Source organism: Streptomyces tatrensis, from assembly GCF_049310065.1.
Lineage (GTDB): Bacteria > Actinomycetota > Actinomycetes > Streptomycetales > Streptomycetaceae > Streptomyces.
This window is the reverse complement of sequence record NZ_JBMDLB010000011.1, coordinates 3,543,955-3,771,417: the sequence shown is the minus strand read 5'-3', so window position 1 is coordinate 3,771,417 and position 227,463 is coordinate 3,543,955. Positions and strand designations below refer to the sequence as shown.

The following is a 227,463-nucleotide window of genomic DNA, read 5'->3' as shown; positions in this document are numbered from 1 at the left end:
GCGGCAGGGTCGAGGCGTGCGCCGGGTCGCAGATCCAGGCCGTCCGCATGCGCGGGGCGAGTTCGCGCAGCTTGGCCTCGATCGCCGCCGGGTTGCAGGCGTAACCCCCGTGCCAGTACGCGGAGAAGACCGCCAGCTCCGGGCGGAGCGGGAGCAGGCGCTGCGCGCGGTAGTGCAGGCGCAGGGCGGCTTCGCCGAGGCCCCGGCCCAGGGTGACCCCGGCGCGGCCCGCCGTGAGCGAAGCCGAGCGCAGCAGGGAGAGGAGGCGGTACGTGCGCCTCGTGCCCAGCCGCATCAGGAGGTGGCGGGTGCGGTCCGTACGGCTCAGCGACAGCGGCCGGGGGCCCGGCACCCGGTAGCGGCGCAGCAGGGCCGAGGCCCGGGCGAAGAACTCGGCGCGGGCGGCGCGCGGGAGCCGGCGCGGGTCCGCGTACAGGGCGCAGAAGTGCTCGGCCATCCGCCGGTGCACGGCGGGCCGCCAGCGCTCCAGTTCGGGGCGGGTGGCGAGGTAGCCGAAGACGCGGTCGTACTGGTCGAAGACGTCCAGGTGGCGGCGGGTGGACGTGGTCAGAATCGAGCCCGTGCGGCGCTGGCGGTAGTGCACGCAGACCCGGTCGAGGACGGCGACCGATTCCGCCGCCAGGAGCGCCGGGTAGGTCCACGGGGTGTCCTCGTAGAAGCCGGGCGGGAAGGAGAGGCCCTCGCGCTCGACGTACTCGCGGCGGTAGGCCTTGTTCCACACCACCATCAGCATGCCGAGGAGCGCGGGGCGGTCGGCGAGGCGGAAGCTGGCCGGTCCCTCCTCGCAGAGCCGGTGGGAGAGGCTGTTGCGGACCGTCTCGCCGGTCCAGTAGGTGCGCGCGTAGTCGTAGACGAGGACGTCCGGGGAGCCGGTGGCCTTCAGCCGGTCGGTGATGGCCTCCAGGGCGCCGGGGGCGAGGGTGTCGTCGCCGTCGAGGAAGAGGAGGTAGTCGCCGGTGGCGCGGGACAGGCCCGCGTTGCGGGCCGGCCCCAGGCCGAGGTTGTGCGCCAGGTGCACGGCGGTGACCCGGGGGTCGCGGGCCGCGTAGTCGTCGATGATCGAACCGCAGGCGTCCGGGGAGGCGTCGTCGACCACGATCAGTTCGAGATCCGGGTACGACTGGGTCAGGACCGAGTCCAGACTCTCCTGGAGGTACGCCTGGACCTTGTACGCGGGCACGATGACGCTGAACCGGGGCACGGCACATCCAGGGGTCGGCGCGGGCATATGGCCCAGGAACCCCCGGCGTGGTGATCGGGTTACGCAGGGTGCGGCATTCGGGTTACGGAGCGTCAACCGCGCACGTCAACACCGTGATCCACACCGCTCTGCTTGATCGCCGCTACTTGATCGCTCCCGCCATCACCCCCGAGACGAACTGCCGCTGGAAGGCGAAGAACACGACGAGCGGCACCACCATCGACAGGAAGGCGCCGGGCGCCAGCACGTCGATGTTGTTCCCGAACTGCCGTACCTGCTGCTGGAGCGCGACCGTCACGGGCGGGTGCGCCGAGTCCGCGAAGACCAGGGCGACCAGCATGTCGTTCCACACCCACAGGAACTGGAAGATGCCGAGCGAGGCGATCGCCGGACCGCCCAGCGGCAGCACCACCCGGGCGAACAGCCGCAGTTCGCCGGCCCCGTCGAGCCGGGCCGCCTCCAGCAGCTCGCGCGGGATCTCCGCGAAGAAGTTGCGCAGCAGGAACACGGCGAACGGCAGCCCGAAGGCGGTGTGGAAGAGGACCACGCCCACCGTGGTCTCGAACAGGCCGATGGCGCCGAAGAGTTCGGAGACCGGGATCAGCGCCACCTGGACGGGTACGACGAGCAGCGCGACCACGATCAGGAACAGCCAATCGCGGCCGGGGAACTCCAGCCAGGCGAAGGCGTATCCGGCGAACGCCCCCAGCGCCAGGACGAGCAGGGTGGCGGGCACGGCGATGGCCGCCGTGTCGAGGAGCGAGCCGGTGACGGTGTCGTTGGCCAGCAGCCGCTCGTAGTTGTCGGCCGTGAGGCGGGAGGGCGCCGTCAGCACCTGCCACCAGCCGCCGTCGTTCAGCGCGGTGGGGGAGAGGAAGGAGGAGACCAGCAGCCCGAGCGTGGGCAGCAGCCAGAACAGCCCCGCGAGGACGAGGAAGACGCGCAGCGCCCCGCCGGCCGCCCGGGCGGCGAGGGACCGCACGATGGGTGGGCCGGGGCGCGCGGTGGGGGACGGCGTACGCGGCTGCGTGCGCGGCGCTGTGCTCATCGGCGGGCCTCCCGGCGCATCCGGCGGATGTTGTAGGCCATGACGGGAGCCACCAGCACCAGCAGCAGCACCGCGATGGCGCTGCCCAGCCCCGGATCGGCGTCCGCGGCGAAGGCGGTCCGGTACAGCTGGAGCGCCAGGACGTTGGCGTCGTCCTGCACCGCGCCCGGCGCGATCACGAAGACCAGGTCGAAGACCTTCATCACGTTGATGACGAGGGTGACCAGCACGACGGCCAGGACGGGCGCCAGCAGCGGCACCGTGACCCGCCGCAGCACCTGCCACTCGCTCGCCCCGTCCACCCGCGCCGCCTCCAGCAGCTCGCGCGGTACGGCGGCCAGCCCGGCCCCGATCAGCACCATCGCGAACCCGGCCCACATCCACACGTAGGCACCGATCACCGCCGGGGTCACCAGCGTGGGGCCGAGCCACTCGACGCCCCCGTACGCCTCCCGGAAGTTCGAGGCGGGCAGCCGCAGCGTCGCGCCGTCGGCCGCGGCGGACAGGGTGAAGGTGCCGTCGGCCCGGGTCCTCGCCGAGCCGACCACCCGGCCGTCCTTGACCGCCTCGACCCGCATCCCCGACAGCGCGGACTCGGTGGCGTCGACCGTGTTCGTCGTGCCGCCCCCGCCCCGGGTGAAGTCCTGCCAGGCGGTGCCGGTGACCTTCCCGGGCTCGGCGGCGGCGGGCCGCGCCGTACGCGTTCCCGGGGGAAGGGCGTCCGGGGCGATGCCGACCAGCGGGAGCGCAGCGGGCACGCCCGCCCGTACCGGATCGCGGGTCACGTACGCGCCCCCGTCGGCCGGGAGCAGCGGAGAGTCCCGGCCGGGGCGGGCCTTGGGGAAGGCGGAGGACTCGGCGAAGGTGTCGTGGACGCCGACCCAGACGGCGTTGGCCACGCCCCGGTCGGGGTCGGCGTCGTAGACGAGCCGGAAGATGATGCCCGCGGCGAGCATCGAAATGGCCATCGGCATGAAGACGATCAGCTTGAAGGCCGTTCCCCAGCGCACCCGTTCGGTCAGCACGGCGAAGAGCAGCCCGAGCGCGGTGGCGGTGACCGGGGCCAGCACCACCCAGATCGCCGTGTTCCCCAGCGCGGTGCGGATCGTGTCGTCGCGCAGGATCTCCCCGTAGTTCCCGGCACCCACGAACTCCTCGCCGGAGCGGTCGAAGAAGCTGCGGTAGAGCGAGTAGCCGATGGGGTGCACGACGAGCGCGCCGAGCAGGACGAGCGAGGGGAGGAGGAATGCCGCGGCGGTCAGCCGGCGGCGCCGGGTCTCCTTGCGCTTCGGGGAGCGGGGGGCGGTGGCGGGGGAGGCCCCGGCGGGTCCCGTGGGGGAGGCCGCCGGGGATTCTGTGGGGGGAGTGGGGGAGGCCACCGGGATCAGTTCCCGTAGGCCTTGGCCGCGTCCGCCTCCAGCCTCGCCTGCGTCCCCGCGATGTCGGCCGGGTTCGCCAGGAAGTCCTGGAGCGCCTTCCACTCGCCCGCGCCCGGGGTCCCGCCGAAGGCCGCCGGGGCCTGGTCCGACATGTCGAAGCGGAAGCGGTCTCCCGCCGCGATCAGGGCCTCGGCGATGCCGCGCTGGATGTCGTTCGGGTACGCGGTCGGTTCGAGCGCCTTGTTCGGGGAGAGGAAGCCGCCCTCACGGGCATGGATCCGCGCCGAGTCCACCGAGGCCAGGAACGTCAGCAGCGCCTGCGCGCCCTTCGAGTCCTTCAGCGCGACCGCCACGTCCCCGCCCGAGACCACGGGCGCCGTGCCGCCGACCGTGGGGAAGGGGAAGACCAGGGCGTCCGTGCCCACCTTCGCCTCCGTCTGGGCGATGTTGACCGCGACGAAGTCGCCCTCGAAGACCATCGCGGCGGCCGGCCGGTCGCCGCCGGTGAAGGTCTGCGTCACCGACTTCGGGAACTCGGTCGCCAGCGCCCCGCTCTGGCCGCCCGCGAGGAAGTCCTTGCGGCCGAACAGCTCGGCGAGTGTGGTCAGCGCCTGCTTGACGCTGTCGTCCGTCCACTTGATCTCGTGCTTTGCGAGCTGGTCGTACTTCTCCGGACCCGCCTGCGAGAGGTAGACGTTCTCGAACCAGTCGGTCAGGGTCCAGCCGTCGGCCCCGGCCACCGAGACCGCCGGGGTACCGGACGCGGACAGGGTGTCGGCCGCGGCGAGGAATTCCTTCCAGGTGGCCGGGGGCTTTACGCCCGCCGCCTCGAAGGCCTTCGCGTTGTACCAGATCAGCGACTTGTTGGCGGCCTTGTAGTAGACGCCGTACTGGGTGCCGTCGACCGCGCCCAGCGTCTTCCAGCCGGGAGAGTAGTTCTGGTCGAGCTGGGCCTGCGCGTCGGCGCCGACCGGCTTCGCCCACTTGTTCTTCACCGCCGAGACCAGTGCCCCGACCTGCGGGAGCAGTGCCACGTCCGGCGGGGCGCCGCCCGCGATCTTGGAGCCGAGGAAGGTGACGATCGGGTCCTGCGCCGGGACGAAGGTCACCGTGGCGCCCGTCCGCCGCTCGAACTCCTTCAGGACCTTGAGGAAGTTCGCCTGCTCCGCGCCCGTCCAGACGGCGGCGACCTCCAGCTTCTCCCCGTCGAGACGGGGTAACGCCACGACCGGTCCGCCCGCGGTGGCGGTGCCGGTGCCGTCCGTGCCCTTCGCGGGCTCCTTGCCGTCGCCGTCACCGCCGCACGCGCTGAGCGCGAGCGCGCCGGCGATGGCCAGAGCGGCCCAAGCGTGGTGCGTACGACCTGATTTCGTGCGGCTCGTTCCCTGCTTGTGCATGGCGGCGCCCCCGGTGCCTCGCTGGCGATGGTGTGTCCCGTGCCACAAGGTCTACGCCGCCCCGCGCACCCCCGCAATACCGCCTCGCGGCGTACGGGGGTGGGCGGAGGACCGCTCGGGGGCCTGCCCGGGGGGCCGGGCAGGGGCCGGTTCGGGGCCGGTCGGGCGCCGTTCCGGCCCGGTTCAGGGGGCCGGCGGGAACAGCACCGGGACCGCCGACACCAGGTGCGAGGCCCGGTCCAGGGCGCTGGCCAGCAGTGCCAGGTCGGTCGGGCCGTTGCCCAGCTCGCGGACCGGGCGACGGGCCGGCGGATCGCCCATCCGCTCCCACTCCACCGGCACCACCGTCGGCCGCAGCGTCGCCGTCCGGGGGATCCGGCCGGTGACCCGGCCGCCCTGGAACGGGACCGTGCGCCCGTCGGCGTACCGGAGCACGCCCCGGCCGGGGCCCGGCTGGTCGGGGGCGTCGAGCTCCACGCGCAGGGTCGTGAGCCGGGCCAGCTCGGTGTCGGCCGTCCGGTCCGGGCGGGCACTGGTGGCCACCAGGTGCACCCCGAGGCGGGCTCCCTCGCGGGCCACCGCCTCCAGCGCGCGGACCACCGAACCGGCGGCGGGCCGGCCCGTGCTGCCCAGACCCGGCGCGACCAGCGCGTCGAAGTCGTCCACGAGCACGACGAGGCGGGGCAGCGGGCTCGGTCCGGCCGGAGGATCGGTACGGGTGGTCGAGGAGCGCAGCCGCAGGGTGCCGGAACGCTGCGGTTCGAGATCGCCGCGCAGCTCGCCGGGGGTGGGCTGGCGGGGCGAGACCATCCGGTCGGAGACCTCGCGCGCGGCGTGCCACTCGGAGAACGGCACCCCGTCCAGGAGCTCGGCCCGCCGCTTGAGCTCCGCGCCCAGCGCCTGCGCGAACTCCCGCATCCGCAGCGGGTCCGAGGCGACCAGGTGCGCCGAGACGTGCGGCAGCTCCGTACAGGGCAGCAGGCCGTCGCCGCGCTCGCCGCCGGCCCCGTCGAGCAGGACCAGGCCGAGCCGGTCGGGCCGGGCGGCCGCCGACAGGGAGGCCGCGACGGTGCGCAGCAGTTCCGTACGGCCGCTGCCGGCAGGTCCCTCGATCAGCATGTGCGGCCCGTCGGTGACCAGTTCGGCGCCCACCGGCCCGCGCCGGCCGGTGCCGAGGACTATCTCCGCGAGCCCGCCGACGGGCTGCCCCTGATCGGTGGAGGCGGCCCAACGGGCCATCAGGGAGGCCGGGGTGGCCCGGGCCAGCCCCAACTCGTCCAGCAGGCGGGAGGTCTGGGGCAGGTTGGCGGCGGCCGGCCGGTAACCGCCCTCCGCGACCGGGGAGTCGGCCTTCAGGGGGGCCAGGGCGCGGGCGAACCGCTCCGCCCAGGCCGCCGATACGGCGTCCGCCGTGGCCGTCCCGCCGGAGGCGGCCGGCTTGCCGCCCGAGACCGCGAAGGTCCGTACGGTCGTGGCCACATCACCGCTGAGCAGGGCCGCGGTCCCGCAGTCCCGGAAGGCGGGGGCGGCCGCGCAGGCCGCCTCGAAGGTCTCGGCGACTGGCGAGGCGGGCGTCGCGGCCGGCGCCTCGGCCAGGGCCAGCACGTGGATCCCGGCGGCCGGCCCGTGCGAGGTCAGCCGTCCGGTGATGTCCCGCAGCGCCCCGGGACCGGGGTCCCCGTCGAGGACCAGCAGGGTGAAGGGTCCTCGGTAGCCGTACGAGGCCTCGCGCACCGCGTCCGGGCCGGCGGCGGCCCAGTGCGTGCCGAGCGGTCCGTCGTCGAGCCGGCGGGTCAGTTCCCCGGCGCGGGCGGCCGCCTGATCGCGGTCGTACGCGAGCAGCAGCCGGCAGTCCTGCCCGTGCGCGGGGCGTACGTGGGGCAGCCAGCCGAGCCAGCCCCAGTCGCGGCGGCGTTCGGCGAGCGGGCGGGCCCGGTCGGTGGAGATCAGCACGATCTCCAGGCGCTGGCCGGGGGCGTGCAGGGCCGCGAGCCGCGCGATGACGGAGCGGGCCACACCGGTCAGCCGGGCCCGCGGGCCGGCGATGCCGAGCGCGCCGGTCTCGCGGAGCGCGACCTCGCTGCCCGCACCGAGCGTGACATCGAGCCCGGCGGGCCCGGCCCACAGCCGCGGAGCCGGCCCGAGGGCGGTGAGCAGCAGGGTCGCGGGATCGTCGGAGCCGGGCCGCGGGGTGACGGCGGCCGCGGTCTCGGCGACCACCTCCACCTCGGCGGCCTCCGGCCCGCGCACCCACTTCCGCGCCCAGGCCCCGATCCCGCGCCGCGCCCCACGACGGGGCTCGGCCCCGCGGGCCGGCTCGGGCTCCTCCCAGCCGCCCGCACCGTGGTGCTCGACGCCGGTCTGCTGTGCCGTCCCCGACCCGGGGTGGCCGTACGGCCCGGCCTCGTGGGGTGCACCGCCGTACGGGGCGGCTCCGGCGGGCTCCGGCGCTCCGGCGTGCCGCCCTGGGGCGCCGTGCGCCGCTCCGCCGTACGGTCCGGCTCCGCCGGGGTGGGCTGCTCCGGCGTGCCCGCCGGGGTGGGCTGCCCCGGCGTACGGGCCGGGGGCTGCCCCGGGGTGTGCGGCTCCTGCGTAAGGGCCGGGGGCTGCCTCGGGGTGTGCGGCTTCGGCGTACGGGCCGACGGCTGCCCCCGGGTGTGCGGCTTCGGTGTACTGGCCCGGGGCTGAGGACGGGTGTGCCGGTCCGGCGTACTGGCCCGGGGCTGAGGACGGGTGTGCCGGTCCGGCGTACTGGCCCGGGGCTGCGCCCTGGTGTGCCGGTCCGGCGTACTGCGAGGCGGCTCCGCCCTCGTGTGGTGCTCCGCCGTACTGTCCGGCGGTCGGCCGGTCGGGGAGGGAGTGGTGCCCGGCACCCGGGGCGCCGGAACCGGACGAGGGCCTGGCGATCCGGCCTGCGCGGCGGTGGCCGGCGGCGGCGTCCTGGTCGGTCTCTCCGTAGGGCCAGGGGTCGGAGGCAGCGGAGCCGGACGCGTCCCGGCCGCCTCCGGTGTGCTGCTCGGCACCCCGGGCGGCGGGGACCGCCCCGGCGCCGGCGTCCCAGTGCGCCGCGGGCGCGCCGGGGGCGGCGTACCCGGGCCGGACGGGGTCGGGGGCGGAGCCCCCGTTTCGGGAAGGGGCGGGGTGGGGGATCTGCCCCTGTGCTCCCCGACCTCCCGAGTCGGGGTAGCCCCCGCCGGCCCGGGCTCCGCCGGGGGTGCTGCCGTCGGGGTGTGACCCCGCCGGGGTGCCGGGCGTAGCGCCGCTCCAGGCCCCTCCCGGGGTGCTGCCGTCGGGGTGTGACCCCGCCGGGGCGCCAGACGTAGCGCCGGTCCGTGGTCCGCCGTAGGCGCCGCTCCCGGGGTGCGAGCCCGCCGGGGTGCCGGGCGCAGCGCCGCTCCAGGCCCCACCGGGGGCGCTGCCGTCGGGGTATGACCCCGTCGGGGTGCCGGGCGTGGCTCCGGTCCGTGCTCCGCCGTAGGTGCCGCCGTCGGGCTGCGACCCCGCCGGGGTGCCCTGCGTAGCGCCCGCGCCGGCGGGATCGGGGTGGCCGGGAGCCGTGTCGGGGTGGGGTCCCGGGAGGGGGACGGAGAGGTGGCCCTCGAGGTCGGGGGTGAGGGGGAGGGGAGCGGGGGCCGGGCCCACGGCCAGGCGGAGCGTGGATTCGCCGACCCGCAGCAGCGCGCCCGGCGCGAGCGCCACCCGCTCCGCGCCGACCACCGCTCCGTCGAGCGTCGTACCGTTCGTCGACCCGAGGTCGGCCACCGCCACCCGCCCGTCGGGGAGCACCGTCACGGTGCAGTGCAGGCGCGACACGTCGGGATCGTCCAGCGGGACGTCCGCGTCGGCGGAGCGTCCGATCCGGATCGCCCCCGGGTGGAGGAGGTGCACCCCGCCGGCGTCCGGCCCGGCCACGACGTGCAGTTGCGGCCCGTCGCCGAGGGAGGTCGCGGCCGCGGTCCCGTCCGTCCGGACGTCGGGGCCGGGCACGTTGAGCGACAGCACCGCCCCGTCCACGAGCGGCGGCTCGCCGAGCGCGCACCGCGCGGGGTCCAGGCGCTCCGTACCGGCGTACAGCACGACGGTGCCCCCGGTGTCGGGTCCGCCGACGGTCGCCGCGAGCCCGGAGGCCACCGCGGACAGTGCCGTGCCGGCGGGGGCGGTGACGAGTACGTCACAGCTCGCCGGCGCACCTCCTCCGCCGGTGCCCCCGCCGGAGGCGGTCGCGGTGGCGGTCTGGTGGCCGCTGCGCGACCCCGACCCAAGGACGGTCAGCCGGATCTGCATCGCCGTCAGCGGTCCCTTCTGCGCGGTGCGCGGTGTGTGCGCCCGGCAGGGACCGCGGGAGGGATCACCCGTGCCGTCGGCATTGCCGTTGGCATGTGGTGCCCGTCCGTCCGCCCCCACCCGGCACGGACGCGTCGTCCGGTCAGGTCTGCCCGGAAGGCGGGGCTCCCGTCCCGGCCGTTCCGTACGGGTGCATCCTCGCACCTGTCGTCATCGACACGCCCGCCACCCACCGGCAAGTGATCTTGACCGGTCGCGGACCGGCGCCGGACCTGCAAGCGGGCCGATCGGATATCGACAGGATGGCCGGGAAAATCGCCCCCGGCATACGCCGCAAACATCACCCTTCGCGCATATGTGCGGCAACCAACCTCCCTCACCCAGCGTCTTCCCTCGGGACAAGCCCTAGAGTGGGCCGGAAAACCATTTCGCAGATACAGGCGTGGACCACGCACGAACCAAGCACGGACCAAGCGCGGAACGAGCGTGGACCGAGCGCGGACCGTACGCGGATCACTCGCCGGAATCGACGACAGCAGGGAGCGCGCGACGTGCGGCCAGTCGGCAGCAAGTACCTGCTCGAGGAGCCGCTCGGGCGCGGCGCCACGGGCACCGTCTGGCGCGCCCGCCAGCGTGAGGCGGCGGGTGCGGAGGCGGCCGTGGCCGGCCACCCCGGCGAGACCGTGGCCATCAAGGTCCTCAAGGAGGAGCTGGCCCAGGACCCGGACATCGTCATGCGCTTCCTGCGCGAGCGCTCCGTCCTGCTGCGCCTGACCCACCCCAACATCGTCCGCACCCGCGACCTCGTCGTCGAGGGCGATCTCCTCGCCCTCGTCATGGACCTCATCGACGGCCCGGACCTGCACCGGTACCTGCGCGAGAACGGCCCCTTCACCCCGGTCGCCGCGAGCCTGCTCACCGCGCAGATCGCGGACGCGCTCGCCGCCAGCCACGCCGACGGCGTGGTCCACCGCGACCTGAAGCCCGCCAACGTCCTGGTCGACGAGCGTGACGGCCAGATGAAGCCGATGCTCACCGACTTCGGCATCGCGCGCCTGGCCGACTCCCCGGGCCTGACCCGCACGCACGAGTTCGTCGGCACCCCGGCCTACGTCGCCCCGGAGTCCGCGGAGGGCCGCCCGCAGACCTCCGCCGTCGACATCTACGGCGCCGGCATCCTGCTCTACGAGCTGCTCACCGGCCGGCCGCCCTTCGCCGGCGGCACCGCGCTGGAGGTCCTGCACCGCCACCTCAGCGAGGACCCGCAGCGCCCGCCGAACGTGCCCGAGCCGCTGTGGACGGTCATCGAGCGCTGCATGCGAAAGGAGCCCACCGAGCGCCCGAGCGCGGAGACCCTGGCGCGCGGCCTGCGCGTCGTCGCCTCCGGCATCGGCGTGCACTCCACGGCCGCCGAGGTCGAGGCCGCCCTCGGCGTCGGCGCGCTCCTCGCGCCCGACCCCTCTCCCGCGCCGGTCCCCGAGACCCCGGGCGCCGCGGATGCCACGCAGATGCTGCCCGGCGGGTCCGCCGGAGCTTCCCCGATGGGCGCCTACGACCCCAACGCCATGACCAGCGTGATGCCGCCGATCGGCGCGGCCGACGCCACGTCCGTGCTCCCGAGCACGGGGGCGCCCGGCGCCGACCCGACCTCCGTGATGCCGCCCGTGCAGCGGCCGGACCAGCCGCACCCGTGGCAGTCGCAGATGCAGGCCGCCCGCGACCGCAACGAGCAGACGCAGATCCAGTACCTGGACCCGAGTGAGGATCCCCTGCGCCGCCGGCCGCAGCGCCAGGGCCCGCCTCAGCAGCAGCAGCCTCAGCGGCCCCAGCAGCAGCCCCAGCGACCGCAGCAGCCTCCGCAGCAGCCTCCGCAGCAGCAGCCGTACCGGCAGGCCCCGCCGCCGCAGCAGCAGTACCAGCAGCCCCAGCAGTACCCGCAGCAGCAGTACGCGCCGCAGCCCCCGCCGCAGCACTACCAGCCGCAACAGCAGCACCCTCAGCAGTACCAGCAGCCTCAGCAGCAGCCCCAGTACCGCCAGCCCCAGCCGCCGCCCCAGCAGCAGCCCCCTCAGGGGCCGCCGCCGCGTCAGCAGCCGCCGCAGCGGGAGCCCCGCGAGCCGCGCCGCCGCAGTGCGAACCCGGTGAAGATCCCGGGTCTGGGCTGCCTCAAGGGCTGCCTGGTGATGATCTTGGTGTTCTTCGTCGCGGGCTGGCTGGTCTGGGAGTTGACCCCGCTCCAGGAGTGGATCGGTACCGGCCGCGGCTGGTGGGACCAGGTGTGGACCTGGGGCTCGGACGCCGTGGACTGGGTCACCGAGCTCGGCAACTCCACGGGCGGTACGGGCTCCTGAGTCTTCCCGCCCCGACTGTGCGCGCTGTACCGGCACAAACGGCCCGAACCGGGCCTTGTGCCGGTGACTTCGTGGATTTGTCGACTTCTGGGACGTGATTTCGCCCGCAGAAGTGAAGGTCGCCGCGATCCGTGGACTCCAACACCCACCTGGCCGCGTAGCTTTGGTGCGTAGGCCAGCCGCTGAGGGAGCAGTTGTGGCACGGAAGATCGGCAGCCGGTACACCGCGCACCAGATCCTGGGGCGCGGCAGCGCGGGCACGGTGTGGCTGGGCGAGGGGCCTGAGGGCCCCGTCGCCGTCAAACTGCTGCGCGAGGACCTCGCGTCGGACCAGGAACTCGTAGGACGGTTCGTCCAGGAGCGCAGCGCTCTCCTGGGCCTGGAGCACCCGCACGTCGTCTGCGTCCGCGACCTCGTCGTGGACGGCAACGACCTCGCCCTCGTCATGGACCTCGTCCGCGGTACGGACCTGCGCACCCGCCTCGACCGCGAGCGGCGGCTCGCCCCCGAGGCGGCCGTCGCCATCGTCGCGGACGTCGCCGACGCGCTGGCCGCGGCGCACGCGGCCGGGGTCGTGCACCGGGACGTGAAGCCGGAGAACGTCCTGCTCGACATGCAGGGCCCGCTCGGCCCGGGCGGCGCGCATCCGGCGCTGCTCACCGACTTCGGCGTGGCCAAGCTCATCGATTCCCCCCGGCGGGCCACCGGCGGACGGGCCTCGGCCCCGACCACCCGGATCATCGGCACGCCCGACTACCTGGCACCGGAGATAGTGGAGGGCCTGCCGCCGCGCGCGGCGGTGGACATCTACGCGCTGGCCACCGTGCTCTACGAACTCCTCGCCGGCTTCACGCCGTTCGGCGGCGGGCATCCCGGGGCGGTGCTGCGGCGCCACGTGACGGAGACCGTCGTCCCGCTGCCCGGCATCCCCGACGAGCTGTGGCAGCTGATGGTCCAGTGCCTGGCGAAGGCCCCCGCCTCGCGGCTGCGCGCCTCGGAGCTCTCCCTGCGGCTGCGGGACCTGCTGCCGCTGCTGGCGGGGATGCCGCCGCTGGACGTGGACGAGCCGGACGAGCCGGAGCAGGCGGACTTCCCGGAACCGGAGGCCGCCACCGCCGATCCGGTGCGGCGGCGGGGTGTGGTTCCGCTGGTCCCCGGCTCCTCCACCGACTCCAACCGGGACACCCACACCTCGATGCGGGTGCCGGGGCCGGACGAGCTGGCGGGCGGGGCGCTGGGCACGGCCCGGGTTCCGCGTCCCGCCGGCGGGCACCGGCCCGGGTCCGCGCGGCACCGGGCGGAGACCGTCCGCAAGCGGCGGCTCGCGCTCTCGGCTGCCGCCGTCGCCCTGGCTGCGGCCGTCGGTGTCGGCAGCTGGCTGGCCGTCTCCTCCGACTCGGCGCCGCCGCCCCAGGACAGCAAGCAGTCGGGCTCTACGGCCCCGTAGCCGGGGGCGCGGGTGGCTCGGCCCTGCGGGGCGAAGTCCCCTACCCGCCCTTCGCCCGTTCCCCGGGGCTCCGCCCCGGACCCCGCTCCTCAAACGCCGGAGGGGCTGGAATTGCCCTGCGGGCAAAATCCAGCCCCTCCGGGCAATGCAGTCCCGACCAGGCAATATCCAGCCCCTCCGGCGTTTGAGGAGCGGGGGTCCGGGGGCTGGCCCCCGGGAACGGCGCCGCACGCGGCAACGGGTCCGGGCGGAGCCCGGGGAACGGTGGAAGGGCGGGTAGGTGACGGCCCCGCAGGGCTGCGCGGCCACGGTGGGTCGGGGCCGGCCCCGCTGGAGCTGCGCGGCTATGCCGGGTCGGGGCCGCCCCGGTGAGCTGCGCGGCTACGCGCCGCCGACCAGCTCGGGGTGCCAGCGCCGCGCCACCGCGGGGTGCGCGCGGACCCAGCCCTTCAGTTCGTTGCGGCCGTACTCCGCGTGCAGCGGGTTCGACGCGTCGTGCGCTATCCCGGGCGCCGCGTCCAGGTAGTCGCCCGGGACCGTCTCGATGACGGCGTCCAGGCGCGGGTTGTAGAAGAACGGCACCGAGAACCGCTCCACGGCCCCCGCCGGGCTAACCACGCGGTGGTCCGTCGCCGTCAGGTACCCCTCCGTGGCGATCTCCAGCAGCTCGCCCAGGTTGACCACGAAGGCCCCCGGCAGCGGGGGGACGTCGAGGAAGGCCCCGTCCCGGACCACCTGGAGCCCGCCCACCGAGTCCTGGAGGAGGAGGGTGAGGAAGCCGTAGTCCTTGTGCGCCCCGACCCCCTGGTCGGTGCCCGTCGGGGCGGATCCCGGGTAGCGGATCAGCTTCGTGTGCAGGTGGGGCCGGTCCGCGAAGGCCGCGTCGAAGAAGTCGGGCGGGGCGCCGATCGAGGCGAGCAGCTCCTGGAGCAGGCGGTGGGCCACCACCGCCAGACGGGACTGCCACTCCAGCACCACGTCCCGCAGTTCCGGCAGCGCCGCCGGCCACTGGTTGGGGCCCTCCAGCCACAGGTACGCCGGGTCGTCCGGTCCGACCCCCGGCGCCGCCCGCTCCGCGCCCACGTCGAGCTGGTCCCGCCAGTCGGAGGCGCCGCCGGTCAGCTCGTGTCCGATGCGGGTGTAGCCCCGGAAGTGGGGGGAGTTCAGGTTGCTCATGGCCAGCCGGTCCGCCTCCGGGAGGGCGAAGAACGCCCTGGTCAGCTCCAGGATGCGGGCTGTCTCGGCGGCGGTGACCCCGTGCCCGGTGAGGTGCAGGAAGCCGCTGTCCCGGGCGGCCGCGTGCAGTTCCTTGCGGAAGGAATCGCGCAGCTCCGGATCGTCCGCGTGGGACAGGTCCAGGACCGGAAGCGAGGGGGAAAGAGAAGGAGAAGAAGGGGAGGAAGGAGAAGAGGCAGGAGAGGCAGAAGGGTGCGCGGACGGCATGACGGCTCCGTTTCGGGATGTCACGGGGTCCTGTCCCCAGGGGTGGCGGGGGCCGCGGCTGGGGAGGGCCGCCGGCAGGGTTGTCGCCGGGACCGCGAGGCCGCGTACAGGACCAAGTCGGATCGGGGTGGATCAGGCTTGGGTGTGGGCCGGCGGCGGACAGCTCGTCGTCGTGACACGCATGTGGTCCACATGGCGGCGCTTGACGAGGAAGACGGTCATAACGTGAGCGTACGCCCGTGCGACCCGCCATTAGAACGGGTGATTCGGCCTGGCCGGAGAGCGGCCCCCGGGGACCGGCTACGCTGGACCCGTGGCAGTCGTCGATGTTTCCGAAGAGCTGAAGTCCCTCTCCTCGACCATGGGGTCGATCGAGGCCGTCCTGGACCTCGACAAGCTGAGGGCAGAAATCGCCGTGCTCGAGGAGCAGGCCGCCGCGCCGTCCCTGTGGGACGACCCGGAGGCCGCCCAGAAGATCACGAGCAAGCTTTCGCACCTCCAGGCGGAGGTCCGCAAGACCGAGAACCTGCGCGGGCGCATCGACGACCTGGCGGTGCTGTTCGACCTCGCCCAGGAGATGGACGACGCGGACACCCTCGCCGAGGCCGAGACCGAGCTGGTCTCCGTGCGCAAGGCGCTGGACGAGATGGAGGTCCGCACCCTGCTCTCCGGCGAGTACGCCGAGCGCGAGGCGCTGGTCAACATCCGGGCCGAGGCCGGCGGCGTGGACGCCTCCGACTTCGCCGAGCGCCTCCAGCGCATGTACCTGCGCTGGGCCGAGCGCCACGGCTACCCGACCGAGATCTACGAGACCTCGTACGCGGAAGAGGCCGGCATCAAGTCGACCACCTTCGTGGTCAAGGCTCCGTACGCCTACGGCACCCTCTCCGTCGAGCAGGGCACGCACCGCCTCGTCCGGATCTCGCCCTTCGACAACCAGGGCCGCCGCCAGACCTCCTTCGCGGGCGTCGAGGTGCTGCCGGTCGTCGAGTCCAGCGACCACGTCGAGATCGACGAGGGCGAGCTGCGCGTGGACGTGTACCGCGCCTCGGGCCCCGGCGGCCAGGGCGTCAACACGACCGACTCCGCGGTGCGCATCACGCACCTGCCGACCGGCATCGTGGTCTCCTGCCAGAACGAGCGCTCGCAGATCCAGAACAAGGCCAGCGCGATGAACGTCCTCCAGGCCAAGCTGCTCGAGCGGCGCCGCCAGGAGGAGAAGGACAAGATGGACGCCCTCAAGGACGGCGGAAGCTCCTGGGGCAACCAGATGCGCTCCTACGTCCTGCACCCGTACCAGATGGTCAAGGACCTCCGGACGGAGTTCGAGGTCGGCAACCCGCAGGCGGTGCTCGACGGCGAGATCGACGGCTTCCTGGAGGCCGGGATCCGCTGGCGCAAGCAGCAGGAGCAGACCGCGTAGTACGAAAACGCTGGTCAGAGCAGTCGGAAGGGCCCGGACGCCGTAAAGGTGTCCGGGCCCTTCCGTATGCGTGAGTCTGATCGGGACGTGGCGGCTGAGGAACTACGCCGTCTGCTGAGCCACCAGTGCCAGCGCGGCCACCAGGATCACCAGCAGCGCGATGAGCGCCACCGGGTTCAGACCGCCGGAGAAGGGGTCCTCCCGCTGGAGGCGCCCCCGGTTCGCCCGGCACACCCGGCAGCGGCCCTGGTTGACGGGTCCGGCGCAGTTCGCGCACACGAGCCGGTCATATGTCATGCGCTCCTCCTTTCGTCCCCTCGGTTACAACGGTCGCGGGAACCGGTCCGTTCCCCCTCCCACTGTGCCAGCTTCGATGACATTCGGCGCGGCCCCTCCGGGCAATCGCGGTCGAGCACCTCTCGGACCAGGGGATATATCGGGCAACCCCGGACACCGGGTCCACACCTCGCGCCCGTTCGCGTATGGTCACGCACACCTACTCCCGGCGACCGTGGTGCACCCGTGATCCGATTCGACAACGTCTCCAAGTCCTACCCGAAGCAGAGCCGCCCCGCACTCAGAGATGTCTCTCTGGACATTGCGAAGGGCGAGTTCGTCTTCCTGGTCGGCTCCTCCGGCTCCGGCAAGTCCACCTTCATGCGGCTCATCCTGCGCGAGGAGCGGGCGAGCCACGGCCAGGTGCACGTCCTGGGCAAGGACCTCGCCAAGCTCTCCAACTGGAAGGTTCCGCAGATGCGGCGCCAGCTGGGGACCGTCTTCCAGGACTTCCGCCTGCTGCCCAACAAGTCGGTGGCCGACAACGTGGCCTTCGCCCAGGAGGTCATCGGCAGACCGCGCGGCGAGATCAAGAAGGCCGTTCCCCAGGTACTGGAACTCGTCGGCCTCGGCGGCAAAGAGGACCGGATGCCCGGCGAGCTCTCCGGCGGTGAGCAGCAGCGCGTGGCCATCGCCCGTGCCTTCGTCAACCGGCCGGCGCTGCTGATCGCGGACGAGCCCACCGGCAACCTGGACCCCCAGACCTCCGTCGGCATCATGAAGCTGCTGGACCGGATCAACCGGACCGGCACCACCGTGATCATGGCGACCCACGACCAGCAGATCGTCGACCAGATGCGCAAGCGCGTCATCGAACTCGAGCAGGGCCGTCTCGTCCGCGACCAGTCGCGCGGCGTCTACGGCTACCAGCACTGAAAGGCTCCTGAGACGCGATGCGCGCCCAGTTCGTCATGTCGGAGATCGGTGTCGGTCTCCGCCGCAATCTGACCATGACCTTCGCGGTCATCATCTCCGTGTCCCTGTCGCTGGCCCTGTTCGGCGGGTCCCTGCTCATGCGCGACCAGGTGAGCAAGATGAAGGGGTACTGGTACGACAAGGTCAACGTCTCCATCTACCTCTGCAACAAGAGCGATGCCGAGGCGACCAACGGGGCCTCCTGCTCCAAGGGCGCGGTGACCCCGGAGCAGAAGCAGGCCCTGGAGACCGAGCTCAAGGGCATGGACCTCGTCGAGGCCGTCACCTACGAGTCCTCCGACGAGGCCTTCAAGCACTACAAGGAGCAGTTCGGGCACACCGCCCTGGCCGCGTCCATCACCCCGGACCAGATGCCCGAGTCCTTCCGGGTGAAGCTCAAGCAGCCGGAGAAGTACAAGGTCATCACGACCTCCTTCTCCGGGCGTGACGGAGTCCAGTCGGTGGAGGACCAGCGCACCGTGCTGGACAACCTCTTCAGACTCCTCGGCTACCTCAACATCGCCGCGCTCGGCATCATGCTGATCATGCTGGTGGTGGCCCTGCTGCTGATCGTCAACACGGTGCGCGTCTCGGCCTTCAGCCGTCGGCGCGAAACCGGGATCATGCGCCTGGTGGGCGCTTCCAGCTTCTACATCCAGGTGCCGTTCATCATGGAGGCGGCCTTCGCCGGCCTCATCGGCGCGCTGCTCGCCTGCGGGATGCTCGGCGCCGGCCAGTACTTCGTGATCGACCACGGTGCCGCGCTGCGCGACAAGATGGAGCTCATCAACTTCATCGGCTGGGACTCGGTCCTGACCAAGCTGCCGCTGGTGCTCGCGATCGGCGTGCTGATGCCCTCGCTGGCCGCCTTCATCGCGTTGCGCAAGTACCTGAAGGTGTGACGAGCGCCCCGCGAGCGGTACGGCCAACCACCCGTACCGCCGCGGGCCTTGTCCTAGACTCGGCGCCATGCCGGGACTGCCCGCCTTCTGTCTCCGGCCCCGCGACGTGCGTCGCGGGGCCGTTTTGACGTTGGTCTTCCTCGCCGCCGTGGGTACCGGCGCCTTCACCGGGAGCTGGGACCACCCCGACCCCGGCAGGTCCGCGGGCCCCGCCGCCCTGGCGGCGGGTACGGAGCCCTCCGCACCCGGGACCGCGACCGGGGCCCCGCCCGGGCCGCGGGCGCCGGCACGGGCGCACCGCGAGGCGGGCACCGCCGACCGTGACGCGGTGGCCCGGGCGGCCGCCGAGGCCGTCGCAGAGGGCAAGTCCGGGAAGTCGGCGGCCCAGGAGGTCGTCAGCCGCAGCGGGGACCGCTGGGGCGCGGTGTACGACCAGGGGGAGTACGAGGCCTTCTCCGACGACCTGGACGGCCGCTGGACGGGCGTCGGCCTGTGGGCCGGGCGGCTGCGCGACGGCCGCATCGAGATCGACCGGGTCCAGCCCGGCAGCCCCGCGGCGCGGGCCGGGATGCGCGCCGGGGACCGGCTGCTCAGCATCGACGGGCAGGGCGTGACCGGGCTCGAGGTGGCCGAGGTGGTGGCCCTGCTGCGCGGCGAGGCCGGCACCCCCGTGGTCCTGAAGCTGACGCGCGGCGGCACCGACCGCACGGAGACCGTGCGGCGCGAACAGCTGCGCAGCGAGCCGGTGACGGTACGGGAACTGCCCGGCGGGATCACGGTCATCAAGGTCGCCTCCTTCACCCGGGGTTCCGGCGACCGGGTCCGCTCGGCGGTCCGCGCGGCTCCGCCCGGCGGCGGGGTCATGCTCGACCTGCGCGGCAACACCGGCGGCCTGGTCACCGAGGCTGTGACGGCCGCCTCCGCCTTCCTGGACGGCGGGCTGGTGGCGACGTACGACGTACGCGGTGCACAGCGCGCCCTCTACGCGACCCCGGGCGGCGATACGGCCCGGCCCCTGGTGGCGCTGATCGACGGCGGCACGATGAGCGCGGCCGAGCTGGTCACCGGAGCCCTCCAGGACCGCGGCCGTGCGGTGGCGGTCGGTACGCGCACCTTCGGCAAGGGCTCCGTGCAGATGCCCACGGAGCTGCCGGACGGATCGGTGGCGGAGCTGACGGTGGGTACGTACCGCACTCCGGCGGGCCGCAGCCTGGACGGTGCGGGCATCACCCCGGACCTGGCGGCGGCGGACGGGGTCGAGGAACGGGCCCGCACGGTATTGAGTGGCATCGGGGTGGGTCCGTAGTGCGAAAATGACCGCACTATGGCTAAGGAAACAGGGCGCAAGCTGATCGCCCAGAACAAGAAGGCGCGGCACGACTACACGATCATCGACACCTACGAGTGCGGTCTCGTGCTCACGGGCACCGAGGTCAAGTCCCTGCGCCAGGGCCGTGCCTCGCTGGTGGACGGCTTCGTGTCGGTGGAGAGCGGCGAGGCGTGGCTCTACAACGTGCACGTGCCGGAGTACAGCCAGGGCACCTGGACCAACCACAGCGCGCGGCGCAAGCGCAAGCTGCTCCTGCACCGCGAGGAGATCGACAAGCTGGACTCGAAGACGGGGGAGACGGGCAACACGATCGTGCCGCTCGCCCTGTACTTCAAGGACGGCCGGGCGAAGATCGAGATCGCGCTGGCGAAGGGCAAGAAGGAGTACGACAAGCGGCAGTCGCTGCGCGAGAAGCAGGACACGCGCGAGACGAACCGGGTGATCTCGGCCGTCAAGCGCAAGGAGCGCGGCCAGCTTTAACCTCCTGGCACACCGTGGTCCACTTCGCGTACCATGGGGTCAGCACCACGCGCTTGCGGGTGGTGCCGGTCGAGCGGGACGCATGGAGAGCGCCCGCTGGATTTCATAACTGAACAGCGTGAAACATGGGGATGATCGGTTTCGACAGCGGATGTCGATGTAGGGGAAGCGAGCCGAGAAAGCGGCAATGATCTCGTTAACCATATGTCGCAAACAATAATCGCCAACTCCAAGAGCGATAACTCCCGCTTCACCCTCGCTGCCTAATAACAGTGAGCTGAAGCCTCTGTGAGGAGCGTCAGCCCGGAAGTGGTCCCGGTCCGGATCCTGGCGTCAATTAGGGATCTAAACCTCTAACTCCGGTCACGGGGGATAGAGGGAAATCAAACAGTGACTGAGCCCGTCGGAGACTTGTCCGTGTGATCTCCGGGGCTGAGAAAAGCGCAGCGGAATGCGCTCGGAGAAGCCCTACTTCTGCACCGTTGGACGCGGGTTCGATTCCCGCCATCTCCACCACCCCATGTTGGAAAAGCCCCCGGCTCGCGAGATCTCTCGCAGGCCGGGGGCTTTTTCGTGTGCGGGGGCGCCCGGGGTTCCCTGCCGCCGCAGGTCCAGACCGGCGCACCCGGCCGACCGCCGGTTCGTGTTCCCCGGGTGCCCCACTGCATCGGTCCTCGATCCGACACTCAGACGCCATCCGGGAGGGGCTGGTGGGTGGCGCGGGCACCTCGCTCGCCGGTGGGGCAAGCCTCCGCCGTCGGGGTTGCCGTTCGTCGGCTGAGGTCGAATACGGGTGGCTGTTGGCCGGCGGGCGGGTCGGATGCGGGTGTGCTGGCGGCGACCGCACGGGGCTGGTGCTGGCCTTCGGGGGTCGCTCCGAATTCCCTGGTACCCCCGCTCAAACGCTGGCAGCTCCCGGGCAGGCCGCCGCTTCACGCTGGGCACGTGCACGGGTACGTCATGCCACCCTGCGAACAGAACGTCGACCGCCAGCACCTCTCCTGCACGGAATCCGCCGGGAACCCGGAGTCCTGTCCGGTCCCGTACTGGTATCCGCGTGGCTCATGCGTTGTGGCCCTGGCTCACGCCGAGGAGACGGCCGGCGCGCCAGCTCGCCCATAGGTAGGCGGCGTAGTGACGGCCGTACGTCTCCTGGTCGGCGCACTTCTTCTGTGCGGCCGTCAGGTCGGGCTCTTGGATGCCGACCATGATGCCGACCGCTCGGCCGTTCTGCCGCCGCATCCGGTGAGCAGTGCGCCGGCCGCCAGGATGGCGATGGGGATCGCCTTGTTCGTCTTCACGGTGATGCTCATCTCGATCTCGGAGCCCGAGCCGTGTGAACGACCCGTGGCGGGGGCCTACTTGACGTCCGCGTACTTGGTGATCTTGAACAGGGTGAAGGCCGGCGCGGTGAGGGATCCGCCCATGGTGGTGGAGTAGGTGATGGGCATCGCCACTCTCACGTTCGCCGTGAACGCGTCGCCGTCCACGATGTTCTTGATGCCGGTCTTACTGTCCGTGGTCGTGTCGGTGAAGAACGAGTTCGTGTCGCAGTCGGAGATGAACCCGTACTGCGGCTGGTGCTTCTCGCCGCACGCGTTCGCCCGGACGCTCGCCGCCCCGGTAGAGGAGTCGGACTGGGTGACGTATCCGTGGACCTTGTAGCACTCGCCGTAGTGAGCGCCGAATTCCTTGACCATCAGCTTGAAGTCGCGATCGGTGAGCTCCTTGAAGGACGTGCACTCCGGGGACGGCGTCGGCGCCGCGATCGCCTCGGGCGACGCGCTCGGCGTCGGGGCGGCCGAGGTGTCGGCGGGCAAGGCCGGGGATATTCGGTCAACGCTGGCCGTGACGGTGATCGTGACCTGGGGTCCGGCGTCCTCGGCGACGATGGTTCGGGGTGCGGCGAGGTAGCCGGCCAGGGCGCCGGTGCCGGCCATGAGGACCGCTCCGGCGCCGGCGATGGCGTACAGGCGGCCCTTCGGGGTGGGAGCCGGCGGAATGGTGGGGGGCTGGGGCGGCATGGCGGGAGGGAACGTGTGCCGGTCGGGCTGTTGGGGGTACTGCTCGGTCACGGTGGGACCCCTCGCGGTTCGTTGGGTGTGGTCAATGCGGGCGGCCCGCACCATCGGGTGCGGGCCGCCGTGGAGGGTTAGCAACGGGACTAGTAGCCGTTCCGGCTGTTCGCGTTAGACACGGATATCGCGTAGATCACGTTCCCGATTCCCGCCGTGAACATGAACAGGAGCGCGTGCACCATGCATGACTGACTCTGGTAGGGCCTGCGGTACCCGCCCCCGTAGGCGGCGGCGGACGCCGAGGACGCCGCGCTGTTGTTGATGATGATCGGCGCGGGCGGCTGGCCGTACATGGGCTGTCCGTAATGCTGTTGCGGGGACATGGGCTGCCCGTACTGCTGCTGCGGGTACTGCTGCTGGCTGTACTGCGCGTGATACGGCTGGCCAGGGCCACCCTGGGTGTACTGCTGCGGCTGCTGCTGGGGCGGGACCTGCGGTTGCGGCTGGGGCGGCTGGGCAGGGGCCTGCGGAGGGCGCTGCGGCTGGGGCGGGGTACCCGGCTTGCTCATCGGGATTGGTGCGTCCGGGGTCATGTCTGCACCTGTCGGTTGGTCGTGGTCGGTCATGGTGGCCTTTCGGGGGGTGTCGCGCTCAGGGATTGTGCGGGCGTCCCGTACAAGTCGGTAGAGGACGCCCGCGATATGGGACGGGTCAGGCGGTCGAGTACCGCAGGTCACAACGCGGCTGGTGGCGGTGCGTGGGCCGGTCAGGACCGGACACGTGCAGTCCGGATCCAGCACGGGCCCCGGCATGTCCGGGCCACGCAACTCCCGGGCGGCGCTGGCCGCTTCCTGCCGGAGTCCGTCCACGTCCCATATGCCGAATCCGTGACGGGCGGCGACTTGGTCGCGGTGCACGTATACGTACGTTCGGAAGGAGGCAGTGCGTGCTTTGGCGCGGGGCCGGTCGGCCGTGGAGAGCGCCCGCGCTCGTGGCGGCCGTGCCACGAAGAACTCCCGTGTCACCGAAGCAGTTTGGGGGCAGGCGGACGGGCGCAGGAAGGCGGCGGCTGTCGCCCGCAAGAGCGGCCACACGGCCTCCATGACCGCCCTGGTGGAGGCGCTGCTCCGCCGGTACAACGCAGTCGAGCTGGTGCCCCGCACGGTCATCGTCACGGTGGAGGCGATTGCAGGGGGCGCGCACCCGGAAGTGGACGGCTCGGAGACGCCCTCTCTGGCGCGTTGAAACCAGCGGGCAGCAGAAAGCCCCCGCACCTTCCATGGTGCGGGGGCTTTCTGCTGCCCTGTGTGGGTGGGTCGTGATCGAGAAGGCCCGGAGGGGCTGGTCCGGAGTATCCACCCACAGGGTCTGGCCGTCGGCGGTGAGAGTGAGGCCGAAGCGGTCCCGGCTGGGGCCGTCGTGCTCCTCCCAGACCTGGTGGGCCGTCTCCGCCTGGTCCCACAGGTTCCGGGGCCGGCCTGGTGGGTGGTGCCCGCGGCGACACGGGCCCAGGAGCCGTCGGCGGTCCAGATACGGCTCGCCACCCCCTCGGACGCGAACCTGCTGACCTCGCACCCGAACACCGATGCCAACCGTTGGCAGGTGTGGCTGAAGAACCCCGCCGGCGCCGGAGACACCGGCGTCCGCGTCTACACGATCTGCCAGCCCACCGGCTGACGGACCCTCTGCAGACACCGCGACCCCGCGACCGCCCGCGGGGGCGCGGTGCTGGTCCGACCCCGATGTGCGGCTCGGCAGACGAGCCGGTGTTCGTCGTCGATCCGGCGGGACCAGTAGCCCGAGAGCTCGCCCTTCAGGGGTTCGGGTTTGCCGATCCCGCCGAACGGGTCGCGCTGGATTTCGCCGATGAGGCGGGTGATCCTGCGGGCCATCTTCCGGTCCGACGCGAGCCAGAAGAGGAAGTCGTCCCAGGCCGCGGGGTCGATGTGGACGCTCCTCACTCCTCGCCCCCGGTCATCTCCTTCAGCTCGTCCAGTGTCCTGGCGACGGTGGTTGCGCCCTCGCGGTCGCGGGCGACCGCTTCCATCAGGCGCTTCGCGTTCTCCGGCGACCGGAGGAGGTGGACGGTCTCCTGCCAGGAGTCGTAGTCGTCGGCGGCCATGAGGACGGCGTCGCCGCTCTTGGACGTGATGCGCACCGGAGTGTGGTCGGTGTTGACGCGCTCGATGAGTGTGAAGAGGGTCGCTCGGGCCTCGCCGGCGCTGATGGACATGGCGTCACTCCATTCTTGGCGGTACGTGACTACCGGACCAGTCTTGTACGGGAGGAGGCCGGTACCAGCCCCATGCCACCCAGAAGGAGCGCGAGCAGCGCCCCCGCCGCCGGGAGGGCGTACGGGGCCGTCGTGCCCCAGTGGTCGATCGCGGAGCCGGCCGTCGCGGAGCCCGCCGCGATGCCTGCGAAGAGGGCGGTGACGGCGAGGGTCATGCCCTCGTTGAGGCGGCCCGGCGGGGTCACGGCGTGCACCCGGGACATCGCGGTGACCATGACCGGGGCCGTGGCCATGCCGGCCAGCAGCAGGGCCGCGGACAGGGCGAGCAGGGAGCCGGTGGCCGCCGCCGCCCAGGGCAGGGCCATGGCGGCCGCCAGGACGCCCAGGCAGGCGGGGAGCGTGCGCGGGCGCAGGGTGCCGTAGAGCAGGCCGGCCGCGAAGGAGCCGGCCGCCTGGAGGGCGAGGACGGGGCCCGAGAGCGCGCCGAGGCCGTGGGCGCCGAGATGGGCGATGGAGGTGATCTCCATGGAGCCGAACATCGCGCCGAGGGCGAGGAAGAGCGGCAGCAGTCCTCCCAGGGCGCGGAGCGGGGAGGGTCCCCGGACCGCGGGCGCGGGCGGGGGTTCGGTGGCGCGGTGGGCCGTGAAGACCAGCATCCCGGTGAGGAGCAGTACGGCCCCGGCGAGCGTGCCCGCCTCCGGGAAGGCGGCGGTGCACAGGAAGGCGGCGACCACCGGTCCGAGCATGTACGCCAGTTCGTCCGCGGCCTGCTCGAAGGACATCGCGGTGTGCCGGGAGGCCGGGTCGTCCTGCAGCAGGTGGGTCCAGCGGGCGCGGGACATGCCGCCGATGTTGGGGGTGGTCGCGGTGGCGGCGTAGGAGGCGAAGAGGGTCCACGCGGGGGCCCCGGTACGGACGCACGCGATCAGGGAGAGCGAGCCGAGGACCGCGATCAGGGAGGCGGGCACGGCGACCCGGGCCTGCCCGTGCCGGTCGACCAGCCGGGCCGTCCAGGGCGCCACGAAGGCGGTGGCGGCCAGGCCCACCGCCACGACGGCGCCGGCGAGGGCGTAGGAGCCGCGCTGCCCGGCGATCATCATGACGGCGCTGACGCCGAACATGCCCATGGGGAGCCGGGCGACGAGGTTCCCGGCGGTGAACCCGCGGGTGCCGGGGAGCGCGAAGAGCCGCCGGTACGGGCCCGGGGCGCGGGTCGGCCGCGCCGCGCGGGCCGGGTGCTCCTGCCGCGCCGGGGCGGCGGCGAGCACCAGCGTGGTGCCGGAGACGGCCATGAGCGGGCCGCGCGCGGCCGGGGCGGCACGGCGGACGGCGCCGCCGGACCGGGCGACCGGCGGGGCGACCGGCGGGGCGGCGGCGATCGCGACGGCGCCCGGGGCGGCGGCCGACGGCGCGGCGGCAGCGCCCGGGGCGGCCGCCCGGACCGCGGCAGGGGTGACGGGCGACGGGCCGGCAGACGGCGGGGTGGTGGCGGCCGGGCCGGCAGCGGCCGGGCCGGCGGGCGGCGGGGTGGTGGGCATGGGTCAAGGCTCGGGCCGGGCCCCGTCGGCGGTCCAACACCTGTTCGGGAGTGATTCACCGCTCCGTGTTGTGAATGCGGCCGGGGTTGTTAGTCTCCGCAGGTGACGCCCCGAGACGTGGAACCCCGCCTGCTGCGCGCCTTCCTCGCCGTCGCCGAGGAGCTGCACTTCACCCGTGCCGCCGCCCGGCTCTACGTGGCCCAGCAGGCCCTGAGCCGGGACGTGCGCCGGCTCGAGCAGACCCTGGGCGCGGCCCTGTTCGTCCGCACCACCCGCGCCGTCGAGCTGACCCCGGACGGGGAGCGGCTGCTGCCCCTGGCCCGGGGCGTGCTGCGCGCCCACGAGGAGCTGGCCGGGGTGTTCGCGGGGCCCCGCCCGCTGCTCGTCGACCTCAACACCGACGGCCCCGGCACCGCCCGCAGCGTCCTGGAGCGGGCCCGCGAACTCGCCCCCGACTGCGAGCTGATGGCCCGCTTCGAGTCCGGGCTCACCCACGCCGCCGCCGAGATCGCCGCGGGCCGCCTCGACGTCTCCTTCGGGTACGCCGACGGCCTCGACCCGGCGCTGCGGGCCCGCCTCGCGCGCACGCCCGTACGGTACGAGCCGCTCGCGGTGCTGCTGCCCGAGGGGCACGCGCTGGCCGCGCTGGACGCCGTACCGCTGGACGCGCTGCGCGGCGAGACGGTGTACACCGGGGCCGGGAACCCGCGGACCCTGGAGTGGACCGGGCTGGCGCGCGAGCTGTTCGCCGGGCGGGGCATCGAGCCGGCGCCGCCCGCGCCGGTGGCGGTGGGCAAGGAGGAGTTCCGCCGGGTCATGGTCAAGACGGGCCGTCCGGTCCTCGCCACGGTGGGCTTCGTCGACATGCCCGGCTGCGTCAAACGTCCGCTGACCGCCCCGGTGCCGCTGTCGCCGCTCTCCATGGTGTGGCGGAAGGGTTCGAGCCATCCCGGGCTCGACGCGCTGCGCCGCGCCGCCGCGGAGCTCGGGGCCGGGCGCGGCTGGCTGGAGGTGCCCCCGGACAGCTGGCTGCCCGCGCTCACACCCGCCCCGGGCGGTGGGTGAGTGCAAGGTTTCCCGCCGGTCATCCAGCGGGGACCGGGGCCGAAACGAGCCCTTCCTACGGTCGTCACCACGGACGGGACGCGACGAGCCGGACTAGGCCCGACGAGCGCGACGTGATCGCAGCAGCTGTGGAGGCGTGTGATGACCAGTACGACCGCACCGCGCAAGGGTGGCCGCTGGATCGAGCGGTGGGACCCCGAGGACGAGACCTTCTGGCGGGAAACGGGTGAGAAGACCGCCCGCCGCAACCTGATCTACTCCGTGCTCTCCGAGCACATCGGGTTCTCGATCTGGTCCCTGTGGTCCGTGATGGTGCTCTTCATGGGCCCGCAGTACGGGATCGACCCCGCCGGGAAGTTCTTCCTCATCGCCACCGCCACCTGCGTGGGCGCCCTGGTCCGCGTCCCGTACACCTTCGCCGTGGCCCGCTTCGGCGGCCGCAACTGGACGGTCGTCAGCGCCCTGCTGCTGCTCGCGCCGACGGTCGCCGCCTGGCTGGTGATGGAGCCCGGGACCTCGTACAACACCTTCCTGCTGGTGGCCGCGCTGACCGGGGTCGGCGGCGGCAACTTCGCCTCGTCGATGACGAACATCAACGCCTTCTTCCCGCTGCGCAAGAAGGGCTGGGCGCTCGGCCTCAACGCGGGCGGCGGCAACATCGGCGTCCCGGTCGTCCAGCTCGTCGCCCTGCTGGTCATCGGTACGGCCGGAGCCGGCCACCCGCGGCTGCTGCTCGGCGCCTACATCCCGCTGATCGTGATCGCCGCGGTGCTGGCCGCCGTGCGGATGGACAACCTGGCGCCCGTCCGCAACGACACCGGAGCCGTCCGCGACGCGGCCCGTGACGGGCACACCTGGATCATGGCGTTCCTGTACATCGGCACCTTCGGCTCCTTCATCGGCTACAGCTTCGCCTTCGGGCTGGTGCTCCAGACGCAGTTCGGCCGCACCCCGCTCCAGGCGGCCTCGCTCACCTTCATCGGACCGCTGCTCGGCTCGCTCATCAGGCCGGTCGGCGGAGCCCTCGCGGACCGCTTCGGCGGCGCCCGGATCACCCTGGGCACCTTCGTGGCGATGGCGGCGGCGACCGGAGTGGTGATCCTGGCCTCCGTACGGGAATCCCTGCCGGTGTTCCTGATCGGCTTCGTGGGGCTGTTCGTCCTCAGCGGGCTCGGCAACGGCTCCACCTACAAGATGATCCCCGGCATCTTCCAGGCGAAGGCGCTGGCCCGCGGGATGAGCGGCGAGGACGCGGCCGCGTACGGGCGGCGGCTGTCCGGCGCCTCCATGGGACTCATCGGCGCGGTCGGCGCGCTCGGCGGGCTCGGCATCAACCTGGTCTTCCGGGAGGCCTTCCTGACCTCCGGCTCGGGCACGGCGGCCTTCGTGACCTTCCTCGGCTTCTACGCGGTGTGCTGCGCCGTCACCTGGGCGGTATACCTTCGCCGGCCCGCCCAGGTGATGATCCCCACGGCCGGTGCGGAGGCGAAGCCGCAGCTCACCTCGGTGTAACGGCGAGCACACGCCGGTTAACGGCACCGAAATACGCGTGAACCGAGCCTGATACGCCCCCAGGGCAGGCTCGGTTCACGCGAGCGTCACGACTACGCGACCGCGACACCGGACCCCGATATCGGACCCCGACACCGGACCCGACCACTGCGCGAGGCAGGTCACCATGCACGACCAGGACACCCCCACCGGTCCGCCCACTGGTCCGCCCACCAGTCCTCCGGCCGGCCCGCTCGCCGGCTTCACCGTCGGGGTCACCGCCGCCCGGCGCGCCGACGAGCTCATCGCCCTGCTGCGCCGCCGCGGGGCCACCGTGCTGCACGCCCCCGCCCTGCGGATCGTGCCGCTCGCCGACGACGCCGAACTGCTGTCCGCCACCAAGGAACTCATCGGCTGCGCGCCCGACGTGGTGGTGGCGACCACCGCCATCGGCTTCCGCGGCTGGATCGAGGCCGCCGACGGGTGGGGGCTCGGCGAGGAACTGCTCGGACGGCTTCGGGATACCGAACTGCTGGCGCGCGGACCGAAGGTGAAGGGCGCGATCCGGGCCGCCGGGCTCGTGGAGACCTGGTCCCCGCACTCGGAATCGCTCGCCGAGGTACTGGACCGGCTGCTCACGGCCGGGGTGGCCGGCCGGCGCATCGCGCTCCAGCTGCACGGGGAACCGCTGCCCGGGTTCATCGAGGCCCTGCGGGCGGGCGGCGCCGAGGTGGTCGGCGTACCCGTCTACCGCTGGATGCCGCCGGAGGACCTCGGGCCGCTGGACCGGCTGATCGACGCGGTGACCGCCGGAGCGGTGGACGCCGTGAGCTTCACCTCCGCCCCGGCGGCGGCCTCGCTGCTGACGCGGGCCGCGGAGCGGGGCCTACGGGAATCCGTGATCGGGGCCCTGACCGGCGGGTCGGTCCTCTCCGCGTGCGTCGGGCCGGTGACGGCCCTGCCGCTCCAGGCGGAAGGCGTGACCACGGTGCAGCCCGAGCGCTTCCGGCTCGGACCCCTCGTGCAACTCCTGTGCCAGGAACTCCCGGGCCGGGCCCGCGTGCTCCCGGTGGCCGGACACCGGCTGGAGCTGCGCGGCCACGCGGTCCTCGTCGACGCCGAGCTGCGCCCCGTCCCGCCCGCCGGCATGGCCCTGCTCAGGGCCCTGTCCCGGCGCCCGGGCTGGGTCGTGGCCCGCTCCGAACTCCTGCGCGCCCTCCCCGGCGCGGGCCGCGACGAGCACGCGGTGGAAACGGCGATGGCCCGCCTGCGCGTGGCCCTGGGCGTCCCGAACCTCATCCAGACCGTCGTCAAGCGCGGCTACCGGCTGTCGCTGGACGCGGGCGCCTGCGCGGACTGAGGGCGGCGTCCGGGTGTGCTCCGGCGGCCCCGGGTCAGCGGGGCACCCGGTGCACGTTGTGCTCCTGGACCTCCGGGAGCAGACCCGCCGCGGCTGCGAAGTCCTTGTCGTCGTGGAGGACGATGAGCCCGTGGTGGGCCGCCGTCGCGCAGATGAGCCAGTCGACGACGGACAGGCTCTGGTGGCGGCCGCGCTGGGCCAGGCGGTACTGCGCGGTCTCGATCCACTGCCAGGCGTTCTTGGGAACGGGCACCTCCGGGTAGAGGTCGGCCAGCATGTCCGTCATGGCCTCGTACTCGTCGAGGTTCCGCGCGGACCTCCGGAACTCCGTGCGCTGGGGGCGACAGGAGCCGACGTTGCCCTCGTCGATCTCGTGCGCCCAGGCCTCGTTGAGGGACCGGTCGCACTGCAGACGCCAGACGGCCGTCGAGTCGATCAGGTAGCGGAGCACGTCAGGCGGCGCCCTTTTCCGCGGCGTGCTGACGCCAGAAGCTCTCTTCGTCCCACTCCTGGGCCGCCTGGAAGTGGCGGAGCCGGGCCTCGGTGCGACGGCGGCGCTCGACATACTCGCGCAGCGCCAGGTTCACGGTCTCCTTCTTCGTCCGTGCGCCCGACAGCTGCATGGCCTCGGCAAGGGCCTCGTCGTCGAGATCGATCTGGGTGGCTGACATGGGGCCCTCCCAAGGGATGGAGTATCGGCTCCATATAAGGCTAGCGGATGTTCCATACATCCGGGCGGGAATGGCCTGTGCCGACAGGGTTCCGGTCGGCGCCCCGCACGGGCATTCTGGGGGCACGCCCCGACAGGGAGGCGGTGACGGGCATGTGGTTCGACTCCGGGCGGGTCTGCCTGGACCTGGTGGCTACGTTTGCGCCTCTCGCGAAGACCGAGGGCATCCGGGACGGTGACGGGCTGCGGCTGTGGCTCACCGGAACCGGGCTGGTGCCCGACCGGACGCCGCTCGGCCGCGTCGGGGACGACTGGGTGCGGGCCTTCCAGGTGCTGCGCGCCGACGTCGAGAGCCTCGTACGGGCCGAGCTGGCCGGAGCCGCGCCGCCCGGGGCCGCACTGGCCCGGGTCAACGCGGCGGCCGCCGGTGCACCCCCGGGACTGTGTGCCGTACAGGACCAAGAAGGGCACCTCGTACGCGAGTTGTGCGGCGGCGTCGAATGCGCCGGACTGCTCGCCGCCGTGGCCCGGGACGCCGTCGAACTGCTCACCGACCCCGGCGAGCGGGAGCTGCTGCGCGCCTGCGAGGGCGACGGCTGCGCCCGCGTCTACCTCGACACCTCGCGCGGACACCGCCGCCGCTGGTGCTCCAGCGAGCTCTGCGGCAACCGCGAACGCGTCGCCCGCCACCGGCGGCGCGTCCTCGAATCCCGCCCCGGCTGACCCCGACCGCGACCCCCGCCGGGCGTGATCTTCGTCCTGATCCGCGAGCCGTCCCGGAAGGGGCGTGCGCACACGGGCCCCTTCGCGTACGGTTGACGGCTGCCCATGCACGTCAGAAAGGGGCCTTGGTGGCCGCGCAGAATGCCGCTGTCGACAGCACGGCGGATTCCGTCCGCGATCGGGAGATCGCGGTCGAGCAGACGCATCTCGATCACGTGTACCGACGCCTTGAGGAGAAGATCCACGAGGCGGAGTTCCTGATGAACGACGCCGCCAAGCGTGGCCAGGTCGGCACGCCCGGCGCCCTCGCGGAACGGGACGCGCAGGTGTTCCGCGCCGGGATTCACCTCAACCGTCTCAACAACGAGTTCGAGGACTTCCTGTTCGGCCGCATCGACCTGGTCCTCGGCAAGGACGGGGAGCGGGGCCCCGACGGCGCCTTCACCTCCGTCGAGCCCGCCGACGACGCGATCCGCACCGACCTCACGGCCGATATCGCCGAGACGCTCCACATCGGCCGCATCGGGGTCCTCGACTCCGACTACGCGCCGCTCGTCATCGACTGGCGCGCCCCCGCGGCCGCGCCGTTCTACCGCTCCACCCCCAAGGACCCCGGCCGCGTCGTGCGCCGCCGGGTCATCCGCTCCAAGGGCCGCAAGGTGCTCGGCGTCGAGGACGACCTGATGCGCCCCGAGGTGACCGCCTTCCTCGACGGGGGCGAGCTGCCCGTCATCGGCGACGGCGCCCTGATGGCCGCCCTCGGGCGGGCCCGTACCCACTCGATGCGCGACATCGTCTCCTCCATCCAGGCCGAGCAGGACCTCGTCATCCGGGCGCCCGCCGCCTCGGTCGCCGAGGTCGCGGGCGGACCGGGCACCGGCAAGACCGCCGTCGCCCTGCACCGCGCCGCCTACCTGCTCTACCAGGACCGCCGGCGCTACTCCGGCGGCATCCTGATCGTCTCCCCGACCCCGCTCCTGGTCGCCTACACCGAGGGCGTCCTGCCCTCCCTCGGCGAGGAGGGCCAGGTCGCCATCCGGGCGCTCGGCTCGCTCGTCGACGGGGCCGAGGCGACCACGTACGACGACCCGTCCACGGCACGCGTCAAGGGCTCGTCCCGGATGCTCAAGGTGCTGCGCAAGGCCGTACGGGGCGCCCTGGAGTTCGGCGGTCCCGGCGGGGCACCCGCCCCCGACCGGCTGCGCGTGGTGGCCTTCGGGCGCCGCCAGGAGCTGGAGGCCCCCGACCTCGACCGGATCCGGCAGAACGTCCTGTCCGGCACGGCCCCGGTCAACCTGCTGCGCCCGCGCGCCCGCAAGCTCCTGCTCGACGCGCTGTACTCCAAGTCCGGCGGGGCGGGCCGGCACAGCGACCCGGAGCTCGCGGCCGAGCTGCGCTCCGCCTTCGACGAGGACATCTCGACGGAGGACGCGTTCATCGACTTCCTGAACGCCTGGTGGCCCGAGCTGACCCCGCGCGGGGTGCTGGCCTCCATGGCCGACGAGCGGCGCCTGTCGCGCTGGTCGCGCCGGGACCTGAACCCGCGCGAGACCCGTCAGGTGGCGCGCTCCCTGCGCCGGGTGGGCCCGGACGGCAAGGGCGCCCTGTCGGTGCACGACGTGGCGCTGCTGGACGAGCTCCATCAGCTGCTGGGCGCGCCCGCGCGGCCCAAGAAGAAGCGGCAGATGGATCCGCTCGATCAGCTCAGCGGGCTGGAGGAGCTGATGCCGACCCGCGAGGAGACCCAGTGGGAGCGGGCCGAGCGGCTCGCGGCGGAGCGCACCGAGTACGCGCACGTCATCGTCGACGAGGCGCAGGACCTGACGCCGATGCAGTGGCGGATGGTCGGCCGCCGCGGCCGGGGCGGCACGTGGACGGTGGTCGGAGACCCGGCGCAGTCCTCGTGGACCGACCCGCAGGAGGCGGCCGCCGCGCGCGACGAGGCGCTGGGCACGCGGCCGCGGCGCAAGTTCACCCTGACGGTGAACTACCGCAACCCGGCCGAGGTCGCCGAGGTCGCCTCGCGGGTGCTGAAGCTGGCGGCGCCGGGCACGGAGCCGCCGACGGCGGTGCGCTCCACGGGCCTGCTGCCGCGCTTCACGGCGGCGCCCCCCAAGGAAGGGGACCTGCGCTCCACGGTCGTGGAGGAGACCCGGCGGCTGCTGGAGCAGGTGGACGGCACCGTCGGCGTGGTCGTGGCCATGGACCGGCGCGCCGAGGCCGCGGGCTGGCTCGCGGAGCTGGGGGAGCGGGCGGTCGCGCTGGGCAGCCTGGAGGCGAAGGGCCTGGAGTACGACGCCACGGTGGTCGTCTCCCCGGCGGAGATCGCGGACGAGTCCCCGGCCGGCCTGCGGGTGCTCTACGTGGCCCTGACCCGTGCGACGCAGCAGCTGACGGTGATCTCCACCGACCGGGACGAGCCGGACGCCGAGGGGGTCGCGGCGCTGCTCCGGCCGTGAGGCCGCCGCGGGGCCGGTTGTCGTCGTAGGGCCGGTCGCCGTCATGGGGCCGGTCACCGTCATAGGGCCGGTTGGTCGGCGGCCAAGGGCGTGGTCCCTCAACCGGTCGCCGGTGGGGGGATCGCTTCCGGCGAACCTTTGTTAGCCTGGGTTACGGCACCGACTCGATCCAAGCCCCCGGGCCCAACCTTAGTCGCCTAGAGCGACCACTTGCCGCGAGGCGAGCATGGCGGGTCGGTGTCATAGACGTATGAAGCACCAGGTCCGCGTCCTCCACCCAGTGGGGGGCGCGGACCTTTTTGTATGGGCCACCCATTCCGTAGACCCCAGTTATCTCGTATGGTGGAAGAGTTCTTCCGAAATTTGTAGCTGGTTACCTTGTACCGGCTGGTAGGTGGGACGATCGGACAACAGGTCCTGCCATACCTGCCATGTTCTCGGCAAGAGGCGCGGGGCCCTGCGTGTGTACAGAAAAACCAGGGACAGAAGAGGAACACGGCCATGGCAACGGCGCCCAGCGTCTCGTACTCGATGACGGTCCGCCTGGAAGTGCCCGCGAGCGGTACCGCGGTCTCCCAGCTCACCACCGCCGTGGAGTCCTCCGGTGGCTCGGTCACCGGCCTCGACGTGACCGCATCCGGCCACGAGAAGCTCCGTATCGACGTCACCATCGCCGCGACGTCCACGGCGCACGCCGACGAGATCGTCGAGAAGCTCCGCGGGATCGAGGGCGTCAGCCTCGGCAAGGTCTCCGACCGAACCTTCCTGATGCACCTCGGCGGCAAGATCGAAATGCAGTCGAAGCACCCCATCCGCAACCGTGACGACCTCTCGATGATCTACACCCCGGGCGTGGCCCGGGTGTGCATGGCGATCGCCGAGAACCCCGAAGACGCCCGCCGCCTGACCATCAAGCGCAACTCCGTCGCAGTCGTGACGGACGGCAGCGCCGTGCTGGGCCTCGGCAACATCGGCCCGATGGCCGCACTGCCCGTCATGGAGGGCAAGGCGGCCCTCTTCAAGCGCTTCGCCGGCATCGACGCCTGGCCGATCTGCCTGGACACCCAGGACCCCGACGAGATCGTCGCCGTCGTCAAGGCGATCGCCCCGGGCTTCGCGGGCATCAACCTCGAGGACATCTCCGCGCCGCGCTGCTTCGAGATCGAGGCCCGGCTGCGCGAGGCCCTCGACATCCCCGTCTTCCACGACGACCAGCACGGCACCGCCATCGTGGTCCTCGCCGCCCTCACCAACGCGCTGCGCGTGGTGGGCAAGGCCGTTGGCGACGTCAAGGTGGTCATGTCGGGCGCCGGCGCCGCCGGTACCGCCATCCTCAAGCTGCTCCTGGCCGCCGGCGTCAAGAACGCCGTCAGCGCCGACATCCACGGCGTGGTGCACGCGGACCGCCCCGACCTCGTCGACGCGGCCGCGGACTCCCCGCTGCGCTGGATCGCCGACAACACCAACCCCGAGGGCTACACGGGCACCCTGAAGGAGGCCGTGGTCGGCGCCGACGTGTTCATCGGCGTCTCGGCCCCCAACGTCCTGTCCGGCGAGGACGTGGCCGCCATGGCGGAAGGCGCGATCGTGTTCGCGCTCGCGAACCCGGACCCCGAGGTGGACCCGGCGATCGCCCGCCAGACCGCCGCCGTCGTGGCCACGGGGCGTTCCGACTTCCCGAACCAGATCAACAACGTGCTGGTCTTCCCGGGCGTCTTCCGCGGCCTGCTGGACGCCCAGTCGCGCACCGTGAACACCGACATGATGCTGGCCGCCGCGAGCGCCCTGGCCGACGTGGTCGGCGAGGACGAGCTGAACGCGAACTACATCATCCCGTCGGTCTTCAACGACAAGGTCGCGGGCGCGGTCGCCGGAGCCGTCCGCAAGGCGGCCTCCGCGGCCGTGACGGCGCCCACCTCCGTCTGATCCCCGGCGCGTCGCGGGATGCGGGCCCCCCGGGCCGCCCATAGGGTTGCGGGGATGCCCGCGTGGCCCGCGGTCCGCGTCTCCGGACACCCATCCGGGCGTCTTCCGGTGCGGACGGAGCGTCACCGCGGCGTGACTGTGGCGCTTTTCGTGTGACCCCGGCGGGTGCCGGATTGGCTTTCCCGCCGGTGGTGGGGGCAGGATGCGTAACCGGGCGAGAGGGTCTGACGTCAGACCCGGGTCCGGGGACTGTCCTAGGGCCCTGGCAGCATCGGCTTCGATCTCACGCCTCTAAGGCACGTTGAACACGGGAGTACAACATGAACCGCAGTGAGCTGGTGGCCGCTCTGTCCGAGCGCGCCGAGGTGACCCGCAAGGACGCCGACGCCGTTCTGGCCGCGCTCGCCGAGACCGTCGGCGAGATTGTCGCCAAGGGCGACGAGAAGGTCACCATCCCCGGCTTCCTGACCTTCGAGCGCACCCACCGTGCCGCTCGCACCGCGCGCAACCCGCAGACCGGCGACCCCATCCAGATCCCGGCCGGCTACAGCGTGAAGGTCTCCGCGGGCTCCAAGCTCAAGGAAGCCGCCAAGGGCAAGTAGTCCGCCCTTGTGCCGAGGGCCACAGAGGCCCTTGGGACGGCAGTAGTAGTACGTAGTACGCGAGAGGCGGCCACCCGGCACCGGGTGGCCGCCTCTCGCCGCTTGCGGCACCCCGGGTGGCCCCCGGGAGCCAGAACGCCCCCACAGGCCCTGTACGGGGCCTGTGGGGGCGTTCTGGGACGGTCTGTGGGGATCTACGCCCGTCAGGCGCGGATCTACGCCCGTCCGGCGCTGATCCGTGCCCGTCAGACGAGGTCGCCGCCCGGGAGCTCGACCTTGGCGCCCAGTTCCACGAGCTTCTCCATGAAGTTCTCGTAGCCCCGGTTGATCAGGTCGATGCCGTGGACCCGCGAGGTGCCCTCGGCGGCGAGCGCCGCGATCAGGTACGAGAACCCGCCGCGCAGGTCGGGGATGACCAGGTCGGCGCCCTGGAGCTTGGTGGGCCCCGAGACGACGGCCGAGTGCAGGAAGTTGCGCTGGCCGAAGCGGCAGGCGCTGCCGCCCAGGCACTCCCGGTAGAGCTGGATGTGCGCGCCCATCTGGTTGAGCGCGGAGGTGAATCCCAGACGGGACTCGTAGACCGTCTCGTGGACGATCGACAGGCCGGTGGCCTGGGTCAGCGCCACGACCAGCGGCTGCTGCCAGTCGGTCTGGAAACCGGGGTGGACGTCCGTCTCCAGCGCGATGGCGTTGAGCGGGCCGCCCGGGTGCCAGAAGCGGATGCCGTCGTCGTCGATCTCGAACGCCCCGCCGACCCGGCGGAAGGTGTTCAGGAACGTCATCATCGAACGCTGCTGGGCGCCGCGCACGTAGATGTTGCCGCCGGTGGCGAGGGCCGCGGACGCCCAGGAGGCGGCTTCCAGCCGGTCCGGGAGCGCCTTGTGGTTGTAGCCGCCGAGGCGGTCCACGCCGGTGATCCGGATGGTCCGGTCGGTGTCGACGGAGATGATCGCGCCCATCTTCTGCAGGACGCAGATGAGGTCTTCGATCTCCGGTTCGACGGCGGCGTTGCTGAGCTCGGTGACGCCCTCGGCCAGGACGGCCGTCAGCAGCACCTGCTCGGTCGAGCCGACCGACGGGTAGGGCAGGCGGATCTTGCAGCCGCGCAGTCGCTGCGGGGCCTCCAGGTACTGACCGCCCTCGCGCTTCTCGATGGTCGCGCCGAACTGGCGGAGCACCTCGAAGTGGAAGTCGATCGGCCGGCCGCCGATGTCGCAGCCGCCGAGGCCGGGGATGAAGGCGTGGCCGAGGCGGTGCAGCAGCGGGCCGCAGAAGAGGATCGGGATGCGCGAAGAGCCCGCGTGCGCGTCGATGTCCGCGACGTTCGCGCTCTCGACGTGCGAGGGGTCGAGCACCAGCTCGCCCGGTTCGTCACCGGGGCGGACGGTCACCCCGTGCAGCTGGAGCAGCCCGCGCACGACCCGGACGTCCCGGATGTCGGGAACGTTGCGCAGCCGGCTGGGCTCGTCGCCGAGCAGGGCCGCGACCATCGCCTTGGGTACGAGGTTCTTCGCGCCGCGGACACGGATCTCGCCCTCGAGCGGAGTTCCGCCGTGGACAAGCAGTACATCGTCACTGATGCCGGTCATGAATCTCGCGTTCCGGAGAGGGGTGGGCAGGGGGGCCAGTGAAAAGGGTAAGGGGCATGACCCCCCTGTTCGTAAGGCTGACGGGGCCGTAGGACTGTCATGAATTCGGTACAACACCCTGGGTGCCCGCCAGGTGGCGGAGCGTCTCCTTTCAGCGGGGGTCCGGCCGGGGTCCGCCACGCGGCCCGTGCGCGCCCCGAATTGCCGCGGTGCGACCTGAGCTGCGTACGTATCCGAATGTGCCGCCCACTCCCCCTCGCGGGCGAATGTGCGAGATCATGTCGCCATGACCGAGGTGTCCTCCCTCACAGGGCGGTTGCTCGTGGCCACCCCCGCCCTCGCGGACCCGAATTTCGACCGCGCGGTGGTGCTGCTGCTCGACCACGACGAGCAGGGCTCCCTCGGCGTCGTCCTCAACCGCCCCACCCCGGTGGGCGTCGGTGACGTGCTGCTGCCCTGGGCTCCGCTGGCCAAGGACCCCGGAGTCGTCTTCCAGGGCGGCCCGGTGGCGATGGACTCCGCGCTGGGCCTGGCCGTCATCCCGGGCGAGGAGGGACCGCTCGGCTGGCGCCGGGTGCACGGGGCGATCGGCCTGGTGGACCTGGAGGCCCCGCCCGAACTCCTCGCGGCGGCCCTGGGGGCCCTGCGCATCTTCGCCGGGTACTCGGGCTGGGGCCCGGGGCAGCTGGAGGAGGAACTGGGCGTGGGCGCCTGGTACGTCGTCGACTCCGAGCCGGGCGACGTCTCCTCCCCGGACCCCGAGCGGCTCTGGCGCGCGGTGCTGCGGCGCCAGCGCAGCGAGCTGGCCATGGTGGCCACGTACGCGGACGACCCGTCGCTGAACTGAGCCCGCGGGGCGGGGCCGGGGCGGGGGCGGGCCGGGGGCGCCCGCCGCGGATCCCTCGCGCGCGAGGGACTCGGTACCCTGGCAGTCATGAGCACTCTTGAGCCCGATCGCGGGACTGGTACGGGGACCCTCGTAGAGCCGACGCCGCAGGTGTCCCACGGCGACGGCGACCACGAGCGCTTCGCCCACTACGTCCAGAAGGACAAGATCATGGAGAGCGCGCTCGGGGGCACCCCCGTCGTCGCGCTCTGCGGCAAGGTCTGGGTTCCGGGCCGGGATCCGAAGAAGTACCCGGTCTGCCCCATGTGCAAGGAGATCTACGAGTCCATGGGCCCCGGCGGGGACAAGGACAAGGGCGGCAAGGACGGGAAGTAGTCCTCCGGCCCTCCCGAAGCGGGACCAAGGCCCTCGGTGCGCACAGTTGCGTCCGGGGGCCTTTGCCGTGCCCCGGGGGCGGGTTAGGGTCGCCGCGTCAGCGCCCTGTGAAACGTCCGTTGCACCTGCTGCAACGCGGAGGAGTCGAGGCCATGTCGGAGTCGATCGAATTGATCCCTCAGCCGCGGTACGCCGGCTTCCGGCCCGACGGGGCCGTGCTCGAACTCACGGACCCGCTCCTGCACACCGGACCCGGCGCCGGGGGGACGGCCCGCTGGCTGCGCCGCGAACTCGGCGCGGCCACCGGCTGGGTGCTGCCCGACCCGGCCCCCGGCGAGACGTACGCCGCACGCCAGGTGATCCGGCTCGTGGTGCGCCCGGAGCTGGCGCGGGAGAGCGGCCCCGAGTCGTACGAGGTCCACCTCACGGCGGGGTCCGTACTCCTGGAGGGCGCCGACGAGGCGGGTCTGTTCTACGCCGCCCAGACGCTGCGTCAGCTCCTCGGGGCCGACGCGTACCGGCGGGCGCCGCTGCCGGGGGCGGTGTGGCGGCTGCCGTGCGGGGACGTCGCCGACGGCCCCCGCTTCGGCTGGCGCGGCCTCATGCTCGACGTGGCCCGGCACTTCATGCCCAAGGACGGGGTGCTGCGGTACATCGACCTGCTCGCCGCCCACAAGCTCAACGTGCTCCACCTGCACCTGACGGACGACCAGGGCTGGCGGATCGAGATCGAGCGCTACCCGAAGCTCACCGAGGTCGGCGCGTGGCGGTCCCGCAGCCGGTGGGGCCACCGGGCCTCGCCGCTGTGGAACGAGACCCCGCACGGCGGCTTCTACACCCGGGACGACATCCGCGAGATCGTCGCCTACGCCGCCGAGCGGCACGTGCGCGTGGTGCCGGAGATCGACGTGCCGGGGCACTCGCAGGCCGCGATCGCCGCGTACCCGGAGCTCGGCAACACCGACGTGGTGGACACGGCCGCGCTCGGGGTGTGGGACGACTGGGGCATCAACGAGAACGTGCTCGCGCCCACCGAGGCCGTCCTGCGGTTCTACGAGGGGGTCTTCGAGGAACTGCTGGAGCTGTTCCCCGCCGAGGTCTCGCCCTTCGTCCACATCGGCGGCGACGAGTGCCCCAAGGCGCAGTGGAAGGCCTCCGCGGTCGCGCAGGAGCGGATCCGCGAGCTGGGGGTCGACGGCGAGGACGGTCTGCAGTCCTGGTTCATCCGGCACTTCGACGGCTGGCTCGCCGAGCGCGGCCGCCGGCTCATCGGCTGGGACGAGATCCTGGAGGGCGGGCTGGCCCCGGGAGCGGCCGTCTCCTCCTGGCGCGGCTACGCGGGCGGCATCGCCGCCGCCGAGGCCGGCCACGACGTGGTGATGTGCCCCGAGCAGCAGGTGTACCTGGACCACCGTCAGGCGGACGGCGGGGACGAGCCGATGCCCATCGGGTACGTACGGACATTGGAGGATGTGTACCGGTTCGAGCCGGTACCGCCGAAGTTGTCCGAAGAGGCCGCCGCCCACGTGCTGGGCGCGCAGGCCAACGTGTGGACCGAGGTGATGGAGGACCAGAGCCGCGTCGACTACCAGACGTTCCCGCGCCTCGCGGCCTTCGCGGAGGTGGTGTGGTCCCGGCTGCCGCAGCCCGGGGAGCGGGATTACGCGGACTTCGAGGCAAGGATGACGGCGCACTACCGGCGCCTGGACGCCCTCGGGGTCGACTACCGGCCGCCGGGCGGCCCGTTGCCGTGGCAGCGCAGGCCCGGAGTGCTCGGGCGCCCGATCGAGGGAGCGCCCCCGAACGTGTGACGAGCCCCCCGCGGGGATGAGCCGGGGTGGGAGCGGAGCGGCGGCGGCGAGGCGGCGCCCGTGCGGGAACGCGGCGCCGCCGGGGCGGGATCGAGTCCGGATCGAGGCCGGACGGAGACCCGGTCACGGCCGGATCGCAGCCCGGTCGCGGCCGGATCACGGCGGGATCGCGGTGGGATCGAGCGGCTGGTGCGGGGGCCGTGCGCGGGACGGTCCGAGGGGCCGTACGGGGGGCGTCGCGAGGGTGGTGCGCCGGTGGTGCGCGGGCGGTGGACCCTCGCGTCCGGTGCTCCGGAAGATGTGCCAGAGTTGCCACCTCCCGGCGGTGAGCACGTACCGTACGGCGGACAGGCGTGAGCGCCGGGACCGGGACATCGGGAAGGGGCAGCTGGGTTGACCACGCACGCACCGCACGCACCGCAGGCACGGGACTCGTCCCAGGGGCCCCGCAGCGACCCGCGGGCGGGGAACGCGGCGCAGTCCGTGACGCTGCCGGCCTCGCTCGACGAGGCCGTGGCGGCGCTCGCGGCCATGCCCGCCGCCGTCCCCGTGGCGGGCGGCACCGACCTCATGGCCGCCGTCAACGCGGGACTCCTGCGCCCCGCCGCCCTCGTGGGCCTCGGCCGGATCAACGAGATCCGCGGCTGGCAGTACCAGGACGGCCACGCGCTCCTCGGCGCCGGACTCACGCACGCGCGCATGGGCCGGCCCGACTTCGCCGCCCTGATCCCGGCCCTGGCCGCCGCCGCGCGCGCCGCGGGCCCGCCGCAGATCCGCAACGCCGGCACGCTGGGCGGCAACATCGCCACCGCCGCGCCGACCGGTGACGCGCTGCCCGTGCTGGCCGCGCTGGAGGCCGTGCTCGTCATCGTCGGGCCCGGCGGATCGCAGCGCGAGATCCCGGTCTCGCACCTGCTGGCCGGCCGCGAGATGCTCCGCCCCGGAGAGTTGATCGGCTTCGTGCGGGTGCCGTTGCTGCACGCGCCGCAGGTGTTCCTCAAGGCCACGGGCCGTACGGGACCCGGGCGCGCGGTGGCGTCCGTGGGACTCGTACTGGACCCCGGGCGCCGGGGCGTGCGCTGCGCGATCGGCGCGGTCGCCCCGATGCCGCTGCGGCCGCTGGAAGCCGAGCAGTGGGTTGCCTCGTTGATCGACTGGGACGGGGACCGCAGTCTGGCCCCCGAAGCGCTCGAAGCCTTCGGCGAGTACGTCGCGGCGGCGTGCGTGCCCGACCAGGGGGAGCCGGTGGCTCCCGCAGTACTGCATTTGCGGCGGACGGTGGCCGTGCTGGCACGGAGGGCCCTGGGGAGGGCGCTGAGCTCATGAGTGAGAACGACAACACGGGTGCTGCGGGCTCGACGGGACCTGCGGGCCCCCACTGGGGCTGGGAGCCGGTGCCGCACGGCGGCGAGTACGACTCCGACGCGACGGCCTTCGTGAAACTGCCGCAGGACATGCTGGACGCGCTCGGAACCGGGGAGCCCCTCGCGGCCCCCGGGCACGGCTACGTGCCGCCGCCGATGATCGTGCCGCTGGGCTCGGGGAGTACGGATCCGGCGGCCACGGGCACGTGGACGATCCCGGTGCAGTGGCCCGAGGCGGGTTCGGCGGCTCCGGCGGACGCGGGTGCGGGTGCGGGTGCTTCGGGGGCCGCGGCGCGGGCTCCGATCCCGGCGTCGGTGCCGATCCCGGCGTCGGTGGCCGCGGCGTTCGCGGATCCGGCGGCGGAGCAGGTGGCCGAGCCCGGCGCGGAGAACTTCGCGGAGCCCTTCGGGCAGCCCCGCGCGGAGCCTTATCCGGAGTCCTACGCGGAGCCCTTCGGCGAGTCCCGCGGTGACTCCTTCGGCGAGCCCTTCGCCGAGCCCTTCGGTGAGCCCTTCGCGGGGAACCGCTCGGCGGCCGTGCACGAGTCCGGGTCCACCGCCGAGTGGCGGTTCCCCGAGGCGGCGGCGAGCGACGTGTGGACCCCGGGAGGCGCCGGCGACACGGGCAGCTTCGGACAGCTCGCACCCTCCGCCGACTGGAGCCAGGCCCCCGCGACGCTGCCCGGCGGGGCCGCGGCCCCGTGGGCGGCCCATCCGGACTTCGAGGGTGCGCGCGGGTACGTGGCGCAGCAGCCGGGCGGCGACGGGCCGGGCACCGACGGGCCGATTCCGGACCCGCTGGGCTCCGACCCGCTGGGCTCCGACCCGCTGGGCTCCGGGGTGTTCCCCGGGGTTTCCGCGCCGGCCGGCGGATCCTTCGGCTCGGCCCCGGGGCGCGGACCGCGCGTGCTGGGCGGCCCGGGGGTCGGTACCCCGCTGGACGGGGAGCCGGGCTACCCGGCCCCGCACGACATCGAAGCCGCCCACGGGCCGGCGCAGGTCCCGGACTCGGGGGAGCGTCAGCACCCGGGGAACGAGGGCGAAGCCCGGGGTGAAACCCGAGGTGATGACGGAGCCCGGGGCGGAGACGAAGCCCGGGACACAGACGCAGCAGGGGCGGTCGGCGAAGCCGGGGCCGCAGGCGGGTTCGGAGCCGGGGTCGCCGAGGCGGAGCCGGGGTTCGGCGCGGGTGTGCCGGGCCCGGGCGGAGCCGGGGACCAGGACGGGGCCGGAGCCGGGGCCGTCGAGGCGGAGCAGGGTGACGGCGCAGCCGTGCCGGCCGCCGGCGGAGCTCCGGCCGAGCCCGCGCCGGGTACCGACGACACCGGCCCGGCTGTCGGGACGGCTTCGGCGGAGTCGGCAGAAGGGGCTCCGGGCGAGGGGGCTGCGTACGAGGAAGAGGACGCCGACGGAGCGGACGCCGCGGCCGTCGCCCAGCACGAGCACCCGTCGGCCTCCTACGTCCTGCGCGTCAACGGGGCCGACCGCCCCGTCACCGGGGCGTGGATCGGCGAGTCCCTCCTCTACGTGCTGCGCGAGCGCCTCGGCCTCGCCGGCGCCAAGGACGGCTGCTCGCAGGGCGAATGCGGCGCCTGCGCCGTGCAGGTCGACGGCCGGCTCGTCGCCTCCTGCCTCGTCCCCGCGGCCACCGCGGCGGGCAGCGAGGTCCGGACCGTGGAAGGTCTCGCGACCGACGGGGAACTGTCGGACGTACAAGAGGCGTTGTGCAGGTCGGGTGCGGTGCAGTGCGGGTTCTGCGTGCCCGGCATGGCCATGACCATCCACGATCTGCTGGAAGGCAACCACGCCCCCAGCGAGCTGGAGACCCGCCAGGCCCTGTGCGGCAACCTCTGCCGATGCTCCGGCTACTCGGGCGTCATCGAGGCCGTGCGCGAGGTCGTCGCCGAGCGCGGGTCGGCGGCCGAAGCGGCCGCCGCGGCCTCGGCCGAGGCCCGGATCCCGCACCAGGCCCCGCCGGGCGAGGGCGGCGTCCACGGGATGCAGGGCAATCAGGGGAACCACGGGATGCAGGGGAACCAGGGGATGCAGGGCATGCAGGGGAACCCGGGCCACCACGACGGAGGCACGGCGTGAGCGCCCACGACGCGGCGACGGTCCCGGCAGCGGTCACGACGCCGCTCACCGAGGGCGCGGAGCCGTCGGAGCCGGCGGTCCCGCGCGGCATCGGCGCGTCCGTCCCGGCCACCGACACCCGGGCCAAGACCGAGGGCACCTTCCCCTACGCCGCCGACCTGTGGGCCGAGGGCCTCCTCTGGGCCGCCGTGCTGCGCTCCCCGCACGCCCACGCCCGCATCCTCTCCATCGACACCTCCGCCGCCGCCGAAATGCCCGGCGTGCGGGCCGTCGTCACCCACGCCGACGTCCCCGGCGCCACCACGCACGGCCGCCGCATCGCCGACCGGCCCGTCTTCGCGCACGACGTGGTCCGCCACCACGGCGAGCCCATCGCCGCCGTCGCCGCCGACCACCCGGACACCGCGCGCCTCGCGGCCGCCGCGATCGCCGTCGAGTACGAGCTCCTCGACCCGGTCACCGACCCCGAACAGGCCTTCGGCGCCCCCGACCTGCACCCCGACGGCAACCTGATCCGGCACATCCCGCTGCGCTACGGCGACCCGGAAGCCACCGGCGAGGTCGTCGTCGAGGGCCTCTACCGCATCGGCCGCCAGGACCCCGCGCCCATCGGCGCCGAGGCCGGACTGGCCGTACCGCGCCCCGACGGCGGCGTGGAGATCTACACCGCCTCCACCGACCCGCACACCGACCGCGACCTGGCCGCCGCCTGCTTCGGCCTCGAACCGGACCGCGTACGGGTCGTGGTCACCGGGGTCCCGGGCGCGACGGCCGACCGCGAGGACGCCGCGTTCCAGCTCCCGCTCGGCCTGCTCGCCCTGCGCACCGGCTGCCCGGTGAAGCTGGCCGCCACCCGCGAGGAGTCCTTCCTCGGCCACCCCCACCGCCACCCGACGCTGCTGCGCTACCGCCACCACGCGGACGCGGAGGGCCGGCTGGTCAAGGTCGAGGCCCAGATCCTGATGGACGCGGGCGCCTACGCCGACGCCTCCTCGGAATCCCTCGCCGCCGCGGTGGCCTTCGCCTGCGGCCCGTACGTGGTCCCGCACGCCTTCGTGGAAGGCTGGGCGGTCCGTACGAACAACCCCCCGTCGGGCCACGTGCGCGGCGAAGGCGCCATGCAGGTCTGCGCGGCCTACGAGGGCCAGATGGACAAGCTGGCGGCCGCCCTCGGCATCGACGGCGCCGAGCTGCGCCTGCGCAACGTCCTGGCCACCGGCGACCTGCTCCCGACCGGCCAGACCGTCACCTGCCCCGCCCCCGTGGCGGAACTCCTGCGCGCGGTACGCGACCACGAGCTGCCCGCCCTCCCCAAGGACACCCCGGAGGAGGAGTGGCTGCTCCCGGGCGGCCTGGAGGGCGCGGGCGAGCCGGGCGCGGTGCGGCGCGGGGTCGGGTACGGGGTCGGCATGGTCCACATGCTCGGCGCGGAGGGCACCGACGAGGTGTCCACCGCCACCGTGAAGATCGTCGGCGGCGCGGCCACGGTCATCTGCGCGGCCGTCGACACCGGCCAGGGCTTCTCCACGCTCGCCCGCCAGATCGTCCAGGAGACCCTGGGCGTGGACGAGGTCGTCGTGGCCCCGGTCGACACCGACCAGCCGCCGGCGGGCCCCTCCGCCCACGGCCGGCACACCTGGGTCTCGGGCGGCGCGGTGGAACGCGCGGCGAAGATGGTCCGCACCCAACTCCTCCAGCCGATGGCCCACAAGCTCGGCATGTCCACCGAACTCCTCCAGATCGCGGATGGCCGGATCACGTCGTACGACGGAGCCTTCTCCACGACCGTCGCGGAGGCGATGGAGGGCAAGGAACTCTGGGCCACGGCCCAGTGCCGCCCCCACCCGACGGAGCCGCTGGACGGGGACGGCCAGGGCGACGCCTTCGTGGGCCTCGCCTTCTGCGCGATCCGCGCGGTGGTCGACGTGGACATCGAGCTCGGGTCGGTACGCGTCGTGGAACTCGCGGTCGCCCAGGACGTCGGCCGCGTCCTGAACCCCCGCCAACTGGCGGCCCGTATCGAGGCGGGCGTCATCCAGGGCGTGGGCGCGGCCCTGACGGAAAACCTCCGTACGGCCTCCGGCCTGATCCGCCACCCCGACCTCACGGGCTACGCCCTGCCCACCTCCCTGGACGCCCCGACGGTCCGCATCGTCAAACTCGTCGAGGAACGCGACGTGGTGGCCCCCTTCGGCGCCAAGCCGGCGAGCGCCGTCCCGGTGGTCACGGCCCCCGCGGCGGTGGCCTCGGCGGTCCGCGCGGCCACGGGCCGCCCGGTCAACAGGCTCCCGATCCGGCCATCGGCGGCGGTGGCGGCGCCCAACTCGTAACCTTGTGACCCTGATTGCACCTGCAACCCGGAACTTGGGCCTGTCGGTGTCTGTCGATAGAGTGTTTGTGGACACTGGCGACGTGCGTGTGCGAATGCACGCGAAGCGGGTGTGAACGGGGACGACGGGGAGTCGGGGAGGCCATCGTGGCAGTGGACTATGGGCCGGGCGTGTTCGGAGTGGACTTTGGTGTGGGCGTGGCCTCGCCGGCAGCTCTGGGCGCGCTCCAGATCGAGTACGAATCGCTGACGGACTACAAGAAGCGGGTCGACGGTCTGCTGGCGAAGCTGGACGGCTCTCCGGCGAGCGACAAGAAACTGGCCGACGGCACCCTCCCGGAGAACTCCCTCGGCGAGGGCTTCGCGGAGGCCAAGCGGCTGTTCACGGCTTACACGAACGTGCACACGCAGTTGCTCGCGCTGTCGAAGGGGCTGGCTGAGCAGATCGAGGGGCTGAGCCTCGCGATCCAGACGAGCCACGGCGGTTTCGAGGGCGTCGACGAGGACACGAAGCGACGGATGCTGGCGATCAGCAAGCAGGCCGACGCGAACTACGTCCCGGAACGGGACCCGTTGGCGCCGCCGCCTCCGCACAGCTCGGCTTCGCAGTCATCCGGGACCGGAACGTCGCAGGTGGAGGGTCTCTGATGGCGACGAACTTCGAGAGCCACACGCACCAGCAGTTGCTGGCCATGCTCGCCTCGGCCAACGCGGAAACCCTCAAGACCCGCGGTGCCCAGCTGACGGACGCCGCGGCGACCATCAAGGAGATCGGCGAAAGCCTCAAGGACCACCGGGTGACCGGCTGGGAAGGCGAATCGGCCACGGCCTTCCAGGACTGGGTGAGCCGCACGGGCAACGCGACGCTGCGCCTGAGCGAGTACAGCGCCGAGGGCGGCAAGCAGCTGACGCAGGCCAGCCAGGTCGTCATCGAGGTCAAGGCCAACATGCCGACGTACGACAGCGGGGCCGCGGCCAACCTGGAGGCCGCCCGCGAGTACCGCAACGACCCCGACGCGGCGCAGATCGGCCAGCAGGCGCACTCGAAGCTGAGCGGCGACCGGCAGCAGGCGATCCAGCAGATGACGAAGCTGGCGCAGGGGTACGAGGCTTCGGCTACGGGGATGGAGATGGCGGAGGTTCCGACGTTTCCGAGGTGGCCGGAACCCTTCGTGCCACCGCACGTCGACGGTACGGAGACGATGGCGCGTCCTGGGACCTCTGGCGCAGGAGACTCCTCATATGCGCCTGTGACGGGCGGGTCTAGCGGTTCATCGTCAGCCTTTGTCCCGCCTTCCGGGGCGTCAGCAGGGCAGGGTGGCACATCGACGGGGGTGCCTGGCCCGGCACCAGGCACGGCACCGGGTCCCGTTCCGGTGCCCCCGGACCGCAACATCGGCACTGGTCTCGACACCGTGGGCCCGGCGCCGAGTACGACCCTTCCCCCGGCGCCGGGAGTGCCCGGAGGTCCAAGTCCGGTCGGACCGGGCGGTGGCGGTTCGGGTGTCACCCCCGGTGGGTTCGTCCCGCCCGTGACGCTGCCGCCGGGCGGTGGCGCACAGAAGCCGATCGGTGGTGTCGGCCCGGGTAGCTTCGGTCCCGGCGGGACCATTCCCGGCGCGGGCGGAGTTGGCGGGAAGGGCGGCGGACTAGGCGGTGTTGCCGGTCTGCCCCCGCGCGACAGCGGGATCTCGGGCGGCCGACCGGTGACGCCCAGTGGGCCGGGCTCGAGCATTCCCCGTGGCACGGTCATCGGTGGCGAGGGCGCGCAGACGGCTGGGCGCGGCATGGGCATGGGTGGCGGCATGGGTATGGGTGGTGGCGGAGCGCAAGGCGGTCTCGGCAGCCCCATGGCCGGTCGCCGCCTCGCCACCGAACCGGGCGGTGTCGTTGGTGGGCGCCAGCCTGGTGTGGGTGGCCGCTCGATCGCTGGTGGGCAGCCGTTTACCCAGGGCGGTTCCGGCCTGGTTCGCGGTGGAGCGGGCTCTGGTCCGATGGGTGGACCTATGGGTCACGGTGGCGCTGGCGCGCATGCTCCAGGTCGACGGGGTGACGGCCGGCAGGGTGAGCGCCCTGACTACCTGGCTGAGGATGAAGAGACGTGGCAGGGCGATGGTCGTGTCGTTCCGCCGGTGATCGACTGAGTGGAGCGGACGTTGCACGGGATGCGTATGCGTAGGGCGACCGCGGTCTTGGCGGGTTTCCTGCTGGCCGGGGTCGCGTCGACCCCGGCCCATGCGGAGACCATTCGGTCGCAGCAGTGGCATCTCACGTTGATGAAGGCAGATGACATCTGGAAGACCAGTACAGGTAAGGGTGTCACGGTCGCCATCATTGACAGCGGCGTTGACCCCATCCCAGAACTGGAAGGCCAAGTCCTACCGGGCAAGAACTACGCCACAAGCTACAAGGGTGATGAGCGAACGGATTGGAATAACCACGGCACGACCATGGCGGCGATCATTGCGGCTACTGGGAAACACCCCAGCGGCGACGGATCGTTCGGGCTTGCGCCTGGAGCCAAGATTCTCCCGATTCGTGTGCCGCAGGGGGAGAACGCGTCCAATCCGATTTGGACCGAAGCGATTCGGTATGCGGCCGACTCGGACGCAAAGATCATCAACATTTCCATGGCCACATCCGTGGAAGACCCGGCGCGCATCGAAGCAGTGAAGTACGCCCTCTCTAAGGGGAAGCTGATCTTTGCTGGCGTGGGTAACAATGGGGATGCGGGAAACAGAGTCCTTTACCCGGCTGCAACGCCAGGCGTGGTGGGCGTTGGTGCCATCGACAAAAACGGGAAAGCGACCGCAGAGTCACAGCACGGGCCCCAAGTCGACTTGACCGCCCCGGGCGCCGACATCGTTACGGCTTGCGCCAGCGAAACCAAACTGTGCAAGAACCACGGCACAAGCGACGCCACCGCCCTCGCCTCCGCCTCTGCCGCACTGATCTGGTCCGCCCACCCGGAGTGGACCAACAACCAGGTGCTCCGGGTCATGATGAAGACCGCCGGCAAGCCCATTGACGGCGCCGAGCGCAGCGACTTCGTCGGCTACGGCACCGTCCGCCCCCGCATCGCGGTACCCAACCCCGGTGACCCCGGCCCCGCGGACGTCTACCCGCTCCCCGACCTGGCCGCGGCCGGCGGCGGGACTGGGACGAAGGCCCCGTCGGCGCCCTCCTCCACCGCTCCTTCCGGCCAGGCGGCCCCCGCGCCCCAGGCCGAGGCGAAGGCGGAGGGTGGTGGCAGCCTCCCCTGGCTCGCCCTCGGGCTCGGTGCCTGCGTGCTCATCGGTGGAGCCGTCACCGCCGTGGCCCTCCGGCGCCGGAGCCGCTGACCCGCGCGAAGCCCCGGAACAGCACACCACCAGAGCCGGATGGGAAGGCCACCGCATGTCGTTCGAGGAGGAATGGTCCACGGCCCGGAGCACTGCCGCCGCCAACGTCACCATGCGGCTCAACAGTGTCCCCGCCGCGCCCGGCCCCGGCGGCGGCAGTGCCGATCTGGAGCTCGACCAGGACCATATCGGCGAGGTCGGCTCCGAGGCCTACAAGCTCCACACCCGGCTCTCCAGCGACGGCAAGCACGCCGCCGCCTCCACCGTCGAGGCGGCCGGCGCGCTCACGCGCGAGGGCTTTGCGAGCGGCGCGGCCCTGCTCAAGGTCAACACCCGCTGGGAGAGCCAGCTCAAGACCCTCGTCGCCGCCTGCGCGAACATCTCCAACGGCCTCAACTACTCGCTCTCCTCGCACAGCAAGGAAGAGCAGCAGCTGCACGCCGATTTCACGGCTTCCAAGATCGACGAGCTCCTCAAGTGAACAAGACGAAGGTGTCGGACACGTGCTGACGTACGAGAACGTCACGAACGCGCCCCTGGGCCCCCTTCAGACCGCGATCACCGACTGGGCCGCGATGGTCAAGAAGCTGGACGAGTTGGCGGGGTCGGCACGCGACGGCATGAAGGCCAAGTCGGACAAGGCCCAGTGGAGCGGCGTCACCGCCGGCGTCGCCCGCACCCTCGTCGACAAGGCGGCCAAGGAGTTCGACGATGCGGCCCGCGAGGCCAAGGGCATCCACCTCCTGCTCACCGACGGCCACGCCACCATCAAGGCGGTCCAGGAGCAGATCAAGAAGCTGGTCGCGGACGCCCCGGCCGCCGGTTTTCGAATAGACGAAACCGGGCGGGTGTCCGCCATCCCGCTCGCCGATGCGCAGGACCGGTACGCGGCCCAGCACGATCCGGACTATCAGGCGTCCCTCCGTAAGAATCAGGGCCTGTGGCAGGACCGGGTCGACCGGGCAGTCGAAGACGCCCGGGACGCGGACGACTCCCTCGTCCGCGCGCTGCAGGCCAACGTCACGGACGACAACAACTTCACCGCGCCGAAGTACGCCACCCTGGACGGCGAACAAGTCGACCGGGCCGCCGCGCTGATGAAGAAGGTCACGGGCGACGGCGGCACGGCCCGCAACCCCGAGGCGCTGCGCGAGCTGGAGGACCTGCTCGACGACAACCGGGAGGACCCGGAGTTCGCGACGGGCTTCTACCGGACGGTGGGCGCCGAGGGCACGCTGGAGATGTACGCCACGATGTCGCTGGACGCCACGAGCCTGGGCGTCGCGGGCAGGGACCGTGCGCTGATGGTCGCGAACATCCAGAGCGACATGGGCGCGATGCTCGGCCTGGCCACGCACAAGGACGTGCCGAACCACCTCGACGCCGCGTGGACGACCGAGCTGATGCGGGCCGGCCGCAAGGAGATGCAGGTCACCGGTGGTGTGACGACGATCTACGGCTATCAGGCGCTCGGTGCGCTGATACGCGAGGGCACGTACGACAAGGAGTTCCTGACCTCGGTCGGCCGCGACATGGTCGCCGTGGACCGCAAGGATCCGAAGGCCTGGGAGTACCACACCCCGTACGGCCTCGACTCGGTCCTCAGCCAGGGCGAGGACGGCGGCCGGGGCTTCTACCCGCTGACGGGTCTGATGGAGGCGCTCGGCAACAACCCGGACGCGGCGACTGCCTTCTTCAACGAGCCGGTCCGCGAGGACTCCAACGGCGACGGGATCGTCACCAAGGACGACAAGCCGGTCGGCGGGCAGCACGGCAAGGAGCGGGGCATGGTCGACTACATGCTCGACAAGAAGCCGTACGCGGACGGCTTCGACATGGCGAGGGCGGGCGACCCGCACGCGGCGCAAGAGGCCCTGGGCGGCGCCCTGGAAGCGGCGGTGTCGGGCCGCACGGCGGGCGACGAGGACGCGAAGCCCGTACCGCACACCAAGGAGATGACCTCCGTCATGGAACGGGTCGTCCAGAAGATCGGTGACGACCCGTCCCTGGTGGCGCAGGACCCCGACGACGGGGACAAGAAGCCGAGCCTTGGCTCCATGGCCGGCCACTTCGGCAACATGGCGGCCGAGTACGTTCCGGACCTCCAGGCGGCTGCCGAGAACGGCGGGCACCAGATCAAGGTCGCCGGGTCCATGGCCAACTTCGACGAGGCGACGGTGGCCCGGTTCCTCGGCGCGGTCGGCCAGGACCCCGGAGCTTACGGCGCGATCACCAACGCGAACCAGGCGTTCACGGCGGCGCTCGTCACCGATGCGATCCAGCACCGGAGCGACACCACCCTGTTGGGGGAGGCGGTTGAGAACGCGGTGCAGCCCGGTGGCCAGATCGCCGGAGTGATGACGGAGGCCCGCGCCCAGGGCATGCACGCCACGACCGCCCACACGAACGAGGAGTACGTGAAGGGCGTCGAGGACGGAGCGAAGTGGATCAACCGCGGCATCACCGCCGCCGGTGGCAAGTACCTGGAACTGGTGCCGCTCGCCGGTGACGTCGTGGAGTGGGTCCAGGAGGACGTCACCCAGCACTTCGTCGAGGAGGCCAAGGACAAGGGGAAGGAGAAGACCGGCGACACGGAGAAGGCCGTGGCGGAGATGTACGCCCAGAGCGATGCGAGTACCAGTGGCGCTGCCGCGGCCGCGGTGCGCAACGCGGCCGCCGACTCCGGCCTGTCGCAGAAGGACATCGATACGCTGGCCGGTACGGCCTCCAAGGAGTCCTCGGTCGCTCATTCGGTCGGCCGTGACCTGGTGGACAGTTCGAAGGGGACATCCTGATGACCGCCAAGAGGAACGGCTCGATGGCGCACACCGCCCGGTCCGCCCGCAGCGCCCGCGTTGCGGCACTCGCGGCACTTGCGGTGCTCGTGGCGCCGATCACGGGATGCGGCTCGTCGGACCCCGAGCCGAAGCCGTCCCGTTCTGCGAAGCAGCGTCCGGAAGTGGAGCGGACGGAGGCCTGCCCCGGGTTGATCGCCGATGCCGCCGGTGAGGCGTTGAGGAACGTGCTGCAGGTCTCGCAGCTGGTCAATGACGCCGCGCAGACTGTCGGTGTCGTGGCGATGGGCAAGGCTCTGGAGGAGGCCTACCACTCCGGGGCCGGACCCCGGCAGTTCACCGCGCCCGTGTGCACGGTCACCGGAACCGTGGGCCTGGGGAAGCGGGTCGGGGAGATCCGCATCGCCGCCGGGAGCTCGGCCCCCGGGAGCCCGGAAGCTGAGGACACGGGCGTCCGGGTGATGCGCGCCGACAAGGAGCGGGGCGTGTCCTTCGACTGCGCGAGCACCCGTGTCGGCTCCACGCGCGCCGCGCCGCTGCGGATCACCGCCTCGTACAAGGACCGGTACCAGAACAGCAAGGGCGACGCCGCCCTGGGCGATGACTATCTGGTCCTTGCCCATTCCGCCGCGCTCGCGATCGCCAGGGAATCCGGATGCGAGAACGGCGGCGGGCTGCCCACGGAGGCCGCTGCCCTCCCGAAGCCCTGACGCACGACAGGAAGAAGGCCGCTCAGGAACATCCTGAGCGGCCTTCTTCGTGGAAGCCGTACCGGAATCGAACCGGCGTAACTCGCTTGTGCAGGACTGTCTTGGTTGGTCAGAGCCCGATGCGCAGGCGTTCACCGCGGCGGAAGGTGAGAAGGAGCGAAGGATCGGGGACTTCTGAGCGAACAGGGGCCTGCCCCTGACGCTGCATTTCTGCTCGGGATGGTGATGTCCATCCGCGCGCACTGCGGTGCGGGGTTCATGAAGGTGACCGCTGAGTTGGCGGCAGTCGCTTGTGGTGGTCTTACGGAAGTGGGGGCTTCATCTCATGGGCCTGCCTGCCTGAGGTTCGCTGATGCGCCAGGAAATAGCACCATCACCGCCAGGTGAATCGGTCTCTGGCCAGCCAAGTCGCTCTGGGCCGCTCGCATGTCTGTGCAGGATGTGGAAGAGATCGGCACGACACTCGACCGGGCATTCAAGCGCATCGACGTGAACGCCTGCGGTTGACGGCTCAGATCAACCCGAGCCTGGTGGAGCGGCGGCCGCTCCACCAGGCGCGCGTATCCTGCCGCCGTACTCGCCACCGGCCGCGGGACGCGCACGGGTGCAGTGCGCCCTGCGGCCGTAAGGCCGTGTACTGCGGGGGACTGAGAAGAACGCCGAATGGGCGGCACCCCGGGTGGGGTGCCGCCCATTCGTCATGGCTGGTCGAGCCATCAGAAGCCGTGACCGGAATCGAACCGGCGTAACTCGCTTTGCAGGCGAGTCCCTCAACCACTCGGGCACACGGCTGGGTGGTGGTGATGTGTATGACCGTACGAGGGTGCGGGAGGGTGGGGAAGGGATGCGCGGGGCGTGCAATGTGACTGCCATGCCGCGTTCACAGAGGGAGGGCGGCGGGGGCGGGCGGGACCTTTGGCCTAGGGCTGGGGGAGGGGGCGGGATCGGTCGGAATGACAGGGTCGAAAGAGCAGTACGGGCCTTACTCTGGGGCGATGAGCGTCCTCCCGCAGCGAGCTGCTGCACCCGCCGCACCGATCCCCGGCCACCCGAAGGGCGGGATCTTCGGGCCCGCGTACCGGACGCTCAGCATCGGGATCATCTCCGTCATTTTTCTGATCGCCTTCGAGGCCACCGCCGTCGGGACCGCCATGCCCGTGGCCGCCCGGGAGCTGGACGGGATCGGGCTGTACGCCTTCGCCTTCTCCGCCTACTTCACCACCAGCCTCTTCGGGATGGTGCTCTCCGGGCAGTGGGCCGACCGGCAGGGGCCGCTGCGGCCGCTGACCGTGGGGATCGGGTCCTTCGCCGCCGGGCTGGTGTGTTCCGGGACCGCCGGGGCGATGTGGATGTTCGTGCTCGGGCGGGCCGTGCAGGGGTTCGGCGGCGGGCTGGTCATCGTCGCGCTGTACGTGGTGGTCAGCCGGGCCTACGAGGAGCGGCTGCGGCCCGCGATCATGGCGGCCTTCGCCGCGAGCTGGGTCGTGCCCTCGATCGTGGGACCGCTGGCCGCGGGCACGGTGACCGAGCAGCTCGGGTGGCGCTGGGTCTTCCTCGGGATACCCGCACTGGTCTTCGTACCGCTGGCGGTGGCGCTGCCCGCGATACGGCGCAGCGCCTCCGGGCCGGTGGACCCCGGGGCTCCGCCCGTGGCGTTCGACCGGCGGCGGATCCGGCTCGCCCTCGGGATCTCGGCCGGTGCGGGGCTGCTGCAGTACGCCGCCCAGGATCTGAGGTGGCTGTCGCTGGTTCCCGGGATCGCGGGGGCCGCGCTGCTGGTGCCCGCCGTGCTGGGGCTGCTGCCGCGCGGGACCTACCTGGCGCGGCGCGGGCTGCCGTCGGTGGTGCTGCTGCGGGGCGTGGCGGCGGGGTCGTTCATCGCGGCGGAGAGCTTCGTACCGCTGATGCTGGTCACCCAGCGGGGTCTGAGCCCGACGATGGCCGGGTTCTCGCTCGCGCTGGGCGGGGTGACGTGGGCGGCCGGCTCGTGGGTGCAGTCGCAGGGGCGGGCGGCGCCGTACCGGGAACGGCTGATGGTGCTGGGCATGATCATGGTCGCGGCGTCGATCGCCGGGGCGCCGGCGGTGCTCGTGGAGTGGGTGCCGGTGTGGACCCTCGCACTGGTGTGGGCGCTGGGGTGCCTGGGGATGGGGCTCGTCATCGGCTCCACGAGCGTGCTGCTGCTGAAGCTTTCGGCGCCGGAAGAGGCGGGGGCGAACTCCGCGTCCCTGCAGATCTCGGACGCGCTGGCGAACGTGGTGCTGCTCGCTGCCGGGGGCGCGGCGTTCGCCGCGCTGGGCGGGGGAGCGGTGGGTGCGGCGCACTCCGTGGTGGAGGGGGGCGGGGCTTCGCACCCCGGTGCGTTCGTGGTCGTGTTCCTGCCGATGGCCTGCGTGGCCCTGGTGGGGGCGTGGGTCGCCACCCGGCTGGATGTGGAGCCCCGGCGGGGCTGAGGGACGGTGGCCCGGGCCGGTGATCCGGCGCGGCGCCGTTGCCGGGGACCAGCCCCCGGACCCCCGCGCCTCAAACGCCGGCGGGGCTGGATGTGGCCGGGGTCCGGCTCTGTGTGCGGGTGGGTGGGGCTCGAAGGAGGGGCGGTGGGGAAAACGGGAGGAGGTCCGGGGTGGAGCTGGTTAGCATCCGGGGATGAGTGAGCTGATCATCGTCGTGTCCGACGCAGAGCGGGCGGAGTTGGCCGATCTGGCCGATGCCACCGGGCAGAGCGTCGAGGAGGCCGTGCTGGCCGCCGTGCGGGGCTGGGTGCGGGGGGAGCGGGAGCGGGCCGGGGGCGAGGCCGAACGGCTGGCCGGGCGGCATGCCGGGCTGCTGAGGAGGCTCGGGGAATGACTCGGGGAATGAGCAGCGGGAGCCCGGCTCGGCACCTGACACTCGGAGAGGTTCTCGATCTCGCCCGGTACGCCTGCCTCGCCCAGGACCAGCCCGTCGAGCTGCGCGCCCCCGGGCTGCTGGAGTCCGCGGTGCACCGGCCGCGGGCCAGGATGTTCGGGACCTCGGCGTACGAGGACACCTACGAGCAGGCGGCCGCCCTGCTGCACGGGATCGCGACGAACCACCCCCTCGTCGACGGGAACAAGCGCACCGCCTGGCTCGCCGCCGCCACCTTCCTCGCCCTCAACGGGGTCGATCTCGGGGATCTTGACGATGCCGCGCAGGACTCCGCGTACGACCTGGTCATCGACGTGGCGGCGGGCAACGAGGAGCACGTCGGGCGGATCGCGGAGCGGCTGCGCGCGCTGAACACGCGAATGTGACGCTCGCCGCACGCGCCGAGGTCACGGGCCTGTCCCTCCGCGAGGGGCGGGCCCGGGCCGGTAAGGTGGCCCGGTTGTCCTACGTACGACTGCCCGTACCGCCGGCCGTACCGATGCCCGGACCGCACGCCCGGAAGATGCCCGGAACGCGCGTCCGGAACGGAAACGCCGCCGAGAGACCGAACCGGAGACCGTGACTACTACCGCCTCCCACCACCTCTCACCCGCCTTCCCCGGCCGCGCGCCGTGGGGTACCGCCAGCGCCCTGCGAGCTTGGCAGCAGGGTGCACTGGACCGGTACCTGGAGACCCAGCCGCGCGACTTCCTCGCCGTCGCGACCCCCGGCGCCGGCAAGACCACCTTCGCCCTGACGCTCGCGTCCTGGCTGCTGCACCACCACGTGGTCCAGCAGGTGACCGTCGTCGCACCGACCGAGCACCTGAAGAAGCAGTGGGCGGAAGCCGCCGCCCGGATAGGGATCCGGCTGGACCCGGACTACTCCGCCGGCCCGCTCAGCAAGGACTACCACGGGGTCGCCGTCACGTACGCGGGTGTGGGCGTGCGCCCGATGCTGCACCGCAACCGGTGCGAGCAGCGCAAGACCCTCGTGATCCTCGACGAGATCCACCACGCCGGTGACTCGAAGTCCTGGGGCGAGGCCTGCCTGGAGGCGTTCGATCCGGCGACCCGGCGCCTCGCCCTCACCGGCACGCCTTTCCGGTCCGATACGAATCCCATTCCCTTCGTCGCCTATGAAGAGGGGAACGACGGAATCCGGCGGTCCTCCGCCGATTACACCTACGGCTACGGGAACGCCTTGGGCGACGGCGTCGTGCGGCCCGTCATTTTCCTTTCCTACAGCGGCAACATGCGCTGGCGCACCAAGGCGGGCGACGAGATCGCCGCGCGCCTCGGCGAGCCGATGACCAAGGACGCCATTTCGCAGGCCTGGCGCACCGCGCTCGACGCGCGCGGCGACTGGATGCCGAACGTGCTGCGCGCCGCCGACCAGCGGCTGACCGAGGTCAGGAAGGGCATCCCGGACGCCGGCGGGCTCGTCATCGCCGCCGACCAGGACTCCGCGCGCGCGTACGCCAAGCTGATCAAGGAGATCACGGGGAGCAAGGCCACCGTCGTGCTGTCCGACGACACCGGCGCCTCGAAGCGGATCGACGAGTTCGCCGCGAGCAACGACCGCTGGATGGTCGCCGTCCGCATGGTGTCCGAGGGCGTCGACGTACCCCGCCTCGCGGTCGGCGTGTACGCCACCACCATCTCGACCCCGCTGTTCTTCGCGCAGGCCGTCGGCCGCTTCGTGCGCTCGCGCCGGCGCGGCGAGACGGCCTCGGTGTTCCTGCCGACCATTCCCTACCTGCTGGGCTTCGCCAACGAGATGGAAGTCGAGCGCGACCACGTCCTCGACAAGCCGAAGAAGCAGGGCGAGGAAGACCCGTACGCCGACTCCGAGAAGGAGATGGAGGAGGCGAACAAGCAGGAGGACGAGGACACCGGCGACGAGGAGCAGATGTCCTTCGAGGCGCTGGAGTCCGACGCCGTCTTCGACCGGGTGCTCTACGACGGCGCCGAGTTCGGCATGCAGGCGCACCCGGGGAGCGAGGAGGAGCAGGACTACCTCGGCATCCCCGGGCTGCTGGAGCCCGACCAGGTGCAGATGCTGCTCCAGAAGCGGCAGTCGCGGCAGATCGCGCACAGCAAGCGCAAGCCGGACTCGGAGGCGGACCTGCTGGAGCTGCCGGCCGACCGGCGGCCCGTGGTCTCCCACAAGGAGCTGCTGGAGCTGAGGAAGTCGCTGAACACGATGGTGGGCGCGTACGTCCACCAGAGCGGCAAACCGCACGGGGTGCTCCACACCGAACTGCGCCGCGTGTGCGGCGGACCGCCGAGCGCGGAAGCCACGGCGGGACAGCTGCGCGAGCGGATCAAGAAGGTCCAGGAGTGGGCCACCCGGATGCGGTGATTTCCTACGGAATGCGGCACGGGGGGCGAGGGGAGATTTGTACGGTCCCCGCCCGCCCGGGCCGCCGTAGAGGGGCTGCCGCACCCGTGGTGGGAGGCCCTGCGGGACGGGGCCGGGGCGTGAGTCGACGTCAGGGGCCGAAGGTCACGAATTGACAGCGATGCGCGTTTTCAACCGGCATAAAACGGCAGTAGGCGCCCGGATTCTGGACGAGCCCTTCCGCTGAGCGAACCTGCTCGCTACTGTCCCCGCATCGAACGCCCCGTGGCAGCGCCGCCGCGGGAGCGCAGCCGGTGCCATGGCCGCTACCGGCGGCCTCTCCGTGCGTCGCCGAGGGACCGGCGGCGCTATCCCCAGAGAGTCACCGCCGCCCACCGAAAGAGGGAGAGGCGTCGTGACCGCGGAAACCTCCCAGACTCTCGACCGAGGACTCCGAGTTCTCAAACTGCTCGCCGACACCGACCACGGTCTGACCGTCACCGAGCTCTCCAACCGCCTCGGTGTGAACCGCACCGTGGTCTACCGCCTCCTGGCCACCCTCGAACAGCACGCCCTGGTCCGCCGCGACCTCGGCGGCCGCGCCCGCGTCGGGCTCGGAGTGCTGCGCCTGGGCCGCCAGGTGCACCCGCTCGTGCGCGAGGCGGCGCTGCCCGCGCTGCGCTCCCTCGCCGAGGACATAGGCGCCACCGCGCACCTGACCCTCGTGGACGGAACCGAAGCGCTCGCCGTGGCGGTCGTCGAGCCGACCTGGACCGACTACCACGTGGCCTACCGGCCCGGCTTCCGTCATCCGCTGGACCGCGGGGCAGCCGGCCGGGCCATCCTGGCCGCCCGTCAGGGCACGCTCACCGAGCCCGGCTACACGATCACCCGCGGGGAGCTCGAAGCGGGCGCCAGCGGTGCCGCGGCGCCCCTCGTGGGCATCACGGGGCTCGAGGGCAGCGTGGGCGTCGTCATGCTGGCCGACGCCGTGCCCGAGCGGGTCGGCCCGCGCGTGGTGGACGCCGCCCGCGAGGTGGCCGACGCCCTGCGCTAGCGCCGGGCCCACCAGCGGTCCGTCAGGACACCGAGCCGCGTCCCCGCCAGCCGGGGGCGCGGCTCGACCCGTTCGGGGGCACCCGCGCTAGATTGGCCCGGTGCTCTCTCGCCTCACACGCCTGCCGCGTCCCGCCGCCCTCGCCGTCTGCGCCGTGCCCGTGCTCGCGCTGTTCGCCGTCGCGGCCCTCGCACCGCTGCCCTTCGTGATCGCGCAGCCGGGCCTCACGGCCGACGTGCTCGGCTCCCGCGACGGCAAGCAGGTCATCTCCATCACCGGGGCGCCCACCCGCGAGACCACCGGCCAGCTGCGGATGACCACCATCCAGGCCACCGGCCCCTCCACCTCCGTCACCCTTCCCGCGCTGGTCGGCGACTGGTTCGACACCTCCCGGGCGGTCATGCCCAGGGAGGCGGTGTACCCGTCGGGCGGAAGCGACAAGGAGATCGAGGAGCACAACATGGAGGAGATGACCAAGTCGCAGTCGACGGCCTCCGAGGCCGCCCTCGGCTACCTCCACAAGGACCCGAAGGACGTGAAGGTCGAGCTGAACCTCGCCGACGTCGGCGGTCCGAGCGCCGGACTGCTCTTCTCGCTGGGCATCGTCGACAAGCTCGACGGGAACGGCAGCGGCGGCGATCTCACCGGCGGCAGCACCATCGCCGGTACGGGCACCATCACCGCGGCCGGCGCGGTCGGCGCGGTCGGCGGGGTGGCCCTGAAGACTCAGGCCGCGCGGCGCGACGGGGCGAGCGTGTTCCTCGTACCGGCGGCGGAGTGCTCGGACGCCAAGTCCGAACTCCCCGAGGGGCTCCGGCTGGTCCCCGTCACTTCGCTGACGGGTGCGGTTGACGCGCTGCGGGCTCTTCAGAAGGGCGAGCAGGTTCCGTCCTGCTGAGCGGGGAGGCCGTCTCCCTCTCCATGCTCCGCCAGGACGGGAACACCAGCGGTGAGAGCGTGACGAGGAAGTAGGTCCCGCCGAACACCAGCAGTGCCTTCGTCACCCCGAAGCCGTCGACCAGCAGCCCCGCGCCCAGCCCGCCCAGCGGCATCGTCAGCTCGCAGCCGGCCGTGGTCACCCCGGCGACGCGGCTGCGCAGGGCGTCGGGCACCTTCTCCATCGTCACGGTGGTCAGGATCGGGTTGAGCACGCCCGCACCCAGCCCGGACAGCGCCATCGTCACCGCGAGCGGCAGCGGGGTGTCGGTGAAGGCGGCGACCACGTAGCGCGGGGCCCCGCACAGCAGGAACGCCCCGGCGAACACGGCCCTACGGGGGAACCGCTCGCCCCAGGCTCCGTAGAGCAGGGCCCCCAGCAGGGCGAACCCGCCGAAGAGGGCGATCATCAGGCCGAGCGCGGCGGGTCCGCCGAGGACCTCGCTGCCGTGCACGGGCAGCAGCACCGAGGACCAGCCCTGGTCTATGCCGTTGGTCATCATCACCATCACCGTGATGCCCAGCAGCAGCCGGGCCCGGGTCAGGAACCGCCAGCCCTCGGCGAGTTCGGCCCGGTAGCCGGTCAGCGACACCTTCCCGGCGGCGCGCTGCGGCTCGGCGGCCGGTATCCCGCGCAGGAACACGGCGACCAGCAGTGCGGAGGCGCCGAAGGTGGCCGCGTCGAGGAGCAGGACCGACTCGGCGCCGATCGTGGCGATCAGTACGCCGGCCATCGCTGCCCCGACCATGCGGGCTCCGCGCGAGACGGCGTCGTAGAGGCTGGCGGCGCGGGCGACGGTGGTGCCGGCGTGCTCGGCGAGATGGGGGAGCAGGACGTAGCGCGCGGTCAGTCCGGGCGTGTGCACGAGGCCGCAGACGGCCATCAGCGCGCACAGCATCCAGAACTCCAGCAGCCCGGCGTAGTGCAGCAGCGGTATCGCGGCCACGGACAGCCCGCACACCAGGTCGGAGACGGCGGAGACCCGGCGGCGGCCGAGCCGGTCGATGACCGGGCCCCCGACGAGGGCGGCCACCGCGACGGGCAGGGTCGCGCAGAAGGCGACGATCCCGGCCCGCCCGGCACTGTCGGTGGTCTGGAGCACGAACCACGGCACGCCGATGAGGGTCAGCGAACTCCCGGCTATCGAGATGGTGTTGGCGAGCAGAACGGCGATGAAGGGACGACGGTTCACGCGATGCCGCCGTGCGGGCGGGAGATCCGGGCGTTGCGGGTGATGCGGGCGTGCAGGTGCGCGGGCTGGATCAGGCGGATGCCGAGGGCGATCAGGCTCTCGCCGAGCCGGTTGCGCAGGGCGGGGGCGCGCCGGTGGGGAGCGTAGGAGACGTGCGGCGCGGCCTCCTGTGCGCGGCGCCAGGCGGCGGCTTCGGCGGTGCGGGTGGCGTGGATCTCGGCGTGGTTCTGGGCATGGCTGAAGGCGTGCACGGCAGGACTCCTTCTGCGAAAGGGGTGTGGAGGTGGAGGGGGCTACTTGGTGTGGACCGGGAAGGCGTGCGTGTGGAAACGGACCGTCTCCGTGCCCTCCGAGGGCGGCAGGTCGCGGTAGCTGTTGATCAGATCGTGGACCTTGAGGACCAGCTCGTGGGTCTGCTCGGCGGTCAGCTTCAGCGAGAAGTCGCTGAGCTCGGAACTCCGCCGCCACTCCATCGCCCAGGTGTGGGCTTCGCCCAGCCAGGTGGACAGTTCCTGTTCGTGGATCTTCACGATCTCCGCGAGGAAGACCTCCGCGGCGCTGCGCGTGACGGGGTCGGGGTCGTAGATCAGCGCCTCGTCGAACTGGGTGCCGTCCTGGCATGCCTGCCACCAGCGCTCGCGGCCCTTGCCGTGCCCGGGGGCGTCCTCGACGAACCCGTAAGCGGCCAGCTGGCGCAGGTGGTAGCTGGTGGCTCCGCTCGATTCGCCGAGCCGCTCCGCCAGTTGTGAGGCGGTGGCCGGCCCGCGCCGCAGATCGCCCAGCAGGCGGATGCGCAGCGGGTGGGCCAGGCCGCGCAGGGAGTGCGGGTCGAGCTTGCGGACCTTCGGCTCGGCAGGCTTCTGGGGGCTCTGGGGGCTCTGGGGCTTCTGGGAATCGGCGTTCTTCTCGGGCATGCCTCAACAGTAGAGTTGCAAAGAACCCTGTGCAAGGGTTTCTTTGCAACTACTTCTTTGCATCCACTCTCAAGGGTGAATCCGGGGCCTCAGCCCTCCTTGATGAACCCCTCCGCCACCAGCCAGTCCTTCGCCACCTCGTGCGGGTCCTGCCCGTCCACGTCCACCAGGGCGTTGAGCCGCTGCGCCGTCTCCGTCGTCAGCCGCTTCGACAGGGGGTCCAGGAGGCCCGCGATCTGCGGGTACTCCTCCAGCGTCTTCGCGTGCAGCTCCGGCGCCGCGTTGTAGTTGGGGAAGAAGTGCCGGTCGTCGGCGAGGGTGTCCAGGTCCATGGCCTTGATCCGGCCGTCCGTGGTGAAGGCCTCGCCCAGCAGGCAGGAATCGGACTTCGAGACCTGGGTGTAGATGATCCCGGCGTCCATCTTCATCACGTTGCCCGACGGGATCTTCATTCCGTACGCCTTCTCCAGCCCCGGCAGCCCGTCCTCCCGCGAGGCGAACTCGTTCTCCACGCAGATCGTCACCGCCTCGGGGTCGCGCTGCGAGAGCGCCGCCACGTCCGACATGGTCTTCAGCCCGTACTTGGCGTTGTTCTTCTTGCTGATGGCCAGCGTGTAGGTGTTGTTGAGCGTGGACGGCGGCAGCCATGCCACGCCGTTCTTCACGTCCGCGTCCCGCACCGCCTCCCACTGCGCGTACGGGTCGGTGATCGGCTTGTCGTTGCCGAGGTAGGTGATCCACGCCGTGCCCGTGTACTCGTACATGGCGTCCGCGTCGCCCTGGATGATCGCCTCGCGGGCGCTGATCGACCCGGGCAGGTTGGTGCGGTCCAGCACCTCCGCGCCGGCCGCTTTGAAGATCAGGCCGATCATCTGGCCGAGCACGATGTTCTCGCTGAAGTTCTTCGAGGTGACCGTGAGCGAGGCGCCCTTGAGGGGCTGCCCCTGGCCCACCGAGCCGGGCAGTACCTCGTCCACCATCGGGGAGCCGCTCTTGAGCCCGCAGCCCGCGAGCGGCAGCCCGATGGCCAGCAGGGCCGCGCAGGCCACGGCCGTCCGTACCGCCAGGGGTCGGGGGCGGGGGAGCTCGTCCATCTACGCCTCCAGCCCGCGCGGGGTCAGGACCGTCTCGGCCAGGGAGGCCAGCCAGTCCACGAACAGGGCCAGCGCCACCGTCAGCACCGAGCCCAGCACCAGCACCGGCATCCGCTGGGTCTGGATCCCGGAGGTGATCAGGTCGCCGAGGCCCCCGCCGCCGCCGAAGGTGGCCAGGGTCGCGGTGCCGACGTTGAGGACGAGGGCCGTCCGTACGCCCGCCAGGATCAGCGGGACCGCCAGCGGCAGTTCCACCTTCATCAGGGTTCCCACGGAAGACATCCCGATCCCGCGCGAGGCCTCCACCAGCTGCGGGTCGATCCCGCGCAGCCCCGCGACGGTGTTGGACAGCACGGGCAGGACGGCGTAGGCGACCATGCCGATGATCGCCGTCGAGGGGCCGATGCCGAGCCAGATGACCAGCAGGGCGAGCAGGCCGATGGCCGGGGTGGCCTGGCCGATGTTGGCGACGGCGGTGACCAGCGGGGCCGCCCGGCGCAGGCCGCGGCGGGTCAGGGCGATGCCGAGCGGGATCGCGATGACCAGCACCCAGAAGGTGGAGATCGCGGTGAGCTTGACGTGCTGCCACAGCCGGAGCTCGACGTTGCCGTCCGCGAGGGAGTTCTCGGCGATCGTGTCGAGGGTGGCGTTGGTGATCCACAGGTACGTGGCCAGCAGCACCAGCGCCAGCACGATCGGCAGGGTCACCAGCCGGGCCCAGGTGAGCCGGCTCCCCGGGCGGGGCGGCGCGATGGAGGCCATGACCGTCTCGTCGGGCCCGGGCTCCTCGGGATCCCGGAAGACGTGCCCCTTGAGCTCGTGCTCGCCGGGCGGGCGTTCGGGGGAGACCGGGTTCCTGGGGCTCATGAGCCCTCCGAACCGTCCCGGAGCCCCTCCAGGTCCCGTTCGGTGCGGTGGTGGCGCAGCTCCTCCAGGTCGTGCGCGTGCTCGGCGGCCGTCAGCCGGTCGGCCTCCAGCATCTCGTGCACGGAGTTCATCAGGGTTTCCATGTCCACGACGCCGATGTACTCGCCGCGCCGCCCGGTGACCGCCACCCGGCCGCCGCTGTCGGTCAGTACGGCCTCCAGGGCGTCGTGCAGGGTCGCGTCCCGGGTCACCGTGTCGTGCACGAGCTGACCGGCCCGGGCGAGGGAGCCCTTGGCGCGCATCAGGTCGCCGCGGCGCAGCCATTTGTACGGCCGGCCGCGCCGGTCCAGCATCAGCAGTTCGTTGCCCTGGCCGGCGCGCAGGGTGTTGAAGATCTGCTGGAGCGGGTCGTCCACGGACACCGTCGGGAACTCGGCGATCTCCACGTCCCGCACCCGGGTGAGGTTGAGCCGTTTGAGGGCGGCCCCGGCGCCAACGAACCCGGAGACGAAGTCGTCGGCGGGGTTGGTGAGGATCGCCTCGGGGGTGTCGAACTGCGCGATGTGCGAGCGCTCGCGCAGGACGGCGATCCGGTCGCCCAGCTTGATGGCCTCGTCGAAGTCGTGGGTGACGAAGACGATCGTCTTGTGCAGCTCGTGCTGGAGCCGGATCAGCTCGTCCTGGAGGTGGTCGCGGGTGATGGGGTCGACGGCGCCGAAGGGCTCGTCCATCAGCAGCACCGGCGGGTCGGCGGCGAGGGCCCGGGCCACGCCCACGCGCTGCTGCTGGCCGCCGGAGAGCTGGCGCGGGTAGCGGCCGTGGAACTCGCGCGGGTCCAGGCCGACCAGGTCGAGCATCTCCTCCACCCGGTCCTTCACGCGGGACTTGGACCAGCCGGTCATCTTCGGGACCAGGGCGATGTTCTCGGCGACCGTCATGTGCGGGAACAGCCCGGAGGACTGGATCGCGTACCCGATCTTGCGGCGCAGTTTCACCGGGTCCATGTCGGTGACGTCCTCGTCGCCGATGCGGATCCGGCCGGAGGTGGGCTCGATCAGCCGGTTGATCATCTTCAGGGTGGTGGACTTTCCGCAGCCGGAAGGGCCGACGAAGACCACCAGCTCGCCCGCCTTGATCTCCATCGAGACGTCGTCGACGGAGGGGCTGGGGTTGCCGGGGTAGTGCTTGGTGAGGTTCTCCAGCTGGATGGTCGCGCCGGAGGCGGCGGTCGGCTGCGGGCTCGCCGGCTCCGGCTCCTGCGGGTTGTTCGTCGGCGCGGGCGTCGGCTCAGACACGGATTCCCCTCGGGATGGTGAGACGGCCGAGCAGGACGTACGCGGCGTCGAAGAGCAGGGCGAGGATGACGACGCCGAGCGTCCCCGCGAGGACCTGGTTGATGGCGTTGGCGCTGCCGAGCGAGGCGATCCCGCGGAAGATCTCGTTGCCCAGGCCCGGCCCGGAGGCGTAGGCGGCGATGGCCGCGATGCCCATCAGCATCTGCGTGGAGACCCGGATGCCGGTCAGGATCGGCGGCCAGGCGAGCGGCAGTTCCACCTTCAGCAGCTGGGCGCTGCGCGACATCCCGATGCCCTTGGCGGCATCGACCAGGGCCGGATCCACCCCGCGCAGCCCCACGATGGAGTTGCGGACGATGGGCAGCAGCCCGTACAGCGTCAGGGCGATCACGGTCGGCGCGACGCCGAGGCCGACGATCGGGATCAGCAGGCCGATCATGGCGAGGGAGGGGATGGTCAGCACCGTGGAGGTGGAGGTGACCGCGAGGTTCCCGGCCCAGCCGCTGCGGTAGGTGAGGACGCCGATGGCGACGCCGAGGGCGGTCGCGATCAGCATGCACTGGAAGACGGCGCTGGCGTGCTGGAAGGCGTCGGTGAGGAGCTGCTGGTGGCGGTTGGACAAGTAGGACCAGAAGCTCACGCCGCGTCACCCCATCCGTCGTTGCCGCACGCCAGTCGTCAGTCGTCAGTCGTCGATCGTCAGTCGTCCTCGGCCGCCTGTTCGACCAGGGGGATGATCCGCAAAGGTACGGGATTCTCCATGACAATCGCCGTCGAAGCCCGCACGATCCCATCAAACGCGACAACTCGGTCGATCACCCGCTGAAGGTCCGCGTTGGACCGGGCCACGAGCCGGCACAGCATGTCCCCGTGCCCGGTCGTCGTGTGCAGCTCCAGCACCTCCGGCACCCCGTCCAAGTGGGCCCGTACGTCCGCGCCTTGACCCTGTTTGATCTCCAGCGTGGCGAAGGCCGTCACCGGGTACCCCAGGGCCGCCGGATCCACCTGCGGACCGAACCCCCGGATGACTCCGTTCGACTGAAGCCGGTCCAGCCGGGCCTGGGCCGTACCGCGCGCCACGCCGAGCCGGCGCGAGACCTCCAGGACCCCGATCCGGGGCTCGCGGGCGAGCAGGACGATGAGCCGGCCGTCGAGTTCGTCGATTCCCATGGGTGCCTCCGGGGTGGTCGGTCGGTGGTCATAGTGCACAGATATCCCAGCCATGCTGGGCTCAGAGTGGGCAGTCTGTACAGCAGAAATGGAAACTATTGCGCATCTTGTGGAACGGCGGGACTCTGCCGTCATGACTGAGACCCAGCCGCTCGACACCGCCCCGCTCACCGCCGCCAAGGCCGACCCCTTCCCGGTCAAGGGCATGGACGCGGTCGTCTTCGCCGTAGGCAACGCCAAGCAGGCCGCGCACTTCTACTCGACCGCCTTCGGCATGAAGCTCGTCGCCTACTCCGGACCGGAGAACGGCACGCGCGAGACGGCCAGCTACGTCCTGACCAACGGCGGCGCGCGGTTCGTCCTCACCTCGGTCATCAAGGCCACCACCGACCGCGGCCGCTTCCTCGCCGAGCACGTCGCCGACCACGGCGACGGCGTCATCGACCTGGCGATCGAGGTCCCCGACGTGAAGGCGGCCTACGCCTACGCCGTCGAGCACGGCGCGCGCGGCCTCGACGAGCCGTACGAGCTCACCGACGAGCACGGCACGGTCCGGCTGGCGGCGATCGCCACGTACGGCCAGACCCGCCACACCCTGGTCGAGCGCGGCGACTACACCGGCCCCTACCTGCCCGGCTTCGTCTCCGTCGCCCCGATGGTCGAGCCCCCGGCCAAGCGCACCTTCCAGGCCATCGACCACTGCGTGGGCAACGTCGAGCTCGGCCGGATGAACGAGTGGGTGGCGTTCTACAACAAGGTCATGGGCTTCACGAACATGAAGGAGTTCGTGGGCGACGACATCGCGACCGAGTACTCGGCGCTGATGTCGAAGGTCGTCGCGGACGGCACCCTGAAGGTGAAGTTCCCGATCAACGAGCCGGCGATCGCGAAGAAGAAGTCGCAGATCGACGAGTACCTGGAGTTCTACGGCGGCGCGGGCGTCCAGCACATCGCGCTGGCCACGAACGACATCGTCGGCACGGTGCGCGCGATGCGGGCAGCCGGTGTGACCTTCCTGGACACCCCGGACTCGTACTACGACACCCTCGGCGAGTGGGCCGGCGAGACCCGCGTCCCCGTCGAGACCCTGCGCGAGCTGAAGATCCTCGTCGACCGCGACGAGGACGGCTACCTGCTGCAGATCTTCACCAAGCCGGTCCAGGACCGCCCGACGGTCTTCTTCGAGATGATCGAGCGGCACGGGTCGATGGGCTTCGGCAAGGGCAACTTCAAGGCCCTGTTCGAGGCGATCGAGCGGGAGCAGGAGAAGCGGGGCAACCTCTAGAAGGTTGCGTGAACCGGGGCCCCGGTGGCGTGGCGCCGCCGCCCGGGGCTCCGCCCCGGCCTCCCCGCGCCTCAAACGCCGGCGGGGCTGGGACCGCCCCCTGCGGCGCCGCTCCTGGGGCTCCGCCCCAGACCCCGCGCCTCAAACGCCGGCGAGGCTGGATTTGGCCGGCGTCGCCCTGCACCTTTCAAAGCCGGCGGGGTGGGGCAGGCCCCGCGCAGCGGCACCCGCCCCGTCAGCGCCCCGGCCCGCCCCCTACGGCTTCGGCTTCGGCGGTTTTGCCGCCTTCGGGAGTTCCGGGGCGACCCACGGCTTGGTGGGGCGCATGTTCTCCGGGCCGCCCGCCGGGGGCTTGCCGATCGTCGCCAGGGCCTGCTTGGCCAGCGGCGCCCGGACCGGCGAGAACCGCGGGTTCGTCCGCAGGGCCTCCTCCAGGTGCCGCCGCGCCCCGGCCACGTCGCCCAGGCCGCGCTCGATCACCGCCCGGTGGTACGAGAAGTCCGCGAGCCGCAGTCCCTGCTCCGTGGCCTTCTTCGCGTACTCCAGCGCCTCCGCGTCGTCGCCCGTCTTGTGCAGCGCCCAGCCCAGCGCGTCCGCCACCTGCACGCTCTTGTGCCGGGTCCACTCCGCCGTGAGGCGCCGTACGGCCGCCGCCGGGTCGCCGTGGTCCGCCTCGAACCGGCCCAGGACCAGCTCCTCGTTGACCCCGCTCCGGGCGGCCTGCACCGCGAGCCCGTCGTACACCGCCTTCGCCTCGTCGGCCCGGCCCAGCGACTCCAGCAGCTCGCCCAGCTCCAGGGACAGCGCCGGCACCGCGGCCCGCCCCAGCGCCATCCGGTAGTCCCGTACGGCCTCCCCGCCGCGGCCCAGCGCCGCCAGCACCCGCGCCCGGCCCCCCAGCGCCTGCGCCTGCGCCAGATCGGTGCGCAGCGCGGCCTCGTACTGCTTCAGGGCCTCCGCGTCGTCACCGCGCTCCCACGCCAGCTCGCCGAGCCGGAACAGCACGTACGCCTTCTCCGCAGGCGCCTTCGCCGCGCCGCCCGCGTGCTCCATCGACATGGCCGCGTCCTCGCGCCAGCCCCGGTCCCGGTACACCTGCGAGGCCTTCATGAAGGCCGCCAGCCCCGGCCGCAGGTCCACCAGGCGCTCCATCGCCTTCTCGGCGGCCTTGTAGTCGCCGAGCCCGCCGTACGCGTCCACGAGCACCGGGTACGCCGTCCACCGCTTCGGCTCCTGCGCCCGTACGAGCTCGCCCCACTTCTTCCCGGTCCCGAAGTCCCGCCGGGCGTTGGCCAGCGTGCCCATGCCCGTCATCGCGTCGAAGTTGCCCTTCTCGGCCGGGCGCAGCTCCAGCGAGCGCCTCAGCGCGCCCTCCGCCTTCGGGTACCAGCCGGGATCGGCCGTCCGGCGCGCCTGCTCCAAGTACGCCGATCCCAGCACCGCCCACGAGGCCTCGTCGTCCGGGTGCCCCGCGACCCAGTTCTCCCGGTCGAGGACCAGCGCCGACAGGTCCACCGCCGCCACCGGCGCGCCCATGCCGACCGCCGCGCGGGCCCGCTCGCTGGGCCCCGGCGGGCGCGCGTCGTCGTCCGTGCGGGCCGGCCGGATCAGCAGGGCCCCGGCGATCAGAACCACCAGGGCCGCCGCCGCCACGAGCGTCTTGCGGCCGGTGAAGGTCACGGGCGGGGCAGCCTGCTGCTGCCTCTCCTGGGAGACGGATGCGTCGCGCATAGGGTCCATGGGGTCACTGTGCGTCAATATGAAGAGCTCGCCGAGGTGTCCGAAGGACGTCGCGGGCGTGTTCACACCGATGGCCCCGGGTGCCACGCTGGCCCCATGGTTGATGTTGACGAAGTTGATGACGGGTCACGCGAACTCCACGAGCTCCTCCTCGAAGGCCTGCCGCCCGAGGCCCTGCTCACCGACCCCCAGGTGACCGCCTCCTACGCCACCGACATGGCCAGCTTCTGCGCCGCGGGCACCCCGGCCGCAGTCGTCCTGCCCCGGACCGTCGAACAGGTCCAGCACGTCCTGCGCACCGCCCACGCGCTCCGCGTCCCCGTCGTCCCGCAGGGCGCCCGTACGGGCCTGTCGGGCGGGGCCAACGCCTCCGACGGCTGCATCGTGCTCTCCCTCGTGAAGATGGACCGGATCCTGGAGATCGACACCGTCGACCGGATCGCCGTCGTCGAACCGGGCGTCGTCAACGCCGTCCTCTCGCGCGCCGTCGCCGAGCGCGGACTGCACTACCCGCCGGACCCCTCCAGCTGGGAGCAGTGCACCATCGGCGGGAACATCGGCACCGCCGCCGGCGGTCTGTGCTGCGTCAAGTACGGGGTCACCGCCGAGTACGTCCTCGGCCTCGACGTGGTCCTCGCCGACGGCAGGCTCCTGCGGACCGGCCGGCGCACCGCCAAGGGCGTCGCGGGGTACGACCTCACCCGCCTGTTCGTCGGCTCCGAAGGCAGCCTCGGCGTCGTCGTCCGGGCCGTCCTCGCACTGCGCCCGGCCCCGCCCCGCCAGCTCGCGCTCGCCGCCGAGTTCCCCTCCGCCGCGGCCGCCTGCGCAGCCGTCTGCGCCGTCATGGAGGCCGGTCTGACGCCCTCGCTGCTGGAACTGATGGACCGTACGACCGTCCGCGCCGTCAACGCGCTCGGCAAGATGGGCCTGCCCGAGACCACCGAGGCCCTGCTGCTCGCCGCCTTCGACACCCCGCACGCGCCCGAGGACCTGGCCGCCGTGGGGGCGCTGTGCACCGCCGCCGGGGCGAGCGCCGTCGTACCGGCCGAGGACGCGGCGGAGTCCGAACTGCTCCTCCAGGCCCGCCGGATGGCCCTGCCCGCCCTGGAGGCCCTGCGGCCCGCGACGATGATCGACGACGTGTGCGTACCGCGCACCCGGCTCGCGGAGATGCTGGACGGGACCGCCGCCATCGCCCGTACGCACGACCTGCTCATCGGGGTCTGCGCGCACGCCGGCGACGGCAACACCCACCCCATCGTCTGCTTCGATCCCGCCGACGAGGACGAGACCCGGCGGGCCCGCGCGTCCTTCGAGGAGATCATGGCGCTGGGGCTCGAGCTGGGCGGGACCATCACGGGGGAGCACGGGGTCGGCGTCCTGAAGAAGGAGTGGCTCGCCCGCGAACTCGGCCCGGTGGGGCTGGAGATGCAGCGCGCCGTCAAGCACGCCTTCGACCCGGAGGGGCTGCTCAACCCGGGCAAGCTGTTCTGAGTCACCGGTCCCCGGTCCCAGGTCGCCGGTTCCCTGTCCCGGGTCACCGGCCCCCTGTCCCCGGTCAACGGTCACCGTCCGCCGACTCGTCCGACGGCCACGGGTCGCGCATCCACAGCTCGTCGGCCGGCGTCGGGGCGAGCAGCTCGGCCAGCGCCGCGTCCAGGCCGAGCCGGTCGGCCTCGGTGCCGGGCGGCACGATCCGCAGGGTCCGCTCCAGCCAGGCCGACACCGACGCGGCGGGGGCCTCCAGCAGGGCGTCGCCGTCGGGGGAGCTGAGCGCCATGCACAGGACGGCCTGCTGGCCGACCTTCGTGGGCCAGATCCGCACGTCGCCGTGGCCGCACGGGCGGAACACACCCTCGACCAGCAGCTCGCGGGCGAAGGTCCAGTTGACCGGGGTGCTGGAGCCGGTGTGGAAGGTGATGTGCACGGCGTACGGGTCGTCCGTCAGGTACAGCAGCCGGGCGGGGACGGGGACGCTGCGCTCGGGGGACAGGACCAGCTTCAGTTCCAGCTCGCGCTCGACGACGGGGTGCTGCATGGCGGCCTCACTTCGGTACGGGGTACGTGTTCGGGTGGTGCGCGGGGCCGGAGTACCGGCCCCCACCCGCAGAGAGCGCCGAAGTGCCCGGGTATGACGCGACTTCGCGAGGCACATCGAGGATTGGCCGAAATCAATCGGCTGACCGAAATCTTCCGTACGGGACCGCGTACGTCTGCGTTCCCCCGATCGCTTGGATTCTCCCGTTACCGGACCTGCCGGGGGGCGGTTCTTGGCTATGGTCCACCCCTGCAAGAAGCCTCAAGCCACGATCGGAGTTGGGGACATTGACGGCCTCCCCTGGTGACGGCGAGCACGCGGCCCGCGAGGGCTACTACCCCGATCCGTCCATCCCCGGGTACGTCAGGTTCTGGAACGGCCTGAACTGGGTTCCCGGTACGAGCCGCCCCGCGGCCCCTGCCGACGAGACGGGTCCCGTGTTCCTCGACCAGACGGGCATGAGCGAGGCCCTGCGCGAGCCGGAGCGATGGCCGCAGCCCCGGCCGCAGCCGGCTCCCCGCCAGGCCCCCGACCCCTGGCCGGAGCCGGCCGCGCCGCCGCGCGCGGAGCCCGCGCTCCGGCAGGAGCCCGCCCCCCGGGCGGAGCCGTCCGAGTCGTGGCCGGAGCCCGCTCCCCGTCAGGAGCCCGAGTCCTGGCCGGAGCCGGCCGCGCCGCGTGCCGGGTCCGAGTCCTGGTCCGCGCCCGCCCCCCGGGCGGAGTCCGGGCCGTGGGAGCAGCCCGCCGCGGACTCCGAGCCCGCGGGGTGGCAGGCCGACCCGCTGCACCAGGCCGGGTTCGGCGGGCCGCGCGACCACCGGGTGTCCTGGGGCCACGAGGAGGCCGCGGCCGCCCGCCCCGGCGGGATCTCCCTGGCCCGCCCGCCGGTACCCGCCCCCGCGCCGGCCCCCGCTCCCCGCCCGGCCCCCGCCGCGGCCCCGGCGCGGGTGTCCGCCGCCCTGCCCGCGCAGGTGTCCGGCTCCGCCGCCCCGGGCGGCCTCGGGATCCTGTCGGCCCCCTCGCCGGTCCCGGCGGCCCCCGCCCCCGCCGGGGCCCCTGACCCCGACCCGGTGTGGCCCCCCGCCCCGGTCTCGTCCGCCCCTGCCCCGGAGCCGGCTGCGCGCGTGCGCCCCGCCGAGCGCCCCGCCCCGGCCGCCGCGGCGGAGCCCGCCCGGCGCGCGGCCCCCGTAGAGCCCGCGGACCGTGCGGAGCGGGCCGGGGCCGAGGCGCCCCCGGCTCCGCGTCCCGCGAGGACCGGACGCGCGGTGTTCGAGCGGATGGCGGAGCGGGCCGTGCGCCCCGCCGGGCTCGTGCGGCGCGCGACGGCCCGGCTGCTGGACACCCTCGTGTACGCCGCCGTCGCGAGCGGGGTGGCGCTGCCCCTCGTGCCCGCGGCGACCGCGCACCTCCAGGCCAAGGTGGACGCCGCCCGCGCGGGCGGCCGGACCACCACCGTGTGGCTGCTCGACGGGACCATCGCGGGCTCGCTGGGCCTCGTCCTGGGCGCCGTCCTCCTCTTCGGCGTCTTCTACGAAGCCCTGCCCACCGCCCGTTGGGGACGCACCCCGGGCAAGAAGCTGCTCGGCGTACGGGTCCTGGCCACCGCCACGCTGCGCCCGCCCCGCTTCGGCGCGGCGCTGCGCCGCTGGCTCGTGTACGCCCTCCTGGGCCTCCCGGGGGCCCTGTGGGCCCTCGCGGACCGCCGGCGCCGCCGGACCCTCCACGACCGCGCCGCAGGGACGTACGTGGCTCGCTAGGGCCTCTCCCCCCTGCCGTCCCCCGAATGGACGCGTCCCCGTTGCGGGTCGCTCCCGGGCGGGTTCGACTCGGGCCATGAGCACCGACCAGCCGCCGCCGGGCCAGCCGCCCGAGGACGACCCGTTCCTCAAGAAGCCCCAGGAGCCGACGCCGCCGCCGTCGGGTGGTTCGCCGTACGGCTCACCGCCCGCAGGCGCCGGCGGAGGCTTCCCGCCGCCCCCGCCCGGAGGCGGAGGGGGCTATCCTCCGCCGCCCCCGCCCGGGGGAGGCGGCTACCCGCCCCCGCCGCCCCCGTACAACGGGGGCCCGGGCGGTGGCGACCCGTACGGCGGTGGTGGTGGCGGCTACGGCATGCCCGACCCGCTCGCCGGGATGCCGCCGCTCGCCGACTTCGGCAAGCGGCTCGCCGCCCGCGTCATCGACCTGCTGATCATCGCCGTCCCGCTGTTCCTCATCCAGCTGGCCGTCGGCGACCGCAACCGGTACACCGTCGAGACGAACAACGGCGAGGACGTCACCGAGGTCATCACCAAGTCCTACAGCGGCAGCGGTCTGGTCATGACGCTGATCTCGATCGTCGCCTACGTGGGCTACGACTGGTGGTTCGTCAAAAAGAACGGCCAGACCCTCGGCAAGAAGTGGATGGGCCTGCGCGTCGCGATGCTCAACGACGGCAGCGCCCCGCAGTCCAACGCCGCGCTCTCCCGCGCCGCCGTGCTCTGGCTGCCGACGCTGATCTGCTGCTTCTGCCTGTGGCCGATCGCGCTCGTCATCTCGATGCTCGTCGACAAGCCCTACAAGCAGGGCCTGCACGACAAGGTGGCCAAGACCGTGGTGGTCCAAGCAACCTAGAGGTACGCAGTCCGAGCGCGCGGGCGGTCTCCCCACGGGGGAGGCCGCCCGCGCCGCGCTGTGCGCGGGCCGGTGGTGTCCGGTCGCCGGCGTCCGGTCAGTGGTGCACGGGATGCTCGACCGCCGCCGGGGCCGGGGCGCCCGCCGCCACGTCCTGCGGGACGGTGTCGGGCACGGGCGAGGCGGTCTTCGTACGGGTCGCCGCGTGCCGCCCGCGCCGGCGCGGCAGCGGCACGGTGAGGGCGACGAGGACCCCGAGGGCGAGGGCGGCGGCGGAGATGACCGCGACGCCGAGTCCCGTACTCGTCTGCGAGAGCAGCAGCATGGCGATCGTCGACACGATGACGGTGGCGGACCCGTAGGCGAGCTGTGCGGCAGTCGGACGCGGCATGGCGATTTCCGTCCTCGAAGCGGGAGGGGGAGTCGGATCGACCAGGTCTGGCGCCGAGTGACTCTACGACGGTGGATGCCCGAGCGGAACTGTCGGTAAGCGCGACCTCACTCATGTGACGGGAAGCAGCGGAGCACGGGGGGCGCACGGGGAGCACCGGTGGGGTCCCGGGGGCCGGGAGGGGCGGACGGGACGCGTGCGGTTCGATGACGGTCCGGCGCGGGTCCGGCGCGGGTCCTGAGCGGGTCCTGAGCGTGTCCGGTGCCGGGCCAGAAGTGCCGTTCGTCCCCTATGGCCGCGGAACGTCCGAATAGCGGAACTCGGTGACCGCATAGTGCAGTTGTAAGGAACAAGTCAAGGTCTGTCTTTTCTTGCGACTCTCCGGTCAAATGTCGTCACTTGAGACGCGCGCCGCACGGAACCCCCCACTCCTACGGAGAAGTTCCGCACCACCTTCGCGGCCGCGGGAGGGGAACGACATCAAGTGACCAGCAACTCGGCCAGAAGACGAGCGCTGCGCGCCGCCGCAATCGGCGTGACCCTGGCAGCGACGGCGGCCACCGGCGCCGCCTTCACGTTGGCCCAGGCAGACCCGGGTGCGAAGGTGTCTGCCGCGGAACGCCAGGACCCGACCGCTCCTTCCAAGGAGAAGGTCGACCACGACCTGGAAGGCCCGTTCAGCAAGCAGCAGGAGCAGGCCAAGAAGGCTGCCCTGGAGCAGGTGCTGAGCGGCAAGAAGAACGTCGAGCAGCGGGGTGCTTCCAAGGTCGTCAAGCTCGACGACAAGAAGTACGTCGAGCTCGGCCGCGAGAAGACCGACAAGATCTTCACGATCCTCGTCGACTTCGGCGACCAGGTGGACAACACCACCATGTTCGACCCGGACGGCCCCGGTCCCAAGCCGGCCGCGCCCAAGTACGGCGGCAACCCGGGTCCGATGCACAACCAGATCGCCCAGCCCGACCGTGCGACGAACAACAGCACGGCCTGGCGCAAGGACTTCAACCGCGCGTACTTCCAGGACCTGTACTTCGGTACCGGCACCGGCAAGAACTCGCTGAAGACCTACTACGAGAAGACCTCCTCCGGCCGTTACTCGGTCGAGGGCGAGGTGGCCGACTGGGTCAAGGTCCCGTACAACGAGGCCCGTTACGGCTCGAACTACTGCGGCCAGTCCAACTGCTCCAACGTCTGGGACACGGTCAAGGACGGCGTGACCGCCTGGGCCGAGGCCCAGAAGAAGGCCGGGAAGACCGACGCCCAGATCAAGGCGCTGATGGCCCAGTACGACCTCTGGGACCGCTACGACTTCGACGGCGACGGCAACTTCAACGAGTCCGACGGCTACATCGACCACTTCCAGATCGTCCACGCGGGCGAGGACGAGTCGGCCGGCGGCGGCGTGCAGGGCACCAACGCCCTGTGGGCGCACCGCTGGTACGCCTACGGGACCGAGGCCGGCAAGAACGGCCCCGCGAACAACAAGGCCGGCGGCACCCAGATCGGCAACACCGGCATCTGGGTCGGCGACTACACGATGCAGCCCGAGAACGGCGGCCTCGGCGTCTTCGCGCACGAGTACGGCCACGACCTGGGCCTGCCGGACCTCTACGACACCTCCGGTGGCGGCGAGAACTCGGTCGGCTTCTGGTCCCTGATGTCGGCCGGCTCCTGGCTCGGCACCGGCAAGGACTCCATAGGCGACCTCCCGGGCGACATGACTGCCTGGGACAAGTTCCAGCTGGGCTGGCTGAACTACGACGTGGCCAAGGCCGCGACGAAGTCCACCCACAAGCTGGGGGTCTCGGCGTACAACACGAAGGACAAGCAGGCGCTCGTCGTCGAGCTGCCGAAGAAGAAGGTCACCACCGAGATCGTCGCTCCCGCCGAGGGTTCCTCGCAGTGGTGGAGCAACATGGGTGACGACCTCAAGAACACCCTCACCCGCTCGGTCGACCTGACCGGCAAGTCCTCCGCGGCCCTGTCCCTCAAGGGCTGGTGGGACATCGAGGCGGAGTACGACTTCCTGTACACCGAGGTCTCCACCGACGGTGGCGCCACCTGGACCTCGCTCGCCGGCACCGCCGACGGCGTGGACATCCCGGTCGACGCCTCCAACAGCCCGTCGCTCACCGGCGTCTCGGGCAGCTGGAAGAACCTGAACTACTCGCTGAACGCCTACGCGGGCAAGAAGGTCGACCTCCGCTTCCGCTACCAGACGGACGGCGGCGCGGGCGGCAAGGGCTTCACGGGCGACGCGCTCAGCATCACGGCGGACGGCGCCACGCTGTTCACCGACGGCGGCGAGAACGGCGACAACGGCTGGACCGGCAAGGGCTTCTCCCGCGTCGGCAGCGGCTTCACCAAGGAGTACGCCCAGTACTACCTGGCCGAGAACCGCCGCTACGTCTCGTTCGACAAGACCCTCAAGGTCGGTCCGTACAACTTCGGCTTCACCAACACGAAGCCGAACTGGGTCGAGCACTACGCCTACCAGGACGGTCTCCTGATCTGGCAGTGGGACACCTCCCAGAAGGACAACAACACCAGCCAGCACCCCGGCTCCGGTCTGATCCTTCCGATCGACGCCAACGCCAAGCCGATGAAGTGGTCGGACGGCACCCTGCTGCGGAACAAGATCCAGCCGTACGACGCCGCCTTCAGCGCGTACAAGACGGAGGCCGTCACCCTTCACAAGAACGGTGAGGAGCTCTTCCTGAAGCCGAAGGCCGCGCAGCTGGTCTTCGACGACCACAAGGGCAAGTACTACTACGACGAGAACCCGACCGGCTCGGTGAAGGTCACTGACACCAACACCAAGATCAAGATCGTGAAGGAGACCTACGACGGTCTCGTCATGACGGTCGAGGTCGGCCCCTCCGTTAAGTAATTCAGCAAAACCGCAGGTCAAAACATGATCGGCCGTCGCCCCCTAGCGGGCGGCGGCCGATCGCGTTTAGATGCGTGGGCTGAGTTTCTTATTGACGGGGGAGATGAAGACATGCCCGGTGGAGGATTCGTCCGATTGCCAGGCGGCAGCGTGGTCGTCGCGCTCACGCTGCCCAGACCGTCCGTGGAAGGCGCCGTCAAGGGCGCCATCGACGGCGGCGCCGACGCTGTGACCGACGGTGGAAACGTCCGCGTGCTGGTGCACGCGGTGAACCGGGCCCGCGCCCTGACCAGGCTGCGGAACCTCGGACTGCGCGCCGTCTACCTGCGCGGCAACGCGGCGCCGCCCACCCCGGACGAGATCACGGCCGTCCTGCACCACCCCGACGGCCTGCTCTGGCGCTGCGCGCCCGACCGGGCGACGGAGCTGTGGCACCCGATCAGGGCCCTGCTGGGGTGACCGGACGGGGCCGGGCCGGGCCGCCCCGCAGGAGCCCCGCGGGCGGCCTGCGGGCGCCCCCGCCGGTGCCCGGTGTCAGCCGGCCACCACCGGGGTCCCGCTCAGCTCCACACCGGCTTCCCGGAGCTCGGCCAGCGCGCGGGCCGTGGTGTGCGGGGCGACTCCGGCCGTCAGGTCCAGCAGCACGTGCGTACGGAACCCCGCGCGGGCCGCGTCCAGGGCGGTGGCCTTCACGCAGTGGTCGGTGGCGATGCCGACCACGTCGACCTCGGTGACCTGCCGGTCGTGCAGCCACTGCGTGAGCCCGCGGCCGTTCTCGTCCGCGCCCTCGAAGCCGCTGTACGCCGCTTCGTAGGCACCCTTGTCGAACACGGCGGCCACGGCCCCCGAGGCGACGGCGGGCGCGAAGTTCGGGTGGAAGCCCACGCCCTCGGTCCCGGCGACGCAGTGCACCGGCCAGGAGGTCTCGTAGTCCGGCTGGGCCGGGGGGTGCGCGAAGTGGGACCCGGGGTCGATGTGGTGGTCGCGGGTGGCGACGACGTGCCGGTAGCCGGCGGTGGCCTGGCCGATGAGCTCGGTGATGGCGGCGGCGATGTCGGCTCCGCCGGTGACCGCGAGGCTGCCGCCCTCGCAGAAGTCGTTCTGTACGTCGACGACGATCAGTGCGCGGTGCATGTCCGGTGCCCTTCGGCTTGGTGTGTGGTGGGCGGGGACCCTGCGGGGGCTCTTCCCCCACCCCGCCCCTTCCCGAAACTGGGGGCTCCGCCCCAGACCCCCCACGGGCGCTGCGCACCCGCGCCGAATCCAGCCCCTCCGGCGTTTGAGGAGCGGGGTCTGGGGCGGAGCCCCAGGGGCCCCGGCTGCGCCGGGCTTGCGGCCCCGCCCCGCCCCGGCGCTACGCGTACTCGGTCGGGATCACGGCCTCGCCGCGCGAGAGCTGCGTCGCGGACAGCGGCAGCCCCGCCAGAACCTCGCGGTGGCGGTCGCGGGCCGTCTCCAGGGACTCGCGGGCCACGACCTCGCCGCCCTTGACCAGTTCCACCAGGAGCTGCTCGTCCGCCAGTGCCGCCGGCACCGGCCCGGTCCCGAGGACCTCCGCCTCGGCGACCCCCTCGGAGTCGACCCGGCGGGCCGCCCACTTGCGCCCCCCGACGGAGGTCTTGCCGCCCGAGGACTTCTTCGCCACCGACACCAGCGGCGCCTTGGGATCGGCCGAGGCCGCCCGCGCCACCAGCTTGTAGACCATCGAGCACGTCGGGTGCCCGCTGCCCGTCACCAGCTGGGTGCCGACCCCGTACGCGTCCACCGGCGCGGCCGCCAGCGAGGCGATCGCGTACTCGTCGAGGTCCGAGGTCACCACGATCTTCGTCGCGGTCGCCCCCAGCTCGTCGAGCTGCTGGCGCACCCGGTGCGCGACCAGCAGCAGGTCCCCGGAGTCGATCCGGACGGCGCCCAGGTCCGTCCCGGCGACCTCCACGGCCGTCCGGACCGCCTCCGCCACGTCGTAGGTGTCCACCAGCAGCGTGGTGCCGCTGCCCAGCGAGGCGACCTGGGCGGTGAAGGCGTCCCGCTCGCTGTCGTGCAGCAGGGTGAAGGCGTGCGCGCTCGTGCCGACCGTCGGGATCCCGTACCGGAAGCCGGCCGCAAGGTCCGAGGTCGAGGTGAAGCCGCCGACGTACGCGGCGCGCGCCGAGGCGACGGCCGCCAGCTCGTGCGTGCGCCGGGCGCCCATCTCGACCAGTGGCCGGCCGCCGGCGGCCGTGGCCATCCGGGAGGCGGCCGCGGCGATCGCCGAGTCGTGGTTGAGGATCGACAGGATCACGGTCTCCAGCAGCACGCACTCGGCGAAGCTGCCCTCGACGCGCAGGACCGGCGAGCCGGGGAAGTAGACCTCGCCCTCCGGGTAGCCCCAGATGTCGCCGGAGAAGCGGTAGGAGGCGAGCCAGTCGAGGGTGTGGGCGTCGACGACGCTGCGCTCGCGCAGGAACTCCAGTACGGCGCCGTCGAAGCGGAAGTTCTCCACCGCGTCGAGCACCCGGCCGGTCCCCGCGATCACACCGTAGCGGCGCCCCTCGGGGAGCCGGCGGGTGAACACCTCGAAGACCGAGCGCCGGTCGGCCGTGCCGTTGGCCAGCGCGGCCTGCAACATCGTGAGCTCGTAATGGTCCGTGAAGAGCGCTGTCGACGGCACGTCCACCGGCAGGCCCAGGTCCGCAGGGTTCATGCGACGGATGCTAGCGCACATCTCGTCAAAGTGACGAGATGTAGGGGCCCGTTTGTGCGACGGGCCCCTGTCAGTGGCAGCATGGGACAAGTGAGTGTTGCTCCCATTGAGATCGAACGCACCGAATCGGCCGAAGAGACCTTCGCGGTCCCCGAACCCGACGTCCCGTGGGTGACCCTGGTGCACAACGACCCGGTCAACCTCATGAGCTACGTGACGTACGTGTTCCAGGCCTACTTCGGCTACTCCAAGGACAAGGCGAACAAGCTGATGATGGACGTCCACCACAAGGGTCGGGCGGTCGTCTCCAGCGGCAGCCGCGAGGAGATGGAACGGGACGTGCAGGCCATGCACGGCTACGGCCTCTGGGCGACCATGTCCCAGGACCGCAACTGATGGGCGGCGTCTTCGAGCCCCTGAAGGCCGGCGGGGCCGCCATCGCGCTGGACGAGATCGAGATCTCGATCCTGCGCTCCCTGGCCGTGCAGCTGCTGGAACTCATCGGCCCCGGCGAGCCGGAGCCCGAACCGGACGCCGACCCGCTGGCCGCGCTCTTCGCCGCCTCCGACGGACCGACCGAGCCCCCCTCCGACCCGGCACTGGCCCGGCTCTTCCCCGACGCCTACGGCGGCCCGGAGACCGGCCCCGAAGCCGACACGGAGGAGCTGCGGGCCCACTCGGCCGAGTTCCGCCGCTTCACCGAGAACGACCTGCGCACCCGCAAGCGGGAGGACGCGCTGGCCGTCGTACGCAGCCTGGACGGGCTGAGCCCGGCCGGCGACGGGGCGGCCGTCCTGGAGGTCGGCGGGGAACTGCGGCTGCGCTGGCTCGGCGCCCTGAACGACCTGCGGCTCACCATCGCGGCCCGCCTCGACATCACGGAGGACGACGAGAGCGCCGTGCTGTTCCGGCTGCCGGACGACGATCCGCGCAAGCCGATGGTGATGGCGTACCTCTGGCTCGGCGGTCTCCAGGAGACCCTCGTCGAGACGCTCACCGACACCCTCTGAGGGATCCTCCGCGGAACCCTCTGAAGATCCTCAAGCGGGCCGCCCGTTCGCTCAGCGGACGCTCAAATCCGGATAACGATCAGATCACCACGATGTGGTGATCTGATCCATTTCAGGACCTCTGTCCTGATTTTTTTATGCCCTGCGTCACATTTTCTGCCCTCATGCACCGGTAAGCCCGTGATAAATCTTGCGCGGCCGCCGACGGGGCGCCACCCATGCCCCCGGCCCGCTTGAACCGGCTGACCGCCGGGTGCAACTCCATCCGTATCCGGGGGATCGAGGACCCGATCCGCTGCCAGCCATGGCGCGGGTCGGCGTGGAGAAAGGCGCACCAAGACATGACCTCCGTACAGGTCGACGAGCAGCAGCACGACACGACCGGGGGCGACGGCTACCACCGCGCACTCGGAGCCCGCCAGATCCAGATGATCGCGATCGGCGGAGCCATCGGCACCGGCCTCTTCCTGGGCGCCGGCAAGGCCATCTCCAAGGCCGGACCCAGCCTGATCCTGGCCTACGCCATCGCGGGCCTGGTCATCTTCTTCATCATGCGGGCCCTGGGCGAACTGCTCATGTACCGCCCGGTGTCCGGCTCCTTCTCGGACTACGCCCGGGAGTTCCTCGGCCCCTTCTGGGGATACGTGACCGGCTGGACCTACTGGCTCTTCTGGGTCGTCACCGGCATCACCGAAGTCACCGCCGCGGCGCAGTACATGTCGTACTGGACCCACGACAGCTTCCCGCAATGGGCGTACGCGCTGATCTTCACCGTCATCCTCTACGGCGCCAACCTGATCTCCGTGAAGCTCTTCGGCGAGCTGGAGTTCTGGTTCTCCATGGTCAAGGTCACCGCCATCGTCGGCATGATCCTGATCTGCGCCGGCATCCTCACCATCGGCTTCTCCGACGCCGCGGACACCGCCACCGTCTCCAACCTGTGGAACGACGGCGGCTTCTTCCCCAAGGGCCTCGGCGGCACGCTGATGACCCTGCAGATCGTGATGTTCGCCTTCCTCGCCGTCGAACTGGTCGGCGTCACCGCCGGCGAGTCCAAGGACCCCGAGAAGACCCTGCCCAAGGCCATCAACACCGTGCCGTGGCGCATCGCCGTCTTCTACGTCGGCGCGCTCATCATGATCCTGTCGGTAGTCCCGTGGCACGAGTTCCAGCCCGGCGTCAGCCCCTTCGTCGCCGCCTTCGAGAAGATGGGCCTCGGCGTCGGCGCCGCGATCGTCAACTTCGTCGTCCTGACCGCGGCCCTGTCCTCCTGCAACTCGGGCATGTACTCCACCGGCCGCATGCTGCGCGACCTCGCCCTCAACGGCCAGGGCCCGAAGTTCTTCACCAAGCTCACCAAGAGCGGCACCCCGCTCATCGGCACCAGCTTCTCGGCTGCCCTGATGCTGGTCGGCGTCTGGATCAACTACGTCGCCCCCGGCAAGGCCTTCGACTACGTCGTCTCCTTCGCCACCATCTCCGGCATGTGGGCCTGGATCATGATCCTGGTCTGCCAGATCCGCTACCGCGCCGCCTCCGACCGCGGCGACCTCCCCAAGTCCCCGTTCCGCGCCCCCGGCGCCCCGTTCACGAGCTACTTCGCCCTGGCCTTCATCGGCATGGTCATCGTGATGATGGGCATCGACAAGGACGCCCGGGTCTCCCTCTACTGCGCGCCCCTGTGGGGCCTGCTGCTGGGCGTCTGCTATCTGGTGATGAAGTCCCGCGACCCGCGCGGCGCCGCCTTCACCAAGGCCTCGTAGGGGCCCGTCCGAACCGTGGGTCCCGGCCGCCTGTCACGGCCGGGAACCGCGTGCTTTGCGGTGCGAGCCCCTGTGCGCAAGGGCCCGTGTCCACGCTGTGCTGGTCCAGGATATGGGCCCTCCCGTACCAGTCCTCGGTACGGGAGGGCCCGTCTGCTTATCCTGTCGCTCATGCTGACCATCACCCAGGCCCTCCACGACCAGATCGTCGCGCACGCCCGTCAGGACCACCCCGACGAGGCCTGCGGCGTGGTCGCCGGCCCGGCGGGCACGGACCGCCCGGAGCGGTTCGTACCGATGCTGAACGCGGCCCGGTCGCCCACGTTCTACGAGTTCGACTCGAAGGACCTGCTCAAGCTCTACCGCGATCTGGACGACCGGGACGAAGAGCCCGTCATCGTCTACCACTCGCACACCGCGACCGAGGCCTACCCCTCGCGCACCGACGTCACGTACGCGAACGAGCCCGGCGCGCACTACGTGCTGGTCTCCACCGCCGACAAGGACGGCCTCGGGGAGTTCCAGTTCCGGTCGTACCGGATCGTCGAAGGCGTGATCACGGAGGAAGAAGTGCAGGTCGTAGCGGCCTACTGAGGCACCGGCACAGGGCTACTTCTCAGTATGTGAGCGATATCCGTCCACAATGCGGGATCACACTCCAAACCAGGGACCGGGAATCGTTAACATGACCGCATGGTTTCCCACGACGTGAGCATCGAGACGCCCGGCAGGCTGCTGCTTGTGGCGCGGCTGCACGTCGACCTGTGCCGCCTCGCCAGCGCCATCTGTACTGCCGCCTGAGCCCCGACGGCCCCCACCCGGGCCACGGCGGCTCACGCCTGCTCCGCTTCGCTTCGCCCGCTTCCCTTCACCATCCTGACTGGAGCCTGCCATGGCCATCGAGGTCCGCATCCCCACCATCCTCCGCACCTACACCAACGGCGAGAAGGCCGTCACGGGTGAGGGCGCCACGCTGGCCGACCTCTTCACCGACCTGGAGAGCCGCCACAAGGGCATCCAGGAGCGCATCGTCGACGAGGCCAAGGGCGGCGAGCTGCGCCGCTTCGTCAACGTCTACCTCAACGACGAGGACGTCCGCTTCCTCGACGGCATCTCCACCGCGCTCAAGGACGGCGACAACGTCACCATCCTCCCGGCCGTAGCCGGCGGATCGAAGTAATGCGCTACGACTCCCCCCTGGCCGCGGTCGGCAACACGCCGCTGGTACGCCTGCCCCGGCTCTCGCCCTCGGACGACGTCCGCATCTGGGCGAAGCTGGAGGACCGCAACCCGACCGGCTCGATCAAGGACCGCCCCGCGCTCCACATGGTCGAGCAGGCCGAGAAGGACGGCCGGCTGTACCCCGGCTGCACGATCCTGGAGCCCACCTCCGGCAACACGGGCATCTCCCTCGCCATGGCCGCGAAGCTCAAGGGCTACAAGATCGTGTGCGTCATGCCGGAGAACACCTCTCAGGAGCGGCGCGACCTGCTGGCCATGTGGGGAGCCGAGATCATCCCGTCGCCGGCGGCGGGCGGCTCGAACACGGCCGTCCGCGTCGCGAAGGAACTGGCTGCGGAGAACCCCTCCTGGGTGATGCTCTACCAGTACGGCAACCCCGACAACGCGGGCGCCCACTACGCCACGACCGGCCCGGAGATCCTCACGGACCTCCCCTCGATCACCCACTTCGTGGCCGGCCTCGGCACCACCGGAACCCTCATGGGCGTCGGCCGCTACCTGCGCGAACACGTCCCGGGCATCAAGATCGTCGCGGCGGAACCGCGCTACGACGACCTCGTCTACGGGCTGCGCAACCTCGACGAGGGCTTCGTCCCCGAGCTGTACGACGCCTCGGTCCTGACGACCCGCTTCTCGGTGGGCTCGGCGGACGCGGTCACCCGCACCCGGGAGCTCCTCCAGCAGGAGGGCATCTTCGCCGGCGTCTCCACGGGCGCGGCCCTGCACGCGGCGATCGGCGTGGGCCGCAAGGCGGTCGCGGCGGGCGAGTCGGCCGACATCGTCTTCGTCGTCGCCGACGGCGGCTGGAAGTACCTCTCGACGGGCGTCTACACGGCGGCCACCACGGAAGAAGCCATCGAAGCCCTCCAGGGCCAGCTCTGGGCGTAGCCCCCGACGGCGGAGAGGCGACCCGACTCCACCCCGGCCCCGCTGGCCCGGGTGCCGCTGCACGGCGAGGAGTCCCGGGTGCGGCGCCGTTGCCGGGGGCCAGCCCCCGGACCCCTGCTCCTCAAACGCCGGAGGGGCTGGATTCTGCCCGGTCGGGGCTGGATTGCCCGCAGGGCAATTCCAGCCCCGCCGGCGTTTGAGGCGCGGGTCCGGGCAGAGCCCGGGGAACGGTGGAAGGGCGGGTAGGGGACTTCGCCCCGCAGGGCCGACCCACCCGCACCCGCCCACCGGCCCTGCCCCGGGACGGCAGTGGCGGGCACGCCGACCAACCACCGCCGGACGGAGTCCGGCGCAGCGGCGCGAAGCCGGTAAGGCCCGCCAGGGCCGCACCGCGCGAGCGGCGCGTCAAGAAGGGACCCGCTTCAGCCGGACGACCCGGGGCCTCCGAGGCCCCCGAGACCCTTCACCTCGTCCCACACCGCCGGATCCACCGTCCCCAGCAGCCGCGCCCGCGCGAACTCCCATACCGACACCTCCACGACCCGGTCCGCCTCCAGGAACCCGCCCCGCGCCCCCACCACCCCCGGCGGCAGCGGGATCACCCCGGCGCTCCGGTCGTCGTACTTCCCGGTGATCCGCGCGATCCGCGCCCGGTGGCCCCGTACGCCCAGCACCAGGACGGGGCGGCCGTCCTCCAGGGACCACAGCTCACCGGCCTCCGGCCGCGGCAGCGGTCCGGGTCCGTGCGGCGGATCCGCGGCCCGCCGTACCCGCCGGGGGAGGAGCACCAGCAGGATCACGACCACCACCGCGGCGACCGCCGGCCACCAGGACGTGTCCATACTCCGACCGTAGTCCTGCCGGGCGCCCCCGGCATGGCAGCGGCGCGGCTGTGGCACGCCAGCAGCACACCAGCAGCACACCAGCAGCACACCAGCGGCACGCCGACGGCACGCGCGACGCTGTGCCGAACGGCAACCCGGGTCCACCCCGTCGCTCCCCCGGGTGACAGCACAGGTGATTCGCCCCACAACGGCCTGCCGCGGAGGAGCGACCGGACCTTTCGCGCCTTACGCTCGACCCACGCACGGCCCGCATTCCGTCCACGGACCGTCCACGGAGGTTCACGCTCCATGAAGCTCACCGTCGTCGGCTGTTCGGGCTCGTTCCCGTCCGCGGAATCGGCCTGTTCGAGCTACCTCGTCGAGGCCGACGGCTTCCGGCTGCTCCTCGACATGGGCAACGGCTCCCTCGGCGAGCTCCAGCGGCACATCGGGCTCTACGATCTCGACGCGATCTTCCTCAGCCACCTGCACGCCGATCACTGCATCGACATGTGCGCCTACTTCGTCGCCCGCTTCTACCGCCACGAGGGCGGCCGCTGCGGCACCATCCCCGTCTACGGCCCCGAGGGCACCGAGAAGCGGCTTTCCACCGCCTACGAGGACGTCCCCGACGAGCGCTCCATGAGCGAGGTCTTCGACTTCCGGACCCTGAAGTCCGGCACCTTCGAGATCGGCCCGTTCCAGGTCCGCACCGAGAAGGTCTGCCACCCGGTCGAGTCCTACGGGATCCGCGTCGAGCACGGCGGCCGCTCGCTCACCTACTCCGGCGACACGGGCGTCTGCCCCGAGCTGGGCCTGCTCGCCGAGGACACCGACCTGTTCCTGTGCGAGGCCTCCTTCACCCACGGCAAGGAGGACATCCCCGACCTCCACCTCAACGGGCGCGAGGCCGGCGAGATCGCCCGCTCCGGCCGCGCCGGCCGGCTCGTCCTGACCCACATCCCGCCGTGGACGGACGCCGAACGCAACCTGGCCGACGCCCGCGCGGTCTACGACGGCCCGGTGGAGCTGGCGTACACGGGCGCGGTGTACGAGGTCTGAGCCGGGCCCCGGCCCTCCGGACGGATACGCGAAAGCCCCCGCCCTCCCTTCCGGGAGAGCGGGGGCTTCTTGCGTACGGGGCCTACGTGCTTACTTGGCCTCGGCCTTGAGGAGCTCGGCGAGCTCCTCGTCGGACTCGCGGCCCGGCGTCGGCAGGTTCCACTTGGTGATGGCGAAGCGGAAGACGAAGTAGTAGACGACCGCGAAGCAGAGGCCGATGCCGGCCAGGCCCCACGGGTTGTTCGCGATGCCGAGGTTCAGGACGAAGTCGACCGCACCAGCGGAGAAGCCGAAGCCGTCACGCATGCCCAGGGCCCAGGTCAGGGCCAGGGAGACACCGGTCAGTACCGCGTGGATCGCGTAGAGGACCGGGGCGATGAACATGAAGGTGAACTCGATCGGCTCGGTCACACCGGTCACGAAGGCGGTGAGCGCGAGGGAGAACATCATGCCGCCGACGACCTTGCGGCGCTCGGGGCGCGCGCAGTGGACGATCGCGAGGCAGGCGGCCGGGAGGGCGAACATCATGATCGGGAAGAAGCCGGTCATGAACTGTCCGGCGGTCGGGTCACCGGCGAGGAAGCGGCCGATGTCACCGTGGACGGCACCGGTCGGGGTGTCGAAGGAGCCGGCCTGGAACCACGGGAAGGAGTTCAGCAGGTGGTGCATGCCGATCGGGATCAGCGCACGGTTGGCGACACCGAAGATGCCCGCGCCCACGGCGCCGGAGCCGGTCAGCCACTCACCGAAGCTGTGCAGACCAGAGCCGAGGACCGGCCAGATGAGACCGAAGACGATGCCGGTGGCCAGGCCCGCGAAGGCGGAGAGGATCGGAACGAGGCGGCGGCCGCCGAAGAAGCCCGCCCAGTCCGGCAGCTTGGTCCGGTAGAACTTCTGGTACAGCAGGGCGGTGATGATGCCCATCACGACGCCGCCGAGGACGCCGGCGTTGACCGGAGCGTCCACCATGACGATCTTGTCGCCGACGACCGTGGCCTTCTGCGGCAGGTTGCCGTCCGTGAAGGTGGCGAGCACCTTCTGGAAGACCAGGTATCCGGTGACGGCCGCGAGGGCGGTCGAACCGTCCGACTTCTTGGCGAAGCCGATCGCGATGCCGACGGCGAACAGCAGCGCCATGTTGTCGAGGATCGCGCCACCACCGGCGGCCATGTAGCCGGCGATCTTGTTCACGAAGGTCGGGAGGGTGTCCTTCCCGAGCATGTCGCCTGCACCCAGGCGGAGCAGGAGCGCGCCGGCGGGCAGCACCGCAACGGGGAGCATGAGGCTCCGGCCGATGCGCTGCATGACGGCCATCACGCCAGCGCCCTTCTTCTTTTCCGCAGCTGTGGCTGTGGACATGGTCTTCCTCCAGTGGACAAGGCTCTGCCAAGACGTGGAAAACGGGGGATTGGCAGAGTCTCGGAACGGGGGACCCGGGGGCCGAAAGGCCTACGTGGTCTACACCACTCAGTGGTGTAGACCAGTTGTAGCACGGTGAGGTCCGCGTAAGGAACCCACCAATTCCGTGGTGGAAGACACACCGGGACATACATGGCAAAGGCCTCCGGACCCTGTGGGTCCGGAGGCCTTCGTCTCGCATTTGTCTGTTCTGACCAGGACTTCCGCCATCGCGCGGGAGGCCTTTCGACGGCCCCCGCGAAGGGCCGTCGGCGGGTCCGGGCGGGACCTCCGCCGGGATTCAGGGGTGCTTCGGACCCCTGCCGGCCCGAGGCTCGCGCGGGCCGGAAGTCCCGCCCGGGCTCACGCCTTGGTGTTCTCCGCCTGCATCGCTTCGATCTCCTCGTCCGACTCCCGGCCGGGCGTCTTGATGTCCCACTTGGTGATCGCGAAGCGGAAGATGCCGTAGTAGACGACCGCGAAGCAGAGGCCGATCGGAATGATCAGCCAGGGCTTCGTCGCCAGGCTCCAGTTGATGGCGTAGTCGATCAGGCCGGCCGAGAAGCTGAAGCCGTCCTTGACCCCGAACGCCCAGGTCACCGCCATCGACACACCCGTGAGCACGGCGTGCACCGCGTACAGCAGCGGCGCGAGGAAGAGGAACGAGTACTCCAGCGGCTCCGTGATGCCGGTGACGAAGGAGGTCAGGCCGACCGACAGCATCAGACCGCCGACCTCCTTGCGCCGGGCCGGCTTCGCGCAGTGCGTGATCGCCAGCGCCGCCGCCGGGAGGGCGAACATCATGATGGGGAAGAAGCCGGTGAGGAACTGGCCGGCGTTCGGGTCTCCCGCCAGGAACATCGGGATGTCTCCGTGCACCGTCTGTCCGTCCGGCTTGGTGTAGCTGCCGAACTGGAACCACACCGGCACGTTCAGGAACTGGTGCAGGCCGATCACCAGTAGCGCGCGGTTCGCGATGCCGAAGATGCCGGCGCCCAACGACCCCAGGCTGATCAGCCAGTCCGAGAAGCTCTCCAGCGCGTCGCCGATCGGCGGCCAGATCAACAGGCACAGGACGGCGAAGGCGATCGCCACGAAGGTCATGATGATCGGGACCAGGCGGCGGCCGTTGAAGAAGCCGAGCCAGTCCACCAGCTTGACGCGGTGGAAGCGCTGCCAGAACCAGGCGGCCAACAGGCCCATGATGATGCCGCCGAACACCCCCGGGTTCTGGAAGGTGTACTCGGCGAAGGTCTGGTCGGGCCCCAGGCAGCCGCCCCCGATGTCCTTCGTCCCCGTCGGGCAGTCCTTGGGGAAGACGCGCAGCACGCTGCGGTAGACGAGGAAGCCGACCACCGCCGCGAGGGCCGTCGAGCCGTCCGCCTTCTTGGCCATGCCGATCGCGACGCCGATGCAGAAGAGCAGGGGCAGGCCGAGGTCGGCGTTGAGCAGGGCGCCGCCCGCGGCAGCCATGACCTTGGCGACGGTCGTCCAGCCCAGGCCGTCCTTGCCGAGGAAGTCGTCCTGGCCGAACCGGTTCAGGATGCCGGCCGCCGGCAGTACGGCGATCGGCAGCTGAAGGCTCCGGCCCATCTTCTGCAGCCCTTGGAACAAGCCGTTCCACCACTTCGGCTGTGGCACTGCTGCGGCGCTGCTCGCGCTCATCCGCGTCCTCCCTGACCGGCCCGTTTTTGGCAGTCGCGACACTTGCGGCACACTGGTGTAGACCACTTGTGTTGCGGTCGCATTTCACCCGCCCTGAGGGCAGGTTGGTGCTGATCATCATCATTCGGCAGATACCGGGCATGTGCCCGCGTAGCTGGGCCAATCGTGGGCTACCGTGACGAAGCGGACCGCCCTGGTAGGTCGGTCGGGCGACAGGCGTCTCCACGCCGGCGCCGGATGTCAGTCGGACTCGTTCTTCGTAGAACTCAGGGAGAAACACATGGCCACCAAGGCTGAGAAGATCGTCGCCGGGCTCGGCGGCATCGAGAACATCGAAGAGGTCGAGGGCTGCATCACCCGCCTGCGCACCGAGGTCATCGACCCGAGCAAGGTCGACGAGGCCGCTCTCAAGGCCGCCGGCGCCCACGGCGTCGTCAAGATGGGCACCGCGATCCAGGTCGTCATCGGCACCGACGCCGACCCGATCGCCGCCGACATCGAAGACATGATGTGAGCTGAGCCCACCGGCTCACGCACAGCCGTACGCGCGCCCGCACCCCGCGCCCGTACGTACGACAGGACCCCGACCGGACGCACCCGGACGGGGTCTTCTCGCTGCGACACGGGCCCGGGCCCGCACCGGCTAGGCTCGGTCCCATGTCTCGCATCGACGGCCGTACGCCCGAACAGCTCCGCCCGGTCACCATCGAACGCGGATGGAGCAAGCACGCAGAGGGCTCCGTCCTCGTCTCCTTCGGAGACACCAAGGTCTTCTGCACCGCCTCCTTCAGCGAAGGCGTCCCGCGCTGGCGCAAGGGCAGCGGCGAAGGCTGGGTCACCTCCGAGTACTCGATGCTGCCCCGCGCCACGAACACCCGCGGCGACCGCGAATCCGTACGCGGCAAGATCGGCGGCCGCACCCACGAGATCTCCCGCCTGATCGGCCGCTCGCTGCGCGCCGTCATCGACTACAAGGCCCTCGGCGAGAACACCATCGTCCTGGACTGCGACGTCCTCCAGGCCGACGGCGGCACCCGCACCGCGGCCATCACCGGCGCCTACGTCGCCCTGGCCGACGCCATCTCCTGGGGCCAGGGCAAGAAGCTCATCAAGGCCGGCCGCAAGCCCCTGACCGGCACCGTCGCCGCCGTCAGCGTCGGCATCGTCGACGGCGTCCCGCTCCTCGACCTCTGCTACGAGGAAGACGTGCGCGCCGAGACCGACATGAACGTGGTCTGCACCGGCGACGGCCGCTTCGTCGAGGTCCAGGGCACGGCCGAGGGCGAGCCCTTCGACCGCAAGGAACTCAACGCCCTCCTCGACCTGGCCGCCGGCGGCTGCGCCGACCTCGAAGCCCTCCAGCTCGGCGCCCTGGAGCTCACGCTCTAGCGCTGCCGGCAACCGCGCGGCCCGTCCGCGCGTCTCTCGGGGTACGGGTGCACGGCGTCGAAGCCGTGCGCCCGTCCACGTATCCGATTCCTCGCAGTATCGAATCCCCCTGGGGGCCGAAGTGAAGTCGAAGTACCGCCTGGCAGCCGTCGCCCTGACGGCAGCGCTCGCCATACCCGCGATCACCTCCTGCGACGCGATCTCGACCGCGATGGACTGCGCGAGCACGGCGGTCGCCATCACGGACGGCGCCAACGACCTCCAGCAGGCCGTCTCGCAGGCCGGCAACAGCCCGCAGGACGCCCAGAACGCGCTCAACGCGATCGAGGAGAACCTCAAGAAGGTCGGCGACCAGACGGACAACGCCGACCTGAGCAAGGCCATTTCCTCGATGAACACGGCCGTCCAGAACGTCCGCACCTCCATCGAGAGCGGTACCACGACCCCCGACGTCACCCCGGTCGCGGACGCGGCGAAGGAAATCTCGAAGGTCTGCACCCCGGGCTGATCCCGGTCCGGGCCCGCGGGGGGCGGACCGGAATAATGGCGTCATGACCTCGACGCCGACTCCGCCCTCTCCCAGCCGCCTGATCCTCGCCACGCGCAACGCGGGCAAGGTCACGGAGCTCCACGCCATCCTGTCCGCCGCCGGCCTGCCGCACGAGCTGGTCGGCGCGGACGCGTACCCGGAGATCCCGGACGTCAAGGAGACCGGCGTCACCTTCGCCGAGAACGCCCTCCTCAAGGCCCACGCCCTGGCCCAGGCCACCGGTCTGCCGGCCGTCGCCGACGACTCGGGCCTCTGCGTGGACGTCCTGAACGGCGCCCCGGGCATCTTCTCGGCCCGCTGGGCCGGTTCCCATGGCGACGACAAGGCGAACCTGGACCTGCTCCTGGCCCAACTCGGCGACATCGCCGACGAACACCGCGGCGCCCACTTCTTCTGCGCGGCCGCCCTCGCCCTCCCGGACGGCACGGAACGCGTGGTCGAAGGCCGCCTCCTGGGCACCCTGCGCCACACCCCGGCCGGCACGGGCGGCTTCGGCTACGACCCGATCCTCCAGCCCCTGAACGAGTCCCGCACCTGCGCGGAACTCACGCCGACGGAAAAGAACGCCATCTCCCACCGAGGCCAGGCCTTCCGAGCCTTGGTCCCGGTGGTGAGGGAGCTGCTGGGCTGAGCGGGTAATGCCGACGGCCGGTGACCATCAGAAATGGTCACCGGCCGTAGCTGTGGGCCCGGTGGGATTCGAACCCACGACACACCGGACCTAAACCGGCGCCCTCTAGCCAGCTGGGGTACGGACCCGCGCGACCACCTTACTGGTCGGCGGTGGCTCGTTGCGATGGGATACCCGACCTTGATCGCTTGGCGAAGGTCGGAGTCTGGCTGTGGCAGGAGGGACACAAGTAGCGGAGGTTCTCCCGGCGGTTGTCCAGCCGGTCGCCGTTCACGTGGTCGATCTCCAAGACGAGCCTCCGACCGCGCCAGACATTCCCGATGCCACACTCCGCGCATGTATGTGGCACTCCGAGGTCGTCCAAGGCTCGGCGCAACGTCGCCGTCTTGGTGCGAGAGGAGCCGGCTTCGAGTCGCCTCAGGATCTCCGTCGACGACATGCGCGCGGGGGAGGGGTGGCCGATGGTGTGCCCCTGGCCAGTGAAGTGCTCTGTAGCCAGCCCGTATTCTTCGATGCTCCGCCTGGCTTTGGCACGTGCGGCGCCGTCGACGGGGTGGTGGCCGAGCGCGCGCATGACCCCTGCCATGCTCTTCGCTCCGGCGACGGCGGGTGCGATCTCCTCGAGGGTGAAGTGGTGGCGCGACGAGGGACTACCTCGACGGGGGAAATGAGACGTGTCTATCCCGAACCGTTCGAGGAGCTTGGCGATGTGAACGTGGGCGCTGTTGTATGGCTCGACGCCCATGTAAGCGAGCATTCCCGTGATGCTGTCCGAGTGGGCGGCCGCTTCGCGGAGCCGCTCTACTGTGTACCGCTGCCGGACCCGTTCAGGTAGTGGCTCGTCGGCGAAGTGCGAAGTGTCGATGCCGTAGTGGGCCAGCCTGTCGCGCAGATATCGGCGAGGGCCGGCCAGCAACAGGGTGTCCAGAAGTCTCATGAAGTCGACCATGCTGGTGGCCAGTGGCGCGGTTCGACTCAACCGGTCCCGCGTGTACCTGACTTTGCTCATGCCGACATCCTTGCCTTGCGGCCGCGGTACGTGTCTGTAGCCGCAGGGCAGTTGGGGCAGAGGATTCGAAGGTTCTCCTGCCGGTTGTCCCACCACTCGCCATTGATGTGATCGACCTCGTGTCGGAGCGGTTTGTCGTTCCACATCGTGCCGACGCCGCACTCGGCGCATTCCTCGGAAACGCCGACCTTCAGCAACTCTCGTCGCAAGCGCTGGCCAGGGACACGGCCGTCCTGCGGATCCCTGAGCGAGAGCGCCGGTCCGAGAGAGCCCTTGGGGCGCCTCCGGGTGGCGACGAAATGCGATGTGTCGATGCCGAGAGCCGCGATCCGCCGCGAGATATGTGTCTGGTTGCCGCCGACGTTGCTGATACCGAGTCGGCTGACCACCTCCGAGATGGATGTGGACTCGGCCACCAGCTCCCGGAGTCGCTCCGCCGTGTGCCGTGCCCATTTCGTGGGGAAGTGGGAACAGTCGATTTCCGCTTCCCGCATCTTCGTCCGTAGATAGCGCCTGCTGCCGCTGCTCGGCGTGCCGCCGCACCACCGGACTGCGTCGTCCCAGTTGCTCGTCTCGCGGGCTGCGGCTTCCAGCAGTTCCCGCGTGTATCGGACGGCCATTGATTCCCCCTATCGGCCGCTCGTGCGGCCTTCGTACGGAATAACGGACCGATAGTCGGACGGTTACGGCCTAACTCGTCCGATAAACGGAACAGCCCGCACCGTTTGTCGAGTGCGGGCCGTTCCGGAGGGAGGGGCGGGAATCAGATGCCCAGGTCCTTGATGATCTTGGCTACGTGGCCCGTGGCCTTGACGTTGTAGAGGGCGCGTTCGACCTTGCCCTCCTCGTCGACGATCACCGTGGAGCGGATGACCCCGGTGACGGTCTTGCCGTACAGCTTCTTCTCGCCGAACGCCCCGTATGCCGTCAGGACCTCCTTCGAGGGGTCGCTGACCAGGGTGACCTTCAGGTGCTCCTGCTCGCGGAACTTCGCCAGCTTCTCCGGCTTGTCCGGGGAGACGCCGATGACGTCGTAGCCGGCCGTGGCCAGGACGGCCAGGTTGTCCGTGAAGTCGCAGGCCTGCTTGGTGCAGCCCGGCGTCAGGGCGGTCGGGTAGAAGTACACGATGACTTTGCGGCCCTTGTGGTCGGCGAGCGAGATCTCGTTGCCGTCCGCGTCGGGCAGGGTGAAGGCGGGGGCGATGTCGCCCGGCTCAAGTCGCTCGCTCATTCTCAACAGTCTCCTCAAGAGGGGATCGGTACGGTGTCGAGACTAAGCTGCTGACAGACTGTTCATGGTGGGCTACACCCGCCGAGGGACCGACCACGACGACGGAGGCAGCGCGGTGCCGGAAGCCAGGACCCCCGCACAGATCGAGGCGGACATCGTCCGCCGCCGCGAGCAGCTCGCCGAGGCGCTCGACGAGATCGGGGTGCGCCTGCACCCCAAGACGATCGTCGGGGACGCCAAGGCGAAGGTGGTCGGCAACATCGACCACGTCGTCGGCCGTGCGGTGGCGACGGTGAACCGCCTCGTCACCGATGCCGGTGACGCGCTGCGCCACGACGACGGCGCCCCGCGCATCGAGCGGATCGTGCCGGTCGCGCTGCTCGTGGTGGGTGTCGTGGGCCTGCTGGTGGTGTCGGCGCGACGAAAGCGCTGATGACCCTGTGGGGTGCGGGGCGGGTGTGGGCGGGTAGGTTCGGGCCGTGAGCGAGAACACCACTACCCACGACAAGCTGCCCATCCGCATGCTGCACGACCGCGTGCTCGTGAAATCCGATTCGCCGGAGGGTGAGCGCCGCTCGGGCGGCGGCATCCTGATTCCTGCGACGGCCGCGGTGGGCAAGCGGCTGGCCTGGGCCGAGGTGGTCGCGGTCGGGCAGAACGTACGGACCGTCGAGCCGGGGGACCGGGTGCTGTACGACCCCGAGGAGCGGGCCGAGGTGGAGGTGCGCGGGGCCACGTACCTGCTGATGCGGGAGCGGGACCTGCACGCCGTGGCCGCCGAGCGGCTGGAGGGGTCCGAGGACTCCACGGGGCTCTACCTTTAGCCCCCGAGCAGCCCCCGAGCAGAGTGTGAAAAGGGCCGGTGACCATCGTCACCGGCCCTTTTCGTTCGGTTTTGCTACGGTGGTGGGGAACCCCCGACGAGACGCGCCGTACCGGGTCGCCCTTGGCCAGTGGCCAGTGGCTGCATGACAAGACGACGCACCCCGTTCCGCTCTCGTCCCGGAGGTGCCTGTCATGGCCTGGGTTCTGCTCATCGTCGCTGGTCTGATCGAAGTCGCTTGGTCGATCGGCATGAAGTTCACCGACGGATTCACCCGGCTCTGGCCGAGCGTGTTCACGGGCGCCGGCATCGTGGCGAGCATGGTGCTGCTGTCGATCGCGGTCAAGACCCTGCCGATCGGTACGGCGTACGGCGTGTGGGTCGGCATCGGCGCGGCCGGTGCGGCGGTGGTCGGGATGGTCGCCATGGGGGAGCCCGTCACCGCCGCCCGGATCTTCTTCATCTGTCTGCTGCTGGCCGCCGTCGTCGGGCTGAAGGCGACCTCCGGTCACTGAGTCACCGGTTCACTGGGTTACTCCAGTAGGTCCGCCGGTGGGCGTAGGCCCTCGGTGGTGCCGCCTTGGGTGCCCGTGGTGGTGCCGTTCGTGGTGCCGCCGTCGGTCTGGCCGCCGTCCGTTTGACCTCCGGTGGTCTGGCCGCCGTCCGTCTGGCCGCCGGTGGTCTGACCCCCGTCCGTCTGGCCGCCCGTGTTCTGGCCTCCGTTGGTCTGCCCGCCCGTCGTCTGGCCCCCGTTCGTCTGTCCGCCCGTGGACGGGCTCCGGGTCGGGCGGCCGGGCCGGTTCGAGGGGCGGTCGCCCGGGGTTTCCTCCGGGGAGGGGGTCGGGTCCTGGTTCACGGGCGGGGGCGGCGGGGGCTGGTTGGCGCCCGGCATGAGCTCCAGGTCGAAGTCGACGGGGTCGGTGTCCGCCAGGGCCGTCTTCGTGTACTGGGCCCAGATCCGGGCCGGGTAGCCGCCGCCGCCGATGCGGGCCTCGCCCAGGGCTCCGTAGAGGGATTCCAGGGAGCCGGTGTCGGGGTCCTGGCCCATCATCGAGACGACGGTGACCAGGTTCGGGGTGTACGCCGCGAACCAGGCCGAGCGGTCCAGTTCGCCGGTGCCGGTCTTGCCGGCGGCCGGGTGGCCGGCGGCCAGGGCGGCCGTACCGGTGCCGTTGTCCACGACGCTGACCAGCATGGACGTGGTGGTGTCGGCGGCTTCGCGGCTGACGGCCTGGGCCGGGTCGCGCGGCGGGAGCGGGATGGTGTCCCCGGCCTTGGTGATCTTCTCGACGAAGGTGTGCGGGGTGTGGCGGCCGTGGGCGGCGAGGGTCGCGTAGGCCTGGGTCATGTCCAGGACGCTGGCTTGCATGGTGCCGAGCGCCATGGCCGGTCCCGCGTCGAAGTTCGGGGTGTTCTCGGGGATGCCGAGGGCGATGGCGGTCTGCTTGACCTTGTCGGTGCCGACGTCGACGACCATCTGGGCGAAGACGGAGTTGACGGAAAGGTCGGTGGCGGTGTTGACGGTGATGTTGCCGTAGCTGAGCTGCCCCTCGTTCTCCGGGGCGTAGGGGATGCGGCTGCCGACGACGCGTCGCTTGTTGTCGCCGTTGTAGATCGTGAACGGGGTGATCGTGCGGCCGTCCTGGGTGCGCGAGTCGTTCTGCACGGCGGAGGCGAAGACGAACGGCTTGAAGGTGGAGGCCACTTGGTAGTCGTGCCGGGTGGCGTTGTTGACGTACTGCTTGGTGTAGTCGATGCCGCCGTACATGGCGACGACCTTGCCGGTGGCCGGGTCGATGGAGACGGCTCCGGTGCGTACGACGCGGTCCGCCTTGCGCGTCTTGGGGTCGAGCTTGCTGACCATCTTGTCGTTGACGGCGTCGACGATGGCGGTCTGGCGGGTCTTGTCGATGGTCGTGGTGATGCGGTAGCCGCCCTCGGCGAGGGTCTTGTCGTCGAGGATCTTGTTCTGGGCGATGTAGTCCTTGATGGCCTCGACGAGGTAGCCGCGCTGTCCTGAGAGGCCGGCGGCCGGGCGGACCTTGCCGGGCTCGGGGAACTGGGTGGCCGCGCGTTCGGCGGGGGTCATCCAGCCCTTCTTGACCATGCCGTCGAGTACGTAGTTCCAGCGGGCGAGGGCGCGGCCGCGGCCCTGGGGGTGGGCGACGACGTCGAAGGCGCTGGGGGAGTTGAGGAGGGTGGCGAGGTAGGCGCCCTCGGCGGTGGTGAGCTTGCCGACGTCCTTGCCGTAGTAGGCCTGGGCGGCGGCCTGGATGCCGTAGGCGTTGCGGCCGAAGTAGCTGGTGTTCAGGTATCCCTCGAGGATGTAGTTCTTCGACTTCTCACGACCGAGCTTGATCGCGATGAAGAACTCCTTCACCTTCCGCTTGATCGTCTGTTCCTGGCCCAGGTAGTAGTTCTTGACGTACTGCTGGGTGATGGTCGATCCGGACTGGGTGCCCTTGCCGGTCGCGGTGTTCCAGGCGGCGCGCAGCATCGCGGCGGGGTCCACGGCGCGTTCGGAGTGGAAGTCGCGGTCCTCGGCGGCCAGTACGGCCTCCTGGACGGTCAGGGGGATCTGGGAGAGCTGCACGTTGACGCGGTTGACCTCGCCGTCGCGGGCGAGCTGGGTGCCGTCGGTGTAGAGGTAGACGTTGGACTGTGCCGTGGCGGCCGCGTTGGCGGGCGGGATGTGGACCAGCAGGTAGCCGGCCACGAGGGCGCCGCCGATGAGCAGGGCGAGCAGCAGGCACGCGCCCAGGACCATGCGCCAGGTCGGGAGGAGGCGGCGCCAGCCGGTGCGCTTGCGCTTGGCCTTCTTCGCCGCCTTGGCCCGCTCCTTCTCCGCTCTCTTCGCGTCCTTGGCCGTGGGGGGAGCTCCGGGTTGCGGGGGCGCGTCGGGGCCGGGGGCCCGCTGCCCGTCGGGGGTGTCGGGATCGCGAGGCGTCCATCCGGGCGGTGGTGACGGGTCGCTCATCTCCGGGACTCCTCGGCGCCGTACGAAATATCCACATCTGTACCTCATGCTGTCTACCCGATGGCCGCCGGTTCCGCTCCGGACGGGCGTAATTCGTTCGCGTGGATCGCCCCTCCGCACTAAGCTCGCGCGCTTTGGCCGACCTAGGAACGACGCAGCAACGATCCGGGAAACGGAGGGGATGTGGTGCGCGAGCCGATGGCCCGGCGAGCCGGGCTCTACGGGGCGGTCGCCGCCGGGGGCTTTCGCAGGTACGCGACCTACGGAACGGCCACCGCGGCCGGGGTGTTCACGAACACCGTGTTCGGCTTCATCCTGGCCTACACGTACATCGCGCTCTGGGACGAGCGGCCCGGGCTCGGCGGCTACGACCAGGCCGAGGCCCTCACGTTCATGTGGGTCAGTCAGGCGCTGCTGTCCGCGGGGGCGCTGATCGGCGGTGGCTTCCAGGAGGAGTTCCAAGAACGCGTCCGTACGGGTGACATCGCCGTCGACCTGTACCGTCCGGCCGATCTCCAGGCGTGGTGGCTCGCGGGTGACCTGGGCCGGGCGGTGTTCCAACTCCTGGGCCGCGGCGTGGCGCCGCTGGTGGTCGGCGCGCTCGCCTTCCAACTGGCGCTGCCCACCGCTCCGCTGCGCTGGCTGCTGTTCCTGGTCTCCGTGTTCCTCGGGCTGGTGGTGAGCTTCGCGCTGCGCTACCTGCTGGGGCTGGCGGCCTTCTGGCTGATGGACGGGGCCGGGATCAACATGATGGCCACCGTCGTCTCCATCTTCTTCTCCGGGATGCTGCTGCCGCTGACCGTGTTCCCGGGCGGCTTCGGGGAGTTCGTCCGCCTCCTGCCGTGGGCGGCGATGCTCCAGGTGCCGGTGGACGTGCTGCTCGGCGGGGGTTCGGGGGGCGCGGGTACGGGAGCCGCGGGTACGGCGGGGGCGCTGGGGTTCCAGGCCGCGTGGGCGGTGGTGCTGCTCGGGCTGGGGCGGCTGGTGCAGTCGGCGGCGACGCGGAAGGTGGTGGTCCAGGGTGGCTGAGCGGGTCGTGGAGGGCGGGGCCGGGGTGACCGCGTCGGCTGAGGTGACCGCGTCGGCTGAGGTGACCGCGTCGGCCGAGGTGGCGGCGGCGCCGGAACTGCTCGTCCCGCAGCGCAGCCGGGTCCTGGAAGGGCTGCGCGGTTACGGCCTGATCGCCGCGATGTGGATCCGGTCGACGATGACGTACCGCACGTCCTTCTTCCTCTCGACCTTCGGCAACGCGGCCATCACCCTCCTCGACTTCGTCGCGATCACGATCATGTTTTCGCACGTGGACGAGCTGGGCGGCTTCACGCTGCCCGAGATCGCCCTGCTGTACGGGTCCTGCTCGGCCTCCCTGGGCCTGGCCGACCTGCTGCTCGGCAACACCGACCGGATCGGCGCCCGGGTCCGCGACGGCTCCCTCGACACCATGCTGGTCCGCCCGGTCCCGGTGCTCGCCCAGGTGGCGGCCGACCGCTTCGCGCTGCGCCGGCTGGGGCGGATCGTGCAGGGGCTCGCGGTGCTGGGGTGGGCCGTCTCGGAGCTGGACCAGCTGCACTGGACGGTCGGGAAGGTGCTGATGGTGCCCGTGATGATCACGGCCGGGGCGGCGATCTTCGGCGCGGTGATGGTGGCCGGGGCGGCCTTCCAGTTCCTCGCCGGGGACGCGGCGGAGGTGCAGAATAGCTTCACCTACGGCGGCTGCACCATGCTCCAGTACCCGCCGACCGTCTTCGCGAAGGATCTGCTGCGCGGGGTGACCTTCATCGTGCCGCTCGCCTTCGTCAACTGGCTGCCCGCCCTGTACGTGCTGGGCCGGCCCGATCCGCTGGGGCTGCCGGGGTGGGTGTCGTACGCGAGCCCGCTCGTGGCCTTCGTGGTGTTCCTCCCCGCGTCGCTGGCCTGGCGCGCCGGGGTCCGTTCGTACCGCAGCACGGGGAGCTAGCCATGCCGGATCCGGAAGCGCTGATTTCACTGCACGAGGTCGAGAAGGTCTTCGACGTACGCCGCAGGGTGGGCCTGGTGCGCCGGGAGAAGCGGCAGGTCAGGGCCGTGGACGGGATCAGCTTCGAGGTGAGGCGGGGCGAGATGGTCGGCTACATCGGGCCCAACGGCGCCGGCAAGTCGACCACCATCAAGATGCTGACCGGCATCCTCACGCCGAGCGGCGGCCGGCTGCGGGTCGCCGGCATCGATCCGGCGCGGGAGCGGCTGCGCCTCGCGCACCGGATCGGCGTGGTGTTCGGGCAGCGCACGACGCTGTGGTGGGACCTGCCGCTGAAGGACTCGTACGCGCTGATGCGGCGGATGTACCGGATCCCGCCGGCGCGGTTCGCGCAGAACATGGAGCGCTGCGTGGACCGGCTCGACCTCGCCGAGCTGCTTGACGTACCCGTACGGCAGTTGTCGCTGGGGCAGCGGATGCGCGGGGACATCGCGGCGGCGCTGCTGCACGACCCCGACGTGCTGTACCTGGACGAGCCGACGATCGGGCTGGACGTGGTGAGCAAGGCGAGCGTACGGGGCTTCCTGCGGCAGCTGAACGAGGAGCTCGGTACGACGGTGCTGCTGACCACGCACGATCTCCAGGACATCGAGCAGCTGTGCGAGCGGGTGATGGTGATCGACCACGGGCGGCTGGTGTACGACGGCTCGCTGGGCGGGCTGCACACGGCGGGCGGCGCGGACGGTGCGGTGGTGAGCGAGCGGACGCTGGTGGTGGACCTGGAGCGGGAGCTCCCGCCGATCGAGGTGGCGGGGGCGCGGGTGGTGAAGGTGGAGGGCGCGCGGCAGTGGCTGGCGTTCCCGGCGCGGGCCTCGGCGGCTCCGCTGGTGGCGGCGGTGGCGGCGGAGTATCCGCTGCTGGACCTGTCGGTGCGGGAGCCGGACATCGAGGACGTGATCGCGCGGATGTACGCGGGGCGGGGGTAGAGCGGGGCGGAGGTAGAGCGGGGCGGAGGTAGAGCGGGGATAAATCAGGGACAACCCTGAGCCGGAGCGGGGTTCGGGGCCGTACCGCTCGTCGGGGTGACTGCATAGGCTGGTCTTCATGAGTGACGAGCGGCCTGAGAAGCCGGTGCCCGAGAAGTCGCGGTCCGAGGGGTCGCTGCCGGAGCCGGCGCTGCCCGGAGGGCCGTCGCCCTCGCCATTGCCCTCGCCGGCGCCGCTGCCGGAGCTGCGGGCTTCGGACGCCGACCGGGAGCGGGTGGTGGACCGGCTGCGGGACGCCGTCGCCGAGGGCCGGCTCGACATGGACGAGTTCGAGGAGCGCCTGGACGCGGCCTACCGGTCCCGCACGTACGCGGAGCTCGAACCGCTGACGCGGGATCTGCCCGCGCTCGGTGCGACGGCCCCGATCGCGGCCGCCCCGGTGGCTCCGGTCGGGCTGACGAAGGCGGTGCCGGCGGGTTCGCAGGCCGACTGGCCCGCCCGGATCGTGGGCGGCGGAGGGATGGCGGGCGGCCCGGCGATGGCCGTGGCGGTCATGTCGGGCTTCCAGCGCAAGGGCAACTGGACCGTGCCCGCCCGTTTCCACGCCGTGGCGTTCTGGGGCGGAGGCGAGCTCGACCTGCGCGAGGCGAACTTCGCGGAGCGGGAGGTGGTGATCAACTGTGTCGCCGTCATGGGCGGCATCCAGATCATCGTGCCGCCGGGCGTCGAGCTCGACGTACGCGGCATCGGCGTGATGGGCGGCTTCGACCAGACGGACAGCCCCGGCCCGGTGGAGCCGGGGGCTCCGAGGGCGGTCGTGACGGGCCTTGCCTTCTGGGGCGGGGTCGAGGTGAAGGTGAAACCGCCGAAGCAGCGGGCGGTCTCGAAGCAGAAGCCGCGCAAGGAGCTGTAAGGAGCTGCAAGGAGCTGTAAGGAGGGAGCCCGTGAAGGGCCCGCGCTCCGCAGCCGGGAGGATCAGTACGGCGCGCCGGGAACTCCCCGGGCGCCCCGGGAGTCGGATGCTATGAAGTCGGACGCTTTGCGGACGAAATCGTCGCCCGGGGGAAGGCAGGAGCACGTGGAGCAGGGCAGCACGACGGCAACGGCGGAGGCTGAGTCGTCGTCATCATCGGCATCGTCCTCTTCGACGACGTCATCGACCGGGGCTGCGGCACGGGGCGGCTTCGTGTTCAGCGAGGCGGATGAGGAGCGCCGGCGCGGCGTGCGCCGGATGAAGCGGACCGCCACCGGCCTGCTGGTCCTGGTCGCGCTGATCTACGTAGCGGCGAAGTGGGCGGAGCACGCGGGCGCGGGCGGCTGGGCCGGGTACGTCGCGGCCGGGGCCGAGGCGGGCATGGTCGGCGCGCTCGCGGACTGGTTCGCCGTCACCGCCCTGTTCCGGCGGCCGCTCGGACTGCCCATCCCGCACACCGCGATCATCCCGACGAAGAAGGACCAGCTCGGCGTCTCGCTCGGGGAGTTCGTCGGGGAGAACTTCCTCTCCGCCGACGTGGTGCGCACGAGGCTGCACGCGCTGGGCATCGGCGGCCGGCTCGGCGCCTGGCTGGCCGAGCCCGCGCACGCCGACCGGGTCACGGCGGAGCTGGCGACCGCACTGCGCGGGGCGCTGACGGTCCTGCGGGACTCCGACGTGCAGGCCGTCGTGGGCGAGGCGATCACGCGGCGGGCCGAGACGGCGGAGATCGCGCCGGGGATCGGCAAGACGCTGGAGAAGGTCGTCGCGGACGGCGGCCACCGCCGGGTCGTGGACCTGGTGTGCGCGCGGGCGCACGACTGGCTGGTCACCCACGCCGAGTCGGTGGAGGCGGCGGTGCAGGGCGGGGCGCCCGGCTGGACCCCGAGGTTCGTGGACCGCAAGATCGGCGACCGCGTCTACAAGGAACTGCTCCGCTTCGTCCAGGAGATGCGGGACATGCCGGAGCACCCGGCGCGCGGGGCGGTGGACCGCTTCCTCGCGGACTTCGCGGCGGACCTCCAGTCGGACACGGAGACGCGGGCCCGGGTGGAGCGCCTGAAGTCGGAGATCTTGCAGCGCGAAGAGATCCAGGACGTGATCGCCTCCACCTGGACGGCGGTCCGCTCGATGATCATCTCGGCGGCGGAGGACGAGCGGAGCGCGCTGCGCCTGCGGGTCCGTTCCTCACTGATGTCCCTGGGCGCCAGACTGGCCACGGACGGCCGCCTCCAGGACAAGGTGGAGGGATGGATCGAGGGCGCGGTGGTCTACGTGGTCACCACGTACCGCGCGGAGATCACCTCCCTCATCACGGACACGGTGGCGGGCTGGGACGCGGAGCACACCTCGCGCAAGATCGAGGCCCACATCGGCCGCGACCTCCAGTTCATCCGCATCAACGGCACGGTGGTCGGCGCGCTGGCGGGCCTCCTGATCTACACCGTGTCGCGGGCCTTCGGGGCGTAGGGGGGTGGGGGTCCCGGGAACCGGTCCGGCATACGGGATTGCGAAAGGCGCTTCTCAGGCGCTTCTCAAGCGATCCATTCGTCGCTGTATCGATGCCGGTCCAGCCCCACGGCGCCGAATTCGTCCTTGCCCGGGCTGCTCCTCGCACCCAGCCGTCGCAGGGCCTGGGAGATGGGGCTGACCGCTCGGGAGATCTGCCCCTGGGTCGGCTCGGTCGACTCGTCCAGCGGTCCCAGCGCCAGGGCCCCATCGGCCCAGACGGCCGCTCGTTGCTCGCCGATCCCGCCGAAGTACTCGGCCTCCACATAGGCGACCGGGCCTGTGGCGGACCACTGGGCGAGAAGCTTCTCGAAGCCTCCCGACAGACGCCAGAACCCCAGAGCCCCGACCTCGCTGCCGTCGTCCGCTACGGCGTCGAAGACCTTGCCCGTGGCCGGCATCAGCGCCAGGCCCTGGCGGAGAGGCGCCACCCGTGCTCCCGGAACCTCCCGGGCCGCAGCACGAAGCAGCGCGTCTCCGGCGATGACCGCCTGCAATTCGTAACTCACGTGAGGGCCCCCAGCCGATTGGAGCCCTCATCCTGCCCGAGAGGCCGCGCAGGAGCCCGCTGCTTTTTCCCCTCAGAGCCGGGTGCAGGGTACGCGGGCCGGGGCCGGCCCCGGGACCCGAGGCGGTCAGCCCCGGTCGGCGACGGCCCAGGACGCGGCGGCCACGACACCCGCGGCGCCGATGACCGCCGGCCAGGCGCCGACCTTCTTCGCCAGCGGGTGCGCACCGGCGAACCCGGCGAGGTACAGCGCCCCGAGCCCGGCCGCGGCGGGGACACCGCCGCGCTTGTGCCACTCCCGCCCGGCCACGACCCCCGCGGCGCCGAGCACGACACCGCCGAGGGGCCGCTTCTTGGTCCACCGCGCGACGGCGTAACCGCCGACCAGACCGGCGGCCGCCACCACAGAACTCGGAACCCGTGCCATGCTGTCCAACTCCCTCACCTCATCGGTTCATCGGTTCATACGCGCACACTTACTCACCCCGAGGCTAACTCGAACCCCTGACCACCCGTCGGGCCCCCACGGCACCCAACACCAGTACGGCACCGCCGATCACCGGATCCGGCACCGCGTCCCGCACACCGCGCGGCAGCACCGCCACCACGCCCAACACGAGCAGAAACGCGAGCCCGCACCCGCCGGCGGCCCGAAGCAGTCTGTCCACGTGCTGCTCAACGCGGCCGCCCGGCCGCCCGACACGGACCGCGCCGAGGGGATTTGTCGCACACTCGCCGGATCCGCGCGATGTCTGCTCAGGGAACCGGATGGGCATAAATTCAATCTCCCACCCAAAGGGGCAAACCACCTCGCCCCCTCCCACCCCTCCCATCCCTCCTTCCCATCCCACATCAGGAGCCAGGACATCGTGATCTGCTACGGACAGGCCGTCCTCGACCTTGCGGACGAACTGGTCGACGCCTACGCCGACGTCTTCTCCGCCCCGCCGTGGAACGAAGACGAAGAAACCATTCGCCAGTTCGCCACCCGGCTCCCGGCCGACGCCCGGCGCCGTGGTTTCCGTACCGCCTTCATCCAGTCCGCCACCGGCATCGACGGCTTCGCCACGGGCTGGATCACCCCGGCGGCCTTCCCGAAGAACCGCGCGTACGCCCAGGTCGCGGCGCAGCTCGGCTCGGCCCGGGTGAAGGAACTCCTCACCGGGGCGCTGGAGATAGACGAACTCGCGGTACGCCCCTACGCGCGCGGCCGCGGCACCGCCCGGGACCTCCTCACCGAGATCACCACCGACGCCCCGGACCGCCGCGCCTGGCTGCTGACCAGCCGGCTGGCCAAGAACACGGTGGCCACGTACCGCCGCCTGGGCTGGCACGAGGTCGCGGCCCTGCCGGGCACGGAGACGGGCGTCATCGTCTTCCTCTCCCCGGACCACCCGAACCGGGCGGCGTAGCCCGGCCTGCCCTCCCGGACCCCGGCCCTGGCCCCCGCCGCACACCGGGCCCTGCGCTGCAGCGGAGACGGGCGCCATCGTCTTCTCACCCAGCCCAGCCCAGCCCAGCCCCGTCGCCGCCCCCTCGCGGACCTTGCCCCGACGGCCCGAACGCCGGGAACGGCACGTAGCCGAACGGCGACCGCCGAGAGGGCACGCCCCCTCATGCCCGCCGGCTGGCCGACCGGCAGGCGGGGCCGAGCGACCGGCCGTACCCGGGAACGCAAGGGGAACCCCCACGCCCCATCGGTAGTGTTCCTCCGGCCTGACCGAACTCGTCTGCCACGAGGGCGCTGGGCCTCGCCAGGGGAAGCGCTCCTGAACGGCGCCGGACACGCCGCGCGAGCGCCTGAAGGCAGCTCCGAAAGATCGCCCCGCGGGGCGTCCGAGCCACTCGGGCGGGGCATACCGCGGCCATGAACCCCACCACACGCACCCCAGGCACCACGCACGCGCTGCCCCCGGCCCACGCGGCGACAGCCACGCACACGGCACACCGGGCGAAGGCCAGGCGGGCCGCCCGGTCCAGGCCGGAAACCCAGACAACGCAAGCCATGCCCACCCCCTGGGCGCCTGAGCCCACGCCCACCAACCGGACCACGCAGGCCACCCCGGCCACGGAGTCCGCGAAGGCCGCCAGGGCCCCCGCCCCAGAGCCGACTCGGCCCGAGGAGCCCACCCAGCCCCCACCCATCACGCACCCCACCCAAACCCGCACCACTCCCACGCCCACGCCCACTCCCACGCCCACTCCCACGCCCACGCCCACGCCCACTCCCACGCCCACTCCCACGCCCACGCCCACGCCCACGCCCACGCCCACGCCCACGCCCACGCCCACGCCCACGCCCACGCCCACGCCCACGCCCACGCCCACGCCCACTCCCACGCCCACGCCCACGCCCACGCCCACGCCCACGCCCACGCCCACGCCCACGCCCACGCCCACCCTCACTACCACCGCCCGCCGCCAACTCAACCTGGCGACGCGCCACCAACTCACCACCACCGCAGGCGTCCCACCCGGCACGATCACCTCCCGCACCTGCCCCGGCGGGCCCTGGCAGCGCCTGCTGCCCCGGGTCTACCTCCTCCAGACCGGCCCCCCGGACCACCGTCAACGCGCCCTCGCCGCCGTCCTCTACGCCGCCGAGCCCGGCTCCGACCCGCTCTCCGGCGAGACCGCCGCCCTCACCGGCGGTGCGGCCCTCGCCCTGCTCGGGATCCGCGAAGCCCCGTACGCCCCGGCCGACGTCCTGATCCGCGCCCCGCGCCGGCTCGCCGGGGCCCCGGACGTCCGCCCGTACCCCACCACCCGCTGGCCCCGCACCATCACCGTCTCCGGCATCCCGAGCACCCGCCCGGTGCGCGCGGCCGCCGACTTCGCGGCCCGGACCGAGGAGCCGGCGGACCGGATCCGCTCGGTCCTCGCCCAGGTCGTCCAGTCGGGCTGGTGCCACCCGCAGGACCTGCACGCCGAACTGCGTGCCGCCCGCCTCCTGACCCGCCCCGCGATCCGCGCGGCGGCAGCCGAACTCCTCGCCGGAGTCCGCTCGGTCGCCGAGGCCCAGGCCCGCGACACCCTCTCGGCCACGGACCTCCCGACGCCCCTGTGGAACGCCCGCCTCCACACCCCGGACGGCACGTTCCTGGCAAGCCCGGACGCCTACTGGCCCGACGAGGGCGTGGCCCTGGAGATCGACTCGGCGGAGTACCACTACACGCGCGACTCCTGGCACGCCACGCTCCACCGCCGCCTCCGCCTGGAGTCCCACGGCATCCTGGTGGTCAGCGCCACCCCGTCGATGATCAGAGACACCCCGGCCGAGGTGATCGCAGCCCTCCGCACCCTCCTCACCCTGACCACCACCCGCCCCACCCCACCCACAGCCCTGGCCCGCGGCCACCAACAGCTGCCGCTCGCGTTCGGCTTTTGAAAGCCGCCGGTATCAGGCATCACACGTCCTCGCATCGGGTGATTCCGTTGCGGGGGCTGTGCGGCGTCAGTATCGTTTCGGGGAACGCGTCGACGGAGACGAGTAACCACAGATCATGCGAGCAGAGAGAGCCGCCGGCAGCTGTGAAGGCGGACTCGCACCCATGGTGAAGACCCTCCCGAGCGCGGGGAGAAAAGGCCCTCGGGCCCAATGCCCCGCCGGTTTGCCCCCGTCATCGGGCTGAATGAGGCCGCCGCTGTCTGGCGGTGGCAAAGGCGTGGTGGCACCGCGAGTACCCTTCTCGCCCACGCTTCCAAGGGATCATGACGACGCCCCTGGAGGGCTGCGATGATCCACACGACTAGCCGCGTACTGGCTTCTGACCTACGCGCACACCTCGACAAGACCGTCACCGTCTCCGGCTGGGTGAACGCACTCCGGCTGCAACGCAAGATGCAGTTCGTCATCCTGCGGGACCACTCCGGCATGGCCCAGGTGACCCACAAGCGCGACGGCGGCCCGCTCGAAGCCGTCATTGAATCGCTTACCCCTGAGTCCGCCGTCCGGATCACCGGCCGCGTCGTAGAGGCGGCCCAGGTCAACCTGGGTGGCCTGGAGATCGTCCCCGAAACGATCGAGGTGCTGAACCGGGCGGAGACTCCGCTGCCGATCGACGAGCACACCGGCCCCGAGCACCGGCTCGACTGGCGGTTCCTCGACGTACGCAAGCGGGCCACCGCACAGATGGTGTTCGCCGCGCAGACGACCCTGGAGCAGGGGCTGCGCGAGTACGCCATGCAGAACGGCTGCACGGAGATGCACACGCCGAAGCTGATGGGCACTGCCTCGGAGTCCGGCGCGGAGGTGTTCAAGCTCGGGTACTTCGACCGGTCGGCCTACCTCGCGCAGTCGCCGCAGTTCTACAAGCAGATGGCCGTGGCCGCCGGCATCGACCGGGTCTTCGAGATCGGTCCCGTCTTCCGGGCCGAGCCGTCGTACACCTCGCGGCACGCGACCGAGTTCACGGGTGTGGACGTGGAGCTGTCGTGGATCGACGACGTCGAGGACGTGATGGCGTTCGAGGAGCGGATGCTCGCCCACGCCATCACGAAGGTCGCGGAGGTACACGGTGAGGCGATCCAGGAGATCTTCGGGATCAAGGTCGTCGTGCCGGAGGCTCCGTTCCCCAGGATCACGATGGCCGAGGCACAGGAGATCCTGCGGGCCGGCGGCTGGGACCCCGAAGGCGTCAAGGAGGACCTGGACCCGGAAGGTGAGCGCACCATCGCCGCGCACATGAAGGAGCTCACGGGCCACGAGTTCGTGTTCATCACGCACTACCCGGCGAGCATCCGGCCCTTCTACCACATGCGTCCGGCGGACCGGCCGGACCTGACGCTCAGCTTCGACCTGCTCTGGAAGGGCCTGGAGATCACCACCGGGGCCCAGCGTGAGCACCGCTTCGACGTGCTGCTCAAGCAGGCCGAGGAGAAGAGCATGGACACCGAGCCGATGCAGGACTACATGAACATCTTCCGGTTCGGGTGCCCGCCGCACGGCGGCCTCGGCGCCGGCCTGGGCCGGATCCTGATGGTCATGCTCGGCCTGGACTCGATCCGCGAGGCCGCGTTCCTGTTCCGGGGGCCGAACCGCCTCACCCCCTGAGTCAGGGGTAGACGCACCTCTGCCCCACCGCCTGTCTGGCGGCGGGGCAGGGGGCTCGCTCAGTACCGGGTGTGGCCAAGGTCGAGGGTCCACGCCTCGGCGGGGTTCTTGTCCCAGTGGTCGCGCAGGGCCAGCTCGCGGTCGGCGTGTCGGCCGCGGCGGGACAGACCGCCGTGGGAGAGGGTGACGCTGAGCGCGAGCGGCGATTCGGTGGTGACCCAGTGCGGGGTCAGGGCGTGGCTCCACAGCTGGTCGCCGGGCTGCATCGTCACCGACTGCCGGGCCGCCTCGTCGTGGGGCGGGGGATCCTCAGCGGTGGTCTCACCGAGGACCGCGGCTTCGGGGGACAGGTGCTTGTCGGGGTTGTGGTAGCTGTGGAAGGTCTTGATCCCTTGGACCTGCCACACCAGACCGTGCGAGTTGTCGTTGTGGTAGGTCGAGGCCGCCCCCTCGGTGGACAGGAACAGGATGGGCGCGCACCGCTGCCACGTGAATCCCTGCGACGACAGATAGGTGCGCCAGGGCACCATGACCTCGTCCTGGAAGCCGGCCAGGATCTCGCCGTAGAACCGGGCGAGGTTGAAGTGCACCAGGCGGAACGGCCACGTGGCGATCTCCTCGACCGGGGCCGTTCGGAACGCGGCGGTGCGGTCCATGCGCACCTTCCAGTCATCCTCGCCGAGGACCGTGAACCGCACCTCCTCGTCCCGGCGGACGTGGTCGAGGATGTCGATCGCCGGTAGGAACAGGTAGTCGAACGGGACCTGCATACGGAAGTTCGGCGGCTGCCTCCAGTGGCTGTTGAAGTCGGCGGGATCGGTGACGGAGACCGACAGTTGCACGTGGACCCCCAAGGTCAGGCCGCCGCGCAGTCGCGGGACGCGGGGCGGCAGATGGCGGCGCAGTCGGGTATGACGCGGTCCGTGGCCGGTGCGTCGAGGAAGGCTCGGATCTCGGTACGTGGGGCGTGGACACTGACCTCGGATGTTCCGTAGGGGCAGTGCCGCACCTCGCCGTCAGCCGACATGTAGAGGGTGGCCGACCGGCAGGGGTGGCTCTCCTCCTTGGACAGCTGTAGCTGCCGCAGGTCGTCGAGGTAGGAGCGGTATCCGTTGGACAGGCGGAAGTACTGGTCGAGAGCCGCCGTGTCGCGCGCCCTCTGGACCAGGGAGTCCTGGAGTGACTGGTTATCCCGGCGCAGGGCGGCTTCGGAGAGGAGGACGGGACTCAGCTGGACGTCGATCCCCGTTCCCCCTACGAGGTCGGCGAGCTGCGCCGCTTCGTCGCCGTCCACATCCCAGTAGGTGAGGTGAAGGACTTTCGAGGGGGTATCGACGGCGTCCAGCGTCGCGACAGCCGAGGCCGCACTCCGGGTGGTGCGGCCGAGTGTCATCGCGCCCTGCGAGTCGGCGGAAACGGTCACGTTGGTCAAGAGGTGGCCGACCTCCGCGAGGGCGGTGACCTCAGCCTCCGAGCGGGCCGAGGTCACCATGGACACCGTCATGCCGAACTGGAGGGCCAGGCGGACGAGCTGCCGGAGGTCCGGGTGGTGGGTCGGCTCACCGCCCGTGAGGCACACGCCCTCGACCCCGGTCTCCTTCAGCCGCGACAGGGCGCGCGTGTACGTCGCGGTGGTGAGGAAGCCGCGAGCTCGGTCGGCCCGGAAGCAGAAGCTGCACGCGACCTCGCAGTGGCCGGCCGTCGAGACCAGCGCCGTACGAACGGGGGTACTCATTGCACCCCCGTGTTGTCCCAGACCGCGATGGCCACGGTGCTGGTGTAGAAGGCGCACATCTGCGGGTCGGGGGTGCTGCCACCGATGAGCGCCTGCTCGTTGCGCGACGGGCCGCCGCAGATGGCCAGCGCCGGGCAGTCGCCGCACGCGGGGATCGGCGCGACCTTCTTCGTCGCCCTTGTGAGGCGGCTGGGGTCCGAACGCAGATCGTCGAGGGTGTGGAGGAACTCGGGCTCGGTGAAGTTGATGTCGCACACGCTGACCCGGTTGCCGGGCAGCAGGGCGGCGTTGAGGCTGCGGTCCCCCTGCATGTGGTCGAACAGCATCGGCCGGCGGGTATCGAGGGCCTGGAAGGCCCGGTCAAGGACGGAGAACAGCATCCCGCCCTTCCCAAGTGCGGTCAGGCGGGCCTCGTAGAGCTCCCGGGCCAGGTCAGCGCCGTTCACCCGCCACTCGCCCCCGGTGGGGATGGGCGTGTTGACGTAGATGAACTTGAGGCCGAGGTCGTCGATGATCCACTGCACGCTCTCGGCCAGGCGCCCGATGTTCGACGCCGTCGGGGTGAGGTTGCAGCCGACGTGCAGGCCCTTCGCCTCGACCAGGCGCCGGACGTTGCGGCGGATACGGTCGTCGGCGGGCTGCCCGCCGAGGAGGAGTCGGTTCGCCGAGTTGATCCCCGGAGGGCCGTCGATGGAGATGCCCACCCCGTACTCGCGCTGTACGAAGTGGTCGAGGGCCTCGTCCGTCAGGCGGGCGCCGTTGGTGACGACTGTGCGCCGGACACGCTCGACGCCGTAGCGGGCCGCGAGGGTGTCGGCGAGTTCATCGCCGTACTGCATGAGGTCGAAGCGGATCGTCGGCTCGCCGCCGAACCACTGGATCGAGACCTCCTCCTGCCCGGCGTTCTGTTCGAACAGGAACTCAAGGCCGGCGGCGAGCTCCTGCTCCGTCATGTCCGGCTTGCCGGTGTTGGTGTCGACGAAGCAGTACGTGCAGGCCATGTTGCAGCGGTCGGTGAGCACCACCCGCAGGCCGCTGATCCTGCGCGGCGTCGGGTCGATGCCCAGGGTGTGGAGGCGCCGGTGGAGTGCTTCACGGCGGTCGGCCGCGGGGCCGTCCTGGGTGAAGCCGAGCCCGGCGAGGGCTAAGTGCGTCGCGGTCGGGGGGACTCCGGCGAGGTCAGAGACCTCGCCGGAGTCGAGAAGCACACTCTCCAGCGTGACCGGGTCGAGGAGGACAGACTCCCCATCCCGGTCGTACTGGAAGTATTTCCCCCACAGCAGCTGGGGAGTGGCCACTGGGTCAGGCCGCCGTTTCCTCTTCGGCGATGCCCAGCTCGGCCATGACGGCGCGGACCTTGTCCTCGGCGTCGGCCTGGAGCCGGGCGGAGGCCGCGGGGGAACCGCCGTCGGAGAGGACGATCACACCGGGGAGCGTCGGGTTCGGCGCGATGACCGTGAGACCGGCCGGCTCGGTGCTGATGACCATGACCGCGCCCTCCAGACTGACCCAGTCGGTGCGGTCCTTCAGGGCCTCCAGGATGCGGCCCTGCTTGTCGCGGAAGGAAGCACGCTCCCCCATCCACACGCCCGCCTTGGACTTGGAGTCCACGACGTCCGCGTAGATGAGGTGGTTCTGCTTCTCTTTCCTGGGCTTCGGCATAGCTGATCTCCTTGGTGGAAGGGTGACTGCCCGGGACGGGCAGCTTGGATCCGCTCTGGTGCCGCCGGTCTGGTGCCGCATGGCACCTCGCCGTTTCGTGCATGGCGCCCGAGGGCGCCGTCCCCGCCCGGTGTCGACTGCTGGGCCAGCACCGGGCGGGAAGCCTGTTCAGCCCGTCGCGCCCATGGGCTGTGCCGAGTGGGTGATCGGCTGGAGGAGCTCGAGAGTGTCCGGATCGGCCGTCCATTCCCGACCCGAGTGGTTCATCGGGCGCATGTGGGCCACCTTCCTGACCGGCCTATCGGTGAGTTTCGATACGTAGATCAGGACTGCACCCACGGCTCCGCGACGTCCGCTGGCGGGGTGTGCGACGTCCTGGCCGAGCAGCCGGTGCCCGGTGTCCTCCGTTACCCAGACGTTCGCCTCCCCAGTCGTGCTCATTGGGCTCCGCCGAGGCCGAGGAAGGCGTCGAACTGCGCGGAGCTCCAGGTGGAGGGATCGCCGTTCCTGCTACGGAACGCCTCGGCGGCCCTGGGCAGACCGCGGCGCTCCGACGGGGTGCCGGCGTCCGTCTCCAGGTACGGGGCCACGACGGCCTCGTAGCGAGTGTTGGTCGCGCCGGGGGTTCGTCGGGGAAGCCGGGGGCCGCTCACGTTCCACTCCCTTTCGCCGGGGGTCTTCGAGGTGGCGCAAGAGTCTCCTTGGTGCGGGTGCCACGGCCACGACGCGGTGGGTGTCATCTGGTGCTCGCCAGGGTGACCGGGGTGTCATGGAGGTGGCACCGCGATGTCATCTGCGCGGATTCCATTGCGTAGTAGAGATGTTGAGCAGTAGGCACGAAGTGGAGCGGGGCGCGACGTGGCCCGTCTCCTGACCTTGAGGGAGCGACCGATGGACGATCCGACGACGCTGCTGCGCGTGTTAGTCCAGCAACGGCATTGGCGTTACAGGGACTTCGTCACGGCATTCGAGCGCGCGGCCGTACAGGCCGGAGTGCAGGGCATGTCGGTGTCGGAGGCACAGTTCCGGCGGTGGACCTCGGGCCGGATCAAGACCATGCCGGGACCGGACACGTGCCGGGCACTGGAGCAGCTCTTCGGCGTGGACGCCGCGGCGCTGTTCGGGCCACCGCCCGCGCTGTCGACCTCGGCATCGGTGACTCCCACTGCGTACGACCTCGAAAGTGAAATCGCCATGACCGCACGTGACGCCGCTGATGAGGCGGGGGCTGCCGCCGCGCAGTCCGTATCCGACACGACCATCGACCAGCTCCGTGACGACGCCTTGGCCCTCGCCCGCTCGTACGGCGCCGCGAGCGCCTTCGAGGTGTTCCGGCGGGCCAGGGTCCTCCGCTCGGAGGCGGAGCACCAACGTGGACTCACCAAGGTGCCTGTGCAGCAGCAGGACCTGCTGATCGTGGCGGGACAGGCGTGCGCGCTGCTGTCGACCGCCGCGTTCGACCTCGGCGCCCTGGACGACTCGGCACGCCTCGCCCGGTCGGCGGCCCTGTACGGGGAGATGGCCCGGTTCGATCCGCTACGGGCCTACGCCACCGGGTCCTTGGCGATCTGCGCGTACTTCACGGGCCGTCCCTCGGAGGCCGTACGGCACGCGCGGACCGCGCTGGCCTACGCCGGTCTGGGCGACACGGCCAGGCGGCGGCTGCTGTCCATCGAAGCCCGCGCCCACGGGCACCTCGGGGACCGGGAACGGGCCACCCGGGCGCTCGTGGCGTCCACCCGGCAGGACAGCGGCGAGCGGGACGCCCTGCACGACGACGTCGGCGGTGAGTTCGCCTTCAACGAGGAGCGGCTGCTGATGTCCAACGGCACCACCGCCCTGCTCGTCGGCGACGGGGAAGGGGCGGAGGTGACGGCCCAGCGGGCGCTGGACCTGGTCGCGTCTCGGCCGCCGGCCCGGCAGTCGGTAGCGGTACGGGGCAAGGCCGCGGCCGACCTCGCCGCGGCGCAGGTGCTCCGGGGCGACCTGGACGCAGCAGCGTCGACGCTGGAGATGGTGTGGGTGATCCCGGCGGAACAGCGTGTGGCGGGACTCTTGGAGCGCACCGGCGGCTTGCGTCGCGCGCTGACGGCCCCCGCGTTCAGGGGGACGCGGGTGGCTGCCAGCCTCGGCGAACAGATCGAGGAATTCGGGCGCCTCTCGGCGCCGAGGCAGCTGGGTACGGCGAGCGGACTCCTCGCCATCGAGTCCTGACGCTGCCCCACCCCCCTGTGGCTACGAGTGGCCGAGGGTGGCGAGGATCTGGGCTTCCTTGGCCGGGTCCACTCCATGCTCGTCCCACCGCGGGTGTTCGACCGGCCGGCCGTCTGCCTGCATCCACGCCCAGGTGTCGGCAATGGTGTCGGCGAGCGGACGACAGCGGAGCCCGGCCGCCGCAGCACGAGAGGCATCGACGGACCATACCCCGGAGTGGGTGCGCCACAGCGGAAGCTCCGTCCACTGCTTCACACCGTGCGCGGTGAGCGTCGCCGTATCGGCCCACACCGGGCTGCCGGTGCTACCGGTGACGGCCAGGCACTCGTTGATGAAGTCGGCCCAGCTGATTCCCTCGGGGTGGGCGATGTTGAACGCCTGGCCGGGGCCACCGGTACTAGCCGCCTGATCGACGGCGAAGGCGGCGACGTCCCGTACGTCCACGGGCTGGATCATCTGGGTGTCCGGCGCCGGGACGAGGATCGGCCCGCCGCGCTGGGCACGCGTGAGCCACCAGGGGAGGCGCCCGACATACTCGCCCGGCCCCAAGATCACTCCGGGTCGCAGGAACACCGCATCGTCTCCGAAGGCGGCGCGCACGGCAGCTTCTCCGCCCGCCTTCTGGAACCCGTACTTCGTCGGGCTGCCGTCGGCGCCGGTGTGCCCGAACGACTCATCGGCGTCCGGCGGGCACTCCAGCAGCGGGGAGTCCTCGGTGAGCAGGTGATGGGGCCAGCCCTGGTAGACGGACACCGTGGAGACATGAACCCACCGGGCGGCGGCCGGGCGCAGGACATCGGCGGCGAGCAGTACGTCACGCGGTGGGAACTCGCTGCTGGAGGTATCGATCACGGCATCCCACGGTCCGTGTGAGGCGAGCCGCTTCAGGTCGTCGGGACTCGTCCGGTCGCCCCGGACCGTGTCGACGCCCTCTACCGCACCGGATCGGCCCCGGTTGAACGTCGTGACCTCCCACCCGCGCCGAAGAGCATCGTCAACGATCGCTCGACCAAGGAACCAGGTGCCACCCATCACCAAAATCCGCATGAGGTCGACCCTGCCACGAAGCACCATGCGGGCACCATCCTGAGCCCGGGGGCGAGAGGGTGAGCCCACGAAGCGGTGGGCGGTTTTCCTGGGCTTCTTGCCCTGCCGTGGACGACAGCTACGTCTACTGGTTCCGCAAGTCTTCGATGAAGGTGTGCCAAGCCGCATCCCCGAAGGAAACGGTTCCCCCCGTCGGCCGCTTGGAGTCACGCAGAGTGGTCGAGTCCGCGAGGAATGCTGCCTCGACGCACTCGCTGTGCTCGGCCCCGCTGTAGGAGGACTTGACCCAGGAGGCACTGGCTATGGCCGGCGAAACGGAATGCATTACAACTCCTCGTGGACACATTCGATCAGGGCTGATGACGCAGCCATGTCCAACGCTTGTGCGCGGAGGTACTCGAAAGCAAGCCGGTAGCGGTCCAGCTCTTCGTCCTGTTCCATGAACAGCGAGCCGACGTGAGTGTCCACGTACACGACATCCAGGGACGGCTCGGGGCCGCCGATGATCACGAAACTGCCCATGGCGGCAGAGTGTGCTCCCTTGGCGAAGGGCAGCACCTGCAAGGTGATGTGCTGAGACTTGTTGGCCTCAAGGAGGCGTTCCAGCTGTGCTCTCATCACCTGCCGTGAGCCCACAACCCGACGGATCACGGACTCGTCGAGGATGGCCCAGAGGTGCGGTGGATGGGCCCGGCTGAGGATCTCCTGCCGCTTCATCCGGATGTCAACGAGCTTCTCGATTTCCTCGGGAGCCAGCCTCATCTCCGAGGCGTTCTGGACGGCCTCTGTGTAAGCGCGTGTCTGGAGAAGCCCGGGCACGTAGAGGCAGTTGAAGTGGTCCTCCCGGACGGCCTCGTCCTCCAGGGTGAGCAGCAGATTCATGCTCTCGGGAATCGAGTCGGCGATGGAGTTCCACCATCCTTGCCGCTTCGCGCCTTTCGCGAGCTCGACGACTGCCTTCTGCTCGGCATCCGTGGCCCCGTATTCGCGGCACAACGCCTCCACGATGGGCCACTTCACCGGCCCTGACTGGGTCTCGTAGCGGCTCACGGTGGCCTTGGAGACGCCGACGAGGTGGCCGGCCTCCTCCAAGGTCATGCCCGCGCGGGCGCGCAGCTTGCGCATGGTCGCCCCAAGCTGTCGGCGTCGGGTGGTTGCTCTGGCGGACATGCGTGCCGTCTCCCGAGATGCTGTTCTGCTGCCGGAGTGAAGGCAACAAGGCTATGTGCGAACGACGTTGAGCCGACGAGATTCACCCGGACGATTCTGGTGAGAAGTTACACGGTGAGACTTCTCAATGCCATATTCCACTCGTGACGCTACGCAGCGCAGTCGTACGGATACGGCTGGTGCAGGCGCTGTCGTGGCATGGGAGGGAGCCCCATGAGTGGATACCCGACTGTTGGTCCCCGGTCTCGCTGTGTTCTGCCCTTCACGGCGGAGCCCGCGGAACTGTCTCCCCTGCGGCGTATCGTCAGAGATCAGCTCGCCGTCTGGGGTCTCCCGGCCCTCGCCGACGATGCACAGCTGGCCGTCACGGAACTCACGGCCAATGTGATCAAGCACGTGGGTGTCGGCACGTCCGCAACGCTGATCCTGGAGCCGACGCCGACTGAGGGGCGTCTTCGCGTAGAGATCCACGACAAGAGCCACAGCGCTCCTGCGGTGGCTCAGCCGTCCAGTGATGAAGAAGCCGGCCGAGGTCTGCACATGCTGGCCGCCCTGGCGGTCGACTGGGGCACGGTTCTGACGGCCACGGGCAAGGCGGTCTGGTGCGAACTCGCACTCCAGTCGGACCGCCAGTGCCGACGGGTCCAGCGCGGAGCGGCAGTCCTGGCTGCCTACCGTGGCCTCTCCGAGGGCCCGTACCCTCCGGCCGCCTGGCGCCCCCAGGTGCTGGAGGAGTCGGTCACCGATCTCATCGCCGACGTCCTCCACTGGCTGGCAGCCCAGGGCTGCGACCCGGACGACATCCTGGACCGCGCCCAGACCCACTACGAGGCGGAAGCGGAGGCGGCGTAGGGCCGCGCCAGAGTGGGGCGCTCGCGTCGGAACTGGCCGGCTTATCCGGATCCAGGGGACCTCAATCCGTGGCATGTGCCTTCCGGGACCCTGCGGCGCCAGAATGGCGATGTGAAGCCCTTGCAGACGACTCCCGATGTCCGTGCTCGGATGAGCCGACAGAAGAGCCGGAATACTCAGGTGGAGGTCGCGCTGCGGAGCGCCCTCCATGCGTCAGGGCTGCGGTACCGCGTGCATCGACGTCCGGTAAAGGGTGTGCGTCGCGAGGCCGACATTGTCTTCGGCCCGTCGCGCGTCGCGGTCTTCGTTGACGGGTGCTTCTGGCACGGCTGCCCGGAGCATGCGACGTGGCCGAAGCGCAACGCGGAGTTCTGGCGATCGAAGATCGAGGGTAATCGAGCCCGAGATGTCGACACGGATACCCGGTTGATGGAGGCCGGGTGGGTGGCCGTTCGGGTATGGGAGCACGAGACGGTCGAGGATGCCGCTGCCCGGGTGGGTGAGATCGTGCGGAGGCGTCGGGCGGCGGACTGAGGGGAGTCGACCTCGGCGCGTGCGGGCGGACACCTCAGCAGAGGTGTCCGCCCGACGGGCTACACGTGACTGTCGAAGTAGCCGGGTACTTCATTCGTGGGTGTGCCGATGAGCATGGCCCGATCCAGGAAACTGTTGTTCGTCTCGCAGCTGGTCTCCGGGAGCAGCACGCAGGCATGGCATGCGGCAAGGTTGACACTGTCGGCGCCGCTGGCTTCGGATTCCATGCACAGTGGGTCGTTGGAGCACCAGTTCGCACGGTACAACGCCGAGCGGAGAGTGCGCGCGAGGCGGTCGGGTTCACCCTGGGCGACGATGCCTCCGAGGCTGCCTGCGGAGTCACTGGTCGCGGTGTACACGAGGAGCCCCGCCATGTCGTTGCCCACGTAGAGGCGCTCGCGGAGGGCGGAGGTGGGGTAGCCACCGTCCAGGCTCCACTCGTTGATCAGAATGTGCGCCAAAGTATGGAGCAGTACGAAGCGTGGGGAGACCGGGGAGCTGAGGTTTTCCTGCTTCGCGGGATCGCCGGCCGCGCGCTCATGGAGCAAGGCGAGATGGTTCCTCCGGATGCGGTCGCTGCGGGCGATCACCGATGGGATGGACTCCCAGGCCTTGAGGTGCTTCTCGTCCAGGTTGAGGAAGACGCCTTCACCACTGACCTCCATTGCGGGCAGCCAGTCGATGTCCGGGGAGAGCGTCAGCTTCGCACGGCGGCGGTCCGAGTCGGAGTCGGCCGGGACCGAGCCCCTCATGAATGAGGCCAGAGCGCGAATTTCGCGTAGGCGCTTGACGAGCATGGCGCGTTGAATGCCGAGCGATTGCACGAGCGCGAGGTCGCCCGTCGGCTTTTCGCAGACGAAGGGTTGCCACTCCGAAGCGAACTTTTCAGGGTTGCCGCGGACGAGGCGGACGTACTCCTCCTTGCGGAGTGCCCCGTGGGCATTGATCACGGGGGCGGAGTCTTCTCCGGCCTTGGCGTCTTCATCCTCGATGGCCCGAACAAGGTCGATCACGTCGTCGACGCCGGCATCGAGGTTGGTGAGGAGGCTTGGACGCTGCTTGAAGAACCAACGGATGTTGTCCTCGGAGGCACCGAACAGCTTGTATTTCTCTACGAGTGCGTGCAGGCCCTCTCCCCATGGCGGAATCGACAGCGCGCTGCTCATGAGCGGGTGCCAGGCTGAGGAGGAACCACGCTGCATGGCACGTGGCAGCTGCGTGCATATGGCAGGCTCCGCGCCCTTGAGCCAGGGCTGCCTTCCCTGACAAAGGATGCTCAGGTCCCGGAGGGCCTTCGATCGGAAGGCGCCTTCCATGGAAACTTCGGGTACACCGCAACTGCAGCTCACGATGACGGAGCGGAGAGATGCCGTGTTGCCGCTGGCGCGGAGGGACAGGTTGCCACCGCAGAGGCCGCCGGGTCGGTCATGACCCCGGTGAACCCACTTCCAGTACGGGAAGTCGTCGATGTGGCCGTGGTCGCAGGCCAGCACGAATCGGGATGGTACAAGCCCCTCCTCGCAATCCAGGCAGGTGGCCTTGCCTGGCGGTGAGTTGAATTTGAAGAAGGGCTGGAGCGCGTTGCATGTCGGGCACGAGTAGTAGTCCGGGAATCGGCGGACGCGCACGCCGTCTGTTCCGCGTTCCGGGTCCGGTGTGGGTGGAAGCCGGAAGGACTTCACTCCCAGGATGTGGGCGAGGCGTCGCTCGAAGATCTCCCGCGACTCGGAGATGTTCCACGAGTCGAGGCCGGCGACGATGAACGACTCGTTGTCGACGGCGATCAACGAGCCGACGCCGTAGGTGGTGACGAGCTGCGAGCGCCGCACCGAGCCGAGCTTGCGGGCGCGGGGCTCTGCCGGGGCGCCGATGCCCCGACGGCGGCGCGGCGGAGGGGGAGGTGTCATGTCAGCGCTCCTGCCGGTTGTGATCCAGGAAAAGGGTGGACTCCGCGTCGACGTCACGCAGGCTCCACAATGTGGCCCAACCCGCTGTGCCGGAATCCTCACCGTTGTCATCGAAGCCGCTGAGCAGAGCCGGGTTGCGGCTGCCGCGTTTGGCCTCGTACGCGAGGTTCGGGTCGTCCTGGGCGGCCAGTCGCCACCACTTGATGAAGTCGTCGAAGCTCTGGGCGGTGGCCTTGCGCTCTGCAGCGTCGACGGCGCCTACACGGGCGAGGACGCGGGGGCGCACGATCGTGTTGATCTCGTCGACAAACCCCTCGATCTCGGCGGCGGCCTTGTTGTCGGCAGCGACCGGGATCATCAATCGGGTGAGGGCGACGATGACCGCATGGAGGCCGCGGTCACGTGCGCGAGCAGAGAAGGGGGTAACGCTGGTGGACTCCACTTCACGGTAGAGCGCGGAATGGAAGCGAGGGAAATCCTCGTAGTGGGAACGGTCACGGGAACGCGCCGAGTTGAGCATCACCGCGATCAGCCCAGGATGGCGTCGGCCCACTCGACTGGTCGCCTGGATGTACTCGGCCGTGGTTTGCGGCTGACCCATCACCGCCATGAGACCCAGGCGGTCGATGTCGACACCGACGGAGATCATGTTGGTGGCGAGCAGCACGTCCAGGACCTCAGGGCTGGGTCGCATGCGCTCCAACATCTTGAGGCGACGAGGGATCTCGCTGGAGTCCGCCCGGCTGGTGAGCTCGGTGACCGCTGTCGCGGGGCGCGCCGAGACCTGGTCCCGCTTGGCCAGCAATTCCAGGCGGTCCTGTACGTCGTCGAGCACCTGAAGTTCCGCGGCGGACAGGAGACGTAGGCTGTTGAAGTAGCCGACGAGCGTCCAGTAGGCGTCCACGATCTCCGGGTCCGCGTCCATACAGGCGGCGGAGTGCAGGAGTGCCGCGTACGTGCGGACGAGCAGGGTCGCCTGACTGGTGCTCGGGGTGAGCAGGCCGATGTAGCGACGTGAGGCCTTGTCCTCACGGGCGGTCTCCACGGCGAACCACGAGTCGCGTGCGTCGAGTCCGGCGGGAGGGAACTGCGCGACGCTTCGGTTGAACAGCGCACCCACCTGGTCGGAGGCCCGGCGAATGGTTGCCGTGGATGCCACGACCTTCGGGCTCTTGGCCAATATGTCCACCGCGGTCTCGTAGAGACCGGTGAGCGTGCCGAGTGGGCCGGAGATCAGATGGAGCTCGTCCTGGACGATCAACTCCGGAGGCTTGACGTCGGCTGACTCATCTCCGTTGAACAGCGCGGTTGTCTCCGGCCGCCACGGCATGGACGCGAACTTGTCGACGGTCGCGATGACCAGCGTCGGATGCGCGTCGTAGACCGCCTCGTCCACCAGATGCACCGGCAGCCCGGAGCCGGTGGAGAACGGGCAGTCGCCACTCGGGCAGAGCACGAGCATCCGCTTCAGGCCCGCGGGGACCTCGTAGTCGGCGGCACTCATAGGCTCACCACACCAAGGACAGGAGTGAAGCTGTACCGGGTTCTCTTTCTGAAGCGACTTCCCGGGGTTTCGTACCAGCTCCTCCAGACGCTCCTGCGCGCGGTCCAGCCGGTTGGGCGTTGCCGACGCGCCCACCCACATGCCGATGGACACGGGGGTCGTGCCTAGGTCGGCGCCACGCTCGTCGCGAATTCGCTCCATGGCGCAGATCAAAGCGGCGGCTCGTTCGAACTGCTGGAGGGTGAGCAGGCGGAGCGTGTAGCGCATCAGAACGGTGACGCCGCCACCGTTCACACCGTCGCGCAGCCGCCGGAGGAACACGGTGAATGCGATCAGGCCGAGGTACGCCTCGGTCTTGCCGCCGCCGGTCGGGAACCAGAGCAAGTCCGCGACCTTGCGGTCGTCGTGGTCCGGATTCACGATGCCTTCGAGGCAGAGCAGCATGAACGCTACCTGGAACGGGCGCCAGCGACCGCCCTTCGGGTCGGGCGAGCCCTTGCGCCCGTCCTTGATCCAGGCGGTACGGGACCGCTGCTCGGCCATCGCCCGGTTCGCCAGACGGAAGGCTTCAAGGAACTCGGGATGGCGGGGGTCGGCGAGCAGCTCGACGCCGCGCCGGATGCGTACGAGCGCCTCGCAGCAGAGCTTGATCTGTTCAGCGGCAGCCGGGGCGTAATCCGTACCAAGCAGGGCCGCCTCTCTCGCCCGTGCTGTGATCCACTCCTCGTATCCGTCAAGAAGCCGGCTCAAGGCGGCGACGACCTCGTCACGGGTGCCGTGCCCGAGGCTGTGCATGCCGAGCGACTCGTCGTCGATATCCGGATTGGAATCTGTCAGCAACACTTCGTGAGTTGGCACGAACTCGGTACGGACGGACGGTACGGATGCGCGCGCGGGCATGGGCGTACGTACGGCTGGGGCCTCCCACTTCCAGGCTACGGAGCATCCGTGTCCGGTCGCGAAGTAGGGGGCGTGGCGATGGAGCAGCCGACTCAGGGACTGTTCGTCGTCAACCGCGCTGAGGACGGCGGGGCGTTCCACGAAGGGCCGACTGCCCTCGGGGCCGTGGATTTCCAGCTCGGACTGGAAGAAGCAGTAGGCGTCCTGGAGGTCGTACTCGCCCACGCGAAGCGTGTTCACCAAGGTCACCGTCACCGTGACCGTGCCGTCCGAGGCCGCCGGCCGGACCAAAGTGCGCAGTTCCAGGCCCAGGGGCAGATTTCCAGGCTTGTGCATGCCGGGGACCGTGACGTCGATGGACGTGGGTTCACAGGGCACCGGGACGCGGCGCCAGCGCTCCTTCTGCTGCTCCGTGCTGCGGGCCTCACTGCGGCGCGGCTCGACGGGCAGGCCGTCCTCGCCCTCGGGGACGTACATGGCGACGCGTATCGCAGCGTGCACGGACCGTGCCAGCTTTGGGTCTACAGCGAAGGTCAGCCCCATGGAGGACGGCTTGCGCCGGTTGGCCAGGGCCACGCCCAGGTCGGTTGCTCCCTGTTCGGAGTCGTCACCACGGACGACGTCCGCTGGGGTGTCCACTCCGTCGTCTTCGACTGCGGTGGGTGGCACCTTGCCGTCCGACTGAGGAAAGAGGACGCCGATCGGGTAGGTAGTGATCGGCGCGTCGCTGGAGAGGATCTCGTGCTCACCTTCCTGCGGCCCCAACAGGTCGGCGCGCAGGGCGTCACGGAGCCCGGTGCGCAGTGCGTAGTGCGCGGAGTGGCGGGATTCGGTCACGAGGTGAGGGGTCCTTCCGGGACGATCTCGGCGTTGGTCCAATCGAAGCGGCCCAGGCCGCACAGACGCGGCGCGAGCCAGATGCCCCGGTCACCGAGCCCGAGGCGTTCTGTGAGCGATGCAAAGCCCGCGACGGTCTCAAGGGTGTCGATTTGCATTCCGCTGATACGGGAGGGCCAACGTGCCACCTTCCACGTGGAGTTGATCTTCAGTAGGCACCAAAGGTCCTTGCGGAACCGTTCGGATGCCTCTCCGATGAGGCGGCCATTGTGGAAGATGCCGTACGGAGGCGTTTCGTCCGCGGCGGCAGGGAGATCGTGTAGGCGTCGCAGTTCCACCTCGTCCCCGGCGTGGACAGACTGCAAGAGGTAGTGCTGGGTGTCGGTGGGATCGGCGAGCGGCTCTCGTGCCCCGGCCGGCACCTCGCCGGATACATCCAGATCGGCGGCCTCGATACCGTTGCGGATGTACGATTCCCGGCCGCCGATGTACCAGCGGTCGGTGTGCTTGTGTTTGCGCAGTTGCCAGGCATTGGGTCGGGATAGGCGGAACATGTCGTCACGCGGACGAGTCATGGCCACGTACAACAGCCGCGCCTCGGCCGGCGGGTCGTCGTCAGGGCCGCGTCGTTCGGACAGGCCCTGCGGTTCAACGATCAGGACTCGGTCAAACTCCAGTCCCTTCGCACGATGGACCGTGGACAGGACGAGTGGGTGGCCCGGAGGTGCGGTCAGCTCGTCGGGCAAGCGCCCGTCCGCCACTGCCCGACGAAGTGACACCAGGTCGAGCGAGTTGCGGTGACCGGCCGCGACACGGCGCAGTGAGCGCCAAAGCCGGTCAGGGGCCGCCGCCGAGGGGAGAGAGAGCGCGCCGGTGATCTCGGTGAAGCGCTCCTCGGTGACCGTGTTCGCGCCGGTCGAGAGGAGGAGGCCCGCCACCCAGGCGGGAGCGGGACGCGAACGAGGCGAGCGCTGGATGCGGTGAGGCACGTCGTGTGCGTGGAGCTGCTGGGAAAGGTGCAGAACCTGGCCGTTGTCACGACACAGGATGGCGGTCGTGCCGTCGAAGTGGCGGAGTGAGTCCTGGACGAATTCGTCGTCCAGCCGTCCGAAGTCGGGGGCGAGCGCCAACTCGGAACGCAGGGCGGTGTGGATCCTGACCGCCTCGGTGCCAGCCTCGGACGCGTCGGCGGACAGATCCCGCAGGGGTGCGCCGTACGCGAGCGCGATGCGAGCCTCCGGCGTACGGGCACGGAAGTTATGGGCGAGCACGACCTCGATCAGGTCGTCACCGAAAGAGGACCTCACCCAGTCGAAGAACCGATTTGTCTCGCCCGCGCGCTCTTCCGCGTCGGACACCTGGAAGCCGTAAATCGCCTGTGCGGCGTCTCCGACGACGGTGAATCCGCTGTGGTCGGCGAACCGATCGAGGAGTGCCTCGACCATGTCGCGGCGGACCCCGACAAGATCCTGGACCTCGTCGATCACCACGTGGGCGGGAGCGCCCTGCTCGGACGACTCGATGACACCGTTCTCGATCGCGGCGGTCGCCATCTCGATGCGTCGATCGAAGGTCGTGCCGGAGAGGTCTTCCCGCTGAGGATCTTCCTGCAAGAGGAGCGAGAGTGCCCAGCCGTCGAACGTCTGGGCGCGGACCCGGCGGGCGCTGACGGCCTGCCGATCTACGCGGTCGCGCAGCTCGCGGACGGCAGCCCGCGAGAAGCTGAGCACGAGGACCTCGGCCGCCTCCAACCCCTCGATTCCGGTCAGGTGCTCCAGGCGATGGGTGAGCGTGGTCGTCTTGCCCGCGCCGGCGCCCGCCGTGATGAGGGTCCTGGCATCCCAGGACCCCGTCACGACGGACTGCTGGGCCAGGGTGAGCGCGAAGCCCGATCTGTCGGGGAGTGTCACCGCTGTCCCTTCTTCCAGAGGTGCTCGAACTCGGTGAAGGCCAGCCGCTCGTCAAAGTTCACGATGTTGTCGGCCACGTCGAGGATCAAGCATGTGTCCTTGCCGCCGTTGCGCGGACCGCGAAGACCGCGGCCGATCATCTGCTGGTAGCTGTTGGCGCTGTACACGGGACGGGCGATGACCACGGCGCGGGTTGCCGGGGCGTCGAATCCCTGAGTCAGTACGCCGTAGTTGGTGATGACGCGGAGGTCGCCCCGTCGGAAGGACTCCACCTGCTTGCGTCGCTCGGCGATCGGGGTGGCCGCGTCGATGGCAGCGGCCCGGATGCCTCGGTCACCGAGCCTTGCCGCCAGGTACTTGGCATGCGAGACCGACGTGGCGAAGACGAGCACAGGCCAGCCCTCGGGCATCGCCGTGATTTCGTCCAGGAGCAGCTTGTTACGCGCCTCGTTGTCGGCGAGCCGCTGTTCGGCGCCCTTCGGAAGGAAGCCGGTGGACTGGCCGCTGAACCGCTCCATCGTCCGCAGTTCATCGGCGTTCAGGTGTATCTCGGCCCCGTCCAGCTGCCGGTGGATTACCTGAGACAGCACACCGAGCTCCTGCAGGCTCGGAATGGGCTCGCCAAGGAAGATCCCCTCGTCCAGGCGCCGGTTGCCGAAGCGCTGGACAAGAAGACGCGTCCGTTCAGGGTCGTTGCGAAACGGGGTGGCAGTCAGGCCGACCAGATGTCGGGTCGTCTCCCGATGCGTGAGACCCAGGTGCTCCAAGATCTCCGTGTACTGGCGCGCGATGGCGACGTGCGCCTCGTCCACCAGAACCAGGGACGCCTGGCGCAGCCAGGCGTACTCCTCCGTGTGAAGGCACATACGCAGCTTCGCATCGGTCGCGACGACCAGGTGCGGTCGGCTCGTCACCGGCGTCGCGTCATTGCTGCTCCACAGTCGGTCTATCACCAGCGGGTGGTCTGCTCCGACCTTGTCCCAGACGAAGCTCCAGGACTGTACGGCCTGCTCGCAGAGCTCCTCTGTCTGAGCGATCCACAGGATGGGTCCCCGGGGGGTACCGGATTCCCGGATCCAGCGGATCACGCCCTCGGCCGTGACTCGGGTCTTTCCCGCACCGGTGGGCAGGCTGAGCATGGCTCGTTGCGGAGTCCTGTAGGCCAGAAGCTCGGTGAGCTTGGAGGCGAGCCTTTCCTGGTAGGCATGGAGGGCCGGGAACTCCGTCGGTCCCTGCACCTCCACCCGGGCGGGGGGCGAAGGGATCCTGGCACCGGCGAAGGAATCGGGGAAGCCGAGGTCGGTGACGAATCGAAGAGCGGTGCCGGCACCGTCGAAGTAGCGCGGGGCGGTGCTGTACTGCGCGGCGATGTCTTTGGCGTGGACACGCAGAACACTTTCACCGTGCGCGTTGTACGCCATCTCGGCCAGCCGACGTGCGTCGGGCTCCGCTCCGGTATCGGAAATCTCGCTGGCCAAGAGACCGGTGGGGAGTTCCTTCCGCAGGTCCTCCTCGTCGATCATCATGGCGATCTTGTCGATGACACTCTTGCTCCGGCGGATCGAGTTGAGCCGTGCTTGGAAGGCGCGGTCCTCCTGCTGGCGCCGGTGGTTCTCGATCAGCATCCGGCAGCCACCAATGCCGAGGCCCCAGATGAACTCCCGGTCCGCCGCGATCAGTACGTCCTCCGCCGAGCTGTCGGCGAGCACGAGGAGGGTGTTCTCCTGACGTGCCTCTGCCAGTGGGACGGTCCGGCTGCCGTTCGGGGTACGAACAACCTCCTCGAGCTCCCCGCACCGCTGCAGGAGCAGGCCGCTGACACGGTTGCCGAAACGCTGACGCAGCGGTGGGTACTCGTCGACCAAGGCGACCGCGGGCCCGGTGAAGACGGCACGTACACGCTTCTCGATGACCTCGGATACCCGCCGCATGCCCCATTCGCGGATCATGAATTCGGCCTGCTCGTAATCCTGCTTGGAGTCGATCAGCAGCGCAGGGTGGTTCGCCCGGATCAACTCCTCGTACTCGTCCTTGGAGATGGCAACTGCGATCTCGCTGTCAGGGCGCAGTTCCCAGTGGTCGCCCACACGACAGCGCACCGTCTCTTCGGCCACCACCAGTTCGAGGGCGACGCGAACGAGCGTGGCGTACGTGCTGCCGACGACCGAGTCGTCCTCGCTCTGCTTCGCCATCTCCAGCAGTTCCGACCAGCGTTCCGGGCGTACCTTCTCCACGTCGTCAGGCAGCCCGAGGCGCTGGACTTTGGACGGGCTCAGTTTGGCGACGGGCAGGACGTTGGCGTACTCGGACAGCTGGGCGCCCACGGCATCGCGCACAGGGAGCAGTCCCTTGGATGTGTGGACCATGCCGTGCTTGCGGAGCAGCCAGCGAAGCGGGGACGAAACGGCGACGCGCGTGGAGACGGACTTGCCGATCTGCCGGGTCCAGCGTTCGACGAGGCTGTCGTCCGGCATTGCGTCGAGGAAGGCCGCCTTGCCCTCGTCCGTCAGCCTGTTGAAGAGGTGAAGGGGGCCGGCTGTCGGCGCACCCTCAAGGTTGACCGTCTGCAACTGCACTCGGTGGGCCTGAGAGTCCAACTTCTCACAGTAGTCCGCATGCATCGCTCGGTGGTACTCGTGGAACCACTCGTCATGCTCCGGCCTGTAGCCGCGCTTGGGACGGTCGGACATACCGAGTTCGCGGAGCACGGGAAGGTCGTGAAAGCGCATGTCGACGGCGAGTGACGCGTCGCGTGAACCGTCGGCCGGAACCACCGGACCTGGCAGCAAACAGTCCCCAAGGGCTCGGAACTTGCCGTCCAGGGTCTTCACGCGCAGCGTCGCCGGCAGGTCTTTGACCTTTTCGCGGATCGCCAGGACCTGGGTGGTTCCGCCCGCGCTGCGGAGCAGTTCCCAGAATCGAGTCCACGATTCGGTGGTGTAGTCATCGAAACCCTGGTCGAGGACGCTATGGAAACGGCCTTCGACATTGGCTTCGCGAATGCCGACACGGTCGAGGTGGTGGACCATCGACGGATCCTCGGAGATCTGTTCGTCGATGTAGACCAGATCGTCGCGTAGTCCGTCCACCGACGTACGGCGATACACCCTGCCCGATGCGGGCGCCACGAATCCGTGGGCTGCCGTGAGGACAATACGAGCCTGGCGGGCACCTTCCTCTGCCAGCGACCGGCGCGTGGCGTCCAGCGCGGCGAAGTCGTGGTCGAGTAGATGAGAGAGCACGCGGATGGCCGCAGCCGAGGCACCGGAGGTCCCGTCTTCGACCAGCGACTCCAGCCAGGAGCGAACGGACTCCGACTGCCTGCCGCCGGCGGCCTCGAGAATGTGATTCATCTTGCCACGACGATCGACGTGGGCCTCCACCGAGTGGTGGACCCAGTCACGAGGCCGACCCGGATACGCGCGCCACAGACTCAGGCTCTCCGGGGCCAGCTTCTCCGGATGGATACGCAGTTCCCCCGGAGACCGGAGGTCCCCGTCCTGGTCGGGGAGGGACGGGCTGGTGGCGGCCAGTTCCCACACCTGCTTCGTCAGGTAGGCGCACGCCCAGTTCGGCGATTCCTTGGCTCGACCCGGGAGCAGCGGCAGATAGGCCGCCGGGTCGTCGGGCACCACCAGCTCCGCCAGGGAACCGATGATCAGTTTGGCGGCGACCTTGAGGAGCTCGGTGTTGAGGTCACTGCTGTCGAGGAGGTTTTGCCGGTCCTCGTTCGTCTTCCAGGCCGCGTTCAGCGCGCCGCTGAGGGTGGTCGGATACTTAGTGGGGAAGAAGGACCAGAATGCTCCGCGCTCGTGGGGGACCTGGTGCAGCCCCTGCGGGTTGACCGTGAATTCCGGGACGGCCCAGGACACGTCAACGGTGACTCGATCGTGCAGCTCGCCTGCGCTGCTGCGGGAACCGTCGCTGACCTCGTGAGGAAGGGTGAAGACTCGGTACTGCTCATTGCGGGCCTTGTCACCACTGCGGGACTCGTGAATGGTGTGGGACGCGCCTTGGTGCCGCACAGTGATCTCTCGAGACACCACTGGCATCTGCCGCCGGTCCTCCAGGCGGAGGGTCCCAACGTGGTTGGAGAACAGCTGGAACAGACGAGGGAACTCTCGCTCCGCATCCCGCCTCTCCCTGGGCGTCTGGTGGATGTCCGACGCAAGCCGTGCGTCCACCCCGGGCAGCAGCGGCAGACGTACGACGGTGGTTGCCCAGCAGAGCAGGTCGTGGAGGACCGAGTCCTCGGTGCGCTCGCGCTCCAAGTCCAACGGGCGGGCCAGACGGAGGATCGGTGTCTCGCCGACGGAGTCCACCGGCGGGAGGCCCTTGCTGGCACGCCCCTCGTTGACTGCCCTGAGAATCTCTGCCCCAGACCAGTCCGCGTCGAACCCGAAGGCCCAGTCCCGGGTGAAGAACTGCGGGGTGCGCGTCACCGACAGCACGGACTTCACGCCCACCCCGAACCGGCCGATCTGCCCGCCGCGCTTCCGGGAAACCCCCATACGCAGGATGGTGTCCGCGCCTTCGGGCGTGATCGGCGTGCCTTCGTTCGCGCAGTACAGGTGTCCCCTGGTGAGCACCACGTGGATCCTGCCGCCGACCTGCTCGCGCAGCTCGTCGGCCGCGTTCTGCACCAGCTCGAAGAGCTGCCGGTCGCCATAACCCCCCTGGTGGATGCGGCGTTCCCCATTCGCGTCTTCCTCGATGCGGTCGGGGTTGAAGGCGTAAGTGCCCAACGCCAGCTCCGTGAGCTCGGCGATCTTCTTGAGGACGGCACTGTCCGCGGACATGTTCACGGAGTGATTCGCTCCTTGAGGGATGGCGCGACGGGCCGCCGCTGGTTTACGGGTCCAAGCGTGGTGCGGTATCGAGGGAGAAGCTGGGGCCGTGGGGCCTGACCTGGCAAGGTCTTTCGGTCACATCCCGGGTCGTCCGCCCTTTGCGACTTGTGATCTCGGGGGCTTGTGCTGTCCGTGCGGGATGACGTATCTACGCGAGCGCGCCGCGTGTGTCGAGACGTGTTCGCCCAGACGGCGACGGCATGACGGACGACGGCTCCTGAGCCGCTTCGGAGGTTTAACCCCCGCCGTTGATCAAAAACGGTATCCGGATCCAACTCCCGTTGTCCATGGGGTTGGAGGGGAATCTTTGGCCTTAGGTGTGGACGGTGTGTCGCCGAGGGGGCTGTCTATGGGAAGGGGTCAGACCCCTGCCTGTACATCGAATTTTGACATGACAGACCTCGTCAAATGGGCCTGTTAGGCTGGCCGCCGGGTGCTGGGGGATTTGCCCCGGCCGGCGTGGAAGAGGAAGGCGCGCAGTCGATGACAGTGCAGCAGGGCGAGGCGTTCGGTCCTTGGCTCGGCCGTCAGCTCCGGCGGGCCGGCATGTCGCAGGCCCAGCTCGCCACACGACTCGGGTTGACCCGCGCGGCGGTGTCCGCCTGGATCACTGGTCGCGCCGAGCCGCGCGAGGAGACCAAGCGGGCCATCGCCGAGGTCCTGGGCACCGATGCCGCCTCCGTGTACAACCGCACCGCCGATGTCACCACTGCGCGGCCACTCCAGTGGCATCATCGCCCCGCCCACGCGGATGGCGGGCGCGAGTACGGAAATGCCGCGGCCTTCGCCTTCGACGCCGACCTCTCCGTCCTGGCCCGAGAGGCCACCCAGAACTCCCTGGACGAGCGCCACCGCCCCGATGCCCCCGTCCATGTGCGCTACACCCTTCACGAGTTGAGTGGTGAGCACCTCGACGAATTCCTCCGGACCTTGCGCTGGGGGGAGTTGCGTACGCACTATGAACAGGCCGCCGCGGCCGAACAGAAGGTCTCGCGGAGCCTGCGGGTGGCACTCGACGATCTGGGTGGCAATCGGTCCCTGCTCCTGCTGCGCGTCGACGACTCCAATGCCTCCGGTCTCACCGGCCCTGAATACAGTGATGGACGGTTCGCCGCTGTCGTCCGACGCCAGCTCGACAGCCACAAGCAGTCCGGAGGACGTGCCGGCGGTTCGTACGGGCTGGGCAAGGCCACGCTCTGGGCGACCAGCCGGTTCGGCCTCGTGCTAATGAACTCGACTCTCTCCGAGCCACACGAGGGGCGAACCGAGCGGCGCGTCATCGGTCGACTAGACCTGCCCTGGCACGAGATCGACGGGGCGGCGTACGCCGGCCCCGCGTGGTTCGGCGAGGCGGACACCGAAGCCGACCACAAAGGCGTCTCCCGCTCTTGGTGGGCGGACGAACAGACGGTGCGGGACCTGCACCTGGAGCGGATTGGTTCCGACCCAGGGACCTCGTTCCTCATTGTGGGTGCCCATGACGCGTCCGGGGATGCCGAGACCCTCCAGGAGATGCACGACAAGCTGGTCAGATCTCTGGCCGATGGATTCTGGGCCGCGATGATCAGCGGGCGGGACGCGGGAGCCCTGCTGGAGGCTCGCGTCACCACGCTGCGCAACGGCCAGGTGCTGATCCCCGAGGAACGGGTCGACCCGCATGCGCACCACCCTGCGCTGAGCCGTGCCCTGCAGGCCTACCTCGACGGCGAGACTGTCGGTGAACTCACGGCCGGAGATCAGGTCGCCCGCGTGTCCGTCCCCCTCGTCGTCACACCCTTCAGGGGCAAGGGGCGCTCTCGCGACAAGGGGCTGGAGCACCCGGCCGTTCTCCTCCTCACTCCGGCCGTCGAGAACGACGAACATGCCAACCGCGTCGTTTGTATGCGGGGAAACCGCATGACGATCACCGAGCAGCGCCCCCGCGACATGCCACTGGGCGCCGTGCCTTTCCACGCCGTGCTCCTCGCCGGATACGCCACCGGTCGCGACGCGGAGGACGTCGCCGTCGCGGAGGCGTTCTTGCGGGCCTCTGAACCCCCCGAGCATGATCGCTGGGACCGCACTGAAGAACTCACCACCCTGTACGAACGGGGTGCGCTCAGCCGCCTCAAGGAGTTCCGCACCGAGATCGACAAGGCCGTACGGGGGCTCGTAGGTCGCCGCGAGAACGGGCGCAGGGCGGGAGGCCCGACCGTGCTGCGCGAACTGCTGAAGCTCGACGGGGGCGGGGCGGCAGGCAGCCGTCGTGCCCAAGGCTTCCCCACTGTGCGCACCGTCAACGCTCGCGTCGAGACCACGGGCGCCTGGCACGTCACGGTCGGCCTCAAGCTGCCCGACGTCGAGGATCCGTGGCTCCTTACCCCTGTTGCCAAGTTCGACGTACGCTCCGGAGGCCGCCCGGAAGTCGGGTGGGCATTGCTCACGCCGACCGAGAACTGTCGTGTCGAATCCGGCAACCTCGCTATTGAAGCGGGCGTGCGAACGGCCGTGTTCACCGGTGTCACAGACCCCTCCACCCACCCGGTACAAGGCGGTCTCGCCCGACTCGTCGTAGACATCGTCAAGGCCCGTGGAGGCGTTGCGTGAAGCCGGCATTTCCGTACCCGACCCTCTTCGGCGACGTTGGCATTGAAGTCCTGGCCGTTGTCGTTGACGGTGCGGAACTTCCCTACTTGAACGTCTCCAGGGCTGAGCAAACCGTCGCTTTGCACCAGACGGGACGTGAGAAGTGGGACACGGCTACCCTCCGGCTCAAGGCGGTCCTGCCTGAGCAGGAGGTCGCTGGAGGGCCCTGGTCCGATGTCGTCTGCCTGGCCGTCCTGACCGAGAAGGCGACCAATACACGCACCGTCGCGCATCTCGCGTACGCCCCGGACGGCAGCCGGCAGGGGGTTATCGAATTGTCGCGAGCCCTTCACTACAACCGGGCCGTGCTCACCCTCGCTGTGGTGAGCACTGTGGGCGGCGTTGCGGGACGTGTCATCGGCTCGATGGAACAGGACTGGTACATCGACCTCAAGGAAACGGTCCCAGTGCGTCGGCGCGAGATCGAGATCGTCGAGGTCGACTTCCGTGAGGGACCGCACGACTGGCTGCGTCCATTCAGGGAATCGTCCTGGATTGTCGAGACCTCCGGCGACATTCCGACCGTATACCTCAACACCACAGCGGTGGAGGGGTTGATGGACGTCCTCGGTGGCACCGGCGGGACCGTTGCGGAGAAGGTGTTGCGCGATATGACGGCAAGCCAGATCTCTCAGGACGCCTGGACCGCCATGTTCCACACCGCGATCAACGAGCTCGATGTCGATGACGACGGGACCCCTGTCATGCCCACCGGCTGGCGTGAGGCGGTGGTGCGCATGATGCTCCCCGATGTCCTGCCCGGCCGACAACTCACCGACGCGCTGTACGACATCAACGAGCGCCGCACAAAGGGGTTCGGCTGGTCCGAACTTCAGACGAGCATCCAGCACGCCGCCGGCAAGCGCAGCCGGATCACGAAGAAGCTGACCGACGCAGTACGGTCCGTCGACCGAGCCGAGAGGAGTGCGAGCTGATGCATCGCTCAACCGCCGCCGACATCCCGTCAGCCCTCGGGCTGCTGTCCGACGGTGCCGCAACCAAGCACCTCGGCCGCGGCATGTTGGCGGGCCACGACAACCGACCCCAAGTCGCACTTCGCAAGGCGGCCGAGAGCCTTCCGGAGACCGAGGCACGCTGGCGCACCGCGCCCCTACGCGAACTCCTCGATGAGGCAATGAACCGCTTCGAAGACAATCGAGCGGCGGCGGACGGCTGGCTCGCCCCACGCCTACACGCCACGCTGCGCATGACCCGTGCCGAGGCGGCTGACTGCAGGCGGTGGAACTTCCTCGCGATGCTCGTCGGGTCGGATTATGTGTTCTGGCGTCACAAGGGAACGGAGGCGGCCGCCCCTTCCCGCTTCGTCGGCCCCCATTACACCCAGGCTTTCGCGCGCCTGTGGTGGGCGGCGGAACTCTTCCGTGACGGCTCGGACTACCGGCCCGTCGAGATCGCCTGTCGCGTGCAGGATGTGCTCAACACGACGATGCGCTTGGACGTCATCGATCACCGGCCCACCGCCCAGGCGATTCTCCGTGTACTGGAACGTCTGATGGCCGACGGAACCCCCCGCCTCGGTGACCGGATCAACGCCCTGTCGTCCGCCGTCAACGCAGCGGGGAGCACTCTTGTCTACGACGTTCTCGCTCCCGACCGGCCCACGGACCACGATGCTCTCCACGACTGGATTGCCGAGGCCGAGCACAGCCCCGCCGTCCCCTGGGAACGCCTACCGGACGGTCCGGACGACGGATCGGTGAGCGGACGAGCCCTGGAAGCGCTGCTGCCGCTGTTTGAGCAACTGTCGGCCGAGGCGCCGCTTCGGCATCGGCGGAAGCGGGAGGCCGGCGAGGAGGGATGAGGGTGAAGGCGTACCTCAGACGGCGGCGGAGGGAGCAAGCGGAGCACTTGCCTTCGTCTCTGCCCACTTGGCCTTCACGGCCGCGTCGAGTGCCTGCTCATCGAGTGTCATGCCGAGCGCGGCAGCGAGTACGTGGGCGGCGAGGCGCGGCGGAATGGCGTTTCCGATCTGCTGGGCAATGTCGCCGCGAGACCACGGATAGTCGACGGGGAACGTCTGAAGTTGACCTGCCTCGGGGTGGTTGAACCGGTCCAATTCGGAACCGAGCGGCGTCACCAGGCGATTGCGGGAAATCTTTCCGGTAACCGTGGCCGAGGGCATGGCCGAGCTGCGGCGGCCGCGGGCCTTGGGGTCGCCGCCCGTTCCGTAATTGGAGATCACGACGAATTCGTCCCGACGCTCCAGCGCCTCACCCATCGACACCCAGGCCTTTTTGTGCGGATCGCCGTCGCCCTTGGCCTTACCCTTGCGGTAGCGGTGATGTGTCGGACTCGGAAGTTCGGCCTTTTCGCCGAGACGGGCGATCAGGATTGCCCGACGCCGTGTCTGCGGTACGCCGAATTCCTCGGTGTGCAGAATGTCGCAGTCAACCGAGTAGCCCAGGGTCTTGAGTACCTCCGCCATTGCCTGCCACACAGGCAGGACGGCAGGCACCTGCTCAAGCACAATGGCCTGGTAGGGCTTGCCTGCCGTATGTGCGGCGAGTGCCCATTTCAGAGGCTGCAGGACCAGCCCCGTGCGCTCGTCGTCGAGCTTGACGAGATCGTCCTCGATCTTGCTGTAGTCCTCGCCGGATGCCATGCGATCGATGAAGGCAAGCACCTGATCCAGCGCGCGACGTCCGGCGCCTGCCCCGGCGACGGTGTACGTCTGGCACGGCGGCCCGCCGGCGAGGATGGTGGCGTTCGGAAACTTCTCCGGTTCGAAATTACGGACGTCGCCCGGCACGGTGATCAGATCCGCCGCAACGCGAGTGGCGCATGCGTTCTGGTCCCACTCGATCCCCGCCACTGACACGTCCAGCCAGCGTGCGGCCACGTCCAGCCCGCCCGGTCCCGCAAAGAGGTCCACCATCTCGACAGACGCGGGGTCGGGCTGTCTGGAATCTACGGAGGTCATGTGTCGGTAGTCTAGTCGGCTCCGCCCGGTGAGGGTGACGGCGGATCGGCTGCTCACGCCCCCAATGCCGCGGCGATGGCGCGCCCCAATGCCTCGCCCACTGGCGGAGGTGACGCGTGCCCCACCTGGCGATAGCGGGCGGTCTTCTTGCCCGCGACCTGCCAGTCGGAGGGGAAGCCCTGGAGGCGGGCCGCCTGCTCCACCGTGAGCGGCATCATGCCCGGTCGGCCCAGGGTTGGATCCCATCGGAATTCGGGCCCGGGTACCTCATTCGCCACGGTGGCGCCGTCCACGCCCATCCTCGCCCACGCCTTCTTCGACCCTGTCGGGCCGAGATCAGGGCCTCCTCGTTCCCACGAGCCGCCCACCAACGTCGGCGCGATCCGGTCAGCCTGGGCAGCCCATTGCATGGCGCCCGACCATCCGCGTGCAGCCATGGACTCGCCGAGCGCCTCACCCGCCGTGATCGGCGGTTCCATTACCCGGGGCGGAATCTTGAAGGCATCAATCATGTCGTCCTTGAAGGCGACGAGGAGGCCCTGCTTCCGATCTTGCGGTACCCGGTAGTCCGCCGCGTTGAGCACGAACCACTCATATCGATATCCGAGATGATCAAGTTCTGCGGTGATGTATTCCCGGATCGGGGCATAGGTCTCTTTTGTGATCAGATCCGGCACGTTCTCGATGAGGAGTGCGCGCGGCTGCACGCTGTGCATGAGCAAGATCGTGGCCTTCAGGATCTCCAGCTCGAGATCGCTGCCGCGACCGCGATGGACCGCGGCGGTCGCCTTCACGCGGGGAAGCCCCGCCGACAGCAGGTCCACTCCGTACGTCTGCTGGTGGTCGACGGGGTCGAAATCGAGGAGATCCATTTCAAGGATGTCCCACCCGGGGCGGTTGATCCGCAGCGTTTCGCAGACGACCGGGCGGTTGTCGATGAGCAGCACGGGGTCGAAACCGGCCCCCTCAAGCCCGAGAGCGAGGCCACCCGCGCCTGCGCAGATCTCAAGCGAGGTGAGTCGTTTCTGTGCTGCTGTCGTCATGTCTCCGCCGCTCTGATGCGTGATCTTGAGTGCTCGGAGCGAGGGTAGGCCGGATTGCGCCCTGTGTGCGAAGGCGTCGAGGATTCTGTCTCAATCCCTGTCTACCGCCCATGCCCGTGGCACTCCCCGTACGGTCGGCCCGACGAGCACCAGCACGGAGTGGTGGGCGTCGGGGGCCACGGGGTGGCCTTGCCTCGGGCGGCCAGGGTGGTGGCGTATTCCGCCAGGAGGGACGGGGAGGACGGGGAGGTCTTTTCCGAGGCGGCGAAGGCTTCGTACGAGGGGACGCTGGCCGTGACGATGCCGAGGTTCGTCGTGCCCGAGGCGGCCAGGGTGCGGAGGGAGGCTTCCACCTGGGCCAGGTGGGCGTCGTGGGAGGGGTACTCCGTGGACAGGGTGGGGTAGCTGGTGAGCAGCTCCGCCAGTTCGCGGGCCGGCCAGTGGAGGATCGCCACCGGGAAGGGGCGGGAGAGCGCGGCGCGGCGGTCGCCGAGTTCGGCGCGCAGGCGGGCGATCTCGGCGCGGAGTTCGGCGGGGTCGTCGGAGCCGAGGGCCCAGATGCGCTTGGGGTCGTGGAGCTCGTCCAGCGGGATCGGGCCGATGTGGCGGGTGTCCGCGACCATGTCCCAGTCGTCGTGGGGGAGGGCCAGCAGGCGGCGTACGCGGTGGCGGCCCGTGAGGAGCGCGGTCGTGGCCCGGGTGAGGGGGGCGTTGTCCGGGGCCAGGAGGGTGGCCGCCTCCGTGAAGCACTCGTGGGAGGCTTCGAGTTCGTCGTGGGCTTCCAGGGCCTCGGCGATGACCTCCCAGGGGGCCGGGTCCGAGGGGGCCGCGGCGCGGATGCCCTGGATGAGGGCGCGGGCCTCGGGCTCGTGGCCGTACTCCCAGAGGTTGGCCGCCTGGAGGGCCTTGATGAGGGAGGGATCGTCCGTCGTGTCAGCGGCCAGGAGTTGGTCGTAGAGGGCGCTCGCCCGTTCGCGTTCGTCGGCCAGTTCGAGGTGGGCCGCGGCCTGGAGGAGCAGGGGCTCCTGGTCCTCGGGGTAGCGGGTCGCCGTGCGGATGAGGCGCTCGGCTTCGGCGATGTGCTCGGCAGGCGTGTCGGGGCGCATGGTTTGCAGCGTACTGCCGCTGGTCAGTTGACGGGGGAGGACTTAAGGTGCCGCCCGTGCGAGATCGCGTGCGGGTCGTGGTGCAGGGGAAGGGCCGGCGGACGTGGCATGCGCGCCGGGCCGGTCTCGCGGGGGCGTTGTGGGCGGCGGGTGAACTGGCCGTCACCGTGGGTGTGGTGGTGATGCTGCTGGTGGTGCACCAGGTGTGGTGGACCAACCGGCAGGCGCTGAGTGCCGCCCACGAGGTGGTGAGGGAGCTGGAGGAGGGCGGGTGGGCCCCCGTGCCCGAGGAGGGTGGGGCCGAGGAGGATCCGGCCGGCGACTCGTCCGTCGCTCCGTCCGACGGGCCGGACGGTGACGGGCCCTCGAGCCAGGTACCGGGCAACTCCGGGTCGCGCACCGCCAAGCCGCCGCCGCGGGCGTCCGCGTACGGCGTCCTGCGCATTCCGCGTCTCGGCGTCGCCGTGCCCGTCGCGCAGGGCGTGGACAAGCGGTCCGTGCTCGACAAGGGCTACGCCGGGCACTACGCGGGGACCGCGCAGCCCGGGGCCGAGGGGAACTTTGCGCTCGCCGGACACCGCAACACGCACGGGGAGCCGTTCAGGTACATCAACCGGCTCAGGGCCGGGGACGAGCTGATCGTGGATGTGCGGGGGAAGCGCTACGTGTACCTGGTCGGGCAGACGCTGGCGGAGACGACCGAGCGCGACACCGGGGTGATCGCTCCCGTCCCGCGCAGCGCCGTCACGCCGGGGGCCGGGTACAGCGAGCCCGGTGCGTACATCACGCTGACCACGTGCACGCCCGAGTACAGCTCCAAGTACCGGCTCGTGGTGTGGGGGACCCTCAAGCGCTGACGGCGGGCGGGCCGGCGGACGGGCCGGCGGGCGGATGGACCGTAGTGTGGGGCGGTGCGTCGGAAAAGGGTGAAACGTACGCAGTTGGTGTGGCTTGCCGCGCCGTTCGTGTTGTTCGCCGGTGGGCTGCCGTTCGCCAACCGGGTGGAGCCGGCACTGGGCGGCGTACCGTTCCTGCTCCTCTGGTTCGCCGGGGCGACCCTGCTGACCCCGCTCGCGGTCTGGCTGACCTGGCGCGGTGATCACCGGTGAGCCAGGTGGCCGTGGCGACCACCGTCTTCGGGGTGTTCATGGTGGCCACCGTCGCGCTCGGACTGCTCGCGGTGCGCGGGCGGGGCGGACGCGGCGGGGGCGGCGGCGGGCTCGCCGAGTGGTCGGTGGGCGGGCGGTCGCTCGGGACCGTGTTCATCTGGGTCCTGATGGCGGGCGAGGGATACACGAGCTTCAGCTACCTCGGCGCGGCCGGCTGGGGCTACAACTACGGAGCCCCGGTGATGTACGTGGTCGCGTACATGTCCTGCGGCTACGCGGTCGGTTACGTCGTCGGACCCGTGCTCTGGGACTACGCGCGCCGCCACGGCCTCGTCGGCATCACGGACATGGTGAGTCACCGGTACGGGCGCCCGTGGCTCGGCGCCGCGGTCGCGGTGCTGGCGACCGTGTTCCTGCTCCCCTACATCCAGCTCCAGATCACCGGAATGGGTGTCGTGGTCTCGACGGTCACCTACGGCGCGGTGTCCCTGGAATGGGCGTACTTCATCGCCTTCGCCGTCACCACCGGCTTCGTCGTCGTGAGCGGGCTGCGCGGCAGCGCGTGGGTGTCCGTGCTGAAGGACGTGCTGGTCATCTGCACGCTCGGGTTCCTCGCCGTCTACGTGCCCCAGCACTACTTCGGCGGCTACGGGGAGCTCTTCGACCGGCTCGCGGCCGAACGCCCGCAGTGGCTGACCCTCCCCGGCGCCGGGAGCGGCGAGGGCGGCCGGGGCGAGCTGGGGGTGGGTTGGTTCGCCTCCACCACCGTGCTGAACGCGCTGACTGTCGTCATCTTCCCGACCACGGTGGCGGGTTACCTGGGCGCGCGGAGCGCCGACGCGCTGCGCCGCAACGCCATCCTGCTGCCCGCGTACAACGTGCTCCTCTTCGTACCGATGCTGCTGGGCATGGCGGCGCTGTTCGTCGTCCCGGGACTGACGGGCGCGGAGTCCAACCTCGCGCTGTTCAAGCTGGTCGTGGACTCCCTGCCGGCGTGGGCGGTGGGGTTGATCGGGGTGGCGGCGGCGCTGTCGTCGATCGTGCCGATGGCGGTGTTCATGCTGGTCATCGGCACGATGTGGGGGCGCAGCGTGCTTTCGCTCGTGCCGCGGTGGAGCTCGGGAGAGCGGCAGAAGCTCGCCTCGCAGGTGGTCGTGGTGGCGGCCGGGACGATCGCGCTGGTGATGACGTACACGGCGCCGAACACGCTGGTCCGGCTCTCGCTCGTGTCCTACGAGGGCATGGCGCAACTGGTGCCGATGCTGCTGCTGGGTCTGGTGTGGCGCCGGCTCACGATGGCGGCCGCGGTGTGCGGGCTGGCCGCGGGGGTCGCGGTCGTCTGCGGGCTGGTCTTCACGGGCAACGACCCGGTGTGGGGCGTGAACGCGGGCATGGTCGCCCTCGTGGTGAACCTGGCGGTCGCGCTGACGGTGGCCTGGCTCGGTCCGCGTGAGGGGGAGGGGGACGGGGACGGGAGGCCGGACGAGGAGGTTCTCGCGCGTGATCCCCTGCACGGGGATCAAAACGAAGTCCCGTCCGTTGTCGGTGTGCGCGGTTAGTATCGATCGCGAGTACGAGTACGAGTACGAGTACGAGTACGAGTACGAGTACGAGTACGAGTACGAGTTACGCGTGCGGGTACGGGAGTTCGTGCGCCGGAGCGGGAGGGGGCGGTTCGTATGGCAGAGCACAGAGGGCTTCGTCCCGTGCGGTTCGCGGTGCCGTCCGCGCGGCTGTTGGCCGTGCTGGCCCCGCTCCTGCTGCTCGGCGGATTCCTCGGGCTGTTCGCCGGGGAGGGCGGGCTCGGAGCGGTCGTGGTGGCCCTCGCGGCGACCTTCGCCGTCGGCGCCTCGGCCTTGGCCGCCCGGCTGGTCCGGCCGGTGCCGCCGCACCGAATACGTACCGCGATCCGTGATCGCGAGAAGCGCACGGCGTTCCTGCCGCAGCGCGATCCCGACGCTTCGGGCCGGTCGAGGCCCAGGGCGCCCGGCCGTTCCCTTCCGACGGCCGCGTAGGGGCGCGCAGCTCCTTCTGATCACTCATCTCCACTGATCACTGTTGTCGCCCCTCGCGGGTCGTCACGCCGAAAACGCATCTCTTTCGACGTTCGACGAGACCCCTCGGAGGGCCCACGTGTCCGCATTCACTCATCTTGTCGCTCTGCTGGGCCGGCTCCTGGAGCCGGTGCTGGCCGAGTCCGCGACCGCTGCCGCGATCGTGCTGTTCACCGTGCTCGTACGGCTCGCGCTGTACCCGCTGAGCCGGGCCGGCTTCCGTGGGGCGACCCCGGTGGCGGCCATCTTGCCCATGCTGCTCCAGCTGCCGGTGTTCTTCGTGATGTACCGGGCGTTCTCCGCGGCGGAGATCGGCGGGTCCAGCAACGAGCTGCTCGGCCGGCAGCTGTTCGCCGCGCCGCTGGGGGACCGGTGGGGCGACGCGCTCGGGGACGGCGGCCTGTTCGGGGCGCGGGGGCTGGTGTTCCTCGGGCTGTTCGCGGCCATCGCGGTGGTGGCCGCGTGGAGCGCGGTCCGCGGGCGCAGGGCCGCGGCGCTGGCGGCCGACGCCGCCGAGGCGGCCGCGGCCACGACCGAGGCCGGCCGGGGCAAGGCCGGCGGCGGCAAGGGTGGCGCCGGCAAGGCCGGTGCCGGCAGGGCCGCGGGGGGCGCGCGGGCTCGGGCGCAGGCCGCGGGTGGCGCGCGTACCGGGGGCAAGGCCGCCGGGGTCAAGCCTGCCGGGGCCTTCTCCGCCGCGCTCGGGGCCGGCGGCGCCGTGAGCGCCGAGCAGCGGGAGGCCATGCGCAAGCTGGGCGGCGTACTGCCCCTGCTGTCCTTCGGGACGCTGATCACGGCTGCCCTGGTGCCGTTGGCGGCCGGCCTGTACCTGGTCACCACCACCGCCTGGTCGGTGGCCGAACGGATCTGGCTCCAGCACCGGAAGGACCGGGCGGAGGCTGCCGGGCGGGCGCTCAGCGGAGCAGAGCGTTCCGTCATGTGAACAGGGTCTTGCGGATGAGGCCGACATCTTGGAGGATCGACCAATCCTCCGATGGCCGCAACCCATCGTCCGGCCCGGGGCATGCCCATGGGCCGACCACCCTCGACCACGGGAGAATGCCCATGAAGCTGCTGCGTGTAGGACCCGTCGGGTCGGAGCGCCCCGCGCTGCTCGACCAGGACGGGACCCTGCGGGACCTGTCCGGCCTGATCACGGATGTGGATGGCGCGCTGCTCGCCGACGACTCCGTGCTGTCCCGGGTACGGGACGCGGCCGGGTCCGGTGAGCTCCCGGTGCTGGACGCCGAGGGCCTGCGGATCGGGTCTGCGGTCGGCCGCATAGGCAAGGTCGTGGGCATCGGCCTGAACTACCACGGGCACGCGGCCGAGGTGGGCGCCGAGGCGCCGGCCGAGCCGATCGTGTTCCTCAAGGCCCCGGACACCGTGGTCGGCCCCGACGACACCGTGTTGATCCCGCGCACCAGCGTGAAGACCGACTGGGAGGCGGAGCTCGGCGTCGTCATCGGTGCCACCGCCCGCTACCTGTTCCTCCCCCGAGGAGGGCCTCGCGCACGTCGGCGGGTACGTGCTGGTCAACGACGTGACCGAGCGCGCGTTCCAGATCGAGCGCGGCGGCACCTGGGACAAGGGCAAGAACTGCGAGACCTTCACCCCGCTCGGCCCCTGGCTGGTCACCGCGGACGAGATCCCGGACCCGCAGGTGCTGGACGTCAAGCTGTGGGTCAACGGTGAGCTCAAGCAGGACGGCAACACCTCCGACCAGATCTTCCCGGTCGGCGAGGTCGTGCGGTACGTCAGCCAGTTCATGACCCTGTACCCGGGCGATGTCATCGTCACCGGCACCCCGGCCGGTGTGGCCGCGGGCCAGCCGGAGCCGAAGCCGTTCCTGCGGGCGGGCGACGTCGTGGAGCTGGAGATCGACGGGCTCGGCCGTCAGCGCCAGGAGTTCAAGGACGCTTGACGATGCTCGCTCCTGTTAACGGGAGCGATTCCCTTTGGCTCGCGCGGGCGGGCTTTGGGGCTTCACGCGGACGCCTCCGACTGGTGGCCGGGACTCGCACCCTTGGGTGCTGCGCGTGCTGTTGATGTCCGAGCCGCCCGTCCGGCGGGCTCGGGCCTCGATCTCGACCGAGGCATTGTGGTCGGCGTCGTCCTCGTGCCCGCAGTGGATGCAGACGAACAGCCGGCCGCATCCCTTGCGGGATTCGGAATCAACCTTCCCGCAGGCAGGGTTGCCGCAGGTCTGGGAGGTATGGAACGGCGGCACCGCTACGAGCACGGATCCGTACATGCGGGTCTTGTACTCCAGCTGGCGCCGCCGTTCCCCCGGGGAGTTGTCCAGGAGGGACCGGTTCAGCCCGGCTTTTGCCCGGACGTTCTTCCCCGGGTTCCCTGCTTTGCCCTTCGCGGACTTGGTCATGTTCTTCACGCGCAGGTCCTCGATACCGATCATGCCGTGGTTTTTGGCGAGATCGGTGGTGAGCTTGTGTGTGAAGTCCTGGCGTCGGTTGGCCCGCCGGGTGGTGAGCTTCGCAATGTGGGTGATCGTCGCGCGCAGGCGACGGCTGAATTTCCCACCCTTGTGCTTCTTCGCGTAGGTGATCTGGCGGGCCCGGCGCTGCTCCAGTGCTTTGAGTCGCTTTCGTTCATTGGCGGTGAGCGTCGGGGGCATGAGCCGGGGTGAGGTCTCGGTCGAGACGAACGCGGATGCGGCGACGCCGAAATCCACCCCGCATGCAGGCTTCCCGTTCGGTACGTCCGGCTTACGGCCGGTGTGAACGCCGAAGCTGATGTGCCAGCCGTTGCCGTCCCGGGACAGGGTGGCGTTGCGGATCGTTCCCCCGATCACGCGGGAGAGGCGGAACCGGAGCCAGCCGAGTTTCGGGAGACGAACCTCGGCCCACCTGCGGTTCAGTTTGCGGACCTGGACCGTCTGCCCGGGAAACGGGATCGACAGGCGGTGCCCGCGCTTCTTCCGTGTCGGAAACCCGGCAGCATGCCCGGGATTCCAGAAATTGTCGTAAGCCTGGTCGAGGCTGCGCAGGATTTGCTGCCCGGCCTGTGCGGGGAGCTGCCCAATCCAGTCCAGCTCATGACGGGCAGAGGTGAGGTACTTCGACTGTTCAGCGGCGCGCATGCTGTACCGGCGCTGTTGCCACAGGTACACCCGCTGTTCCAAGGCGACGTTCCACAGGGCGCGCGCGGTGTGACCCCACCCGGTCAGGACCTCGTCCTGTTCGCCGGTGGGGTGCGCACGATACCTGCGCCCCATGTCCGCCTTCATGGTGCCAATCGTGCCGACGATTCATGGTTGACGTGGCTCAGATCCGAAAAAGAAATACATTGTGTATTTCTGACGCATGCATTTGGCTTTCGTTACGAAGTCCGCAGCAACGTGTTCCTGATCTACACCCCAAGCAGATGGAGGAGATCCCGCGCGCCGTGTGCGCGAACGTCGAGTGCGAGCCGGTCGAAGGGTGAGCGGACTGTGCCAGTCCCTGATTCGGGGGCAGTGGGCTCCGCGGCTTCGGCCGGCTCGTCGCTATGCGGGGAGCTCCACGACCACCCCGTCCCTCGACGACCTGGCGGCCGCCTCCAGCACGTCCAGGCAGTGCGCCGCCTCCAGGGCCGTGACGGGGGCCGGGCCGCCGTCGCGCAAGGCCGCCGCCACGGCCGCGTAGTACGCGGGGTAGTCGCCCGGAGCCGTCCGTACCGGCGTGCCCCCGCCGGTCAGCGGTGATTCCCCGGAGCCCAGCCGGCCCCACAGGTGCTCGGGCTCCTCGCCCCAGGTCCGCTCGGGGTCGCCGGGGCGCAGGCCCTCGCGCAGGGCCCCTTCCTGGGGGTCCAGGCCGTACTTGACGTAGCCCGCGCGGGATCCCAGTACGCGGAAGCGCGGGCCCAGCTGGGCCGTGGTCGCGCTGACGTAGAGGTGGGAGCGGACCCCGCTCGCGTGGGTGAGGGCGATGAAGGTGTCGTCGTCCGCCTCGGCGCCCGGGCGGCGCACGTCGGTCTCCGCGTAGACGCGTACGACAGGGCCGAAGAGCACCAGCGCCTGGTCCACCACGTGGCTGCCCAGGTCGTACAGCAGGCCGCCGATCTCCTCGGGGGCGCCGGACTCCCGCCAGCCGCCCTTGAGCTGCGGACGCCAGCGCTCGAAGCGGGACTCGAAGCGCTGGACCTCGCCCAGCTCGCCGTCGGCGACGAGGCGGCGCAGGGTGAGGAAGTCGTTGTCCCAGCGGCGGTTCTGGAAGACCGAGAGGAAGGTCCCCGTCCGGTCGGCGAGCGCGGCCAGTTCGCGGGCTTCGGCCGCCGTGGCGGCGAGCGGCTTGTCCACGACCACCGGGATGCCGGCGGTGAGGGCGGCGGTGGCGAGCGGGACGTGCGTCTTGTTCGGGGAGGCGATGACGACGAGGTCCGGGGCCGGGCTCTGGGCGAGCAGCTCGGTGGCGGTGGCGGCGATCCGGACGTCCGGGTAGGCCTCGCGGGCCTGGGCGGCGCGGCCCGGGTCGGAGGTGACGACGGTGTCCAGGACCAGGCCCTCGGTCGCGGAGACGAGCGGGGCGTGGAAGACGGAACCGGCCAGTCCGTAGCCGACGACTCCGACGCGGAGCGGGGCGGTGGGGGTGGTTGTGAGGGGGAGGGGGGAGGCGGGGGCGTTCATGGGTCCACTTTGGCAACAGTGTTGCTTAAGTGCAAGGAGGGTGGACAATGGGCAGGTGGACAGGGGTAGCAGGGCCGGCGGGAGCAGCAGGGGCGACACGAGTGGCGGCAGCGGTGTGAACCTGCCGGTGCTGCGCGGGCACAACGACGCGCTGGTACTGGACCTCCTGCGCGGAGCCGGCCCCGCCGGGCTCGGCCGCGGTGACCTCGCCGCGCGTACGGGGCTCACCCCGCAGGCCGTCAGCAAGATCGCGGCGCGGCTCCGGGGCGAGGGCCTGGTGGCCGACGCCGGCCGCGAGGCCTCCACGGGCGGCAAACCGCGCACGCTGCTGAGGCTGGTGCCGGAGGCGCGGTACGCGGTCGGGGTGCACCTGGACCGGGACGAGCTCACGGCGGTACGGGTCGACCTGGCGGGCCGTGTCGTCGCCGACGGGCGGGCCCCGCTGGACTTCGGGGCCGGTCCGGACGTGGTGGTCGAGGAGGCCGTACGGGCTGTCGCGCGGGTGTGTGGTGACCGGCCTCTCCTCGGCGTCGGCGTGGCCGCGCCGGGGCCGTTGGACTGGCGGACCGGGGTTCTGGGGCGGGTGACGGGGTTCCCGGAATGGGAGGGGTTCCCGTTGCGGGAGGTGCTGGAGGGGCGGTTGGGGGTTCCCGTGCGGGTGGACAAGGACACCAACGCGGGGGTCGCGGCGGGGGCCGGCTTCGGAGAGGCCGCCTTCGGGGAGGCCGTGGCGTACGTACACGTCGGTACCGGACTGGGAGCGGGGCTCCGGCTGGCCGGTGGCGGAGAGGTCTACCGGGGGCGGCGCTCGGCCGCGGGGGAGTTCGGACACCAGGTGCTGCGGCTGGACGGGCCGGCCTGCCGGTGCGGGGGGCGCGGGTGCGCGGAGGTGCTGTGCCTGGATGCGGTGGCCGGGGGGCGGCTGGAGGAGGCGGCGCGGATCGTGGGGGAGGCGGCGGCGAACCTGGTCGCGCTGCTGGATGTGGACCGGGTGTTGCTCGGGGGGCGGGTGGTGGCGGCTGCGCCGGGGGTGTTCCTGGAGGGGGTGCGGGGGGTTTTGGGGGTGCGGGCCTTTGTGGGGGGTGCGGTGAGGGTTGAACTCGCGGAGGGGGGTGTGGCGGAGGGGGCGGCGGAGTTGGTGCTCGGCCCGTTGTTCGGGCGGGGGGTGTGAGGGGGCCTCGGGCCCCCTGGCCCCCTTGGCGTCCGGGCCCTGGCCTCTGGCCCCTGGCCCCTGGCTTCTGGGCGTCCCGGCCCGGGTGGGGCTCGCCGCGAGGTGCGGGGCGCCGGGCTGGCCGTCCCCGCCTGGGGCTCGGGTGCTGGGCCCTGCGGGGCGGAGTCCCCTACCCGCCCTTCCGCCGTTCCCAGGGCTCTGCCCTGACCCGGTCCTCAAACGCCGGACGGGCTGAAGGTGTTCCTGGGGCTCCGCCCCGGACCTCGGTCCTCAAGCGCCGGACGGGCTGAGGTGTTCCTGGGGCTCCGCCCCGGACCTCGGTCCTCAAGCGCCGGACGGGCTGAGGTGTTCCTGGGGCTCCGCCCCAGACCCCGGTCCTCAAACGCCGGACGGCTTGAATGGCCCGGACCTCGGTCCTCAAGCGTCGGGCGGCTGGGCTTGCTCCGGCCCTCAGCCCTCGGCCCTCAGCCCTCGGCCCCCGGCCTTCGAACGGCTGGTGGCTGGATTCCCCTGTGCGCCGAATGGGGGGAAACCGGGAGAAGTTGGGCGTGGTGCTGGACAGGGGGTCGGGCGGGCGTGGGAGGGTGCGGGCAAGGCCGGGGTGATTGTCGGGTTGTACGGCAATTGGTCGGCGGGTCGTTCCGTTGGGTGTTCTGTCGTCGGCGAGTAGGGGTTCTTCATGCGACTGCGCAAAGCCCTTGCCCTCGCAGCCGTCTTCGTGGCCACCGCCACCGCCACCGCCGCCCCCACCGCGTCCGCGGACATCGGGACCGGTGGCGGAGCCCGTCCCGCGCCCGCGTTGCCCTCGCGGGTGGAGGCCATCTGCGGTGACGGGAAGAGCACGCAGTTTCCGATCGGCGCCCGCATCCGGGGTGGACCGGCGGTGTACCGGACCGGCGGCGCGGCGCAGACCTGGTACCTCGACCTCACGAACACGACCGCAACCGAGTGCACGGCCATCCACCCCGTCGTGGTCTTCACCGACCCGGCCCGCGCCCTGCGGCCCGCCCACTTCCGCATGGAGTTCGACGCCCCCGGCAGCACCTTCCCCGTCAGCCTGGAGCGCACCGACCGGGACGAGATCGTCGCCGTCTTCGACGGTGGCGACGCCTTCTCCGGCTTCACCGTCGGCCCCGGCGGCTCGGTGACCGTCACCGTCCGGCTCGCCTTCGCCCCCGGCACCCCGCGCGGCGAAGCCGTCGCCGACGCCGCGCTGGTGCAGCGCAAGGGCGACGACGGCGACTGGATCGGCGAGGCGGGCGGCTACCGGTTCGACATCCAGGGCCCGGACTCCGAAACCGGCGAGGCCGGAGCGCTGGCCGAGACCGGCCGCACCGCCGGAGCCTGGGCGTACGGGGCCGGCGCCGCGGCCGCCCTGGCCGGCGGCGGCGGACTCCTGCTGGGGGCCCGCCGGCTGCGACGCAGGGAGCCGGGCGGCCCGCAGTCCGCGTAGGCGCAGCCCGCCCATGGCGGCCCGCCCCTGTGCGCGCAGCCGCGTACATGCAGTCCACGTAGAGTCCGAGCGTGGAAGAACCGACCGCCTACGCGCACCACCACCAGCCCGGCCTGCCCGTCCGCTCCGGCATCCCCGAGCACGGCCGCATCCCCAAGTACTACGCCGTCAAGGCCCGCATCGCCGGGCTGCTCGACGAACTCGGCGAGGGGGGACTCCTCCCCACTGAGCGCGATCTCGCCGAGCAGTACGAGGTCTCCCGCGAGACCGTCCGCCAGGCCCTGCGCGAGCTGCTGCTGGAAGGCCGGCTGCGCCGCTCGGGCCGCGGCACCGTCGCCGCCGGGCCGAAGCTCGAACAGCCCCTGTCGCTGGCGAGTTACACCGAGGGCGTACGCCGTCAGGGGCGCACCCCGGGGCGCCATCTGATCGGACTCGAACGCTTCCCCTGCCCGGCCCCCGTGGCCCCCGGCATCGGCGCCGAGCCCGGGGAGCCGGTCTGGCACCTGGAGCGGGTGCTGCTCGCCGACGAGGAGCGGGTCGGGCTGGAGAGCACGTACGTCCGGGTCGCCCGCGCACCCCGCCTCGACATCGATTTCCAGCCGGACTCCTCCTTCTACGGATACCTCCACGACAGCCTCGGCATCTCCTTCGGCGACGCCGACGAGAAGCTGGAAACGGTGCTCGCCACGCCCCGTGAAGCCCTGTTGATCGGCACCCCGCCCGCGCTCCCGATGCTGCTCATCCACCGTTTCTCCCGGGATCAGGACGGCAGGCCGCTGGAGCGGGTGCGTTCTCTCTACCGTGGTGACCGGTTCAGCTTCACGACCCACCTGCGGCCCGAATAGTCCCGCCCCAAGCCCCCCGTATGACACGAAAGAGGACGAACTCGCATCACGGAACGGTAACGGGTCTAGTCCAAGCGTTGGAGGCTGTTCACCGGGGCGTCGCCCGGGGGATCCTCCCGGGTCACGGGCCGCCGCCACCTTGGAGCACGTGAGAGTCATAGTCGTCGGAGGCGGCGTGGTAGGCACCATGCACGCCTGGCAAGCAGTGGAACGCGGCCACGAGGTCGTCCAGATCGAGCGAGAGGCGGAGGCCCGCGGCGCGTCATTGCGCAATTTCGGCCAGATCTGGGTCAGCGGACGGGCCGGGGGCGAGGAGCTCGACACCGCCCTGCGGGCCCGCGAGCTCTGGGAGGCCATCGGTGAGCGGGTGCCCGGCCTGGGCTTCCGCGCCATCGGCTCCCTGACCCCGGTACGCAACTCCCGCGAGCACGCCGTCGCCGAGGCCGCCGTGGCCCGCCCCGACGCCGCCGCCCGCGGCTACAAGCTGGTCACCGCCGAGGAGGCCCGGGCGATCAACCCCGCCCTGCGCGGCGCGTTCGAGGCCGCCCTGTGGTGCGAGCGGGACGCGGCCGTGGAGCCGCGCACCGCACAGCTCCACCTGCGCGAAGCCCTGAGGGCCTCCGGCCGCTACACCTTCCTCCCCGGACGGGAAGTGCGCGAGGTCGTCGGCAACGGAGCCGTCCGCGACGACCACGGCGAGGTCCACCAGGGCGACGCCGTCGTCCTCGCCACCGGCGCCTGGCTCTCCGGACTGGTCCGCGAGCTGGTCCCCGACCTGCCCGTGCGCCGCGTCCGGCTGCAGATGATGCAGACCGCCCCGCTCGGCGAGACCCTGACGACCTCGGTCGCCGACGCCGACAGCTTCCGCTACTACCCCGCCTACAAGAGCGAAGCCCTCGACGAACTCAACGCCGAGCAGGCCCAGGCGCCGATCGCCGCCGCGCACAAGATGCAGCTCCTGATGGTGCAGCGGCAGGACGGCGGACTGACCATCGGCGACACCCACGAGTACGAGCACCCCTTCGCGTTCGACACCCTCGAAGACCCGTACACGCACCTCACCGGGGTCGTCGAGTCCTTCCTGGGCCGCCCGCTGCCGCAGATCAGGCACCGCTGGGCGGGCGTGTACGCGCAGTGCACCGACACCACCCGCGTCGTCCACCGCCAGCAGGTGGCCGACGGCGTCTGGCTGGTGACCGGGCCCGGCGGCCGGGGCATGACCTGCTCGCCCGCCATAGCCGAAACCACCGCGAACGAACTGGGCTGGTAAGCGCCATGACCGACACCAACACCCCCCACATCACGCGCGAGCACGGCCTGATCGTCCTCGACATGGCCGGCACCACCGTCGCCGACGGCGGCCTCGTCGAACGCGCCTTCGAGCGGGCCGCCGAGCGCCTCGGCGTCGAGCCGGGCAGCGCCGACCACGCCACCAAGCTCCGTTACGTCCGCGACACCATGGGCGAGTCGAAGATCTCCGTCTTCCGCCACCTCTTCGGCGCCGAGGACCTCGCCCAGCGCGCCAACTCCGCCTTCGAGGAGGCCTACGGGGAACTCGTGGACGGCGGCCTCATCGCCCCGATCCCCGGCGCCCGCGAGGCCATCGAGAAGCTCCGCGCCGACGGCCGCACCGTGGCCCTGACCACCGGCTTCGCCCGCGTCACCCAGGACGCCATCCTCGACGCCCTCGGCTGGCAGGACCTGGCCGACCTCACCCTGTGCCCCGCCGACGCGGGCGGCCGCGGCCGGCCCTACCCGGACATGGTGCTGGCCGCCTTCCTGCGCACCGGCGCCGTGGCCGACGTACGCGAGGTCGTGGTCGCCGGCGACACCTCGTACGACATGCTCAGCGGCGTCCGCTCCGGCGCCGGCATCGTGGCGGGCGTCCTCACCGGCGCCCACGACCGCGCCGCCCTGACCGGGCACGGCGCCACCCACGTCCTGGCCTCCGTCGCCGACCTCCCCGCAGTCCTGGCAGGGGAGCCCGGCGCGTGAGCGGCATCCGCTTCGACTCCGTCTCGGTCGCCTACGGCGGCACCACCGTCCTGGACTCCCTCGACCTGACCGTCGAGCCCGGCGAGGTCATGGCGCTGCTCGGCCCCTCCGGCTCCGGCAAGACCACGGCCCTGCGCGCGGTCGCCGGCTTCGTCCGGCCCGCCTCGGGCCGGATCCTGATCGGCGGCCGGGACGTCACCGCGCTCCCGCCGCACAAGCGCGGCATCGGCATGGTCGTCCAGCAGTACGCGCTGTTCCCGCACATGCGCGTCGCCGACAACGTCGCCTTCGGCCTGCGCGCCCAGAAGGCGCCCAAGGCGGAGATCCCCGGCCGCGTCGCCGAGGCCCTGGAGATGACCGGGATGGCGGCCTACGCCAAGCGCTACCCCCGCGAGCTCTCCGGCGGGCAGCAGCAGCGCGTGGCCATCGCCCGCGCCCTCGCCATCCGCCCCGGGGTCCTCCTGCTCGACGAGCCGCTGTCCGCGCTCGACGCGCAACTGCGCTCCGGGATGCTCGCCGAACTGGCCCGCCTGCACCGCGAACTCCCCGACGTCTCCATCCTCTACGTCACCCACGACCAGGTCGAGGCGCTGACCCTGGCCGACCGGATCGCCGTCATGGACCAGGCCCGCCTCCAGGACTGCGGCACCCCGCAGGAGCTGTACCGGGCCCCGCGCACCGAGTTCACCGCCTCCTTCGTCGGCAACGCCAACCTGCTGCCCGTCACCGTCGCCGACGGCGGCGCGCTCTTCGCCGGGCACCCCCTCACCCTCGACCCCGGGCGCGCGGCCGCCGGAGCGAGCGCCACCCTGTGCGTACGCCCGCACTTGCTCGGCCTCGGCGCCGGCCCCAACGCGCTGAGCGGGACCATCACCGAGGTGCAGTGGCGCGGCTCGACCCACCGGCTCTACGTGGACATCGAGGGCCACCGGGTCAAGGCGGACCTGCCCGAACTGCGCGAAACCCCGGCGCTGGGCGACCGGGTCACCCTGCACTTCGAGCCGCGGGACGCGGTGCTGCTGGCCGCAGCGGTGTCCGATGCCTGAGGCCACGGACCGGCGCGCCCCCGCCCCTGACCCTGGGCACGCCCCCGCACCCGGGCCGGCAGCCGACCCCGAAGCCGCGGTCATACCCCACCAGCCCGTACGAAGCCCTGCCCCCGGCACGACCGAAGGCCCGGCCGGAGCCCCCGACGGCTTCGCGGCGAAGGCCGCACGCGGGCCCCGTAGCGTTCCCGGCTGGCTGTGGACCGTGCCTCCCGTCGCCGTACTCGCAGCGATCTTCCTCTACCCCCTCGCGCTGGTCGTCCAGCAGTCCCTGTCCCCCGAGAACGGGGGCGGCACCTTCGACGCCTACGCCTCCGTCTTCGCCTCGCACTCCTTCCGCGAAGCCCTCGGCACCACGGTCTGGCTCGCCGTCGGCGCCACCGCCGGCTGCCTGGTCCTCGGCTTCGCGCTCGCGCTGGTCATCGCCTTCGTCCCGTTCCCCGGGGCGCGCGCCGTGGCCAAGTTCATCGACGTCTTCCTCTCCTTCCCCTCCTTCCTCATCACCCTCGCCCTCCTCTTCGTCTACGGCACGGTCGGCATGGCCAACGGCCTGTGGACCGACACCTTCGGCGTCGCCGAGGGGCCCTTCCACTTCCTGACCACCCCCTGGGGCGTCCTCCTTGCGGAGATCACCTACTTCACACCCTTCGTGATGCGCCCGCTGCTCGCCGCCTTCTCCCAACTGGACACCGCCCAGCTGGAGGTGGCCTCCTCCCTCGGCGCGAAGCCCGGCCGCATCATCCGGCGGGTGATCCTCCCCGAGGCCCTCCCGGCGCTCGCCGCCGGCGGCAGCCTCGTCCTCGTCATGTGCCTCAACGAGTTCGGGATCGTCCTGTTCACCGGAGCCAAGGACGTCACCACGCTCCCGATGCTCATCTACGGCAAGGCGATCCTCGAATCCGACTACGCCGCCGCCTGCGTCGTCGCCGTCGTCAACATCGTGATCTCCGTCGGCCTGTTCGGCCTCTACCGGGTGGTGAGCAAGCGTGCTGGTGCATAGCAAGAGCGGCCGCTGGGCCGCCTGGAGCCTCTTCGGCATCCTCTTCCTGCCCCTCTTCGCCCTGCCCCTGCTCGTCGTGGTCGCCGCGTCCTTCTCGACGCACTGGTCCGGGGCCTTCCCCTCCGGCCCCACCACCGAGAACTACGCCGCCGCCGTCCGCGGCGAGTCCCTCCAGGCGCTGACCACCTCGCTGCTCACCGCCCTCGCCGCCAGCCTGATCGCGCTCACCGTCGGCACCTGGGCGGCGCTTGCCGCCGCCGGGCTCCGAAAGCGCGGAAAGAGCTCCCTGGACGCGCTGTTCATGCTGCCCGTCGCCGTGCCGTCCGTGGTCGTCGGCCTCGCCGTGCTCGTCGCCTTCAGCAAGCCGCCGCTGCTCCTCAACGGCACCAGCTCGATCGTGATCCTGGCGCACACGATTCTTGTCACGGCGTTCGCCTACCAGTCGGTTTCGGCTGCCATCGTGCGTCTCGACCCCGCGTACGAGCAGGCCGCGGCCTCCCTGGGCGCCCGCCCCGCGTACGTGCTGTGGCGGGTCAAGCTCCCCCTCCTGCTGCCGTCGCTCACCGCGGCGGCCGGACTCTGCTTCGCCCTGTCCATGGGCGAGCTGAGCGCCACGATGATGCTCTACCCGCCGGACTGGATGCCCCTGCCCGTCCGCATCTTCACCGCCACCGACCGCGGCTCGCTCTTCAGCGGCTCCGCCGTCGCCGTGGTCCTGATGGCCACCACCCTGCTGGTCCTGCTGGCCGTCTCGCGTGTCCGCACCAAGGCCACGTACCGCTAGACCCGCCGCTTCACCCTGACGCTCCACCCCGCCGCTCCACCCCGCTGATTCCCCTGCCGACTCCCTTTCCCCGTGAGGAAGTTCCATGCCCAGCAACAGATACCTCCGCATCACCGCCGCCGTCACCGGCAGCCTCGCCCTCGCCGCCGGCCTCACCGCCTGCGGTGGCTCCTCCGCCGACTCCGCCGGCTCCGCCGCGGGCAAGGGCGGCGGCGAGAAGGTCGTCACCGTCTACAGCGCCGACGGGCTCAAGAGCGACAAGGGCGACGGCTGGTACGACAAGGTCTTCGCCGACTTCACGAAGAAGACCGGCATCGAGGTCAAGTACGTGGAGGGCGGCTCGGGCGAGATGGTGCAGCGCGCCGTCCGCGAGAAGACCAACACGCAGGCCGACGTGCTGATCACGCTGCCCCCGTTCATCCAGCAGGCCGACGGCAAGGGCCTCCTCCAGGCCTACACCCCGCAGGGCGCCGACAAGGTCAACGGGGCGAACAAGTCCTCCGACGGCAAGTGGACCTCGGTCGTCAACAACTACTTCGGCTTCATCTACAACAAGAAGGAGCTGGCGGCGGCCCCCAAGACCTGGGAAGAGCTGCTGGACCCCAAGTTCAAGGGCAAGCTCCAGTACTCCACCCCCGGCGTCGCGGGCGACGGAACCGCCGTGCTCATCAAGGCGATGCACGACTTCGGCGGCAAGGAGCCCGCGAACGAGTACCTGAAGAAGCTCCAGGCCAACAACGTCGGCCCGTCCTCCTCCACCAGCAAGCTCGCGCCGAAGACCGACAAGGGCGAGCTCCTCGTCGCCAACGGCGACGTCCAGATGAACTTCGCGCAGTCCAAGTCCATGCCGAACATCGGCATCTGGTTCCCCGCCAAGGACGGCGGCAAGCCCACCACCTTCTCCCTCCCGTACGCGGCCGGCCTCGTCGACAAGGCCCCGCACACCGAGAACGGCAAGAAGCTCCTCGACTACCTGCTCAGCGAGGACGCCCAGAAGCTGGTCAGCGGTGTCGGCGGCGGCTTCCCCGCCCGCACGGACGTCAAGCCCACCGACGCCAACGCCGTCGAACTCACCAAGCTCATGACCGGAGTCGAGATCTTCGAGCCGGACTGGGCCGACATCGACAAGAACCTCACCGGCTACGTCGACGCGTGGAAGTCGGCCACCGGAAGCTGACTGGTCGCCTCCCGGTCACCCACGACCGGAAGAGTGACGCATGGATAACGGGTCTGGACCGAACCTCGCCTTCGGTCCGGCCCCGCCGTACGCTCGCTCGCGCTGACGCACGACCGTACGCCCGCACGCCCCGTACGTCCCCTGCGCCTTCCCCACGATTACTCCCGGAGGAGTACGTGTCCACTGTCCTGTCCGGACGGACCCTCGCCGTGGCCGCCACCGCCACGGTCCTGCTCGCCACCGGCCTCGGCGCCCACGCCGCGACGGCCGCACCCGCCGCCGCCGAGGCTGCCGCCACGAACAAGGTGCTCGTCATCGGCCTCGACGGCGCGGTCCTCGACCGCGTCAAGGTCGCCAACGCCCCGCACCTGAACGGCCTGATGGCCCAGGGCCTGACCGCCAAGAGCACCCTGTACGCGAACCCGATGGGCGCCACCTCCTCGGGCCCCGGCTGGTCCACCATCGCCACCGGCGTCTGGCCCGACAAGCACGGCGTGAAGGACAACTCCTTCACCGGCAAGAACTACACGGCCTACCCGGACTTCCTGACCCGCATCGAGAACGCCAACCCGGCGCTCAACACGTACGCGGCGGCCGACTGGGAGCCCATCACCTCCACCGACCAGAACGGCCCGATCTTCTCGGCCAAGGTCGACAAGCGCCTCTCCCTCAAGGGCGACCGGGACGGCTACCGGGGCGAGGACCCGAAGATCGCTTCGGCGGCCGCCACCGAGCTGCGCACCCAGAACCCGGACGCCGCCTTCGTCTACCTCGGCGAGATCGACGCGGCCGGCCACTCCTACGGCGCCGCCAGCCAGCAGTACCTGGACACCGTCGCCCGCGTCGACGTCCTCGTCGGCCAGCTCCTCACGGCCGTCCAGAACCGCCCGACCTACGCCCAGGAGAACTGGAAGATCCTGGTCACCACCGACCACGGCCACACCAACACCGGCGGCCACGGCGGCTCCACCATCCAGGAGCGCGGCACCTTCGTCCTCGCCAAGGGCGCGGGCATTCCCGCCGGTTCGGTCCGCAACGACGTGAAGCTCGTCGACGTCGCGGCGACCGCACTCGCCCAGGTCGGGGTCAACCCCGGCTCCGCCATCGACGGCATCTCGGTGGACGCCCCGGACGACGGCGACGCCTTCGACACCCTGCGCCCGAACCTCCAGGCGCGCGTGGACGAGACGGGCATCCCGGTCGCCACCAAGGGCTTCACGCACACCCCGCCGGCCGGCTGGTCCGTCGACAACTCCAAGATGGGCACGGGCGGTGTCACCGAGTGGGCCGGATGGGCCTTCGCGACCGACGAGTTCTGGAGCCAGTCGCAGCGCGACCAGTGGCGCGAGCTGAACGTCCGCTCCCGTGACGTGTTCGCCGTCGCCGACTCCGACGAGTGGGACGACAAGAGCCACACCGGCTCCTACGACTCCACCCTCATCACCCCCAAGTGGGCGGTCACCGGCGGCACCACGAAGAACCTGACCTTCCAGACCCACTACCGCCAGGAGTCCGGCCAGACCGCCCAGGTCCTGGTCTCCTACAACGGCGCCGCCCCGTCGGTCGTCAAGAGCTACACCGCCGACGCGGTCGCCAAGTCCGAGTCGATCGCGCTCCAGGTCCCGGCCGGCGCCACCGACGTCCAGGTCCGCTTCCGCTACACCGGCAGCAACAACTGGTACTGGACCGTGGACAACGTCAAGCTCGGCTGAGGTCGCTTCAGGCCGGTACGCGGCCTTCGGCGGGAACCTCCGGCGGAGGCCCTGGGGGTCCTCGAAGGTCCTTCGACGGGCCCTCGAAGGGCCTTCGCCGGGGTCCGTTCCGCCGTGCGGTCCGGGCCGTGGACGCCCCACGCGTCCGCGGTCCGGCCCGGATAAGGTGGTAGAGACCAGAGGTCGCCGAGGTCAGACGCCACCGAGAGCGGAGAACAGTCCAGTGGCAGAGCGCAAGCCGATCGAATCCTGGCTCACCGACATGGACGGGGTCCTCATCCACGAGGGCACCCCGATCCCCGGCGCCGCCGCCTTCATCAACCGGCTGCGCGAGTCCGGAAAGCCCTTCCTCGTGCTGACCAACAACTCCATCTACACCCCGCGCGACCTCCAGGCCCGGCTGAGCCGTATGGGCCTGTCGGTCCCGGTGGAGAACATCTGGACCTCGGCCCTGGCCACCGCGAAGTTCCTCGACGACCAGCGTCCGGGCGGCACCGCGTACGTCATCGGCGAGGCCGGCCTCACCACGGCCCTGCACGACATCGGCTACGTCCTGACCGACCACGAGCCGGACTACGTCGTCCTGGGCGAGACCCGGACGTACAGCTTCGAGGCCATGACCAAGGCGGTCCGCCTGATCAACGCGGGCGCCCGCTTCATCTGCACCAACCCGGACGAGACCGGCCCCTCCACCGAGGGCCCGCTGCCCGCCACGGGCGCGGTCGCCGCGCTGATCACCAAGGCGACCGGCAAGAAGCCGTACTTCGCCGGCAAGCCCAACCCGCTGATGATGCGGACCGGGCTGAACGCCATCGGCGCGCACTCCCACAGCAGCGCGATGATCGGCGACCGGATGGACACCGACATCCTCGCCGGGCTGGAGGCGGGCATGCAGACCTTCCTCGTGCTGACCGGTCTGACGTCGGTCGAGGACACCGAGAAGTTCCCGTACCGCCCGACCCACACCTTCGACTCCATCGCCGATCTGGTCGATCTGGTTTAGCGCGTACGGCTGACACGTACGGGCCAAGAGGGCGCCGCTCCGGATGCGGAGCGGCGCGCCGCGCGTGAATCTCCTTGTTGAGGAGGTTCACCATGCGCAGTGATTTGCTCGCTCTCCGTGTCACCGGGGTGGCCGTCGCCCTGACGGCCCTGTCCGCCGTGACCGCTCCCCTCGCCTTCGCGGGGGAGGACGACTGGAACCGTGACCGCGGCAGCGTCTCGGCCGACCCCAATCCGGCGGAACCGGGGGCGCAGGTCAAACTGCGCGTCCGCGGCTGCGAGGAGGACTGGGCCGTCGCCTCGTCCGTCGTCTTCGTCTCCGAGGTCAGGCTCTCCACCGGCCGCGACGACCGCCGCACCCTGTGGGGCGACGCGATGATCCGCTCCTGGGCGGAGCCGGGCCGCCACGACATCAAGATCAAGTGCGGTGGCCGCGGCGGCGAACGCGAGTGGGGCACGATCGAGATCGAGCGCCGCCGGGAGCACCGCCCCAACCCCCACCACACACCCGTCTGGCCGGTCCACGCGGGCGGCGGCGGCATGTCCGAGGAGATCGCCGCGAAGTCGAAGGCGGCGGGCGCGGCCGAGGCCGCCAAGGCCGCCGACTCCGCGCAGCTCGCCGCGGCGGCGAAGAAGAGCACCGAGGGCGACGGCCCGGGCCTGCCGCACACGGTGATCGGCGCCGTACTCGCCGCCGCAGCCACCCTCGCGGTCGCCGGCCGGGCGCTGACCCTGCGCCGCCGCCGAAGCGGCGAGTGACCGGGTGATCGGGTGAGCGGCGAGCCGAGGAGCTCCGGCGGCTCCCGGCTGCTGACCTTCGCCGCCTGGTCGGTGCTGGTCCTCGGCCTGTGGCTGTGGGGCCGTGAGATCACCGGCGTGGCGATACCCCTGCCCGGCCAGGCCGGGGGACCGGCCGCCCCCGGCATGCCCGCGGCGCACACCCCGCTCGGGCCGGCCGCGCCCGCGCGGGTGGACGTACCGTCCCTGGGCGTCCAGGCCCCGGTGATGGTCCGGGACCTCGACGCACAGGGGGCGATCGAAGCGCCCCCGTACGAGAACCCGGGCACGGTCGGCTGGTGGCGCGGCGGCGCCCAGCCCGGCACGGCCGGGACCGCGCTGCTGGTCGGGCACGTGGACACGCGGTCCAAGCCCGCGGTGTTCTACGGCCTGAGCTCGGCGAAGACGGGCGACAAGGTGCGCGTGCTGCGGGCCGACGGCTCGGTGGCGGAGTTCACGATCGAGGACGTACGGGTCCACGAGCGCGCGGACTTCGATCCCGCCAAGGTCTACGGGCCCAAGGTCCGCGGCAGGGCCGAACTGCGGCTGGTGACCTGCGGCGGCAGCTACGACAAGGCGGCCAAGCAGTACTCGGCGAACGTGGTCGTGTCGGCGTACCTGACGGGCGTCGGAGTCCGCCCCGGAACGGCGGTCTGAAGCCGCGGACCGCAGCCCCGGTCCGGACCGACCGGCGCATACGAAGAAGCCCCTCGCAGCGAGAGCTGCGAGGGGCTTCTTTGCGTCTGTGCGCCGCCAGGGACTCGAACCCCGGACCCGCTGATTAAGAGTCAGCTGCTCTAACCAACTGAGCTAGCGGCGCTTGGTGACAGGGAAAACTCTACCCCACCGCTGCGGGTGCTCGTGACAAGCCGCGCGCGTTCTGTCCGATTAACCCATGTTTAGGGGGTTTGTCGTGCACGATATGTCTGGGCCAAGCCGGATCTGATGCCCCGCCAGATGCGGTCCCGGCCGACCAGTGGAATGGACGGAACCGCATGACGATGCAGTCTCTGACGCATGTGTACGAATTGAATCCTCCCCCAGCCGAAGCAGGGGGATTCCTGGCTCACGCTGCTCGGTCGCTCAGCGAGCGACCGAGTCTTCCGCGATCAACACCAGCCGGGTTGAAACCAGCCCGGGTGTATGAAGTTTTGGAGGTTGCTGCACTGGCTTGGTTCTCGCTCAGCACGTCGTACGCGCTTGGTTCTCGCAACGCACGACACGCACCTTACCGAGCACTGTTTAGCCGCGGGGGTGAAACGGAGTTTCCTGCCCTGCTCCGCAGGATTCCGATTCCTCCCTGGCCGGAAGGCCGGGGCACTCTCGGAGGTTCCAGGTGACATCGATGCCGCTGCCCTCCTTCGAGGAGTACGAGCCCGCCGGCGACTGCCCGTGCCAAGGCTGCGCCCGGCGCCGTCGCACCCTCGCGCGTGCCCGGGCCATACCGCTGCGCGACGGCGGACACCCGGCCGCGCGCGGAGCCCGCCGCGCGCTGGTGCTCGCCACCGCCGCGGGAGTGGTCCTCGGCGGCGGCGGAGCGGCCGTCGCCACGGCCGCGCCGGGCCCCGGCGGGCGGGTGGCCCTGGACGACCCCGGCTCCCCGCAGGGCGGCCGGGCCCCGCTGCACGGGCCGAAGGGGGCGAAGGGCACCCCCGCGAAGCCGGCCGGGCTGCCGGGAGCGCCCTCCGCGGTGAAGCGGACCGACCGGGCGGCGATCATCAACCGGGCGAAGCTGTGGCTGGACGCGCAGGTCCCGTACAGCATGGCCGAGTACTGGTCGGACGGGTACCGGCAGGACTGCTCCGGCTACGTCTCGATGGCCTGGAACCTCGGCACCAACGAATGGACCGGCAGCCTCGACAAGTTCGCGACGCGGATCACGAAGGAGGAGCTGCTCCCCGGAGACATGCTGCTCTTCCACAACCCGGCCGACCCCAACAAGGGCTCGCACGTCGTGCTCTTCGGCGGGTGGGCGGACGAGACGCGCACGCACTACGTCGCCTACGAGCAGACCAAACCGACGACGCGGAAGCTGGCCACCCCGTACGGCTACTGGGCCAACGCGGCGAAGTACGTCCCGTACCGGTTCAACGGGATCGCGGGCGGAGCCGTTCCCGAGCCCCCGGCCACGGGAGAGCCGCCCGCGCCCGGCGGCCCGCCGGCCGTCCCGGCCGCCTTCCCCGGCGGGTCGAAGTTCGGGCCGGGCGCGGACAACGCGTACGTCGCCCAGCTCGGCCGGATGCTGATCGACCGCGGCGGGCTGCGCTTCTACCCGAAGGGTGCCGGTACGAAGTGGTCCGACGCCGACCGGCAGGCGACCGAGGCCTTCCAGCGCGCCCAGGGCTGGACGGGCGCGGACGCCGACGGCATCCCGGGAGCCACCACCTGGCGGCTGCTCGCCAAGCACCAGGGCAAGGACATCCCGCCGGTCACGGGCGGCGCACCGGGCCCGGCGGGCAAGCCCGCCTTCCCCGGGGCATCGGTCTTCCGGCCGGGCACGTCCCACCCGTCCATCACCGCCCTTGGCCGCCAGCTGGTGAAGAAGGGCTTCGGCAAGAACTACACGGCCGGACCGGGCCCCCGCTGGGGCGAGGCCGACCGCCGCAACGTCGAGGTGTTCCAGCGAGCCCAGGGCTGGCGCGGCGCCGAGGCCAACGGCTACCCGGGCCCGGAAACCTGGCGCCGGCTGTTCGCATGACGGAGGCAACGATGTACCCCACGCGCACCACATCGACCACAGGCACCTTCCAGATCCCCCCGCACCCGACCCCCCGGCCGACACCCCCGTCTCCGACGGAGGCGGACCAGACCGAAGCGGAACGGACCGAGACGATGCAGCCCGAGGCCGCGACGGCCGGAGCCGTGCCGGCGGAAGCCGCACTGGCAGGAGCCGCGCCGGCCGAAGCCACGGCGGATGCGGCTGCGCCGGGCGGCGCCCTGGTGGGCGCCGCCGCTCCGGCAGCTGCCGCCCCCTGGTGGGCCGCTCCGACCGAGGCCGGGTGGGCAGCCGACGGATCCGGTGCCGAGTCGGACCCGCACGTATCGGCCGCGCCCGCCCGGGCCGAGTCCGCGCCGGCTGCTGGAAGGTGGGCAGCGGCCGGGGCCGGTACGGAGCGGGGCTCGCACGTGTCGGCTGTGCCTGGCCGGGCCACGCCCGTGCCGGACGCTGCCGGTTGGGCCTCGGCCGAGGCCGGCGCTGAGCGGGGTTCGCACCTGTCAGCCGCGCCCGACGGGGCCACGCCCGTGCCGGTCGCACCCGTGTTGGACGTTGCCGGTTGGGCCTCGGCCGAGGGCGGCGGCGGGCGGGGTTCGGGCATGTCGGTCGAGCACGACCGTGCCGCGTCCGCGCCGGCTGCTGGAAGGTGGGTAGAGGCCGGGGCCGGTACGGAGCGGGGCTCGCACGTGTCGGCTGTGCCTGGCCGGTCCATGCCCGTGCCGGACGCTGCCGGTTGGGCCTCGGCCGAGGGCGGCGGCGGGCGGGGCATGCCGTCCGAGCGTGACCGGGCGGCGTCCGTGTCGGCCGCAGCCGGGTGGGCAGCGGCCGAGGCCGGTGCCGAGCGGGGCTCGGGCATGCCGTCCGAGCACGACCGTGCCGAGTCCGCGCCGGCTGCAGGAAGGTGGGCGGCTGCCGAGGCCGGTACCGGGCAGGGCTCGTACCTGTCGGCCGCGCCCGACCGGGCTGCGTCCGTGCAGTCCGCGTCCGTGCCGGTCCCTTCGGGGCGGGTCGGGGCCTCCGTGGCCGTGGCCTCCGACGCGGTGCCGGCCGAGGCCTCCGCGCCGGCCGTGCCCGCCGCGGCGGTGACCGAGTGGGCCGCGCCCACCGGTTGGGCTCTGGCGGGCGAGCAGTCCGGGTCCGCACGCGCCGAAGCCGTCTCCCGGCCGGCTCCGGCCGGGGCCGACCGGGACGCGGACGGGCTCGTCGCCGTGGGCGCGGCGGCGCAGGCCACGGCCGTCGCCCCGCACGGGCCCGCCGGACGGGCGGGGGAGAGCGCGCGCAGCGACGTACCGGCGGCGCGGGCCCAGGTCGAGCCGGGGGTGGACATCCCGCACCCCCAGGACGAGGCGGCCCACGCCGGTACGGCCACGCTCCGGCTGCGGACCCCCGACACCGAATCCGCCCGGCCCCACCCGCAGGACGAGGCCTGGCCCCCGGCCGCCGCGCCTGCCGCCGTGGTGCGGACGCCTGCCGGCGAGGGCCCGTACGCCGCCGCGGAGCACGCCCCGCGGCACGCGGGTCCGCCCGCCGCCTGGGACCTGCCCGGGCAGGCCGGCTCGTCCGCCGAGCACGGCCGTGCTCCGCAGCACGCGGTCCAGGGTCGCTCCCCGGAGAGCGAGTACGCGGATCCGCACCCCGTACGGGACCTGCCCGAGCCGGCAGACGCCGCTTCGGCCGACCCGGCCGACCCGGCCGAGGGGCGGGAGTTGACGTGGTCCGTGCCCGCTCCGGGTGGCTCCGGTGACGGCGGCCCCCCAGGTGACGGCCCCGCCGAAGCCGCAACGGCCGAGGCCTCCACCGGCGACACCGCCACCACCCCGCAGCCCGAGACCGGCGGCGGAGTCGTCCCCGGGCCCGGGGCGGCAGAGGTCGCCGAGGTCGTCGCGCGGGCCGTGGCGCGGATCGCGGAGGACGATACGCAGGACCTCCCCGTGGTCACCGGGGTGCGCGGGGTCGCGGTGACCGAGGTGCCGGTGCACCTGCCGTTCCGCGGCGCCGCCCAGCCGCAGCCCCGGCAGCCGGAGCCGGAGCCGAAGTCGAAGTCGGAGCCGGAGCCGGAGCCGGAGCCGAATCCGAATCCGGCCCAGCCGAAGGCCAAGGCCGCCCCCGGCCGCCGCGTGCCCCGTGGCGACGACCGGCTCCACGAGCACCGCGGCCCGGTGCTCCCCGGCTGGATCGCAGTGGCCGTCGGCGGGATCGCGCTCGCCGGCTGCGCGGTCGTGCTCTGGCGGGCCGGGGCCGTCCCCGACTCCCTCGCGCTGGCGTTCGGCGCGGAGCCCCGCCCCTACCGGGGACTGCAGGCACACTTCTGGCCGCCGCTCGCCTTCCTCGGGATCGTCGCCCTCCTCGCCCTCGGCGGGCTGGGCCGCGGCCGGGCCGGCCACGCCTGGGTGCTCACCCTCTTCGGCCGCTACCGCGGCACCGTCCGCCGCTCCGGCCTGACCTGGATCAGCCCCCTGCTGCTGCGCCGCCGGGTCGACGTCCGGCTGCGGCACTGGCGCAGCGACCCGATGCCCGCCGTGGACTCCGGCGGGCTCGCCCTGCAGGTCGTCGTCCAGGTGGTCTGGCAGGTCAAGGACACCGCCCGCGCGACCCTGGCCGTCGCCGACCACGTGGACTACCTCGCCGAGCAGGTCGAATCGGCCATGGCCCGGGTCCTGTCCCAGCTTCCCGCCGACGCCTTCCACGAGGCCGCCCCGACCCTGCGCGACGCCGAGGCCGTCGGTGACGCGCTGACCCGGATGCTGGCGGCCGAGACCGAGGCGGTCGGCGTGGAGGTGTTCTCGGCGCAGCCCACCCGGATCGAGTACGCCCCCGAGGTCGCGGACGCGATGCGGCGGCGCCGGGTCGCGGCGATCGACGCCAAGCACCGGGACACCGTCCTGACCTCGGTCGTCGACGCGGTGGACGACACCGTCCACCGGCTCACCTCGCGCGGGCTCGTCGAGCTCGACGACTACGAGCGCAAGGCCCTCGTGAAGGACCTGACCGTCGCCTTCTACACGGGCCGCGCCGAGTAGGGCTTCACAGGCCGTCGCCGGCCGACAGGAGAACGGGCACGAGAACGGGCAGAAGAACGGGTGGAATCCGGTTGGTCCGGACCACCCGTTCTTCCGTTGGTCTGGACATGGCCAACTCGCGTCAATACTGTGGAACTTGGTCTAGACCTAAAGACAGAGCTCGTGAACGGGCCGTGCCGCCGAACCCGGTACGGCCCATCCCCACGCGTGCGCACGCTCTCTCCGGACATCCCCCCACGTTCAAGGAGCAACAGCCTCATGCGTTCCTTCCGCATGCCCAGAACCAAGCGGGCCGCCGCCACGGCCACCGCCACCACCGTCGGCCTCGGAGTCGTCGCCGCCCTCGCGCTCGTCACGGCCCCCACGGCCAGCAGCCACGGGTACACCGACACCCCGATCAGCCGCCAGAAGCTCTGTGCCAACAAGACCGTTTCCGACTGCGGCCCCATCCAGTGGGAGCCCCAGAGCGTCGAGGGCCTCAAGGGGTTCCCCGCGGCCGGTCCCGCCGACGGCCGCATATGTGCGGGCAACCACCCGGAGTTCGCCCAGCTCGACGACCCGCGCGGCGGCGCCTGGCCGGCCACCCCGGTGACCAGCGGTCAGAGCTACGGCTTCCGCTGGCAGTTCACCGCGAACCACTCGGCCACCGACTTCCGGTACTACGTCACCAAGAACGGCTGGGACTCCACCAAGCCGCTCACCCGCGCCGCCCTCGACCCGCAGCCCTTCCTCACGGTCGCCTACAACGGCGCCCGCCCCGCCATGACCACCGTCCACCAGGGCACGATGCCGAGCGGCAAGACCGGCCGGCACATGATCCTCGCCGTGTGGACCGTCAACGACACCCCGATGGCCTTCTACTCCTGCTCCGACGTCCAGTTCTGATCGCCACGGCCCGCCACGGCGTTCAATTCTGACGGAACGTCAGCTATTCTCCGGCGGCATGCGGCCAACGAGGACACCCGAAACCGTCGCGGAGCTCATCGCGAGCCAATGGGGCGACCACCGGCCCGGCCTGAAGTACGCCGACGGCGTCCTCAGCCACCACCGGACCGCCCGGGAGGCCGCGGCGCGCGCCGCGCTCCTCGTCGACCTGCTGCCGCCGGGGGCGGAGCCGCACATCGGGGTGCTGCTCGACAACACCCCCGAGTTCCCGTTCTGGCTCGGCGCGGCGGCCCTCGCCGGGGCCGCCGTCGCCGGGATCAACCCCACCCGGCGCGGTCCCGAGCTGGCCCGCGACATCCTGCACACCGACTGCCGGATCCTGGTGACCGAGCGGGTCCACCTGCCCCTCCTGCGCGGCCTCGACCTGCCCGGCGTACGGCTCCTCGTCACGGACTCGGACGAGTACGAGGCCCTGCTCGCCCCGTACGCGGGCGCGAAGCCCGGCGATGCGACGCTCGGCCCCGGCCCGACCCCGTCCTCCCGGCTGCTCCTCTACTTCACCTCGGGCTCCACCGGCGCCCCCAAGGCCGCGATCTGCACCCAGGGCCGCCTGGCCGGCGCCGGCGCTTCGCTCGCACGTCACTTTTCAGTCACCCCGGACGACGTCCACTACATCTGCATGCCCCTCTTCCACGGCAACGCCGTCATCGCCGACTGGCTGCCCGCCCTCGCGGGCGGGGCCGCCGTGGCCCTGCGCCGCCGCTTCTCGGCCTCCGCGTTCCTGGACGACGTACGGGCCTACGGGGCGACGTACTTCACCTACGTAGGCCGCGCGGTGCAGTACCTCCTCGCCACCCCGCCCCGCCCCGACGACCGCGCGCACACCCTGCGCCTCGGCTTCGGCACCGAGGCCGGCGCGGTCGACGCGGCCCGCTTCGCCGAGCGCTTCGGGGTCCGCCTCGTCGAGGGGTACGGGGCCACCGAGGGCGGCGCCTCCGTCCAGCGCACCCCCGACACCCCGCCGGGCGCCCTGGGCCGCGCGGGCGCCGGCGACGACCTGGCCGTCATCGACCCGGAGACGGGCCGCGAGTGCCCGCCGGCCGTACTGGACCCGCGGGGCCGGCTCCTCAACGGCGCCGAGGCCATCGGCGAGCTGGTCAACAAGGGCCGCAGCCTCTTCGAGGGCTACTGGCGCAACCCCGACGCGGAGGCCGCCCGCACCCGCGACGGCTGGTACTGGACCGGGGACCTCTTCTTCCGCGACCCCGACGGCTTCCTCTACTTCGCCGGCCGCACCGACGACCGGCTGCGCGTCGACAGCGAGAACCTGGCCGCCGCGGTGATCGAGAACATCCTGGCCCGCTGGGCCCGGGCGGCCGCCGTGGCCGTGTACGCCGTACCGGACGAGGTGGCCGGCGACCAGGTCATGGCCGCCGTGGCCCTGCGCGAGGGGGCCGTCTTCTCCCCGCAGGGGTTCGCGTCCTTCCTCGCCGCCCAGCCCGACCTCGGCACGAAGATGGCCCCGCGCTACGTGCGCGTCGTCGGCGCCATGCCGACCACCGCGACCAACAAGGTCCACCGGGTCTCCCTGCGCGCCGAGGCCTTCCGGACCACCGACCCGGTCTGGTGGCGGCCGCCGGGCGAGGACGCGTACCGGCGCCTGGAGGCGGAGGACCTCACGGGGCTCCTGGCCGCCTACGAGGCCCAGGGGCGGGCCGATCTGCTGAGCCGCTGATCCGGGCTCCGGCGGGGCCGCCGAGGGCGTCACTGAGGGGCCCGGCGAGGGCGGCTCGGGAAGCGGTTTTGAGCACTCCGGAGGAGCAGGTAGTATTTTCTCTGTCAGCAGGCGCCGCTAGCTCAGTTGGTTAGAGCAGCTGACTCTTAATCAGCGGGTCCGGGGTTCGAGTCCCTGGCGGCGCACCTGTCCTTCGGGCGGTTTCCGGTTCACCGGGAACCGCCCGAAGTGTTTTCCGGGCCCGTCCGCGGCCCGGACAGGAGCGGGCCGCCCACCCCCTCAGAGGGTGAGCGAGAGCAGCAGCGGCGCGGCCTTGCGGTTCAGCACGTCGGCCGCGGCCCGCAGCCGGTGGGCGTGCTCCACGGGCAGGGACAGGGCGAGGCAGCCCACCGAGGCTCCCGCCGTGATCGGGACGGCCGCGCAGACCGTGCCGACGGCGTACTCCTGCAGGTCGAGCGTGGGCACCGTGGCCGGCTGGCTGTCCAGCTTCGAGAAGAGGATCCGCTCGTTCACGATGGTCTTCGACGTCAGCCGGGCGATCTTGTGCCGGGACAGGTGGTCGCGACGGCCGTCGAGGTCGAGCTGGGTCAGCAGGCACTTGCCGACCGCCATGGCGTGCGCCGCCGAGCGGAAGTCGACCCACTCGTGGACCTTGGGGGTGCGCGGGCTGTCCGCGAACTGCGTGATCCTGACCTCGCCGTCCACGTACCGGCTGATGTAGACCGCGGCCCCGACGGAGTCCCGCAGCCGGTCCAGGGTGTCCTGGAGCTTGTCCTGCAGCGCCTGCTGGCGGTCGACGCCGGAGCCCAGGAGCACGAGGGAGTCCCCGATGGCGTAGGCGCCGTCGGACACCTGCAGTACGTACCCCTCCCGGCGCAGCATGAGGAGCATGGGAGCGAGATGGGCCGCGGGCAGGCCTGTCTCACGCGCGATCTGTACATCGGTCACGCCGCCGGTATGGCGGGCGACCGTTTCGAGTACGCGCAGGGCGTACTGCACCGAGTGGAACGGCGCGGTCGGCTCGGGCTTCAGCGCCACGGTTTTCCCCCTAGCAGGTTGTTACCGCTTGCTCTCACACGATAGCCATCAAGAGGGCCGTGTGGAGCGCCTGTTGATGAGATTGATGGCTCAATCGCACCGGTCTGCCTGGATCTACTCCGCTGGCATATGCCTAGGTCATGAGTGGTGTCCAGTGCGCCGGGAATGCCCGGACCGGCCGCGCGGTTCGGGTTCTTCGTACGGACGGGACGAGCGGGCGAACGGAGCGGGAGAGACGATGAGTGACACCGGAGACGCGGGGGACGCTGGACGACGGGGAGACGACCGTCCGGGCGCCGGTTCGAGCGCCGGCGCGGGCAGCGGACCGGCCATCGGATCGGGCGAGGGGGAGATCCGCGGGACGGCCCTCGGCCGGGCCCCGGTGCTGCTCTCGGTGCTCGACCTCGTCACCGTCGGTGCCGGCAGCACCGCCCATGCCTCCCTGCGCACCAGCGTCGACATAGCCCGGCTCGCCGAGTCCCGCGGCTACCACCGCCACTGGGTCGCCGAACACCACTCCATGCCCGGGGTCGCCAGCTCCTCCCCGGCCGTGATCCTGGCCCACCTCGCCGCCCACACCTCCCGGATCCGCCTCGGCTCCGGCGGGGTCATGCTGCCCAACCACGCCCCGCTCGCCATCGCCGAGCAGTTCGGCACCCTGGAGGCCCTGGCCCCGGGCCGGATCGACCTCGGCCTCGGCCGCGCACCCGGCACCGACGGGCACACGGCCGCCGCCCTGCGCGGGCCCGGGCGCCGCGACGAGGCCGTGGACGAGTTCCCCCGGCAGCTCGCGGAGCTGATCCGCTTCCTCGACGACGACTTCCCCGACGGGCACCCGTACGCCCGCGTGCACGCGGTGCCGGGCCCCGTCCAGGGCCCCGCCGGGCGGCCGCCGATCTGGCTGCTCGGCTCCTCCGGCTTCAGCGCCCGCCTCGCCGGCGGACTCGGGCTGCCCTTCGCCTACGCGCACCACTTCTCCCCGGCCGGGACCCTGCCCGCCCTCGACCTCTACCGGCAGTCGTTCCGCCCCTCGGCCGTCCTGGACGCCCCGTACGCCGTCATCGGAGTCGCGGCCCTCGCCGCCGACACGGCCGAGGAGGCCCGCGCGCAGGTCCTGACCGGCGCCCTGTCGATGCTCCAGCTGCGCAGCGGGCGCCCCGGGCTGGTCCCGACACCCGAACAGGCGGCCGCGTACCCGTACACCCCGCTGGAACGGGAGTTCGTGGACGACCGCCTCGCGAGCGTGGTCCACGGCACCCCGGACGAGGTCACGGCGGGCCTGGACGACCTCGCGAAGCTCACGGGCGCGAACGAACTGATGCTGACCGCCAACGCCCACTCCGGGGAAGCCCGCCTCCGCTCGTACGCCCTCGTGGCGGACGCGTACGGCCTGCCGGCCCTGGGCGCCTGAGCCGACCGGTCCCGGGTTCCCCGGTCACAGACCGGGGAACCCGGACCGCCGCATGTGCAGTTCGGAACGGACCAGTTCGAGGAGCCGGCCGGTCCAATTGCGGCCCTGGCTGGCATTGTGCCCCCAGAAGTCCGAGTCGAAGTCGTCGTAGACCAGGGTGGCGTCGTCGGTCGCCAGCAGGATCTCGGCAAGGTCGGGGTGCTGGTCGTACTTGGCGCGCAGCAGGCTGGTCATGAAGGCGGCACGTGCTTGCTCCCAGCCCTCATGGCGCGGTGCCGTCAGCGCGAGCTTGCGCGCTTCGCGGTACGTGTCCGTCGAGGCGACCGCCTCGCTCACCTCTGGATCCGCGACGGACAGGGCCCAGTAGGCATGGGTGACGGAGGCGTACGCGATCTTCCCGATGGCGATCGGGGCGGGGTATTCGTTGCGCAGTCCGAGCCGACCGGGGGCCGCGACCCGTTCGGGCGTGAACGTGTGCGTGAGGCGGACGGCCGGCTTGTACAGAACCGCCGGACCGTCCGCTGGAAGGCGTGCGCTCGGCTTGTCCTTCCGGCGGGCCGCCTCCTCGAAGTATGCGAGGGCCTCGTCATAGCGCTCCTGGGTGACGACCGGTTCCCGCGGGAACAGGTAGGTACGGCCCCCGAGGCCTGCCACCAGGACCGGAAGCTGCCAGTTGTCGGTCCTGTCACCCAGCGCCCAGTGCCGCTGAGACTTCGGGATGGCGAGGAACGCGGTGCGGGCCGCGGCGCGGTTCTCCTCCGTCCGATCGGCGAGGAAGACGTCGACGGCGGCCAGGCAGCGCTCGGTCGAGTCGGGTCGCTTGTTCAGCTGGTCGATGGTGTCGCGGATTTCGGCGACGAGCTGGTCGGGAGTCGTCCAGTGCCGGGGCTCGCTGAACTTCCACTCTCCCATCCCGTCCGCGGCCGCCACAGCGCCTTCCGGGACGGTGGTGGCCACCCACCCGGTCCGGAGCTTCTCCTCGAACTCCTCGACGGTGACCAGGTCCCAGCAGCCGATGAGCCCGTCGGCGTAGATGAAGAGGTCGATCAGATGGTGGTGGCCGTTGTGGATGAAGGCGTGCCGCCAGGTGCCGGGTATGCGGATGCCGTCCACGGTGCGATGGATGATGCGTTTGCCGATCATCCCGTGATTCTGCCGTCCGACGCGAGCCCGCCCGGAAGGGTTTACGGGTGCCAACGAGCCCCGAGCGACCCCGGAGGGACCCGCACGGGCCGGCAACCGGAGTTTGGCTGGTTTGTTGCTGAAACCTGTCCGGAGGGTGAATGAAGGCAGCCTTAAATCGCTCGTCACCATGGGTGGCGGGCGATTTTTGGTGTGGTCCCACGTCGCTGACGTGGGGTTCTGGGCGCCAACTGGTCTAGTCCTTCTTTGGTCCAAACCATTGACTCGGGACCGGAGTGATCGCTATCACTATCCCCACCTGAAGTCTTGCCTTCCCCTCCCACTTCCCCGGAGGCAGTTCATGCACATCCGTAAATCCCTCATCGCGGCCGCCGCTACGGCCGCGCTGGCCGGCGGCACGCTGGCCGCCTTCGCGGGACTCACCACCGCCTCGGCCGCCGAGGCCGGGACCACCGCTTCGGCCGGCAACGTCAAGATCGCCTACTACGACCAGTGGTCCGTGTACGGGAACGCCTTTTACCCCAAGCACCTCGACACCCGTGGCATAGCGAGCAAGTTGGACGTCATCAACTACTCGTTCGGCAACATCCACCCCACCAACCTCACCTGTTTTGAGGCGAACAAGGCGGCGGGCGACGACAACAACCCCAACGCCGGTGACGGTGCGGGCGACTCGTACGCCGACTACCAGAAGTCCTTCAGCGCGGCCGACAGCGTCAGCGGCGTCGCGGACAAGTGGGACCAGCCGATCGTCGGCGTGTTCAACCAGTTCAAGCAGCTCAAGGCGAAGTACCCGAACCTGAAGATCAACATCTCGCTCGGTGGCTGGACCTACTCGAAGTACTTCAGCGACGCGGCCAAGACCGACGCTTCCCGCAAGAAGCTCGTCTCCTCCTGCATCGACCAGTACATCAAGGGCAACCTGCCCGTCGAGGGCGGCTACGGCGGCGTGGGCAGCGCGGCCGGCATCTTCGACGGCATCGACATCGACTGGGAGTACCCGGGCTCGTCGGGCGGCCACCTCGGCAACCACTACGCCCCCGAGGACAAGCAGAACTTCACGCTCCTGCTCAAGGAGTTCCGCCAGCAGCTCGACGCCCACGGCGCGGCCAACGGCGGCAAGAAGTACCTGCTGACCTCGGCCCTCCCGGCCGGCCAGGACAAGATCAAGTACATCGAGACGGACAAGATCGGCGCGTACCTCGACTACGCGAACATCATGACGTACGACATGCACGGCGCCTGGGACTCGGACGGCCCGACGTACCACCAGTCCCCGCTGCTGCCCTCGGCGTCCGACCCGACCGACGCGATCGCCCCGGGCACCGAGAAGTACAGCATCAAGAACGCCATCGACTCCTGGATCGACGGCAACGCCGCCTACGGCATCACCGGCGGCTTCCCCGCCAACAAGCTGGTCCTGGGCTACGAGTTCTACTACCGCGGCTGGAAGGGCGTGCAGCCCGGAACCACCAACGGTCTCGCCCAGCCCGCCACCCTGGCCTCCGCGGCCCGTCCGACCAGCCAGCAGGCCGGCATCGCGCTCTACAAGGAGCTCGGCGGCATCGTCGACAACCCGGCGACCACCTTCTGGGACGACCAGGCCAAGGCCTCGTACTTCTACAAGGACGGCGAGTTCTTCACCGGCCTGAACCAGAAGTCCATCCAGGCCCGGGTCGACTACGGCAAGCAGCGCGGCCTGGCCGGCGCGATGATGTACTCCCTGCTCGGCCTGGACGCCAACGCGACCCTGCTGAACCAGATCTCGGACTCCCTGGGCGGCACCACGCAGCCTCCGGTCACCCCGACTGCCACGCCCACGGCGACCCCGACGGCGACCCCGACGGCCACGCCCACGGCGACGCCGACGGCCACGCCGACGACGACCCCGCCCACCGGCTGCGGTTCGACCCCGGCGTACGTCGCGGGAACGATCTACACCGGCGGCAACGAGGTCTCGCACAACGGCCGCAAGTACAAGGCCCAGTGGTGGACGCAGAACGAGGTGCCCGGCACCACCGGTGAATGGGGTGTCTGGAAGGACCTCGGCGCCTGCTGATCCCCCCACCCCGCGCCGAGCGACCGGCAGCCCCCGCACTCCCCTCCCAGGGTGCGGGGGCTGCTGTGTGACATGGTTGCGGGATTCCCCGTACCGGAGCGTGCGGTGGTCGCTACGCTCGGCGACGAGTTGGATCCGCACGCGTCCTCATGGGGGTGACCATTCCCTTGGTCAACGTCCGCGCTCTCGATCCCAGCGCCTCGCCGCTGGACTACTACGCGTATGAGCTGTGCCGCCTGAGAGAAGCCGCCGGGCTGAAGCAGGGCCAGTTGGGCGACATCATCTACTGCTCGGGCTCGCTGATCGGCATGATCGAGAACACGAAACGAGTCCCGACCCGCGACTTCTCGGAACGGCTCGACGCTGCGCTGGGTACTGACGGGCACTTCTCCCGGCTGGTGGGGTTGGTCCTACGGAGCCAGCTGCCCCACTGGTTCCAGGCGTACGCGGAGATGGAAGCGAGGGCGGCGTTCATCTCCACGTTCCAGGCTCAGTTGGTCTACGGGCTACTTCAGACGGAGGCCTACGCGAAGGCTCTGGTGAGCGTGGAGTTTCCCGACCGAGCTGACGAGATCACGGCGGCCCGAATGGAGCGCCAGCGCATCCTGATGCGTGAGGAGCCGCCGGTGCTGCTGGTAGTGCTGGATGAGGCATTGCTGCACCGGAGCGTAGGCGGCCGGGAGGTCATGCGGGAGCAACTGGCCCATCTCCTGACCTTCGTCGAGCGGCCCTGGATCCAGATCCAGGTGCTCCCCTTCTCGGCTGGCGAACACAGCGGGATGATGGGCTCGTTCACTCTCCTTCGCTTCGACGGCGACCCTGATCTCTTCTACGCGGAGAGCTACGACTCGGGCCATATGACGGCCAATCCGCCAGTGATCAGGGAACGTTCCGTCGGATACGCTCGGCTGCAGGCCGCAGCCCTCTCGCCGGAGGAGTCGGCCCTTCTGATCGCACGCGTAATGGAGGAACGCTATGGGGACCAGTGTGTACCTGACGGGCGTGCAGTGGCGTAAGTCGTCCTACAGCGGCACGAACGGCGGCGAGTGCGTCGAGTGTGCCCCGCTAGGTGCAGCCGCCTGGCGCAAGGCCTCGTACAGCGGTGGGACCGGCGGCGACTGTGTCGAGGTCGCCCCCCAGCCCTGCCGCGTAGCCGTCCGGGACTCCAAGCGCCCAGACGGCCCCGCCTTCACCATCGCGCCGGAGGCGTTTGGGGCCTTCGTGCGGAGTCTCTGACTCAGACCTCGGGGTGCGGGGCAGGCCCCTCCGGCTGCCCCGGTTCCGCGGCGGCAGCCGCCTGGCGGCTGATGATGGCTGCGATCGCCTCCGGCGCCACCGCCCGGGAGTACAGCCAGCCCTGGCCGGTGTCGCAGCCGACGCGCTTCAGGCGGGCCGCCTGGCCGGCGGTCTCCACGCATTCGGCGGTCACCGTCAGGCCCAGCCGGTGCGCGAGCTGGACCAAGGCCTCGACGATGGTCTCGTCGGCCGGGTTCGGGTGGGAGCCCTCCTCGTAGCGGAAGCCCCGGACGAAGGAGCCGTCCAGTTTGAGGACGGAGACCGGGAGGCGGCTGAGGTAGGCCAGGTTCGAGTAGCCGGTGCCGAAGTCGTCGATGGCGATCCGCACCCCCATGTCGCTCAGTGCCTGGAGGGCCTGGAGCGGGCGGCCCGCCGAGCCCATGACGGCCGACTCCGTCAGCTCGAGCTGGAGGAGCTGGGGGGCCAGGCCGGTCTCCGCGAGGATCTCGGCGACGTCGCCGACGAGGTCGGAGTCCCAGACCTGGCGGACGGCCACGTTGACGGAGACGAAGACGGGGGAGTCGCTGGGCTGCTCGATCTGCCAGCGCCGGGCCTGGCGGCAGGCGGTCTGCAGGACCCAGCGGCCCAACTGGACGATGGATCCGTCCTCTTCGGCGATTCCGATGAACCGATTCGGCGTCAGCGTGCCGAACTGCGGGTGGTTCCAGCGCACCAGGGCCTCCACCCCGCGCACCGCCCCGCTCTCCAGGTCCACGAGGGGCTGGTACTCCACGTTGAACTCGCCGCGTTCCACGGCCGGCCGCAGCGTCGAGGAGAGGGCCTGGCGGGTCATGCGGTGCGCGTTGCGCTCCGGGTCGAAGAGGGTCCAGCGGGCCTTGCCGTCCGCCTTGGCCCAGTAGAGGGTCGTGTCCGCGGCCTGCATCAGGCCGGTCGCCGAGGTCCCGGCGGCCGCCCGCTCCACCACGCCGATCGAGGCGGAGACCGACAGCCGCTGACCGGCCAGGTCGAAGGGCTCCTGTACGGCGGCCAGGACGCTCCGCGCCAGGTCCGCGAGCTGCTCGGTGCCGGTGGACTCCTCCACCAGCAGGGCGAACTCGTCGCCGCCGAGCCGGGCCACCAGGTGGCCGCCGGTGCGCCCGTAGCCGGACTGGTCGGCGCACTGGGTGAGCCGCCCGGCGACGGCGGTCAGCAGCCGGTCGCCGACGCGGTGGCCGAGGGTGTCGTTGACGGCCTTGAATCCGTCGAGGTCCAGGTAGCAGAGCCCGATGCGGCCCGTGCCGCTCTGCCCGTACGAGGAGGCCTCCAGGGCGGCGGAGAGCCGCTCGAAGAACAGGGCCCGGTTGGGCAGCCGGGTCACCGGATCGTGCATCTGGAGGTGGCGCAGCCGGGCCTGGAGGTCGCGCCGGTCGCTGATGTCGGCGACGGAGAGCAGGACGTCGGTGGTGCCGGGTACGGGGCCGAGGGTGATCTCGGTCCACAGCGAGTGCCCGTCGGGGTGCTTGAGGCGGCGGGTGCAGCGGAGCCGGGCCTGCCGGCCGCGCAGCACCTCCTGGTAGGCGTGCCAGGTGCGGGCCTCGGAGGCGAGGTCCACCAGGTCGGCGGCGGACTGCCCGGCGAGGACGTGCGGCTCGGCGCCGAGGAGCGCGGCGAGGGCCTGGTTGGCGCCGGAGATGTGACCGGTGCGGTCGACGACGGCCATGGGGAGGTGGGCCGCGTTGAAGGCGGCCCGGTAGTCGGCCTGGTGGTCGGCCTGGTGGTCGGCTCGGCGGTCGGCTTCGTACTCGGCCTGGTGGTCGGCGCGGTCCGGGGTTGCCGTCGTCGCCGGCGCTGCCGGGTGACGCTGCGTCATGGCCGGTCGGATGCTGTCGGCCGCCGAACCGGTTCCGTCTGGGGTTCCGCTCACCGTTGGCTCCCGCAGTGCGTGTGAGTGTCCGTGCAGGAAAGTGTGCCGATCATAGAGGCTCCCGGACGGCCCTATCCAGCGGCGACGCCGTGCGGGGCGCGGGAGTTCGGCGTGATGACGGATCGTCGACGTGACGGCGAATGATCGTTTCCGCACGGCTGTGAGCATCCGGCGCCCACCGCTGACCCGACCTGATCGGTCGTGACTTTCCGTAGGCGCATGTGCGAAACCCGGCGTCACCGGCTTGCCCTAGTGCTCACTCGTGTGGGGCAGCGGAACAGGGCATTAGTAAGACAATCGCCCCAAAGTGGATGAAGAGGTACTAATCCACCACCGGAGGTCGATGTGCCGCGACAGCAGACACCCGGGGGAGTGGACCGCTCCCGCATGCGAACCACGGCGGCGGCGCTCACTTCCCTGACGGCGCTCGCCGCCATGTCGCTCGTCGCGGGACCCGCGGTCGCCGCCCCCGGAGCCGGACCCTGCGCGCTGACCCGTACCGCGGCCCACCACTCCCTGGGCCTGGACAGCTGGAACGGCGCCTACCCGAAGCCCGAGCGCACCCTCAACGCGGTCATGGTCTTCCTCTCCTTCCCCGACCACCGGCCCGCCCTGACCACCGAGGAACTCACCGCCGACTACTTCCCGGCGACCAGCGAGTTCTTCGAGCGGGCCTCCTACGGCCGCTTCCGCCTGGTCCCGCACCCGCAGAAGCAGTGGATCCAGATGCCGAAGCCGTCCGCCGCCTACGGCATACAGCGCGACTGGGCCCCGGCGGACCGGGCCGCCTACCTGCGCGACGCGGTGGCCGGGGCCGACCCGGCGGTGGACTTCGGCCGGTACGACGTCGTCTACTTCGTCGCCGACCCGGAGGCGCCCGGCGTCGACTCCGATGCCACCAAGGTCGTCAACTTCGAGCAGCCGATCCGGGCGGACGGCACCGACCTGCGCCGCATCGTCACGGTCTTCGAGAAGCACCCGCCGGACCGCAACGTGCTGGCCCACGAGACCGGGCACGTCTTCGACCTGCCGGACCTCTACCACCGCCCTTCGGACGGCAAGGGCGACTGGGACACCTACGTCGGGGACTGGGACGTCATGGGCAGCCAGTTCGGCATGGCCCCGGACCTCTTCGCCTGGCAGAAGTGGAAGCTCGGCTGGCTGGACGCCTCCCAGGTGGACTGCGTGGGAGCCGGCTCCTCCCTGCACACCCTCCAGCCGCTGTCCGAGGCCCCGCGCCCGGGCGGTACGGGAGGCACCCGGCTCGCGGTGGTCCGTACGGGCGCCGGCAGCGCGATCGCCGTCGAGGCGCGGGGCTCCGCCGGCAACGACGGGGACACCTGTACCGAGGGGGTGCTCATCTACCGGGTCCGCAACGAGGCGGCCTCCGGGGGCGGGCCGATCGAGGTCGTGGACGCACACCCCGGCACCGAGGCCTGCTGGGACCGCTCGGTGTACCCGCCGCTGGCGGACGCCCCGCTGGAGCTGGGGGAGACCTTCACCGTTCCGGGCGAGGGGATCACCGTGGAAGTGGCGGACCGCACGCAGTCGGGCGCGTACACGGTGAAGATCACGCGGGAAGAGCGCTAGGAGCGCCGGGACCGTATACGGGGCGCGGGACCCCGGACACGAAAAAGACCCCCACTCGCGTGGGGGTCTTTCTCCGTCTGTGCGCCGCCAGGGACTCGAACCCCGGACCCGCTGATTAAGAGTCAGCTGCTCTAACCAACTGAGCTAGCGGCGCTTGGTGACGAGGAAGACATTAGCACCCCGGGCGGCGATCGGAAAAATCGATATCCGCAGCTCGGGTGGCACGGACGAACGCCCACAGCAGCGCCTCCGGCCCGGGCAGCCACGGCAACCGGGTATCGGGGGCCACGAGCCAGCGCGAGGGCCCTCCGTCGCCGGCCAGCGGGGGCACGGTGACGGCGTCGCCGCGGCCGTGGCAGAGCGGGGCGGGCACGGGGGTGCTCCACTCCTCCCAGGCCAGCAGGGCCGGGAGCCGGTGGGCGGTGCCGGGGGCGGCGAAGAGCAGGGTCCGCCCGCGGTGCACGGCGGCCGGTCCGGAGCCGGGGCCCTCGGCCCAGAGCAGGTCGAGCATCCGGCGCCCGAGGACGAGGGGGACGTTGACGACGTCGAAGGCGGTCCCGCAGGGCAGCACGGCGGGCGCGGTGGGCCGGGCCTGCCAGGCGGCCAGCGTGCCTCCGGGCTGGGCGGAGGCCGAGGCCAGCCAGGCTGCGCCGGCCGGGGTGACGTGGGTCGCGGAGGCGGTCGTCGTCGTCCGCAGGTCGAGCGCGGGGCAGCCGGTCATGGTCGTCATGCGTTCAGGTCTACCCGGGGTAGCGAGCCGATCTCCGGGAGTTACGGGAAACCGGGACAGGCCGGGTGGGACTGGGGTATGTTGCGCCCCGCATATGCCAGGGGTCGAGGCCGGGTGTCACGTCCCGGGGGCGTCCCGGGCGTGTCCTCAGGCTCCCTCGGGAGCGGTGCCGCGCAGCAGGGACTCGCCGAACTCGATCATCTTGCGGGCGTAGTCCTCGGTCCACTCCGCCTGCTCCGCGATCGTCGCCGCCGACAGCCGGTCGAACCGCCGGGGGTCCGCGAGCTGCGCCGCCGCCACCGCCTGGAACTCCACCGCCCGCTCCTGGGCGGCACGGAAGGCCAGGGTCAGCTCCGTCGCCCGGACCAGCAGTTCCCGCGGGTCGTCGATCGATTCGAGGTCGAAGAAGTGTTCCGGGTCCGTGACGGTCTCCGACGGCTCGAAGAGCAACTGCGCGGGCCGCAGCCTCCGCTCGGTCCGCTCGGGCTCTGCCATGCGTGTCCTCCTGCTGGACGTGGGGGAAGCTTCCGCGCCGGGGGGCTCCCGGGGCGCGAGGCTTCCGGGTCGAAAAGCTTCCGGGCCACCGTCCATTGTCCAGCTTCACGCAAGGGCGCCCGAGGGCCCCGGCACATGGGCTAGAACGTGCGTATGACCGATGGTGTGCACGAGACGCTGGACAAGCTCTGCGACGAGGGCATCGAGCAGGTGATCGGCTGGCGCCGTCACCTCCACCAGAATCCGGAGCTGCCCAACCGCGAGGCCGCCACCGCGCGGCTCGTGGCGCGGGAGCTCACCGGGTTCGGGCTGGACGAGGTGCGGACCGGCATCGCCGGGCACGGGGTGGTCGGGGTGCTGCGCGGCGGCCGGCCCGGAGACCGGGTGGCGGCGCTGCGGGCCGACATGGACGCGCTGCCCGTCCCCGACCGCTGCGGCGCGGACTTCGCCGCCGCCGGCGGGGCCTCGCACGCCTGCGGCCACGACTGCCACACCGCGATGCTCCTCGGAGCCGCGCGCGCACTGGCCGACGTACGGGTGCGGGAACGGCTGCCCGGAACCGTGCTGTTCGTGTTCCAGCCGGCCGAGGAGGGCCCGCCGGTCGACGAGGAGGGCGGGGCGCGCCTGATGGTGGCCGAGGGCGCCTTCGAGGATCCCGTCCCCACGATGGCCTTCGGCATGCACGTCACCCCGCACCCCAAGGGCTGGGTGGGCTACAAGTCCGGCCCGATGTACGGGGCCTCCTGCCTGGTCCGGATCACCGTCACCGGGCGGCAGTCCCACGCCTCCTCGCCCTGGTATGGCATCGACCCGATGCCCGCCGTCGGGGCGCTGCTGACCGGGATCGGCCAGCTCTACCGGCAGGTCTCGGCGTTCTCCCCGGTCACCGTCTCCATCGGTCACATCGAGGACGTCGGCCGGTTCAACGTCATCGGTGAAACGGTCACCCTGTGGGGCACGATCCGCTGCGCCGAGGAGCGGGACATGGCCGAGGTCAAGCGCCGCCTGACGGTGCTGGCCGAGCACACGGCCGAGGCGTACGGCGCCTCCGCGGCCGTCGAGCTGCTCCAGGACGTGCCCGCCGTGCGCAACGAAGCGGACTGGGTCGAGGCCGCGCTGCCCACCCTGCGCCGGGTCGCGGGCACGGACCGGGTGGTGGAGGTCGGCGGCACGCTCGGCTACGACGACGTCTCCGAACTCATCACCCGCTTCGGCGGGCTGTACGTGATGCTCGGCGTCCAGGACACCGCCCTGGACCCGGCGAGCGGCGAACCCGTGGCCGTTCCCGGGGGTCGCGGCCTGGTGGGCAACCACCACCCCGCCTTCTACGCCGACGACGACACCCTGATCACGGGCGTACGGCTGCACGCGCACGCCGCGTACGACCACCTGACGGGGGCCCTCGTCACGCGCTGACCGGCGTCCTCGCCAGGGCGGCGAGCTCGTCCAGTACGACCGCGAGCTCGCCCGCGAGGCCCTCCGGGGCCCGGAACCCGTCGGCCGTGACCAGCCCGGTGATGCCCGGGACGGCCACCGAGGCCCCGGTCGGCACCATGCCGACGGCCTCCAGCACCGGGCGCAGCATCTGCCCGGCCGGGGCGCCGCCGGAGCCGCCCGCGCTGTAGGAGAGCAGCCCGGCCGGCTTGCCCTGCCATTCGCGGTGGAGGAAGTCGATGGCGTTCTTGAACGGGGCGGAGAAGCCGCGGTTGTACATCGGCAGGACGAAGAGGAAGGCGTCGGCGGAGTCGACCAGGGCGCTCCACGCGCGGGTGTGGGAGTGGGCGTAGATCCCGGTGGAGGCGCATTCGGGTTCGTCCAGGAAGGGCAGGGCGATCTCGGCGAGGTCGACGGGGGTGACCTCGAAGAGGCTGTGCCGACGCGCCTGGTCGGCGGCCCAGCGGGCCAGGGGGCGGGCGGCGGAGGTGGGGCGGACGGAGGCGGAGACGATGTGCAGGCGGATCGGGTGGGCGTTCACGGTGTGCTCCTCGCGGCCTGGAAGATTTTGTTGACGTGTCACCTATGGGGTGGGGTTCATGGAAGCGCAGGAGTGCGTGACGTGTCAACTAGGTAGGTGACGTGTCACGTACCGGTCTAGACTTCGACCATGACCGAGAACGAGACCGAGAGCGCACCCCGCTGGCTCAGCGAGTCCGAACAGCAGGCCTGGTACGCCTGGCGGCGAATGTTCCCGCTGGTCAACGCCGACATCGCGCGCGATCTGACCCAGGACAGCGGGCTCTCCGAAGCCGACTACGACGTCTTGTCCGTGCTCGGCTCCACCGACGGCCACCGCATGCGCATCAGCGCCCTCGCCGTCCTCATGCAGTGGTCCCGCAGCCGGCTCTCCCACCAGCTCACCCGGATGGAGCAGCGGGGCATCGTCCGCCGCGAAGAGGTGGCCGACGACGGGCGCGGCGCCGAAGTGGTGCTCACCGAGCAGGGGATCACCACGATCATGACGGCCGCCCCGCTCCACGTGGAATCGGTGCGCCGCCACCTGATCGACATCCTGACCCCGGAGCAGCTGCGCACCTTCGCCGAGGTCGGCGAACTGCTGCGCACCCGCCTCGGCGTGGAGCGAAAGACCCGCTGAGCCCCCGGGCTACGGCCGCCAGACCACCCGGTGCTCCGCCAGGTGGGCCAGCACCGAGTGGTTGGCCTCCCAGCCGTCCGGGAACTTCATGGTCACGCCCAACTGCACCGGCTCAGAGGACGGGTGGGCGTCCAGCAGGTCCGCTATCCCCGCCCGGGCCACCACCACGCAGGCGTGCCGGTGCCGTGAGGCCAGTACGCAGAGCCGGCCCGTCTCCAGGTGGAAGGCGGTCGCGTCCGGACGGCCCGACAGGGGGTGCAGGACCACCGTGAGGTCGTACTCGCGGCCCTGGAGCCGGTTCGCCGTGTCCACGGTGACCCCCGTGACCCCGAGCGCGGACAGCGCCGCCCGGACCGACGCCGCCTGGTCCCGGTGCGCGGTGCCCACCGCGATCCGGTCCGCCGTCAGCGGGGACGGGCCGCCCGCCTGCTCGTCCGCCGTCACCGCACCCCGGTCCAGCGCCCGGCGGACCACCAGGGCCACCGCCCGCACCGCCTCCGGGTCGGTGCGCGGGGTGTGCCGGGCCGGCAGCTCCAGCAGCCCCCACCCCGACTCGGCGGCCTCGTCCAGCACCCGGTCGGGGCCCGAGCCGTCGCCCGCGACCCCGTAGGACATCCGCCGCTCGCCGGGGCCCGTACCGCTGCGGAACTGCGTGTACGGGTAGAACGCGCGGGAGACCAGCGGCGCGGCCGAAGCCGGCAGCCGCCAGGACACCGGCAGCCGGTGCTGCGGCAGGTCCGGGTTGTGCGCGAGCAGGGTGGACACCGCCGAGGCGGAGGGGTCGTAGGACAGGCCCGCCCACTGCTCGGCGCCGACCACGCTGAAGGGGTCGAGCTGCCCCGGGTCGCCCACGAACAGCGCCCGGTCGAAGAGCCCGGCCACGGCCAGCAGCGCGTCCGAGCGCATCTGGTACGCCTCGTCCACGATGGCGTGCTCCCAGGGCTCCACGTCCTTGACCCACGCCCACTTGGCCGCCGTCGAGATGGTGATGGGCAGCCCCGCGAGGTCCCCCGGCTTCGCCGACAGCACCACCGAGTCCAGCTCGCGCAAGGCCGGATCGTAGGCGTCGCCCTCGCTGCTGTGCAGCCGGCCCACCTTCAGCTCGGGATCCTTCGCGTGCAGCCGCAGCACCAGGTCGTCGACCTGGGCGTTGGTCTGCGCGACCACCATCAGCCGGCGCCCGGCCGCCGCCAGGTCCCGGGCCGCCCGCACCACCAGCGTGGACTTCCCGGCCCCGGGCGGGGAATCGACGACCACGCCCCGGGCCCCGCCGTGCAGGGTGTCGCGCAGGATGGCGTCGGTGGCCCGGCCGGCGGCCGCGCCCGGATCGAAAGCGGTGCTCGCGGTGCTCACAGGAGGTCCTCGGCGGTCACGGGATCGGGCAGCGGCAGGGCGGGGGCGTCACCGGTCAGGTGCGCGGGCGGCCCGCCGTGGGTCCACGGGGTCTGCTCGGCGTCCGGCAGTTTCGGGCCGCCGCGCGCGTCGTGCTCGAACAGCGTCCAGCACACCCGGTCGCCCTTCTCCGGCACCGAGCCCGGCTCCGGATCCTTGCCGCGGCCCATCTTGTCGAGGACGCGCAGCACGAGCCGGCCGTCCTCCTCCCGGCGCACGAACTGCGCGCTCTGCGGGCGCCCGTCGAGCGAGCGGTACACCTTCGGGCCGCCGCCTTCACCGCCGTCGGTGAGCTGCGGCCGGTCCTCCGTGGCCACCCACACCAGCGGGCGCGGGCTCGGCCGCTTCGACTCCGTCCACTCCATGACCACTTCGGTGACCTCCCCGGCGAACGCCTCGCCCGCGAGCCGCCGCCCCGCCATCACCAGCAGGTCGTCCAGCGCCTCCTGGGCGTCGAGCCGCACCTGCTCGGTCTCCCGCGCCGCGAGCTTGCGCGCGGCCGTCACCGCGTCGTCGCGGCGCGGCTGGGGGCCCTCGCCCGCCCGGACCCGGTCCCGGTGGCCGGTGTACGACCAGCGGTCACCGGTCCAGCGGTCCTCGGCGCGCTGCCCGGGGGGCAGTTCGCGCAACAGGGCGATCGAATCCCAGACCGCCCGCCAGGTGCCCTCCATCTGCTCCACGACCAGCCGCCGGACCGCCTGCTCGGCAGCGGCGCGCCGCCCGTCGCCGTTCCCGCTCGTGTCCGCGGCCGCCCGCGCCGCGTCGAACTTCGCGATCGCCGGAGCCAGCAGCTTGTTGTCGAAGGCCGGATCGGTGGCAGGACCGGCCGGCGGGACGAGCAGCACGCCCTGCGGATCGCGGTCGAGCTCCGCGCGCAGCGCCCGCTCGGCGCCGGATTCCCCCTCCGGCGGGTCGATCCACGCCAGCAGGGCACGCAGGTGCTGGTCCTCCAGATTGCTCTGCCCGGTGGCCCAGTGGCGCGACAGCAGGTCCGTCGCGGACAGCAGCATGGAGGATCCGGGCACCCGGGAGCGCTCGGCGAGGTGCGTGAACCAGCGCCCCAGCAGCGGCACCTGCGCGGGCGCCGGGTACGGGTGCTCGGGGTCCTCCTCGGCGGTCCGCCGGAACCGCATGGACCGCCCCAGCAGCCGGACGTACTCGATGCCCGCACGGCTCGGCACGATCAGCTGCGGCGCGTCCAGGCAGAGCTCGGCCTCGACCTTGACCCGCTTGCCCGTCTCCGGGTCGGTCTCGGTGCGCTCCACCGGCTCGACGGCGTCCGCGTAGCCATCGATGTACGGGACCACGTGCCCGGCCAGCGCCGCCAGGAACTCCCACCGCAGGTCCCGGTCGCGCGGCTGCGGTATGGCCAGGACGTGCGGCCGGTCCGGATCGGTGCCGACCATCGCGCCGAGCGGAGCCCCGGCCTCGCCCGCCGTGGTCAGCGGTACGAAGACCAGCGGGCGCTCGCTCAGATGCCGGTGCCGTACGGTCGCCAGCGGCTGGGCCCGCCCTGCGCGGACGGCCTCCAGCCGGGCCAGGGTGTTCAGCAGGGACATTCGACGGCCTCCGTGCGGATGCGGGCGGGAGCCTGCTCCAGCGCCTCGGCGCGCAGCCGGGCGGCGTACCGCAGCGCGGCCGCGGTGGGGTCCTCGGGGGCCGTGTCGTCGGGAGGCGTGCCGCCCGCGGCCGCCGCGAGGGCGGCCTCGACCGTGGTCAGCCCGCCCAGCTCACCCCGTACCGAGCGGCCGAGCGCGGTCACCTCGTCGGCCCCGCGCGCCCGGTCCCGGCAGTGGAAGGCCAGCTCGCAGGCGGCCAGGCACTCGGGGGCGTAGGCGGCGGACACGGCCGACACGGCCTCGGTCAGCTCCTCGGCGGAGCACGCCGGATCGAAGGTGAGGCCTTCGGGCAGTGCCCCGGCCAGTTCCTCGACCCGGGTGAGCCGCTCCAGCTGGCGCCGGGTCACGGAGCGCTCGCGGCGGATGTCGACGGGAGCGGCGGTGGGCAGGTTGGAGAAGTCCTTGGGGCAGACGAGCAGCACGGTGTGCCCGACCTCGGCGCCGGCCACCTTCGCGGCGGTCGCCTCCAGGGCCAGCACGTACACGGCGGCCTGGCGGGCGGCGGCGCCCACCTTCGCGGCGTCGGCGGACCCGTCGATCATCGGGAACGACTTGATCTCCACCACGGTCCAGCGCCCGTCGGGGTGCACGACGACGGCGTCCGGCTCCAGGTAGGCGGGGGAGCCGGCCACCTCCAGCGCGAGCATGGGGTGGTCCAGCAGGGTCCAGGCACCGGCGGCGGTCGCCTCGCGCAGCGCGAGCGCGGTGCGGGCGGCCCGGCCCTGGGGGCCGGCGGCGGTGAGGTCGGGGGTGAGGGCGTCCGGTCCGGGCGGGCCGGCCGCGCCGCCGGATCGCGCGCCGATGTGCTCGTACACCAGGCGCAGGAGCTCGGCTCCGCCGTCGCCCTTGACCTTGGCCTCGAAGGAGTTGCCGCGCACGATGGCGAACTGCGACTGGCCGAAGGCCGCGGGGGAGCCGAGGGCCGCCGCGAGCACGGTCTTGTCCACGCCGGCGCCGTCGAGCAGGGCGCGTCTGCCGCAGCCGGGGTTGGCGGCGAGTGCCGCCAGCGCCCGGGCGTCGAGGGGGCGCGGTGCGACGTCGGGGCCGCGCAGATCAGCGAGCCGTTGCCGCAGAGTCTTCGGGGGATTCATCGGCTGCGCGGCCTGCACGGCCTGCGCGGTCTGCGTGGCCTGCCATGCCGCCGGCTGCGCTGTCGGCCCGGGGGACCGCGGCGGGGTCTGTGGCGACGAGGCGCTGGGCGGGTAGGAGCTCACCCGCGGAAGTCTCCCATCCGCCACTGACAATCGTGGACTTACTGCGGAAACCGGCTGTTCGGGTGGTGTGCGGGGCGGGCCCGGCGGACGCGGCCGATCCCGCGGAGGCGCGGAATCCGGCGCCCCCGGTAATCCCCGCGCCCCCGGTGATCCCGGCGGGCAGGGCGCGGGCCGCGAGGTAGCCGGCCCCCATCACGGCGGCCCCGGCGACGGCGTCGAGGAAGTAGTGGTTGGCCGTGCCCATGACCACCACGGTGGTGACGACGGGGTAGGCGGCCCCGAGCGCCCGCACCAGCGGCCGGCGCGCACAGCACCACAGCACGACCCCGCACCACAGGGCCCAGCCCACGTGCAGGCTGGGCATGGCCGCGAACTGGTTGGTGAAGGAGCCGAGCCCGCGCGGCGCGCTGGCCTCCCCGCCCCACCAGCCGTAGTCGCTGTACCGGGCCATCGTGTCGGTGAACCCGTACGAGGCGGCGAGCAGCCGGGGCGGGCAGGTGGGCACCAGCGCGAAGCCGACGAGTCCGAGGAGGGTGGAGAGCATCAGCCAGGTGCGGGCGAATCGATACTGCTGGGGGCGCCGCCGGTAGAGCCAGACCAGCACCGCCGGGGTGACGAGGTAGTGCAGGGAGGCGTAGAGGAAGTCGGCGGGTATGCCGAGGACCGCCTGCCCGGTGAAGAGCCGGTTGAGCGGCCGCTCCAGGTCGAGGGCCAGGAGTTCCTCCAGCCGCAGGATCGCGACCCCGTGGTCCACCGCCAGTCCGACGTCGCCCCGGGCGAGGAGTCTGCCACCCGAGTACGCCGCGTAGACGAGCCCCAGGAGCAGCAGTTCGGCCCACCAGCGCGGAGGCTGCCGCCTATTAGTCATACGGCGTATGACGTGCGTGAAGACGCAAGGGTTGCGTGGCGTTCACCTGATGGATGATGGAGCGGCGACGGAACCACCGCAAAGCAGTGCGAATGGTCGGACCGTCGATGCTTTGTCCGTCATGCCCGCCCTGTCCTGCCCGTCCACCCATCTCACCCCTCGACCAGGAGAACTCACATGGCCCCCCGCATCCTCTTGGCCCGCCACGGCCAGACGGCGTGGTCCCAGCTCGGCAAGCACACCGGACGCACGGACGTGCCCCTGCTGGAGGAGGGGAAGCGCGGCGCGAAGCTGCTCGGCGAGCGCCTCGCCCGCGACCCCTGGGCGAGCCTGCGCGGGCTGGAAGTGCGCACCAGCCCCCTGGTGCGGGCCAGTGAGAGCTGCGACCTGGCCGGCTTCGGCGTCCAGGCGGAGCCGTGGGACGCGCTGATGGAGTGGGACTACGGCGACTACGAGGGCATGACCCCGGCCGAGATCCAGGCGATCCGGCCCGGCTGGCTGATCTGGCGCGACGGGGTCCCGGGCGGCGAGTCCGTCGCGGACGTCTCGGCCCGCGCCGACGAGGTCGTCACCTGGGCCCGCTCGGCCGAACGCGACGTCCTCGTCTTCGCACACGGCCACATCCTGCGCACCCTGGCCGCACGCTGGCTCGGCTTCGACGCCTCCTTCGGCGCCCGCATCCGCCTGGAGCCGACCTCCCTGTCGGTCCTGGGCTGGGCGTACGGGGCCCCCGCGCTGGAGCGCTGGAACGACACGGGGCACTTGGACGCGTAGCGGTGGCCTGCCGGAAGGGCCGCTCCCCGACCGTCCCCGTTCTGCCCGCCGGGGGTGGCCCGCCACACCGGGTTCTCCGTCTCAGATCCCCTGTACGACGATGCGGTCGCCGCAGAGGAGCTTCATGTCTTCCTCGTCGGACGTGAAGATCGTGACGTCACCGGGCTGGCGCAGTGCCACGGCCGCGAGGGCCGCATCGATGGCGTACTTGTGGCCGTGCAGGCCGGCGCTCTCAAGCAGCTCGATCGCCTCGCCTGCGATCTCGCGGGTGACCGGTTCCACCACGATCTTGGAAAGGGTCCACGTCCACGCGGCCTTCTTGACTCGCTTGTGGTAGGCCTCGATGAGCGTCATGGAGCTGGTGACCACTCGGATTCCCGAGCGGTCCGCGTCCTTGAGGCGGGCACCCATGATGCGGTTGCCGAGCACAGCCTGGGAGAGGCCCTCGCTGTCGAGCAAGTAGACGAGCTCCGACATCAACTCGCCTTCCGGTCCGGCACGGACCGGGCCTTGCGTTCCGCATGCTGCCGCTGGAGCGAGAGCCGCTCCGCCTCGGCGACCGCCAGCTCGGCGTCGGCGACCTCCCCGTGCTCGCCCTCCCACCAGCCGACGAACTCATGAAGGTGGTCCCGCTCGCGCTGGCGCTCTATGGCCTGTGTGACGTATCGGCTGAAGCCGCCGGACCCCACCTCGGCGCGGATCTCCTCCGCCAGCTCCTCGGGCAGGGTCACGGTGTACTTCTTCGTTGCCATACCAGTCATCATACCGCTCGGGGCCGTCGGCCACCGCTACAGCCCCCGGAGGGTCACGCCGACGCGTGCCGCCCGAGGAACGCGCCCACGCGCGGGGAGCGCTGGTGCGGAACCAGCGTGCGGGCCGTCGCCGCCAGCATCGACTGGATCCGGGTCGACTGGACCTCCTCCAGCAGCTCCAGCACCCGGCCGCCCGCCCAGGCGGCCTCGTCGGGGGCGCCCGCGTGGGCCAGGTTGTCGGCGAGCTCGGCGGTGTAGAGGGCGACGTTGCGGGCGAAGTGCGGATCCTGGAGGTCGGCCGCCCGGCGGGCGTGCCGGGCCGCCCGCGCGTGCTCGCCGAGCGAGGCCCAGCAGCGGGACTCCAGGGACTCCAGCTCGGCCTCGCCGAAGAAGGACATCCACTCGGGGTCCGCGCCCGCCTCGCCGCGCGAGAACTCCGTGTGCGCCCGGGTCAGCGCCTCCTCGCAGGCCTTGCGGTCGGACAGCCCCGCCCAGCCGCCGGCCTCCCGCAGGGCGAGCAGCGACAGGAGCCGCGGGGAACCGAGCGACCGGGCGGCCCGGCGGCCCGCCTGGGCCGCCCGTACCGATTCGCGGGGGCGCCCGCAGTCCCGGGCGAGGAAGGCCATGTTGCTGAAGGCGTGCGCCTCCAGGCCGGCGTCCCCGGAGACCCGGGCCGTGGCCAGCGCCTCCGCGTAGTGCGAGCGGGCGTCGTCGAACCGGCCCGAGTCGTGCGCGAGCCAGCCCACCGAGATGGCCAGCTCGCCCGCGCCCGCGTGCAGCCGGTCCTCGGTGGACTGCCGGGTCGCCCCCGCGTCGAGCAACGCGTAGGCGGTGCGCAGGGGTTCCGCGGCCCGCCGGTACAGGGCGTCGGCGCCGTGCCGGTCGTCCAGCAGCCGGATCTGGCGTACGGCGTCCTCGACGGCGGCCGCCTCGGACTCGCCGGCGCGGGAAGGGAGCCGGCGGGTGTCGCCGAGCAGGGTGAGGCTGAGGGTCGCGGCCGCCACGGTCGCGGAGCCCCCCGCCATGAACGCGCGACGCAGCACGTCGCTCTCCTTGGAACGCGAAGGGGCAGGGATGACGGTGGGGTGGGGGCGTTTGGCGAAGGCGGAGCAGGACTCCGCCTGTTCGCGCTGCGCCAGCCGGCCCCGTACCGTCTCGCGCGGTGAGAACCCCAGGTCGGCCAGGGTGCGGCCGGGGAACATGTGGAGGAAGACCCGCTCGTAGGCGTAGTTGGGGCAGCGGATCTCGCCGGACTCGACCCGGCCGATGTAACGAGCGTCGCAGGAAACCGTTTCTCCGATTTCCTTCGCCGCCCTGCGCACCAGCGCGGCGAACTCGGCCGGGGAGTGCTGACCGCGCAGCCGCCGGAAGGGGATGTTGGGTGAGTGGGGGGACGTCGCCATGGACGCGGCCTCTCTGGGCAAGTGATTGCGCTGCCGGTGACTGTGTGGTGCCTGTGACGCGCTGCCCGGCGGGCATGAACGTACCGCCAGCGGTGGAGGGTTGACTCGGTGTTTGGCTACAAAACGGATATCTCACCCGCGATCCGCCATGAACTGCCATCCTTTGCAGCGTCTTGCCACCGCACCTGTTGACGTTCCCGTGCGTTGAACTCATGCGGAGTGGGAGGAAGCCCGCAGGCTTCCGGGACCGCTCCCGCGATGCTCGTACGCGGATCTGAGGAGGGGTTCCCTTGGTGGAGGGCGGCATGGAGAGCACGGATACGAACACCGCGCCCGAGACCGGAGCGCCCCTGCAGACCGGAGCGCCCCTCATGGCCGGCGGGGTGTCCTTCGTCCCGGGCGCCCCGGACCTGGTCACGGTGCCCACCCGGCAGGGGCTGGAGGCCGTCGACATCATCCAGCGGGCCGCCGGCCAGGCCAGCCGCGCGGGTGGCGTCGGCCCGGTCCTGCACGACGGCTCCGGCAGCACCCTCGGCTTCCTCGTCCCGCCCGGCACTGCCGACGCCTGGGACCTCCCGGGCAGCGCCTGTACGCACACCAACGGGCGCGGCATGCGCTTCGGCGACACCTCGCCCACCGCGGGCGACACCGGCTGGCTGCTGCCGCCGGAGGCCGTCGGGCCGGTCACCGACCCGGAGGTGCTGCGGGCGGCGCTCGGCGAGGCGGCCCGGCTGATCGAGGCCGCCGACAACTGCCGCTAGGGCCCCGACGGGCTCGAGCGCCTGTCGGGCCCTGACCAGCCATAATGGGGGCGTGGCGAGCAAGGGCAAGGGCAAGGGCGATGACAAGCGGCGCGGGCGCGAGAACTCCGAGGCGCCGGCCGGGCCGGTGGACGGCGGTCACGCCGCGCTGGAGCCCGACCGGGAGCGGTCGCGCGCCTGGACCCTGCTGATCGACGGAGCCCCGCAGTCCCACGTGGACCTGGACGACCCCGGGCACCTGGACTTCGCCTACCAGCGCCGGATCGGGCACCTGATCGACCTGTTCGCCCCCGCCCGCCAGCCCCTGAACGTGCTCCACCTCGGCGGCGGAGCCTTCACCCTCGCGCGCTACACGGCCGCCGCCCGCCCCCGCTCGACGCAGCAGATCGTCGAGATCGACGCCGGGCTCGTGGCCTTCGTACGGGAACACCTGCCGCTGGACCCGCAGGCCCGGGTCCGGGTCCGCGCGGTCGACGCCCGGGCCGGGCTGGCGAAGATCCCGGACGGCTGGGCCGACCTGGTGATCGCCGACGTGTTCAGCGGGGCCCGCACCCCGGCGCACCTGACGAGCGCCGAGTTCCTGGACGACGTACGCCGCGCCCTGGCGCCCGGCGGCTGGTACGTGGCCAACCTCGCGGACGGTCCGCCGCTCTCGCACCTGCGGGGCCAGATCGCCACGGCCGCGTCCCGGTTCGGGGAGCTGGCGCTGGCCGCCGACCCCGTGGTGTGGCGGGGGAAACGCTTCGGCAACGCCGTGCTGGTGGCCGCCGACCGGGAGCTCCCGGTCGCCGAGTTCACCCGCCGGGTGGCGAGCGACCCGCACCCCGGCCGGGTCGAACACGGCCGCGCCCTCATCGACTTCGCGGGCGGCGCCGTCCCGGTCTCGGACGCCTCGGCGGTGGCCTCGCCGGAGCCCCCGCCGTCGGTCTTCCGCTGACCCGGGGCTACTCCCCGGACGCTGCCGCCAGCTCCCGCAGGCGCCGCTTGTCCGGCTTGCCGCGGCCCGTCAGCGGGAGCTCCGGCAGCCAGAACACCGCCGCCGGCCGCTGCCCCGGCGCCAGCTCCGCCGCGACCAGCGCGCACGCCCCGGCCGCCGCCGCGTCCGTCGGGGCGTGGCCGGGCGCCGCGACGAGGAAGGCGCACACCGCCTCCCCGGTGAGCGGGTCCGTCCGCCCCACGACGGCCGCCCGGGCCACGGCGGGGTGCCGGGTCAGGGCCGTCTCGATCGGGCCGCAGTAGATGTTCGCCCCGTGCACCATGACCACGTCCTTGACCCGGTCGTCGAGGTACAGGTACCCGTCGGCGTCGACATGCCCGACGTCCCCCGTGCGCAGCCAGCCGTCGTGCAGGACCTCGGCCGTCAGGGCGGGCTGATTGCGGTAGCCGGCCATGACCATCGGGGAGCGCACCCACACCTCCCCGGTGGCCCCGGGCGCGGAGCCCCGTACCTCGACCTCCACCCCCGGCGCCGGGCGGCCGACGGATCCGAGCAGGTGGGGGCGGTCGGTGGCCGCCGCGTCGTGGTCGGCCGGGGAGAGCCGGCTGAGCACCCCGGCCTCGTTCATCCCGTAGCCCTGCGTCCAGCGCACCTCCGGACCCCACCGGGTCAGCGCCCGCCGCAGCAGCTCGGGGTGGACGGGGGAGTCGCCGTAGGAGACCCGTACCAGGCCGGGCACGCCGTCGGCGGTCTCCGGGTCGTCGAGCAGCCGGTACAGCATCGAGGGCGTCAGGTACGTGGCCGCGGGACCGAGCCGCCGACAGGCCTCGGCGAACTCCCGGGTGCCCAGGGGGTGCACGATCTCCGAGCGGCCGCCGATCCGCAGCTGCTCCAGGCAGCGGCCGCCGGAGCGCTGGGAGAGCGCGTCGGTCGATACGAACGTGAGCGGCGCCGAGCCGTCGGCGGACGGGGAGTCGGTGCGGGTGGCCGTACGGGCCGCCATCGCGGCGAAGGTCGAGGCGACGCCCTTCGGGCGGCCCGTCGTACCGCCCGTGTAGGTCACCCGGGCCACGTCCTCGCCGCGCGCCGCCACCGCGACGGGCAGGGCCTCCCGGGCGGAGGCCAGGTCCAGCAGCGCGGCCAGCCCGATGCGGGCCGCGGGGCCCGGCGGCACCGGGGTGTCGTGGACGACCAGGTCGGGCTCGCAGTCCCGTAGGAGGTGGTCGAGCCCGTGGGTCGTGGGGCCGACGCACACGTGGGTCAGCCGGGCCCCCAGCACGTGCGCGGCCAGCCGTACGAGCAGGGTCCGCGGCGGATTGCCCGCCGATACGACGGCCAGCCCGGAGCCGCGCCGGATCCCCAGGTCGGCCAGGGCGCCCGCCAGCCGGTACGTCCAGGCCAGCACCTCGGAGTGGGTCAGGACCCAGGGCCCGGACCCGAAGGCGGGGCGGTCGCCGTACCGCTCGCAGGCGTCGATCAGGTCGGTGACGTACCGCGCGCCGGTGCTCATGGCGCCACGGTATCCGGCGGGCCACATCCGGCAGGAGGACGGGCCCTGCGGGGCGGCCGTCTCCGGGTCGGCCGTCCAGGGACCGGCCGGCTACGGGTCGATGATCTCCACCAGCGGCGGGTGGTCGTGCCAGGTGCAGAACACCGACACCTCGCGGCCGTCACGGGTGAAGGTGACGCGGATCCAGGACGGCTGCTTCCAGACCTGCATCCGCCAGCCGGCCAGCGGGGTCGCCGAGACCAGCTCGCCGGAGGTGGCGCCGAGATCGAAGACGACCCGGCCGCCCGAGACGCTGTACGCCTTCACGTTCTCGCTCGGGGTCCCCTGCCGCTGCGAACGGGGGGTGGGCGTCGCGGAGGGCTTGGCGGAAGGGGAAGGGGAAGGGGAAGGGGAAGGGGAGGGGGAGGACATGGAGGGTGACGCGGACGGCGTCGGGGAGGGCGTCGGCTCCGGCGGCTGCGCCCGGTGGGTGGAGGAGGAGAGGGGCTGCGTGGCCAGCGGCACCGCGAGCGGCGGATCATAGGCGGTACCGGACATGACCGAGTGCACGCCCCACCACGACAGCGTCACCGCCGCCCCGGTCGCCAGGGTCCACGCGCCCGCATGGGCGATTGCTCTACCGACAAGTCCTCGTCGCATCGGGGGACATACTGCACCACCCGTCCCAGACCTGGCCCGGCACCCCTCGGCCTCCCCCGAATGGGCTACGGTGCGGGCCATGGCAAGTGTGCTCGTGGTCGAGGACGACCAGTTCGTACGTTCCGCCCTCATCCGGCACCTGACCGAGGCCTCGCACACCGTGCGCAGCGTCGGCACCGCCCTGGAGGCGCTGCGCGAGGTCGCCCACAACCGCTTCGACGTGGTGATCCTCGACCTCGGACTGCCCGACCTGGACGGCGCCGAGGCGCTCAAGATGCTGCGCGGGATCACCGACGTGCCCGTCATCATCGCGACCGCCCGCGACGACGAGGCGGAGATCGTCCGGCTGCTCAACGACGGCGCCGACGACTACCTGACCAAACCCTTCTCCGTGGAACACCTCTCCGCGCGGATGGCCGCCGTCCTGCGCCGCGCCCGCTCCTCGGCCGGGGCCGAACCGCCCTCCCGCGTGCTGCGCGTCGGCGGCCTCGCCATCGACCCGCTGCGCCGCCAGGCCGAGCTGGACGGGGCGGTACTGGACCTCACGCGGCGGGAGTTCGACCTGCTGGCCTTCCTCGCCGGGCGGCCGGGCGTGGTCGTGGCCCGCCGGGAGCTGCTCGCCGAGGTCTGGCAGCAGTCGTACGGCGACGACCAGACCATCGACGTCCACCTGTCGTGGCTGCGCCGCAAGCTCGGCGAGACCGCCGCCAGCCCGCGGTACCTGCACACCTTGAGGGGTGTCGGGGTGAAGCTGGAGCCCCCGGCGTGAGGAGCTCGCTGTGAGGTGGGCGCTGGTCAAGGTGTGCCTCGCGGTCACCGTGATGGTAGTCGTGGCCTTCGCCGTACCGCTCGGGCTGGTCGTCCAGGAGATGGCCAGCGACCGGGCGTTCTCCAACGCCGAGCGGCAGGCCGCCACCATCGGGCCGACGCTGTCCATCACCACCGACCCCGTGCAGCTGCGCAAGGCCGTGGAGTCCACGCAGATGGGCGCCGACCGGCGGATGGCCGTGCACGTGCCCGCCGTCGGGGACGATCCGCGCGTGGACGTCGGCGACGGCTGGGCCGGCGAGCGGGCCGTCTCCGAGACCCGGCGGATCGGGCGGGCCGCGACCGTCCCGGTGGCGGGCGGCGGCTCCGCGCTGCTCCAGCCCGTGGCCCTCGGCTCCGGGGACATCGCCGTCGTGGAGATCCTGGTCCCGGAGAGCGAGGTCAGCAACGGCGTCGCCACCGCCTGGCTGGTCCTCGCGGGCGTCGGCCTCGCCCTGGTCGTGGGCTCGGTGGCGGTCGCGGACCGGCTCGGCGCCCGCCTGGTACGGCCGGCCGAACGGCTCGCGGACGCAGCGCACCGGCTGGGCGAGGGGCGGCTGGGGGCGCGGGTCCCCGAGGAGGGGCCGAAGGAACTGCGCTCGGCGGCCGTGGCGTTCAACTCGATGGCGGACCAGGTGGTGGAACTCCTGGCCAACGAGCGGGAGCTGGCCGCCGACCTCTCCCACCGGCTGCGGACCCCGCTGACGGTGCTGCGGCTCAACGCCGCCTCGCTCGGCGACGGCCCGGCGGCGGAGCAGACCCGGGCGGCCGTGGAGCAGCTGGAGCGGGAGGTCGACACGATCATCCGTACCGCCCGCGAGCAGCGGCCCGCCGCCGCCGCGCAGGGGCCGGGCGCCGGCTGCGACGCCTCCGAGGTGATCCGCGACCGGATGGGGTTCTGGTCGGCGCTGGCCGAGGACGAGGGCCGCGAGGTGCGGCTCGCGGGGGTCGACCGTACGGTACGGATCCCCGTGGCCCGGCCGGAGCTCGCCGCGGCGCTGGACGCCATGCTGGGCAACGTGTTCCGGCACACCCCCGAGGGCACGCCCTTCGCGGTGGACGTCCACGACGCCGGGGACGCGGTCATCGTGCTCGTCTCGGACGCGGGGGGCGGCATCGCCGATCCGGACGCGGCCCTGCGGCGCGGCAACGACGGCGGCCGCGACGGGTCCACGGGCCTGGGCCTGGACATCGTCCGGCGGGTCGCGGAGTCGACGGGCGGGGACGTGCGGCTGGGGCGCTCGGTGCTCGGCGGCACCGAGGTGCGGGTGTGGATCGCGCTGGACGGGCGGGCGCGCGGAGACTCGGGGCGCGCCGGACGCAGCCGACGCAAGCGGCGACGCAGCTAGGCCGTCTCCTTCGGCGGCGCAACCAGGCCGTCTCTTCGGCGACTCAACCAGGTCGTCTCTTCGGCGACGCAACCGACGTAACCCTGCGGTCGGCGGGGGCGCGCCGCGCGCCCGGTATGTCCCCCTGTCGGTACGGTCCGCGCCATGGACACCCTCATCTTCGGCGGCCTCCTCGCCACGCTGATCGCGATGTACCGGGACGCCCCGCGGTTCGTGGTGCTCGGCGCCTGGTGGCTCATGCTCCTCGCCGTGATCCTGCTGATGGCGCACCACATCACCAGCAGCCTCGCCCTCACCTTGAGCTACTGACCGTGGCCGCGATGTCCAGCCTCCTCCCGGAGGCGCAGCTGGAGGGCGGCCTGCTGGGCCGGGTCCAGTTCTGGTTCGCGTGCGTCTTCGCCATCGGCTGGACCGGGGTGGTGTGCGGCGGGCTCTTCTACCAGTTCGGGCTGGGGGAGTACCCGTGCCCGCTCTGCATCGTGCAGCGGATGTTCATGCTGATGGCGGCGATGGGGGCGGCCCACATCGTCCGGACGGCGCTGTCGCGCGGGGCGGTGACCGGCCGCGACTACATGATGGGCTGGGGCCTGTCCCTGGTCGCCGTGATCGCCGGCTCGTTCGCCTCGTGGCGGCAGACGATGCTGCACGTCCTGCCGGGCGACAAGGGGTACGGGAGCGAGGTGTTCGGCCTGCACCTCTACGTCTGGGCGTGGATCCTCTTCCAGGCCTCGGTCGTCGCCGTCGGCATCGTCCTGGCCTTCGCCCACGCCACCGCGGACCGGGCCGTCCCGGCCGAGGACCCGGGACCGTACCGCACGGTGGGGCTGGTCGCGCTGTGGTTCCTGGGGCTGGTGCTCGCCGTGAACCTCGTGGCCGTCTTCCTGGAGGAGGGCTTCCACTGGTTCCTGCCGGACGACCCGACGCGCTATCAGTTCTTCTACGACGTGGGGATCCTGGGCTAGCCGAGGACCAGCTGCGGACTAGCTGAGGTTGGCGCGGAGTCGACGCCTTCCGCGCGGGAATCCGTACGACCTGCTTGAGTGGGGCCGCCCTTCTCGTGGGCTCCTTCGGTTCTTCTGTCCTCTGTCCTTCCGTTCTTTCCTTTTGTGAGGGGAAGCCGTCATGCGCTACGCAGTCCTCGGCACCGGGATCGTCGGCCGTACGGTGGCCGCCCGGCTGCTCTCCCTCGGCCACGAGGTCGTCATCGGCACGCGGGACCCCGCGGCCACGCTCGAACGCAGCGAGTACGCCGCGTGGCAGCAGGCCCACCCGGCGGCGGGCCTCGCCCCCTTCGCGGAGGCGGCGCGGTTCGGCGAGACGCTCGTCAACGCCACGGGCGGGCAGGTCAGCGTGGCCGCGCTGACGGAGGCGGACGCCGCGCACCTGGACGGCAAGATCCTGATCGACATCGCGAACCCGCTGGACTTCTCCCGCGGGTTCCCGCCCGGGCTCGACCCGGTCGACAGCGACAGCCTGGGCGAGCTGATCCAGCGGACCTTCCCGGGGCTGCGCGTCGTCAAGACGCTGAACACGATGAACTGCCAGGTCATGGTCGATCCGGCCAGGGTCCCCGGCGACCACACCGTGTTCCTCTCGGGTGAGGACGCCGGGGCCAAGAAGGCCGTACGGGAGCTCCTGTACTCCTTCGACTGGCGCGAGCACACCGTCATCGACCTGGGCGGCATCGAGACGGCCCGCGGTACGGAGATGCTGCTGCCGATCTGGCTCCGGCTGATGGGGGCCCTCGGGCACACGGAGTTCAACTTCCACATCCAGGGCGTGAACCGGACGGAGTAGCCCGGCGCCCGGACGGAGGCGGAGATGTTGCCGCCCCCCGCACCCGCGCTCAAGGTGGCCGTGACGAAAGGAGCCGCGCATGAGAGTCATGCTCAGGGCCCACTTGGACACGGCGGCGACGAACGAGGGCATCAAGAGCGGCGCCCTTCCGGCGGCCATGAAGAAGCTCATGGACACCGTGAAGCCGGAGGCCGCCTACTTCGGTCTCCACGAGGGCGTCCGGTCCTGCTGGATGGTCTTCGACCTCCAGGACAGCGCCCAGATGCCGCCCCTGATGGAGGACCTGTTCCTCCAGTTCAACGCCGAGCTGGAGGTCGGCCCGGTGATGAACGCCGAGGATCTGGCGAAGGGGCTGGCGGCGATGAAGAGCTCGGGCTGAGTCCCGCTCCCAGGACCCGGTCGGCGGCTGCCCACGCCAGCAGCGCGGAGGCGGCCGCGGCCGCGCACGAGACGGCGAAGGCCGCCCGGTACCCGTAGGCCGCGGCGAGCGGACCGGAGGCCGCCGCCGCCAGTGCCTGGCCGATGATCAGACCGCTGCCGGCCAGGGTCATGGCCTCGCCCATCCGCCGCGCGGGACCGGCCCGTTCCACGAGGCCGAACAGGGCGATGAGGTGCGGGGCGACGACCAGCCCGATGCCGGCGACGGCGAAGGCGGCGCCCCACAGGCCGGAGACGGCGAGCAGCGGAAGCGTCAGCAGCGCCTGGACCGCGATGGTCCGGCGCAGCCGGGCGGTCAGGCCGGCCGTCCCGGGCCGGGCCACGGTCACGAAGCCGGCGACCGAGCTGGTCACGGCCATGGCGGCCCACACGAGCCCGGCGGCCCCGGGGGAGCCGACCGCCACGGCGAGCGCGTTGACCCCGGTGTTGGCCCCGCTCCACGCGGCGCCCTGCAGGACGGCGACGACGAACAGCAGCCCGAGCCCCGGAGACCACAGTCGTACGTCGGCCCGCGCGGCGGAGCCCGGTCCCGTCGGCCCGGGCGCCGTGGGATGCAGGGCGAAGAGCGTCCCGAACACCAGTCCCAGGGCGGCCGCGAGGAGCAGCGCCGACGCGGGATGGACGGTCACCGCGAGGATCCCGGCCAGCGCGGGCCCCACCATGAAGCCGACCTCGTCGAGGGTGGTGTCGAAGGAGAGCGCGGCCCCGACCAGGGCCTTGTCCTCTCCGGCCAGCCGTACCCACCGGGCCCGGGCCAGCGGCCCGATCTGCGCCGCAGTGAGACCGGCGGCGACGGCGAGCGCGATGCGCGCGGCGAGCGGCAGCCCGCCGAGGACGGCGGCGACGAGGGCGAGGAGCACGGCGGCGTTCGCGGCGCAGGCGACCAGCAGCACGGGCCGGTGGCCGCGCCGGTCGGCGAGCCGGCCGATGACCGGGCCGCCCAGGGCCTGGCCGAGCCAGAGGGCGGCGGCGATGGTCCCGGCGTCGCCGATGCCGTCGCGTTCGTTGATGAGCAGCAGGGTCCCGATGGGGCACAGCGCGGCGGGGAGCCGGGCGAGGAACCCGTAGACGGGCAGGGCCCGGCCGCCGAGGGCGAACACGCCGCGGAAACCGGCGGGGGCGGGCATGGGGGACTGCGTGGGCATGGACAACCTCCAGCCGCACGCCGACCCTCCCGTTTCTCCGGCGCGCGCCGTTGCCCGTTGGGCGGGAGGCTAGCGCCGGAACGGCCGGTTCGGAAGGCGTCTCATTCGGTGTCCCCGGAGGTCAGCCGCTTGGCCTGGGCGCGGCCGACCTCGGCGGCGCGGTGCAGGTAGTCGGCGATGACGGCGAGTTCGGCGTCGGAATAGCCCTGCAGTACGGCGCCGAAGGCACGGCCGGGCGTCTCCCAGGCGGCGCCGATCCGGTCGCGGGCGGCGGGGGCGAGGGCGACGAGGGAGCGGCGGCGGTCGTTCGGGTCGGCGTGCCGCTCGACGACGCCGGCCTTGACCATGCGGTCCACGAGGCGGGTGGCGGAGCCGGAGGTCAGGCCGGTGAGGCGGGCGATGTCACCGGTGCTGACCGGGTCGGGCTCCATGTCGAGGAGGGCGACGCACTGCATGTCGGTGGGGTGCAGGCCGACGTGGTCGGCCATGGCCTGGTTGAAGAGCGAGTAGTCGGCGTAGTGCCGCTGGCTCTCGGTGACGATGCGCGCGAGCAGCTCGGCGCGGGTCCACTCATCACTCGAACGAGCGTAATCGGTTGACATCGGCTTCTCCGGGGTCCAAATTTATCTGTGTGGCGCAGAAGTTGCGTCACACAGAATCTGCGTCACGTATTCAGTCTAAGACAGGAAGAGCAGGAATCCGCCATGTCGAACAAGTCCATGTCGAACACGTCGAGCGCACCGCAGGCGCCGCAGACCCTCGTCACCGGTGGCCGCGGCTCCATCGCCCGGGGTCTCTCGTCCCGCCTCGCCGCCCACGGTGTCCCGCACCGCCTCGGATCCCGAGAGCCGGACACACCCGGCACCGTCCACTGCGACCTCACCGACCCGACGACCTTCCCCGAAGCCCTCGCCGGCATCCGCTCCGTCTTCCTCTATGCCGAGGCCGCCGCCATCGACGCCTTCGTGAAGGAGGCCGTCAGCGCCGGCGTCGAACACGTCGTCCTCCTCTCCTCCTCCTCGGTCCTCGCTCCCGACGCCGCCGACAGCCCGCTCGCCGCCTCCCACCTGGCGGTGGAGCAGGCCCTCCTCGCCTCCCCGCTGCGGACGACGCTCCTGCGCCCCGGATCCTTCGCGAGCAACGCCTTCGGCTGGGCCTGGCCGATGAAATCGGGCCGCCCGGTCCATCTGCCGTACCCGGGTGCGTACAGCGACCCGGTCCACGAGACCGACCTCGCCGAAGCCGCGTTCGCGGTCCTCACCGACCCCTCGCTCGGGGGTCGCGCGTACACCCTGACCGGGCCGCGGACGCTGACCTTCGCCGCCCAACTGGCCATACTGGGCGACGCCGTCGGACACTCCATACCCTTCGAGGCGGTCTCGCGCGAGCAGTGGAAGTCCGAGGTCGAGGGCTACATACCGGGGCCGTACGCGGAGGCCCTGCTCGACTTCTGGGCCGCCTCCGACGGCCTCCCGGTCGACCTCACCGTCGACCTCGAACGCCTCACCGGCCACGCGCCGCGCACCTTCGCGACGTGGTGCGCGGACCACGCGGACGCCTTCCGGGGCTAGCGACTCAGGGCCCCCGACCGCGCTCGCCGGAAAAGGTGCGTGCTAGCGTCCGCCGATTGATCGATTTCCCAGGGGGGAACATGCGAAGGCTTTTGGGTGCTGGTGTCGCGGTTGCGCTGCTGGTCACCGGCGGTATAGCGGGTGCGGGCACGGCCGTGGCGGCCGGGGATCCGACGTTCGGCTTCGACGGAGTCTCGGACAAGGTGCTGATGCCCGGCGAGGGCCGGGTCTGGTTGGCGCCGGAGGGCGCCGGCGGGCAGAACGACGGGGAGCCGGACGGCACGTACGTCTATGTGCTGAGCAAGAAGCCGCTCACGGATGCCGGCTGGTCCGGCGGCGGGGTGCCGACGGGTCTGAAAGTGGATCCGACGGACGAGTGTGCGCCGAAGACCGGCATGGTCGGGGTGTACTTGTGTGACCTGAAGTACATGAGTTTCCCCTCGCCCGAGATATCGGCGGCGAGCAGCACGGTGAACGGCGCGACGGTCTACTACGGACTCGTCTACGTGCCGCGTGGGGCCAGCATCACCGCGGGTATCAAGGAGGCGCAGACCGCGGGGTCGCAGCCGATGAGTAACCGTCGGGCGCACGCGACCGTCACGGTGAAGTCCCAGGCGCACGTCGCGCAGAACACGATCGCGCTGTCGACGCCCACGCTGCCGGCCGGTGGTTCGGTGAAGCACACGGTGAAGCTGCACGCTGTCGACAAGGGTCGGTTGCGCCTGTATGCGTCCCCGGCACCGGGCTTCCGGTACTGGGACGAGGGCGAGCGGAAGATCACCGTCGCCGGTCTCGACGCCGGTGGCGCCGCCGGGGCCGACTGCTACCAGACGGTCGGCGAGTTCGATGGCCTCGGGTGTGACATCAACAAGCCCGGCGACTACACGCTCACCTACACGCTGAAGGCGCAGGCGACCGCGCCGGCCTGGAAGCTGCGCGTCAGCGCGGCTTATGAGGTGTACACCTTCGGCACGGGCAATCCGGAGAAGACGTCGGACTTCGCGGTCGCCAGCTCGACCCCGGTGACCCAGCGCTTCCGGCTCATGGCCCGTGACGCCGAGGGCTGGCTGTGGGACTACCGGGGCACGGGCAAGGCCGCCGAGCCGTTCAATCCGACCGACCCGGTCGGCGGCAGCTTCGACTGGAACCAGTACACCGCGCTGACCAGGCTGGGGCCGGTGACCGTGCAGAGCACCGGGCGGGGTGCGGTGGGGCGGGACAAGGCCGGGGTGCTGTGGCTCCACCCGACCTCGGGTGACGGCGGCATCTTCAAGGACCGGATCAAGGTCGGCGGCGGCTGGAGCATCTACAACACGCTCGTTGGTGTCTCCGACGTGACCGGCGACAAGAAGGCGGACCTGCTGGCGCGGGACACCTCGGGCGGCCTGTGGCTGTACCCGGGCACGGGCCTGAACGCGACGCCGTTCGGGAGCCGGGTGAAGATCGGCAGCAGCTGGAACATCTACGACCAGCTCGTCGGCGGCGTCGATCTGACCGGTGACGGCAAGGCCGACCTGGTCGCCCGGGACAAGGACGGCAAGCTGTGGCTGTACCGGGGCACGGCGTCGGCTTCGAGCCCGCTGGCGAGCCGGCAGCAGATAGGCACCGGCTGGCAGATCTACAACTCGATCGTCGCGCCGGGTGACCTGACGTCCGACGGCAAGGCCGACATGGTGGCCCGGGACAAGGCCGGCGTCCTGTGGCTCTACAAGGGCACGGGCGTCGCGTCGCAGCCGTTCGGCTCGCGAGTGAAGGTCGGTGTCCTCGGTACCGGCTTCGGTAGCTACAACCTGCTGTTCTGAGAACGCGGAAGGCCCCGATCCGCTCTCGCGGATCGGGGCCTTCCCACAGGGTGAGTGACGGGACTTGAACCCGCGGCCACCTGGACCACAACCAGGTGCTCTACCAACTGAGCTACACCCACCATGTCCGGTCGGAAAACCGACCGGCCGAAGAAAAGGGTACAGGGTCCGGGAGGGTGCTCGCTCCCTCCTTTCCCCGCACCCCTCTCCGGTGGGTGCTAGGCGCCGGGGACGACGTGCTTGGCGGCGATGGTGCGCGCCGTGTCCGAGTCCGGACCGGGCTGCGGTACGAAGACGGCCTCCCGGTAGTAGCGCAGCTCGGCGATGGACTCCTTGATGTCCGCGAGCGCCCGGTGGTTGCCGTTCTTCGGCGGGCTGTTGAAGTAGGCGCGCGGGTACCAGCGGCGTGCCAGCTCCTTGATCGAGGACACGTCCACGATCCGGTAGTGCAGGTACCCCTCCAGCGCGGCCATGTCGCGCAGCAGGAAGCCGCGGTCGGTGCCGACCGTGTTTCCGCAGAGCGGGGCCTTGCGGGGTTCCTTCACGTGTTCCCGTACGTAGGCCAGGACCTGGGCCTCCGCATCCGCGAGGGTGGTCCCGCCGGCCAGCTCGTCGAGCAGGCCGGACGAGGTGTGCATCTCGCGCACCACGTCGGGCATGGTTTCCAGGGCCGCGTCCGGCGGGCGGATCACAATGTCCACGCCTTCGCCGAGCACGTTGAGCTCCGAGTCGGTGACCAGTGCGGCCACCTCGATAAGTGCGTCGTCCGTCAACGAGAGCCCGGTCATCTCGCAGTCGATCCACACCATGCGATCGTTCATGCGCCCCACCTTATGCGGAAGGTCCCCCGCAACGGTGACCACCGAGGTGACCACTGATGCGAGGGACCTTCCAGGGACCTCGTTACGCGTGCTCGCGCAGCACCCGGCCCGGGGCGTACAGCTCCGTCACCGTGGGACCGGCCGCGGCCAGGGCCGCGGCCGCCCGCTGGGGCTGCGGAGTGCGCTGGTGCGGGACCGGCGAATCCGACAGCTGAGCCACCTGGACCACGTCCGCCTGCGGGCGGCGGGCCCGGTAGGCGGAGCGGTAGGCCGCGGGGGAGGACCCCAACTGGCGGCGGAAGTGCCCGCGCAGCGCGACCGGCGAGCGGAACCCGCAGCGTCCGGCGACCTCGTCGACCGAGTAGTCGGAGGTCTCCAGCAGCCGCTGCGCCTGGAGCACCCGCTGGGTGATCAGCCACTGCAGCGGCGCGCTGCCGGTGAGCGAGCGGAACCGCCGGTCGAACGTGCGCCTGCTCATGTAGGCGCGCGCCGCCAGCGTCTCCACGTCGAACTGCTCGTGGAGGTGCTCCAGCGCCCAGGCGACGACCTCGGCCAGCGGGTCGGCGCCGATCTCCTCCGGCAGCGACCGGTCGAGGTAGCGTTCCTGGCCACCCGTGCGGCGCGGCGGGACGACGAGCCTGCGGGCCAGTGCTCCCGCCGCCTCGCTGCCGTGGTCCGTGCGCACGATGTGCAGGCACAGGTCGATTCCGGCCGCGGTGCCCGCGGACGTCAGCACGTCGCCGTCGTCGACGAACAGCTCGCGCGGATCGACGTGGACGGACGGGTAGCGCTTGGCAAGCGTCGGCGCGTACATCCAGTGCGTCGTCGCGGGCCGGCCGTCCAGCAGACCGGCGGCGGCAAGCACGAATGCCCCCGTGCACAGTCCGACGATCCGGGCCCCCTCCTCGTGCGCCAGACGCAGCGCTTCGAGCGCCTCCGGCGGCGGCGGGGAGGTGATGGAACGCCACGCGGGAACGACGACCGTGCCTGCCCGGGCGATCGCCTCCAACCCGTATGGCGCGGTCAGCTCGAGTCCGCCGGTGGTCCGCAGCGGACCGTCCTCACCGGCACACACGAGCAATCGGTAGCGTGGAACTCCCGCGTCCTGCCGGTCAATGCCGAACACGGAAAGTGGAATGGAGCTCTCGAAGATCGGTCCGCCGCTGAAGAGCAGCACCGCGACGATCTCCCTGCGGCGACGCCCCGCGAGCTTCCTGCCGTCTACGACGACGGCGGTGGAATCCTGGCTCATGGCGCTAAGCCCCCCTTGGGTGTCGCGACTCCTTGGTCTGGTCGCACCTGCACGTATCCCCTCGGCCTTGCACGTGGCTCCCCCGCCGTAAATACATGATCGAATCTACTGCGTCCCGTGGTGTCGGCGTGACAAGTTCAGCACGCAGCGCTATGTCGACTTGGCAACTTGGCGAAAAGCATTCGATCAGGAAGCGTTCCACTCCGCTACCCGGGTGGAAAGCGCACTGTCCGGCCATGGCCAGTACTCGTAGGGTCAAAGACCCCCTGTGGCGGTGTAGTCGCTGATGGTGAGGGGGTCGGGGGGACATTCCGGCAAGGGGGGTGACCTGCCGGGAAGTTGGCTGAAAACATGCGGGTGTGGATGTGCGAATAAGTCAGTCCTGGGGGGACATCCCAGGGGAAACCTGACATCCGCGCTGGCTTGCGGCCCCCGCGCGCGAGTGCCGGCCCCGGTGCGCGGGCGTCAATCGGTCCTCTGCGAGGACCCGGGCGGCATTCCGCTCCGTCCGCTCGGAGTGGCGCAGCAGGGCCCGGCAGGCCGCCGTGACGGCCGCGAGGCCCAGGGTGGCGACGGCGGCCCCGCCGAAGGAGGTCCCGTAGACGACGAGGACCACGGGGACGAGAAGGCAGCTGAAGGCCGCCCAGCGCACCACGTCACCCGCGGGGTCCTCCTGGGGCCGCCGAGCGGCCGGCACGGACGAGTGAAGGGGCGGGGGCGGCATGTGGACGGACTGTGTCGGCTGAGCGGGCGACTGAGCGGGCTGGACGGGGTGAACCGGACGACCGGGCACGGCGTGCTCCCTGCGGGCTCTTCCTGGACGGTCGGACTCCTGTCCAACGGCGTGCGGCGCGGCTCGGTCACTGCGCGCACGGGTGGCGCACACCCGATGGGGTGCTCCCCGTCACTGGCTGTAGGGGGCAGCGGACATTGCCAAGGAGGCGCTGCTGCGGCATGCTCCCTGGGACGCTCTCCAAGGGCGGCATGACCTGTGCAGCACAGGAGTGTCGCCGTACCCTGGTGGGTATGGGCTTGGGAAGATGCTTCCCGGACAGAGCTCGGTCACACTGAGTTGTCGTTTTCTGGAATCGTCCCGCTTGAATCGTCGCTTCCGCCTATTGGCGCCCCGTCCCCTTGTCCCTTCCCCTGAGGACCTCTTCGCCGAGACACCCATGGCCGGTCACGAATTCTCCGAACCCGCGGACCGTAAGCGCAAACGCCTCGCCGATCCCGAATCGGCCGACCTGCGCGCGGTGGAACAACCACGCCATCCCTGCGACCCGGCCTTCCGGCACGGGGTCGTGGTGGGCTTCGACGGATCCACGTCCAGTGAGCGCGCCCTCGCGTACGCGATCGGGATGGCCCGTCGCTCAGGCTCCGGTCTGATCATCGTCCACGTCGCGAACCGGCTGCCCACCACCGTGTGGGCCGGCTGTGAGCCGCCGGTCTTCGTGGACGTGCCGGACCACCGCACCGAGGTGCTGGGGCTGGAGCTGGCCTGCGCGGACTACCTCTCCGAGGTTCCGTGGATCCTCGTCGAGCGGGGCGGGGACATCTGCCACGAGCTGGAGGAGGTCGGCCGGGAGTACTCGGCGGACGCCATCGTGGTCGGCTCCACGCACGGCATCGTCGGCCGGATCTTCGGCTCGGTGGCGGGCCGGCTAGCGAAGCGGGCGCAGCGACCGGTCGTTGTCATCCCGTAACCGACTGTATGTCGATTGTGCGGTTGTGCACCCCCATGTAAGGGGTAGATAAAGACTGCTGGGACGCAGCAAACAACTGCAGATCGAAGGGAGCCCGCCGTGGACAATGGTGTCTCTGCGGGAAGCACGGCCTCGACTTCGACCCTCGGGCACATCGCCCTGGGTCTCACCCTTCTCGCGTTCGGTATCGGGACCACCGGCATCATCGACGGTGTCACCGCGGCCAACTCCGTGTCGCTCGCCATGTACCTCGGCGGCCTCGCGCTGTTCGTCCTCGGAGTCCTCGAGTACCGCGGCGGCAACGGCTTCAACGGCACGGCCTTCGCGGGCCTCGGCACCTTCTGGTTCATCTGGGCCAACGGGGCCGACGGAAAGGTTTCGGCAGACGCGGCCGGAATGTTCCTCGTGCTGTTCGCCATGCTGGCACTGACCCTCACCGCCGCGGCCTCGGGCGGACTGTTCGGTCAGGGCGTGTACGGCCTGTTCACCCTCTCCCTGCTGCTCCTGGCGATAGGCACCTTCGCCGAGAGCGACGGGCTGGCCAAGGCGGCCGGCTGGGTGGCGGCGCTCTCCGGACTGCTGGCCTGGTACGGGGCCACCGCGGCGCTGGCGAGCTGGCCGATGGCCTTCGGGAAGGGTTCGCGCGGCGCGGTCGCCGCGAGCTGACGGACCCCGCACCACACGCATCGCGCACCACACGCATCACGCACACACGCACACGAAAAGGCCCCCGGGGGATCCCCGGGGGCCTTCCTCGTCTCTGCGGTCCGCGGGACCGGTTCGACCTACTCGACGGTGACGGACTTCGCCAGGTTGCGCGGCTTGTCGATGTCCCGGCCCATGGCCAGGGCCGTGTGGTACGCCAGCAGCTGCAGCGGGATGCCCATCAGGATCGGGTCCAGCTCGTCCTCGTTCTTGGGCACGAGGATCGTGTGGTCGGCCTTCTCCTGCTTGGTGTGGGCGACCGCCAGGATCCGGCCACTGCGGGCCTTGATCTCCTCCAGCGCCGCGCGGTTCTTCTCCAGCAGGTCGTCGTCCGGGACGATCGCGACCGTCGGCAGCGAGGGCTCGATGAGGGCGAGCGGACCGTGCTTGAGCTCGGAGGCCGGGTAGGCCTCGGCGTGGATGTAGGAGATCTCCTTGAGCTTCAGGGAGGCCTCCAGGGCCACCGGGTAGCCCCGGACGCGGCCGATGAACATCATCGACTTGGCCTCGGCGTACTCCGCGGCCAGCTTCTTGATGTCCTCTTCGCCGTCCAGGATCTCCTGGATCTGCGCGGGCAGCTTGCGCAGGCCGTCGATGATCCGCTTGCCGTCGGTGACGGACAGGTCGCGGATGCGGCCCAGGTGCACGGCGAGCAGCGCGAAGGCCACGACCGTGTTGGTGAAGCACTTGGTGGAGACGACGCAGACCTCGGGGCCGGCGTGCACGTACACGCCGCCGTCGGCGGCGCGGGCGATCGCGGAGCCGACCACGTTGACCACGCCGAGGACGCGGGCGCCCTTGCGCTTGAGCTCCTGCACGGCCGCGAGCACGTCGTACGTCTCACCGGACTGGGAGACCGCGATGTAGAGGGTGTCGGGGTCCACGACCGGGTTGCGGTAGCGGAACTCCGAGGCCGGCTCGGCGTCGGCGGGGATGCGGGCCAGGCTCTCGATGAGGCCCGCACCGATCAGGCCGGCGTGGTACGAGGTGCCACAGCCCAGGATCTTGACCCGGCGGATGCCGCGCGCCTCGCGCGGGTCCAGGTTCAGGCCGCCCAGGTGCACGGTGTTGAAGCGGTCGTCGATCCGGCCGCGCAGGACGCGGTCGACCGCGTCGGCCTGCTCGGAGATCTCCTTGTGCATGTACGTGTCGTGGCCGCCCATGTCGTAGGAGGCGGCCTCCCACTCCACGGTCTCGGGCGTGGCGGTGGTCGTCGTGCCGGAGGTGGTGTACGTCCGGAAGTCGTCGGCCTTCAGGGTCGCCATCTCACCGTCGTCGAGGGTGACGATCTGGCGGGTGTGGGCGACGAGCGCGGCGATGTCCGAGGCGACGAACATTTCCTTCTCGCCGATGCCGAGGACGACCGGGGAGCCGTTGCGGGCCACGACGATGCGGTCGGCGAAGTCGGCGTGCATGACGGCGATGCCGTAGGTGCCCTCGACGACCTTGAGCGCCTCGCGGACCTTCTCCTCCAGGGTGTCGGCCTGGGCGCGGGCGATGAGGTGGACGAGCACCTCGGTGTCGGTCTCCGAGAGGAAGACGACCCCGTCGGCCTCCAGCTTGGCGCGCAGCTCGGAGGCGTTGTCGACGATGCCGTTGTGGACGACGGCGACCTTGTTGTCGGCGTCCAGGTGCGGGTGCGAGTTGAGGTCGCTCGGGGCGCCGTGGGTGGCCCAGCGGGTGTGGGCGATGCCGGTGGTGCCGGCGAAGCGCTTGGGTACCCGGGACTCGAGCTCGCGTACGCGGCCCTTGGCCTTGACGACCTTCAGGGCCGCGGCCTTCGGGCTGTTGACGACGATGCCCGCGGAGTCGTAGCCGCGGTACTCCAGTCGCTGCAGGCCCTCCAGCAGCAGCGGTGCCACGTCACGCTTGCCGATGTAACCCACGATTCCGCACATAAGGTCTTTCCCCTCCTGAAGTTCGGTTGCTCTTGCCGCCGCCCGGATCCCCGGCGGATGGTGCTCAGTTCTGTACGACTCGGCCGTGGACGACTCAGCCGTAGACGATGCGGCGCAGTTGCCGGAGCGAGAGCTCCGGCGGCGCCACGGCGCGGTGCGGCAGTTCGGCCGCGATCCGCTCGAAGATGTCCGCGTTGACCGCGCCCCCGGACTGGAGCTCACGGTGGCGCCGACGGACGAACTCCTCGGTGCTCTCGTCGAAGTACGCGAGGACGTCGAGCACCACTCGGGCGGCTTCGCCCCGCTGGAGCGAGGTGCTGCGCATCAAGTGGTCGACGAGGTCGTCGTGCGACGGGCGGCGGTCGGGCATCCGTCGATATTGGCGGTACGAGCCGCAGAACGCAAAAATCCTGCCCGGAATCGGGCAGGATATCGCTGGTCTGGACCAGAGGAGGGGTTGATTCCGGTCTTCGCTGCTCAGAAACGTCCCAAAATCGCCGCTTTCGCCGTCGTGAACTCCTCGGCCGTGAGGATCCCCGTCTGGTGCAGCTCTCCCAGCTCGCGCAGCCGGCGCAGCAGGGCGTCGTGGTCCTCCGCCGCCGGGGCGGAGCCCAGGGCGGGCCGCGCTCCGGACTTCGCCCCGGTCTCCGGCCCCGGGCCGGGCGCCGCCGGGTGCGGCATGCGGACCGCGACGGCGGCCGCGACCAGCGCCATCAGGGGGTCCTTCTTGAGCCCGTACAGCTCCACCGTGTAGGGGTCGTACTTCGGTGGCGCGCTCTGCACGGGGGCACCCGCCAGGGCGAAGCGGATCCACCCGTTCTCCAGCCCCCGGGACGGGGCCCACTCCACCGACCGCAGGTCCGCGACCCGGAACTCCCGGGCCCCGCCGGACCTTTTCGCCTCCTCCGCCGTCCAGCTCCACTCCAGGGACAGCCGGTCCCCGTCGAAGGCCACCGTCCCGTCGCCCGCGCCGACCGTGATCGGGACCGCGGGACCCGGCAGGAGGTAGGAGTCGGCGGGCCCGGGATCCACCTGGTCCAGCAGCAGGGCGGCCCGCACCGCGTCCACGAAGTAGTCCGCCACCCCGCTGCGGTCCGCTTCCACGGTCAGCCGGTACGGATCGGAGGCCTCCGGCAGCCGGCCGCCCGTGACCTGGAGCAGCGGGTCGGCGCCGTCACGCAGCCGCAGGCGCAGCCGGCCCGCCTTGCGCCCCGGTTCGTAGGAGATCCCGGCCAGCGCGCGCAGCGGGACGAGCACCTCGCCCAGCGTCTGGCGCAGCAGTCCCACCCCCTTGTCGCGGCCCGGCACGATGCGCACCGCGTCCCCGTCGAAGGTCCATGTGCCGTCCTTCTGGATGATTTCCGCCATCCTTGGATTCTTGCATCGGCCCCACGAGCCCGGTTGGCCTATACCTATGCCCATGAGAGTCCCGCGACGCATGCTCGCCGCCCTCCTCGTCCTCGCAGCCGTCCCCGCGGCCGCCTCCTGCAGCAGCGCCGCGAGAGGGGACGACGCCCGGCCCGGCGACGAGCCCCCCGTGGCGCTCGCGCCCTACGCACGGCTCCTGCCGGCGCCCGTCTCCGCGCACGCCGAAGGCCCCGGGTACGCCTTCGGCCCGGGCACGGTCATCCGTACCGGCCTCACCGACGACGAGGAGGTCCGCAGGGTCGGCGAACTCCTCGCCGAGCAGCTGCGCGGCCCCAGCGGGCTGCCGCTGCCCGTGGTCGACGGCGCGCAGGGCGACGGGATCCGGCTGCGGATCGACGGGGACGCCGAGGGGACCGGGGAGGAGGGCTACCGGCTGGAGTCCGGGCCCGGCGGGATCACCCTCACCGCCCGCACGCCCGAAGGCCTCTTCCACGCCGGCCAGACGCTGCGCCAGCTCCTGCCGGTGTCGGGTCCGGGGACGGTGCCCGGCGGCACGGTCACCGACGCGCCGCGCTTCGCGTACCGGGGGGCGATGGTGGACGTGGCCCGCCACTTCTTCACGGTGGAGCAGGTCAAGCGGTACGTCGACCAGCTCGCCCAGTACAAGGTCAACACCCTGCACCTGCACCTGACCGACGACCAGGGCTGGCGCATCGCGATCGACTCCTGGCCGAGGCTGGCGGAGTACGGGGGCGCGAGCGAGGTCGGCGGCGGGCCCGGCGGGCACTGGACGAAGGACGAGTACCGGGACCTGGTGGCGTACGCCTCGGAGCGGTACGTGGACGTGGTCCCGGAGATCGACATGCCCGGCCACGTGAACGCCGCGCAGGCCGCTTACGCGGAGCTGAACTGCGACGGCAAGGCGCGCGAGCGCTACACCGGGATCAAGGTCGGCTTCAGCTCGCTGTGCGTGGGCAAGGAGCGGACCTACGAGTTCATCGACCAGGTGCTGGGGGAGATCGCGGAGCTGACCCCCGGCAAGTACCTGCACATCGGCGGTGACGAGGCGCACTCCACGCCCGCGGCGGACTACGCGGCCTTCATGGACCGGGCACAGAAGGTGGTGGCGAAGCACGGCAAGACGGTGGTGGCCTGGCACCAGCTCGCCACGGCCCGGCCGGCCCCGGGGGCGGTGCTCCAGTACTGGGGCCACGACCGCACGGCGGCCTCCGAGAAGGCGGCGGTCGCCGCGGCAGCCAAGGCGGGCAACCCGGTGATCCTGTCCCCGGCCGACCGGCTCTACCTGGACATGAAGTACGACAAGGAGACCAAGCCGGGACTGGCCTGGGCCGGGTACGTACCCGTCCGCCGGGCCTACGACTGGGACCCGGGGGCCTACATGACGGATCTCCCGGAGTCCGCGGTCCTCGGGGTGGAGGCCCCGCTGTGGACGGAGACCATCGCGACGCGGGAGGACTGGGAGCTGATGGCCTTCCCGCGCGTCCTGGGCCTGGCGGAACTGGGCTGGTCCCCGGCGGCCACCCGCGACTGGACCTCGTACCGGCTGCGCCTGGCCGCCCAGGGCCCGCGCCTGGACGCCCAGGAGGTCACCTTCTTCCGGACGCCGGAGGTGCCGTGGGGCCGGTGACGGCCCGCCCGGACGGGGCGCCACCTGCCTGATCGCCGGATCGGACGGTGCTGCAGGATGTGCGGATGATATTCCGAGGCAAGAAGTTCCTGGGCGCCGTGGACCGGTTCGAGCAGGCCGTGCGCGCACAGGATCCTCCGGCGTCGGAGCGGGCGTTCGCGCAGCTCCACCGGACGATCGGCAAGGCCGGTGCCGCCGAGTACCGGGAGGCGGGACCCCGGCTGGCGGCGCTGCTCGGGGAGGTCCCGCCCGGGCCGCGGGCCACGGTCGCGGTGATCGTCGGGGCGTGCGTGGAACGGGGCGCGGACCCGGTCCCCTGCGCGCCGGGGATCCTCGCCGGGGCCACGGAGGCGTTCTCGGTCGCCGGGGAGTTCTGCGCGCGCTGGGCGGAGACGGGCGGCGGGGAACTGCCGGACCCCGAGGGCGAGCACACCGACGAGATCGCCGAGCGGGCGGGGCACGCGCTCGCGGCCGGCTGGTTCTCCCTGCCGGAGTGGGAGATGGCGGCCGTCGCGGTGCTCAGCGCGGCGACCGCGCGCCGGACGGTGGAGGGCAAGGCGGAGCTGCTCGCCGGCGTGGAGCGGGTGACCGAGGTCTCGGGTGACGCCTTCAAGTGCCTGACGTACGCCCTGCGGGTGCTGGACGACGAACCGCTCGTCGTCCTGCACCGCGAGAGCGGAACCGCCTTCGCCCTGCGCATGAGCGGAATCGGCGACAACTTCCAGCTGCACACCCTGCTTGCGGGCGTGCTCATCGGGGGGAAGCACGTGCCGGGCGAGGCGCCGTCGGCGCGGGAGGTCGCCGTGTGCCGGGACGCCGACGGGATGGTCCCGACGACCGGGGCGTTCAACCTGGTCGGTGCGGACGGAGTCTGGCTCTTCAACGAGGGCGTCCCGACCGACATCGCCGTCGTGGACGGCGTCCGGCTGCTCGTCCTGGACCCCTCCCCCTACCGGCGCAGCTGGGACGCCGGGCGGTTCTTCCCCGGTATGCCCGGCGACCTGGTGCTGGAGCGGGTGCTCGGCGCGGAGGAGGCCGCCGGCTGGTTCGGCAAAGTGGCTCCGGACAAGGGGTGGGCGCGCTCGTGAGGGACCGGAGCGGGCTCTAGAGCGCCGCCGTCGGGTCCTCGTCGGGGGACTGGCCCGCGTAGGCCTCCGCCAGGAGTTGGTCCTCGGTCGCGCCGAGGCGCCAGTAGCCGGTGAAGCGGACCGCGCGGCGGTCGACGCCGCTGTCCTGGACGAAGTGCCTGCGGACCGCGCGGATCGTCGCGGACTCGCCCGCGATCCAGGCGTACGGGGCTCCGGCGGCGGGCCGTTCGGCGGCCCGGAGGGCCTCCAGCACCCGGTCGGTGCGTTCCCGGCCGGCGCCCGGCTCCCGTACGACCCAGGTGATGTCCGCGTCGGCGGACGTCGGCAGGTACAGCCGGTCGTCCTCGTGCGGGACCTCGAACCAGGCCCGGACCGGGGTGCCCTCGGGGAGCCGGTCCAGGATCGCGGAGGCCGCGGGCAGGGCGGTCTCGTCGGCGTACATCAGGATCGCGTCGGTGGCGGCCGGTGGCTGGAAACGTACGGACTTGTTCTCCGCGACGGCCGGGCCGATGGCCATGATCCGGCGGCCGGTCACCGCGCGCCCCGCCCAGGACGAGGCGGGGGAGGAGGCGCCGTGCAGGACGAAGTCGATGTCCACCTCGTCCACGCCGGCGGCGGTCCGGCGCTGTTCGCGGACGGTGTACGAGCGCATCACCGGGCGCTCCTCGTCCGGCATCGCCCGCCAGTCCCCGAACCAGGTGTCCTCGCCCGTGGACGGCAGCGCCGTGTGCTCCCGGCCGGCGGGCGGCAGGAAGAGGGAGAGGCTCTGGTCGTAGCCGCCCGAGCGGAAGTCCTTCAGGGAGGCGCCGCCGAAGGTGACCCGCAGGAAGGAGTGGCCGAGCCGGCGCGTGCGGAGCACTTCGAGTTCGAAGAACCGGAAGTGCGGGATCGCTTTCCCGGGCGTCGTCGCGGCGTCGGTGCTGGTGGTCATGCGGAGGGTCCCCCTGGGATCGGTGCGATGACGGGCGATGCAGAAGGCCCCGGCACCTGGTGGGGCGCCGGGGCCGGACGGCTCGGGGTCAGCCGGTCTTCTTGGCGTTCTGGATGGCCTTGGTGAGCTCTTCGACGATCTGCGCGCACTTCTCGTAGGAGCAGATCGGCTCGGTCACGCGGGGGGTGATCTGGCCGGCCTTGACGGCGGGCATCTCGGCCCAGGTCGGCTTGGCCTTCAGCTCCTGCGGCTGGAGGGTGCCGGTGCGGTTGTCGAGGAGGATCACGTCGGCCTTGTACTTGCCGGCGTTCTCCCAGCTGAGGCTCTCGAAGAAGCCGCCCTCGACCTTGTCCGGGGTGACGAACTCGACGCCGAGCGACTGGAAGTACTTCAGGTCGGCGGAGGTGGCCGGGGTGGAGACGTAGAACAGGTCGGCGGCGCCGGAACCGACGAGCACCTTGATGCCGGGGTTCGCCTTGGTGGCCTCGCGGAGCTTCGCGGAGGCGGCCTCGAAGCGGGCCTTGGCGTCGACGGTCTTCTTGGTGTTCAGGTCGGCACCCAGGGAGGCGGCCAGCTCCGCGGTGCGGGCCAGCGCCTTGTCCATGGTGACGTCGCCGCCCGCGCCGATCGCGGCGGCCGGGGCCAGCTTCAGGATCTTGTCCTTGGAGGCCTCGGGCAGGTACCAGTAGCTGTCCTTCTCCCAGGTGTTGGTCACCAGGAGGTCGGGCTGGAGGGACGCGTACTTCTCGACGTTGAACTCGTCGTAGACGTTGCCGATGATCTCGACCTTGGAGATGTCCATCGAGCCGGCCTGTACGTCGGGCTTGCCGTCGGCGGTCTTCGTCGGGCCGAACACGCCCTTGACGTTGATCCCGTAGTCGTACAGCGCGGCCGCGGTGCCGGTGAAGGCGACGATGTTCTTCGGCGTGGACTTGGCGGTGACGTCCTTGCCCATGTCGTCCTTGAAGCTCCACCCGCCCGAAGCGGAGCCCTTGCCCTTGTCGCCCGACCCGTCCTTCGCGGAGTCGCTGCCACCGCAGGCGGTGAGCGCGGCCACGAGGCCGAGGGCGCCGCCTGCCGCGATGAGGCCGCGGCGGGTGAGGAGGGAGGAGCGGGACTTGGGCATGGCGATGTCCACTTTCGTGCGTACTGGGTGGCTCGGGCGTTCGATAGGAAGGTTAGCCTAACCTTTGCTGGAGTGGGCAAAGGGGGCCTGGGTTCGCCCGGGAACGCGGGAGCGGCCCGCGTGGGGACGCGGGCCGCTCCATGTGCGTCGGCCGGGAACCGGCCCTGTTCTACCGCGGCTACGGGGTCGCGTTGTCGTTCACGGTGAGGGTGGAGATCTCCTTGCCGCAGGGGCTGGTGGCGGCTTCGTGGGTGTCGTCTCCGGGGTACTGCACCACCCAGCGGTAGGTGCCGCTGGCGGATACGCGGTCAGTGGTGTTGTTGGTGCTGGCCGTCCCGCTGCTGAGGGGAGCCGTCTCGCTGTAGATGGGGGTACCCGTGCACGTGGCGTTGTTGTACAGGCTGAACGTCACGTCCCCCGTGGGAACCTCCGACCCGCCGGTGACCGAGACCGTGTCCTGCGGGAAGAAGCTCTGCGCGGTCGAGACCTGCGAGGCGGACTTCATGACCACGGACGTTTCGTTGGGGTCACCACAGGCGGTGGAGGCCCCTTCGTTGTTCGGGTCGCCGCTGTACTCGACGGTCCAGTAGTAGGTGCCGACGGAGGTCGGGGTGACGTCTCCCGAGTTGTAGTCGCCGGGGCCGTCCACCTGGACGGGCTCGAGACCGGTGTCGACGAGGCTGTCGGCCGGGCAGCCCGCCTCGCTGAAGAGGCTGAAGGTCAGCGTGCCGCCCGCGTCGGCCGAGGCTCCGCCGAGCGTGGCGGTGTCACTGATCGGGTCGCCGATCTCCACGTTCGTGCTCGCGGTGGTGATCAGCGAGGTGCAGTTGGTGATCTGCACCGGCGTCGGCGCGATGAAGTCCTTCAACTCGGAGTTGAACGAGTCCGAGGCGCGGCTCTTCACGTAGGCGGAGCCGAAGGTCCGGCACGTGCTGCCCGCCGGGAAGAGCGCGCTGTACGCGATCGCCGCCTCGCCGAACGTGAACTGGTCCAGCGGGCCGAGCCCGCCGGTCTCCGAGGCGGGGATGGGGGGCAGGGCGGGGTTGCCGTTGGGGTTGCCGTTGACCGAACCCAGCGCCTGACCGCCCGGGCCGCTGATGACGCTGGCCGGGCCCCAGGCCGAGCCGGTCCAGGTGCGGATGGAGATGGCCGCGCTGGTGCCGCCCCGGGAGAGGTCGTAGGTGATCAGCTTGTCGCCCGGGGTGCGTACCGGGGTCGCGGTCTGGATGGCCCCGTTGCTCGCGCAGTTGGTCGGCGACGCGTTCACGTCGCAGAACTTCTGGTTCAGCTCGAAGTCCATGTTCGTGGTGCCGGTCGGGCTGTTCCTCCGCTGCCAGAAGAGCTCCAGGAACTTCGCCGTGGCGGTCGTCTCGCTGTACACGCCGAAGTTGAGCAGGTCGCTCTTGTTCGGCGGGATCGAGCCGCGGACGATCGTCGGGTTCGCGTCGTCCTCCTTCGTGCCCATGCCGAAGGAGTCGTCGGAGGAGCCGCTGGGCCGGTCGGGCTTGACGATGACCCCGGAGCGGAACGGGGTGTTGGCGCCGCCTTCGAGCCAGTCGATGCAGCCCGCGCCGTCGACCTTCAGGTTCGCGACGGTGTCGATCTCGAAATCACTGCCCGCCAGCACGCTCGGCGTGGCGCAGGTCTGGGCTGCTGCCGCCAACGCCTGGGCGTTCAGTGCCGCGGGCACGGTCAACGCGGCGGCGAGGGAGGCGGTGAGAATCGCTGCCCTGAGCCGAAGCCTTCTCCGGGTCCGGGGCGGCTGCACGGAACTGATCACTGGGGGTTCTCCTCGTTTGGTTGAGGCCGGAGCGCGCCTTCGTCGTCACAGGGGTTACCGAGCTGCGGCTGAGACCGAGGGATAGCGCGCGGCCAGGAACCTAACAGCTATAAATTGCGCATATGTGGCAACACTCGGTAATCGCTTGATCTCGTGATTAATCACGGAATAGACAGAAAAGCGGCCCGCGTAAGAACGCGGGCCGCTATGGAACGGAGGGGATCAGCCGCCAAGCCCCAGCTCACGGGCGATCAGCATGCGCTGCACCTCGCTCGTGCCCTCGCCGATCTCCAGGATCTTCGAGTCGCGCCACATGCGGGCCACCGGGTACTCGTTCATGAACCCGTAGCCGCCGTGGATCTGCGTGGCGTCGCGCGCGTTGTCGACCGCCACCGTCGAGGAGTACAGCTTCGCGATGGCCGCCTCCTTCTTGAACGGCTCCCCGGCCACGAGCCGGGAGGCCGCGTCGCGCCAGCCGATCCGGGCCATGTGGGCGCGCATCTCCATGTCCGCCAGCTTGAACTGGATGGCCTGGTTGTCGCCGATCGCCCGGCCGAAGGCGTGCCGCTCCTTGGCGTACTTCACCGACTCGTCCACGCAGCCCTGCGCCAGGCCCGTCGCGAGCGCCGAGATGGCCACGCGGCCCTCGTCCAGGATCCGCAGGAACTGGGCGTAGCCGCGGCCCTCCGCGCCGACCAGGTTGGCGAGGGGGACCCGTACGCCGTCGAAGGACAGCTCACGGGTGTCCGAGGAGTTCCAGCCGACCTTGGAGTAGGGGGCGGCCACCGTGAAGCCGGGGGTGCCCGACGGGACGATGATCGAGGAGATCTCGGGGCGGCCGTCCGCCTTGCGGCCCGTCACGGCGGTGACGGTGACCAGACCGGTGATGTCCGTACCGGAGTTGGTGATGAAGCACTTCGAGCCGTTGATCACCCACTCGTCGCCGTCCCGGACGGCGGTCGTGCGCGTGCCGCCCGCGTCGCTGCCGGCGCCGGGCTCGGTCAGGCCGAAGGCGCCGAGGATCTCGCCGGAGCACATCCTCGGCAGCCACTGCTGCTTCTGCTCCTCGGTACCGAAGAGGTACAGGGGCATCGCGCCGAGCGAGACGCCGGCCTCCAGGGTGATGGCGACCGAGGAGTCGACGCGGGCCAGCTCCTCCAGGGCGATGCCGAGGGCGAGGTAGTCGCCGCCCATGCCGCCGTACTCCTCCGGGAAGGGCAGGCCGAACAGGCCCATGCGGCCCATCTCGCGGACGATCTCGTACGGGAACTCGTGCCGCTCGTACAGATCGCCGATCTTGGGCGCCACCACATCGTGCGCGAACGCCTCGACGGTGCGGCGGAGTTCCTCGTGCTCGGGGGTGAGCCGGTGGTCGAGGGCCATGGTCTTCGTTACTCCTTGTGGGAGAGGGCGCGGACGGTACGGGAGGGGCTGGGACGCCCCAGCTGCTCGGCCATCCACACGCTCGTGGCGGTGAGGGCTGCAAGGTCGACCCCGGTCTCGACGCCGAGGCCGTCGAGCATCCAGACGAGGTCTTCGGTCGCGAGATTGCCGGTGGCGCTCTTGGCGTACGGGCATCCGCCGAGGCCGCCCGCGGAGGCGTCGACGGTGGTCACGCCGTGCTGGAGCGCGGCGAGGGTGTTGGACAGGGCCTGGCCGTAGGTGTCGTGGAAGTGCACGCCGATCCGGTCGGTGCCCACGCCCTCCTCGTTGAGCGCGGAGAGCAGGGCCTGCACGTGACCCGGGGTGGCGACGCCGATGGTGTCGCCGAGGCTCAGCTCGTCGCAGCCGAGGTCCATGAGGGCCTTGGCGACGCCGACCACCTGGTGGACCGGGACCGGTCCCTCCCAGGGGTCGCCGAAGCACATGGAGAGGTAGCCGCGGACATGGGCCTTGTGGTCCTTGGCGCGGGCCACCACGGGCTCGAACATCGCGAGGGACTCGGCGACGGTCCGGTTGAGGTTGCGGGAGGCGAAGGTCTCGGTGGCCGAACCGAAGACGGCGATCCGGGTGGCACCGAGCGCGAGCGCGCGGTCCAGGCCGCGGTCGTTGGGGACCAGGACCGGCAGCTCGGCGTGCACGTCGGCGAGGAGCGGGAACAGCTCCTCGGCGTCGGCCAGCTGGGGGACCCACCGGGGGTGCACGAAGCTCGTGGCCTCGATGGTGGTGAGCCCGGCGGCGGCCAGCCGGTGCACGAACTCGGCCTTGACGTGGGTGGGGACGGCCGTCTTCTCGTTCTGCAGCCCGTCCCGGGCGCCCACCTCGTGGATCCGGACCCGGGCCGGGAGCTCTTGGGCGGGGAAGGTCATCGGGAGCCCGTTCACTTGGCCTCCTCCTCTTCGTCCGGGGTCACCACGGCCAGGACCTGGTCCATGGCGACGGTGGAGCCGGGAGTCACGTCGATCTCGGTGACGGTGCCGGCGTGCGGGGCGGAGATGACGTGTTCCATCTTCATGGCCTCGACCACGAGCAGGCTCTGACCGGCGGCCACCCTGTCGCCGACGGCCACCTTCACGACGGTGACGGTGCCGGGCATGGGGGCCGCGAGGGTGTCGGCGCCGCCGCGTCCTGCGCCGCGGAGGTTCGCCTCGACCGGGTCGTACGCCTGGACGTGCCAGGAGTCGCCGTCGCGGCCGAGCCAAGTCCCCTCCGGGGAGGGGGCATGGCTGAACCGGTGGGTGACCCCGTCGAGCTCGATGGTGAGGTGGTCGGTGGTGCGGTGGACGATCCGGCCCCGGGCCGGTGCGCTGGGGCTCTGCCCCAGACCCCGCGCCTCAAACGCCGGCGGGGCTGAATTCGGGCCGGCGTCGCCTTCAGGTGCGGGCGGTGGGGAGTCGGCCGGGCCGAGGAGGAGTTCCGTGTGCGGACCGGGGGTGCTGGGGCTCTGCCCCATGCCGGGACCGGCGGGGCGGGTGCGGACCTCCACCGGGTCTTGGCCGGGAAGGCGGAAGTGGTGGACCGTCCAGGCGGGGGTGCCGCCCAGGCGCCAGCCGTTGGCGGCGTCGAACGGGTCGACCCAGGCGGCGGAGCCGCCGGTCCGGCTGTGCTGTGAGCCCCCGGCAGGGTTTCGGGAAGGGGCGGGGTGGGGGAATGTCAGCAGCGCAGCCGCCGCGTACACCTCGTCCGGCACCCCCTCCGGGAGGAGCTCGGCGAGGTCCCGCTCCACCAACCCGGTGTCCAGGTCGCCCGACACCACGTCCGGGTGGGCCAGCAGGCGGCGCAGGAAGCCGGTGTTGGTCTGGACGCCCAGGATCACGGTGTCGGCCAGAGCGCCCCGCAGTACGCGCAGCGCGGCCGCCCGGTCGGGACCGTAGGCGATGACCTTCGACAGCATCGGGTCGTAGGTCGACCCGGTGTCGACCCCCGCCGCGAGGCCGGAGTCCGTGCGGACGGAGCCGCCGGACGGCTCCGACAGGGCCAGCACCATGCCGCCGGAGGGCAGGAAGCCCCGCGCCGGATCCTCCGCGCAGACGCGGGCCTCGATCGCGTGCCCGGTCAGCCGGACATCCGACTGGCCGAAGCCCAGCTCCGCGCCGGCCGCGACCCGGAGCTGCTGCTCCACCAGGTCCAGGCCCGTGATGAGCTCGGTCACCGGGTGCTCCACCTGGAGCCGGGTGTTCATCTCCATGAAGTAGTACGAGGCGGGGTCGTGGCCCGGGACGATGAACTCCACCGTCCCCGCGCCGACGTACCCGCAGGACCGCGCCGCCTCCACCGCCGCCGCGCCCATCGAGGCCCGCAGCTCCGGCGTCAGCAGGACCGACGGGGCCTCCTCGATCACCTTCTGGTGGCGCCGCTGGAGCGAGCACTCGCGCTCCCCGAGGTGGACCACGTTCCCGTGCGCGTCCGCCAGTACCTGGATCTCGATGTGCCGGGGCCGGTCCACCCAGCGCTCCACGAGCAGGGTGTCGTCGCCGAAGGAGGACTTCGCCTCGCGGCGGGCCGCCGCGATCTCCTCGCCGAGCAGCGCGGAGTCCCGTACGAGCCGCATGCCCTTGCCGCCGCCGCCCGCCGAGGGCTTCAGCAGGACCGGCATGCCGATCTGCTCGGCGGCGGCGACCAGTTCGGCGTCGGACAGCCCGCTGCCCGAGGATCCGGGGACCACGGGCACGCCCGCGGCCTTGACGGTCTCCTTGGCGCGGATCTTGTCGCCCATCAGGGAGATCGCCGAGGCCGGCGGCCCGATGAAGGCCAGGCCGGCGTCCGCGCAGGCGGCCGCGAAGGCGGCGTTCTCCGCGAGGAAGCCGTAGCCGGGGTGCACGGCCTCGGCGCCCGTGCGGCGTGCGGCGTCGAGCAGCCGCTCCACCGACAGGTAGCTCTCGGCGGCCGCCGCCGGGCCGATGCGGACGGCCGTGTCGGCCTCCCGTACGTGCCGGGCGTCCGCGTCGGCGTCGCTGAAGACGGCCACGGAACGGATGCCGAGCTCCCGCAGCGTGCGGATGACGCGGACCGCGATCTCGCCCCGGTTGGCGACCAGAACAGTGCTGAACATCAGTGAGGTCCTCACGTCACATACGGAAGATGCCGAAGCCCGAGTCGCTCAGGGGAGCGTTCGCGCACGCGGTCAGGGCCAGTCCCAGCACCTGCCGGGTCTCCATCGGGTCGATGACCCCGTCGTCCCACAGCCGCGCCGTGGCGTAGTAGGCGTTGCCCTGTTCCTCGTACTGCGCCCGGACCGGGGCCTTGAAGGCCTCCTCGTCCTCGGCCGGCCACTCCTGGCCCGCGCCCTCGATCTGGTCGCGCTTGACCGTCGCCAGGACGGAGGCCGCCTGCTCGCCGCCCATCACGGAGATCTTGGCGTTGGGCCACATCCACAGGAAGCGGGGGCTGTACGCCCGCCCGCACATCGAGTAGTTGCCCGCGCCGTACGAGCCGCCGACCACCACCGTGAGCTTGGGGACCCGGGTGCAGGCCACGGCCGTGACCATCTTGGCGCCGTGCTTGGCGATGCCGCCCGCTTCGTAGTCCCGGCCGACCATGAAGCCGGAGATGTTCTGGAGGAAGAGGAGCGGGATGCCGCGCTGGTCGCACAGCTCGATGAAGTGCGCGCCCTTCTGGGCCGATTCGGAGAACAGGATGCCGTTGTTGGCGACGATCCCGACCGGGTGGCCGTGGATCCGGGCGAAGCCGGTGACCAGGGTCTGCCCGAACTCCGCCTTGAACTCCTGGAATCGGGAGCCGTCCACGATCCGGGCGATGATCTCGCGGGCGTCGTACGGGGTGCGGGAGTCGACCGGCACCGCGCCGTACAGCCCGTACGGGTCCACCTTGGGCTCCTCGGGAGCCTCGACCGACCAGGGCAGGGCCTGGCGCTCGGGCAGGGTCGCCACGATGTTCCGTACGATCCGCAGCGCGTGGGCGTCGTCCTCCGCGAGGTGGTCGGTGACCCCGGAGATCCGGGAGTGGACCTCGCCGCCGCCGAGCTCCTCGGCCGTGACCACCTCTCCGGTGGCGGCCTTCACCAGCGGCGGGCCGCCGAGGAAGATCGTGCCCTGGCCGCGGACGATGACGGCCTCGTCGCTCATGGCCGGTACGTACGCGCCGCCCGCCGTGCAGGAGCCGAGGACGGCGGCGATCTGCGGGATGCCGGCCCCCGACATGCGGGCCTGGTTGTAGAAGATGCGGCCGAAGTGGTCCCGGTCGGGGAAGACTTCGTCCTGCATGGGCAGGAAGGCGCCGCCCGAGTCGACCAGGTAGAGGCAGGGGAGACGGTTCTCCAGGGCCACCTCCTGGGCGCGCAGGTGCTTCTTCACGGTCATCGGGTAGTACGTGCCGCCCTTGACGGTGGCGTCGTTCGCGACGATCACGCACTCGCGGCCGCTGACCCGGCCGATGCCGGCGATCACCCCGGCGGCCGGGGCCGCGCCCCCGTACATGCCCTCGGCGGCCAGCGGGGCCAGCTCCAGGAAGGGGGACCCGGGGTCGAGGAGGGCGTCCACGCGGTCGCGCGGCAGCAGCTTCCCGCGGGCGGTGTGGCGGGCGCGGGCCTTCTCCCCGCCGCCGAGCCGGGCCGCCTCCAGGCGGGCCCGCAGGCCCTCGGAGAGCTCGCGGTGGGCGGCCTCGTTGGCCCGCCAGGCATCGGACGCCGGGTCGGCGGCGCTCGTCAGCGCTGGTGCCTGCTGCATCGGTCGAGCTCCCTTGCTCGGTGCGCTCCGGTTCATTCGGTTAATGAGCGTTAACGCATGTGGGACTTAGGTTAACGACCGCTAACGGCCCTGTCTAGAATGGATTCCCATGAGCACCAGAGCAGCCGCCCCGACCCGGCGCGAGCAGATCCTCGGCGAGGCTGCGCGCCTCTTCGCCGAGCGCGGTTTCCACGGCGTGGGCGTGGACGAGATAGGGGCCGCGGTGGGCATCAGCGGCCCCGGCCTGTACCGGCACTTCGCGGGCAAGGACGCGATGCTCGCCGAACTGCTCGTCGGCATCAGCGAACGGCTGCTCACGGGCGGCCGCCATCGCGTGGAGGAGGCGGCCGGTGACCCGTCCGGCGTACTGGCCTCGCTGATCGACGGCCACATCGACTTCGCGCTCGACGACCGGGCGCTGATCACCCTCCACGACCGGGAGCTGGACCGGCTGCGCGAGGCCGACCGCAAGCTCGTACGGCAGCTGCAGCGCCAGTACGTCGAGCTGTGGGTCGACGTCGTACGGGAGCTGCACCCCGAGGTGGGCGAGGCGGAGGTACGCGTCTCCGTACACGCGGTCTTCGGGCTGCTGAACTCCACCCCCCACCTGGCCGCGCTCGGCCGGGACGCGACGGAGTCGCTGCTGCGGCGGCTCGCGAACGGGGCCTTCGGGGCGCTGTCGGGATGACCGGCCGCGTCCGCAGGTCGGGATGGACGGGACGGCTCCGGGTGCTCGGCGGCAGAATGGGCCGCATGCCGAAGCCGATAGAGAAGCCTGTGCCCAGCCGAGCCGAACTCATCGACCACCTGGTCCGCACGCGGATCGCGGGGGACGTGGCGACGCCGCGCGACAACAACCTCTCCCACTACCGCAAGCTCGCCAACGGCGACCGGCACTACTGGCTGGGCCTGGAGCTGGGCGACCGCTGGACGGACGAGCAGGACGTGCTCGCGGTGATGGCGGAGCGGTGCGGGGTCGTGGACGACCCCGCGCACCGCGTCGGCCAGGACACCATCGACCCCGAACTGACGGTGTCCGCCCTGGACCGGATGGCCGCGCGGCTGCGCAAGGCCGCGCTGGACCGGCAGAGCGTGCTGCTGGCCACGGGGCACCCGGGCGGGCTGCTGGACGTGCACCGGGCCACCGCCGACGCGTTGCGCGCGGCGGGCTGCGAGATCGTGGTGATCCCGCCGGGGCTCGTCGCCGACGAGGGCTCGGTGTGGCAGTTCGCGGACGTCGCGGTGCTGGAGCGGGGGGCGACGCTGTGGCACACCCACTCCCCGGAGCCGATGGCGGCGATCCTGGACGCGCTGGCGGCCCATGGCCGCCCTCAGCCCGACCTGGTCGTCGCCGACCACGGCTGGGCGGGGTGTGCGGCGCAGCGCGGGCTGGACGCGGTGGGCTACGCCGACTGCAACGACCCGGCGCTGTTCCTGGCCGAGGCCGAAGGCACCCTCCAGGTGGCGGTCCCCCTGGACGACCACGTCCGGGACCCCCGCTTCTACGACCCGATGGTCGCGTACCTGCTTGCGGGGGCGGGCCTGCTGTAGCCCTGACGGGTCGCCTGGTGCGGCGCCGCTGCAGGGGACCGGTCCCCGGACCCCTGCGCCTCAAACGCCGGCGGGGCTGGGGGGTTGCTGGGGCTCGGTGGCTGCGGGTGGGGGTCGGTGCCGGGGGCGGGGTGGGGTGTCGGCCTGGACTGCATGATTTAGGCGCCCTGTGTTCGGCTTTGAGAGTGGCGGGCTTCTTGTGCGCCACAAATCACGCTTTACGTCCAGTCCGACACCCCACCCCGCCCCCGTCCCCGACCCCGCCGAGCCTCCGGCCGCGGCCGGGGGGAACGTCCGACCCCGACTGGGGGGAACGTCCAGTCCTGCCCGGGGGCCGAGTGTTCCCTCCCGGCCGGGGTTTGTCTTTTTAGCCGTCCGGCGTTTGAGGACCGGGGTCTGGGGCGGAGCCCCAGGGGTCCGGGCGCAGCCCGGTGCCCCGTTCCCTTCAGCCTGTCCGGCGTTTGAGGACCGGGTCAGGGCCGCCCTGGGAACGGTGGAAGGGCGGGTCGGGGACTTCGCCCCGCAGGGCCGCCCCGGGACGGCGGTGGCGGCAGCCCCGCCCGGCCACCGACGGACGGAGTCCGGCGCAGCCGGGTGAAGCCCCCGCAGCGGTGCGAGCTCGGCGTTAAGAAGGAGAAGGAGTAGGAGTCGGGTCCAGGTAGACCCGGCGGATCGCCGGGAAGCGGTCCCGGAGCTGCGCCTCCGCGACCTCGCACGCCGCCTCCACCTGCGCAGCAGACGCCAGATCGTGGAAGTCGACCTTCGCTGCGATCAGCACCTCCGACGGCCCCTGCACGATCGTCGTCAGTTCGAGGACGCCCTCGATGTGCAGCACGGACAGCAGCTCCTCCCGGACCTCCGCCCGCATCGCCTCCGGCAGCGGCCGCCCGATCAGGTACTGCGCGTTCGAGCGCCCCAGCTCCCACGCCACCCACACCAGCAGCAGCCCGATGAGGAGCGAGGCCACCCCGTCGTACGCGCCCGACCCCGTGAGCTGCGCCCCCAGCAGGCCGCCGGCGGCCAGCGCCAGCCCGATCAGGGCGGCCACGTTCTCCAGGAGGACGGCCTTCACGGCCGTGTCCGGGGTGTGTTTCACGTACAGGCCCAGCGGCGCCCGCATCCGCGCCGCCTCGCCCTTGACCTGCCGCCAGGCGACCAGGAGGGAGTAGCCCTCCAGGACGGCGGCCACGGCCAGGATGATGTAGGAGAGGGTCGGATTGCCGGGGTCCTCGCCGTGGACCAGCGTGTGGATGCCGTCGTAGATGGCGAACACCGCGCCGCCGACGAAGGTGGCGATCGATGCCAGGAGTGCCCAGATGTACCGCTCCGGCCCGTAGCCCAGCGGGTGCGCCTCGTCCGCCGGCTTCGCGCTCCGCTTGAGGGAGGCCAGGAGCATCACCTCGGTCACCGTGTCGGCCACCGAGTGCGCCGCTTCGGAGAGCATCGCGCTCGATCCGCTCACGATCCCGCCCACGGCCTTGGCCGCGGCGATGCCGAGGTTCGTGACGACGGCGACGATGACCGTGCCCACGCTCTCGTTCTCACCCGGGCCCTCGCCCTGGTCGCCGGTTCCGCTTCCGTTCACCATCGCATCGCTGCTGGACATGGTGTGACGTTACGTCGGACGGCCGTACTACGCGCGCGGGACGCGCACCACGCCCTCCTGGATGACCGTCACGGCGAGCCTGCCGTCCTGGGTCCAGATCCGGGCCTGGCCGAGGCCCCGGCCGGCGGCCGCCGAGGGCGACTCCTGGTCGTACAGCAGCCATTCGTCGGCGCGGAACGGCCGGTGGAACCACATCGCGTGGTCGAGTGATGCGCCGACCACGTCGCCCACCGCCCATCCGCCCTTCCCGTGCGCGAGCAGCACCGAGTCGAGCAGGGTCATGTCCGAGACGTAGGTGGCCAGGCAGGTGTGCAGGAGCGGGTCGGCGCTCTCCAGCTTGCCGGCGGTACGGAACCACACCTGCGAGCGCGGTTCGACCGGTTCGCCGACGCTGCCCCAGGGCGGGACCGTCGCGTACCGCAGGTCCACCGCGCCGCGCGCCTCGATGAGCCGTTCCACCGTGCCCGGGTTGCGGAACACCTCCCGGTAGAGGGGGAGGGATTCGGCGGCCGTCGGGAGGGTCTCCGGATCGGGGGCGTCGGGCATCGCGGCCTGGTGGTCGAGGCCCTCCTCGTACGTCTGGAAGGACGCGGAGAGGTGGAAGATCGGCTGGCCGTGCTGGACGGCGACGACGCGGCGCGTGGTGAAGGAGCGTCCGTCGCGGATCCGGTCGACCGAGTACACGATGGGCGCGCCGGGGTCGCCGGCGCGCAGGAAGTACGAGTGCAGCGAGTGCGCGGTGCGGTCCTCGGGGACGGTCCGGCCCGCCGCCACCAGGGCCTGGGCCGCGA

At 71.4% G+C, this 227,463-nt stretch carries 202 protein-coding genes, 6 tRNA genes, 1 other RNA gene, 2 pseudogenes and 1 riboswitch (2 of these 212 cut by a window edge); of the genes and pseudogenes, 118 read left to right on the top strand and 93 right to left on the bottom strand.

Going from position 1 to position 227,463, the window contains the following annotated elements; translation table 11 throughout:
• From ACODT5_RS32835 to ACODT5_RS32815, 5 genes are all read right to left on the bottom strand, one after another.
• Window positions 1-1,222 carry the 5' portion of a bifunctional glycosyltransferase/CDP-glycerol:glycerophosphate glycerophosphotransferase gene (locus ACODT5_RS32835; protein WP_422522740.1) on the bottom strand. 1,028 nt of this gene lie to the left of the window's left edge, so the window shows 1,222 of its 2,250 coding nt (coding positions 1-1,222); its start codon is at window positions 1,220-1,222; the stop codon falls past the left edge of the window.
• 142 nt (window positions 1,223-1,364) lie between these two features.
• Window positions 1,365-2,270 carry a carbohydrate ABC transporter permease gene (locus ACODT5_RS32830; RefSeq protein WP_422522739.1) on the bottom strand — a complete coding sequence of 302 codons (906 nt, stop codon included), beginning with the start codon at window positions 2,268-2,270 and terminating at the stop codon, window positions 1,365-1,367.
• Window positions 2,267-3,649: a carbohydrate ABC transporter permease gene (locus ACODT5_RS32825; RefSeq protein WP_422522738.1), complete on the bottom strand. Its 1,383-nt coding sequence runs from the start codon at window positions 3,647-3,649 to the stop codon at window positions 2,267-2,269. The genes ACODT5_RS32830 and ACODT5_RS32825 overlap by 4 nt, the downstream gene beginning before the upstream one ends.
• A 5-nt stretch (window positions 3,650-3,654) precedes the next feature.
• Complete coding sequence (locus ACODT5_RS32820; protein WP_422522737.1) at window positions 3,655-5,046, bottom strand: ABC transporter substrate-binding protein; 1,392 nt, start codon at window positions 5,044-5,046, stop codon at window positions 3,655-3,657.
• A gap of 183 nt (window positions 5,047-5,229) precedes the next feature.
• A complete protein-coding gene (locus tag ACODT5_RS32815; RefSeq protein WP_422522736.1) occupies window positions 5,230-9,330 on the bottom strand; it encodes an FHA domain-containing protein in 4,101 nt (1,366 codons plus the stop codon).
• A 551-nt stretch (window positions 9,331-9,881) separates the two neighbouring features.
• Between ACODT5_RS32815 and ACODT5_RS32810 the strand changes: the two genes are divergently transcribed.
• Window positions 9,882-11,681 carry a serine/threonine-protein kinase gene (locus tag ACODT5_RS32810; protein WP_422522735.1) on the top strand — a complete coding sequence of 600 codons (1,800 nt, stop codon included), beginning with the start codon at window positions 9,882-9,884 and terminating at the stop codon, window positions 11,679-11,681.
• A 196-nt stretch (window positions 11,682-11,877) separates the two neighbouring features.
• On the top strand, window positions 11,878-13,128 hold the full coding sequence (locus ACODT5_RS32805; protein WP_422522734.1) for a serine/threonine-protein kinase: 1,251 nt from the start codon (window positions 11,878-11,880) through the stop codon (window positions 13,126-13,128).
• A gap of 381 nt (window positions 13,129-13,509) precedes the next feature.
• On the opposite strand, the gene ACODT5_RS32800 is transcribed toward ACODT5_RS32805, so the two are convergent.
• A complete protein-coding gene (locus ACODT5_RS32800) occupies window positions 13,510-14,571 on the bottom strand; it encodes an isopenicillin N synthase family dioxygenase (RefSeq protein ID WP_422522733.1) in 1,062 nt (353 codons plus the stop codon).
• 313 nt (window positions 14,572-14,884) lie between these two features.
• Between ACODT5_RS32800 and prfB the strand changes: the two genes are divergently transcribed.
• Complete coding sequence (gene prfB / locus ACODT5_RS32795; protein ID WP_389434878.1) at window positions 14,885-15,994, top strand: peptide chain release factor 2; 1,110 nt, start codon at window positions 14,885-14,887, stop codon at window positions 15,992-15,994.
• A 102-nt stretch (window positions 15,995-16,096) separates the two neighbouring features.
• On the opposite strand, the gene ACODT5_RS32790 is transcribed toward prfB, so the two are convergent.
• Window positions 16,097-16,291, bottom strand: a complete 195-nt coding sequence (locus ACODT5_RS32790) for a hypothetical protein (RefSeq protein ID WP_422522732.1) — start codon at window positions 16,289-16,291, stop codon at window positions 16,097-16,099.
• Between the two features lie 225 nt (window positions 16,292-16,516).
• On the opposite strand from ACODT5_RS32790, the gene ftsE reads away from it, so the two are divergent.
• The 5 genes from ftsE (at window position 16,517) to ssrA (ending at window position 20,473) form a co-directional block, all read left to right on the top strand.
• Window positions 16,517-17,206, top strand: coding sequence for a cell division ATP-binding protein FtsE (ftsE, locus tag ACODT5_RS32785; RefSeq protein ID WP_243337359.1), 690 nt, complete (start codon window positions 16,517-16,519; stop codon window positions 17,204-17,206).
• A 17-nt stretch (window positions 17,207-17,223) separates the two neighbouring features.
• On the top strand, window positions 17,224-18,147 hold the full coding sequence (gene ftsX, locus ACODT5_RS32780) for a permease-like cell division protein FtsX (protein WP_422522731.1): 924 nt from the start codon (window positions 17,224-17,226) through the stop codon (window positions 18,145-18,147).
• 67 nt (window positions 18,148-18,214) lie between these two features.
• Entirely contained in the window at window positions 18,215-19,453 is a 1,239-nt protein-coding gene (locus tag ACODT5_RS32775) for a S41 family peptidase (RefSeq protein ID WP_422522730.1), read from the top strand.
• A gap of 18 nt (window positions 19,454-19,471) precedes the next feature.
• Window positions 19,472-19,957: an SsrA-binding protein SmpB gene (smpB, locus tag ACODT5_RS32770; protein WP_266908355.1), complete on the top strand. Its 486-nt coding sequence runs from the start codon at window positions 19,472-19,474 to the stop codon at window positions 19,955-19,957.
• Between the two features lie 127 nt (window positions 19,958-20,084).
• Window positions 20,085-20,473: a transfer-messenger RNA gene (gene ssrA, locus ACODT5_RS32765) on the top strand.
• Window positions 20,474-21,019: 546 nt separating this feature from the next.
• On the opposite strand, the gene ACODT5_RS32760 is transcribed toward ssrA, so the two are convergent.
• From ACODT5_RS32760 to ACODT5_RS32750, 3 genes are all read right to left on the bottom strand, one after another.
• A complete protein-coding gene (locus ACODT5_RS32760; protein ID WP_422522729.1) occupies window positions 21,020-21,199 on the bottom strand; it encodes a hypothetical protein in 180 nt (59 codons plus the stop codon).
• A 116-nt stretch (window positions 21,200-21,315) separates the two neighbouring features.
• Entirely contained in the window at window positions 21,316-22,032 is a 717-nt protein-coding gene (locus ACODT5_RS32755) for a hypothetical protein (RefSeq protein ID WP_422522728.1), read from the bottom strand.
• 89 nt (window positions 22,033-22,121) lie between these two features.
• The gene (locus tag ACODT5_RS32750) at window positions 22,122-22,568 is read right to left on the bottom strand and encodes a hypothetical protein (protein ID WP_422522727.1); all 447 of its coding nucleotides are present in this window, start codon (window positions 22,566-22,568) and stop codon (window positions 22,122-22,124) included.
• Window positions 22,569-22,917: 349 nt separating this feature from the next.
• Between ACODT5_RS32750 and ACODT5_RS32745 the strand changes: the two genes are divergently transcribed.
• Together ACODT5_RS32745 and ACODT5_RS32740 are read left to right on the top strand one after the other, a co-directional pair.
• Entirely contained in the window at window positions 22,918-23,220 is a 303-nt protein-coding gene (locus ACODT5_RS32745) for a hypothetical protein (RefSeq protein WP_422522726.1), read from the top strand.
• A 174-nt stretch (window positions 23,221-23,394) separates the two neighbouring features.
• A complete protein-coding gene (locus ACODT5_RS32740) occupies window positions 23,395-23,652 on the top strand; it encodes a hypothetical protein (protein ID WP_422522725.1) in 258 nt (85 codons plus the stop codon).
• Here the strand turns inward: ACODT5_RS32740 and ACODT5_RS32735 are convergent.
• The 3 genes from ACODT5_RS32735 to ACODT5_RS32725 are packed head-to-tail and all read right to left on the bottom strand — an operon-like array spanning window position 23,625 to window position 25,500.
• Entirely contained in the window at window positions 23,625-23,936 is a 312-nt protein-coding gene (locus ACODT5_RS32735) for a Txe/YoeB family addiction module toxin (RefSeq protein WP_422522724.1), read from the bottom strand. The genes ACODT5_RS32740 and ACODT5_RS32735 overlap by 28 nt on opposite strands.
• Window positions 23,933-24,208: a type II toxin-antitoxin system Phd/YefM family antitoxin gene (locus tag ACODT5_RS32730; protein ID WP_422522723.1), complete on the bottom strand. Its 276-nt coding sequence runs from the start codon at window positions 24,206-24,208 to the stop codon at window positions 23,933-23,935. Before ACODT5_RS32730 ends, ACODT5_RS32735 begins: the two co-directional genes overlap by 4 nt.
• A 29-nt stretch (window positions 24,209-24,237) precedes the next feature.
• Window positions 24,238-25,500: an MFS transporter gene (locus tag ACODT5_RS32725; protein WP_422525112.1), complete on the bottom strand. Its 1,263-nt coding sequence runs from the start codon at window positions 25,498-25,500 to the stop codon at window positions 24,238-24,240.
• 348 nt (window positions 25,501-25,848) lie between these two features.
• Here ACODT5_RS32725 and ACODT5_RS32720 point away from each other — a divergent pair, with 348 nt between their 5' ends.
• From ACODT5_RS32720 to ACODT5_RS32710, 3 genes are all read left to right on the top strand, one after another.
• The gene (locus ACODT5_RS32720; RefSeq protein ID WP_422522722.1) at window positions 25,849-26,811 is read left to right on the top strand and encodes a LysR family transcriptional regulator; all 963 of its coding nucleotides are present in this window, start codon (window positions 25,849-25,851) and stop codon (window positions 26,809-26,811) included.
• Window positions 26,812-26,952: 141 nt separating this feature from the next.
• Window positions 26,953-28,323 carry a nitrate/nitrite transporter gene (locus ACODT5_RS32715; RefSeq protein ID WP_385376810.1) on the top strand — a complete coding sequence of 457 codons (1,371 nt, stop codon included), beginning with the start codon at window positions 26,953-26,955 and terminating at the stop codon, window positions 28,321-28,323.
• Window positions 28,324-28,489: 166 nt separating this feature from the next.
• Entirely contained in the window at window positions 28,490-29,662 is a 1,173-nt protein-coding gene (locus ACODT5_RS32710) for a uroporphyrinogen-III synthase (protein WP_422522721.1), read from the top strand.
• A 34-nt stretch (window positions 29,663-29,696) separates the two neighbouring features.
• On the opposite strand, the gene ACODT5_RS32705 is transcribed toward ACODT5_RS32710, so the two are convergent.
• The gene (locus ACODT5_RS32705; protein WP_422522720.1) at window positions 29,697-30,113 is read right to left on the bottom strand and encodes a PIN domain-containing protein; all 417 of its coding nucleotides are present in this window, start codon (window positions 30,111-30,113) and stop codon (window positions 29,697-29,699) included.
• 1 nt (window position 30,114) lies between these two features.
• Complete coding sequence (locus tag ACODT5_RS32700) at window positions 30,115-30,333, bottom strand: type II toxin-antitoxin system VapB family antitoxin (protein ID WP_422522719.1); 219 nt, start codon at window positions 30,331-30,333, stop codon at window positions 30,115-30,117.
• Window positions 30,334-30,485: 152 nt separating this feature from the next.
• Here ACODT5_RS32700 and ACODT5_RS32695 point away from each other — a divergent pair, with 152 nt between their 5' ends.
• The 4 genes from ACODT5_RS32695 to ACODT5_RS32680 all read left to right on the top strand — a co-directional run bounded on the left by ACODT5_RS32695 (window position 30,486) and on the right by ACODT5_RS32680 (window position 36,042).
• Window positions 30,486-31,055, top strand: coding sequence for a CGNR zinc finger domain-containing protein (locus ACODT5_RS32695; protein ID WP_422522718.1), 570 nt, complete (start codon window positions 30,486-30,488; stop codon window positions 31,053-31,055).
• A gap of 128 nt (window positions 31,056-31,183) precedes the next feature.
• Window positions 31,184-33,514, top strand: coding sequence for a HelD family protein (locus ACODT5_RS32690; protein WP_422522717.1), 2,331 nt, complete (start codon window positions 31,184-31,186; stop codon window positions 33,512-33,514).
• Between the two features lie 501 nt (window positions 33,515-34,015).
• Window positions 34,016-35,440, top strand: a complete 1,425-nt coding sequence (locus ACODT5_RS32685) for an NAD-dependent malic enzyme (protein WP_403715249.1) — start codon at window positions 34,016-34,018, stop codon at window positions 35,438-35,440.
• A 320-nt stretch (window positions 35,441-35,760) separates the two neighbouring features.
• The gene (locus ACODT5_RS32680; RefSeq protein WP_007264399.1) at window positions 35,761-36,042 is read left to right on the top strand and encodes an HU family DNA-binding protein; all 282 of its coding nucleotides are present in this window, start codon (window positions 35,761-35,763) and stop codon (window positions 36,040-36,042) included.
• Window positions 36,043-36,287: 245 nt separating this feature from the next.
• On the opposite strand, the gene murA is transcribed toward ACODT5_RS32680, so the two are convergent.
• Window positions 36,288-37,631, bottom strand: coding sequence for a UDP-N-acetylglucosamine 1-carboxyvinyltransferase (gene murA, locus ACODT5_RS32675; RefSeq protein WP_422522716.1), 1,344 nt, complete (start codon window positions 37,629-37,631; stop codon window positions 36,288-36,290).
• A 286-nt stretch (window positions 37,632-37,917) separates the two neighbouring features.
• Here murA and ACODT5_RS32670 point away from each other — a divergent pair, with 286 nt between their 5' ends.
• From ACODT5_RS32670 to ACODT5_RS32615, 12 genes are all read left to right on the top strand, one after another.
• Window positions 37,918-38,478 carry a YqgE/AlgH family protein gene (locus ACODT5_RS32670; protein ID WP_422522715.1) on the top strand — a complete coding sequence of 187 codons (561 nt, stop codon included), beginning with the start codon at window positions 37,918-37,920 and terminating at the stop codon, window positions 38,476-38,478.
• Window positions 38,479-38,565: 87 nt separating this feature from the next.
• Window positions 38,566-38,853: a DUF3039 domain-containing protein gene (locus ACODT5_RS32665; protein WP_243337322.1), complete on the top strand. Its 288-nt coding sequence runs from the start codon at window positions 38,566-38,568 to the stop codon at window positions 38,851-38,853.
• 152 nt (window positions 38,854-39,005) lie between these two features.
• A complete protein-coding gene (locus ACODT5_RS32660) occupies window positions 39,006-40,664 on the top strand; it encodes a beta-N-acetylhexosaminidase (RefSeq protein WP_422522714.1) in 1,659 nt (552 codons plus the stop codon).
• 393 nt (window positions 40,665-41,057) lie between these two features.
• A complete protein-coding gene (locus ACODT5_RS32655) occupies window positions 41,058-41,990 on the top strand; it encodes an FAD binding domain-containing protein (protein ID WP_422522713.1) in 933 nt (310 codons plus the stop codon).
• Entirely contained in the window at window positions 41,987-44,122 is a 2,136-nt protein-coding gene (locus tag ACODT5_RS32650; RefSeq protein ID WP_422522712.1) for a (2Fe-2S)-binding protein, read from the top strand. Before ACODT5_RS32655 ends, ACODT5_RS32650 begins: the two co-directional genes overlap by 4 nt.
• Window positions 44,123-44,211: 89 nt before the next feature.
• The gene (locus tag ACODT5_RS32645) at window positions 44,212-46,452 is read left to right on the top strand and encodes a xanthine dehydrogenase family protein molybdopterin-binding subunit (protein ID WP_422525111.1); all 2,241 of its coding nucleotides are present in this window, start codon (window positions 44,212-44,214) and stop codon (window positions 46,450-46,452) included.
• A 146-nt stretch (window positions 46,453-46,598) separates the two neighbouring features.
• Entirely contained in the window at window positions 46,599-47,099 is a 501-nt protein-coding gene (locus ACODT5_RS32640; protein WP_422522711.1) for a hypothetical protein, read from the top strand.
• Complete coding sequence (locus ACODT5_RS32635; protein WP_422522710.1) at window positions 47,099-48,595, top strand: WXG100 family type VII secretion target; 1,497 nt, start codon at window positions 47,099-47,101, stop codon at window positions 48,593-48,595. The genes ACODT5_RS32640 and ACODT5_RS32635 overlap by 1 nt, the downstream gene beginning before the upstream one ends.
• Window positions 48,596-48,643: 48 nt before the next feature.
• On the top strand, window positions 48,644-49,792 hold the full coding sequence (gene mycP, locus ACODT5_RS32630) for a type VII secretion-associated serine protease mycosin (protein ID WP_422522709.1): 1,149 nt from the start codon (window positions 48,644-48,646) through the stop codon (window positions 49,790-49,792).
• A 55-nt stretch (window positions 49,793-49,847) separates the two neighbouring features.
• Window positions 49,848-50,273, top strand: a complete 426-nt coding sequence (locus ACODT5_RS32625; protein ID WP_422522708.1) for a hypothetical protein — start codon at window positions 49,848-49,850, stop codon at window positions 50,271-50,273.
• A gap of 22 nt (window positions 50,274-50,295) precedes the next feature.
• Window positions 50,296-52,587: a hypothetical protein gene (locus ACODT5_RS32620; RefSeq protein WP_422522707.1), complete on the top strand. Its 2,292-nt coding sequence runs from the start codon at window positions 50,296-50,298 to the stop codon at window positions 52,585-52,587.
• The gene (locus tag ACODT5_RS32615) at window positions 52,587-53,297 is read left to right on the top strand and encodes a hypothetical protein (protein ID WP_422522706.1); all 711 of its coding nucleotides are present in this window, start codon (window positions 52,587-52,589) and stop codon (window positions 53,295-53,297) included. Before ACODT5_RS32620 ends, ACODT5_RS32615 begins: the two co-directional genes overlap by 1 nt.
• A 720-nt stretch (window positions 53,298-54,017) precedes the next feature.
• On the opposite strand, the gene ACODT5_RS32610 is transcribed toward ACODT5_RS32615, so the two are convergent.
• Window positions 54,018-54,089 (bottom strand) — tRNA-Cys (locus ACODT5_RS32610).
• Between the two features lie 203 nt (window positions 54,090-54,292).
• Here ACODT5_RS32610 and ACODT5_RS32605 point away from each other — a divergent pair.
• From ACODT5_RS32605 to ACODT5_RS32580, 6 genes are all read left to right on the top strand, one after another.
• Window positions 54,293-55,750, top strand: coding sequence for an MFS transporter (locus ACODT5_RS32605; RefSeq protein WP_422522705.1), 1,458 nt, complete (start codon window positions 54,293-54,295; stop codon window positions 55,748-55,750).
• Between the two features lie 193 nt (window positions 55,751-55,943).
• Window positions 55,944-56,144 (top strand): hypothetical protein, encoded by a 201-nt coding sequence (locus ACODT5_RS32600; RefSeq protein ID WP_422522704.1) that lies wholly within the window; start codon window positions 55,944-55,946, stop codon window positions 56,142-56,144.
• Entirely contained in the window at window positions 56,141-56,569 is a 429-nt protein-coding gene (locus ACODT5_RS32595; protein ID WP_422522703.1) for a type II toxin-antitoxin system death-on-curing family toxin, read from the top strand. Before ACODT5_RS32600 ends, ACODT5_RS32595 begins: the two co-directional genes overlap by 4 nt.
• A gap of 193 nt (window positions 56,570-56,762) precedes the next feature.
• Entirely contained in the window at window positions 56,763-58,547 is a 1,785-nt protein-coding gene (locus ACODT5_RS32590) for a DEAD/DEAH box helicase (protein WP_327252973.1), read from the top strand.
• A gap of 394 nt (window positions 58,548-58,941) precedes the next feature.
• On the top strand, window positions 58,942-59,583 hold the full coding sequence (locus tag ACODT5_RS32585) for an IclR family transcriptional regulator (RefSeq protein ID WP_330296613.1): 642 nt from the start codon (window positions 58,942-58,944) through the stop codon (window positions 59,581-59,583).
• 100 nt (window positions 59,584-59,683) lie between these two features.
• Complete coding sequence (locus tag ACODT5_RS32580; protein WP_422522702.1) at window positions 59,684-60,481, top strand: S16 family serine protease; 798 nt, start codon at window positions 59,684-59,686, stop codon at window positions 60,479-60,481.
• Here ACODT5_RS32580 and ACODT5_RS32575 read toward each other — a convergent pair.
• The 8 genes from ACODT5_RS32575 to ACODT5_RS32540 form a co-directional block, all read right to left on the bottom strand.
• On the bottom strand, window positions 60,411-61,712 hold the full coding sequence (locus tag ACODT5_RS32575) for an MFS transporter (protein ID WP_422522701.1): 1,302 nt from the start codon (window positions 61,710-61,712) through the stop codon (window positions 60,411-60,413). The genes ACODT5_RS32580 and ACODT5_RS32575 overlap by 71 nt on opposite strands.
• Window positions 61,709-61,963, bottom strand: coding sequence for a hypothetical protein (locus ACODT5_RS32570; RefSeq protein WP_422522700.1), 255 nt, complete (start codon window positions 61,961-61,963; stop codon window positions 61,709-61,711). The genes ACODT5_RS32575 and ACODT5_RS32570 overlap by 4 nt, the downstream gene beginning before the upstream one ends.
• Window positions 61,964-62,005: 42 nt before the next feature.
• On the bottom strand, window positions 62,006-62,626 hold the full coding sequence (locus tag ACODT5_RS32565; protein ID WP_422522699.1) for an ArsR/SmtB family transcription factor: 621 nt from the start codon (window positions 62,624-62,626) through the stop codon (window positions 62,006-62,008).
• Window positions 62,627-62,715: 89 nt separating this feature from the next.
• Window positions 62,716-63,720: a glycine betaine ABC transporter substrate-binding protein gene (locus tag ACODT5_RS32560; RefSeq protein ID WP_422522698.1), complete on the bottom strand. Its 1,005-nt coding sequence runs from the start codon at window positions 63,718-63,720 to the stop codon at window positions 62,716-62,718.
• Window positions 63,721-64,587: an ABC transporter permease gene (locus ACODT5_RS32555; protein ID WP_422522697.1), complete on the bottom strand. Its 867-nt coding sequence runs from the start codon at window positions 64,585-64,587 to the stop codon at window positions 63,721-63,723.
• On the bottom strand, window positions 64,584-65,795 hold the full coding sequence (locus tag ACODT5_RS32550) for a betaine/proline/choline family ABC transporter ATP-binding protein (RefSeq protein ID WP_422525110.1): 1,212 nt from the start codon (window positions 65,793-65,795) through the stop codon (window positions 64,584-64,586). Before ACODT5_RS32550 ends, ACODT5_RS32555 begins: the two co-directional genes overlap by 4 nt.
• 79 nt (window positions 65,796-65,874) lie before the next feature.
• On the bottom strand, window positions 65,875-66,522 hold the full coding sequence (locus ACODT5_RS32545) for an ABC transporter permease (protein ID WP_422522696.1): 648 nt from the start codon (window positions 66,520-66,522) through the stop codon (window positions 65,875-65,877).
• A gap of 59 nt (window positions 66,523-66,581) precedes the next feature.
• On the bottom strand, window positions 66,582-67,052 hold the full coding sequence (locus ACODT5_RS32540) for an Lrp/AsnC family transcriptional regulator (RefSeq protein WP_112448141.1): 471 nt from the start codon (window positions 67,050-67,052) through the stop codon (window positions 66,582-66,584).
• A 133-nt stretch (window positions 67,053-67,185) separates the two neighbouring features.
• On the opposite strand from ACODT5_RS32540, the gene hppD reads away from it, so the two are divergent.
• Window positions 67,186-68,337 carry a 4-hydroxyphenylpyruvate dioxygenase gene (gene hppD, locus ACODT5_RS32535; RefSeq protein WP_422522695.1) on the top strand — a complete coding sequence of 384 codons (1,152 nt, stop codon included), beginning with the start codon at window positions 67,186-67,188 and terminating at the stop codon, window positions 68,335-68,337.
• A gap of 255 nt (window positions 68,338-68,592) precedes the next feature.
• On the opposite strand, the gene ACODT5_RS32530 is transcribed toward hppD, so the two are convergent.
• Window positions 68,593-70,077 carry a tetratricopeptide repeat protein gene (locus ACODT5_RS32530; protein ID WP_422522694.1) on the bottom strand — a complete coding sequence of 495 codons (1,485 nt, stop codon included), beginning with the start codon at window positions 70,075-70,077 and terminating at the stop codon, window positions 68,593-68,595.
• Between the two features lie 96 nt (window positions 70,078-70,173).
• Between ACODT5_RS32530 and ACODT5_RS32525 the strand changes: the two genes are divergently transcribed.
• Complete coding sequence (locus tag ACODT5_RS32525) at window positions 70,174-71,571, top strand: FAD-binding oxidoreductase (protein WP_422522693.1); 1,398 nt, start codon at window positions 70,174-70,176, stop codon at window positions 71,569-71,571.
• Between the two features lie 64 nt (window positions 71,572-71,635).
• Here the strand turns inward: ACODT5_RS32525 and ACODT5_RS32520 are convergent, their stop codons facing one another.
• Window positions 71,636-72,115 carry an SsgA family sporulation/cell division regulator gene (locus ACODT5_RS32520; protein ID WP_422522692.1) on the bottom strand — a complete coding sequence of 160 codons (480 nt, stop codon included), beginning with the start codon at window positions 72,113-72,115 and terminating at the stop codon, window positions 71,636-71,638.
• A gap of 287 nt (window positions 72,116-72,402) precedes the next feature.
• Here ACODT5_RS32520 and ACODT5_RS32515 point away from each other — a divergent pair, with 287 nt between their 5' ends.
• A complete protein-coding gene (locus ACODT5_RS32515) occupies window positions 72,403-73,869 on the top strand; it encodes an RDD family protein (RefSeq protein WP_422522691.1) in 1,467 nt (488 codons plus the stop codon).
• A 76-nt stretch (window positions 73,870-73,945) separates the two neighbouring features.
• Window positions 73,946-74,722, top strand: a complete 777-nt coding sequence (locus tag ACODT5_RS32510) for an RDD family protein (protein WP_422522690.1) — start codon at window positions 73,946-73,948, stop codon at window positions 74,720-74,722.
• A gap of 97 nt (window positions 74,723-74,819) precedes the next feature.
• Here ACODT5_RS32510 and ACODT5_RS32505 read toward each other — a convergent pair whose 3' ends face one another.
• Window positions 74,820-75,113: a hypothetical protein gene (locus tag ACODT5_RS32505; protein ID WP_422522689.1), complete on the bottom strand. Its 294-nt coding sequence runs from the start codon at window positions 75,111-75,113 to the stop codon at window positions 74,820-74,822.
• Window positions 75,114-75,597: 484 nt separating this feature from the next.
• Here ACODT5_RS32505 and ACODT5_RS32500 point away from each other — a divergent pair, with 484 nt between their 5' ends.
• A complete protein-coding gene (locus tag ACODT5_RS32500) occupies window positions 75,598-78,003 on the top strand; it encodes an immune inhibitor A domain-containing protein (protein WP_422522688.1) in 2,406 nt (801 codons plus the stop codon).
• 111 nt (window positions 78,004-78,114) lie between these two features.
• Complete coding sequence (locus ACODT5_RS32495; RefSeq protein ID WP_422522687.1) at window positions 78,115-78,462, top strand: hypothetical protein; 348 nt, start codon at window positions 78,115-78,117, stop codon at window positions 78,460-78,462.
• A gap of 75 nt (window positions 78,463-78,537) precedes the next feature.
• On the opposite strand, the gene ACODT5_RS32490 is transcribed toward ACODT5_RS32495, so the two are convergent.
• Together ACODT5_RS32490 and ACODT5_RS32485 are read right to left on the bottom strand one after the other, a co-directional pair.
• Complete coding sequence (locus tag ACODT5_RS32490; RefSeq protein ID WP_422522686.1) at window positions 78,538-79,137, bottom strand: isochorismatase family protein; 600 nt, start codon at window positions 79,135-79,137, stop codon at window positions 78,538-78,540.
• A gap of 220 nt (window positions 79,138-79,357) precedes the next feature.
• The gene (locus ACODT5_RS32485; protein WP_422522685.1) at window positions 79,358-80,686 is read right to left on the bottom strand and encodes a nicotinate phosphoribosyltransferase; all 1,329 of its coding nucleotides are present in this window, start codon (window positions 80,684-80,686) and stop codon (window positions 79,358-79,360) included.
• Between the two features lie 81 nt (window positions 80,687-80,767).
• Here ACODT5_RS32485 and clpS point away from each other — a divergent pair, with 81 nt between their 5' ends.
• From clpS to ACODT5_RS32450, 7 genes are all read left to right on the top strand, one after another.
• Window positions 80,768-81,082 carry an ATP-dependent Clp protease adapter ClpS gene (gene clpS / locus ACODT5_RS32480; protein ID WP_243337276.1) on the top strand — a complete coding sequence of 105 codons (315 nt, stop codon included), beginning with the start codon at window positions 80,768-80,770 and terminating at the stop codon, window positions 81,080-81,082.
• The gene (locus ACODT5_RS32475) at window positions 81,082-81,696 is read left to right on the top strand and encodes a DUF2017 domain-containing protein (protein WP_422522684.1); all 615 of its coding nucleotides are present in this window, start codon (window positions 81,082-81,084) and stop codon (window positions 81,694-81,696) included. The genes clpS and ACODT5_RS32475 overlap by 1 nt, the downstream gene beginning before the upstream one ends.
• Window positions 81,697-82,037: 341 nt before the next feature.
• On the top strand, window positions 82,038-83,459 hold the full coding sequence (locus tag ACODT5_RS32470; RefSeq protein WP_422522683.1) for an amino acid permease: 1,422 nt from the start codon (window positions 82,038-82,040) through the stop codon (window positions 83,457-83,459).
• A gap of 171 nt (window positions 83,460-83,630) precedes the next feature.
• Complete coding sequence (locus tag ACODT5_RS32465; RefSeq protein ID WP_385372363.1) at window positions 83,631-84,053, top strand: M67 family metallopeptidase; 423 nt, start codon at window positions 83,631-83,633, stop codon at window positions 84,051-84,053.
• A 99-nt stretch (window positions 84,054-84,152) separates the two neighbouring features.
• On the top strand, window positions 84,153-84,260 hold the full coding sequence (locus ACODT5_RS32460; protein ID WP_323182362.1) for a putative leader peptide: 108 nt from the start codon (window positions 84,153-84,155) through the stop codon (window positions 84,258-84,260).
• A 91-nt stretch (window positions 84,261-84,351) separates the two neighbouring features.
• Entirely contained in the window at window positions 84,352-84,639 is a 288-nt protein-coding gene (locus tag ACODT5_RS32455; protein WP_422522682.1) for a MoaD/ThiS family protein, read from the top strand.
• Window positions 84,639-85,589, top strand: a complete 951-nt coding sequence (locus tag ACODT5_RS32450; RefSeq protein WP_422522681.1) for a PLP-dependent cysteine synthase family protein — start codon at window positions 84,639-84,641, stop codon at window positions 85,587-85,589. The genes ACODT5_RS32455 and ACODT5_RS32450 overlap by 1 nt, the downstream gene beginning before the upstream one ends.
• Window positions 85,590-86,011: 422 nt before the next feature.
• Here ACODT5_RS32450 and ACODT5_RS32445 read toward each other — a convergent pair whose 3' ends face one another.
• Window positions 86,012-86,431, bottom strand: coding sequence for a hypothetical protein (locus tag ACODT5_RS32445; protein WP_422522680.1), 420 nt, complete (start codon window positions 86,429-86,431; stop codon window positions 86,012-86,014).
• Between the two features lie 291 nt (window positions 86,432-86,722).
• On the opposite strand from ACODT5_RS32445, the gene ACODT5_RS32440 reads away from it, so the two are divergent.
• On the top strand, window positions 86,723-87,475 hold the full coding sequence (locus tag ACODT5_RS32440) for an MBL fold metallo-hydrolase (protein WP_385372375.1): 753 nt from the start codon (window positions 86,723-86,725) through the stop codon (window positions 87,473-87,475).
• A gap of 90 nt (window positions 87,476-87,565) precedes the next feature.
• Here ACODT5_RS32440 and ACODT5_RS32435 read toward each other — a convergent pair whose 3' ends face one another.
• Together ACODT5_RS32435 and ACODT5_RS32430 are read right to left on the bottom strand one after the other, a co-directional pair.
• Complete coding sequence (locus ACODT5_RS32435; protein WP_422522679.1) at window positions 87,566-88,834, bottom strand: PTS transporter subunit EIIC; 1,269 nt, start codon at window positions 88,832-88,834, stop codon at window positions 87,566-87,568.
• A 402-nt stretch (window positions 88,835-89,236) separates the two neighbouring features.
• On the bottom strand, window positions 89,237-90,538 hold the full coding sequence (locus ACODT5_RS32430; protein ID WP_422522678.1) for a PTS transporter subunit EIIC: 1,302 nt from the start codon (window positions 90,536-90,538) through the stop codon (window positions 89,237-89,239).
• A 175-nt stretch (window positions 90,539-90,713) separates the two neighbouring features.
• Between ACODT5_RS32430 and ACODT5_RS32425 the strand changes: the two genes are divergently transcribed.
• The 4 genes from ACODT5_RS32425 to rdgB all read left to right on the top strand — a co-directional run bounded on the left by ACODT5_RS32425 (window position 90,714) and on the right by rdgB (window position 93,108).
• Window positions 90,714-91,052 (top strand): PTS sugar transporter subunit IIB, encoded by a 339-nt coding sequence (locus ACODT5_RS32425; protein ID WP_422522677.1) that lies wholly within the window; start codon window positions 90,714-90,716, stop codon window positions 91,050-91,052.
• A gap of 143 nt (window positions 91,053-91,195) precedes the next feature.
• The gene (gene rph / locus ACODT5_RS32420; RefSeq protein WP_250741140.1) at window positions 91,196-91,927 is read left to right on the top strand and encodes a ribonuclease PH; all 732 of its coding nucleotides are present in this window, start codon (window positions 91,196-91,198) and stop codon (window positions 91,925-91,927) included.
• Between the two features lie 121 nt (window positions 91,928-92,048).
• Window positions 92,049-92,435 carry a hypothetical protein gene (locus ACODT5_RS32415; protein WP_356509078.1) on the top strand — a complete coding sequence of 129 codons (387 nt, stop codon included), beginning with the start codon at window positions 92,049-92,051 and terminating at the stop codon, window positions 92,433-92,435.
• 43 nt (window positions 92,436-92,478) lie between these two features.
• Window positions 92,479-93,108 (top strand): RdgB/HAM1 family non-canonical purine NTP pyrophosphatase, encoded by a 630-nt coding sequence (rdgB, locus tag ACODT5_RS32410; RefSeq protein WP_422522676.1) that lies wholly within the window; start codon window positions 92,479-92,481, stop codon window positions 93,106-93,108.
• Between the two features lie 53 nt (window positions 93,109-93,161).
• Here the strand turns inward: rdgB and ACODT5_RS32405 are convergent.
• The 4 genes from ACODT5_RS32405 to bcp form a co-directional block, all read right to left on the bottom strand.
• Window positions 93,162-93,236 (bottom strand) — tRNA-Leu (locus ACODT5_RS32405).
• 11 nt (window positions 93,237-93,247) lie between these two features.
• Window positions 93,248-94,117 carry an HNH endonuclease gene (locus ACODT5_RS32400; protein WP_422522675.1) on the bottom strand — a complete coding sequence of 290 codons (870 nt, stop codon included), beginning with the start codon at window positions 94,115-94,117 and terminating at the stop codon, window positions 93,248-93,250.
• Entirely contained in the window at window positions 94,114-94,737 is a 624-nt protein-coding gene (locus ACODT5_RS32395; RefSeq protein ID WP_422522674.1) for an HNH endonuclease family protein, read from the bottom strand. Before ACODT5_RS32395 ends, ACODT5_RS32400 begins: the two co-directional genes overlap by 4 nt.
• A 143-nt stretch (window positions 94,738-94,880) precedes the next feature.
• Window positions 94,881-95,348, bottom strand: a complete 468-nt coding sequence (bcp, locus tag ACODT5_RS32390; protein WP_422522673.1) for a thioredoxin-dependent thiol peroxidase — start codon at window positions 95,346-95,348, stop codon at window positions 94,881-94,883.
• A gap of 64 nt (window positions 95,349-95,412) precedes the next feature.
• Between bcp and ACODT5_RS32385 the strand changes: the two genes are divergently transcribed.
• The 3 genes from ACODT5_RS32385 to ACODT5_RS32375 all read left to right on the top strand — a co-directional run bounded on the left by ACODT5_RS32385 (window position 95,413) and on the right by ACODT5_RS32375 (window position 96,686).
• Window positions 95,413-95,781: a DUF3618 domain-containing protein gene (locus tag ACODT5_RS32385; protein ID WP_422522672.1), complete on the top strand. Its 369-nt coding sequence runs from the start codon at window positions 95,413-95,415 to the stop codon at window positions 95,779-95,781.
• Window positions 95,782-95,827: 46 nt separating this feature from the next.
• Entirely contained in the window at window positions 95,828-96,172 is a 345-nt protein-coding gene (locus tag ACODT5_RS32380; protein WP_243337241.1) for a GroES family chaperonin, read from the top strand.
• A gap of 68 nt (window positions 96,173-96,240) precedes the next feature.
• Window positions 96,241-96,334: riboswitch (guanidine-III (ykkC-III) riboswitch) on the top strand.
• Between the two features lie 31 nt (window positions 96,335-96,365).
• Window positions 96,366-96,686: a DMT family transporter gene (locus ACODT5_RS32375; RefSeq protein WP_327306528.1), complete on the top strand. Its 321-nt coding sequence runs from the start codon at window positions 96,366-96,368 to the stop codon at window positions 96,684-96,686.
• Between the two features lie 17 nt (window positions 96,687-96,703).
• On the opposite strand, the gene ACODT5_RS32370 is transcribed toward ACODT5_RS32375, so the two are convergent.
• Window positions 96,704-99,148 carry a transglycosylase domain-containing protein gene (locus tag ACODT5_RS32370; RefSeq protein WP_422522671.1) on the bottom strand — a complete coding sequence of 815 codons (2,445 nt, stop codon included), beginning with the start codon at window positions 99,146-99,148 and terminating at the stop codon, window positions 96,704-96,706.
• A 198-nt stretch (window positions 99,149-99,346) separates the two neighbouring features.
• Between ACODT5_RS32370 and ACODT5_RS32365 the strand changes: the two genes are divergently transcribed.
• The 5 genes from ACODT5_RS32365 to ACODT5_RS32345 all read left to right on the top strand — a co-directional run bounded on the left by ACODT5_RS32365 (window position 99,347) and on the right by ACODT5_RS32345 (window position 104,534).
• On the top strand, window positions 99,347-100,177 hold the full coding sequence (locus tag ACODT5_RS32365; RefSeq protein WP_422525109.1) for an ABC transporter permease: 831 nt from the start codon (window positions 99,347-99,349) through the stop codon (window positions 100,175-100,177).
• Between the two features lie 61 nt (window positions 100,178-100,238).
• Window positions 100,239-101,105, top strand: a complete 867-nt coding sequence (locus ACODT5_RS32360) for an ABC transporter permease (protein ID WP_422525108.1) — start codon at window positions 100,239-100,241, stop codon at window positions 101,103-101,105.
• A gap of 2 nt (window positions 101,106-101,107) precedes the next feature.
• Window positions 101,108-102,091 carry an ABC transporter ATP-binding protein gene (locus tag ACODT5_RS32355; RefSeq protein ID WP_422522670.1) on the top strand — a complete coding sequence of 328 codons (984 nt, stop codon included), beginning with the start codon at window positions 101,108-101,110 and terminating at the stop codon, window positions 102,089-102,091.
• Between the two features lie 118 nt (window positions 102,092-102,209).
• Window positions 102,210-103,004: a DUF1707 SHOCT-like domain-containing protein gene (locus ACODT5_RS32350; RefSeq protein ID WP_422522669.1), complete on the top strand. Its 795-nt coding sequence runs from the start codon at window positions 102,210-102,212 to the stop codon at window positions 103,002-103,004.
• A 273-nt stretch (window positions 103,005-103,277) separates the two neighbouring features.
• On the top strand, window positions 103,278-104,534 hold the full coding sequence (locus ACODT5_RS32345) for a DUF445 domain-containing protein (protein ID WP_422522668.1): 1,257 nt from the start codon (window positions 103,278-103,280) through the stop codon (window positions 104,532-104,534).
• 65 nt (window positions 104,535-104,599) lie between these two features.
• On the opposite strand, the gene ACODT5_RS32340 is transcribed toward ACODT5_RS32345, so the two are convergent.
• Together ACODT5_RS32340 and ACODT5_RS32335 are read right to left on the bottom strand one after the other, a co-directional pair.
• A complete protein-coding gene (locus ACODT5_RS32340) occupies window positions 104,600-105,082 on the bottom strand; it encodes a hypothetical protein (RefSeq protein WP_422522667.1) in 483 nt (160 codons plus the stop codon).
• Window positions 105,083-105,208: 126 nt separating this feature from the next.
• Window positions 105,209-105,508 (bottom strand): hypothetical protein, encoded by a 300-nt coding sequence (locus tag ACODT5_RS32335; RefSeq protein WP_243337221.1) that lies wholly within the window; start codon window positions 105,506-105,508, stop codon window positions 105,209-105,211.
• 442 nt (window positions 105,509-105,950) lie between these two features.
• On the opposite strand from ACODT5_RS32335, the gene ACODT5_RS32330 reads away from it, so the two are divergent.
• The 3 genes from ACODT5_RS32330 (at window position 105,951) to aspS (ending at window position 110,134) form a co-directional block, all read left to right on the top strand.
• Window positions 105,951-106,493, top strand: coding sequence for a GNAT family N-acetyltransferase (locus tag ACODT5_RS32330; protein ID WP_327252928.1), 543 nt, complete (start codon window positions 105,951-105,953; stop codon window positions 106,491-106,493).
• 593 nt (window positions 106,494-107,086) lie between these two features.
• On the top strand, window positions 107,087-108,469 hold the full coding sequence (locus tag ACODT5_RS32325) for a hypothetical protein (RefSeq protein WP_422522666.1): 1,383 nt from the start codon (window positions 107,087-107,089) through the stop codon (window positions 108,467-108,469).
• Window positions 108,470-108,817: 348 nt separating this feature from the next.
• Window positions 108,818-110,134: an aspartate--tRNA(Asn) ligase gene (aspS, locus tag ACODT5_RS32320; protein WP_422522665.1), complete on the top strand. Its 1,317-nt coding sequence runs from the start codon at window positions 108,818-108,820 to the stop codon at window positions 110,132-110,134.
• Window positions 110,135-110,193: 59 nt separating this feature from the next.
• Here aspS and ACODT5_RS32315 read toward each other — a convergent pair whose 3' ends face one another.
• From ACODT5_RS32315 to ACODT5_RS32290, 6 genes are all read right to left on the bottom strand, one after another.
• On the bottom strand, window positions 110,194-110,976 hold the full coding sequence (locus ACODT5_RS32315) for a hypothetical protein (RefSeq protein WP_422522664.1): 783 nt from the start codon (window positions 110,974-110,976) through the stop codon (window positions 110,194-110,196).
• A gap of 14 nt (window positions 110,977-110,990) precedes the next feature.
• Complete coding sequence (locus ACODT5_RS32310) at window positions 110,991-111,869, bottom strand: radical SAM protein (protein ID WP_422522663.1); 879 nt, start codon at window positions 111,867-111,869, stop codon at window positions 110,991-110,993.
• A complete protein-coding gene (locus ACODT5_RS32305; protein ID WP_422522662.1) occupies window positions 111,866-113,167 on the bottom strand; it encodes a radical SAM protein in 1,302 nt (433 codons plus the stop codon). The genes ACODT5_RS32310 and ACODT5_RS32305 overlap by 4 nt, the downstream gene beginning before the upstream one ends.
• Window positions 113,168-113,171: 4 nt before the next feature.
• Window positions 113,172-113,531 (bottom strand): hypothetical protein, encoded by a 360-nt coding sequence (locus ACODT5_RS32300; RefSeq protein ID WP_266907177.1) that lies wholly within the window; start codon window positions 113,529-113,531, stop codon window positions 113,172-113,174.
• A gap of 168 nt (window positions 113,532-113,699) precedes the next feature.
• Window positions 113,700-113,972, bottom strand: a complete 273-nt coding sequence (locus tag ACODT5_RS32295; RefSeq protein ID WP_422522661.1) for a hypothetical protein — start codon at window positions 113,970-113,972, stop codon at window positions 113,700-113,702.
• A complete protein-coding gene (locus tag ACODT5_RS32290) occupies window positions 113,969-114,184 on the bottom strand; it encodes a hypothetical protein (RefSeq protein ID WP_422522660.1) in 216 nt (71 codons plus the stop codon). Before ACODT5_RS32290 ends, ACODT5_RS32295 begins: the two co-directional genes overlap by 4 nt.
• 238 nt (window positions 114,185-114,422) lie before the next feature.
• On the opposite strand from ACODT5_RS32290, the gene ACODT5_RS32285 reads away from it, so the two are divergent.
• Window positions 114,423-115,745: an NsdA family TPR-like regulatory protein gene (locus tag ACODT5_RS32285; RefSeq protein ID WP_422522659.1), complete on the top strand. Its 1,323-nt coding sequence runs from the start codon at window positions 114,423-114,425 to the stop codon at window positions 115,743-115,745.
• Window positions 115,746-115,766: 21 nt separating this feature from the next.
• Here the strand turns inward: ACODT5_RS32285 and ACODT5_RS32280 are convergent, their stop codons facing one another.
• The 3 genes from ACODT5_RS32280 to ACODT5_RS32270 form a co-directional block, all read right to left on the bottom strand.
• Window positions 115,767-116,777: an NAD-dependent epimerase/dehydratase family protein gene (locus ACODT5_RS32280; protein WP_422525107.1), complete on the bottom strand. Its 1,011-nt coding sequence runs from the start codon at window positions 116,775-116,777 to the stop codon at window positions 115,767-115,769.
• Between the two features lie 139 nt (window positions 116,778-116,916).
• A complete protein-coding gene (locus ACODT5_RS32275; RefSeq protein WP_422522658.1) occupies window positions 116,917-117,117 on the bottom strand; it encodes a DUF397 domain-containing protein in 201 nt (66 codons plus the stop codon).
• Entirely contained in the window at window positions 117,117-117,962 is an 846-nt protein-coding gene (locus tag ACODT5_RS32270) for a helix-turn-helix domain-containing protein (RefSeq protein ID WP_422522657.1), read from the bottom strand. The genes ACODT5_RS32275 and ACODT5_RS32270 overlap by 1 nt, the downstream gene beginning before the upstream one ends.
• 213 nt (window positions 117,963-118,175) lie before the next feature.
• On the opposite strand from ACODT5_RS32270, the gene ACODT5_RS32265 reads away from it, so the two are divergent.
• Both ACODT5_RS32265 and ACODT5_RS32260 read left to right on the top strand, forming a co-directional pair.
• Complete coding sequence (locus ACODT5_RS32265) at window positions 118,176-118,814, top strand: ATP-binding protein (RefSeq protein WP_422522656.1); 639 nt, start codon at window positions 118,176-118,178, stop codon at window positions 118,812-118,814.
• A 111-nt stretch (window positions 118,815-118,925) separates the two neighbouring features.
• On the top strand, window positions 118,926-119,348 hold the full coding sequence (locus ACODT5_RS32260; protein WP_422522655.1) for a very short patch repair endonuclease: 423 nt from the start codon (window positions 118,926-118,928) through the stop codon (window positions 119,346-119,348).
• A 59-nt stretch (window positions 119,349-119,407) separates the two neighbouring features.
• Here the strand turns inward: ACODT5_RS32260 and drmB are convergent, their stop codons facing one another.
• From drmB to ACODT5_RS32240, 4 genes are read right to left on the bottom strand one after another with little or no spacing between them, the layout of a single operon-like run.
• A complete protein-coding gene (drmB, locus tag ACODT5_RS32255) occupies window positions 119,408-121,255 on the bottom strand; it encodes a DrmB family protein (protein WP_422522654.1) in 1,848 nt (615 codons plus the stop codon).
• A 1-nt stretch (window position 121,256) separates the two neighbouring features.
• Window positions 121,257-124,496, bottom strand: a complete 3,240-nt coding sequence (locus tag ACODT5_RS32250) for a helicase-related protein (protein WP_422522653.1) — start codon at window positions 124,494-124,496, stop codon at window positions 121,257-121,259.
• On the bottom strand, window positions 124,493-126,406 hold the full coding sequence (locus ACODT5_RS32245; RefSeq protein ID WP_422522652.1) for a UvrD-helicase domain-containing protein: 1,914 nt from the start codon (window positions 126,404-126,406) through the stop codon (window positions 124,493-124,495). Before ACODT5_RS32245 ends, ACODT5_RS32250 begins: the two co-directional genes overlap by 4 nt.
• Entirely contained in the window at window positions 126,403-131,205 is a 4,803-nt protein-coding gene (locus ACODT5_RS32240) for a DEAD/DEAH box helicase (RefSeq protein WP_422525106.1), read from the bottom strand. The genes ACODT5_RS32245 and ACODT5_RS32240 overlap by 4 nt, the downstream gene beginning before the upstream one ends.
• Before the next feature lie 534 nt (window positions 131,206-131,739).
• Between ACODT5_RS32240 and ACODT5_RS32235 the strand changes: the two genes are divergently transcribed.
• The 3 genes from ACODT5_RS32235 to ACODT5_RS32225 are packed head-to-tail and all read left to right on the top strand — an operon-like array spanning window position 131,740 to window position 135,703.
• Window positions 131,740-133,842, top strand: a complete 2,103-nt coding sequence (locus tag ACODT5_RS32235; RefSeq protein ID WP_422522651.1) for a helix-turn-helix transcriptional regulator — start codon at window positions 131,740-131,742, stop codon at window positions 133,840-133,842.
• Complete coding sequence (locus ACODT5_RS32230) at window positions 133,839-134,816, top strand: hypothetical protein (protein WP_422522650.1); 978 nt, start codon at window positions 133,839-133,841, stop codon at window positions 134,814-134,816. Before ACODT5_RS32235 ends, ACODT5_RS32230 begins: the two co-directional genes overlap by 4 nt.
• Window positions 134,816-135,703, top strand: a complete 888-nt coding sequence (locus tag ACODT5_RS32225) for a DUF6339 family protein (protein ID WP_422522649.1) — start codon at window positions 134,816-134,818, stop codon at window positions 135,701-135,703. The genes ACODT5_RS32230 and ACODT5_RS32225 overlap by 1 nt, the downstream gene beginning before the upstream one ends.
• A 15-nt stretch (window positions 135,704-135,718) precedes the next feature.
• On the opposite strand, the gene ACODT5_RS32220 is transcribed toward ACODT5_RS32225, so the two are convergent.
• The 3 genes from ACODT5_RS32220 to ACODT5_RS32210 form a co-directional block, all read right to left on the bottom strand.
• A complete protein-coding gene (locus ACODT5_RS32220; RefSeq protein ID WP_422522648.1) occupies window positions 135,719-136,822 on the bottom strand; it encodes a DNA cytosine methyltransferase in 1,104 nt (367 codons plus the stop codon).
• A 53-nt stretch (window positions 136,823-136,875) separates the two neighbouring features.
• Window positions 136,876-137,865: a DNA cytosine methyltransferase gene (locus ACODT5_RS32215; RefSeq protein ID WP_422522647.1), complete on the bottom strand. Its 990-nt coding sequence runs from the start codon at window positions 137,863-137,865 to the stop codon at window positions 136,876-136,878.
• A 101-nt stretch (window positions 137,866-137,966) separates the two neighbouring features.
• On the bottom strand, window positions 137,967-138,971 hold the full coding sequence (locus ACODT5_RS32210) for an SEC-C metal-binding domain-containing protein (RefSeq protein ID WP_422522646.1): 1,005 nt from the start codon (window positions 138,969-138,971) through the stop codon (window positions 137,967-137,969).
• A gap of 56 nt (window positions 138,972-139,027) precedes the next feature.
• Between ACODT5_RS32210 and ACODT5_RS32205 the strand changes: the two genes are divergently transcribed.
• The 6 genes and pseudogenes from ACODT5_RS32205 to ACODT5_RS32180 all read left to right on the top strand — a co-directional run bounded on the left by ACODT5_RS32205 (window position 139,028) and on the right by ACODT5_RS32180 (window position 144,055).
• Window positions 139,028-139,828: a class E sortase gene (locus ACODT5_RS32205; protein WP_422522645.1), complete on the top strand. Its 801-nt coding sequence runs from the start codon at window positions 139,028-139,030 to the stop codon at window positions 139,826-139,828.
• A 69-nt stretch (window positions 139,829-139,897) separates the two neighbouring features.
• Complete coding sequence (locus tag ACODT5_RS32200) at window positions 139,898-140,080, top strand: DUF3311 domain-containing protein (protein ID WP_422522644.1); 183 nt, start codon at window positions 139,898-139,900, stop codon at window positions 140,078-140,080.
• Between the two features lie 38 nt (window positions 140,081-140,118).
• Window positions 140,119-141,639, top strand: a complete 1,521-nt coding sequence (locus ACODT5_RS32195) for a sodium:solute symporter family protein (protein ID WP_422525105.1) — start codon at window positions 140,119-140,121, stop codon at window positions 141,637-141,639.
• Between the two features lie 120 nt (window positions 141,640-141,759).
• Window positions 141,760-142,095, top strand: coding sequence for a DUF6412 domain-containing protein (locus ACODT5_RS32190; protein ID WP_422522643.1), 336 nt, complete (start codon window positions 141,760-141,762; stop codon window positions 142,093-142,095).
• Window positions 142,096-142,213: 118 nt separating this feature from the next.
• Window positions 142,214-143,074, top strand: a complete 861-nt coding sequence (locus ACODT5_RS32185; RefSeq protein ID WP_422522642.1) for a hypothetical protein — start codon at window positions 142,214-142,216, stop codon at window positions 143,072-143,074.
• A 122-nt stretch (window positions 143,075-143,196) separates the two neighbouring features.
• A pseudogene (locus ACODT5_RS32180) lies at window positions 143,197-144,055 on the top strand (fumarylacetoacetate hydrolase family protein).
• 15 nt (window positions 144,056-144,070) lie between these two features.
• Here ACODT5_RS32180 and ACODT5_RS32175 read toward each other — a convergent pair.
• Both ACODT5_RS32175 and ACODT5_RS32170 read right to left on the bottom strand, forming a co-directional pair.
• Window positions 144,071-145,378, bottom strand: a complete 1,308-nt coding sequence (locus ACODT5_RS32175; RefSeq protein ID WP_422522641.1) for an RNA-guided endonuclease InsQ/TnpB family protein — start codon at window positions 145,376-145,378, stop codon at window positions 144,071-144,073.
• Window positions 145,379-145,636: 258 nt separating this feature from the next.
• On the bottom strand, window positions 145,637-146,755 hold the full coding sequence (locus tag ACODT5_RS32170) for a Gfo/Idh/MocA family oxidoreductase (RefSeq protein WP_422522640.1): 1,119 nt from the start codon (window positions 146,753-146,755) through the stop codon (window positions 145,637-145,639).
• A 55-nt stretch (window positions 146,756-146,810) separates the two neighbouring features.
• On the opposite strand from ACODT5_RS32170, the gene ACODT5_RS32165 reads away from it, so the two are divergent.
• The 13 genes from ACODT5_RS32165 (at window position 146,811) to ACODT5_RS32105 (ending at window position 160,374) form a co-directional block, all read left to right on the top strand.
• Window positions 146,811-147,926 (top strand): ROK family transcriptional regulator, encoded by a 1,116-nt coding sequence (locus tag ACODT5_RS32165; protein ID WP_422522639.1) that lies wholly within the window; start codon window positions 146,811-146,813, stop codon window positions 147,924-147,926.
• Between the two features lie 679 nt (window positions 147,927-148,605).
• The gene (locus ACODT5_RS32160) at window positions 148,606-149,379 is read left to right on the top strand and encodes a hypothetical protein (protein ID WP_422522638.1); all 774 of its coding nucleotides are present in this window, start codon (window positions 148,606-148,608) and stop codon (window positions 149,377-149,379) included.
• 71 nt (window positions 149,380-149,450) lie between these two features.
• On the top strand, window positions 149,451-150,224 hold the full coding sequence (locus ACODT5_RS32155; RefSeq protein WP_422522637.1) for a GntR family transcriptional regulator: 774 nt from the start codon (window positions 149,451-149,453) through the stop codon (window positions 150,222-150,224).
• A 148-nt stretch (window positions 150,225-150,372) separates the two neighbouring features.
• Window positions 150,373-151,494: a TIGR03364 family FAD-dependent oxidoreductase gene (locus ACODT5_RS32150; RefSeq protein ID WP_422522636.1), complete on the top strand. Its 1,122-nt coding sequence runs from the start codon at window positions 150,373-150,375 to the stop codon at window positions 151,492-151,494.
• A gap of 5 nt (window positions 151,495-151,499) precedes the next feature.
• Entirely contained in the window at window positions 151,500-152,219 is a 720-nt protein-coding gene (locus ACODT5_RS32145) for a phosphonatase-like hydrolase (RefSeq protein ID WP_422522635.1), read from the top strand.
• Window positions 152,216-153,265 carry an ABC transporter ATP-binding protein gene (locus ACODT5_RS32140; RefSeq protein ID WP_422522634.1) on the top strand — a complete coding sequence of 350 codons (1,050 nt, stop codon included), beginning with the start codon at window positions 152,216-152,218 and terminating at the stop codon, window positions 153,263-153,265. Before ACODT5_RS32145 ends, ACODT5_RS32140 begins: the two co-directional genes overlap by 4 nt.
• Entirely contained in the window at window positions 153,258-154,265 is a 1,008-nt protein-coding gene (locus tag ACODT5_RS32135; RefSeq protein ID WP_422522633.1) for a 2-aminoethylphosphonate ABC transporter permease subunit, read from the top strand. The genes ACODT5_RS32140 and ACODT5_RS32135 overlap by 8 nt, the downstream gene beginning before the upstream one ends.
• Window positions 154,252-155,049 carry an ABC transporter permease gene (locus ACODT5_RS32130; protein ID WP_422522632.1) on the top strand — a complete coding sequence of 266 codons (798 nt, stop codon included), beginning with the start codon at window positions 154,252-154,254 and terminating at the stop codon, window positions 155,047-155,049. Before ACODT5_RS32135 ends, ACODT5_RS32130 begins: the two co-directional genes overlap by 14 nt.
• A gap of 85 nt (window positions 155,050-155,134) precedes the next feature.
• Entirely contained in the window at window positions 155,135-156,226 is a 1,092-nt protein-coding gene (locus ACODT5_RS32125) for a 2-aminoethylphosphonate ABC transporter substrate-binding protein (protein WP_422522631.1), read from the top strand.
• Between the two features lie 176 nt (window positions 156,227-156,402).
• The gene (locus ACODT5_RS32120) at window positions 156,403-157,938 is read left to right on the top strand and encodes an alkaline phosphatase family protein (protein ID WP_422522630.1); all 1,536 of its coding nucleotides are present in this window, start codon (window positions 156,403-156,405) and stop codon (window positions 157,936-157,938) included.
• 223 nt (window positions 157,939-158,161) lie between these two features.
• On the top strand, window positions 158,162-158,941 hold the full coding sequence (locus tag ACODT5_RS32115; RefSeq protein ID WP_422522629.1) for an HAD-IIA family hydrolase: 780 nt from the start codon (window positions 158,162-158,164) through the stop codon (window positions 158,939-158,941).
• A gap of 92 nt (window positions 158,942-159,033) precedes the next feature.
• Window positions 159,034-159,699, top strand: a complete 666-nt coding sequence (locus tag ACODT5_RS32110) for a hypothetical protein (protein WP_422522628.1) — start codon at window positions 159,034-159,036, stop codon at window positions 159,697-159,699.
• A 12-nt stretch (window positions 159,700-159,711) separates the two neighbouring features.
• Window positions 159,712-160,374: a class F sortase gene (locus ACODT5_RS32105; RefSeq protein WP_422522627.1), complete on the top strand. Its 663-nt coding sequence runs from the start codon at window positions 159,712-159,714 to the stop codon at window positions 160,372-160,374.
• Window positions 160,375-160,463: 89 nt separating this feature from the next.
• Here ACODT5_RS32105 and ACODT5_RS32100 read toward each other — a convergent pair.
• Window positions 160,464-160,537: transfer RNA gene (locus ACODT5_RS32100), tRNA-Lys, on the bottom strand.
• 525 nt (window positions 160,538-161,062) lie between these two features.
• Between ACODT5_RS32100 and ACODT5_RS32095 the strand changes: the two genes are divergently transcribed.
• The 5 genes from ACODT5_RS32095 to ACODT5_RS32075 all read left to right on the top strand — a co-directional run bounded on the left by ACODT5_RS32095 (window position 161,063) and on the right by ACODT5_RS32075 (window position 168,258).
• Window positions 161,063-162,415 carry a peptidoglycan-binding protein gene (locus tag ACODT5_RS32095; protein WP_422525104.1) on the top strand — a complete coding sequence of 451 codons (1,353 nt, stop codon included), beginning with the start codon at window positions 161,063-161,065 and terminating at the stop codon, window positions 162,413-162,415.
• A gap of 11 nt (window positions 162,416-162,426) precedes the next feature.
• Window positions 162,427-165,453: an SPFH domain-containing protein gene (locus ACODT5_RS32090; protein ID WP_422522626.1), complete on the top strand. Its 3,027-nt coding sequence runs from the start codon at window positions 162,427-162,429 to the stop codon at window positions 165,451-165,453.
• Window positions 165,454-165,711: 258 nt separating this feature from the next.
• Entirely contained in the window at window positions 165,712-166,338 is a 627-nt protein-coding gene (locus ACODT5_RS32085) for a lytic polysaccharide monooxygenase auxiliary activity family 9 protein (RefSeq protein WP_422522625.1), read from the top strand.
• 58 nt (window positions 166,339-166,396) lie between these two features.
• Window positions 166,397-168,073, top strand: coding sequence for an AMP-binding protein (locus ACODT5_RS32080; protein ID WP_422522624.1), 1,677 nt, complete (start codon window positions 166,397-166,399; stop codon window positions 168,071-168,073).
• Between the two features lie 111 nt (window positions 168,074-168,184).
• Window positions 168,185-168,258: transfer RNA gene (locus ACODT5_RS32075), tRNA-Lys, on the top strand.
• 94 nt (window positions 168,259-168,352) lie between these two features.
• Here ACODT5_RS32075 and ACODT5_RS32070 read toward each other — a convergent pair.
• Window positions 168,353-169,111, bottom strand: coding sequence for an IclR family transcriptional regulator (locus ACODT5_RS32070; RefSeq protein WP_422522623.1), 759 nt, complete (start codon window positions 169,109-169,111; stop codon window positions 168,353-168,355).
• Window positions 169,112-169,349: 238 nt separating this feature from the next.
• Here ACODT5_RS32070 and ACODT5_RS32065 point away from each other — a divergent pair, with 238 nt between their 5' ends.
• Window positions 169,350-170,522 carry an LLM class flavin-dependent oxidoreductase gene (locus ACODT5_RS32065; RefSeq protein WP_422522622.1) on the top strand — a complete coding sequence of 391 codons (1,173 nt, stop codon included), beginning with the start codon at window positions 169,350-169,352 and terminating at the stop codon, window positions 170,520-170,522.
• Between the two features lie 24 nt (window positions 170,523-170,546).
• Here ACODT5_RS32065 and ACODT5_RS32060 read toward each other — a convergent pair whose 3' ends face one another.
• Window positions 170,547-171,665, bottom strand: coding sequence for an NADAR family protein (locus ACODT5_RS32060; protein ID WP_422522621.1), 1,119 nt, complete (start codon window positions 171,663-171,665; stop codon window positions 170,547-170,549).
• A 340-nt stretch (window positions 171,666-172,005) separates the two neighbouring features.
• On the opposite strand from ACODT5_RS32060, the gene ACODT5_RS32055 reads away from it, so the two are divergent.
• The 3 genes from ACODT5_RS32055 (at window position 172,006) to ACODT5_RS32045 (ending at window position 174,960) form a co-directional block, all read left to right on the top strand.
• The gene (locus tag ACODT5_RS32055; protein WP_422522620.1) at window positions 172,006-173,724 is read left to right on the top strand and encodes a glycosyl hydrolase family 18 protein; all 1,719 of its coding nucleotides are present in this window, start codon (window positions 172,006-172,008) and stop codon (window positions 173,722-173,724) included.
• Window positions 173,725-173,891: 167 nt separating this feature from the next.
• Window positions 173,892-174,740: a helix-turn-helix domain-containing protein gene (locus ACODT5_RS32050; protein WP_422525103.1), complete on the top strand. Its 849-nt coding sequence runs from the start codon at window positions 173,892-173,894 to the stop codon at window positions 174,738-174,740.
• Window positions 174,700-174,960 carry a DUF397 domain-containing protein gene (locus ACODT5_RS32045; RefSeq protein WP_422522619.1) on the top strand — a complete coding sequence of 87 codons (261 nt, stop codon included), beginning with the start codon at window positions 174,700-174,702 and terminating at the stop codon, window positions 174,958-174,960. The genes ACODT5_RS32050 and ACODT5_RS32045 overlap by 41 nt, the downstream gene beginning before the upstream one ends.
• Before the next feature lies 1 nt (window position 174,961).
• Here ACODT5_RS32045 and ACODT5_RS32040 read toward each other — a convergent pair whose 3' ends face one another.
• Window positions 174,962-176,884, bottom strand: a complete 1,923-nt coding sequence (locus ACODT5_RS32040; RefSeq protein WP_422522618.1) for a putative bifunctional diguanylate cyclase/phosphodiesterase — start codon at window positions 176,882-176,884, stop codon at window positions 174,962-174,964.
• Between the two features lie 345 nt (window positions 176,885-177,229).
• Between ACODT5_RS32040 and ACODT5_RS32035 the strand changes: the two genes are divergently transcribed.
• Window positions 177,230-178,474 (top strand): M6 family metalloprotease domain-containing protein, encoded by a 1,245-nt coding sequence (locus tag ACODT5_RS32035; protein WP_422522617.1) that lies wholly within the window; start codon window positions 177,230-177,232, stop codon window positions 178,472-178,474.
• 80 nt (window positions 178,475-178,554) lie between these two features.
• Here the strand turns inward: ACODT5_RS32035 and ACODT5_RS32030 are convergent.
• From ACODT5_RS32030 to ACODT5_RS32020, 3 genes and pseudogenes are all read right to left on the bottom strand, one after another.
• A tRNA-Lys gene (locus ACODT5_RS32030) sits at window positions 178,555-178,628 on the bottom strand.
• A pseudogene (locus ACODT5_RS32025) lies at window positions 178,619-179,195 on the bottom strand (bifunctional DNA primase/polymerase). The gene ACODT5_RS32030 and the pseudogene ACODT5_RS32025 overlap by 10 nt, the downstream one beginning before the upstream one ends.
• A 156-nt stretch (window positions 179,196-179,351) precedes the next feature.
• Entirely contained in the window at window positions 179,352-179,699 is a 348-nt protein-coding gene (locus ACODT5_RS32020) for a hypothetical protein (protein WP_422522616.1), read from the bottom strand.
• Between the two features lie 153 nt (window positions 179,700-179,852).
• Here ACODT5_RS32020 and ACODT5_RS32015 point away from each other — a divergent pair, with 153 nt between their 5' ends.
• Window positions 179,853-181,115, top strand: a complete 1,263-nt coding sequence (locus tag ACODT5_RS32015) for a M20 metallopeptidase family protein (RefSeq protein WP_422522615.1) — start codon at window positions 179,853-179,855, stop codon at window positions 181,113-181,115.
• Here ACODT5_RS32015 and ACODT5_RS32010 read toward each other — a convergent pair.
• Entirely contained in the window at window positions 181,105-181,674 is a 570-nt protein-coding gene (locus ACODT5_RS32010; protein ID WP_422522614.1) for an NADPH-dependent FMN reductase, read from the bottom strand. The genes ACODT5_RS32015 and ACODT5_RS32010 overlap by 11 nt on opposite strands.
• A 129-nt stretch (window positions 181,675-181,803) precedes the next feature.
• Here ACODT5_RS32010 and ACODT5_RS32005 point away from each other — a divergent pair, with 129 nt between their 5' ends.
• On the top strand, window positions 181,804-182,292 hold the full coding sequence (locus tag ACODT5_RS32005; protein ID WP_422522613.1) for a MarR family winged helix-turn-helix transcriptional regulator: 489 nt from the start codon (window positions 181,804-181,806) through the stop codon (window positions 182,290-182,292).
• 9 nt (window positions 182,293-182,301) lie between these two features.
• Here the strand turns inward: ACODT5_RS32005 and ACODT5_RS32000 are convergent, their stop codons facing one another.
• The 4 genes from ACODT5_RS32000 to ACODT5_RS31985 are packed head-to-tail and all read right to left on the bottom strand — an operon-like array spanning window position 182,302 to window position 187,385.
• Entirely contained in the window at window positions 182,302-183,645 is a 1,344-nt protein-coding gene (locus ACODT5_RS32000; RefSeq protein WP_422522612.1) for an AAA domain-containing protein, read from the bottom strand.
• A complete protein-coding gene (locus ACODT5_RS31995) occupies window positions 183,642-185,243 on the bottom strand; it encodes a hypothetical protein (protein WP_422522611.1) in 1,602 nt (533 codons plus the stop codon). The genes ACODT5_RS32000 and ACODT5_RS31995 overlap by 4 nt, the downstream gene beginning before the upstream one ends.
• Complete coding sequence (locus tag ACODT5_RS31990) at window positions 185,231-186,394, bottom strand: hypothetical protein (protein WP_422522610.1); 1,164 nt, start codon at window positions 186,392-186,394, stop codon at window positions 185,231-185,233. Before ACODT5_RS31990 ends, ACODT5_RS31995 begins: the two co-directional genes overlap by 13 nt.
• A complete protein-coding gene (locus ACODT5_RS31985; protein ID WP_422522609.1) occupies window positions 186,357-187,385 on the bottom strand; it encodes a phosphatase PAP2 family protein in 1,029 nt (342 codons plus the stop codon). The genes ACODT5_RS31990 and ACODT5_RS31985 overlap by 38 nt, the downstream gene beginning before the upstream one ends.
• A 177-nt stretch (window positions 187,386-187,562) precedes the next feature.
• Between ACODT5_RS31985 and ACODT5_RS31980 the strand changes: the two genes are divergently transcribed.
• A complete protein-coding gene (locus ACODT5_RS31980; RefSeq protein WP_422522608.1) occupies window positions 187,563-188,159 on the top strand; it encodes a histidine phosphatase family protein in 597 nt (198 codons plus the stop codon).
• An 81-nt stretch (window positions 188,160-188,240) separates the two neighbouring features.
• Here ACODT5_RS31980 and ACODT5_RS31975 read toward each other — a convergent pair whose 3' ends face one another.
• From ACODT5_RS31975 to ACODT5_RS31965, 3 genes are read right to left on the bottom strand one after another with little or no spacing between them, the layout of a single operon-like run.
• The gene (locus tag ACODT5_RS31975; RefSeq protein WP_422522607.1) at window positions 188,241-188,636 is read right to left on the bottom strand and encodes a PIN domain-containing protein; all 396 of its coding nucleotides are present in this window, start codon (window positions 188,634-188,636) and stop codon (window positions 188,241-188,243) included.
• The gene (locus tag ACODT5_RS31970) at window positions 188,636-188,911 is read right to left on the bottom strand and encodes a hypothetical protein (protein WP_422522606.1); all 276 of its coding nucleotides are present in this window, start codon (window positions 188,909-188,911) and stop codon (window positions 188,636-188,638) included. Before ACODT5_RS31970 ends, ACODT5_RS31975 begins: the two co-directional genes overlap by 1 nt.
• Before the next feature lie 53 nt (window positions 188,912-188,964).
• Window positions 188,965-190,314: an NsdA family TPR-like regulatory protein gene (locus ACODT5_RS31965; RefSeq protein WP_422522605.1), complete on the bottom strand. Its 1,350-nt coding sequence runs from the start codon at window positions 190,312-190,314 to the stop codon at window positions 188,965-188,967.
• 305 nt (window positions 190,315-190,619) lie between these two features.
• On the opposite strand from ACODT5_RS31965, the gene ACODT5_RS31960 reads away from it, so the two are divergent.
• Window positions 190,620-191,075, top strand: a complete 456-nt coding sequence (locus tag ACODT5_RS31960) for a hypothetical protein (RefSeq protein ID WP_422522604.1) — start codon at window positions 190,620-190,622, stop codon at window positions 191,073-191,075.
• A 52-nt stretch (window positions 191,076-191,127) separates the two neighbouring features.
• Window positions 191,128-192,012, top strand: a complete 885-nt coding sequence (locus ACODT5_RS31955; RefSeq protein ID WP_422522603.1) for a spermidine synthase — start codon at window positions 191,128-191,130, stop codon at window positions 192,010-192,012.
• Window positions 192,013-192,019: 7 nt separating this feature from the next.
• Here ACODT5_RS31955 and ACODT5_RS31950 read toward each other — a convergent pair whose 3' ends face one another.
• Window positions 192,020-193,522 (bottom strand): class I adenylate-forming enzyme family protein, encoded by a 1,503-nt coding sequence (locus ACODT5_RS31950; RefSeq protein ID WP_422522602.1) that lies wholly within the window; start codon window positions 193,520-193,522, stop codon window positions 192,020-192,022.
• A 90-nt stretch (window positions 193,523-193,612) separates the two neighbouring features.
• Window positions 193,613-194,161, bottom strand: coding sequence for a hypothetical protein (locus ACODT5_RS31945; protein WP_422522601.1), 549 nt, complete (start codon window positions 194,159-194,161; stop codon window positions 193,613-193,615).
• 79 nt (window positions 194,162-194,240) lie between these two features.
• Between ACODT5_RS31945 and ACODT5_RS31940 the strand changes: the two genes are divergently transcribed.
• The 6 genes from ACODT5_RS31940 (at window position 194,241) to ACODT5_RS31915 (ending at window position 198,493) form a co-directional block, all read left to right on the top strand.
• Complete coding sequence (locus ACODT5_RS31940; RefSeq protein ID WP_266908557.1) at window positions 194,241-194,930, top strand: response regulator transcription factor; 690 nt, start codon at window positions 194,241-194,243, stop codon at window positions 194,928-194,930.
• Window positions 194,931-194,940: 10 nt separating this feature from the next.
• Complete coding sequence (locus ACODT5_RS31935; protein ID WP_422522600.1) at window positions 194,941-196,317, top strand: sensor histidine kinase; 1,377 nt, start codon at window positions 194,941-194,943, stop codon at window positions 196,315-196,317.
• Window positions 196,318-196,461: 144 nt separating this feature from the next.
• Window positions 196,462-196,626, top strand: a complete 165-nt coding sequence (locus ACODT5_RS31930; protein ID WP_250741276.1) for a DUF5993 family protein — start codon at window positions 196,462-196,464, stop codon at window positions 196,624-196,626.
• Between the two features lie 11 nt (window positions 196,627-196,637).
• Window positions 196,638-197,279, top strand: coding sequence for a disulfide bond formation protein B (locus ACODT5_RS31925; protein ID WP_422522599.1), 642 nt, complete (start codon window positions 196,638-196,640; stop codon window positions 197,277-197,279).
• 160 nt (window positions 197,280-197,439) lie between these two features.
• Window positions 197,440-198,114, top strand: coding sequence for an NADPH-dependent F420 reductase (locus ACODT5_RS31920; protein WP_422522598.1), 675 nt, complete (start codon window positions 197,440-197,442; stop codon window positions 198,112-198,114).
• A 79-nt stretch (window positions 198,115-198,193) separates the two neighbouring features.
• A complete protein-coding gene (locus ACODT5_RS31915) occupies window positions 198,194-198,493 on the top strand; it encodes a hypothetical protein (RefSeq protein WP_422522597.1) in 300 nt (99 codons plus the stop codon).
• On the opposite strand, the gene ACODT5_RS31910 is transcribed toward ACODT5_RS31915, so the two are convergent.
• Together ACODT5_RS31910 and ACODT5_RS31905 are read right to left on the bottom strand one after the other, a co-directional pair.
• Window positions 198,411-199,697 (bottom strand): MFS transporter, encoded by a 1,287-nt coding sequence (locus tag ACODT5_RS31910; RefSeq protein ID WP_422522596.1) that lies wholly within the window; start codon window positions 199,695-199,697, stop codon window positions 198,411-198,413. The genes ACODT5_RS31915 and ACODT5_RS31910 overlap by 83 nt on opposite strands.
• Window positions 199,698-199,798: 101 nt before the next feature.
• A complete protein-coding gene (locus ACODT5_RS31905; RefSeq protein WP_422522595.1) occupies window positions 199,799-200,299 on the bottom strand; it encodes a MarR family winged helix-turn-helix transcriptional regulator in 501 nt (166 codons plus the stop codon).
• A gap of 102 nt (window positions 200,300-200,401) precedes the next feature.
• Here ACODT5_RS31905 and ACODT5_RS31900 point away from each other — a divergent pair, with 102 nt between their 5' ends.
• Window positions 200,402-201,268, top strand: coding sequence for an NAD(P)H-binding protein (locus tag ACODT5_RS31900; protein WP_422522594.1), 867 nt, complete (start codon window positions 200,402-200,404; stop codon window positions 201,266-201,268).
• An 80-nt stretch (window positions 201,269-201,348) separates the two neighbouring features.
• Complete coding sequence (locus ACODT5_RS31895) at window positions 201,349-203,070, top strand: FG-GAP repeat domain-containing protein (protein WP_422522593.1); 1,722 nt, start codon at window positions 201,349-201,351, stop codon at window positions 203,068-203,070.
• A gap of 49 nt (window positions 203,071-203,119) precedes the next feature.
• Here the strand turns inward: ACODT5_RS31895 and ACODT5_RS31890 are convergent.
• From ACODT5_RS31890 to ACODT5_RS31875, 4 genes are all read right to left on the bottom strand, one after another.
• A tRNA-His gene (locus ACODT5_RS31890) sits at window positions 203,120-203,192 on the bottom strand.
• A 96-nt stretch (window positions 203,193-203,288) separates the two neighbouring features.
• Window positions 203,289-203,891: an oligoribonuclease gene (gene orn, locus ACODT5_RS31885; protein ID WP_266877785.1), complete on the bottom strand. Its 603-nt coding sequence runs from the start codon at window positions 203,889-203,891 to the stop codon at window positions 203,289-203,291.
• Window positions 203,892-203,973: 82 nt separating this feature from the next.
• Window positions 203,974-205,143, bottom strand: a complete 1,170-nt coding sequence (locus tag ACODT5_RS31880; RefSeq protein WP_422522592.1) for a helix-turn-helix domain-containing protein — start codon at window positions 205,141-205,143, stop codon at window positions 203,974-203,976.
• A gap of 376 nt (window positions 205,144-205,519) precedes the next feature.
• Window positions 205,520-205,867 carry a hypothetical protein gene (locus ACODT5_RS31875; protein ID WP_422522591.1) on the bottom strand — a complete coding sequence of 116 codons (348 nt, stop codon included), beginning with the start codon at window positions 205,865-205,867 and terminating at the stop codon, window positions 205,520-205,522.
• 448 nt (window positions 205,868-206,315) lie between these two features.
• Here ACODT5_RS31875 and ACODT5_RS31870 point away from each other — a divergent pair, with 448 nt between their 5' ends.
• Both ACODT5_RS31870 and ACODT5_RS31865 read left to right on the top strand, forming a co-directional pair.
• Window positions 206,316-206,846, top strand: coding sequence for a universal stress protein (locus ACODT5_RS31870; protein ID WP_214951587.1), 531 nt, complete (start codon window positions 206,316-206,318; stop codon window positions 206,844-206,846).
• A 99-nt stretch (window positions 206,847-206,945) separates the two neighbouring features.
• On the top strand, window positions 206,946-207,512 hold the full coding sequence (locus tag ACODT5_RS31865; RefSeq protein ID WP_388505055.1) for a GPR1/FUN34/YaaH family transporter: 567 nt from the start codon (window positions 206,946-206,948) through the stop codon (window positions 207,510-207,512).
• 119 nt (window positions 207,513-207,631) lie between these two features.
• On the opposite strand, the gene glmS is transcribed toward ACODT5_RS31865, so the two are convergent.
• From glmS to ACODT5_RS31850, 3 genes are all read right to left on the bottom strand, one after another.
• Window positions 207,632-209,449: a glutamine--fructose-6-phosphate transaminase (isomerizing) gene (gene glmS / locus ACODT5_RS31860; RefSeq protein ID WP_385372618.1), complete on the bottom strand. Its 1,818-nt coding sequence runs from the start codon at window positions 209,447-209,449 to the stop codon at window positions 207,632-207,634.
• 94 nt (window positions 209,450-209,543) lie between these two features.
• Complete coding sequence (locus ACODT5_RS31855) at window positions 209,544-209,819, bottom strand: hypothetical protein (protein WP_422522590.1); 276 nt, start codon at window positions 209,817-209,819, stop codon at window positions 209,544-209,546.
• Window positions 209,820-209,926: 107 nt separating this feature from the next.
• Window positions 209,927-210,817, bottom strand: coding sequence for a DUF4429 domain-containing protein (locus tag ACODT5_RS31850; RefSeq protein ID WP_422522589.1), 891 nt, complete (start codon window positions 210,815-210,817; stop codon window positions 209,927-209,929).
• Between the two features lie 52 nt (window positions 210,818-210,869).
• Between ACODT5_RS31850 and ACODT5_RS31845 the strand changes: the two genes are divergently transcribed.
• Both ACODT5_RS31845 and ACODT5_RS31840 read left to right on the top strand, forming a co-directional pair.
• Window positions 210,870-212,465 carry a beta-N-acetylhexosaminidase gene (locus ACODT5_RS31845; RefSeq protein WP_422522588.1) on the top strand — a complete coding sequence of 532 codons (1,596 nt, stop codon included), beginning with the start codon at window positions 210,870-210,872 and terminating at the stop codon, window positions 212,463-212,465.
• 65 nt (window positions 212,466-212,530) lie between these two features.
• Entirely contained in the window at window positions 212,531-213,553 is a 1,023-nt protein-coding gene (locus tag ACODT5_RS31840; protein ID WP_422522587.1) for a hypothetical protein, read from the top strand.
• Window positions 213,554-213,569: 16 nt separating this feature from the next.
• Here the strand turns inward: ACODT5_RS31840 and ACODT5_RS31835 are convergent, their stop codons facing one another.
• The 7 genes from ACODT5_RS31835 to ACODT5_RS31805 all read right to left on the bottom strand — a co-directional run bounded on the left by ACODT5_RS31835 (window position 213,570) and on the right by ACODT5_RS31805 (window position 223,515).
• A complete protein-coding gene (locus tag ACODT5_RS31835; protein ID WP_422522586.1) occupies window positions 213,570-214,484 on the bottom strand; it encodes a siderophore-interacting protein in 915 nt (304 codons plus the stop codon).
• Between the two features lie 88 nt (window positions 214,485-214,572).
• Window positions 214,573-215,610 (bottom strand): ABC transporter substrate-binding protein, encoded by a 1,038-nt coding sequence (locus ACODT5_RS31830; RefSeq protein WP_422522585.1) that lies wholly within the window; start codon window positions 215,608-215,610, stop codon window positions 214,573-214,575.
• Window positions 215,611-215,788: 178 nt separating this feature from the next.
• Entirely contained in the window at window positions 215,789-217,390 is a 1,602-nt protein-coding gene (locus tag ACODT5_RS31825) for an Ig-like domain-containing protein (RefSeq protein ID WP_422522584.1), read from the bottom strand.
• Window positions 217,391-217,612: 222 nt separating this feature from the next.
• Window positions 217,613-218,773 (bottom strand): acyl-CoA dehydrogenase family protein, encoded by a 1,161-nt coding sequence (locus tag ACODT5_RS31820; protein ID WP_422522583.1) that lies wholly within the window; start codon window positions 218,771-218,773, stop codon window positions 217,613-217,615.
• 8 nt (window positions 218,774-218,781) lie between these two features.
• Entirely contained in the window at window positions 218,782-219,699 is a 918-nt protein-coding gene (locus ACODT5_RS31815; RefSeq protein WP_422525102.1) for a hydroxymethylglutaryl-CoA lyase, read from the bottom strand.
• Window positions 219,700-219,710: 11 nt separating this feature from the next.
• Window positions 219,711-221,882 (bottom strand): ATP-binding protein, encoded by a 2,172-nt coding sequence (locus ACODT5_RS31810; RefSeq protein ID WP_422522582.1) that lies wholly within the window; start codon window positions 221,880-221,882, stop codon window positions 219,711-219,713.
• A gap of 16 nt (window positions 221,883-221,898) precedes the next feature.
• Complete coding sequence (locus ACODT5_RS31805) at window positions 221,899-223,515, bottom strand: carboxyl transferase domain-containing protein (protein WP_422522581.1); 1,617 nt, start codon at window positions 223,513-223,515, stop codon at window positions 221,899-221,901.
• 109 nt (window positions 223,516-223,624) lie between these two features.
• Here ACODT5_RS31805 and ACODT5_RS31800 point away from each other — a divergent pair, with 109 nt between their 5' ends.
• Entirely contained in the window at window positions 223,625-224,203 is a 579-nt protein-coding gene (locus ACODT5_RS31800; protein WP_422522580.1) for an SACE_7040 family transcriptional regulator, read from the top strand.
• 65 nt (window positions 224,204-224,268) lie between these two features.
• Complete coding sequence (locus tag ACODT5_RS31795) at window positions 224,269-225,066, top strand: phosphatase (RefSeq protein ID WP_422522579.1); 798 nt, start codon at window positions 224,269-224,271, stop codon at window positions 225,064-225,066.
• Between the two features lie 625 nt (window positions 225,067-225,691).
• On the opposite strand, the gene ACODT5_RS31790 is transcribed toward ACODT5_RS31795, so the two are convergent.
• Both ACODT5_RS31790 and tesB read right to left on the bottom strand, forming a co-directional pair.
• A complete protein-coding gene (locus ACODT5_RS31790; protein WP_422525101.1) occupies window positions 225,692-226,654 on the bottom strand; it encodes a cation diffusion facilitator family transporter in 963 nt (320 codons plus the stop codon).
• A 45-nt stretch (window positions 226,655-226,699) separates the two neighbouring features.
• Window positions 226,700-227,463 carry the 3' portion of an acyl-CoA thioesterase II gene (tesB, locus tag ACODT5_RS31785; RefSeq protein ID WP_422522578.1) on the bottom strand. The gene runs 115 nt beyond the window's last position, so the window shows 764 of its 879 coding nt (coding positions 116-879); its start codon lies off the right edge, out of view; it ends in the stop codon at window positions 226,700-226,702.

Coding starts and splice junctions, on each gene's coding strand:
- ACODT5_RS32060 (WP_422522621.1), bottom strand. CDS start 171,665: ATGATCGGCAAACGCATCATCCATCGCACCGTGGACGGCATCCGCATA.
- ACODT5_RS32530 (WP_422522694.1), bottom strand. CDS start 70,077: ATGGACCCTATGCGCGACGCATCCGTCTCCCAGGAGAGGCAGCAGCAG.
- murA (WP_422522716.1), bottom strand. CDS start 37,631: ATGACCGGCATCAGTGACGATGTACTGCTTGTCCACGGCGGAACTCCG.
- ACODT5_RS32325 (WP_422522666.1), top strand. CDS start 107,087: ATGCCCACCCCCTGGGCGCCTGAGCCCACGCCCACCAACCGGACCACG.
- ACODT5_RS31905 (WP_422522595.1), bottom strand. CDS start 200,299: ATGTCAACCGATTACGCTCGTTCGAGTGATGAGTGGACCCGCGCCGAG.
- ACODT5_RS32525 (WP_422522693.1), top strand. CDS start 70,174: ATGGTTGATGTTGACGAAGTTGATGACGGGTCACGCGAACTCCACGAG.
- ACODT5_RS32445 (WP_422522680.1), bottom strand. CDS start 86,431: ATGGACACGTCCTGGTGGCCGGCGGTCGCCGCGGTGGTGGTCGTGATC.
- ACODT5_RS32830 (WP_422522739.1), bottom strand. CDS start 2,270: ATGAGCACAGCGCCGCGCACGCAGCCGCGTACGCCGTCCCCCACCGCG.
- ACODT5_RS32495 (WP_422522687.1), top strand. CDS start 78,115: ATGCCCGGTGGAGGATTCGTCCGATTGCCAGGCGGCAGCGTGGTCGTC.
- ACODT5_RS32455 (WP_422522682.1), top strand. CDS start 84,352: ATGGCCATCGAGGTCCGCATCCCCACCATCCTCCGCACCTACACCAAC.
- ACODT5_RS32700 (WP_422522719.1), bottom strand. CDS start 30,333: ATGTCAGCCACCCAGATCGATCTCGACGACGAGGCCCTTGCCGAGGCC.
- ACODT5_RS32670 (WP_422522715.1), top strand. CDS start 37,918: ATGACCGAGGTGTCCTCCCTCACAGGGCGGTTGCTCGTGGCCACCCCC.
- ACODT5_RS32820 (WP_422522737.1), bottom strand. CDS start 5,046: ATGCACAAGCAGGGAACGAGCCGCACGAAATCAGGTCGTACGCACCAC.
- ACODT5_RS31870 (WP_214951587.1), top strand. CDS start 206,316: ATGGCCGGTCACGAATTCTCCGAACCCGCGGACCGTAAGCGCAAACGC.
- ACODT5_RS32240 (WP_422525106.1), bottom strand. CDS start 131,205: ATGTCCGCGGACAGTGCCGTCCTCAAGAAGATCGCCGAGCTCACGGAG.
- ACODT5_RS32615 (WP_422522706.1), top strand. CDS start 52,587: ATGACCGCCAAGAGGAACGGCTCGATGGCGCACACCGCCCGGTCCGCC.
- ACODT5_RS32435 (WP_422522679.1), bottom strand. CDS start 88,834: ATGTCCACAGCCACAGCTGCGGAAAAGAAGAAGGGCGCTGGCGTGATG.
- ACODT5_RS32005 (WP_422522613.1), top strand. CDS start 181,804: ATGACCGAGAACGAGACCGAGAGCGCACCCCGCTGGCTCAGCGAGTCC.
- ACODT5_RS32725 (WP_422525112.1), bottom strand. CDS start 25,500: ATGGCCGTCTCCGGCACCACGCTGGTGCTCGCCGCCGCCCCGGCGCGG.
- ACODT5_RS32505 (WP_422522689.1), bottom strand. CDS start 75,113: ATGCCGCGTCCGACTGCCGCACAGCTCGCCTACGGGTCCGCCACCGTC.
- ACODT5_RS32350 (WP_422522669.1), top strand. CDS start 102,210: ATGAGTGACGAGCGGCCTGAGAAGCCGGTGCCCGAGAAGTCGCGGTCC.
- ACODT5_RS31960 (WP_422522604.1), top strand. CDS start 190,620: ATGGAGAGCACGGATACGAACACCGCGCCCGAGACCGGAGCGCCCCTG.
- ACODT5_RS31800 (WP_422522580.1), top strand. CDS start 223,625: ATGAGCACCAGAGCAGCCGCCCCGACCCGGCGCGAGCAGATCCTCGGC.
- ACODT5_RS31795 (WP_422522579.1), top strand. CDS start 224,269: ATGCCGAAGCCGATAGAGAAGCCTGTGCCCAGCCGAGCCGAACTCATC.
- ACODT5_RS32110 (WP_422522628.1), top strand. CDS start 159,034: ATGCGCAGTGATTTGCTCGCTCTCCGTGTCACCGGGGTGGCCGTCGCC.
- ACODT5_RS32695 (WP_422522718.1), top strand. CDS start 30,486: ATGTGGTTCGACTCCGGGCGGGTCTGCCTGGACCTGGTGGCTACGTTT.
- ACODT5_RS32605 (WP_422522705.1), top strand. CDS start 54,293: ATGAGCGTCCTCCCGCAGCGAGCTGCTGCACCCGCCGCACCGATCCCC.
- ACODT5_RS32490 (WP_422522686.1), bottom strand. CDS start 79,137: ATGCACCGCGCACTGATCGTCGTCGACGTACAGAACGACTTCTGCGAG.
- ftsX (WP_422522731.1), top strand. CDS start 17,224: ATGCGCGCCCAGTTCGTCATGTCGGAGATCGGTGTCGGTCTCCGCCGC.
- ACODT5_RS31925 (WP_422522599.1), top strand. CDS start 196,638: ATGTCCAGCCTCCTCCCGGAGGCGCAGCTGGAGGGCGGCCTGCTGGGC.
- ACODT5_RS32125 (WP_422522631.1), top strand. CDS start 155,135: ATGCCCAGCAACAGATACCTCCGCATCACCGCCGCCGTCACCGGCAGC.
- ACODT5_RS32470 (WP_422522683.1), top strand. CDS start 82,038: ATGACCTCCGTACAGGTCGACGAGCAGCAGCACGACACGACCGGGGGC.
- ACODT5_RS32270 (WP_422522657.1), bottom strand. CDS start 117,962: ATGTCCGCCAGAGCAACCACCCGACGCCGACAGCTTGGGGCGACCATG.
- ACODT5_RS31850 (WP_422522589.1), bottom strand. CDS start 210,817: ATGGCGGAAATCATCCAGAAGGACGGCACATGGACCTTCGACGGGGAC.
- ACODT5_RS32335 (WP_243337221.1), bottom strand. CDS start 105,508: ATGGCACGGGTTCCGAGTTCTGTGGTGGCGGCCGCCGGTCTGGTCGGC.
- ACODT5_RS32195 (WP_422525105.1), top strand. CDS start 140,119: ATGGTGGCCACCGTCGCGCTCGGACTGCTCGCGGTGCGCGGGCGGGGC.
- ACODT5_RS32220 (WP_422522648.1), bottom strand. CDS start 136,822: ATGACCTCCGTAGATTCCAGACAGCCCGACCCCGCGTCTGTCGAGATG.
- ACODT5_RS32680 (WP_007264399.1), top strand. CDS start 35,761: ATGAACCGCAGTGAGCTGGTGGCCGCTCTGTCCGAGCGCGCCGAGGTG.
- ACODT5_RS32355 (WP_422522670.1), top strand. CDS start 101,108: ATGCCGGATCCGGAAGCGCTGATTTCACTGCACGAGGTCGAGAAGGTC.
- ACODT5_RS32800 (WP_422522733.1), bottom strand. CDS start 14,571: ATGCCGTCCGCGCACCCTTCTGCCTCTCCTGCCTCTTCTCCTTCCTCC.
- ACODT5_RS31815 (WP_422525102.1), bottom strand. CDS start 219,699: ATGACCTTCCCCGCCCAAGAGCTCCCGGCCCGGGTCCGGATCCACGAG.
- ACODT5_RS32045 (WP_422522619.1), top strand. CDS start 174,700: ATGGGGACCAGTGTGTACCTGACGGGCGTGCAGTGGCGTAAGTCGTCC.
- ACODT5_RS31900 (WP_422522594.1), top strand. CDS start 200,402: ATGTCGAACAAGTCCATGTCGAACACGTCGAGCGCACCGCAGGCGCCG.
- ACODT5_RS32300 (WP_266907177.1), bottom strand. CDS start 113,531: ATGCCGAAGCCCAGGAAAGAGAAGCAGAACCACCTCATCTACGCGGAC.
- ACODT5_RS32440 (WP_385372375.1), top strand. CDS start 86,723: ATGAAGCTCACCGTCGTCGGCTGTTCGGGCTCGTTCCCGTCCGCGGAA.
- ACODT5_RS32160 (WP_422522638.1), top strand. CDS start 148,606: ATGCGACTGCGCAAAGCCCTTGCCCTCGCAGCCGTCTTCGTGGCCACC.
- ACODT5_RS32395 (WP_422522674.1), bottom strand. CDS start 94,737: ATGGCCGTCCGATACACGCGGGAACTGCTGGAAGCCGCAGCCCGCGAG.
- ACODT5_RS31980 (WP_422522608.1), top strand. CDS start 187,563: ATGGCCCCCCGCATCCTCTTGGCCCGCCACGGCCAGACGGCGTGGTCC.
- ACODT5_RS31810 (WP_422522582.1), bottom strand. CDS start 221,882: ATGTTCAGCACTGTTCTGGTCGCCAACCGGGGCGAGATCGCGGTCCGC.
- ACODT5_RS32020 (WP_422522616.1), bottom strand. CDS start 179,699: ATGGCAGAGCCCGAGCGGACCGAGCGGAGGCTGCGGCCCGCGCAGTTG.
- ACODT5_RS32650 (WP_422522712.1), top strand. CDS start 41,987: ATGAGTGAGAACGACAACACGGGTGCTGCGGGCTCGACGGGACCTGCG.
- clpS (WP_243337276.1), top strand. CDS start 80,768: ATGGGACAAGTGAGTGTTGCTCCCATTGAGATCGAACGCACCGAATCG.
- ACODT5_RS32370 (WP_422522671.1), bottom strand. CDS start 99,148: ATGAGCGACCCGTCACCACCGCCCGGATGGACGCCTCGCGATCCCGAC.
- ACODT5_RS32775 (WP_422522730.1), top strand. CDS start 18,215: ATGCCGGGACTGCCCGCCTTCTGTCTCCGGCCCCGCGACGTGCGTCGC.
- ACODT5_RS32080 (WP_422522624.1), top strand. CDS start 166,397: ATGCGGCCAACGAGGACACCCGAAACCGTCGCGGAGCTCATCGCGAGC.
- ACODT5_RS31975 (WP_422522607.1), bottom strand. CDS start 188,636: ATGTCGGAGCTCGTCTACTTGCTCGACAGCGAGGGCCTCTCCCAGGCT.
- ACODT5_RS31895 (WP_422522593.1), top strand. CDS start 201,349: ATGCGAAGGCTTTTGGGTGCTGGTGTCGCGGTTGCGCTGCTGGTCACC.
- ACODT5_RS31970 (WP_422522606.1), bottom strand. CDS start 188,911: ATGGCAACGAAGAAGTACACCGTGACCCTGCCCGAGGAGCTGGCGGAG.
- ACODT5_RS32625 (WP_422522708.1), top strand. CDS start 49,848: ATGTCGTTCGAGGAGGAATGGTCCACGGCCCGGAGCACTGCCGCCGCC.
- ACODT5_RS31855 (WP_422522590.1), bottom strand. CDS start 209,819: ATGCCCGACCGCCGCCCGTCGCACGACGACCTCGTCGACCACTTGATG.
- ACODT5_RS32790 (WP_422522732.1), bottom strand. CDS start 16,291: ATGACATATGACCGGCTCGTGTGCGCGAACTGCGCCGGACCCGTCAAC.
- ACODT5_RS32555 (WP_422522697.1), bottom strand. CDS start 64,587: ATGAGCCCCAGGAACCCGGTCTCCCCCGAACGCCCGCCCGGCGAGCAC.
- ACODT5_RS32055 (WP_422522620.1), top strand. CDS start 172,006: ATGCACATCCGTAAATCCCTCATCGCGGCCGCCGCTACGGCCGCGCTG.
- ACODT5_RS32190 (WP_422522643.1), top strand. CDS start 141,760: ATGGCAGAGCACAGAGGGCTTCGTCCCGTGCGGTTCGCGGTGCCGTCC.
- glmS (WP_385372618.1), bottom strand. CDS start 209,449: ATGTGCGGAATCGTGGGTTACATCGGCAAGCGTGACGTGGCACCGCTG.
- ACODT5_RS32170 (WP_422522640.1), bottom strand. CDS start 146,755: ATGAACGCCCCCGCCTCCCCCCTCCCCCTCACAACCACCCCCACCGCC.
- ACODT5_RS32635 (WP_422522710.1), top strand. CDS start 47,099: ATGGCGACGAACTTCGAGAGCCACACGCACCAGCAGTTGCTGGCCATG.
- ACODT5_RS32560 (WP_422522698.1), bottom strand. CDS start 63,720: ATGGACGAGCTCCCCCGCCCCCGACCCCTGGCGGTACGGACGGCCGTG.
- ACODT5_RS32225 (WP_422522649.1), top strand. CDS start 134,816: ATGCATCGCTCAACCGCCGCCGACATCCCGTCAGCCCTCGGGCTGCTG.
- ACODT5_RS31930 (WP_250741276.1), top strand. CDS start 196,462: ATGGACACCCTCATCTTCGGCGGCCTCCTCGCCACGCTGATCGCGATG.
- ACODT5_RS32730 (WP_422522723.1), bottom strand. CDS start 24,208: ATGTCCATCAGCGCCGGCGAGGCCCGAGCGACCCTCTTCACACTCATC.
- ACODT5_RS32310 (WP_422522663.1), bottom strand. CDS start 111,869: ATGAGTACCCCCGTTCGTACGGCGCTGGTCTCGACGGCCGGCCACTGC.
- ACODT5_RS32400 (WP_422522675.1), bottom strand. CDS start 94,117: ATGAGCAAAGTCAGGTACACGCGGGACCGGTTGAGTCGAACCGCGCCA.
- ACODT5_RS32475 (WP_422522684.1), top strand. CDS start 81,082: ATGGGCGGCGTCTTCGAGCCCCTGAAGGCCGGCGGGGCCGCCATCGCG.
- ACODT5_RS32460 (WP_323182362.1), top strand. CDS start 84,153: ATGGTTTCCCACGACGTGAGCATCGAGACGCCCGGCAGGCTGCTGCTT.
- rph (WP_250741140.1), top strand. CDS start 91,196: ATGTCTCGCATCGACGGCCGTACGCCCGAACAGCTCCGCCCGGTCACC.
- bcp (WP_422522673.1), bottom strand. CDS start 95,348: ATGAGCGAGCGACTTGAGCCGGGCGACATCGCCCCCGCCTTCACCCTG.
- ACODT5_RS32710 (WP_422522721.1), top strand. CDS start 28,490: ATGCACGACCAGGACACCCCCACCGGTCCGCCCACTGGTCCGCCCACC.
- aspS (WP_422522665.1), top strand. CDS start 108,818: ATGATCCACACGACTAGCCGCGTACTGGCTTCTGACCTACGCGCACAC.
- ACODT5_RS32065 (WP_422522622.1), top strand. CDS start 169,350: ATGAGTGACACCGGAGACGCGGGGGACGCTGGACGACGGGGAGACGAC.
- ACODT5_RS32175 (WP_422522641.1), bottom strand. CDS start 145,378: ATGAAGGCGGACATGGGGCGCAGGTATCGTGCGCACCCCACCGGCGAA.
- ACODT5_RS32565 (WP_422522699.1), bottom strand. CDS start 62,626: ATGCCCGAGAAGAACGCCGATTCCCAGAAGCCCCAGAGCCCCCAGAGC.
- ACODT5_RS31805 (WP_422522581.1), bottom strand. CDS start 223,515: ATGCAGCAGGCACCAGCGCTGACGAGCGCCGCCGACCCGGCGTCCGAT.
- ACODT5_RS32210 (WP_422522646.1), bottom strand. CDS start 138,971: ATGCGCCCCGACACGCCTGCCGAGCACATCGCCGAAGCCGAGCGCCTC.
- ACODT5_RS32385 (WP_422522672.1), top strand. CDS start 95,413: ATGGTGGGCTACACCCGCCGAGGGACCGACCACGACGACGGAGGCAGC.
- ACODT5_RS32595 (WP_422522703.1), top strand. CDS start 56,141: ATGACTCGGGGAATGAGCAGCGGGAGCCCGGCTCGGCACCTGACACTC.
- ACODT5_RS31915 (WP_422522597.1), top strand. CDS start 198,194: ATGAGAGTCATGCTCAGGGCCCACTTGGACACGGCGGCGACGAACGAG.
- ACODT5_RS32510 (WP_422522690.1), top strand. CDS start 73,946: ATGAGCACCGACCAGCCGCCGCCGGGCCAGCCGCCCGAGGACGACCCG.
- ACODT5_RS32600 (WP_422522704.1), top strand. CDS start 55,944: ATGAGTGAGCTGATCATCGTCGTGTCCGACGCAGAGCGGGCGGAGTTG.
- ACODT5_RS32485 (WP_422522685.1), bottom strand. CDS start 80,686: ATGAACCCTGCGGACCTGGGCCTGCCGGTGGACGTGCCGTCGACAGCG.
- ACODT5_RS32430 (WP_422522678.1), bottom strand. CDS start 90,538: ATGAGCGCGAGCAGCGCCGCAGCAGTGCCACAGCCGAAGTGGTGGAAC.
- ACODT5_RS32015 (WP_422522615.1), top strand. CDS start 179,853: ATGACCGATGGTGTGCACGAGACGCTGGACAAGCTCTGCGACGAGGGC.
- hppD (WP_422522695.1), top strand. CDS start 67,186: ATGACTGAGACCCAGCCGCTCGACACCGCCCCGCTCACCGCCGCCAAG.
- ACODT5_RS32520 (WP_422522692.1), bottom strand. CDS start 72,115: ATGCAGCACCCCGTCGTCGAGCGCGAGCTGGAACTGAAGCTGGTCCTG.
- ACODT5_RS31875 (WP_422522591.1), bottom strand. CDS start 205,867: ATGCCGCCCCCGCCCCTTCACTCGTCCGTGCCGGCCGCTCGGCGGCCC.
- ACODT5_RS31950 (WP_422522602.1), bottom strand. CDS start 193,522: ATGAGCACCGGCGCGCGGTACGTCACCGACCTGATCGACGCCTGCGAG.
- ACODT5_RS32665 (WP_243337322.1), top strand. CDS start 38,566: ATGAGCACTCTTGAGCCCGATCGCGGGACTGGTACGGGGACCCTCGTA.
- ACODT5_RS32090 (WP_422522626.1), top strand. CDS start 162,427: ATGTACCCCACGCGCACCACATCGACCACAGGCACCTTCCAGATCCCC.
- ACODT5_RS32715 (WP_385376810.1), top strand. CDS start 26,953: ATGACCAGTACGACCGCACCGCGCAAGGGTGGCCGCTGGATCGAGCGG.
- ACODT5_RS31830 (WP_422522585.1), bottom strand. CDS start 215,610: ATGCCCAAGTCCCGCTCCTCCCTCCTCACCCGCCGCGGCCTCATCGCG.
- ACODT5_RS32365 (WP_422525109.1), top strand. CDS start 99,347: ATGGCCCGGCGAGCCGGGCTCTACGGGGCGGTCGCCGCCGGGGGCTTT.
- ACODT5_RS31985 (WP_422522609.1), bottom strand. CDS start 187,385: ATGACTAATAGGCGGCAGCCTCCGCGCTGGTGGGCCGAACTGCTGCTC.
- ACODT5_RS31990 (WP_422522610.1), bottom strand. CDS start 186,394: ATGAATCCCCCGAAGACTCTGCGGCAACGGCTCGCTGATCTGCGCGGC.
- ACODT5_RS31880 (WP_422522592.1), bottom strand. CDS start 205,143: ATGAGCCAGGATTCCACCGCCGTCGTCGTAGACGGCAGGAAGCTCGCG.
- ACODT5_RS32135 (WP_422522633.1), top strand. CDS start 153,258: ATGCCTGAGGCCACGGACCGGCGCGCCCCCGCCCCTGACCCTGGGCAC.
- ACODT5_RS31845 (WP_422522588.1), top strand. CDS start 210,870: ATGAGAGTCCCGCGACGCATGCTCGCCGCCCTCCTCGTCCTCGCAGCC.
- ACODT5_RS32465 (WP_385372363.1), top strand. CDS start 83,631: ATGCTGACCATCACCCAGGCCCTCCACGACCAGATCGTCGCGCACGCC.
- rdgB (WP_422522676.1), top strand. CDS start 92,479: ATGACCTCGACGCCGACTCCGCCCTCTCCCAGCCGCCTGATCCTCGCC.
- ACODT5_RS31835 (WP_422522586.1), bottom strand. CDS start 214,484: ATGACCACCAGCACCGACGCCGCGACGACGCCCGGGAAAGCGATCCCG.
- ACODT5_RS32085 (WP_422522625.1), top strand. CDS start 165,712: ATGCGTTCCTTCCGCATGCCCAGAACCAAGCGGGCCGCCGCCACGGCC.
- ACODT5_RS32750 (WP_422522727.1), bottom strand. CDS start 22,568: ATGACCCCGGACGCACCAATCCCGATGAGCAAGCCGGGTACCCCGCCC.
- ACODT5_RS31945 (WP_422522601.1), bottom strand. CDS start 194,161: ATGCGACGAGGACTTGTCGGTAGAGCAATCGCCCATGCGGGCGCGTGG.
- ACODT5_RS32265 (WP_422522656.1), top strand. CDS start 118,176: ATGAGTGGATACCCGACTGTTGGTCCCCGGTCTCGCTGTGTTCTGCCC.
- smpB (WP_266908355.1), top strand. CDS start 19,472: ATGGCTAAGGAAACAGGGCGCAAGCTGATCGCCCAGAACAAGAAGGCG.
- ACODT5_RS31840 (WP_422522587.1), top strand. CDS start 212,531: ATGATATTCCGAGGCAAGAAGTTCCTGGGCGCCGTGGACCGGTTCGAG.
- ACODT5_RS32295 (WP_422522661.1), bottom strand. CDS start 113,972: ATGAGCACGACTGGGGAGGCGAACGTCTGGGTAACGGAGGACACCGGG.
- ACODT5_RS31965 (WP_422522605.1), bottom strand. CDS start 190,314: ATGGCGACGTCCCCCCACTCACCCAACATCCCCTTCCGGCGGCTGCGC.
- drmB (WP_422522654.1), bottom strand. CDS start 121,255: ATGACACCTCCCCCTCCGCCGCGCCGCCGTCGGGGCATCGGCGCCCCG.
- ACODT5_RS32095 (WP_422525104.1), top strand. CDS start 161,063: ATGCCGCTGCCCTCCTTCGAGGAGTACGAGCCCGCCGGCGACTGCCCG.
- ACODT5_RS31995 (WP_422522611.1), bottom strand. CDS start 185,243: ATGTCCCTGCTGAACACCCTGGCCCGGCTGGAGGCCGTCCGCGCAGGG.
- orn (WP_266877785.1), bottom strand. CDS start 203,891: ATGAACGATCGCATGGTGTGGATCGACTGCGAGATGACCGGGCTCTCG.
- ACODT5_RS31790 (WP_422525101.1), bottom strand. CDS start 226,654: ATGGTGAACGGAAGCGGAACCGGCGACCAGGGCGAGGGCCCGGGTGAG.
- ACODT5_RS32235 (WP_422522651.1), top strand. CDS start 131,740: ATGACAGTGCAGCAGGGCGAGGCGTTCGGTCCTTGGCTCGGCCGTCAG.
- ACODT5_RS32215 (WP_422522647.1), bottom strand. CDS start 137,865: ATGACGACAGCAGCACAGAAACGACTCACCTCGCTTGAGATCTGCGCA.
- ACODT5_RS32660 (WP_422522714.1), top strand. CDS start 39,006: ATGTCGGAGTCGATCGAATTGATCCCTCAGCCGCGGTACGCCGGCTTC.
- ACODT5_RS32275 (WP_422522658.1), bottom strand. CDS start 117,117: ATGCATTCCGTTTCGCCGGCCATAGCCAGTGCCTCCTGGGTCAAGTCC.
- ACODT5_RS32760 (WP_422522729.1), bottom strand. CDS start 21,199: ATGCGGCGGCAGAACGGCCGAGCGGTCGGCATCATGGTCGGCATCCAA.
- ACODT5_RS32685 (WP_403715249.1), top strand. CDS start 34,016: ATGGCAACGGCGCCCAGCGTCTCGTACTCGATGACGGTCCGCCTGGAA.
- ACODT5_RS32375 (WP_327306528.1), top strand. CDS start 96,366: ATGGCCTGGGTTCTGCTCATCGTCGCTGGTCTGATCGAAGTCGCTTGG.
- ACODT5_RS31940 (WP_266908557.1), top strand. CDS start 194,241: ATGGCAAGTGTGCTCGTGGTCGAGGACGACCAGTTCGTACGTTCCGCC.
- ACODT5_RS32145 (WP_422522635.1), top strand. CDS start 151,500: ATGACCGACACCAACACCCCCCACATCACGCGCGAGCACGGCCTGATC.
- ACODT5_RS31910 (WP_422522596.1), bottom strand. CDS start 199,697: ATGCCCACGCAGTCCCCCATGCCCGCCCCCGCCGGTTTCCGCGGCGTG.
- ACODT5_RS32285 (WP_422522659.1), top strand. CDS start 114,423: ATGGACGATCCGACGACGCTGCTGCGCGTGTTAGTCCAGCAACGGCAT.
- ACODT5_RS32450 (WP_422522681.1), top strand. CDS start 84,639: ATGCGCTACGACTCCCCCCTGGCCGCGGTCGGCAACACGCCGCTGGTA.
- ACODT5_RS32815 (WP_422522736.1), bottom strand. CDS start 9,330: ATGCAGATCCGGCTGACCGTCCTTGGGTCGGGGTCGCGCAGCGGCCAC.
- ACODT5_RS32280 (WP_422525107.1), bottom strand. CDS start 116,777: ATGGGTGGCACCTGGTTCCTTGGTCGAGCGATCGTTGACGATGCTCTT.
- ACODT5_RS31920 (WP_422522598.1), top strand. CDS start 197,440: ATGCGCTACGCAGTCCTCGGCACCGGGATCGTCGGCCGTACGGTGGCC.
- ACODT5_RS32540 (WP_112448141.1), bottom strand. CDS start 67,052: ATGGGAATCGACGAACTCGACGGCCGGCTCATCGTCCTGCTCGCCCGC.
- ACODT5_RS31820 (WP_422522583.1), bottom strand. CDS start 218,773: ATGGCCCTCGACCACCGGCTCACCCCCGAGCACGAGGAACTCCGCCGC.